This window comes from Shewanella sp. YLB-07 (assembly GCF_009377275.1).
In genome coordinates this window covers 1-230,686 of the sequence record NZ_VOQB01000009.1, presented here as the reverse complement: position 1 = coordinate 230,686, position 230,686 = coordinate 1, and the positions used below count along the sequence as shown (strand labels likewise).

Sequence of the window (230,686 nt, the reverse complement as noted above, 5' to 3'; positions counted from 1 at the left end):
ACCTACAATCAGGCTTTGTCTGAGCAGAGAGTGGCCGAGGTGAAGAACTACCTGGTGAGCAAGGGGGTGAATGAACAAAGATTAACTGCTAGTGCATACGGTGCCAGTGCGCCGATAACCGTTGAGCAGAGCTTTGAGAATGACTTCTTCGATCGCAGGGTCACGATTAAATTTGTGTCACAAGATACGGCCATTGCTGCCAACCATTAAGCGGTTTTCATAATAAAGGAATATAAAGATGAGAACAGGTTTGTGTCTAGATCATTATTTGAATTTACAAGCCCCTCTTAGGAGGGGGCTTAACTTCGCCATATCCGGGATAGTCATCATGATGGCATCTTGGATAAATGTCGCTCAGGCCATGAGTGCCGTTGAGATAACTCAAGGGAGTTTTGTTTATCACAGGCAAGGAGAGAGTGAGCCTCAGGTGGCGATGCCGCTTAACACAGATGTTCAGATGAAGGTTTCTGGCTGGGTTAATCGGGTCACAGTGACTCAGACATTCATAAATGATAGTGACGATTGGCTTAATGGTAGCTACCTGTTTCCTTTACCCAATGAGGCTGCCGTGGATCATATGCGCCTGATCGTTGGGCAAAAGGTAATAGAGGGGCAAGTTAGAGAGAAGGAAGAGGCCAAAAAACAGTTTGAACTGGCTAAAGCTACAGGTCAAAGAGCCAGCTTGGTGGAGCAGTCGAGACCCAATATCTTTACCACATCTGTTGCTAATCTGGGGCCGGGTGAAACCTTAGTGGTGCAGATAAGCTATCAAGAGCTGGTGAAATATGAAAAAGGTGAATTCAGCCTCAGGTTTCCTATGTTAGTCAATCCAAGATACGTGCCCAAACAAGGAGGCGGGAAGAATAATTCCTATCCTTCTACACAGAGAATGTTGGCACAGCTGGTTGACCCAAGTTATGGCTTTGGGGAGTTCAGAGCAGCAGGTCCTAAGGTTAACATTGAGATAGATCTCGATGCGGGCATAGCGCTCAGTGAGATAACCAGTGTTTACCATGATATTGATAAGCAGCCGGTGACTAATACTCAATATCTGCTCAAGTTAGCGGGCGATACGCCTGCCAACAGAGATTTTGTCCTCAGATGGACACCTGTTTCGGGGAGTGAGCCCGTTGCGGCCATCTATGCCCAGCAGGGCCAAACCCATAAGGATGCAAACTCTTCACCAGAGGACAGCGACTATGCCTTACTGATGTTGATCCCCCCAGAGGTTGGTGCGATCAGCGCGATAGCCAGAGACTTGATACTCGTTATCGACACCTCGGGGTCCATGTCCGGTGAGGCAATAGCACAAGCCAAGAAGGCAATGGGCTATGCATTAGCCGGATTAGGGACGCGTGACAGTTTCAATATCATCGAATTTAATTCAAATGTGCACGCTTTATCTGCACAGTCTCTGCCTGCCACGGCAAAAAATATCGGTAGGGCTAATCAGTTTATACGCACCTTAAAGGCCGATGGGGGCACAGAGATGGGTTTTGCACTGACTCGTGCGCTCGCTCCCGGGATGCACTCGGCTTATCAGCAAAATGAAGATAATTCAGACCCAGACAGTACCCGGTTGAAGCAAGTATTGTTTATGACCGATGGGGCCGTGGCGAACGAGAGAGATTTGTTCAGTCTTATCGAGGAGCATATAGGTCATTCGAGACTGTTCACCATCGGCATAGGCTCGGCACCTAATTCTCATTTTATGGAAAGAGCGGCTGAGCTAGGTAGGGGGAGCTTCACCTACATAGGTAAGCTGGACGAGGTGCAGCAGAAAATAGAATCGCTACTGTATAAAATTGAGCATCCTCAAATCACTGATATTGAACTTCGCTATGGCGATGGCACTATTCCCGATCATTGGCCGATCAGTATTGCGGATCTGTATGCTAATGAACCCTTGTTAGTCGCGATAAAGATGCGTCCCAAGATTTACCAGGCTTCGGCCTCTGAGTTAATCGTATCGGGCATGATAGGTAACCAATATTGGCATAGCAGTTTGTCTCTCAATGAGCGCAAATCCGCTGCAGGTTTAGATCTTGTCTGGGCCAGAAAGCAGATAGCCGCATTGGAGATGAGTAAAAATGGGGCTAACCAAGCCAGAGTAAAAAAACAGGTGACGGCTTTGGCGCTCAAATATCACCTGGTGAGCCAGTATACTAGTTTAGTGGCGGTTGAGAGCATTCCTGCAAAGCCTTCGTCTGTGGTGTCAAATAATGCCAGTGTGGTGCAGTCCACGCCATTTGGCTGGCAACCCCCAGTGGGCTATTTGCCTCAGACTGGGGGGGAGAGTCGCTTGCTTATCATGATGGGCATGATCTTGTTGGGTCTAGGTTTAGCCTATCTGGCAAGCTTTAGCCTTGATAAGGGAGCTGGGTTGAGTATGCTCCGTAGTTTAGCTGCTCAGAAAAGGCGACAAACAGTGTCAATTAAGACTGGCGGTGACGGACATGTGTCAGCAAAAGGCCTGGAGACATGAGTCGTTTACAGGGCTGGCGAACCGGGCTTTGCTGCACTGTGATATTGACCGGACTGTTATTCTTGGGAGGAGGCTCATATATGCAGGCTAAGGCGTACTTCGCACAATATCTCATTGAGCAAGCATGGCGACAAACCTTAGAGGATAAGCGACCCCATAAACCATGGAGCTGGGCCGATACTTACCCTGTGGCTAAACTGACCTTGATGACGGCAGATAATGTAGACAGTGAAGACAGAACTTTTTATGTGCTGTCCGGTGCATCGGGCAGAAATCTAGCCTTCGGGCCAACTATGGTTCAGGGCGGAGGCTTGCAGACCCAAGGGGGGAACAGGATCATAGCGGGTCATAATGATACGCACTTTTCTGTGCTTAACGGGATTAAAGCAGGACGGGTGCTAAAATTTCAAGACGCAGATAAGCAGACGAGTCTGTACCGGGTATCCTCGACTCAAATTGTGCACGAATCTGACACTCGTGCGTTGATGCCAAGTTATCATGACCAGCTGACCCTGATCACTTGTTATCCATTTAATGCCCTACAAACAGGCAGCCCGTATAGACTCATAGTGAGGGCGCTGCCTGTGTAGCGACGAATGTTCTAGCTGGGAATGGGCATGACCCTGTTTCGCCCCAGACGTTTGGCCTCATAGAGAAGTTTGTCCGCTCTCTCTATAAGCTCAGCGCCCTCGAGGTTTTTATCCCACTGTGCGACGCCAAATGATGCAGTGATCTTATTGATTCTAACGTCTTTTCTTCTATCTTTAAGGGAGACTTTTTCCAGCCCCCTGCGCATGGCTTCGGCCAGATGACGAGAGGAGCTAAGTTGGCTTCTAGGTATGATGACGGCAAACTCCTCTCCACCATATCGATATATTTTTGCACCATCTCTGCAGGCTTCCTGCAATCGCTTAGCGACCGCTTTAAGGACTTGGTCGCCTAATTGATGACCATAATTGTCATTAAATGCCTTGAAATGGTCAATATCCACCAGGATGAGGCATAAGCCGTCAGGTGATTGACTCAGGGAGCCTCTTAGATCGTTATCGAATGCGCGGCGATTGAAGATACCCGTTAGTGCATCGTACAGCATGATTTGTTCAGATTTTGCGAGTTGCTGCTTTAATGCATCTATCTCTTGTTGGGCTTTACTGAGTTGGCCAGTGAAATATTGTGTGCTCGAACGTATGTCGTCGGACTCTTTGACTAAGCTTCTGACGATACCGAGTACCTTCTCTAAACTGACGCCTTCCTCTTCTATCCGGTTTAACTTCTCGAAATTACTGTCGATACGGCGCTGAAATTGAGTGGCGTCTAAGTTAGTATCCTTGAGAGAGTGAGATAGTTCTGTCGCCATAGCCTCAAGGTTCTGTCGCATGTCGAGGACATCGACTTCGATGGGATCTGACACGTACTCACGATATAGCATCTCTGCATTCACGGGCGGGCAGGTATGATGCTGCTCAATAACCGTGTCGAGTCGTTTATTTAATTCTGGGCTTTGCTCTGAGACATAGGTATACCAGAGCGCGTAATTGGTTGGCGTGGTGGGAATTTGGTGCTTCAACATCAAAGGAACGGCTTTTTTTAAATTTTTTGCCGCTATTTTTATTATTTCTCTAGACATAAATCTCCCAAGACTAATACCAATCTAAGCTTCCCAGACTAATACCGATTTAAGTAAGTATAAGCACTTTAGTTGGTAAATGAGAGCATAGTTAATGAGCCGAATAAAGAGCAGCCAGAAGGGGGGATATTTTCCTCCTGGTCATGCTTAATTTGTGAGGTTATTGTTGGCTGAGTTGGACTGGTGCCCATGTTAACCATTTAGCTTCGAGTTTTTTATGTAAGGTGAAACTCGCGTCTGATGTCAGCATGTTACTCGTCATGGTTTGCTGCTCGGTGACTACACCTACGCCACCCGCTAGTATGCTCTCTAATGAACCTGTCTCAATCTTAGCTCCTGAAAAGAGACCTACATCGATTTTTACACCAGACAGATCCCAGAATTGACTAGTTTGGTTGACCAGGTGACGATATTCCCCATCGATATGGGCGAACATCTGTACCGAGTTACCCGTATCGGCTAACTGATAAGCATCGATAGCACCAATGCTTATGCCCCTAAAAAAAATAGGGGTTCCGGCTTTAATTGAGCCCAGATTAGTGTCTTCGAGAGTGAATTGTAACCAGTCTTTTTTGGCCTGTATAACTGGGGTCACTTCACCGATAAACTGAGTACGGATTTGAGTGCTTACCCCAGGTTTGACGCCGATATAGGGGCCGGTTATTAAGGTTTCAGGCGCTTTAATACCGGCGAGAGAAATTTGAGCGTCGACGAGGAAATACTCGGCGTCTTCTTGAGTAAAATGTTGGGCATAATCCCCATATAGATAGGCATCAACGCTGACGCTTATCAGGTCTTTATTCAAGGTGACACGTTCGACAGCGCCCACCTTGTGGCCTAAGTAACGTATAGGGGCCTTGGCCGCTAACTTGACATCGGCGGGGAAGGTGAGCTTGATGGGTTTTGCCTGAGCCAGTGCCAGGGATTTAGATTCATACAGGTGAGTTTGAGAGCCTATATCCTCATCGTCGAGCAATCCGAGTGTGATGCTGCCTTTTAATGCTCCCTGTATAGGCGCTACATCGATTTCTATGCCAGAGAGACCGGCATTGACTGTGACGGCACTGTTTCGCCAAAAAACGCTATTGGTTTTGACTAATGGCTTGAATTGGTTTCGAATGCTGATGTTAATGTTGAAGTTTTCATTAGCCGAGCTCCAGTTAACCTCGTCGACCTGGCCTATCTGCATTTTTTGATAGTAGACAGGCGATCCCGATGACAGATCTGCTCCATCGGTACTCATCAGGGATAATGTAAACTGATTTAGCTTGTCAAAATAATCATCAGCCGCATCTGTTGAGAGAAACAAAGCCAGTTGTGCATGATTTTTTGCCACGGTTTTACTGGCCCCCTGAATCAGGCTGATAGCGCCTTTTGTCAAGGTCGATAGGTCACGGGTTTTCACTGATATACCATCGAGGGATGCCTCGATTGACAGGGCCGATTCGGGGATGAAATAGCTATCGGTATTAACTAAATCAGTAAACTCAGGCCAGATCTCAATCTGGTATTCTACGCCAGTTAATGCCTGATTAAGGCTGACGGAATTGACCTTGCCAATGGCCAATTGCTTATAACGAACTTCGGCCCCTATCCCGACTCCCGGGTTATTCTCGGCGGTTAAATTTAACAGTAATTTAGATTGTGCGTCTTGATCCGGTGCTATCTCCAATAAAGGGTATTGCTGTTTAGGCTCTCCGCTTCCTGGTGAAAAGTTAATGACACTACCTGTGATCAAGCGCCCCGCATGCTTGATACCAGACAAGGATATATCGGCACCCTCAAGCCAGAAGTGAGACGTACCTGAGAGCAACTGGGCATATTCTTTATCAATTTTGGCGGTGAATTCCACACCTGTATCGGTTAGATGTGTATCTGTGATACGACCTATATTGATGCCTCTGAAAACGATGGCCGTGCCGGTAGATACAGCATCCGATTCAGTGGCTGTCAGAGCAAATTCGATGCCACCTTGGGCTAATGCTTGACTGTCATAGACTCGGTAACTGTGTCCATTTTCGGCTCTTTGAGAGTCATCGGAAGAGCTAAAACTAAGGCCTCCGGCAAGAATAGACGACAGGCTTTCGGATCTTATCTCTATGCCAGAGAGCGAGGCGGTGATATGGAGTCCGGACACGTTCCAGAATTGAGAGTCCGTCTTTACCAAATGAGTGTATTGCTTCTTGATAAATGCGCTCAGTAAAATTTGCCTCGAGCCTTCGAGATGATAGCTGATGATTTCTCCGACGGGGATCTGTCGATAGAATATTTGTGAGCCTACATCCAAAGACCCTAAGGTATCGGCTGTTAATTCAATGACTAAACCATCGCTTCCCGGCAGCATGGCTGGGGCATCCGTTTCGGCTTCGAAAAAGGATTGAGACTGACCTCCACCAGGTTGAATGGCGATATAATTCCCTGAGAAAAGCGCATCTAAACCTTCTACCCCTGTGATCGAGGCTTTAGGTGTGACTAGCCAAAATTTGGTTTGCTCATTCAAAAATGGATCCGCTCGGTAATCCATCTTTAGATCGACATTAACGCCTTGTAGCTCGTCATCGATGCCAATATCGACGACTTTACCCACCGTCAGCCCTTGATAGCGTACTAAGGTCTTACCGACATCAATCCCAGTCGCGCTGGGGAAGTGGATACGCACTTCAATACCGGCTTCTCTTATGCTTTTTATGCCTAACCAGGACCCTAGGGCAATAGCCACAAGGGGGAGAAGCCAGATAGGCGAAAAAAGCTTCTTCTTAACTACTTTCGGTGTTTCTATTTGTGTCATCTTGCGATTCCAATCGATCCCAGAGTAAACGAGTATCAAGTACTTTAGCGGCAATTTGTGTCAGTAAAATCACTAAAGCAAATGCGGTAGCGGCAGGTCCGGGCTTTGCATCGAGCAATTGCCCCATATTGACCACCGCAGCGGTAATAGATATGACAAACAGGTCAAGCATTGACCATCGACCTATCCATTCAATAACATGAAAGCCGACCATCAACCTCTTCTTGGAGATGGGCAGACGGAAACTGATGGCTAGCAGATAAATAGTCAAGCCACAGATTTTTAAAATAGGAACTAAGATACTGGCGGTAAATAATATGACTGCAATCGGCAGAATATTCAGATCGATAAGGTGGGTGATACCGGTAAAAATAGTATCGTGACGTGTCTGTCCCTGACTGGTAAAGATAGTGATCGGATAAATATTTGCCGGGATCAATAAAATGGCGGCGGTTATCAGCAAGGCCCAACTTTTTTGCAGGCTGGAATAATCACGAAATGCGAGTGTTGAGCCACACCTTGAACAATGGGTTGCCTTGTGGGACATCAACTGTTGGCATGAAGGACAGAGCGTCAGGCCTAAATCTTTCCCTTGGTTTCTCTGTGGCTGCTCAGAGGGGCTAGTCATCTAATACACTCCACATATGTTCGAGATGATATTCACGCTGTAAAAATAGGGTTACCAGAAATAACATGGCAAAACAGAAGGTGCCCATTCCCAGATAGATATCGGTATAGTCCGTGAGTTGAAAGACGGAAACGAAAATACTGATCATATAAATTTCTAACATGGTGAGTTGTGAGAGTAGACCATGATATTTAAGCAGGCGCTTCAATATATCTCGAAAAAAAGGCACCTGCAGTCGATACTTGATAATTAAAATTTGCGACAGCACAGATAAAAGCAGTAAACCAGGTGCGATGACCGCCGAGGTGAGAACGGCAATGGCGACGACCCAATAACCTTGGTTTGCTACAGCCATGGCACCTTCGGATATGGTTGTGGTCCTGATGCTGCCAAGAAAATGTAACTCGAGAACGGGGAGTAAGTTTGCCGGGATGAAAAAAATAATCGCGGTGAGGCACAGGGCTAACATGCCGTTTAAGGAACAATATGGTGCATCATAGATGGGAGTATGACATCGAGGGCATAAGGCACGAACAGACGAAGGCAAGGCTCGCTTCCTTATCACAAGATCACAAGAACGACACAGGGTCACACTGGTATCTGCACACTCATGTTCCGTAAGTAATTTCACCCTTTCTTACACATCCCTTTTCTTGTTAATACTTGGCTCGACGAAATGTGTTAATTCGTCTGAACTGCTTGTCATTGAGTCATGCTTAGTTGGAAAAACCTGATAGATATCACTCTATAATCAGACAGATAATATCAGATTTTCCAGAATACTTGCATAAGAAGTTATTTTTATGAGACCCTACAACTGTATATATAAACAGTGAGAGGGACGTTATGGCGGTTGTAACTAAATTTGTAGTGGTCAGAGAGGGGGTTGAGAAAATGACATTCACATCTAAGAAGGAGGCTGATGCCTACGATAAGATGCTTGATATCGCCGATAACCTAACCCCCTTCTTAGCTGAGTCAGAATTAGAGATAGATGAAGTCACCTGTGAAAAACTGAGTTTTTATCTTGCTCAACACAAGGACTTATTGCTCAGTTTGCTTAAAGGCGTGGTACCTCAGAAAACAGAGACGACAGAAATTAAAAAAAAGACTAAGAAAGCCGACGCTAAAAATGTCGATACAAAAAAATAAAGTGTTAGGAAGTTTGTATGAAAACTGAATTTTATCAAACGCTGAACCGTCAAGCACAAGCCCTTCTTCAGGGGGAAGATGACTTAGTGGCAGCGATGGCCAACTTTTCCGCCTTACTCAATGACTCACTCGAAGATCTAAATTGGGTGGGGTTCTATCTGCTAAAAGATGAGCTGCTAGTGTTAGGCCCATTTCAGGGCCGGGTTGCCTGTACGCGTATACCACTGGGCAGGGGAGTATGTGGCTCGGCGGCATCAGAGAAAAAAACACTTAGAGTGGCAGATGTTCATCAATTTTCAGGGCATATTGCTTGCGACGCGGCGAGTAATTCTGAAATAGTCATCCCCGTTCTTAGGGATAACCGACTCATCGCCGTTTTGGATATAGACAGCCCTAAGCTAGCTCGATTCGATGAGAACGATCAAATTGGGCTAGAAAACTTAGTCTCAAGCTTCGAAAATGCGTTATTTGGCTAAACTATAACCAATTTTTCATAATTCGTGTTCGCAATCGTCAAACTGGGGTTTATAATAGGCGGTTCGAATACTAAGGACGTCGAGGATATCCCTCATTTGGGAATGAATGCTTGGCGTTTGTTAATTGTAATTGCTAGAGTATGTCTGCCGTGTTTGAGCTGCGTCTCGATAATTCTGTTGAGGATTATCTGATTGAGCCCGCGAAAGACAAATATAAACGACACTGTATAGCCTACTTTCTGTCTAGGCAGTGCCCCTTTTAAACTGTGGAAGAAATAATGGAATCAACAGACAAGTTGACCGACACCAACGCAATTCTTGCGTATTTATATGAAACATTTCCTTTGTGCTTTATTGCCGAAGGCGAAACTAAACCTTTAAAAATTGGATTGTTTCAGGAGTTGGCTGAAAGGTTAGCTGATGATTCTAAAGTCAGTAAAACTCAATTGAGAATTGCTTTGAGACGCTATACTAGTAGTTGGCGTTATCTGAAGGGCGTAAAAGCAGGTGTTCAGCGAATCGACCTCGAAGGAAAAGAGTGTGGTGAGTTAGAGCAAGAGCATGTCGAACACGCGCAATCGACGCTTAAAGAGAGTCAGGAAAAAGCAAAGGCGAAACGCGTAGCGAAAGCGGCGGCGGCAAGGAAGGAAGGGCAAGCTGCTAAGCAAGCCAAGAAACCCGCGCCTAAACGAGTCAAGCCAGTGGCTAAAAAGCCAGCGAAAGAGCCTGCGCCTGTTGTTAATTTGACGCCAGCAGTGTTAAATGAGCTGAAACAAAATCAGCGTGTTAGTGTCAAACTAGGTAAGTCGCCAGTTTCTGGTGTTATCGTTGATATTAAGAGAAATGATGTTCAAGTCCAATTGGACTCTGGCCTAACCATAAAAGTTAGTGTTGAGCACATCATGCTTTAATTTTAGTAAAGGAGTAACTTGTTGATGCGAAAAATTTCCCTGGCTGTCTCAATCGCCAGTATTTTTGTCGGATTCTCGGCGTGGGCGTTAACCCCTACAATTCCATTCAGCGAGTTACCCGCCTTAACGCAGGAGCCGCAACACAAAGTTGCGAGCAAGCGCGTGACTGGCCTTTTCACTCGTTCTCACTATCACAGATTCGATTTAGATGATGCGTTTTCCGAGCAAGTGTTTAAACGATATCTAAAGCAGCTCGATTACCGACGTAATGTGCTGCTTCAGAGTGATCTGGACAGCTTTCAAGTATTTTCTAAACAGTTCGATGACATGCTTAAGAGTGGTGATTTAACACCTGCTTATAAGATGTTCGAACGGGTTCAAAAAAGACGTTACGACCGTTTTGCCTACGCACTCACCCTATTAGACAAAGAGATAGACTTTACGGTCCCTAATGATAAGTATCAGTATGATCGTGAAGATGCGACCTGGCCTAAAGATGAAGCGGAAGTGGATGAGCTTTGGCGTCAACGTGTCAAATACGATGCATTAAATCTTAAATTGACCGGTAAGACATGGGAAGAGATCGTTCCTGTGCTTGAAAAGCGCTATAACAATGCGATAAAACGTTTGAGTCAGACTAAGAGTGAAGATGTATTCCAAGGTGTGATGAATGCCTTCTCTCGTACGGTCGAACCACACACGAGTTACCTTTCCCCCCGTAATGCCGAACGCTTCCAGATGGAGATGAACCTGAGCCTTGAGGGGATCGGTGCGGTACTGCAGATGGATGATGACTACACAGTTATCAAGAGTCTTGTGGCTGGTGGCCCAGCTGCGACCAGTGCAAAATTATCTCCAGAAGATAAAATTATTGGCGTAGGTCAAGAGGGTAAGGAGATCGTCGATGTTATCGGTTGGCGATTAGATGATGTGGTCGAACTGATAAAGGGCCCTAAAGGCAGTAAAGTTGTACTGCAAATTTTACCTAAAAAGGGTGGCTCTTCGGCGAAATCTTTTGAAGTCGTCATCGTCAGAGATAAAATACGTCTCGAAGACAGAGCGGCAACATCCGAAGTGATAGAGCCTGATAATGGCCTCTACGCAAATCGTAAAATTGGCGTCATTCAGATCCCCGGTTTCTATATGGACTTATCGAAAGATGTGTCTAAAGAGCTGGTTAAACTTAAAGAAGCCCAAGTTGAAGGTATCATCATCGACCTTAGGGGAAATGGTGGTGGCGCATTAACTGAGGCCACTTTGTTGACTGGATTGTTTATCGAGCAAGGTCCGGTGGTTCAGATTAGAGATGCTAACGGTAAAGTTTCTCAGAATCGTGACAATGATGGCCGAACCAGCTACAGCGGTCCATTGACTGTGATGGTGGACAGATACAGCGCATCGGCATCAGAAATTTTTGCTGCGGCACTGCAAGATTACGATCGTGCGCTAATTGTAGGTGAATCTACATTTGGTAAAGGTACTGTGCAGCAACACAAGAGCCTTGGTCGCATCTATGACATGTATGAAAAACCTATCGGCCACGTGCAATACACCATAGCTAAGTTCTATCGCATCAATGGTGGCAGCACTCAACTCAAAGGTGTGACACCCGACATATCTTTCCCGAGCGCATTAGAGCCGGGTGAGTATGGTGAGGCCGAAGAAGAGAATGCACTGCCTTGGGACAAGGTGCCTGTGGCTCAATACGGTACGTTAGGAGACATTAATCCTAATCTGGTGACTAGCTTAGACTCTAAACACCAAGAACGTATAAAAACCGATGTAGAGTTTGGATATGTTAACAAAGATATCGCCGAGTTTAAGCTGCATCACAATGAAACTACTGTGTCATTAGTCGAGAGTGAGCGTGTTGATGAGCGCGAAAGCAATGAAAAGAAACAGCTCGAGAGACTCAATGAACGTCGTGTTAAACAAGGCTTAGAAATCGTCAAAACATTGGATGATGAAGATGAGACGAGTAGCGATGATAAAGATGCAAAGTCGGATGAGGAAGAAGTTAACATCCCAGATGCCTTCCTCGATGAAACTGTCTATATCACCTTAGATCTTGTCGACATAGAAAGGCTTGCCAAGAACGAATCACACTAGATTGATATGATTTTTAAAAACGCGCTTCGAGCGCGTTTTTTTATATTTATTATTCAGCTTATGACGACATAAGCGTTGAAAAGGATTTAAGGTCTGTTTATGACACAAGCACAAGCAAAATACCTAAAAGACTACGCCGCACCTAGATTCAGCATCACTCATCTGGACTTGAGCTTTAACTTAGATGGGAAAGAAACTCAAGTGATCGCTAAGAGCCAGGTGGTTAGACGAGACAAACAAGCGCCAAGCTTGTTACTCGATGGTGATGAGATGAAAGTCTTATCGGTGAAGATCAATGGTGAAGATGTCAGTTACAAGCAAGGATTAACGAGCCTGAGTATAGATACAGAGCTCGATGAGTTTGAACTCGAGATAGTGACTCAGCTAGACCCGGAGGCAAACTTGAGCCTCGAAGGCCTCTACATGTCAGATGGGGCATATTGTACTCAGTGTGAGGCCGAAGGCTTCAGACGAATCACCTACTTCCTAGATAGACCCGATGTGTTGGCCATCTATACGGTGCGTATAGAAGCCGATAAGGCCGCTTTCCCTTATCTTTTAAGCAATGGTAATCCGGTCGAAAAGGGCGATCTCGATGACGACCGTCACTTTGCCAAGTGGCATGATCCATTTCCTAAGCCTGCTTACTTGTTTGCCCTAGTTGCCGGTGATTTTGACTTATTAGAAGATGAGTTTATTACCCGTAGTAATAAAGCCGTAAAATTGCAGGTTTTTGTCGATAAAGGGAATTTAAATAAAGCGCATCATGCTATTGCGTCACTGAAAAAATCCATGGCGTGGGACGAGTCACGCTTTAATCTCGAGTATGATCTCGATATCTACATGATCGTAGCGGTGGATTTTTTCAACATGGGTGCCATGGAGAACAAGGGACTCAATGTTTTCAACACTAAATATGTGTTAGCCGATACCAGCTCTGCTACCGATGATGATTACCATGGCATCGAAGCTGTAGTGGGACATGAGTATTTCCATAACTGGACAGGAAATCGGGTGACTTGCAGAGACTGGTTCCAGTTGAGCCTCAAAGAGGGGTTAACAGTGTTCAGAGATCAAGAATTTAGTTCAGATCTGGGATCGAGAGCGGTTAACCGTATTCATGCCATTAAGGTGATAAAGAATCAGCAGTTTGCCGAAGACTCAGGCCCAATGGCTCATCCTATACGTCCCGAATCTGTCATCGAGATGAATAACTTTTATACGGTCACTGTATATAACAAAGGTGCCGAAGTGATTCGGATGATGCATACCTTACTCGGGGAACAGAAATTTCAGGCCGGAATGCAGTTGTACTTCGAGCGTCATGATGGTCAGGCGGTCACTTGTGATGATTTCGTTGCCGCAATGCAAGATGCGAGCGGCGTAGATCTGGTTCAATTTAGGCTGTGGTACAGTCAGTCGGGCACCCCAATGGTGACGGTTGAAGAAGATTATGATGAGGCAAACGCGTGTTACCGTTTAAGGATTAAGCAGAGCACTCCTGAGTCGGCCGAGCAAAAAGACAAGCAAGCGCTGCATATTCCCTTCGATTTGGAGTTGTTATCCAGTCAAGGTGAGTCGATGTTGAGCGAAGTGCTCGATGTTAAACTGGCAAGCCAAGAGTTTACCTTTAATGATATCAATCAGAAACCTGTGCCATCTTTACTGCAGAATTTCTCTGCACCAGTTAAATTGGTATTCGACTATTCCATTGAGCAATTGGTCCATCTAATGAGATTTGCCAACAGTGAAGTCGCTCGTTGGGAAGCATCAGTGACTCTGGTAAGCCAGTCGATTTGGGACAATGTCGCTAAGTTACAGCTCAATCAAGCCATGCATGTCGATCCCAGAGTCGTTGATGCCTATCGAGGTGTGCTGCTCTCTGAAAGCTTAGATCTTGCCTTAGTCGCAGAAATCTTTACTTTGCCGAGTGTTTCCGCCCTCATAGAGCAAGTTGAATCGGTAGAGCTCGATGCCTTAGCGACGGCGCGAGACTATGTAGCAGAAGAGATAGCCAATGCCTGTGAAGATGAGTTACTCACTCGCTATCGTGAACTGGTTGGACTCGATAATGCCGCTGCTCGTGCGCTTAAAAATATCTGTCTACTCCTGCTTCAAAAAGTCTCTGATGAATATCAAGACTACGCCGAGAAACAGTATCGTCACGCGGAGAATATGACTGATAGTTTAGGGGCGCTTCAAGCCGTGAATGGTGAGGCATCACCTATCAGAACTGAGCTGATGTCTGATTATGAAACTAAGTGGAAAGCGACGCCATTAGTGATGGATAAATGGCTGACGTTACATGCGACTTGTGGTGATGATAATTGTCTGGACACCTTAGTGGCCTTGACTGAACATGAGTCTTTTAGCTACTCAAATCCTAATAGGGTTAGATCATTAGTCGCTGCTTTCGCCGCCGGTAATCTGGTTCAATTTCATGATATCCAAGGTAAGGGCTATGACTTTTTAACCGATGCGATCATCAAGCTTAATAAGGTGAACCCTCAGGTAGCTGCGCGTATCATTACGCCTTTGATTCAATTTAAAAAGTTTGATTCAACCAGACAGGCTATGATGAAAGCATCCCTCGAGCGTATCTTAGGTCTACCAGATTTGTCGAAAGATCTGTATGAGAAAGTGTCCAAGGCACTTGTCCTCTAAATTTGGAAGTGATTTTTGACCATACCAGCCACTAGCAGCTTAGGTTTCTAGGGGCTTATATCTCATTTCTTGTAGTTGCCCCTATGATTTTTTATTTTTCACTCAATGTCACTTATCACGATTTCCAGCAATTCTACCGGGGTGAGGTGAATAAGGTCGAAGTCCATGACCGTAATGGCAGAACCTTGTGGATCCATGGTAGACATTTTCGCCGTTTCTTAACACGCTCAGGTATTGTGGGTCAGTTTAAGATGGAGATAAACGCTCAAGGTGAGCTTGTGTCACTTTGTAAACTCTAAACTATTATAGAGTAATTACTTCAAACGAACGATTTATTACTTCCTTGCTTCTCACTCTCTCTATCTGTAGTTAATTAACTGTATTTACAGTTAATTAACTTGCCTTATCTGCATTATAATTTCCATCTAGTTTCAATTTTAAATCAAGTGTTTGAAATAATGCTTTAAAACCAGCTAACGTCTTTAATTCTTTAGAAGATTTTCTTAAATTCCGCCTTGCTCATCACATGTAATTGCTGTAACAATGGTGTTACCTGCACGCTAACAAGATGTTGGTTGCCATTCCTAATAACAAGAATTCAGCAGGTTACGGAGAAGCGCTAAAATGAAAAAGGTTAACAACGGCTTTACGAAGTCGACACTTGCTTTAGGGATCGTAGCGGCACTGAGCATGGGGATCTCATCCAGTGTCAATGCTGTATCTTTTAATTGGGGAGAAGTTGAAGGTACGTTCGATTCTACATGGTCAGCGGGTGCAAGCTGGCGTGTAGAGGGGCGTGATTGGGACAGCCACATAGGTAAGGTCAATCACCCACAATTTGATTGGTCTAACTATTCTGCATTTGGTGATACCAAGTACACGTCGGATCAGATCTGGGCACAGCCCGGCTCTTATTCCAGTAACGGTGACTTGAGCAATCTACTCTATTCTCAGGGCGATACTACAGCAGTCGTGTTTAAGGGCTTGCATGAGCTATCGCTTAAGTATAAAAATTTCGGTGTGTTTGCTCGTGGTATGTATTTCTACGATCAAAAAGCCAATAACGGCAGCTATGGTTTTAGCGACCCGTTGACAGGAAATGAGTACGACCCCTGCGCCGATTCCAAATCTTCAGAGGTGCAATGTAAAGACATTCGCCTGTTAGATGCTTTCGTCTATGGTGATTTCGATTTTAACGATGGTGCCAATCCCCTGTCTGTTCGAGTCGGTCAACAGGTGGTTTCCTGGGGGGAAAGCACACTCATCCCCCATGGTATCGGCGTGATCAATGCGGTGGATTTGAACATTCTCAATGCGCCAGGCGCCGAGCTCAAGGAAGCGTACAGACCTCAAGGTATGGTTTGGGCATCTTTTGGCGTCACAAATGAACTTTCGGTGGAAGCTTTCTATCAGTACGATTGGGAGCCAGTTTGGGTGCCAACACCAGGTTCATATTTCTCGACTAATGATTTCGCCGGTTACGGTGGTTACGGCCAGAATGCCCAGCTAGGTTTTCAGTCTAATCCTGACATGAACCTTGAGTTTCTTGAGGGTGAATATAATAATTTAGCACAGCTAGTTGCTGCTGGAATGTTCGATACAAACGGTGAGTTAGATATCAACAAGTTTCGCGATGCAGCCCTAGCGTATTCTACAAAAGCCACGTTAGTCCAAGATCAAGCCAGTGCCAGTGATTCGGGACAGTACGGTTTAAAGCTTGGCTACTATGCACCCCAGCTGGGAGAGACCGAGTTTGGCCTGTATTACATGAACTATCACAGTCGTCGTCCGTTAATTAGCGGGACGACAGCAAACTACACAAACGAAGCTTTACTCAGGGATGGTGAAACACTTCGTGGTGCTGTGGGAGCTGTAGATAGGGCTACACTATTAGGTTTGGAGAGTTTCTCTAAGGCGCAAATTGAGTATCCGGAAGACATTCAGCTCTATGGATTTAGCTTCAACACGCTTATCGGTGATACGTCGGTGGCGGGTGAGATTGCCCATCGTCAAGATGAGCCTCTGCAGATTGACGATGTGGAACTCCTGTTCGCCGCCATGCCGCAACAGCTGGCTAATGCAGGTCTCAGGCCAGATCTTGATGGGATATCTCAAATGGACAATGTTGCCCCGGGCCAATATGCCGAAGGTTACATTCGCTTAGATACTACACAGGCTCAGGCGACCTTTACTCATCTATTTGGTCCGACATTCGGTACCAGTAATCTGGTGATGTTGGCCGAGATAGGTGGTGTCTGGATCCACGACATGCCAGGATTTGATGAGCTAAGACTCAATGGTCCGGGTACAGCCCGTTCAGGTGGTAATCCTGATATGCCGGGAATTATCGAAGCCGTTCACAATGGCCCTGAGACTAACCCATTCCCGACGGACTTTGCATGGGGTTATCGTCTGGTTGCCAAAGCGGATTACAACAACTTGTTTGCCGGGGTAAATATGTCGCCGCGGATAATTTTCTCACATGATGTTGAGGGTATCACTCCCGATCCTATGTTCCTGTTCACCGAAGGCAAGAAGTCAGTGTCTGTAGGCGTTAACTTCGATTACCAGAGCCGTTGGGGAGCAGATTTTTCCTATAACAGCTTCTTCGGTGGCGTAGGCACAACAAATCAGATGTCAGACCGTGATTACGTGTCATTTAACATCAAATATTCAATCTAAATCACAAGGACAATAATAATGAAGAAACTTGCGATATTGTCGGCGGCTGTGATAGTTGCTTTGAGTGCACCGAGTGCATGGGCAAAAGTTACAGAGGCAGAAGCGGCTAAATTAGGCACTGAATTGACGCCTCTGGGCGGCGTTAAGTCGGCGAATGCCGATGGGTCAATTCCAGCCTGGGATGGTGGGATAACAACGCCTCCAGCTGGCTATAAGAAGGGGATGCATCATCCCGATCCGTTTGCTGGTGATAAGATAGAGTTTACTATCACCAATGTTAACAAGGATAAGTATAAAGCCCATCTTACCGATGGTCAGATCAAACTCTTTGAACTGTATCCTGACACTTACAAGATGAATGTCTACCAAACAAGACGTACAGCTTCTGTGCCTCAGTTTGTCTATGATGCAACTAAAGCGAACGCGACGCGTGCCGAGTTGGTTTCCCAGGGTAATGGCGTGAAAGGGGCATCTATCGGTGTACCTTTCCCGATCCCTGAGAATGGATTAGAGGTTATCTGGAATCATGTACTGCGTTTTCGTGGTGTCGATGTAAAAACTTCCCGTAGTCAAGCCGCGCCTACGGCTGGCGGCAGCTATACGTTGGTTGAAACTACCGAAGAGATACGTTTTCAGTATTCACGTCCTGAAATGACGCTGGATAAGCTTGCTGCTTCAAATACTCTGTTTTATTTCAAACAAGTTGTGACTCAGCCTGCTCGTCTTGCGGGTACGGCTCTGCTCGTTAAAGAGACCATGGATCAAGAAGCTTTGCCAAGGCAAGCCTGGACCTATAACACGGGACAGCGTCGAGTGCGTAAAGCACCTAATGTGGCATTCGATACGCCGGGTTCGGTCTCTGATGGCCTGAGAACAACGGATGATTTTGATATGTTCAATGGCTCGCCTGTTAGATATAACTGGGAGCTTATGGGCAAAAAGGAAATTTTTATTCCTTATAACGATTACAAACTTCATTCAGATCAACTGGAGTACGATCAGATAATTAATCCGGGTCATATCAACCCTGAGTTTGTTCGTTGGGAAAAGCATCGTGTTTGGGTGGTTAAGGCTCAACTTAAAGAGGGCATGCGACATATCTACAAGACGCGCGTCTTCTATATAGATGAAGATTCATGGCAGGTATCGCTTGCCGATATGTACGATAACCGTGATGAGCTATATCGTGTCGCGGTTGCACATGCAATTAACTACTACGAAGTACCAACACATTGGAGTACGTTAGAGGTCTTCCACGATCTTCAGTCCCGTCGTTATATCGCCATGGGCCTAGATAATGAAGGCCGCATGTATGATTTCGATGCCAAGCTCAGTGAAGCTAACTTCACTCCGGCAGCATTGAGACGTGCAGGTATTCGTTAACCCTCAGTTCCAAGGGGCGGTTTACCGCCCCTCTATTCTTTAAGGAAGTCTGTATGTTGTTTAGCATGCTTCGATCAGTATCTATCTGTCTGTTTTTAGTCGTTTTGTCACAAGCTGGGGCGCTGGCTAATGAGGCCTATGATGTCAAAGGTCAAATACAAGCTTTAGCCATTGATTCTATTATTCTCGATATTGCGACTAATGGAGACACAGTTCTGGCCGTGGGCGAACGGGGCCATGTTTTTATCTTCGATGAACAGGCAACGCCCCAGTGGCTGCAAGTGCCAAGCCCAACCAGCGCACATCTCACCAAGGCATTTTTAATCACCCCTCAACTTGGCTGGGCCGTTGGCCATGATGCGACCATAATACACACCCAAGATGGAGGGAAAACCTGGCAGTTACAGATGGAGTCTAAGGAAATTGAAAAACCCCTATTAGATATTCATTTCTTCGATGAGCTAAATGGCATTGCGGTCGGTGCTTATGGGCTGTTTTATCGTACTAATGACGCCGGTGCACACTGGACAAGTGAGTATCATCAAGAATTATTATTCGAAGAAGATGTCGACTACTTGGCCGAATTAAAGGCCGAGGACGAAGCGCTCTATTTGAGTGAGCGAAGCACCTTGCTACCACACTTTAACCGGGTTATTTCAACGATAAATGGCCAGTTGGTGATGGTGGGAGAGCTAGGTCTAGTGGCAGCTTCCAATGATCAAGGGCGGCAATGGCAGAAGCTAGATTTTATCTATGAAGGCTCCATGTTCAATGCTGTCTATGTTAAAAATTCATTATTTGTTATGGGGTTGCGGGGACATGTGTTTAAAACTGACGCAAGTCTGACAAACTGGCGTGAAATCTCATTACCTGTGACCTCTACCATCAATGGCGTCATGGTAAAAAAGGACGGCAACCTTCGTCTCGTCGGTAATGCTGGTGTAATTATCGATGTAACGTTAGCGGGTAAAAGCCAGCTGATCGAGCAGCGCCAAGGTGAGAATTTAGTGTCCATAGTTCAAGATCCCCAAGGTCATACCTGGATTGCAGGTACCAAAGGCCTCTTCAAACAACAATAATAGGATCTTAAGATGTTAGAAAAATTAGTTAATGGATTAGAATCCTTTTTATTCAGGCGACGGGCCTTCGTCATCTTGCTATTTATGTTAACTACCATTTTCTTGGCGTTTCAGGCCAGTAATTTGAAAATGGATGCGGCTTTCATCAAGAATATCCCGCTCAATCACAGTTACATGCAAACCTACTTGAAGCACCAAAATGATTTCGGCGGTGCCAACAGCATCATGGTTGCCGTCGAAGACACGAGCGGTGATATTTTCAATGAAAACTTCTTCGATGCGTTAAAGAATGTCCATGATCAGCTCTTCTTCATACCGGGTGTCGACAGGGCGCAAGTTAAATCCCTGTTTTCCCCTTCCACACGTTTTACCGAAGTGGTAGAAGATGGTTTTGCCGGCGGCCCGGTCATTCCGGCAGACTTTTCTACCACTGAGGCAGGCCTGGCGGTTGTTAGAGACAATATAGAAAAAGCGGGCATCGTCGGTCGACTCATTGCTGAAGATTATTCGGCCGCTATGGTCAAAGCTCAGTTAATGGACTTCGATCCCCAAACTGGCAAGCCACTCGATACCTTAGCGTTCGCGGCGCAGCTTGAAAAAGAATTGCGGACAAAATATGAAAACGAACATATAAAAATCCATATCATAGGCTTTGCCAAGATGGCGGGGGATGTGGCCGATGGGGCTAAGGGCGTCATGCTCTTCTTCCTTATCGCGATTGTCGTCACAGCGATCATGGTTTACCTCTTCTCTAAGTCATTTATTCTTACCTTGTTGCCCTTAACCTGTAGTTTAATCGCAGTGATCTGGCAGTTGGGCTTATTGACTGTAGTGGGCTTTGGGCTAGACCCTATGTCGATTCTGATCCCATTCCTGGTGTTTGCCATCGGGGTGAGTCACAGTGTGCAGATGATCAATGCCGTGCGCCGGCGAGTGCTCGAAGGGGAAACGAGTAAGGCCGCTGCTGCACTTGCTTTTAGAAGTTTATTGATCCCAGGTGGCATCGCGCTTCTGTCCGATACCGTTGGGTTCTTAACCCTGTTATCTATAGATATTGGCATCATCAGAGAGCTGGCTATCTCTGCCTCTCTGGGTGTTGCCGTTATCATATTAACGAATCTGATCTTATTGCCACTCATCATCTCCTATACCCAAGTATTGGCAGTGAAATCGAGTGATGCCTCAATTGAGCGTACCAATCGAATCTGGGAGTTTTTGTCTCGATTTGCGACAACAAAATATGCTATCTGGGTGTTAGTGACGACAACGGCATTATATGCCTTAGGTTTGCAGCAAGCTAATTTAATGAAAGTGGGTGACTTACAGGGCGGGGCCCCCGCACTGCATTTTGACTCTCGCTACAATCAGGATACTTTTTACATCACAGATAAGTTTTCAATCACCACTGATGTGATGACGATTATCGTCGAAGCCTTCCCGGAAGCTTGCACTTACCACTCAGTGTTAACACAAATAGATGAATTTGAATGGTTAATGAGTAACACTCCTGGGGTGGAGACCACAGCCAGTTTGGCGTCGGTTGCCAAGCGAGTGAATGCCGGCTTCAATGAAGGCAATCCCAAATGGCAGATTTTGCCTCGAACCACAGCGAGTCTGGTACAAGCGGTTGGGCGTGTACCGACGAGCTCCGGGCTACTTAATAGTGATTGTTCTGTCATGCCTATTTATCTTTTCTTGAAAGATCACAAGGCTGAGACGATAGAAGTTGTCATCGATAAAGTGAAAGCATTATCTGCGACGATGAATAATGACAAGTTGCAGTATCGACTCGCGTCGGGTCCTGTTGGCGTGATGGCCGCGACGAATGAAGCTGTGGCTGCGGCTCAATTACCTATGATGTTATATGTCTATGGAGCTGTATTCTTCCTCTGTCTGATAAGCTTTAAATCTCTTAAAGCGACGATATCTGTCATCTTGCCTTTGTATGTGGTGTCTACCTTGGCCCAGGCCTTGATGACACAACTCGATATCGGTTTGGCTGTGAGCACCTTACCTGTGATAGCCCTAGGTGTCGGGATTGGTGTTGACTATGGTATCTATATCCTTTCCACTATGGCAGGCAGGCTAAGAGAGGGAATGCCGGTGCAACAGGCGTATTACGAAGCTCTGGTTGAGCGAGGCAGTGCGGTTATTTTTACCGGACTCACCTTGGCTATCGGTGTCAGTACCTGGTTCTTTTCGGCGCTTAAGTTTCAAATGGATATGGGAATACTGCTAACATTTATGTTTTTAGTAAATATGTTGGGGGCCATAATTATTTTACCAGCAATAGGCGCGGTTCTGTGGCGAAAACCCAGAGAGGTATAAGTTAACAGGGAGCTTAGGCTCCCTTTTTATTGCGCTGAAAATGAATAGTTACGCTGTTATGCCGATTGATTTTTCATCTAGGGGGGCTAAATACTGCTGTTACTGGTTTTAAGGTGGATCTACCACTAAAATAACTCTCGAAATGTGGCAGCTTTAGTAATAAACTTCGCCCATGACCTAGGTCACACTATTTTGACTGGTCATTTGTAATAAGCATCCCAAAAATTATAAAAGCGCTGCCATAGACCCTTAAAGGAAACAGCAACATGGCCTTGAAAGATGCAATGCCTTCAGTACTGCTCGAAAACGTAGTCAATCTTATTCATTCAAAAGTTCCTACAACACAAGCAAAACAGGTCGAGCAGTTTGCCACCTGTCTGTATGCCCACATGTCGAAAGACGATCTTAAGTCCCGTAACGACAGCGATCTTTATGGTGCCGTATTAAGTCTGTGGAATGCCGCGAATATGACCGTAAAAGGCGAGTCACATATTCGGGTTTTTAATCCCAGTCAGTCGAAGCATGGTTGGCAATCAACGCATTCAATCATCGAAATCATTCAACCAGATATGCCTTTCTTAGTTGACTCTGTGGGTATGGCGCTCAATCGTACCGGGATTACTACCCATATGATGTTGCATACTCCCTTGTCGATTAAGCGAACCAAAGGTGCCATCACTCAAGTTATCTATGGCGATGACGTCAAAGGGAAACTGGAAAAGGTTGCCGTATTCCTTATTGAGATAGACAGACTCAGTAGTAAAGATGATATTAAACAGATAGAAAAAGAGATTTCATCTGTACTTGGTGATGTCGCTGCCTCGGTCAATGACTGGCAAGCCATGTCCGTTAAGCTTGATGAAACGATTAAAGATCTCGCTATACGCCCATACCCAGGTGAAAAGCAAGAGCTTAAAGAGGCCACTGACTTTCTTAACTATCTGAATAATCATCACTTCACCCTGTTAGGGTATCGCCGCTATGACTTACATAAAGTTGAAGGCGATCTAGAGTTGATTCCTGATACGTCATCAAGCCTAGGCTTAATGAACATACCTGGTAAACCTCAACCAGATACTGGATTGTTATTATCTAACTTTTCGGAAAGCGCACGCAAAGAAGCCCTAGATCATAGCTTGCTACTGCTGACTAAGAGCAGCGAAAAAAGCCGGGTCCATCGTCCCGCTTATGTGGATTATGTTGGCGTAAAGCGTTTCGATAAGAAAGGTAATGTGATTGGGGAAGACAGATTCTTAGGCCTTTATGCCTCGAATCTGTATAACCGTAGCCCACGAGAAATCCCATTATTGGCCGAAAAAGTGCAGCGCGTGCTGGACCGCTCAGGTTTAACACCTCGCTCCCATGATTATAAAGCCTTGATGCACATACTCGAGACCTTGCCCAGAGATGAACTCATACAGGGCAATGTGGAAGAGCTGGCTTATGTCGCTCACGGCGTACTTGAGATGCAAGATAGGGATAAGTTAAAGCTGTTTGTGCGTAAAGATGGCTTCGGACGCTTCTTTTCTTGTCTGGTCTATGTGGCTAAAGACAGATACAACACTAAGTTACGTGAAGATACTCAACGTATTTTGGCTCAGCATTTTAAGAGCGATGCCGAGGTTGAGTTTACGACCTATTTTTCTGAATCAACACTTGCGCGTACTCACTATATAGTGAAAGTCGACAATAACAGTATGGATGTAGACGTGGCTGCCATTGAAAATAATTTAACCGAAGCTGCTCGTTCTTGGGAAGATAAGCTTAATGATTCCCTTAGCAGTGCCCGTGGCGAAGAGTCTGGCACCAGGCTAATGAAGCGTTATCTCACCGCATTCCCACGTAGCTATCAAGAAGATGTATTACCCAGCTCGGCGCTTGTGGATATATTGCAGCTCGAAGCCTTGGATGATGCCCATAAACTGGGAATGCTTTTTTATCTACCCCAAGAAACAGCATTAAGTAACAGTAAAGTGCGCCTGAAGTTGTTCCATAAGGATGAGCCAATCCATCTTTCAGATGTCTTGCCTATGCTGGAGAATTTCGGTCTTAGAGTGATCAATGAGCGTCCCTATGAGATAAAAACCGCCAATGGTGATACTTATTGGATCTTAGACTTCCTCATGACTGTTCAGGGCTCCACCACTGAAAATGTTGCAGAGAGTCAAGACAGATTCCAGGATGCGCTTTCTCAGGTATGGAAAAAGCAGCTTGAAGATGATGGTTTTAACCGTTTAGTCTTGGCAACGGGTCTTACCGGTCGCGAAGTTTCTATACTGCGTGCTTATGCGAAATACATGCGTCAAATCGATGCGACTTTCAGCCAAGCCTATATCGAAGAGACATTTACCCGCTATCCTCAGCTCGCCGATCTCTTGGTTAAAATGTTCATTCGTAAGTTTAACCCCAAACTTAAGACCCGCACTTTGGGCAAGTTTGTTGAACAGATAGACTTACGATTAGACGAAGTATCTAGCTTAGATGATGACAGAATTATTCGTCGTTATTTAGACCTTATCAATGCCACATTAAGAACTAACTTCTATCAAACTGCCGATGACGGTGCTGTTAAGCCTTATGTGTCATTTAAGTTTGCGCCGGAAGAGATTCCCGAGATGCCTCGTCCGCTGCCCAAATTTGAGATATTTGTCTACTCACCAAGAGTAGAAGGTGTACATCTTAGGGGCGGAAAAGTGGCCCGTGGTGGCTTACGTTGGTCTGACAGACGTGAAGATTTCAGAACTGAAGTGTTGGGCTTAGTTAAAGCCCAGCAAGTTAAGAATACCGTGATCGTTCCCGTTGGAGCTAAAGGTGGATTCGTCTGTAAACAGCTTCCAACAGACGGCGGCCGTGAAGCCTTCTTCTCGGAAGGTCAAGCATGTTACCGGATATTCATTCGCGGTTTGCTCGACATCTCAGATAACATCATAGAAGGTGAAGTTATTCCACCAAAGAATGTTGTACGCCATGATGATGACGATCCTTATTTGGTTGTTGCTGCTGATAAAGGTACGGCGACTTTCTCTGATATCGCCAACAGTATCTCTGAGGAGTATAATTTTTGGCTAGGTGACGCATTTGCCTCGGGTGGTAGCAATGGCTACGATCATAAGAAGATGGGGATCACGGCTCGTGGTGCCTGGGAGTCGGTTAAACGTCATTTCCGCGAAATCGGTATCGATTGTCAGACAACGGATTTCACCTGTTTAGCCATTGGTGATATGGCGGGAGATGTATTTGGCAACGGCATGTTGCTCTCGGAGCATATCCGCCTCGTTGCGGCTTTCAACCATCTGCATATCTTCATCGATCCAAATCCTGATACAGCATCCAGTTATAAGGAGCGTGCTCGTTTATTCGACCTGCCTCGTTCTAGTTGGGATGATTACAATAAGGAATTGATCTCTAAAGGGGGCGGAATATTCTTACGCTCGGCTAAGAAGATCCCTCTGTCTGCAGAGATGAAGGAGATGTTAGGCACCAAGAAGACGACGATGACACCGACGGAGCTACTTAAAGAGCTGTTGAAGATGAATGTCGATCTTATCTGGAATGGTGGTATCGGTACGTATGTGAAGGCATCGACTGAAACTCATGCGGAAGTGGGTGATAGAGCGAATGACGCTCTGCGTGTCAATGGTGATGAGGTTAACGCAAGAATAATAGGTGAAGGTGGTAACTTAGGTTGTACTCAGTTAGGGCGTATTGAGTATGCTACCCATGGTGGCCGGATGAATACCGATTTCGTTGATAATGTCGGTGGTGTCGATTGTTCCGATAATGAAGTGAATATTAAGATCTTGCTTAATGCTTTGGTTGCCGACGGTGAGATGACGCTTAAGCAACGTAACCGTCTCTTGGTTGAAATGACAGATGAAGTAGGCCGTATAGTCCTTCAGGATTGTAACGATCAAACCCGGACAATCTCAGTGACTCAGGTTCGTGGGGCTGAGCAGTTAAAAGAGCAGATCCGCTTCATTCATTATCTGGAGAAAAATGGCAAGCTAGATAGAGGACTTGAGTTCCTGCCTTCGGAAGATGATCTGGCAGAACGCTTAGCGAACGGTAAGCCGTTGACTCGTCCAGAGTTATCTGTGCTGGTTGCGTACGCAAAAATGGTGCTTAAAGAGCAGTTATTGACACCAGAAATTACCGATGATCCTTTCTTGAGTCAATTACTGATTGCTTATTTTCCACAGCAATTACAAGAGAGATACAGTGATCGCATGGCTGCACATCCTCTGCGCGGCGAGATCATAGCCACCTCATTGGCTAATGAGTTGGTTAATGATTTGGGCCTTAACTTTGTTCAACGTATGCAAGATGAGACTGGTGCCTCAGTCGCGGAAGCCGCGATTTGTTATACTATGGCTCGTGAAGTATTTGGTTTAGCTGATTTAACGAAAGAGATCACCTCACTCAATGGTATTATCCCCGCGGTAGTTCAGGGCGAGATGTTGCATCAATTACGTCGTAATATTCGTCGAGCCTGTCGCTGGTTCCTGCGCCATCGTAATCGCAGTCACAGCATTGAGCAGTCAGTCGCGTTTTTCAGTCCTGTGTTCGCGGATTTAAAAGCGAATGTTCATGGCTACATGGTTGAAGCTGAAGTTAAAGGCATACAAGCTGAAATTGCGGCACTGGTGAAAGAGGGGGTCAATGAACCTATAGCGACGAATGTGGTTAACATGAGTACGCTATTTTCGGCACTGGATATTGCTCAAATTGCTGAGTTAGAAAGTAAGCCTATTGCACTGGTCGCACAGACCTATTTCAAGTTAGGCGCACGTGTTGACTTGCATTGGTTCCTCGATCAGATCAGCGAGCAACCGGTCGCCAACCACTGGCAAGCACTTGCCAGAGCGGCATTTAGAGAAGAGTTAGATTGGCAACAGCGCTCACTGAGTTCAGTGGTGCTAAGATCATGTACCTCAACTTGTGATGCTGATACCATCATCGATCAGTGGATAGACTCCAATCAGGGTTTATTGGAGAGATGGTTCCATATGCTCGCAGACTTTAAAACTTCGCAAAGCCATGAGTTTGCCAAGTTCTCTGTCGCCTTACGTGAGTTAAATCTTTTGATTCTTCATTGTGAAGGTTAAAAGTAAATAATAATATTAATCAGCCCTGGCATTTGCCGGGGCTTTTTTCGGTCTAGGAGAAAGCATGTTTTACAAAATCGCTCAAAAAGTCATGTTCCAAATGGATCCTGAGAGAGCGCACCATATCGCACTCAGCAGCCTTAAATCCACGGCGAATAGCCCGTTAGATTGTTTCTACGCTCAGACGTTTGAACAAGCACCTGTTGAGTTTATGGGGATAACCTTCCCTAATCCTGTTGGCTTAGCCGCCGGTATGGACAAAGATGGTGAATGTATAGACGGTTTTTATGCTATGGGCTTTGGACATATCGAAGTGGGTACAGTAACACCTAAGCCCCAGCCAGGTAATGAGCAACCACGTCTATTTAGATTAAAGCCTGCAAAAGCCATTATCAACAGAATGGGCTTCAATAATAAGGGAGTCGATAATCTTATTACCAACCTCAAAAAGGCAAAGTCTGGTGCCCTGGTTGGTGTCAATATCGGTAAGAATAAAGATACTCCGGTAGAGCAGGGCAAGGATGATTATCTTATCTGTATGGAGAAGGTGTACCCATATGCGGCTTATATTACTGTTAATATTTCCTCTCCAAATACACCAGGTTTGAGAAGTATGCAGTATGGGGATCTGCTCGACGATCTATTGAGATCACTTAAAGAGAAGCAGAAATATCTCGCACAGAAGCATGGGAAATATGTACCTTTGGCATTAAAAATCGCGCCTGATTTAACCCCTGATGAAATTGAAAAAATTGCTGTTTCGCTCATTCGCAACAAATTTGATGGGGCTATTGCGACCAATACGACCCTGAGCCGTGATGGTGTTAGCGGACTTATCAATGCAAATGAGGCTGGTGGACTAAGTGGTAAACCACTGAATTCATTATCTACATCTGTAATAAAGCAGCTTTCTGATTGTCTTCAGGGTGAGATTCCGATCATAGGTGTTGGTGGAATTAACTCTGCAGCTGACGCGCTAGATAAACTCGATGCGGGAGCCAGTATGGTGCAAATATTTTCAGGGTTTATTTATCAGGGACCTGAATTAATTAAAGATATCGTCAATGCATATCGAGTTCGCTAATTAAAAGATCGTTTTCCAGATCCTTTTTAAGATCGCGCGATCGCAATTTGATCGCGCATGATCGATGTAAGGTGCTGTTATATTAGTCAATTTATTTTAATTATATTTTGATATTGAGCAAAATATCGTCTATTATCGGCTTGTATTCTATATGACAGGTAGATGTTATGTTATTAATGCCAAAAAGGGATTGGCAATGGAAATATAATGATGCGTATGGTGTGTTAAGCGTCTCATTAGGTTCAGAGATGGAGTTTCTGACTCCTTATAAAATGAAAGTTTTAATTCCTGATGCTTTGATGGAGTTAGAGTTTAATATGGATCATGCTAAATTTTATATTGATTTTCTAGATCTTCTTTCAAAGTCATTACACATAACGGGGGCTTTACAAGTTCAGCTAGCGCTCAATGCCACGGCTGCCCATTTTTTATTAAAGCCACAAATGCCTAAATCATGGTTTTTCTCTACCAGTAGTATGTGTGTCTTTAGTGAACTCGGTAAAATTTTTCAGTTATCTTGTCTGGGGAGAAAAGCGCAGGTCTTGGTTGTTGAGACGAGTGTTCAAGCCTCACTGGTGATGCTACTGGAGAAAGAGTTACAGCTGAGTGATAGCAAATCACTAGGTCAATTCGAATGTATTAAAGTGATGCACGATAGACTGCATCCAATTATGGTTAATCGGCAGATTGTGGCAGCATAGTTTGCCTGTTCAGCCATACTTCACAGTCCATTTCCATCCTATTCCCCTCATAACTAGTCTAGGTTTAAGTCATTCACTTTGATTTAGTCTGCCAAAATACCTCAGAGTTGAACACTTTCTTATACTGACAGGTATGGCTTTAAAAAGGAGAACCATTCCCCACTCGTTCGCCTTAAATTAGTCCGTCAAAATTACTTTGAGCAGATTACTTTACTTAAACTGCATAGGTGTAAGAGTGCGGTCTTTGTACAAAACATATGATAAGAACTGGAATAATCTCCATGAGAGCCAATAACTTTTTATCATTTCAGTGCTCATCAAGGTATAATGTCTGATTAATTTTTACTGTGTGTCTATCTATACGATGTTAAAATTTTTTGCTGCGGCTCCTAGGGGCTATGAATATGCGTTATCACTCGAGTTAGCTGAGCTCGGTGCCTCTGAAATCAAAGAGAGCGTGGCGGGTGTCTACTTTACGGCATCTCTTGAACTGGGTTATCGAATTACGCTTTGGTCACGTTTGGCGAGTCGAATCATTTTCGTCATACATAAAGGGCCATGCGAGTCACCTGAGCAGCTCTATAATGCTGCTTACGGTATAGATTGGCAGATGCAGTTTTCTAATCGCAGCACATTTAGCATCGATTTTCATGGTCAAGGTGGTTTCATCAATAACACCATGTACGGTGCACTTAAGATAAAAGATGCCATCGTCGATCGTTTTCGTGACGATGATTTTTCAAGGCCGGATGTCTCTCGCCATGATGCTGACTTTCGAATCGACGCACACTATCGTCGTGGAGAGATCACCATAGGGTTGAATTTTTCCGGACCAGCTCTGCATAAGCGTGGTTATCGCTCGACCACGGGTGAAGCCCCTTTAAAAGAGAATCTTGCCGCAAATATGTTGGTTCGTAGTGGGTGGAAGAAAGAGCCGGTTTCACTGCTCGATCCTTTCTGTGGTAGTGGCACTATCTTGATTGAGGCTGCCATGATGGCCTGTGATATTGCGCCGGGTCTTCATCGTGAGCGCTTTGGGTTTGAGCATTGGCTGCGACATAACGACAAACATTGGCAAGAATTACTCAATGAGGCTCGTGCCAGAGCCTCTATTGGCATTACCCGCTGTACCACTAAATTTTATGGGTCAGACATAGAGCCTCATCTCATCTCTATCGCGAAACAAAATGCAGAAAATGCCGGTGTGAGTGACTTAATCGAATTTAATGTTAGCGATGTCTTAGAGGTTAAAGTGCCGGAAGCATCCGGTTACCTTATCAGTAACCCCCCATACGGTGAGCGTTTAGGTACAGTTACTGAGCTGCTTCAGCTCTATTATCAGTTGGGTGATAAGTTTAAGTCTGAATTTGGTGGCTGGAAATTGGCCATGTTAAACAGTGATAAAGAGCTGTTATCCGCCTTGAAGCTCAAAGCTGATAAACAGATGAAGATGAGTAACGGTCCACTGGATTGTGCATTCAATCTCTATACTGTTCATGCCGAGAATACTCGCCGCGTCGACCCTGAGAATATCAAGGTAGAAGGGGATGTTAGCGATATCGCCGTGCCTTTCGCTAATCGGGTAAAAAAGAATTACAAGCAACTTAAGAAGTGGGCTAAAAAAGAGGGGGTCGACAGTTACCGTATCTATGATGCCGATTTACCCGATTATAAAGTTGCCATCGATAAATATCTGGATTATGTCGTTATCCAAGAATATACCGCGCCAATGGATATTCCCGAGTCAGTGACTAAGCGTCGTCTGACCGATGTGCTGATCGCTTTACCGAGCGCGATTGGTATCGATCCTAAAAACATCATTTTGAAAAAGCGTGAACGTCAAAAAGGCACTAATCAGTATGAGAAGCTCTCGACGGCTAAGCTTGAGCTAATCACGACCGAATATGACGCCAAATTTAAGTTAAACCTTAAAGAATATCTGGATACCGGCCTGTTCCTCGATCATCGTCTCACCCGCAAACTTGTGGGTGAAAAGTCTAACAATCGCGATGTCCTCAATCTGTTTGCCTATACGGGGACGGCTTCTGTGCACGCCGCGCTCGGTGGGGCTAAAACGGTTACGACCGTAGATATGTCTAATACCTATATTAGCTGGGCTAAAGAGAACTTTGCCTTAAATGGGCTAAATGACAATAAGTATTCGTTTGTACAGGCGAACTGTTTGACTTGGATCAAACGTACCCATGATACCTATGACTTTATCTTCATCGATCCACCGACGTTCTCAAACTCGAAGCGCATGGAAGACTCCTTCGATGTGTTACGTGATCATGTCGCTTTACTGACTGACTTGATTAAGATTCTTAGGCCTGGTGGTGAAATCATCTTCTCCAACAATAAGCGTAAGTTTAAGATGGAGATAGAAGCCCTCGAAGCTGTTGGCATTAAGGTTCAAAATATCGATAGTCAAACGTTACCTATGGACTTTAAGCGTAACCCACAGATCCATAACACTTGGCTACTAACACATGCCGAGTAAGTCCTATATCTTGTTCCACACAGATGCCTGTCATCTGTGTGAGCTAGCCGAGCAGCTGATTGTTATGTCTGGTATCTCATATATAAAAACGGACATCTGTGATGATGAAAAGTTAGCCGATCAATATGGCATTAGTATCCCTGTGCTAAAACAGATAGATTCTCAAAATGAGCTCAATTGGCCATTTGATGAAGATGTATTAAAGAAATTTTTAGGAGCATAAATTGAGTCTTGTTCGTATTAATAGTGGCTCTCTAGCCTATGGTTACACCCCACTATTACAAAAAGCTGATTTTACCATTGAACCTGGTGAGCGCGTCTGTATCGTTGGCCGAAATGGTGCCGGTAAGTCCAGCCTGATGAAAGTATTGAGCGGTGATGTTTTGCTCGATGAGGGCGAATTTAATATTGCCAGCAACGTTAAGGTGAGTCGTTTACAGCAAGATCCACCCAAAGCCGAACAAGGCTCTGTCTATTCCTATATCTCTGCCGGCCTTCAAGAGGTTGGCGAGAAGCTAGAACGTTATCATCAGCTGGCCCACGATGTCGGCACCGCAGAGCCGGAGCAGATGGACCGCATGCTTAAGCAGATGGAGCGGCTTCAGGAAGATATCGATCACCTCAATGGTTGGCAGTTAGACAATCGGATTAATCAGAATTGTGAACTATTGGGTCTAGACCCCGACAGTGCCTTGACAGAATTGTCGGGTGGCTGGCAACGTAAGGTCGCCTTGGCCAGAGCCTTGGTCAGTGAGCCTGACCTGTTATTACTCGATGAGCCTACCAACCATCTGGATATCGATACTATCGAATGGTTGGAGCAGTTTTTGTTAAGTTACAAGGGCGCCATCGTGTTTATCAGCCACGATAGGGGCTTTATTCAGCGCATGGCGACCCGCATCGTCGATCTCGATCGCGGTGTCATCACCTCTTGGCCTGGTAGCTATCAGGTATATCTCGATGGCAAAGCCGAGTGGTTACGCGTCGAAGCCGAGCAAAATGCGCTATTTGATAAGCGATTAGCGGAAGAAGAAACCTGGATCCGTCAAGGTGTGAAGGCCAGACGCACACGTAACGAAGGTCGTGTTCGTGCATTAAAGGCGTTGCGAGTCGAACGTATGGCGCGCCTCAATCGACAAGGCGGCGCTAAGATGGCCGTGGCCGATACAGATCGATCCGGCAAGCTTGTTTTCGATATCGAAAACCTGAACTACAACCTGCCAGATAAGAACTTGGTGAAGAATTTTACTTCGGCTGTGATGCGCGGAGACAGAATAGCCCTGATTGGTCCCAATGGTTGCGGTAAATCGACCTTAGTCAAACTCTTGATTGGTCAGCTAGAGGCTCAGTCGGGTAGTATCAAGATAGGAACTAAGCTCGAAATTGCCTACTTCGATCAGTACAGAGAAGCGCTCGATCCTGAGAAAACTGTGGAAGAGAACGTAGGTGAAGGTAAGAAAACCATCACCATTAATGGCCAAGACCGTCATATTTTGAGCTACCTACAAGACTTCCTCTTCTCGCCGATGAGAGCGAGAACGCCGGTGAAAGCACTTTCAGGTGGTGAGAAAAATCGTTTATTGCTCGCACGCCTGCTGTTAAGACCGGCTAACTTAATTATTCTCGATGAGCCAACTAACGACCTTGATATTGAGACCCTGGAATTGTTAGAGTCTTTGTTAACCGATTATCAGGGAACCTTACTCTTAGTGAGTCATGACAGGGCCTTTATCGATAATACAGTGACCAGCAGTTGGTGGTTCACCGGTAACGGTGGCTGGAGTGAGTATGTCGGTGGCTATGAGGATGCCGTGTCTCAAGGGGCTAAATTTTATTCTGAGGAACCTCAGGCAACAAAGAGTGTCCAACCTCAGAAGGTTGAGGTTAAACCCGCAGAAAAACCAAAAGTCGAAAAGAAGTTATCTTATAAACTTCAACGTGAACTCGAAGCGCTACCAGCTAAGATGGAGCAGTTAGAAACGGAAGTTGAAGTTTTGCAAGAGAAAGTGAGTGCGCCAGATTTTTATGCTCAAGATCAAGATAAAATTAATCTCCAACTCGGCCAACTAGCCGACAAAGAGCAGGAGTTGGAAGTGTGCTTCGAGCGATGGGAAGAGTTAGAGTCGCTCAAGTAATACAAAATTAAAACTAGAAATAGTATGGGAATAGCGTTAATGAAGTTGAAACTGGATAAAGCCTTATCATTAGTTGCAGTAGGTGTAATTGGTGTTTTGCAAGGTGCCAATGCAGCACCTATATATGAAATTAAAAACTTAGACGAAATTTATAGCCAGACAGACGGCGCTGAATTAATCGGCACATTAAAAGGCACTCGTAGTGGCTACGGCATGGCGATTAACGCTAATAATGAATCTTTAGGTGTGGCAAAAGGTAAAAAATACCTGAGCGTGTCTGAGGATGATGATGGTGTTATCGATATCGAAGATGGTATCGCACCTGAAGAGAGAGTCGTCTTTTCCATTAATACGCCGATTAAGGCTAACAACTTCACCTTTACTGCTCAAGACAATGATCCATCTAAGCCTTGGCTACCTGTATTTGACAGCGTCAATGGCACAACACCACCTGATGAAACCGACCCCGAAGTTCCAGAGACTATTAACTCTGTCGATGCCTATTATTATGGTATCAATGATACGGGCGTAAAAGTGGGTTCAATGACTTCTGAAGAGCAGACTGAGCCCTATACAGGCAGTACGGCCGATCAAGAGTTCTGGTACTACAGAGAGTTCGAAGAACGTGGCTTCGTTAAAAATGCCGATGGGATCGAAACTCCGTTAATTCCTGCATTAACCACTTATACCAAAGATGATACTACAGTTAATGTTGGGGGATATTCAGTAGCGGCTAAAGTGAACGCTAGTGGCCTAGTCGTAGGCTATGTAGGCACTGAGTTATCTCAGAATGCTAAAGATCGCATCGATGGTTGTGTCACTGGTGACACCTATCCACTAGATGTTTGCGTGCAAACGTTGCAGTTTCCCTATGACCAGTACGGTAACAATTATGTTAACTACCAAGTACGCGGTTATGTGTGGCAGTTAACTGCGGATGGGACAGGTGTACAGACTGGGACTGAGTTACCATTAGGTTTAACCCCTGATTCTAGTGATACAAGAATTTTTACAGCTCAAGGCTTGGGGGTCAATACGGCTGGGACTGTTGCAGGACGCTCTCATGTTTACCGTAGAGGCGATACAGATAAGCTAGCTTATGATGCCGCCTATTGGACTAAGAATGATGCCAGCGGTGAGTATGGCTATCACTGGATAGACATGATAGATGATAGATATCAATCTATTGCCTATGATATTAACGATAATGGCATCTTAGTGGGCAGTTATAAGCAATTTCTGCAAGGTTACGAAAGAGATAAATTCTTCTATTTCGATATTAATGGGACTGAAGAGATAGTTACCCCCTATGATTTTAGCAGTAGCACTGGAATCTCTGATTTAAGCAGTAAGCCAAAAGATATCAATAACAAAGGTCAGGTAGTCGGTTATATCGAAACCACCCACGATAAGGATAAGCCGCGTCCTAAGGCGGGCTTCTTGTTTGATAAAGAGACTGACGACTTTAGGAACCTTAATCAGCTGTTAACTTGTGAGTCTAAGGGCTTCAAGAAGGTCGATGATAAGTGGATACGCAGAACAGTTGAAGTCGCAGATGGCTCAGGTAAGACATTAACCTATAATGAAGACCTAGTGGTTGTCGAAGCAAACAGCATCAATGAAGATGGCGTCATTGTCGGCACCGTGTTTGTGCGTAAGCCTCAGTACAAATTCGATTCTGATGGTAACTTGGTCATAGGTGATAACGGCCTGCCTATCTTCGAAGTGAATGGCTATGGTGATCCACTTACATCTTACCTACCTCGCTCTGTGGTATTACAAACAAATGGAGCCGACGCGACCGATGAGTGGCTAGCCGCTAATAACTGTGTCGATAACAATGAAGACCCTGAAGACTATGAGCGCAAAGGCGCGGCCAGCTTTGCCTGGTTATTTGCCTTACCCTTACTTTGGTTCCGTCGCCGCAACTTATAGAAATAGTAAGAATGTTCATTTGAAATAACTAAGGTTAGTGCTTGTAATAATGAGTGCAGACTCTAGTAGAACAAGTTCATAGAAAAGTCGAGGCAATAGCCTCGATTTTTTTTGTCTAAAAAACTCAATAGCTTAAAAAATAACCATGAAAAATGGTTAAATTTTGATTGATCTTGAGTCGAAAAAGATCTATTTCTATCAGGTGAAGCTATTGCTTCTTTGTATGTAAAACAGAGGATGCTTGCATGAAGAGACAAAAAAGAGATCGTTTAGACAGAGCTTTTTCGAAAGGATTTCAAGCCGGAGTTGGCGGCCGCTCAAAGGAGAATTGTCCGTACTCGACACTTGATTCTAAGTCACAATGGTTAGGGGGGTGGCGCGAAGGCGTAGATGGCCGAATAACTGGCTTATTTAATAAGTAACGCAGCATTTTGCCCTCCTGATAACAGATAACTGTAGTCGAAGAGGGCATTTTTATATCTGGTTTATTAGGCTTAAAACCACAGGCGTAGAAATAAAGTCTAGAAGTTGCTGGTATCTGTGAAGATGCCGACTTTCAAATCTTTAGCGCTGTAGATCTCGCGTCCATCGACTTCCATGGTCGCATCAGCGATACCCATGGTGAGTTTGCGGTAAACTTTACGCTTAATCGTCAGCTTATAGGTGACTTTCTTAGCATCGGGAAGTACTTGTCCGGTAAATTTAACCTCTCCCACACCTAATGCTCGCCCTTTACCTTCGGCGCCTTCCCAACCGAGGAAGAAACCTACTAACTGCCACATAGCATCCAGACCCAGACAACCCGGCATAACGGGATCATTTTCGAAATGACAGCCGAAAAACCACAATTTTGGGTCGATATCCAATTCAGCAACAATTTCACCTTTTCCGAATTCACCACCATCGGCATTTATCTTAACGATGCGATCGATCATCAACATATTGTTTATCGGCAGACGTGGCGAGTCTTTACCGAATAACTCAGCATGACCACAGGCGATAAGCTCTTCTTTACTGAAACTGTTTGCATTACTCATTGATTTACTTCACTCCAACAATATGAGCAGCCAAGATTAGCGAACACGTGTACGCTAAACAACTCCGATCAGCTAGAAAACTTCAATTTTCGGAGCAACTTCTCAAAAAATGTACTTTCTTCATCGGAATAACCCGCTAAATTTGCTAATCGACCCTGAACCAGACCATAGAGGGACTCTTCAGGAAAATCATTATTCTCATCGGCAACACCGGCAGTGACCTTCATTAGTAGCTCGACGGCTTCATCGATATGTTCTATTTGGAAAAGGCTAAACTTTTCGGCTTCAATCGCTGCGACGAGTTTCGCTGAAAGGTTGAGTTGTTGGGTGTTGGCTGTGGGGATTATAACCCCTTGATTGCCCGTTAGTCCGCGACGTTCACATAAGTTAAAGAAGCCTTCAATTTTCTCATTGACGCCCCCTATGGCTTGTACTTGACCGAATTGATCTATGGCACCGGTTGCCGCAATACTTTGATTAATCGGTTTCTCTGTAATTGCAGATATCAAACTGCAATATTCAGCAAGCGAGGCGCTGTCTCCATCGATCTCTTGATAGGATTGCTCGAAGACGATGTTGGCATTTAAGTGTAGTGGGGCATCTTTACCAAAGATGCGATATAAGCAAGAAGATAAAATCATCATTCCCTTAGCATGGATATTTCCCCCCAGTTCAGATTTTCTTTCTATGTCGGCGACCTCTCCATCGCCATAATGAACCGAAGCGGTAATACGTGCAGGCTCTCCATAGCAGTATTCAACCGTTTCGAGTACCGTCAGACCGTTAATTTGACCGATCCTCTCGCCATCTGTTGGTAAGTTTATAAACTTATCATCGAAGTTTTGTGCCGATAGTGTCTCAGAGGCGTTATGGCGCAGCTGATAACGCGTCAAGGCGTAGGCGATATCGTTAGCCGAAATGTCAGACTCTCCACTATATGCGCGAGCCTGAGATAAGAGTTGCCCCACTTGAGATGATAGCAAGGTCAGGCGTCGCTGATGATCGGCTAATCGTGCACTGTATAGAAACAAAGGTGCTAAGGCTGATTGAGATAGAGATACTTGATTGAGCGCGGCAACAGAAATTAACCAGTTGCCATATTCTTCTTCGGTGTGATGGGTCAAATCCAGTTCGTAGCTCATCTCTCCCAGAAGAGGAAAATGAGTTGAAAACTGACTCTCTTCTATCCAGCAGGTACTATATTGAGTACTGCTGCCGACGAGTACAATCTTGCAATTGAGGGGCACAGGCGGAAGCTGAGAATGTATTCTATAACTCTTAGATGACAAAATATTGAGTAGCAGATCCCACAAACCTTCTCGCTTCCACAGGGAGTCAGCACAGATAAACAGGGTATGGCATTGGGCTAGTGCGCCAGCTTGATATTGGAGTTTATCGAGATTATCTGCATTTATAGGATGTTGGCTGGTATTTAAAAATCTACCGACTAAATCAGTACGTTTAATATTACCCGATAGGTAAGCGTAAGTTTGCTTTTTATGGGTGAAAACTAGCGATTCTTTCTCTTCATCCTGTACTAAGTCTTGTTCATCTATCCACTGAAATCTAGGTGTGTTGCTATCATTTGAACCAATGAGCAGCTGAGAAGCCTTATTATCTTGCTGGCTAGCTAACGCATCAATGAATGCTTTCCTATCTATACCGGCAAAATCTGCAAGATACATATGCTGGTGTGGGGTTTTAGTCAACAGTGTGAAAGCGTCAACGACTCTCTCTTGACCTAAAAGCAGACTGTTCTTTTCGTTTTTTAGTGTTGAGAGTACAGGAAGGTTATGCTGAGGCGTTAATGATGACACTGGAATGACGTTTGGATTCATAGAAACATTAGCTACTTTAAAAATAGAAATCAGAATTGTGATTATTGATATGTTAGCACATCGAGTGTATAGCCCATATTCTAATTGAAGCTTAGACTCTGAGTTATGAGAGAAATTGCAGTAATTAGAGCTCGATAGGTGCAGACTAGACTATTTAATACCAATTCCACTAAATAGGTGATCAATTCAGAGCCATTCAGGCTTTTCAATTCAAGGCGCATTAATGAGGAAATGGTTGTTCCCTTTTAAGTTAATGCAACGCAGAAGTGGAATGTCTGAGAGGTACACATAGTGCGGGGTTCAAAGCACTTTATGCTGCGTTAGATACTTTAGATATAGAATAACTATTAGCTTCAAGCATCCGCCTTGCCTACAGCGCTTTGAACTCCCGCTGAAAGATCACATTATTAGTGGAACTGGTATATTAAAGCCAAGCTTAAGCATCTGCTATCTTCCACGAAATATTGTGTGTTACCTAGCCACTTAACCCAAATCTTAAAAAAAGAGTTTACTTCGAACTTAGATACTTATAGTATTCGCAGCGTTCGGAGAGATGGCAGAGTGGTCGAATGCACCGGTCTTGAAAACCGGCATGGGTTTATAGCCCATCTAGGGTTCAAATCCCTATCTCTCCGCCACATTTAAGAGAAAACCCCAGCAGAAATGTTGGGGTTTTTTCGTTCGTAAATATATATTTTTTGAGTCATGGGTTTATAGCATATCAATGTAGGGTTCAAATCCCTATCTCTCAGCCATATTCAAGGAAAAATGCTACTCGAAAGAGTAGCATTTTTTCGTTTTAGAAGATGATAGGAATATGAATCTTTGGTTCCTATTGTTTGAAGTCAGCTATCTCTTGGCCACATTCAAGACGAAGCCTCAGCAGAAATGTTGGGGTTTTTTCGTTTTCTGTTTTGTGCATTTTAGATAGTAAAAAGAAGCAGCAACAAAATCTCATTCATCGTCTGAGTATTCGATTCAGGGCTGAAAGCATTTACCTGCCAGTTATTTGGCTTTCTTATTGCGCTATTTAATGCTCGACTATCGAGTTAATCATGATGGGTTTAATCTATGTCTGCATAAATAAAAGAAATACAATATCTTGATTATTATCTACTCAATGTAAGGGCTTACCTGCGATTAATCAACTAGCATATTAAAAAACGAGCTTTCTTATTGAGGGTTTATGGGCTAAATTAGCATTAAATAAGAATTTGAATCAGGCAAGATTCTTCACATTTACCCTAAGGTAATTTGAATTGATTTCAGTATATTTAGTTGATGATCATGAGCTAGTCCGCACCGGAATTCGCCGTATTCTTGAAGATGAGCGGGGCATTAAAGTCGTGGGCGAAGCGGGCGATGGTGAAACAGCGGTTCAATGGAGTAGAAGTAACGAAGCCGATGTCATCCTGATGGACATGAATATGCCTGGGATCGGTGGCTTGGAAGCAACGCGTAAAATTTTACGTTATCAGTCACATGCAAAAATTATTGTACTAACAATTCAAACTGAAGATCCATTCCCGACCAAGGTGATGCAGGCTGGTGCATCTGGCTATCTTACCAAAGGTGCGACACCACCTGAGGTGTTACAGGCGATTAGGCAAGTGGCACATGGGCAAAGGTATCTTTCTCCGGAAATCGCCCAGCAGATGGCTCTGAGTCAATTTAACTCGAGTGATGAGAATCCATTCCAATCACTCTCTGAGCGTGAGTTACAGATCATGATGATGATCACCAATGGCGAAAAGGTGAGTGAGATTGCTGAGCAACTTAATTTGAGCCCTAAGACAGTAAATAGCTATCGCTATCGTTTATTTGCTAAATTGGGTATCAATGGTGATGTTGAGCTGACACGCCTCGCGATCCGTTATAAAATGCTTGATGCAGGGCAGTTCTAGTCATTTAACATGACTAATGTTAGAAATTCGTTAGTCATGAATAAAAACTATCGCGATTCATTAGCGTAAACAACTTTAGCCATTTTACCTATGCCAGTTCAGTTTGATTCAGTCCTTTTTTTAAAAAGTGTATCCTCATCGCCGGGCGTTTATCGCATGTATGACGCAGAGGATGCCGTCATCTATGTGGGTAAGGCCAAAGATCTTAAGAAACGCCTAAGCTCCTATTTTCGTAAAAACCTTGACCATGTAAAAACCCAAGCCCTGGTCTCTCATATCGCTAACATCGATGTGACTGTGACTCACAGTGAGACCGATGCGCTGATCCTCGAAAATGATTATATCAAGCAGTATATGCCCAGATATAACGTGTTACTTCGAGACGATAAATCCTATCCGTATATTTTACTGAGTCATCATAAACACCCTAGACTTGCCTATCATCGTGGACCTAAGAGAGACAAAGGGGCCTATTTTGGCCCTTATCCAAATGGTGGTGCTGTTAGAGAAAGCTTGCATCTGATGCAAAAAATATTTCCTATCAGACAATGTGATGATCTTTATTATAAATCTCGCTCTCGGCCATGTTTACAATATCAGATAGGTCGTTGTAGTGCCCCTTGTGTAGATAAAATCAGTAGTGAAGAGTATGAAGCTCAGGTCAAACTGGCAAGCTTATTTCTTAAGGGTAAGAATCAACAGGTGATGGTTGAGCTAGTGTCGAAAATGGAGGCTTGCGCGCAATCCCTTGAATATGAAAAAGCGGCCAGCTACCGAGATCAAATATCTGCACTGAGAAGAGTGGCTGAGCAGCAGGAGGTGTCAGGTACCTCTGGTGATATGGATGTGATTGGTGCTTATTACGCATCGGGTGTGGCTTGTTTTCATCTGCTTTTCATACGCAATGGTAAAATTTTTGGTAGCCGAAGCTACTATCCAAGTGTACCGGCTCAAACCGATATGGATGAAGTCTTGAGTGCGTTCATGATCCAGTTTTACCTCAATGGCGATAGTCAAAGGACGCTGCCGAAAGAGATTTTATTGAGTCAGAGCTTCGATGATCTGCCCCAGTTAGAGAAGGCGATACAAACGGCGCTGGATAAAAAGGTTGAGATTAAAACGAATGTACGAAGTGAGAGAGCGAATTTTTTACGCTTAGCCGTCACAAACGCGACTAATGCGGTGAATACCCGATTGTCTCATAAGAATACCGTCGAACAGCGCTTCTTATTACTAGAAGAGGCCCTGGAAATGACGACGCGAGTCCAAAGAATGGAATGTTTCGATATTAGCCACACTATGGGAGAGAGCACTGTGGCTTCCTGTGTTGTTTTTAATCGAGAAGGTCCGAACAAGGCTGACTATCGTCGTTACAACATTAATGGTATTACGCCAGGTGATGATTATGCGGCCATGAAGCAGGCGATCACTAGGCGGTTTGATAAAATTGATAAAACTGGCAAGATCCCGGATATTTTATTTATCGATGGAGGTTTAGGTCAGCTTAGAATTGCACAAAAAATCGTAGATGAAAAATTCGCTGATATTGATACGGCTCCTATGTTAATCGGTATCGCTAAAGGAGAGGGGAGAAAGCCGGGCCTGGAAACTTTGATCTATGGTGAAAATGAACTTTCTTTCTCTATCGCGGCAGACTCAGGTGCTTTGCACCTGATACAGCATATTCGTGATGAGTCTCATCGCTTTGCGATCACAGGTCATAGAAATAAGCGACAGAAGACACGCAATACTTCTACACTCGAATCCATTGCCGGTGTCGGACCTAAACGCCGCAAGGCCTTGCTACAATTTTTAGGTGGAATACAGGAAGTGAAAAGCGCAAGTGTGGCAGAAATGGCGAAAGTGCCGGGGATCAGTGTAGACATAGCGCAAAAAATACATGATTTATTACGAGGCTAGTCAGGTTTTTAGATAGCGTTAACGATTGAAGCTTGAATTTTGGTGAAACGACTCGCTTTCTCTACGGGATCGAGGGACTGAGTTGTATTCGATTCAACACATTGCTGATGATTCTCATCGCTTGGGCATCACAGGCACCATAGCAATAAGTGACAGGAAGTAAATGATCGTAGAGATGTAAGATTTACGCCTTTAAGGTCATTGTGTGTACAGTCATAAGGTCGAAAAGCGTTACCAACTTTAGGCGATGCACAGTAAATGAAGGGTGCAAGCGTGACTGATATGAGCAAAAGAGCCCCAGATTAGACTCGAAATGGCATAAACAATACATGATTCATTGCGAGGCTAGCTAAATTAAGGCAAAATTGGCGCTGCTTTTAAACTATTGGTTTTCTCATGCCGTTTAATATACCTATAGCTTTAACTTTGTTCAGAATATTTCTGTTACCTGTGTTTATAGTGGTTTTCTACCTTCCTTACTCTTGGGCGCCTTTTGCAGCAGCCTTTATTTTTTGGTTAGCAGCTGTTACCGATGCATTAGATGGCTATGCAGCTCGAAAATTAAAGCAGTCTACTCGATTCGGTGCTTTTCTGGATCCCGTGGCTGATAAGATCATGGTTACCACCGCACTCGTTCTGCTGGTTGCCGATAACAATAATATATGGCTCACATTACCGGCATTATTCATGATTGGTCGCGAGATAGTTATTTCGGCGCTACGTGAATGGATGGCTGAGATTGGTAAGAGAGGGGCCGTTGCTGTCTCCTGGATCGGTAAATATAAGACGGCGGCACAGATGGTGGCTATCACAGGTCTTATTTGGCATCCCAACGATCTCCTTACCTATGCTGCATACGCACTATTTTACGTTGCCACAGTCCTCACTTTTTGGTCAATGATGAATTATATCTTGGCCGCTTGGGGGGATTTGACGGCGGAATCGGGTAATTAAAATGCAATGAGGCTATTTAGTATTCAAGCAGTCATTTATCGGCAAATATGCGATTGACTCTTGATGCTAAATCGGTAGAATGCCATTTCGCAGTCAGGGGAAAGCTTCTTAGGAAACAACTTGCTGCAAAATAAGATGTGTATTGATGTAAAGCGACATTAGCTCAGTTGGTAGAGCGATACCTTGCCAAGGTATAGGTCATCGGTTCGAACCCGATATGTCGCTCCAATCATACAGGTCATAGGTTCGAACCTCTCTTTATAAGAGAAGGTCGCTCCAATAATACAAGATAAAAAATTGGCGCGATGGCAGAATGGCTATGCTACGGATTGCAAATCCGTCTATCTCGGTTCGACTCCGGGTCGCGCCTCCATATTTAGATTGTGATGAGTTTGGCTTTTTATTAAGAGCAAAACAGTATTAACTACCGATAATACGTATCATCAAAGTCAACGAGTTTGCCCGAGTGGTGGAATCGGTAGACACAAGGGATTTAAAATCCCTCGCTTAATAGGCGTGCCGGTTCAAGTCCGGCCTCGGGTACCATCATTTAAGCCCTGACAGTAGTCAGGGCTTTTTTGTATCTAAATATCTAGAAATAGATTTAAAATCCCTCGCTACTCTTCATAGGGCATTTCAATCAGTTTGATCAAATAGTCGATCGTACCAGCTTAGTAAGCTTTTAATATATCGAGCCGTCAACATGACGATAGGGGATTTGGTAGCAGAAATTAACTCCGCAATCTCATAGCCATCCATGTCGGGCATGTTGATATCGAGTAAGAACTACTGCAAATTTATCAGCTTAGATAATGTCTTACAGCCTGAGCTGGCCAGTACAAGCTGGGTATTTGTTAAGGGCTGTAATGCCCTTCGCCAAGGTGATATGATTATTGTGCAGATCATCAAGGATGAGAATTTTGTTTACGTGCAGGACCATTTTCTCATCATACGTTTATCTTCCTTGAGAACTGTGTCGAGAGGTCTTTGATTAACTGAGTGTAGACCAGGATTTGATAACCTCCTTAATTCTAGGGTTATGTATTTAAACCGTTTTGTTCTGTGACCTAGGTTAAGAATTTAGATAATTTGCTACCAAGTTCGTGACTCTGAAAGCCTGGGTACGATATAATGTATACGTTTTATTTTGTATCAGTAGTAGAAGGTTGTTGGTTATGAAAGGTGTTGTTTCAAAAGGTTTTACCCTTATCGAGCTTGTGGTCGTTATTATTATTTTAGGTATTCTAGCGGTTATTGCCCTGCCTAAGTTCATCAATTTAGGTCAAGATGCCCATGACTCGGCGGCTAAAGGGGTTTTTGGGGCATTTCGCTCCGGGGTCACTATGTATCACAGTTGCTGGGCAGCATCGGGAGCCAGTGCTCGTGTTGAAGATCTGGTCTGTTATGGTGATGGCACTGTAGACTCGAGTGTTACAGGTTATCCCTTGAGTACGACTAATGGCGGTGATGGGACTATATTATTCGGTGATAGTTGTAAAGAAGTGTGGCAAGGGCTGCTTGAGGGGGATGACTATGTGTTAGCTCCTCATGCCGATGCCTCATTTGGTGGTCAGACTGATATCATTTACTGGTATGGTGCGGGCTCCTCAATCAGTGGCGGTTCGTATTGTTATTATAATTATATATCCGATGATCGCTCTAAGGGCTCAGAAAATTGGCAGCTCAAATATTTCCCCGGCTCAGGTGAAACTGTGATCGTTCGAGCAACCTTAAGCTAACCATTCATTCTTTTAAGTGATTGAACCTCCATTTTAAATGGAGGTTCGAAAAATCCTCCTTTCGTATTCTACTCAGCCCACCTTAAATTTTGCCATACTTAAACCACTAGCCAGATATGTTTACAACTGGTGAAAATTCGGAGATTGCATCTGTCGATCATGGAGGTGAATTTATGTTTACAAGGTGTTCGAGTGCAATGGTGTTCGCTGTCTTAATTATTTTGTTCTGTACCAGACCACTCCTTGCTATGGATAGCTCAGAAGCCGCATTTAATTCTTTGCTCTATCAAGTTCAATTTGTACGATTAATTAAACCATCAAAGCAAATTGAACAAGATTATAGGGCATTAACCTTAGGGCCCATGAAGTTAAAACAAGCCAGAGTCGAGCGGATTAAATCTGAGCTGCAGCAATTTTGGGCATCCCTAGGGATCCCTACCAATGCAATGAACATGAAAAGCTCGGAGAACTTGTTTCAACAGGTTATTTCCCTGGAGCCACTCTCTAAGGATTATCTAGCCACGAGTAATAAGATCCGCTATTTACTCTGGCTAGATCAGAAAGGGGACTGGAGTGAATTAGCCTCTAACTCTTGGTTAAAGCTGGGCGATAAACATAGCTTAGTACCTGAAATCAGTCGCAGATTAAAGGGGCTAGGCGATTTGAGAGAGTACAATCCGGTCAGTATACTGTTTGATGCTAATGTTAAAAATGGTGTTAGACTTTTTCAACAGCGTCATGGTTTGAAATTAGATGGCATTATTGGCCCCGAAACGCTTCGCTGGATCAATATTAAACCCGTGAAGCGGGCTGAATTGTTAGCGATTAACTTTATAAATAAGACCCGTTACTTAGCCTCAATTGAACCTAGTTTTTTAATTATAAACATTCCAGCATTTGAATTAGAACTTATCGATAATGGTCAAGTGGCATTGCAGTCTCGGGTGATAGTGGGTAAACCCTATCGTCAAACTCCACTATTAAGCAGTCGAATTTCAAACCTGGTGATCAATCCAAGCTGGCGTGTCCCCAGGCGTTTATTAACTCGGGATCTCTTGCCTAAAGTCAGGGAAGATGGCGGTTATATTCAGGATCGAAATTTTAATGTTTTCGATCGTCAGGGAGAAATGGTGAGTAAAACCGCGCAAGAGTGGCAAGATTTAGCTCATGGTCATTTTCCCTATCGTCTCGTTCAAAAGCCAGGAGAAGGCAATACCTTAGGACGCTATAAGTTTTATTTTGAGAATAAATACAGTGTCTATCTACACGATACTGCCGACAAGGAGTTGTTTGAAGAATCTAACCGTGCACTTTCATCCGGGTGTATACGTATTGAAAATGTCGAGGGACTAGCCAACTGGATGGCATCTAATCTGGTAACTGATAAACAGACTTGGGTCGATATGCAGACTGAACGACAAAAGACTCAATGGTTTTCTTTAGATCAGAGTCTACCCGTTCATTTGGTTTACTGGACCGCTTGGGTAGACAAGTGGGGCGCCGCTCAATTTAGAAATGATATATACCATAGAAATTCAACACTTAACTTAGCATCGGCTCGTGCGTCTCCATGAGCCTGTGATGCTTATCGTATACCTTTATTATTGTTAACTTGATATTTGTCAGGTTTCAGTTTAGTTTGTCTGCTGTTTTGCTTGAAAAATAATCAATGGTGGTAGTGTGTCTGTAGTATGTCCAACTCGTAGGCAGTTGTTGCTAGGTCTTAGTGGCGCTGCAATGTTTTCGATGGTTCCTTCTAAAGTTTATGCAAGTCGTTCGACGAAAGGCGTTCGTCGTTTAGGTTTTTATAATTTGCATACCGGGGAGCGTGGGCAGGGAAGCTATTGGGTGGATGGAAATTACCAAAGTGAGATTTTGTCAGATTTTAGTCATATTTTGAGAGATCATCGACGTAATGAATCGGCGCCTATGGATAAGCGCCTCTATAATTTGCTATTTAAGCTCAAAGAGTCGCTAAACATAGAGCAGGAATTCAATGTTATCTCGGGATATCGCTCACCTAAGACTAACGCCATGTTAGCGGCTAAAAGCAGCGGTGTAGCCAAGAAAAGCTATCATATGAAAGGTATGGCTATGGATATTGCGCTTGAGGATGTGAAGTTGACTGATCTTCGAGATGCGGCCATTGAACTTAAGTTAGGCGGTGTCGGTTACTACCCCAGATCTGGGTTTATTCATGTCGATACCGGTCCGGTCCGTACTTGGTCATAAATGATTGATGAATCTTTACGGTCGTCACAATAAAACAGTTTGTTAGCCCTATGTCATTATGCTATTATTTCGCCGCGTAAAAACGTCTTTGCTGGTCGAAAGTAGGGACACTCTGAAATTAATATTATTTTTTAAGTGAGAAAAACATGTCTTATACTATTGCTGCTGAAATCCGCACTGAAATCGGGAAAGGTTCGAGCCGCCGCCTACGTCATGCGAACAAAGTTCCTGCTGTTATCTATGGTGCTGGTAAAGAGCCTATCTCTATCAAGTTTAACCAAAAAGATATCATCAACATCCAAGAAAACAAAGAATTCTACACTGACGTTCTAACTATCGCTGTAGATGGTAAAGAAGTGAGTGTTCGTGTTCAGGCAATGCAGCGTCACGCATTCAAGACTCTTATTGAGCATGTCGATTTTACATTCGCATAATTTTTATATGTGAATGTTAAAAGCGCCTGTTGGCGCTTTTTTTGTGCCTGATTTTTATCGAACTACAGGTTATCGGACTCCTTTTCTTTATCGGGACAAGCAGCGATAATCGTGGCGACTCCTTGCTCGTTAACCTCTTCCAATCTGATGTCAAATCCCCAGAGCCTGTGCAGATGTTTTACCACCTCCTGGCAACTTTTAGCTAAAGGCATTCGATTAGTTGGAATATGTTGTAGGGTAAGTGAACGATCGCCGGTGACTGCAACTTGATGGATCTGAATATTGGGTTCAAGATTGGAAAGATTGTACTGTTGGGATAACATTTGACGTATATCTTGATATCCCTGCTCATCATGAATCGCTGAGACTGAAAGGTAGTTTTTCTTATCATTATCCAAAATACTGAACAATTTAAATTGCCTGATGATATTAGGTGACAAGTATTGGCTAATGAAGCTTTCATCTTTAAAATTTTGCATGGCAAAATGTAAAGTCTCTAACCAGTCGCTGCCAGCAATATCAGGAAACCACTCTCTGTCTTCATCGGTAGGATCTTCACAGATCCGTCTGATATCGATAAACATGTTGAAGCCCAAGGCATAAGGATTAATGCCATTGTAGTAGGGGCTGTTGTAGCTTGGCTGCACAATAACATTGGTGTGGCTCTGCAGAAACTCCATCATAAATCTGTCTGTCACTAAGCCATCATCATAGAGGTGATTTAAAATCGTGTAATGCCAAAATGTGGCCCAGCCTTCATTCATGACTTGGGTTTGTTTCTGAGGATAAAAATATTGCCCCATTTTCCTTACTATCCGCACTATCTCTCTTTGCCAGGGCTCCAATAAGGGCGCATGTTTTTCGATGAAGTAAAGTATATTTTCCTGAGGTTCCTCAGGAAACCTTAACTCGGTTTTTTCGTCCTGCTCTTGATGTGCCTTAGGCACGGTGCGCCACAGATCGTTGACCTGACTCTGGAGATATTCTTCACGCTCTTTCTGCCTGAGCTGCTCCTCTTTAAATGAGATCTCACTCGGCCGCTTATATCTATCGACCCCATAGTTCATCAGAGCGTGGCAAGAGTCTACTATCAGCTCAACCTGCTCTATGCCATGGAGCTCTTCGCACTGGCTGATATAGTTCTTGGCAAAAACCAGATAATCTATGATAGAACTGGCATCGGTCCAGGTTTTAAAAAGATAGTTATTTTTGAAGAAACTGTTATGACCGAAACTCGCGTGAGCCATCACCAAGGCTTGCATGGTGATGGTGTTTTCTTCCATCAGATAGGCGATACATGGGTCAGAATTGATGACAATTTCGTAAGCCAGTCCCATTTGACCGCGTTTATAACTCTGTTCAGTCTCAATAAATTTCTTACCGAAGGACCAATGGGTGTAGCCTAAAGGCATGCCGATACCCGCATAGGCATCCATCATCTGTTCTGCGGTGATCACTTCAATTTGGTTGGGGTAGGAGTCGAGCCGATAGTGGGCGGCAACCCTCTCTATTTCGGTTAAGTATTTCTGCAGCAGTTCGAAGTTCCAATCTGGCCCATCATCGAGCGGTGTCCGTTTCTTCTTGTTATCCATAACGCCCCCTTATACAGCTTGCTTCTTGAAGAGTTCTCTAAACACAGGATATATATCTTCTGCTTGTTTGATATGCTGTACGGCTATGTTATCGAAAGACTTCTGTAGGCCCTCATATTCGCGCCACAGTGTCTGGTGAGCTCGGTTGGTGATCTCTATGTAGCTAAAGTAACGCACTACAGGCAATAGTTTCTTCTCCAGTATTTGCTTACAACCGGGTGAGTCGTCGGCCCAGTTATCACCGTCAGATGCTTGCGCCGCATAGATATTCCACTCACTCTCCGGATAACGTTCCTTCTGGATCTGGTGCATCAGTTTCAGCGCACTGGAGACTATGGTGCCACCGGTTTCTTGTGAGTAGAAGAACTCATGTTCATCGACCTCTTTTGCTTGGGTATGGTGACGAATATAGACAACGTCTAAATTCTTATAGGTACGGGTTAGAAAGAGGTACAGCAAGATATAGAAGCGCTTGGCCATGTCTTTCGTTGCCTGATCCATAGAGCCTGATACGTCCATCAGACAGAACATGACGGCCTGACTCGAGGGGACCTCACGTTTAGCAAAGTTGTTGTACCTTAAATCGAATGTGTCAATAAAAGGCACTTTAGCTATCTTCTGTTTTAGCTCTTCAATTTGCTCTTTCAAAAACAATATACGTTCGGCTTCGGCGCCCGGGGTATTCTCGAGCTCTTCGAGTTCAATCTCTAGCTCACCGAGTAACTTCTTCTTACTCGAAGACATGGCGATACGTCTTGCCAGTGAAGACCTCAATGAACGGACAATATTGATATTGGCTGGGACACCATCATTGGTAAACCCGGCTCGATAAACCTGATATTCGACTAATTTGTTGAGTCGATTATTCTGCAGGTTAGGTAGTTCTAGATCTTCAAAAAGCAGTTCTAAGTATTCGTCTTTCGAAATTTGAAATACGAAATCGTCGTCGCCTTCTCCTGAATCGGAAGCATCTCCCTGACCCGAACCTTGGCCTCCACCGCCCGGCGGACGTTCAATCTTGTCTCCTTTGATAAACTGATCGTTGCCGGGATGGACTCGTTCTCTTATTCCACCTTGGGCTTGATGAAATGAAGGCTCACTGATGTCCTTGGTGGGAATACCAATTCTCTCGCCCTTATCGACATCGGTAACGCTACGACGCGTCACCGCATCACTCACGGCTTTTTTAATCTGTTGCTTGTAGCGATTGATAAATCGTTGACGGTTAACCGTACTTCTTCCCTTAGCATTGAGTCTTCTGTCTATGAAATTCGCCATGCGCACCTCCTGAGCATAACCGGAAGCGTGTCTTGCTCCCGGTCTGCCTATATTAAGAAGACTTACGTACTCTCAGGTACCATTCAGATAGGAGTCTGACTTGCTTCTTGGTGTAGCCTTTCTTCATCATTCGGTTGACAAAATCATCGTGTTTACGCTGATCATCCGTGGATGTTTTGGCATTGAAAGAGATCACAGGGAGCAGATCTTCAGTATTAGAGAACATCTTCTTCTCTATGACGGTTCTGAGTTTCTCATAACTAGTCCACAGAGGATTTGAGCCCTCGTTATTGGCCCGCGCCCTGAGTACAAAGTTGACAATTTCATTCCTGAAATCTTTGGGGTTGCTGATCCCGGCGGGTTTTTCGATTTTTTCCAGCTCAGCGTTGAGTGCGGAACGGTCGAAAAGCTGGCCGGTATCAGGATCCCGATATTCCTGATCTTGTATCCAGAAATCGGCATAGGTGACATAACGGTCAAAAATATTTTGTCCATACTCAGAGTAAGACTCCAAATAAGCTGTTTGTATCTCTTTACCGATAAATTCCACATATTTAGGGATCAGATAACCCTTAAGAAATTCCAGATAACGTTCGGCGGTTTCGGTGGGGAACTGCTCTTGTTCGATCTGACGTTCGAGTACATAGAAGAGATGTACAGGATTGGCCGCTATTTCAGTCTGATCGAAGTTAAATACTTTAGATAATATTTTAAAGGCAAAACGTGTCGATAGGCCCTGCATACCTTCATCGACGCCGGCATAATCGCGATATTCCTGATAGGACTTTGCCTTAGGATCTGTGTCTTTCAGGCTTTCACCGTCATAGACACGCATCTTGGAGTAAATGGATGAGTTCTCGGGTGACTTGATACGGGATAACACACTAAATTGGGCTAAGGTTTCCAGTGAGCCCGGCGCACAGGGGGCATTGGTTAGCTCAGAGTTAGACAGTAATTTCCTGTAGATCTGGATCTCCTCAGACATCCTCAAGCAATAGGGCACTTTAACGATATAAACCCTATCCAGAAAAGCTTCATTGGTTTTATTGTTGCGAAACGTCGTCCACTCAGACTCATTAGAGTGAGCCAGAATGATGCCGCTGTAGGGCAGGGCAGATAAGCCCTCGGTGCCATTATAGTTGCCTTCCTGAGTCGCCGTCAGTAGTGGATGAAGCACCTTGATTGGCGCTTTGAACATCTCGACAAACTCCATGATGCCTTGGTTTGCCCGGCACAGGGCGCCAGAGTATGAGTAGGCATCGGCGTCATTCTGCGCAAAATGCTCAAGCTGGCGAATATCCACCTTACCGACCAGAGAGGAGATATCTTGATTGTTCTCGTCACCAGGTTCAGTCTTGGCGATGGCCATCTGATCCAAAATGGAGGGGAAAACCTTTACCACCTTAAATTTGGAAATATCGCCGCCGTATTCATGTAGACGTTTTACTGCCCAAGGAGACATGATGCACTTAAGATATCGGATGGGAATATTGTATTCTTTTGCCAATAACTCACTGTCTTCATCAGGATTAAATAAACAGAATGGGTGGTCGTTAACAGGACTTCTAACGCCATTGGCGGTTAGCACATAGATAGGGATTTTCTGCATCAAGTCTTTCAGTTTCTCAGCCAGAGAAGACTTACCGCCACCGACTGGGCCGAGGAGATACAATATCTGTTTCGATTCCTCTAAACCTTGTGCGGAATGTTTAAGGTAAGCTACGATCTGTTCTATGGCCTCCTCCATACCGTAGAAATCTTTGAATGCCGGGAACCGAGAAATCAGCCGGTTTGAGAAAATACGACTGAGAATTGGATCCTTGGAAGTATCTGTGATTTCAGCGTCACCGATAGCGAGTAGCAGCCGTTCGGCAGCCGATGCATATGCACTTCGGTCTTGTTTGCTGATCTCTAAAAACTCTTGCAGAGAATACTCTTCGTCGAGTTTCTGTTCGTAGCGCTGTTGGTAATGCTCAAAAATGCCCATATTCCACCCCCTGAAACGCCTAAAAAGTGTGTAAGCGATAACGGAAAACCAGTCTCCTACTTTTAATATTAGACCTAAAAAATAAACTGTGTCATAAAAAAGTCAAATAAAACAAAGAGAAACAGTTGCAAATGCAACTGTTGCACTTGTAGTCAGGAGGCGTTTCAGTGGAACTTACCGGGAAGAATAAAAAAAAGGAGCCTAAATGGCTCCCTCTTGTCTGTGTGCTAGGTTTTTACCCAGGCATTATCTTTCGGCGAGTTACGCGAAATTTTGATTAACGAAATCCCAGTTAACCAATTCCCAGTAATGGGCCAAATAATCAGGACGTACGTTACGGTAATCGATGTAGTAAGCATGTTCCCATATATCGACTGTCATGATTGGGGTAACTGTGCTATCGGTCAAAGGTGTAGCAGCATTGCTAGTATTAACAATCGCTACGCTACCGTCAGCATTCTTAACTAGCCAAGTCCATGCGCTACCGAAGTTATTGACGGCCGAATCGGTGAACTTAGCTTTGAACGCTTCAAAAGAACCAAAGGCGTCATCAATCGCCTTAGCCACTGCACCCGTTGCTGCGCCGCCACCATTAGGTGATAAGCAGTTCCAGTAGAAAGTGTGGTTCCAGATTTGTGCGGCATTGTTGAAGATACCGCCAGTTGACGTTTTGATGATCTCTTCAAGGCTTTTTTCAGCAAGTTCAGTGCCGTCAACTAGACCATTTAGCTTAACAACATAGGTGTTGTGGTGTTTGCCATAATGAAATTCAATAGTCTCTTGCGAGATATGAGGTTCTAGTGCGTCTTTTGCATACGGTAATGCAGGTAGTTCAAAAGCCATGAGTTGCTCCACTCTAAGTTAGGTTTATTATATTTCTAGAATTTAATTCTACTTGAAAATTCCTTATCAGTATCTTCAATTTCTCGATTAAATCAATAAAAATGTTTATATTTAATAACCTTTTAAAAAGTAGGTTTTTTTTATGGGTAAACCTGAAGTACAATAGGAGAAATTATTAGTAATTGTGCGTGCAGTTTAGGAATTGAAATGGAAACAAACGAAACAGTAGAGAAAATCAAGGCACAACTCGCCGAAAACCCAATCATAGTCTACATGAAAGGTTCTCCCAAATTGCCTAGTTGTGGCTTCTCATCCCAGGTTGCTGAAATCATGATCAACTGTAATGCACAATTTGCGTTTGTTGATATTCTGCAGAATCCGGATATCCGCTCTGAACTACCGAAATACGCCAACTGGCCGACTTTTCCTCAGCTCTGGATTGAAGGTGAGTTGATCGGTGGTTGTGATATCTTGACTGAAATGTACCAGAAAGGTGAGCTGCAGACGCTTATCACTGAGACAGCGGCAAAATATGCTTCTGAAGATGAAAAGAACGCTTAATTTTAGTTAAGCGAGTCAGTCAAAAAAAGCCTTTCATTTGAAAGGCTTTTTTATGGGACTAGCATTTTACTTATTAGTATTAAGCCGGCTCTGACTCAGTGTCTTTAGACATAGGTAATAACAAGTTCATGGTGATCGCTACGATACCGCACAGACTGATCCCGGTCAGGCTAAATGAGCCGATACCCAAGGCCATGCCGCCGATGCCAAATACCAGAGTGACTCCTACGATACAGAGATTTCTTGGCTCGGTGAGATCCACCTGATTCTTAATTAGTGAGTTTAACCCTACCGCTGCAATCGATCCGAACAAGAGGCACATGATACCGCCCATCACAGGGACGGGGATGGTCAGCATGATGGCGCCGAGCTTGCCAACAAAGGCGAGAATAATGGCGGTAATGGCAGTCCAGGTCATGATCACTGGATTAAACGACTTGGTTAGGGTGACTGCACCAGTTACTTCTGAATAGGTCGTGTTTGGTGGTCCACCGAAAGCCGAGGCGGCAATCGTTGCTACACCGTCACCGGCAAGGGTTCTGTGTAGTCCAGGCTTCTTCAGATAATCTTTCCCCGTAACGTTAGAGATAGCCAGAATATCGCCGATATGCTCCACGGCTGGCGCAATGGCGACGGGGATCATAAATGCAATGGCATGCCAGTTAAATTCCGGGGCGACGAAATTGGGCATGGCTATCCAACTGGCTTGGGCGACTGGGGTAAAGTCGACGATGCCAAAACTGAGACTTAAACCATAACCCACTAGAATACCGGCTAAGATGGGCATCAATCTGAAGATCCCTTTAGCAAAGATGGCGATGCCTATTGTGGTAAGCAGGGCACCGAGTGAGATGATTAACGCGATATTTTGCTCCACTATAACCAGAGAGCCATCACCACTCTTGCCCATGGCCATATTCACGGCGACCGGGGCCAAACCCAGTCCTATTACCATGATAACGGGCCCGATAACGACGGGGGGAAGTAGACGTTTGATGAAACCATCACCCCGAACTTTGACCAGACTGGCTAAAATCAGATAGACAACACCGGCTGCCATCAGTCCCCCCATGGTAGATGGGATCCCCCAAGTCTGTACGCCGTACATGATAGGGGCTATAAAGGCGAATGAAGAGGCGAGAAAAATGGGGATCTGCCTTTTAGTGATTAACTGGAAAATCAGTGTGCCTATACCTGCGGTAAACAGGGCAACATTAGTGTCTAATCCTGTCAATAAAGGCATTAATACCAAGGCGCCAAAAGCCACAAACAGCATTTGAGCCCCTTGAAGGGCGAGGGCGAAATTTTTCATTATTATCTCTGTTATTGGGTACCTGGCTAATGTTAACAGTATGAGAAAACTTTCATAGTAATTAGTGTCATGCTGGCTTGAATTTTAGGTAAAAACAAAAAACGATACAGAAAAGATGAAATAGCCAAGTGAATTATCTGGAGTGAACAAAGATGTGATACAATTTTGTTATCTTGTCTCCCGTTAGAACAGTGAAGATGCTGAAAACCCTATTAAACTCTTCGATTTTTTGTGCTGGCTATTTATTGTTACAAACCAATCTAGTGAGTGCTGCCGAAGTTTACCAACTCGATGAAACCTTGGTTCCGGTTGAGTCCCGCTCCGCTGCCCAGCGACAAAAAGCCATTTCAATAGGGCTGAGAGAAGTGGTTCTGAAAAATTCAGGCACCAAAGCATCCATCTCTCATCCAAGTGTTCAGGCCAAGGTGAAAAACCCCTCCTCATTACTCAGTCAATTCGGATACAAGGAGATCGACGGCGAGCTTTTTTTACAGGTCAGTTTCGATCATCAACGTATTATCCAGCTCTTAAGAGATGCTCAATTACCGGTCTGGGGCAAACAGAGGCCTTTGACCTTGATATGGCTCGTTGAGGACGATGCGGAAGCAAGACAGATCGTCAATGATGAATCTGTGCTCGATAGCCGGGAGCTGTTCCAATCTGCTTCAGAATCGAACGGGGTACCTTTACTGTTTCCTATCATGGATCTCGATGACAACATGAATGTGACCCTCAATGATATTCGCGGCAAGTTTGTCGAACAGGTGGCTAGGGCATCTCAGCGTTATCAGGCTGATTATTTCGTTATGGCGTCTATCGACACGCGTGGAGAGTCCGTCGAATATAGCTTTGCCTTGTATCCCAAATCCACTGGCGAAACCATGTCGACCCCACTAACGAGTAAAAGCAAAGTGGTTAAAGATCTCGATACTGCGGTGAATGAGATTATCTCAGGGGTGAGTGAATTTTATGTTGGACGCTATGCGATTGCGGACTCGGGCAGCGACCTAGATAGTTATGTAACGTTTGTTGATATTACCGAACTCAAACAAGTGGTCGAAATTGAGAAATATTTTAAGCAACTCAGTGCCGTAAAATCAGTTCAGCTGACACAATTACAAGGCACTTCGGCTAAGTTTAAATTGGATCTATTCGGCACCGAAGAAGATCTACGCAGATTGATGAAACTCGAACCTAGAGTCAGTGTCTTGGGTGAGTCAATGCCTGTGACACCGACCGATGATGGATTTGATCCACTGCCTTCTAACGAGGTGCAAGGCCCCGAGTATCGCTGGCAAGGCTAGATATAGAATATGAATTTTTAGGTACTCGTGTTAAAATGAGCCCTAAGTGTTACCCGTGTAATTGAGAATTATCTGAGTGAAATCTAACTCGCCATTACAACTGTCTTTGCCTGTACATCTACCCGATGATGAGACTTTTAACAGCTACTATCCCGCAGCGGGTAACGATGAGCTTATTCAAAGCTTACAAGCCTGCGCCGAAGGAGCAGCCCATCAGGCTGTTTTTCTTTGGGGGCCAGTTAAATCGGGTCGAACCCATCTGATGCACGCTGCCTGTGCCCATGCGAACGATCTTCAAAGAAGTAGCTTTTATTTACCATTAGGCATACATGCCAGCATTTCTCCCGCGTTATTGGAAGGTTTAGAGCAGTTAGATCTGATCTGTATCGATGATGTCGATGCCATAGCCGGTCATCCTCTTTGGGAAGAAGCAATTTTCGACCTTTATAACCGAGTCTCTGAAAATAACCAATGCTCCTTGATCGTCAGTGCCAGCATTTCACCCACAGATTCTGGCTTTGTGCTGGCCGATCTCGTTTCTCGTATGCAGTGGGGCCTCAATTATCAGCTACAGCCCATGGCCGATGAGGAGAAGTTGGCGGCGCTGCAGCGACGTGCAGCCATGCGTGGTCTGCAACTCGAAGACGATGTGGGGCGTTTCTTGCTAAATCGTTTAGCCCGAGACTTGAGAACCCTGTTTGATGTGCTTGATAAGTTAGATAAAGATTCACTCGTTCATCAGCGTAAGTTAACGATCCCTTTCGTTAAGAAGATGCTCAGGCTGTAATGATACCAATCGGTATTACACGTCATGAAAAACCGGTAATGACCTATGTTATTACCGGTTTTTTATGCCTGCTATTTATTGGTGTTAATTCATCTTATGCCTATCGCCACTAATCCTCAGCTCGGGGATAAATCGTTCTTGAGATACTTCTCTATCGTCTGACGACACTGGGTTTCTTTTCTGCAGTGCCTGGGATAACTGAGGTGAAATAGTCAGATTATCTAACCAAGACTGGCCTTGAGTCATCTGGATTGGTTCCGGTAAATCCCCGATAAGCTGACTGCCATCTAAAGCCGGTAAGATTTGATTGATAACGAAGGCCGCTCTTTGAGGGATCGTAGAGCCTGGACTCTTCTCACCTATGCGTCCGCGTTGTCCCCAGTCAACTATGATACTGGTAGCTGTGGCATTGTCCGGGTTATCTGTGATACCAACATCGCGTATTATACCTAATCTGTAGCTCATCATGACCTCTTCAAACAACATGGCGGTATCTTCACGGCTGGTTGAATAGGCGTAATAGTCCGTTGCACTGTCCTCGGAGAAGAAGGCGGTGATGTCACTTGGCAGATAAGCTTGCTGCGCAGCTGTGGCGGTTTTTCCCCTGAAGCTGACGTCGGCGAGACTATACATCTCGTCGCTTAAAAGGGGGTACAGAGACGTGACTCGATCGGATATTAACTCGCCGGCCGAGCTTCGGCGATTATAGTGATCTAACAAAGTTTGGTCATCGACGGGGATGGTGTCGTAAATCGAACTCGGGAAGAAGTCATTGGCATGGGCGAGCTCATGAAATAATAGCGAAGACAAGTCTGGACTCATCTGGGCCATACTGCGTTCGGTCCTAAGCTCTCTTGGGCTCGAGTATGATACATAGACATTATCTTTTACATAACGCCAAGGCATGATGAATCCTAACTGATTGCCAAATGCGCTACGAAAATCGGCTGCTTCGTTGATCACATCTCGCTCTTCGGCGAGTAACCATAGGTCTGTGGGATCTAAGTATATCGCGCCTGTGACAACCCAATAAAATGATGGGCGAATATCATAGCTGATCACTATGGCGGTTACCGATTGTAATAGTTGAGCAAAGTCACTGTCTGGATCCATTTTATCGAGAAATGTCTCGAAATTGTCTCCCATCCATTGATGAGACACCAGGACTCTCTCCATGATCTTCTCTTTTTCAGAGAGGGAGATCGTCTGACCGAGTAAGGGTAACTGCTGGATGCTACAGGGGGAGAGCAGTTGATTGGAATAAACGCACGAATTGAGTGCGCTTCTATAGGATGAGTTCTCTCTGTAGGCAAATGTACGGGCGACAGGTTCATCGAAATAGGGGGAGGTAATGACAGACTCATTAGTGATTAGCATGAGGACCTCATCGGTAACCTCTTCACCATCGACGCTGCCAGTTGCTCTTAATATGGCGATAGTATCTGAGTTAACTGCCGGGGCCTTAAATTGAGGGCGTTCAATATTACTGATATCTATGTTTAGCTCGGGCCCCAATGCGATACACCAGCTAAGCGCAGATGGGATTTCATCTGCATTGACGCCGACTCTATCGGTTCTGACACTGACATCGTTACCTTCAACCACCTGTTGGTCGCTGCGGACATTGAACTGAGCTGTAGCCATTGCCGAAACAGAGATATTGACGGTTTCATTGAAGGACATTCCGTTACCTGAAACATTAACGGAGAAGCTATAGTCTCCAGCATCGGCAAATTGAAATGCTAGAATAGGACTTTTTACCGATTTCAGTATGAGGGACTGACCCGCTGTTTGTAACCACTCAAAGGCAAGGTCTCTACTATCCGAGTCACCTATTCTTGCGACTATGGCGGCGGATTGATTGGCGTTATAGTTGGGTTCGATGACAAACTCTAAGGCCGAAGAGGTAGATATAACCGTTAATTGAGTTTGCTGCTCGCATCGAGTTAAATTTGGTGGCGGTGGATCGATAGGCGTATTGTTATCTCCATCTGAACTCCCCCCGCCGCAGGCTGCTAGGGCTAAAACACTGACTAGGGGAAGCGTGTTAAGTTTCCACATCTAAGGGGACTCCCGTTATTGATTAGTTTAATTATTATTTTAACTAAAATATAACACGAGATTTAACATTCAAGCACGAGTTTTACTCAGAATTCTTGTGACACTAAGTAACGGAATAATAAGGGCTATAAAAAAGCGCCCAGAGGCGCATTATTGTGTTTATTCATGAATGTCGGTTACGTCTTTTTCTTCTTTAACCCTAGACCTAATTCTTTGCCACGAATACGGGCATAAAATGGAAAGCCTATCAGCAGGGCACCTAGCAGGAGTACCTCTACCAGAGCAAACAGGAAATGGTCTTCGGTGACGTAGATTAAGGTGAGACCATGAAGCATATACAAACATATGATGTAGCTAGCCCAGGCATAGGTGTAGGGTTTACCTTCGATGATGCCTTTCAAGGGGAAGAATAATGGGATGATCCACATCGCAGTAAATACCAGAGAATATTCTCCCGTGATCCCTTTGTTGATAAACCAAGCGCTGAGCATTAATACTAATGCCAGATAACCAGCTCGGCATAGTTGAAATAAACGAGTCGAATTCATTGAACAGCCTTATAAAATCGCAAGAACATTTTCAGGAGGACGGCCGATAGCGGCCTTATCGTTGGCCAGCACTATGGGGCGTTCAAGCAGTTTAGGGGTATCGACGATAGCCTGAATGAGTTGTTCTTCAGTCAAGTTGGTGTTGGCTAAGTCTTGCTCTTTATATTCAGTCTCCTTGGTGCGCATTAATTCTCGCGCACTTAAACCCAGTTTAGTGAGTAAATCTTCAATTTCATTCTTGTTGAGAGGAAATTTCAGATACTCAACTATTTGGATTTCGCAATCTCTTTCCTCTAATAAAGCAAGGGTTTGACGGCTTTTAGAGCAGCGTGGGTTATGAATAATACTGACCATAGTCATAGGCTAATGTCCGAATGAAAATATTGCCGACATCATACTCGAAAAGGTGGCCAAAGTCACAATCAGAAAACATGGGTAATGGGTTAAATTGGGGGTGTATCTTGGAGGAATTCACCATGATACCTGTGTGTACAAGGGAGATGATTGCCAGTGAAAGTCAGTGACCTCGACACAAGGTCACTGACATTATTAAACTGTTACTGAAGTGCCTCTATTGCCGACTTAGCCTGCTTGAATTGTCGAATTCTAGCCTCGATCCTGGCAAGTTGCAGCGGCTTTTCTTGGGACAATCGATAAGCGAAATTAAGTTGGTCTATCGCGCCTTTATAATCTGCACCTAGCGCCATAGATTCTGCGTTGACAAAATGTTCCATCGCTTTATCGCCAGTCTTTTTATATGCATCGCTGAGCAAGAAGAAAGGCAACTGATTTTGTTTGTCTAAGAAGATGAGTTCCTCGAGCAAAGGGATGGCTTTCGTTGCCTTGTCTGCTTCAATATACACATGGGCCAAGTTAGTGTTAATTACCTGAGAAAATGGCTTAAGTTCATGTTGTTCCTCGAGAAACTTTATGGCTTCATCCGTTGCTTCTCGCTGCACTAATAGATCTGTCTTGGTATCGATATAAAATAGGTTGTTTCTATCTTCTTTTAACAAGTTATCGATAATTTCTTCGGACTCATCGAAGCGCTTAACTCTAAATAAGGCTAAAGCCTTACCGTAAAGGGCCGCATTTTTGAAAGTATAAGTTCTTTTTCTGAGCTGTTTGTCGAATAGGGCGAGGGCGGCTTCTTCACTGTAGCTGGAGAATCTGACCTGAATACGCGCCTTGGCTAATTGAAAGTCGATATTATCCGGCACATATTTGTGAGGATATTGAGCTGCCCTGTAACGGGCTTCAGTAATTCGTGACTCGGGGAGTGGGTGAGTCAACAACATCTGTGGAGGCTTGCTGGTGAAGCGGTAGCGAGTGGCTAGTTTAGCGAAAAAATCAGCTGCGCCGTTGGGATCGAAGCCTGCATCCACCAAAATTTGCATGCCTATTCTGTCAGCTTCTTTTTCATGAGCTCGGGTAAAGTTAATTTTGGCCTGAGTCGATAGGGCTTGTGTGGTGGCCAGTGCAGCCATCCCCGCCTGTGGTGACGCTATTGTCAGGAGTATAGCGCCTAACATGCCGACAATCGTTGCGGTCGAACTCTTATCTTGGGCTTCTAATGAACGGGCTAAGTGTCTTTGGGTTACGTGGGTAATTTCATGACCCAGTACCGACGCTATCTGGCTCTCATTATCGGCATTTAAAAACAAACCTGAGTGAACGCCGACGTGTCCTCCGAAGAAGGCAAAGGCGTTGATTTCATCATTTCTTAACAAGAAAAAATAGAAAGGGGTCTTAACGCCTGTCGCATGAGCCACCAGTTTATTACCCAGTTCAGTTAAATATTGACTCAATACCGGGTCGTTGAGCATGGGAGCTGAGGAGCGGATCACCCGCATATACGCATCGCCATAGATGGTCTCTTTCTCGAGACTGAAGGTATTGACGGCGGCAGTACCCAGATCGGGAAGGTCGTTGTTCGCAAAAGCCATAGGCGCGGTAGCACAGAAAAAAAGTGAAATGGCACCGGCTAACAGAGACTTGGTTGATGTAATTTTACTCAAACTTATCCTTAATGTGGGCAATGTGGTCTTGGTCAGAACATTCTCTAGGAACTAAGTCAATCATTATTAAACAAGCTGCTGAGTTTACTCGAATAACTCATGTAATTATGTTTAATAGTGAGATTAATATTACCTGCAGTTTTGCGCATATTCCACACTTGTGTATATTCATTGTGAATATCGGACTTCGCATTGACCACGAGGTAATAGATTCACCATAGATCGCTTGTGGTTTGTCTTGCAACTTAGGATAATAGCCAAAGTTTGTTCATGGCAAGATTATTATGGTTTTTATCGATTTAACCACACTGCGTTGTCCATTAGTGTTAGTTAAAGTCAAACTCGCATTGAAAAAACTCAGCAGCGACGATGTACTTTGTGTTTCGTTATCAGACACTGGCTCTAGACAGGATGTTCCCCGGTTTTTAAAAAAAGTCGGTTACCGTTACTCAGAAGTGAGAAATGATGACCGGGTGTTAATATTAGAAATCGCTAAATAGGGGCTGGCCCCTACACAGTGACAACAAGACGATCAACAGTTTATTTTCAGGAATGGTGAATGTTAACTTTATTGACAACTTGGTATAAAGAACGCTTTAGCGATCCCCAAGCGGTGACCTTAGTCTTTATTTTGATTGGGATAGCCTTAGCTATCTATTTTGCGGGGGGCTTGTTGGCGCCCTTGTTGGTGGCCTTGGTGCTGGCCTTCTTACTCGAGTGGCCAGTGGCACAGATGTCAAAGTTGGGCATTAATCGAACCACGGCGGCCTCATTAGTGCTCGTCATGTTTGTTGGTGTCATGTTGTTGCTGATCTTTGGTCTGGTGCCCAGCATATGGAAACAGGGACTTGCCCTGGTCACTGACTTACCCACCATGCTCGATAAAGGCTTGATCATCGTCCAAGGTTACGTTAATCAGTATCCACAGTTTGTAAACCCAAGTCAGCTCGATACTATGGTTCAGGAGCTGAAGAAGATGCTAGATACACAACATCTTCTGGATATAGGTAAGCAAATTCTTGGCTATTCGGCCTCCTTGTTAGTCTTGATGGTTTACGCAATTTTGGTCCCGCTATTGGTCTTTTTCTTTCTAAAAGATAAAGACGAGCTGCTGCGTGGCAGTAAACGATTTATTCCGACGAATCGAGATCTCGCTCATAAGGTCTGGATTGAGATGAACCAGCAGATATTTAACTATATTCGGGGCAAGGTGATAGAGATAGTCATTATCGGAGTGGTGAGCTACATCTTCTTCGCCGTGATGGATCTCAGGTATGCAGCCCTGTTAGGTGTGTTAACTGGTTTCTCTGTCCTCATCCCCTACGTTGGAGCAACCTTAGTGACTCTCCCCATCGCGCTGGTGGCCTTCTTTCAATGGGGGATTAGCCCAGAATTTGGCTACCTTATGTTAGGTTACGGTATCATTCAGGCATTAGATGGCAACGTATTGGTGCCCATTCTTTTCTCCGATGCGGTGGATCTACATCCGGTATTTATTATCGCCGCCGTGTTGATTTTCGGTGGACTCTGGGGGGTGTGGGGCGTGTTCTTCGCCATACCTTTAGCCTCTCTGGTCAAGGCGGTATTAAATGCCTGGCCGACACCAGAATCTCAAGTTGAGACGGTAGAAAGAGAGTCGTGAATCGACTTGCTAAATCAGTTTAAAAGGGCCTACGGCCCTTTTTTATGGCTAATTTTTGGGTAAATTAGTTGATAGATTCATCATGGCATAGGGATTGTTTCGCCGTTACCGCCAGAGACCGATAGATGATGGTGGTCTGTTTGGCTTTAATGTTCCAATGCTGCCAATACAGGGGCACACGTTTTCTCTTGCCTGGGGTGATCTCAATCAGTAGACCTTTCTCCAGCAATGGCTCGGCTTGAAGATGGCCTACTAGTCCGTAACCTAATCCCTGTAAAATGGCATCGAGAAAACTCTCTGAGGAGGGGATCTTGTGCTCACGCCAGCTGCCGGTTTTCATCTTAAAATATTGGCTCAGATACTGCTCATGAAGCTTGTCTTTAGTCGAGAACACAACCGCAGGCGCTAGCTCCAGAGAGGTTTGAGAGACGGTAATGGGGAAATATCGCTCGATAAATTCAGGGGTTGCGACGCAAAGGTACTCCATATCCCCCAGATATTCACTACTGCAACCGGTAAGTGCTTGTTTGCTTGTGGTGACACACCCAACTGCTTCGCCGTTTTTTAACAAATGATGGGTGTAAGACTCATCATCGACAATCAGCTCGAGTAGCCATTGATGGCGCTTAAACACTTCACTCAAAGCGGGTAAGAACCAGGTTGCTAAACTGTCGGCATTGACGGCTATCTTCACTATGGTGGGTAAACTTGGGTCATCTACATTCATTTCTACTCTGAGCTCACTTTCTAATAACTCCACTTGAGAATAGTGACGTAATAAACGCTTACCGGTAGCCGTTGCTTCGACAGGTGTTGTGCGTATGACTAAGGCTTGGCCGACTCTCTCCTCCAGCTGCTTTATTCGTTGTGACACGGCAGATTGAGTGATGCAGAGCACCTTGGCTGCACGTTCGAAACCGCCCTCGGAGATCACTATGGATAGGGCGCGCAGGTGAGCATAATCGAGCAAAATATGACTCCTCAGAATAAAATGAGATGTGTATAAGTTTTACTTATACACCATAAAAAAGATTAGTTATATTTATTTATCCAGCTTGTGTACGCTTGCGTTCAATCAGATGTTTTTAGGAAAAACCAATGCAGGCATTCATTCAAGGTGTAGGAATAGGCGGTAGCCTTATCATGGCAGTAGGAGCGCAAAATGCGTTTGTACTCAAGCAAGGCTTAAAACGTTCACACTCTCTGCCCATTGCGGCTCTTTGTTCTATTATCGATGCCTTGATGATCACCGCGGGTGTTGCAGGCTTAGGCCATCTTATTTTGGCATTTCCCTTGATAAAGGACATTGCCAGCATTGGTGGGGCAATTTTTCTACTGGTTTATGGGGCTCGGGCGCTTAAGTCATCGTTTAATGAGCAGAGTCTGGCTAAGGGGGCTAATAGTGGTACCGGGACGCTAAAAGCGGCCGTGTTAACTACATTGGGGATCAGTCTGCTTAATCCTCATCTGTATTTAGACACAGTCGTGTTACTGGGCAGCATCAGTGCTCAATTTGAAGGGTCTGATAGACCTTTGTTTGGCGCAGGCGCCGTTCTGGCTTCTTTCGTGTGGTTTTTTAGCTTGAGTTTTGGTGCCAGATATTTGAGCCCACTGTTTGATAAGCCCAAGGCCTGGAGTTACCTGGACCGGTTTATCTGCCTGACCATGTGGACAATTGCTTTGATCTTGATATGGCCCTACTTCGTTTAGGTTTCCCTCTAGCACTTCTTTTTTATGTGTTTTATTGGCACAAGAAAGCCCGCGGTGAGCGGGCTTACTGTTGAGTTAACTCACTGTTCAGTCTTGCTTCAGATGCTTAAGCACTACTTCGTGATGTTCTTTGGTCTTAAACTTGTTAAACAGGTGAGTGACTTTACCATCTTGTCCGACTAAGAAGCTCAATCTATGGATACCGTCATAGACTTTACCCATAAATTTTTTCTCGCCCCAGACACCGAACGCATCGGCTATGGCATGGTCTTCATCGCTGAGAAGAGAAAAGTTCAATTCCTGCTTTTGGGCAAATCGTGCCAGCTTGGCGACTGGGTCTGGGCTAATGCCTAACACGGTAACTTTCAAGTCATTGAGTTCTTGCATGCTATCTCTAAGGCCGCAGGCTTGAACGGTACAGCCAGGTGTAGAAGCCTTTGGGTAGAAATAGACCAGAACAGGGCCGTTATTCAAACACTCTTTCAGAGAGATGAGCTTATCGTTTTGGTTTTTTAGCTCGAAGAGTGGGGCGTTATCGCCAGCAGTTAAGGTATTCATTTAAAACTCCTATTTATACCAATTCTATTAAATTTATGATCAATTCAGAGCTTTCTCAGGGCTTTAAATTCAAGGCGCATTGTTGAAGAAATGGTTATTTCCTTTTGAGGCAATGCAACGCAGAAGTGGAAGTCCTGAGAAGCTCACCTAGTGCGGGTTTAAAAACACTTTATGCTGCGCAAGTGGCTTTCGAGATAGAATAACTATTAACTTCAATCCCCTTACTTGCCTACAGCGTTTTTAACTCCCGCTGAATGGTCACTCACTTAATGGAACTGGTATTAGCTACTCGTGATGCCCTGCATACGTTCGATGGTACAGTCTAATGACATCTCTGAAGCTAGCTCATTTATACTGTTTTCCAACTTATCCAGTTCGACTTTCTCCGGAACATTGATCGTTAGGAAAACATGTTGGCTTGGATTCCCCTGAGCGTCTTCCTCTGCATGGGACCTCACCGCGGCGAGATCCAAGGAACGTTCGGCAAGGAACTGAGTGATTTTTCTCATGGTGCCCCGCTGATCTTGTCCGGTAAAGATGACTTGCAGACGCGAAATATAGTTTTGTGCGGTGTGCTTAGAGGTGCGTTTCATCACAGTCATCAACTCAAGCTCAACGCTTAAGGCGGGGAGTTGGGTTTCCATCTTAGTGATCGAGGCCCAAGAGCCTGATAGCATCATGATCAAGGTGAATTCATTGCCAAATAAGGCCATTCGACTGTCGACGATGTCACAGTCACATTCACTTGCAAGTCTTGCAAATTTACTGACAATACCTGGGCGGTCTGATCCCATAGCAGTAACGACAAGATGATTGGACATGAATTTTCCTTATTTATAGCTAGTTTTGTACATAAATGCACCATTTTCAGGCGCGTTTCTCTGTTGGGGACAATGCTAACACAAGATCGTGGAGATGAGATCCCCGCCTGATACAACAAACTTGTCATTGCATACACTACATGGTGAAAAACTCTTAACGTGATTCAATCGCTGAAATGCTTGTTTTTAATGGATAGCATCAGTACCATAGCCAGTCCTGAATCTTGGGGAAGTCACATGATAAACGGAAGCATCGTAGCCTTAATCACACCACTCAATAGTGATGGCGCAGTAGATTATACAAGTCTTGAAAAGTTAGTTGAGTACCATATAGCAGAAGGCACTGATGCCATCGTTGCCGTAGGCACCACAGGTGAGTCTGCCACACTTCCTATATCTGAACATATTGAAGTCGTAGGGCAAACGGTAAAATTTGCATCCGGGCGTATTCCTGTCATAGGCGGAAATGGCGCCAATGCAACGGCAGAAGCGATCGAGCTGACCAAGGCGCAAAACAAACTTGGTGTAGCGGCTATGTTAGGTGTTACGCCTTATTATAATAAGCCAAGCCCAAAGGGCTTGATCGCTCATTATAAGGCCGTCGCTGCCAGCACGGATATTCCGCAAATTCTTTACAATGTGCCAGGCCGTACGTCTGTTGACATGTTGCCAGAGACCATAGCTCAGTTGGTTGAAGTTCCTAATATCATAGGCGTTAAAGACGCCACTGGTGATGTCGCGCGGGTGAAACAACTACGTGAGCTCTGCGGTAATGATTTTCTGCTTTATAGTGGTGACGACGCCACCGCGAGAGAGTTTTTGACCTTAGGTGGTGACGGTGTCATCTCAGTCGCCAACAACATAGTGCCAAAGATATTTAAATTGATGTGTGACGCCGCATTAGCCGGTGACACCCAAGCCGCTATGGCTGCTGAAGATCAGATCAAAGGTCTATTCAGTGCGCTATTTTGCGAAGCTAATCCTATACCAGTGAAGTGGGCCGCCCATCAGATGGGCTTGATCAGTCAAGGTGATATTAGATTACCATTGACGGAACTTTCTACCGAGTTCCATGGTCTCTTGTTAGATGCAATGAAAAATGCCCGAATTGAGGTTAAATAATAGATGTTGAAGCAAGTGACTCCTTTAGTTCTTATTGCCGCCGTTACCGCGTGTAGCTCGCCTGTCGATAGAAGGCAGGCCAATGGCGGTGATGAGTATACCAACGTACTCGTTGAATCGGCTTTAATTATACCCGAAGGCCTTAATACGCCGGTATACAGTAAAGAGTTCGATATTCCTAAACCAGGTAGCAAAGCTAACGCGAGCCTGGTGGGTAAGCAGCTGGATATTCGCCCACCTCTTCAGGTTTTACCTATGGCTGAGGGGACCCATGTAGAGGAAGGCAGTGACAACATTAAAATTGTCGTAGAAGCTATCGATAGTGATATCGAACTAAAAAATGAACTGTTCGACGTGATCAAAGATTATTTAGCGAGTAAATCAATCGCTATTCTTAACGAAGATTTTGACAAAGGTTTGATTGAAACTGATTGGATTGAGAATCAAGAAGTGATCGATTCTAGCTTCTGGGGTAGCGATGAGATCTATACCCTGCGTCAACGTTATGAATTTAATATCGATGTTCGTCCACACGGCCGTAGTGGTAACTTGATGATCGATCTTATCGATCATCAAGAGAGCTTTGATGGTAAGCAACAAGACATCATACTGAGCGGCGAAGATAAGCGAAGATACACTATCGATATGCTGAACAATGCCGTTGCGTATATGAGTATCAAACGTAATCAATCGATCAAAGCCAAGCGTCTGCGGGAAAGTCTCGGTATTGACGTGAATATAGTGAAAGGCACCGGCTCTGAGGTCGAAGGAGAAGACCTTGTTGCTTCATACTGGTTAGCAGAAGCCCCGTTCAAAAGAACTTGGGATCGCTTGCGTATCGTTTTGCCTGAGATGGGCTTTGAGGTTGTCGATATGGACAGCAATAAGGGTCTTTACTATATCAATGTTACCGATGATTCTGGCTTTTGGAGTTCGCTTTGGAATGAAAAAGAGCTACCCGTAGAAGAAGGCTCTTACCGCATGATACTGGAAGATGACACTAATGCTGATAAGACTCGCATCTATCTGCGTGATTCATCGGACAAGCCATTAACTAATGAGGTTGTTGAAGCTGTTTATGATGGTTTCTCTGAACTGATGCAGGAAGATCGCAAGATTCGTTAAGCTTATTGGTTGAAGCATTGCAAAAAAGGAGGCATTTAGCCTCCTTTTTTATTGTTTTAATTTTGACATATTAGTGACTTCTGTATCGCAACTATCCCTCACACTCCACTATCCAATCTCACTAGTTAGCATTAAGTTCTACAAAAATTAGACAGGGCTTGAACTATTCTCTGTTGTTAACCCTATGTATCAATTGTAAGTAAAGGTAAAACCCCTTGAAGCACTGTGATCTATGGGTAAACTAGCTGCATAAAAATAAGTGGTATTTTGGTGATTTGATGAAAAAAATAATAATATTGTTAATGCTCTTGCCTCTTGCTTGGTTTATCTATCAGCAAGTTGTAACTGAGAGCCTTTCTGTGGGTAAGAAACAGAGACCCATGGCTAACGTCGTGGTGGCTAAGGCGACGATTGAGCCTATTAGGGACGAAGTAGAGGCATTGGGGACCAGTAAGGCCAATGAGTCGATAACCGTCACTCCGAAAGTCACCGAGGTGGCAACCAAGATCAACTTCGAAGACGGTGATATTGTCAAAAAAGGCCGTTTACTGGTTCAACTTCAGGACAGAGAGCAGAGGGCCAGGGTGAAAGTCGCCAAGGTACGTGTCAGTGACCATATACGTGAATTGGACAGGATACGCTCTCTGGTCACCAGTCAGACCATTGCAGAGCTCGAACGTGATAGATTACAAACCTTGATTGATACCGCCAAGGCGGAATTAGAGCAAGCTCAAGCAGCCCTCGCAGACAGGAAGATATTAGCGCCCTTCAATGGTCGGTTAGGCTTGCGTCAAGTCAGTGTTGGCAGCCTGTTGACCCCAGGAACTGTGATTACTACCTTAGATGATATCTCTGTGATCAAGTTGGATTTCTCTGTGCCTGAGCGCTTCTTGCGATCTCTTGCTATAGGTAAAACTGTCGAAGCCAGTGCGGTAGCATTTCCGGGTGAACTGCTCACAGGTAAGGTGATATCCATTGACAGCCGGATCAATCCGACCACTCGAGCCGTTACCGTCAGAGCCGAGCTCCCCAATCCAGACCATCGCTTGATGCCGGGTATGTTGATGAAAGTCGCCTTGATCCAACAGAGTCGTGAAGCCCTTATTTTGCCCGAGTCGGCGATCATCCCAATTCAGGACCGGCATTATGTCTATCTGGTCAACGATGAAAATGTCATCGTTCGCCGTCAGGTTACCTTAGGTTTGCGTAAGCGTGGTTGGGTCGAAGTACTCGATGGGGTCAAGATAGATGAACAGGTGGTTATTCGGGGGATCTTGAAGGTTAGGCCCGGGGACAAGGTAAAGGTTCAGTTTAGTGAGCGTTTTAGTTTTCTTAAAGAAGCTAAGGTTGGGCCAACTGCATGATGTTAACCGACCTTTCTGTTAAGCGTCCTGTCTTCGCTTCGGTGATCAGCATATTGCTTATTGCCTTTGGCTTAGTGGCGTTCGACAAGTTACCCTTGAGAGAATACCCCAATATCGATCCGCCAGTGGTGTCGATACAGACAAATTATCGCGGAGCCAGTGCCTCTGTGGTCGAAAGCCGCATCACTCAGCTGGTGGAAGATAGAATAAGTGGCGTCGAAGGCATACGTCATATCAGCTCCTCGAGCCGTGACGGTCGCTCTACTGTGACCCTGGAGTTCGATGTCGATCGTGATATTGAAGCGGCTGCTAATGATATTCGTGACAGAGTATCGGGCCTGTTAAACAATTTACCCGAAGAGGCTGAGCCGCCCGAGGTACAGAAAGCCAATGGCGGTGATGAGGTGATCATGTGGTTAAACCTGGTTTCAGATCAGATGACCACGTTGCAGCTCACAGATTATGCCCGCCGTTATCTGACCGATCGATTATCCGTTATCGATGGTGTGGCGAATATTCGCATCGGTGGCGGCAAGGTATACGCCATGCGAATTTGGATCGACAGACAAGCTTTGGCCGCGCGAAATTTAACCGTAGCTGACATAGAGAAAGTACTGAGATCTGAAAATGTTGAGTTACCTGCGGGCTCGGTGGAGTCCAAAGAGCGACATTTTACTGTGCGCGTCGAGCGTAGCTTTAGCACTGTGGAAGATTTTTTCAACCTGGTGCTGAGCGAGGGTGATGATGGTTATTTGATCAAGCTTGGGGATGTCGCACGAGTAGAAATAGGCTCCGAAGAGGAGCGTATCATGTTCAGGGGGAACCGCGAGGCCATGATAGGCCTTGGGGTCTCAAAACAATCCACGGCCAACACCTTAGATGTGTCGAGGGCGACTAATGCCTTAGTGGATGAGCTGAACCCGACCTTACCCGCAGGTATGGAGATAAAGCGCTCCTATGACAGCTCAGTGTTTATCGAGGCTTCGGTGAAGGAGGTGTATCAGACTCTGTTTATCGCCATGTTCTTGGTTATCATCGTCATCTATCTGTTTCTCGGTAGTGTGCGCGCCATGTTGATCCCAGCGTTGACCGTACCTGTGTCCCTGATGGCAACGTTTATCGTGCTCTACGCCCTGGGCTACACTATTAACCTACTGACCTTACTGGCGATGATCTTGGCCATCGGCATGGTGGTGGATGATGCCATCGTGGTGCTGGAGAATATTCACCGCCGAATAGAGGAGGGGGATTCGCCATTAAAGGCGGCCTACCTTGGTTCTCGTGAGGTAGCGTTTGCTGTTGTCGCCACCACTCTAGTGCTGATCGCAGTCTTTATGCCGATCACGTTTCTCGAAGGTGACATAGGTAAACTATTTAAAGAGTTTGCCGTGACTATGAGCGCCGCCGTTATTTTCTCGAGCCTGGTCGCCCTGACCCTGAGTCCCATGATGTGCTCTAAATTGCTCAAACCCGCAGGGAATGATCCTTGGTTGGTTCGCAAGGTCGATGCCGGTATGAGCCATGTCTCAGACAAGTATCGTCAGTTGTTGACCAAGGCCATGTCCCACCCGGTGATCGTGACCTCGCTAATAGTGGTCGCACTTGGCTCAAGCATGGTCTTGTTTACGTTGGTGCCTCAGGAGTTTGCTCCAAGAGAGGACAGGGGCTCGATGTTTCTTATCGTCAATGGTCCTCAAGGTGCGAGTTTCGAGTATATTGAGTCCTATATGGATGAGATCGAAACACGTCTGATGCCCTTGGTAGACAGTGGGGATATCAAGCGACTCTTGATCAGGGCGCCGAGAAGTTTCGGCAGCAGTGCAGATTTCTCTAACGGCATGGCCATCATAGTATTGGAAGATTGGGCGGTGCGTAGAAGCGCAGCAGAGATAACCACTGACATACGAGGGCGACTGTCCGATCTCGCTGGGATCAGGGCCTTTCCTGTGATGAGGCAAGCTTTCGGCCGTGGTGTCGGCAAACCGGTTCAATTTGTGCTTGGTGGGCCAAGCTACGAGGAATTAGCCAGATGGCGGGACATTATTCTGGAAAAAGCCAAAGAAAACCCGAACCTTGTTGGATTGGATCATGATTATCAGGAGACTAAACCTCAACTTAGGGTGATCATAGATAAAGACAGAGCAGCCGATCTGGGAGTCTCCATCTCTCACATTGGTAGAACATTAGAGTCTATGCTGGGATCACGTCTGGTCACTACCTTCATGCGAGATGGCAAGGAATATGATGTCATCATAGAGGGCAATCGAGAAAATCAAAATACCGCCAGAGATCTGGAGAACATCTATGTTCGCTCGGACAGAAGTCAGGCCTTGATCCCCTTGTCAAACCTGGTGAGTGTCGAAGAGTTTGCCGATGCCAGTAGGCTAAATCGTTATAATCGTATGCGAGCTATCACCTTAGAGGCAAACCTTGCGGAGGGGTACAGCCTAGGTGAGGCGCTGGACTACCTCAATGAGCTTTCCGATACGTATCTGCCCGCCGAGGCGGTCATCAGTTATAAGGGCCAGTCACTGGATTATCAAAATTCGGGGAGCTCCATGTACTTCGTGTTTGCCTTGGCTTTAGGCATCGTATTTTTAGTATTGGCGGCTCAGTTCGAAAGCTTTATTCATCCCATGGTGATCATGCTCACAGTGCCATTGGCAACGCTTGGTGCTCTTATTGGACTCTATTTAACCGATCAGAGCCTCAACATCTACAGCCAGATAGGTATCATCATGTTGGTGGGGTTAGCGGCCAAGAATGGCATCTTGATTGTCGAGTTTGCTAACCAGCTAAGGGACAGGGGACTCGAGTTTGAACAGGCCATTATACAAGCCGCCTCTCAGCGACTCAGGCCTATACTGATGACGGGGATCACCACAGCTGCTGGCGCGATCCCACTGGTTTTGGCTCAAGGGGCTGGCGCCGAGACTCGATTCGTCATAGGTGTGGTGGTGTTATCGGGTATTTTGGTTGCCACCTTATTCACCTTGTTGGTGATCCCCGTGGCCTATTCTCTGTTTGCCCGCAACTCGAGTTCTCCCGAGGCCGTGGCGCGGGCATTGGAGATCGAGTTAGAAAAGTAAGCCCAGTGAGCTATCTTAGCTAATTAAGCGTGCTAAGCCAGTCAGCAATCTGACTGGCTTTTTTATTCTTTTCAATTGAAACCTCTGCTAATAAACTTTTGTCTCAAGAACGGGTATCACTGCTATAAATAGATAAGAGGTGACTGAGATGAAGTCGTTCCTGTACAAATATTTATGCGCTATTGCCTATAGTTTGTCGCTTTTCTTAGTGACAATCCCTCTGGCCATTTCTGTAGAAAATCCAGTGGTAGCAGAGCCGACAGAGCATATACTGATCCTTGGAGTTCCCCTAGATCGCCCTCCCTATGTGGTTGGAGATGGCGGCATAGAGGTCGACATATTAAGACAAGCCTTGCAATTGCAAGGTTATAAGGTTGAAGTGCACAAGTTTTCTCATCTCAGGTTACAGAGAGAACTGGAGAAAGGAAGAATTGACATCAGCTCCAGATACATGGCACAGAATGACAATATTGCCTTATCTCTGGCCTATATCACTTTCTATGATGTGATCTTCACTAAGACCAGCCTTGGACTGACAATCGATTCATGGGCCGACTTGAATGGTAAAACCTTTCTTGGCTGGCATGGATTCGAAGATGATCTGGGTGATGATTTCAAACAAGTCTATCGGGAAAATACCCACCTCTGGGATGGCTTAGTCTCTCAAGAGGAGCAGTGCCTGCACTTTTGGAAAGGCATGGCCGATGCCATCATACTCGATATCAATATCTTTAACTGGTATCGCAAGACCTTAGGCCTACAGGGGATCGACACCTCGGCGCCGATATCCATGCATCATCTGTTACCTGAAGGTGTTTCTTATCAGGCAGGCTTTAGGGATAGCAAGGTCAGAGATGCTTTCGATAAGGGAATCGCCGAGCTCAAAGAAAGTGGCAGTTATCAAGACATCATAGAGAGTTATACTCAAGTGGATACTAAATAGCTGTGCCTGTCTTTGATATGTACTTTCTTTTGTACGGGTAATTTTTATAGTGTTTGGTATCCTGTGGTTCAGCACTATAATATTTCCTAGCTTCCTAGCTTCCTAGCTTCCTAGCTTCCTAGCTTCCTAGCTTCCTAGCTTCCTAGCTTCTTACAAACTTCCTCAGGTTCGACCTCTGCACCTTCTTATCTCATTGCTCTCGATCATTGTCGACCTTTACTTGCCAAAACCTATAAATCTCGTTAATAACATGTTGCATTATTGTATATCGTATATTTTATGTGTTAGTTTAGTTTTTGGTGATTAATCGAATGATTTGTGTTCAATCATTATCGCGTTGACTCAAACTGATTGTTAATTGACAAGCAAATATCACTAGCACGACTAGTAAAAGCGGCATGGGCAATTCGTTCTAAAGTCGCAGAACAGAAATCGTGGCATCAGCAGTGGCCCGTCACGTTACTTTATCCTGATAAAAACGAGAATATAACAATGATAAAAACCATTAAAGGTGGTGCTATCTTAACTGCGCTGACCCTGTGTGCAAGTTTGCCTATTGGGCATGCTTGGGCCGGGTTGTCGGTCAATAAGATAAGCCAAGCCAATAGCAATCAACAAAAAAATACCATGTCGACTCATCTAAAGTCCGGAGGTCAGGTATGTGGTACTGACAGCAATGGACAGACTTGGGTGCCGAGTCCAAATGAAGGATTATTTTTCGGTTCAACTTCATCACAATCACAATTACAAGCTCAGTCAAAATCTTTATCTAGTCCTGCTAGTTTCTCTGTGGGAGTACAATCTATCGGTAATGCCGATCAGGGCGAGTATATCGTCCCTGTGGTATTTCACGTCTATGGCGCAATACACAACTGTGATACCGGTGGCTCTTGTGTACCAGACAGTCTAATTGCCAATGCGCTAAAGAGATCAAACGAAGATTTTCAGGGACTCAATACCTTAGATGGGCCTATTGCCAGTCAATTTCAAGCGATAAGAGAGAACATGAATGTCGAGTTTGTGCTTGCACAAATCGATCCTTGGGGAAACCCAACTAACGGCATAGTCAGGCATGGTGAAGCCACGGGTTACGGCAATTATGACGCGCCGAACGATGCCGCTAGAGACGCGAAAAATGCCGAGATTTCCGGGGATGCCTGGGATAACTATCGCTACATGAACATCTATATCATGAATGATTTAGATGGGGATGGCGCCACCAATAACTCAGGTGTTGCCTGGTATCCAACCACATCTATGTCTGACTCAGGCCTGGCTCGAGTGGTCTATAACGGTGCTTATTTAGGCACCAACACAGATGAAAATTTTCGCTCGATTTTGACTCATGAGTTTGGCCATTGGCTTAACTTACCCCATGTATTTGACGGTGCTCAGTGTAATACAGATAACGAAATTTTCTGTTCTCATTCGGGAGACCGAGTCTGTGATACGCCCCAGATGAGTAGTCAATCTATGGCCAATAATGCGCAAAATTGCCTTGGGCAGGCGACTAATACTGAAAACTTCATGCACTACACCGACAATTACGCCATGTTTACTCAGCAACAGGCTCAGCGTATGTACGGTGCCTTGAATCATCCGGCTCGCAAGACGCTGTGGACAGATGATAACTTAATCTCTGTGGGACTCAGTGCCTATACATCCAATTTTCCACATAACTGGGATGGTTCGGGTGTCGATGCACCACCAGAAGGTGCGGTATTGATGGAGTTACTTGGGTTGTCGGCCTTAAAGGGAGAGATCAACACTTATACTATCGATCTGCCTGTGGGCACCGAGGTGGTGGCCGTTTATCTGGATGGTTTCTCTGAAGATCCCGATTTGTACTTGAGGTACGGTCAGGCGCCGAGTTATGACGGTACTAACTGGACTTATGACCTTCACTCTTTTAGCTCTGCTGGCACCCCCGAGTTTATTGGTCTTGTCGGTCCTAAGACCACAGGGACGTACCACATCACCATAGATGCTTTTTCGGCCTATACCAATGCCAGATTGATCATCGTTTCGATGGACGATCCTACCCTGTGTAACGGTTGTGAGCGTGTCACTGCAATCGAAGAAACTAAGCTTGCGGCGCTTAAAGGCTCTGCACCTAAGCACTTTAGTTTCACAGTGCCTAATGATGCCACTCGTGTCATGGTTGAGATCCCTGCAGGTTATGGCAGTACCCTTCAAGGAGGGCCTGATCCGGATCTGTATGTTAGCCGTGATATCATTCCGACGACCTCAGTTGCCGATTGTAAGCCCTTTGCAGCGCCGGGGTTAAGAGAAGTTTGTGAATTTACTGGGGCCGACCTCGGTGGCACTTATAATATCATGATCGATGCATTTCTCGACTACAGTGAGGTGACACTTAAAGCCGTTTATGATCATCCTGTAAGCGCTAATGCGCTGCCAACGGCTCAAGCCAACGGACCCTACTCGGCAACCTTGGGCGCAGGCATCAATTTCTCAAGTAATGGATCAGTAGATTCAGACGGTTCGATTGTCAGCTACAGTTGGGATTTTGGTGACGGTAATACCAGTAATCAAGCCAATCCTGTTCATACCTACGGATCTGCTGCGACATTTAGTGTGACCCTGACGGTTACCGACGATCTCGGTGGTATAGGCAGCGTAGCCACGACGGTGGTCATCAGCAACTCAGGTCTTGTGGAGCTGAAAAATGCTCTACCTCAGTCAGGAATCTCGGCGAACACAGGTGACTTTGCTAAGTTTTTCATCAATGTCCCTGCTGGAGCGACCAATCTTGTGATCAAGATAAGCGGTGGCAGCGGTGATGCCGATCTCTATACTCAATCTGGCGCAGAGCCCACCGATAGCAGTTACGTATGTAGACCTTATGTGGGGGGCAACAGTGAGACTTGTACTGAAACCGCTCCGGCAGAAGGACTCTGGTACGTGAATCTTAAGGCCTACAGTACCTTTGCCGATGTGACCGTGGTGGCAAGTTTTGATAGCGGAACGGCTAATGCCGCGCCGATTGCCAATGCCAATGGTGGCTATGCGGGCAATGTGGCTCAAGCTATTAGTTTCTCAAGTCAAGGCTCTAGTGATGCTGATGGGACAATAGCGAGTTATGAGTGGAATTTCGGTGACGGCAGTGTCAGTAGTCAAGCCAATCCAAGCCACGCATATTCGGCGGCGGGTAACTATACGGTTACCCTGACGGTTACCGATGATGGCGGCTTAAGCGATATCAGTACCACGACGGCCACTGTCAGTGCCACGCAAAATATAGCCCCCACAGCCGCGGCCAACGGACCCTATGCCGGAGATGTGAACGCTAATATTAGCTTCTCTAGTCAAGGCTCCAGTGATGCCGACGGTACTATCGCCAGCTACAGTTGGGCGTTCGGTGATGGTAGCACCAGCACTCAAGCTAACCCAAGTCATGCCTACGCAAGTTCCGGCAGCTATACAGTGTCTCTGACGGTGACCGACAATCTCGGTGCCATAGGCACCAGTGTTGCCGATGTTACAGTCTCGAGCGTACCTAGCAATGGTTTGGTTAATGCGTGTGGTACTCAAGGGGCGGTGGATTATCTTGAGGTACAATCGGCCAGCCCAATTTGTGTCACATCGGGCAGTGATATGTATTTCTACTTCTACGCCGATGGGTTGAGTAAAACCGTTATCCGTACTCAACACGGCGGCGGTGATGTGGCGCTCTATTACAGTAACTCAGGTTGGCCGAGTAGCTCATCCTATACTCAGATATCAAACACTTCAGGTAATACTGAAACGATCACGGTTAATGGGCTGGCAAATGGCTGGCACTACATCATGGTTGGCGGTAGCCATTCGGGTGTGACGCTTAAGGTCGATATGCAGTAATGTCTGTACAATACCGGTAAATCCGAAACCGGCATGGTTCACCATGCCGGTTTTTTTTACGCTATTTTTCTTGTATAAGCATAAGCCGGTGTCAATAACGGGTCAGACTGGGATCAACCTGGTCGATCCAAGCCAAGATACCTCCATTGAGATTGGTCACCTTGTTAAAACCTAGCTCAATCAGCTTGTCACATACCTTAGCGGATCGGCCCCCCAGTTTGCAGTGAAAAACCAGCTCCCGACTCGGGTCCAGCTCAGCCAAGTGAGCATCGAATTCTTGCATGGGAATAAATTGACTGCCCGCTATCATGCATATTTCCCGCTCGAAGGGTTCTCTTACATCGATAAGAATCACGTGCTTATCTTTATCCATCCAAGCCTTGAGTTCTTTGGCTTCTATCTCTTTATAGGCCTTTACCTCACTGGTGTGGGAGAGGCCACAAAATGCCTGATAGTCGATGAGCTTAGTAATGGATGGGCTATCGCCGCAGATGGGGCAGTCAGCATCTTTCATTATGGCAAGAAATTCAAAATCCAGAGCCAAGGCATCGTATAACAGCAGGCGCCCAGAGAGTGGTGTGCCGATATTGGTGATCATCTTGATGGCTTCGGTGGCTTGGATAGAGGCTATGATACTGGGTAATACACCGAGGACCCCACCTTCGGCGCAGGAGGGCACCAGACCTGGAGGGGGGGGAGTAGGATAAAGGCAGCGATAGCAGGGACCGGCTTGATAATTGAATACACTGGCCTGACCGTCGAAGCGAAAGATGCTGCCGTAGATGTTAGGTTTATTGAGTAAGACGCAGGCATCATTCACCAGGTAGCGGGTAGGAAAGTTGTCTGTGCCATCTATGATAATGTCGTACTTGTCTATAATCTTGAGTGCATTGTCTGAAGTGAGGCGCTCACGATAGCCGGTTATGTTAATGTTTGGGTTGAGTCGCTCTAGACGCCGCTTAGCGCAATCGACCTTAGGTAGCCCTATGTCATCGACGGTGAACAGCACTTGTCTCTGCAGGTTTGATTCATCGACGACATCATCGTCCACTAGACCCAAATGGCCCACTCCGGCGGCGGCCAGATAGAGGGCTAATGGACATCCCAGGCCGCCAGCGCCGATGATCAGTATGCTGGCACTTTTCAGGGCTTCCTGTCCTGATATTCCTATTTCAGGTAAGAGGATATGTCGACTATAGCGACTGAGCTCATCGGCTAACAGACTGGTATCGAGCGAACTACCCCCGGCGATTGCTGGGACAATTCTCACTTCACTGCCAGCTTGGAGCTTAGTGTCCAGACCTTCTTGCTGACGTATATCCACCTTGTTGTGATATAGGTTAACAAAATTTCGTAAGTCACCTGTGTCGTCCATGATCTGAGGCTTAATATCCGGATAGCGGTTAAATAGTTCAGTGAGCGCTTCTTTTACTGTTAGGGCATCGAGTTCTATCTGCTTCTGATTGTCGGTAAATCGGCGCAGCGGGGAAGGGATCTTCATTACCATCTTCATGATTCAACCTCTATTAGCATGTCTTTTTCATCTGATTTGGGGAAGTGATCTTCATGGTTCATCCTCCATTAGAATGTCTTCTCCATCGAACTGGCTGTGATCTTCCCTGAGTTGCCAGGAGCGATAACTGTTCACCTGACCCTCTAGAACGGAGATGATGATGTAGCTCAGTCCGGGCCAGGCATGTGAGCGGTCAAATTCGGAAGGATCATGGCTATGATCTGGGTGTGAATGCACTATGCTGATGATGGCCAGTCCCTCCTCATCGGCCCTGTCCTCTGCGACTTGGTATTGCAATGGATCGATAAGGAAGCGGCGGGTCTTCTCTACTAAGGTATTATGACAGGGAAGGTAATAACTCGCCTTAGACAATGCCGTGTCTGCCTGGGTGCCTGCGATGAAACCACAGCACTCATGGGGGTAACAAGTCTTGGCATGGGCTAAGATTTGGGCCTCGATCAGTCTGCTTATTTCTATGCTCATCTAAGCTCCTCTGGTTAGTATTAGTTAACACTCTGGTTTGCCAGATACTCCAATCTGGATTCTATCGCTGCCACAAGCCTGAACTGATGTAGCGCTCTCCCAAATCACACAATAATGTGGTGATGACGCCCGAGGTCAGGCTCTGCATTAACTTCTCACTCGCGGCCAGGTAAGCACCTGAAGATTGACCCAGGAAGTAGCCATGACTCGACATTCTCAGACACATCTCCTTAGCTTCATCGGCGCTGATGTCTATCCACTCATCGACTAAGCTGGCATCAAAGATGGCAGGTATGATGTCAGCGGGATCTCCCAGAGGCTTTAATCCTTCTATGCCGGGCCAGATTTCGGGCCGAACACCGACAATGCATATGTCGCTATTGGTTTGTTTCAGGCGCTTGGCTATACCGGTTAATGAGCCACCGGTGCCGACACCACAGACGAAGTGGGTGATGGGCTCGGGACTTTGTTGAAGAAGTTCGTTAGCGGTGCCGTGAAAGTGGGCTTGGACATTGAATGGGTTGCTGTATTGATCGCAGTAGAAATACTTGTCCCTCGAATCGGCGTAAATGTCGCGTACATGGCGTAATGCCTGATCGTAACCTTCTAAAGGGTCTGTCTCGATGAGAGTCGCACCATGGGCCTGTAGACGTTGCTTACGTTCATTGCTGGCATTACCGGGAATGACGATGGTGACAGGAAAACCCAGGGTAGCGCCTATCATGCTGTAAGAGATCCCTGCATTGCCACTGCTGGAGTCGAGTATGGTTTTACCTGGTGTGAGTTCGCCAGATTCGATGGCATGTAACAGCATGGCCTTGACTGGCCTGTCTTTGAGGGAGCCTCCAGGATTTAGCCACTCGGCTTTAGCGAATAGCTTGATACGATTCGGTGTTTCGCTGAGAAAACTCAGATCCAGTAGCGGAGTATTGCCTATCAGCTCAAGCAGTGTCATGTCCATGTCTCATTATTTACTCAGACACGAATGAGTATAGTGCATGAGAATCAGAGCCTGAGTAGAAACGGCACATTGGAACTTAGGGAAAATAGGTAAAGGTTGTAGATACTCTTGGATTTTAGTATTTTGAGCAAAAAGGAATATCTGAGTCTAGGAAAAATGGGGGCGGTGAAAACCCGCTGTGATCCAGTTACGTTTTCAGATGTGTTGGCAAATTCTAAGAGCCCGATTTATCATCAGTATCTGTGTTCTCAGCTTTATCCGCATTATCAGTCTTACCCGTGGCATTAGCCGAACTCTGATCCGTTGGAGTGGTTTTTTCCTTAGCGCCGGCAGGCTTCTTGGCTCTGACATTGAGCTTGGTATCTTTACCGAACTGAGTCATTTTAAATTTAGCACTGTATTTGAGCACAGCGAGATTACTGGCTATCACGCCAATAACAAGAATGATGATGAGCCAAGTTTCAAGATCAGACATTACAGCCCTTAATCAATGTTCTCAAAGGAGTAAAACAAAGCCCATAAGGCAGGCTTTGGCTTATTTAATCCACCGCCAGTCTGGCTTCACAGATGCGGATATCTTCTGGGGTATCCACTTCTGGAGAGTCGAAGGCACTGATAGCGACCTTGATCTTATGACCATGCTCCAGCGCCCTGAGTTGCTCAAGCTTCTCAAGATCTTCTAAACGTCCTAATGGAAGTTTAGCAAAGGTAGATACAAATTTTCTGGTATAAGCATACACACCTAAATGCTTATACACAGGGTAGTCGTTGGTGTCACGACCGAAGGGAATTCGAGCACGGGAAAAATACAGTGCATTAAAATCGTTATCGAACACCATCTTCACGTGCTTAGGATCGTCGAGTTCACTCTTTTCGGTGATCTCAAAGCCTAGAGTGGCCATGCCGAACTCGCCGGGATGACGTTTAAACAGGCTGATGATCTGTTCGATTGAGATAGGATCGATCAGAGGCTGATCGCCTTGTAGGTTGACGATAAGGTCATCATCTTTCAAACCAAGCTGGGTTATGGCATCTTCAATTCTGTCTGTACCTGAAGCGGCTTCCGGGCTGGTCATTATCACTTGACCACCGAAGGCTTCTACAGCGTCCTTGATACGAACATCGTCCGTGGCGACATAGATGGAGGTCAGGCCTTTGGCTAATGATGCACGCTCAACAACATGCTGGATCATAGGCTTGCCGTTAATCGGGGCTAGTGGTTTTCCTGGAAAACGACTTGAACCATAGCGTGCCGGGATTAACAGGGTAACATTCATGGGATTTACCTATCACTTTACAATTCTAGTTCAATAGATGAGGGCTCAATTGAGCCCTCATTCGTAACATGCGCTGACACAAAGAGTGCCGTTAGCATCTCACATGAGTGCAGCATGATTACATGCGACGGTAGAGTGCCGTTAGCATCTCATCGGTGACTTTCTCTTCCCAGCTAGGGCCGTAGACATTTTCCCATAGTGGGCCCATGCTCTTAGCGACCTTAACCATTTTAGCGATAGTCTCATCAGGAAGATCTTTACAGATACCTTTAGGGATGGTGATGTTATGTTTCTCTATCATGGTGCGGAACTCTGCAACCCCTTGAGGGTAGAAGTCTTCGAGTACATCGAAGGCAATACAGTTACCGATACCGTGATGATAACCCAGTACATAACCTAAGCCGTAAGATACGGCATGGCAAGCACCGACCTGACTATAGGCTATGCTCATGCCGCCCATGTATGAGGCCATCATCAACTTATCATCTTTCTCTGCATGATCGTCGATATAGACTTGACGACAAAGATCCATAGATTTTTCAGCGAAGGCTTTAGCAAATTCGTTGAGGAAAGTGCCCTGTAGCGATTCAACACAATGGATAAAGCAGTCCATACCCGTATAGAACCATTGATCTTTTTCGACACCGGCGATAAGTTCAGAGTCCATAATGATCTGATCGAATACCGTGTGATCTGAGTTCAGACCCAGTTTACGCACCGGACCACACAGCACAGCTGTGCGTGATGCTTCGGCGCCGGTACCCGAAATCGTCGGGATACCGATATGATGAATCGCCGGATTCTTGATAAGATCCCAACCTTGATACATGGCGCTGCCACCTGGGTTGGTTAGCATCAAAGACACTGCCTTGGCTAAATCCAGAGTCGAACCACCACCCAGACCTACGACGCTCACAGGAAGCTTGCCGTTGAAGGCTTGCACCTGTTCGGTGAGGGCATCGACTTGCTTAGTCGATGGCTCTTCGTCAACGTTAACATAGATAAGTAGATCATGGCCTTTAACGGGAACGCGAGCCGCTAGTGGCTTGTCCTGATGGACATCATCCACAAGAAAGACCACGAAATCATCTTCACTCTTACGCTCTTCGCCCAATACTTTATCGAGGTCGACGAATGAACCACGTCCAAAAATCATTTTAGGTACGCATTTGAAATTCTTAAAACTCATTACAACATTCTCCGTTGAAATGTGAAATTGCGCCTAGATTGAAGGCGCAATAAAAAATATGGGTCAATGCTATTTAAGCAAAGGCTTTCTTAATGTTCTCGATACGCTGGGCAATCTCTTCCTCAGTCCAGGAGAGTTTAATCAACATAGAGATGGTCTTGCTCATGATGGCATCAGACTTAGGCACCGACACTTTAGTATAGTCAGGACGGTCGTCGATTAATGTGATCGGCAGGGCAGAGCAAGATTTAAGCTCTTGAATGTGCTTCCAATTGTTCAGGTAGTGCCAGTTGTTGATATACCAGTAAAAACAACCGTCTACGCCATTTCCGGCTAATTTTTTGTTGATCTCTATGGTGCGCTCTTCAGTTGGCATCATAAAGGTCAGGAAGCCAGCCGAGTCGCCCTCTGCATCGGGAAGTTCACGGAACGTCACTTCGGCGATGTCGCCCATGGCATCCTTGATGAGCTTCTTATGCTTACGCTGGATCTCTATGATGGTATCAAGCTTACGCAATTGCGCCAGGCCCATAGCCGAGTTCAGCTCAGAGATACGGAAGTTAAGACCCATGATTGGATGGTCTTCGGCGCCGCGGTCGTTGCCCACATGGTCGTGGCCATGATCAGAGAACATATGCGTGTGGTTATAGATGGTGTCGCTGTTAGTGATAACGGCTCCGCCTTCACCACAGGTGATGGTCTTAACCGAGTCGAAAGAGTAACAGCCTACATCACCGATGGTGCCTAGAGCTTGACCCTTGTAGGTGCCGCCGATAGCCTGACAGGCATCTTCCAGCAAAACCAGATCATGCTTATCACAGATGGCCTTAATTTCGTCCATCTTGCCCATAGAACCACACATGTGCACTAAGTTAACTGCTTTAGTACGCGGGGTGATCGCCGCTTCGATGCCTTCAGGAGATAGACAAAGCGTCTCATCTATTTCGGCAAAAACAGGGACTGCACCAGCCATAAATACAGCTTCTACAGAGGCGACGAATGTAAATGGAGGCACGATAACCTCATCGCCCGCACCAATACCCGCTGCGGCAAGGGCTGTTTGTAGGGCTGCTGTACCGCTTGAAAGAAGGTGAGCGTGTTTCACATTCATCTTCTCACACAGTAACTGCTCCATCTCACGCGTTTTCCAACGGTCATTACGCATATGATCAAAGTTATAACGGAAGGTAAAACCGTTCTCCATTACGTCTGCAACTTCTTGCTTCTCTTCAGGACCAAATAATTCAAAACCGGGCATGGAAATTTCCTTAGAATTCGCTGCGCTTATCTGCGCGAGATATAAATCATAACTGAAAGATTATAACTGGGTTAGCCGGAAAACTGCGATGTTTATTAAGGATTATTTATCTAAAAAAGCAAGATATTGGAGAGATAGGGCAAAGCGTGTACATCCAGCCCCTAAATTTTAACGAGTTTAAGGGCTGGTACGGTCAAGTTAGTCGATTTCAGGTTTATATTGTTCGTTATCGACCGTGACATCAAGATCTGACAGTAAGCCATTTTCGACACTGTAAATCCAGCCGTGAACGGAGACATTTTGTCCTCGTTCCCAGGCATCCTGAACGATATTGGTGCTACTGACATTGCCGACTTGCTCGATGACGTTGAGTTCACAGAGACGATCGAATTTCTCTTGTTCATCGAGTTTATTGAGTTCTTCACTATGAAGACGGTGGATATCTCTGATGTGCCCGAGCCAGTTATCGATGAGTCCGAGTCTCTGCTTACCCATGGAGGCTTTCACGCCGCCACAGCCATAGTGGCCGACAACCATTATGTGTTTCACTTTTAGCACTTCGACCGCATATTGAAGTACAGATAAACAATTAAGATCCGTGTGGATCACCATGTTGGCGATATTGCGGTGAACGAAGACTTCCCCAGGCATAAGGTCGATAATTTGATTCGACGGAACTCGGCTGTCCGAGCAGCCAATCCACAAATATTCAGGATTTTGCTGCTTCGCCAACTGCTCAAAAAAATCAGGCTTCTCTTGTACGATACGTTCGGCCCAACGGCGATTATTGTCAAATAGGGGTTTTAGTATTTTCATTTATTCACTGAAATTAAGTAATTAAGAGTCGGTTGTGACGAAAATGCATTCTAGCATCGTTTGTTCACTTTGGTGGTCTACTCAGTAAGGTACAAGGTGAACATTAATTAACGATTAACAGACTATTTTACGCGCTTAGCGAGAAACTTATCTAATTCACCATTGACAAAATCTGGCTGTTCCAGACTCGAGATATGACCGGCCTTGGGAATATTGATAAATTCACTGCCATCGATGGCATCGTGCATTAAATAGCTTTCTAACACAGGTCGTACTGTGTCTTCTAGTCCCGTCATGATTAAGCAAGGTGAGATCAATTTATTGATATCATCCATAGTGTCACGGCGTCCGAAGATAATCTTACCTAATCGACAAATACTCTCGATACGCCCGGGTTCTATATCGGCGAGAGACTGTTTAAATGTGTTAAATAACTCTGGATTATCAAGCTCAACGTTTTTGGCGAAATAAAGTGGGGCTATCTGCTCGATAAGCGGCGCAGGAACACTTTGGGTCTCTTTGATGATATCCAGCATAGCGTAATACTTAGCTCTGGCGACCTCAGGCTCATAGCCTATGAAGCAGTTCATCATGACGAGTGCCTTAACACGAGTCGGCGCAATTAATGCCAGCTCTGCACCCCACATACCACCGACAGATAAGCCAATCACAGAAAAATCGTCTATTGATAAGCTATTCATCAACTGCAGCATCTGCTGACTGATATCTCGTAATGAGTGGGTCGACTCAGGAAGAGTGTCTGACTCACCGTGTCCCCATAGGTCGGGCACAACACAACGATACTGTTTCGACAGATGCTCAATTTGAGGAGCCCACATCTTAGAATCCCAAAGATAACTATGGCCGAATAATAGTACCGGACCTGTGCCTATATCTAAGTAACTAAGACTCTTGTTATCTATGGTTATCTGCTTTCTTGCGGATGAAAAATTCATATTTCCTGCTGTGATTATTGGTAATGAGAGTTCGATTTTCATTAGGTGTAACTAAGTCCGTGGCGTTAATTTCGCCGCGTTTACTCGGTAGTGCTTACTTGGGCTCACCTACTCGGGAGGCGGCGCAACCTTAAACACATATTCTTGTGTTAAAGCTGGCAGGCGTGACAATATCTCATCTTTAAATATGATGTTTGAGTCTATGAGTGTCTGTCTTAAACCTTCGATATCGAAATTGCTTAAGATGCCGTTGGATACCGGGTAATAGCTCAAGTGCCAGGGCTCTGGGCTGACGCCACTTAATCCTTGTTGAAAAGGAAAATAAAAGCCAAATTCAGCGGCATGCTCTAGCAACCAGAGGTAAAGATTGGCACAAGGCCCCCCCGGTGAGTATTCGGCGGTCACCAGTTTTAAATCTTCTTGTTTGATACCAGTAGCATCAAAGACATCGATATCTGTGCCCCAATGGTGGCGTGAGGCACCGGGCAGTGCTGACCAGAGCAAGATCAGATCTATGATCTCATCGGCAGATTTACCTTTCAGGCTAACCGCTCGCGACTTAAGGTCAAGAACAGGCCGTTTACCACTGGCCTTGGAGTTCCAAATCTTAACTTGTCTTTTGAAATCACGGTGACCGGAGCAGAGCTGGAGTGTTACTCCATAACAGTCGGCGGCGCGGGCCATCTCGATGAATGCATCTCGGGTTCTACGTTCGAGCTTATGACCTTGATGTTCAACTAAGTTACTCGAGTTAAGGCCGTAGGTCGCCTTGGAATTTAGCAAAGTAATTTCTCCAATATCACTTCATAACAAAGCGCGAGTTGTTCGATATCATCCACTTTAACGCACTCATTCACTTTGTGGATCGTGGCATTAACCGGGCCAAGCTCAATCACTTGTGCGCCAGTAGGGGCGATGAAGCGTCCATCTGAGGTGCCACCTGTGGTTTGTGGATCGGTATCAGTTCCTGTGACTTGCTTGATTGCTGCTTTGGTCGCATCGAGCAGAGGCCCATCACCGGTGAGAAATGGCAGGCCGTTATAAATCCAGCTGATATCGTACTCTAACCCGTGAGCATCTAAAATATTGAGCACGCGTTGGATAAGGATCTCGGCGGTGACCTCGGTGGAATATCGGAAGTTAAACATGACTTCTAATGCCCCAGGTATCACATTTGATGCACCTGTGCCACCATTGATATTGGCTATCTGGAAGCTGGTGGGGGGAAAGTATTCATTGCCCTTATCCCAATGCATCTTGGCCAACTCATCTAAGGCTGGCATCGCCTTATGAATTGGATTGTCCGCAAGGTGAGGGTAGGCCACATGGCCCTGAATGCCATTGACGGTTAAGTTACCCGTGAGGCTACCTCGGCGACCATTCTTGACTATATCACCTAGCTTATGAGTCGATGATGGCTCACCGACCAGAGACCAAGTGATCTTCTCATTACGGGCCTCTAAGGTGTCTATGACGCGAGTGGTGCCGTTGATGAAAGGTCCCTCTTCGTCACTGGTGATCAAGAAGGCGATGGAGCCCTTATGATCCGGGTTTTTCTCGACGAAACGCTCTGTCGCAACCAACATGGCGGCGAGCGAGCCCTTCATATCGGCGGCGCCGCGTCCGTGCAGATAACCATCAATAACGACTGGGTCGAATGGCGGCGTGTGCCAACGATTGAGATCGCCCACAGGCACCACATCGGTATGACCTGCGAAGCAAAATAGCGGCTTTTCGGTGCCGCGTCTGGCCCACATGTTGGTGGTGTCTTCGAACACCATAGGTTCAATGTCGAAACCGGCCTTAGCCAACCTGTCGGCCATTAATTGCTGACAGCCTTCATCCAGTGGTGTGACTGAGGGGCGAGAGATAAGGTCTTGTGCCAGCGTTAATACATCCTGACTCATAGGGTAAACCAGGCTTGGTATTCGGCTTCTTTAAAACCAACTTGTACCTTATCTGCGGCAACTAATACGGGCCTCTTGATCAGCGTAGGGTGGGCAAGCATCAGCTCGATGGCCTTATTCTGATCGATATCAGACTTGTCGGCATCCGACAAATTTCTAAAACTGGTGCTGCGTTTGTTGAACAAGGTTTCCCAGCCCGCCATGGCGACCCAGCTAGTCAGCTGGTCTTTGTCGAGTCCATCTTCGCGAAAGTCATGAAAAGTCACTTGAGGTTGGTTAGCCTGAAGCCATTTTCTGGCTTTACGTACGGTATCGCAGTTTTTTATGCCGTAGAGGATCAAGGTGGTTACTCCATTTAAAAAGCAGATGTTCATGCCTATGTTACTCATGTAAGTGAGCAGGTTAACTCACCAGATGCATGAATTGTTATTTGCACGCATTGTGGCATTGCCATGCAAAGGACTCAAGCATCTAGTGCGCTTACGAGTAAATAGCATAAACAAGGTTAATATTTTATCGAAATTAGCTCAGTGAGCAGTAAATGCCTAGGGTCATTCTGTTAAATCTAGGATTCATATCATTATGCTGAGCCTTAGGGATTTCTAAGGTAGCAGCACGTTTAGGTGATGGCATTTCATTACTGAGAGTAAATGAACCGCTCATGGGTGCTGGATTATTTCCTTTAAAAATCTATTTTAGAAAAATACTTCTCTTTTGACTTAAGCAAAAACTAGCCTTGAGCTGTATTGATACACAATGATATTCTGATTTATAAAAAATCAAACCACTATTGCCAAAACTAAATTCACGCTTTATTATTGAGATACAAAAAAGTGGTGTAAATTCAGTAAGATGAAAGTATGCGTTCAAGTCCTACTCAGATAATAGGACGTGAAAACGCGCAACTGAGTTTTGTCCGAAAGTGTATTGGATACAATCTGCTTGTTGTTAAAGTAATGAACTGTTTTTAATGTATTTTTAAGACTGATTTTTGTGCACTCTTTCCCAAGAGGCATTGGCGAAACCCGCTTGCCGTATACTAAAATGATATTTATAATCGAGTATTAGGTCAAATGAAAAGTAAATTGTTATTAAGCTCCTTAATTTTATTATGTGCATGTAAACCAACCCCATACGTTAGTAAAACTTCGCAGTCAGATATTAATAAATATTTTGAAAAACAAGTTATAAAACCTCAAGGTGGGGAAGTTGAACACATTAAATATGGAAAAATGGCCGCTACTCAAGAGCCATATGCGACAGACTATAATGAATGCCAAAATCAATCTTTTTTAGGTAAATTCTTTATGTTTGGCGAATTAAAAATTTCCGATCCGAAAAAATTATATCAGTATTCAATGGATAGTTTAATGTATCAACTTGCATTTAGTTTTCCAGAGTTAGGTCTAAGCGACATTACTACTAACCCAATATTCGAAGATAAAGAATTCAAACGTACATTAGATGAAATTAACCTTTTAACCAGCAAAGCATTAATTTGCGTTGAAAATAAAGGTTGGATTTATTTAAGCCAAAAGAAAAGTGAGAAATAAATATCAACCTGTTAACAGGGTGATATTTTGCTTCGAGGCACTAGTAATTGAAATTTGAAGCCACATTAAAAAGTGCTTCACTGCTAGGAGTAATCCATGTGGTCGCAGGCATGGCAACCCTTTTTACATCACTAGCACTAGAAATAAGTCAAGGAGCAGGGGTTTTTATTGGCTTACTTTATGGCTTGGTGATGTCAGTGACTTCTTACATTTGGGTAATAGGCTTTCCTTTTAACCTGAATAGCGTAAAAAGAATGTTTTGTTGGTGGTTATGCGGTGGTGGTTTATTGGCTTTAGGTGGTTTAGTATCGAATATTTGGTCATAAATATGGAACAATCAGGACACCCATAGTTATTCTCATCTTGCTTTACTCTGACAAACCTAGAATTTCAGACAGGCTCATGCCTTCGATTGACGCCACTATAAATGTGCTTTATCTGTTGGCCGTTTGCTGCTTGATCTTAGTGCCTTTCCCGTAAGTGCAGTATTCTCTTTTCCTAGACCATATTCCGTAAGAGAAGTGTTCGTCACATGGTGAATTTTTTAGGTCGAAGCAGGCTCAGTACCCCTTCACTGGGCTTAACTCCTGTGAAGGGGTGACTATCAGCGAAGGGAGTTTAGAGCACGACAGTGAAGATGACATCCTTGCCGGCTTCGATTGAGCCCTGCCTTTTATCCAATGATTGAATATCTTCCATGTTGGCGAGGACGACCGGAGTCAGTAGACTCTCGACTTGTTCTTTGAGATATCCGATATCAAACTCTAAGATGGGCTCTCCCATTTTGACTTCCTGGCCTTCTTCAGCCAAACGCTTGAAGCCATTGCCTCGTAATTCCACCGTGCCCACTCCAAAATGAACGAAGAGTTCCAGCCCTTGCGGCGATTCAATGCTGAATGCGTGGTTGGTTTCGAATATTTTTCCTATGGTGCCATCGATTGGCGCGACGATCTGTTTGCCCTTAGGGTTGATGGCTAACCCGTCGCCGACAATTTTCTCGGCAAATACCACATCGGGTACTTTTTCAATTGGGACTATCTCGCCTGATACGGGGGCATACACATCTATGCCTCCAACTAGGTCGGTTTGCCCGGACATTAATCGTCTGATACGGCTTAAAAAACCCATTTATTATCCCCTAGTATAATTTCTATCTTATTGTTATTACTCTTGTCATCACCAGCATACTGAATAATATCAGCTAGTAACAGTGTGACACATAATCATTTAATTCATCTAATCTTTGTATCGATAATGCCTGTTGGCTCCATTTCTGATAGGTAGCAAGAGTGTGATTGCACAGTGAAGATTTAAGCTCCAGCAAGGAGGACGGACTGACACTGAGCTCATCTAATCCCATGCCGACCAGAATGCCAGCGACATTGGGATTCGTGGCGAGTTCACCGCACAGAGAAATAGGGACCCCGGCTGGCTTAGCCGTGTTAATCGTCATCTTGATGAGTGTCAAAATGGCCGGTGAAAGTGAAGGGTAAGCCTTAGTTAACGCCGGATTAGTTCGGTCTGCCGCCATGGTATATTGGGTGAGGTCATTAGTTCCTATGCTGATAAAGTCGAGTCTGGGAAGCATAGATGACAGGTTTAGTACCGCAGCTGGCGTCTCTATTACTATGCCATAACTGAGATCGCCATATCCTCGCTCCTCGTCTACCAGTTCTGTCTTACACTCTTCTATGATGTCGAAAATCTTGTCCAGCTCTTCCACTTGATTGACCATGGGAAACATTAATCTGATCTGACCATGGTTGGCAGCCCTGAGTACGGCTTTCAATTGAACTTTGAGCAGTTCAGGGTGAGCGAGTGAATATCTGGCACCACGAAAACCCAGTGCCGGGTTGTCTTCTGGTGGCAGGGACAGACAGGGAAGCTCTTTATCTGCACCGATATCTAAGGTTCTTATGGTGAAAGTTTTACCATCTAACAGCTGCAGCGCATCACAATATAGTCTGTATTGCACTTCTTCCGTCGGCATCTCACTGGCGTTCATCAACATAAACTCGGTGCGAAATAAGCCAATGCCATCGGCGCCAGCATCGGATAAATGACCTATCTCGCTTAAGCATCCCACATTGGCTAACAGGGCGACTCTGTGAGAGTCTTTGGTGACCATAGGCTGGTCTTTGTATTTGAGTAGCTGAGCTTTTCTTAATGTGTCATGTTTACCGAGCTGTGTAAGCTGCTCAAGAACATCTGAGTTAGGGGTTATATGCACATTGCCTGATAGGGCATCGAGAGCCACCGTTTGATCATCTTTGAGAGTCTCATTTCCTTTGATTAGGTCAAAATCACAACTGAGTAAGGCCGGGATCCCGGCGCTTCTGGCTAGGATGGCGGTATGGCTAGTGAGGCCGCCGGTTTTGAGCACTATGCCGTTAATCTTATCCAGGGGCAGTGTGGCAAACTCGGCTGGAGTGAGATCATAAGCGAATAGTATCGTTGGCCCATTGAGGTTTTGCAGATCATGTTTGATGTTACCGTTGATGGCCGATATCAAACGACTGCCCAGACACGCTATATCTTGAGCTCGATCTGCAAGATAAATGTCTTCCATGGCTCTTAGTTGATTCGCATGTTGAGTGAAAATACGCTCCACTGCGACACTGGCGGTAAATTGCTGGTCGGCAATTGATGTCTGTAATTGCGAGATAAGTTCATCATCTTCTAGCAGTAAGATATCGGCCTCGATTAACTGATAATTCTCACAATCCTGGCTTAAACTTTGTAAGCTGATAGTCAATGAGGTGACAAACTGGGCTATCGCTGTGGAGAGCTTGGCTTGCTCGGCTGGAATTTGCTCTAAGGCTAATACCCGATAATCCAGTGCGGTGTTGTGTTGCTTAAGTATTCTGGATTGACCGAAGGCGATACCCGATGACACAACAATTCCCGAAATGGACATACTGTTTTCCTATGAACGAATGACTTGATGATGTTTCACATCTTTTAGCTGAGCGTGATTAAAAGCTCTGAGACTCTCTCAACGGCTTGCTCTGCTTCTTCACCTTCGGCAAATACTCTGACAGTGACGCCATTATATAAGCCTAACGTTTGCAGTTTAAACAAGCTCTTGGCACTGGCTTGCCTGCCGTTGCACTCAACTAAGACATCACATGCATAGGTCTTGGCTTCTTTAACAAGCAATGCTGCGGGTCTGGTATGAATACCATGGGTAGCCGTTATAGTGACTGATTTTTCGTACATAGCAAGAACTCTTAAAATTGGATTGGTATTAATATTCGGTAATGATAAAGTTCTTTTTCTTTAATGCTGTGATGGCTTTCTCGAGTTTGTCTTTTTTTACTAAAATATAATCGGTATCGAAGGTTGAGATGGCAAATATACTGATCTCAGCATCTGCAAGAGTGCCGGAAACACTGGAGAGAATCCCTGTCATGGAGAAGCCCAATGGACCCATCACTTCGAAGCAGCGCCAACCTCTTTCCTCTTCTATGCTGTCTAGCAGCAAATGTGTAGGCACTACAACGGATAGCTCATCCTTGGTTTTTCCCACAAAAAACATCTCTTGTTGAAAAATTTCTGGGGCTATAGGCGCATCGGGGCTGAAGCTATGTATGCTGTAGAGTTGAGAATGAACTGCTAACGTCATCCGCGCCATGATTATCCGTTACCTAATATTTTTGAAATTAGAGTCAGTAGCTTAGCATAGTTATTTGGGGCAAAGCTTTGCAAAATTATGCTTTATTTAATTATGTTAAATCACTAGGATTTGCTTGTTCAATAAGGGAGCTATCGGCTCCTGTATTGAACAAGTATAGATGTGTAAACTTTGAATGAGATTAACGTTTTCGTAACATCTTCGCTCATAGTTTGTTGAGATACTGCCGAGCAGCAGTTACTTTTAATGACGGCATTAAACGCGAGCAGCTGAATTTGAACGACGACACCTCTAAATATCTATTAATAAGCGTAAATGTAAAAGATTTTACCTTAGTCTGAAGAGATATCTTGCTGTTATACCAATCGGTAGTCGTTTTAAAGTGTAACTTTTAGTGTCTTTTTTCGAGATATTAGCAATAACCTCAGGGTATTATTCATTTTTTCGTCATCATGAGTAAATTTTAAAAAATCATTTAAATTCATTGTCTTATCGTCATGTTTGAATGTTTTCTTATATTATACCTGTTAATTTATTGTTTTCACTTTGATTTTTTTGCTGATTGGGCGCAAAATTAATTATTATTCTTTTTGGGTTGGCCTCATGACTACAACACCCACTGTTATCACATCCGATGACATATTAATCAAACTTTGTAATTCAGTTTCCCATGTATTATCCAGTACCACGGCAAGCCAGGTCACACATGCTGCTATGGTGCAGAGTATTACCCGCACTTGTCTCAAACCCGATCTCGGTTGTTTCTCTATTTTTGATGGGGGCTTCTCGGGATTAGTTGTGATTAATTTCTCGGCCCCTGCAGCCATCGAGATTTATCGCTCTTACATGAAACAGATGGGTATGCCGGAATCTGAGCTGGCTTTTTCTCATACATCCGATGAAGTCGGTGATGTATTGAGTGAATTAATGAACCAGATCTTGGGCGACTTTATCAGTAAGGTGAACAAACAACTACAGACTTCTATTAACCAGAGTCAGCCAAAAATGCTGACCATCAATAAAGAGCTAACTATCTCCATCGATACCAATTTAGACGAGGCTGTGGCGAGAAGAGTATCGTTCCGAACTCAGAGCAATCATATATTCTATCTTGAGTTTGCCATGGACAAGACTGAGTTTATTAAGCTTAAAGATTTCGATGCCGAAGAGGAGTTTGATCCTGATGATCTATTGGCTGAGCATGGACATAACCACAAGGCTAAGTCTCAGGTTTCTCCCTTAGTTCAGGTAATGGATAATAAGCCGATGGCTGATGAAGCAGATGATCTGCTCAATGAACTAGGACTTTAATGGCTTTTTATTGAAGCGCAATCAGGCCATACGTAAGAGTATGGCTTACTCACTGGCTAACAGGGTTTAGAATCTATCTGCAATAATGGTTAATACTCAGCGTTAGAATAAAAACAATAATAAGGTGCTTAGTTAAATGGCATTGAAAGCAACTTCGATAGACATTGCGTATCGCGCAGGCGTATCTCAATCTACAGTATCCAGGGCATTGAGAAACAGCCCATTGGTGAATCTCGAAACCCGCGAGCGGATCCAAGCGATAGCTAAAGAGCTCAACTATAAAGTCGATAAAAATGCCAGTAATTTACGGACACAAAACTGCAAGACAATAGCGTTACTTCTGTGTGAAGACCCAACCAATGATGACTCACTGATCAATCCATTTTTCCTCTCCATGTTGGGATCAATAACCAGAGCCACGGCTCAGCAGGGCTACGATCTGCTGGTTTCATTTCAACAGCTCAGTAGCGACTGGCATGGAGATTATGAAGACAGTAATAAGGCCGATGGCATCATATTGCTCGGCTATGGTGATTATTTGGATTATGAAGCCAAGTTGGAAAAACTCCTGGAGCAAAATACCCATTTTGTTATTTGGGGGGCGGAGCATAACAACAAGTCAGTCTTGTCTATCGGTTGTGATAACTTTCAAGGGGGCTTGATAGCGACTGAGCATCTATTGTCGCAAGGCCGTACACGGCCCGCCTTCTTAGGCGACTCGAGCAGCCATAGCCCTGAGTTTAGAGACAGGTACTTAGGCCATAGCAGAGCGATGAAACAAGCTGGTTTACCTCTCAATAAGAAGTGTCAGTTTAGTGCTATCAGCACCGAGGCATCTGGTTTCGAGGCGGCGAATAAACTGTTCGATTCGGGATTGGAGTTTGACTCGATTTTTGCCGCCAGTGATCTCATTGCCATAGGTGCCATTCGGGCGTTAAAAGAGCAGGGGATTTCAGTTCCGCAGCAAGTATCAATCGTTGGCTATGACGATATACCTGTCGCCAGTTTCGCTAACCCTCCGCTGACTACGGTTAAACAAAACACTAAACTTGCCGGTGAAATCTTGGTTGACAGTGTACTCAAGCTGATTAGAGGTGAAGCAGTCAAAGCCCAGCTGATCCCAACCAGGTTAATTGTCAGAGAGTCGACGGCCTGTGCGCGTTAAGCTCTGGTCATGAACTTAATCGAGCATACTTAAGAAGCGATTGACCTGAGCCTTAGGTTTTCGTGACAAGTCCTGCATCAAGGTAAAACTCGGTTCTATGATGTTATGTTCGTTGCGCATATCATCAAGCATCTGTAACCAGAGCTTAGCTGTCATCTCTGAATCGGCCAATGCCCGGTGAAATACACCATCATTTTCAATCTGTTTATATTCAACCAGGCCACCGAGTTTATGGTTGGGGGCATCTTGATATAAACGGCGTGCTATCAACATGGAACAGGCAAATTCCCCGCCATAGCGTAAATTAATAGCGTCGAGCTCGGCATCTAAGAAGCGTTGATCGAACGAGGCATTATGTGCCACCAGATTATGGTCGCAGATGAAGTCAGCGAAACGTGCCATCACTTCTTCACATGGAGCTGCATTGGCTAACATAGCGTTTGAAATACCTGTGTAGCCAGCAATGAATCCACTGACACGAAAACCTGGGTTCATCAGTTCTTGAAATGTATCGACGACTATACCGTCTTCTATTCTCACGGCGCCAATTTCTATGGCTCTATCTCCTTGGTTAGGGGAGAGGCCTGTGGTCTCGAAATCGAGAATAATGACTGAGTCGGCTGCGGGAGAGCTCATCTATTTTTACGCCTAATATGATACAGAAAACAAGGTCCATTTATACCGATTGGTATGATCCCAATCCAAATGCACATAAGTGTTCTAAACACAAAAGCCCGCGATTTGAGTCGCGGGCTTTTACGTGTTTAGAAAGCGTGCTTAAAAAGTAATATTACTTCTTAGCTTCAGCTGCTTTTCTTTCTTTAACATCAGCGATAACTTTTTCAGAAACACTGTTTGGACACTGACTGTAGTGAGAGAACTCCATAGAGAACTGACCACGGCCCGATGTCATAGTACGTAGTGTACTGATGTAACCAAACATTTCAGATAACGCTACGTCAGCCTTGATACGAACGCCAGTAACACCCGCCATTTGATCTTTGATCATGCCGCGGCGACGGTTAAGGTCACCAATAACATCACCAACGTGGTCATCTGGAGTGAACACGTCAACGGCCATGATTGGCTCAAGAAGCTTAGGATCTGCCTTTGGAATTGACTGACGGAATGCGCCTTTAGCAGCGATTTCGAATGCGATAGCTGACGAGTCAACTGCATGGAAAGCACCATCACGAAGTTCAAACTCAACGTCAAGCACAGGGAAACCAGCAACAGTACCAGTACCCATTAGAGATGCGAAACCTTTCTCAACAGCAGGCCAGAATTCCTTAGGAACGTTACCACCAACAACTTTAGAGGTAAATGTTAAGCCAGTGTTGGCTTCGCCTGGACGGATAACGTAGTCGATCTTACCGAACTGACCAGAACCACCAGACTGCTTCTTATGGGTGTAGCTATCTTCAACCATCTGAGTGATAGTCTCACGGTATGCCACTTGTGGCTCACCAACGATTAGCTCAACGCCGTAAGTACGCTTAAGAATATCAACTTTAATGTCTAGGTGAAGTTCGCCCATGCCTCTAAGGATGGTTTCGCCTGAATCTTCGTCAGTTTCAACGCGGAAAGTTGGATCTTCAGCAATCATCTTACCGATAGCGACACCCATCTTCTCACTGCCACCTTTGTCTTTCGGTTTAACAGAGATTGAGATAACTGGCTCTGGGAATACCATGGCTTCTAGTGTACAAGGGTGCTTAGGATCACATAATGTGTGACCAGTTTGCACGTTCTTCATACCCACGATAGCAATGATGTCACCAGCTTGTGCTGAAGATAATTCGTTACGCTCATCGGCTTGCATCTCAACCATACGGCCAACACGCTCAGTTTTACCTGTGAACGAGTTCAGTATGGTGTCACCTTTATTAAGACGACCCGAGTAGATTCGTACGAAGGTCAGGGCACCGAAACGGTCATCCATGATCTTGAATGCAAGCGCTTTAAATGGCTCATCGGCAGATACGATAGCGAATTCACCATTTGGCTCGCCTTCTTCGTCGGTAAGCGGCTGTGGATCAACTTCTTGTGGCGCTGGTAAGTAATCAACAACGGCGTCAAGCAGAAGCTGCATGCCCTTGTTCTTAAATGCTGAGCCACAGTATGTTGGGAAGAAATCTATTTTACGAGTACCAGTACGGATACAACGCTTAATATCTTCGATAGAAATCTCTTCGCCTTCCATGTAGGCTTCTAGCAAATCGTCATCCTGCTCTAGGGCAGTTTCGATTAGCATTTCACGGTATTCTTCTACAAGGTCAACCATGTCAGCTGGAACATCTTCAATCTTATAGTTTTCAGCTTGTCCGGTTTCGTCCCATATCCAAGCCTTACGAGTCAGCAGGTCAACCAGACCAGAGAACTCATCTTCGATACCGATAGGAAGTACCATGACGATCGGGTTAGCACCCAGAACATCTTTAGTCTGCTTAACAACACGTAGGAAGTCAGCACCCATACGGTCTAACTTGTTGACGAAGATGATACGTGCAACTTCTGATTCGTTCGCATAACGCCAGTTAGTTTCTGACTGAGGCTCAACACCACCAGAACCACAGAATACGCCGATACCGCCATCAAGGACCTTAAGAGAACGATAAACTTCTACTGTGAAGTCAACGTGGCCAGGGGTGTCGATAACGTTAAAACGGTGATCGTTCCAAAAACAACTTACAGCAGCAGACTGAATGGTAATACCACGCTCAGCTTCCTGTTCCATGAAATCAGTTGTTGATTCGCCATCATGAACTTCACCGATCTTATGGATTTTACCGGTAAGCTTTAGGATACGCTCAGTTGTGGTGGTCTTACCCGCGTCAACGTGAGCGAAGATACCAATGTTTCTGTACTTTGATAAATCAGTCATTTTTCTACTCTAATTGGAGTTACGTTCTAAAATTCGGGGGGAAGTATATCAACACTTTGAGAATATCTTTATAGATTTTTATTAAAATCCGCTACTTTCGATTAGATAAGCCAATAAAATACGCATTCTAACTAAGAGGTTATTGCCTGTATTGCCTGATATGACTGAGTTATGTGACTGTCAGACTAGAATTGTTAAACCCTATTTATACTTATATCATTTTTACTAAATGTGAGCTTAGTTCAGTACTATTTCATCTGTTAGTCGCAATTGTCTGCTTAAAGCCTCCTTTTTTATGATCTTATCGAGCGTTTATAGGGATATTTGTTGCTAGTATCGCGCAAATTTTTAATGGCTTTATTACTATGCATCTGCACTTAGGTGAACTTACACCGGAAACCTTCCTTAGAGATTATTGGCAGAAGAAACCTCTGGTTATTCGACAAGGATTCAGAAATTTTGAAGACTTACTCACGCCCGAAGAGATGGCGGGTCTTGCCTGTGATGAACTGGTCGAGTCTCGCCGTATCTATAAAGAGCTAGGACAATGGCAGGCCGAGTTCGGCCCTTTTGATTCTTATGAAGATTTAGGAGAGTCAGACTGGACTCTGGTCGTTCAGGCACTAAACCATTGGCTACCAGATGCAGAGCGGCTTATTCAGTGTTTTGATTTTATTCCCCGCTGGCGTTTCGATGATGTCATGGTGAGTTATGCCACACCTGGTGGCGGTGTTGGTCCACATATTGATCTCTATGATGTGTTTATCTGCCAGGGCTCTGGCCGTCGTCGTTGGCGGGTGGGAGATAGAGGACCACATAAAGAGTTTGCCGCACATCCAGCACTGCTGCACACGGAAGCCTTTGAGCCCATTATTGATGTCGAGTTATTGCCCGGTGATATCTTATATCTGCCACCAGGTTTTCCTCACGACGGGGTGACACTGGAAGCGTCCATGAGCTTCTCTGTGGGATATCGCACCGCATCAGCTAAAGATATGGTGAGCGCGCTCGCGGATCATCTGATCGATAATGATTTAGGCTGTGAGCAGATAGCCGATCCGGGTCGTCCCCTTGCCAGGCAAAGCGGCAAGATAAGTGATGCAGATCTGGCCCGTATCAAGGCGCAATTACTCGATACTCTGGATGATCAACTTATTAGTGAATTTTCCGGCCGTTATCTGACTCAATCTAAGTGTGAATTGGACCTTGTTGAAGAAGAATTAGGATTTCAGCCTGCTGATATTGTTGAGCTTCTCGGCAATCAAGGGCTAACTCGTCTTGGGGGGCTACGCTGTCTCTATTTTGAACATTCAGTCGAGCAGGGGATCTTCTATCTCAACGGCGAGAAAATATCTATGTCGCCTAGGTTGATGAGCATAATTCCCATGCTCTGCGATCATCAAGTCCTTACGCCTGTGATGCTAGAACCTTGGATTAAAGATGATGGCTTCATCGACATGCTCACCATGTGGATCAATGCCGGTTTCTGGTATTTCGAAGAAGATTAACCTTTTAAAACTCGTCATAAAATGGAGCCATAAGGCTCCATTTTTGTTAGAGTATTTATATTGTTTTACATCGTCTTTTGGTTTGATTAGAGAGACGATGTCGTATTATCTCATCGAAGGAGAGCCAACTTTGGCGATTGAACACAGCGTAATCATGTCAGTTTTAAGCTCATTGGAGTGCCGCACCAACTTCACCATCAAGAAGATCACCGAGTATATGTTGCCTCAGCTCAAGGAACCCGTGTACCTGCACGGCTCGGCCAGTGACTGTCAACTGGTGATCAGACCCGCTTATGAGGTGTTTCTGGTGGATCTCAGTGGGCTCGAGGGGGTAAAACATAAACAGGGTTATTTTCATAACAATGAGATGACGCGTTTCCCAAAGCGAGTACAGAAGAGCCTCAACGGTATTCATTATGGTTTGGCATTTAAATTTGAAGATGAAGCTGCCGTTAAGCGATTCATCAAGCGTCTGATCGGTATTATTAATGGCGAATAATACCAAACTTGATAAACGCTTAATCGTCGATAGGATCATTTATTAATGGCGAATAATACCAAATTTGATAAACGCTTAATCGTTGATAGGATCATTTAATAATGGCGAATAATACCAAATTTGATAAACGCTTAATCGTCGATAGGATCATTTATTAATGGCGAATAATACCAAATTTGATAAACGCTTAATCGTTGATAGGATCATTTAATAATGGCGAATAATACCAAATTTGATAAACGCTTAATCGTTGATAGGATCATTTAATAATGGTGAATAACACCAAATTTGATAAACGCTTAATCGTTGATAGGATCATTTAATAATGGTGAATAACACCAAATTTGATAAGCGGTTAATCGTCGATAGGATCATTTCTGGGCTTGAGCTTGCCAAGCAGGCAGCTATGTCTGCGGCGAAACAGGCCCACGAGACCGCCACACACAGTGAAACTGTGGCCAAGAGTAAGTATGAGACTTTTGGCCTCGAAGCCTCATACTTGGCCCATGGGCAGGCTCAACGAGTCGCAGAATGTGAAATCGAGTTATTGGCCTATAGGTCGTTGAACTTAGCCTGCTTCTTAGATGATTCAGGTATAGACTTATCTGCCTTGGTGACCCTCGAAGACGAGCTAGGAGTAGAGAACACCTATTTTATCGGCCCCGGCGCACCGGGTATGAAAATTGACCTCGAAACTGACAAGAATATTGACCTGAAGATTAACAAACACACAGAGATTGATTTAGCGGCCGGGTGTCATAAAAATTCAGACAAAGGGCAGCGGATGATCATCGTCATCACTCCATCATCTCCCCTTGGGCAGTCACTCATGGGCAGGTATCTTGATGATACCGTGCGGCTCAATATAGGCGCTCAGCCTAAGGTTTATGAAATCACAGGGGTGGAGTAAAACATCCTGGAGATTAATGCTCGTTAATCCCTGTCTTTTATTACTGAATTTGTTAGTCTTTTTCTAATTCTACTTGATTTATCGGCCATAATGGTTAGTTTGGTTTGTATCGGATATGTTGCGGCTCGGTTTCAATGCTGTGCCGTCATCAACCATTTTTCTGCCGGATAGCCAATCGATGTCATTTATTGCTCCTGAGCATATTTCCTCAAATCTAGCTCACACCCGCTCTTTTTCCTTTTGGGGAGCCAGAGGTGTATTGTTAGCTGCGTGCTTGGCTCAGTGCGTCACTGGTGCCCAGGCCCAAGATCTCGAACCCAGAAGTTACACTAATATTCCCATTGGGATGAATTTTATGGTGCTGGGGTACGCACATTCTCAGGGGGAAGTTTCACCCTCTCCTGGTGCACCTGTCGAAAATGTACAGCTTAATATCGATGCCGCCGCTATCGGATATGCCCATTCTTTCTCTCTGGGGGGACGATCCGCTAAAATAGATATGGGGGTATCACGAGTCTGCTTCGATGGCAGCGCCATGTTAGCGGGAGAAACCATCACAGCAGACCAATGTGGTTATACCGATCCAAGTATCAGGCTCACTTGGAACTTTTTCGGCGCGCCGGCCTTATCACCTAAAGAGTTTGCATCTTGGGATCAAGGTGTCGTGATCGGTACCAGCTTGCAAGTGACCGCGCCCATAGGTAGCTATGATGAAAAGCGATTGCTTAATGCAGGTACCAATCGGTGGATTTTTCGTCCGGGAATAGGCATGTCTCAAAAACTGGGTCGCTGGTATTACAACCTTATCGCCTCCGCGAGAATATATGCTGACAACGATGAGTATTACAATGAAGTGGGTTTAACCCAAGAGCCTCAATACACTTTTCAGGGCCACCTCATTTACTCCATTGGCCCAGGGCACTGGATCTCTTTTAACTCGAATTACTTTTTTGGTGGTGAGACCACCAAAGGAGATATTGAGTCCAATGATTACCAGGAGAACTCTCGATTTGGGTTAACTTACTCCATTCCTCTGAGTAGGCATCACAGTATCAAGCTAAATTACAGCAAAGGGGTACTGACTCGAGTAGGCAATGATTTCGATTCATTTGGTGCATTTTGGCTGTACAATTTTTAAGCCCTATACCAATCGGTATTACTTGATGCCTGATAAATACCAACAGAGATCATTACAACAATGCCGGCTAAGATGCCGGCATTTTTATTGAGACTCGAGATGGAACTTCTAATTTTTCAACTTATCATCTACCACAGGGTAATGATCCCAAACGCGTTTATCTGTTAAGGAACGTACCAGCTTGATGTATTCTGCATGGGTCCAGGCGAGCGGGGTGGCCGAGTTGGTTCCTTGGCCATGTCGATAGTGATATCGGCTAGGGTCGCCTACGCTGTCCCACACCTGCTCCGGCAGCATCAGCCCTTGGTTGGCAAAACTCTCCATTCCCTGAACATAAGTATCGACCAGCTCCCTATGGCGCTTCTCGGTTAACGAGTCATTGTCGATGGCAAGTGCCAGCTCATAGTGCCCACGCTCACCGGTGAAGAAGGGCCATACCCGGCCCCTTTGGTGGGGAGTGTTTGTACCTTTCTCTGCATAACTCGCTCCGGTCTCGGTATCTTCACCATAACCATCGTTGCCATAGCGCCGGAACCCAGGAAACAGACTGCCATCTTTGGCGGTGAAGGTGTATTTGACCCTAAGGTTATCATCCAGTTGGGTATTGTCCATCAGGGCCAACGTCTGCCTAATCACAGCATCATCTGCCGGGACGACACCGTAACGGACCAACTCGAGGAAACCACCGTCTAAGATGAGGCGTTGATCTAAGCCCGCTCTGCCATTGTTATCACCGAGTGTCCTTGCTTCATTGGGCTTACCCTGAGGCGAGAGACGCAGGTAATAGGGAGGAGTTTGCTGCTCGTCAGCGAGAGTCATGGCTACTCCATCGGCGCTAAGCAAGCCTTTAGTGGTGATGACTCGTTCTGCGAGTCCTTGCTTCATGGCTTTTGCTGTATCGAGATAACGTTGTGCGCCTTTGAGATCTCCTGCAACCCGTGCGATATCGCTGGCGGCCACCAGGCCCGAGATAACTGCGGCAGCAGTCGATGGTGAATAGCCTTGCTGCTCTTCCCAGCGCTCCTGCTGCGTTTTTAGCGGCGTAATGTGAGTGTGATTCCAGTCAAGGTTTACCTCACCACCGGTGACGAGAAATTCGGCCGCGGGTTTGAGCATTCGCTGGTACCAATGCGTAATTTCAGCGTCGGAAAATATTTGAGCTTGCCAGAGTTTCCAGCCGAGCATGATGGGCATGGCAGTTTGATCCAGCTGCACGCCAACCCATTCTATTTCGCCATCCACATGGGTCTTTTGCAAGAACCAGCCGGGAGTGCCGGTATAGCCCGGGGTATGCTTGGTGACTTGTACCTTCTCTAAGTATTCGAATGCCACCTTGGGCGTTTGAGTGTCTCCCATGGCGAGAAAGGCCATGGCGCATTGATAAAAGTCCCGCGGCCATACGGCCTTATAGCCTGTGCTACCCACTTTAGCCGATACCGTGTCACCCCAAGGATTAGACAAGGAGGCGATAAGGGCGCCGGTATGTGTCTTATCTTCCTGAGCCTTAAGTACCAGCGCGCTGGCATATAAGAGTTTGCCTTCATCTGTAGTATTGCCGGACATCGCAGGCAGGGCGGTTAACGAGGCGAGGTAGTCTTGCCAACCTATGGCTTCGCCTTCGCCGTTATAGTCGGCTAATACTTGGTTATAGCCTCGCGTTAACGTCGCATCGGCGTTGGCCATGCTCTGGGCTGGGTCATTACCGAATCCCAGCACTAAATTAAAGCTGAGACTCTTCATCTCTTTATCCGTGCTCTTCTCGAGTCCTGGCAATTGCGCCGTGAGGGCGACATTGCCTATGGTCTGGTCTTGTGGATCCGATGTCGATCTGTACTGCCAGTTCATCTCGCCATCTTGTTTAATGTCGGTGAGGCCATCGGATACCCCGACGAAACCTGTGCTGGCTTTGATGAAGGGGAGATCGGATTTCACCGTCATCACACTGGGTTCTGCTTCATTGGTGTAAGCAATCAGAGCCAGATCCCCGTCTTGGCTTACCACATCGGCTATGTCGTTGGCGCCGCTATTATCCATGTGAGGATTCACGTAAAGATAAGGGGTGATACCCTCCTCGAAGGCGGTAAAAGTCACTCGCATCATCAGGCTGGCGTGAAGCGGATCGGTAAAGATATGCTTCTCTATTCGATACTTGCCATCCTTATCTGTGTTGATGACCTTGTAAGCCAGTGACAGCGGGCGACCTAACTCATCTTTGTGAAGATAGTCAATTGTGCTGATCGTATCTTGCTTCTCGGTATCGACGAAGCCATTTCCCGTGACGATAAACTGTAGCTCTTTAAGCTGGGCGTTATGGATCAGGCCATACATGGTCTCGGTTAGCACGCCTTGGGCGATAGAGAACCAGACCTTGCTGTGTGACTCCGACTCATTGTTAGCATCTGAGTAGGGCACATAAGAGGTGCCTATGCCTGTCTTACCGGCAAATGCCCATGTGGGGTCAATCCCCGGGGCGCCGGGGGAAAATGTGTTCGAGCTAGATTGTGCGTTTATCACAGGCTTTTCGGTTGTCGGTGAGCAGGCACCGAGAGCGGCAATGATGGCCAGAGTCACTAGCGACTTAGTCACGGGTGAAGGCAAGTATCCATGGAACATATTAGTCATCCCCAAGTTGAATTTATTGGTTTTATTTTTCGACATGATCTATGTCATCGGGTTTGAGTCGGCACTTTGACAAACAGCACGCTGACGCCGGCAATCATCATGAGTATGCCGCCTGTGATGAGGGCAAAGATGGGCTTGCCATCGAACCCCTGTTTGATAATTAACCCCAGCACGCTGGCAGCCAGCAGTTGAGGGATAACGATAAAGAAGTTAAATATTCCCATATAAACCCCCATTTTGTGTGCGGGTAAGGCGTTCGCCAACAGGGCGTAGGGAATCGATAAAATTGACGCCCAGGCTATGCCAACCCCGATCATGGGTAGCCAGAGCAGGCCGGGATCTGTGATGAAAAAGAAACTTATCAGGCCTATGCCACCACAGAACAAGTTGATCATATGGGTCAGTTTAAGGCCCACAGCCATGGCAAGCAGAGGAATAACCAAGGCGGCCAGGGCGGCGAAACCATTGTAGGAGGCGAAGAGCATGCCCACCCAGTCCGCGCCGTCGTTATAAGCCTTGGATAATACGTTTTGGGTACCATAGTGATGATCTGTGACCGCCGCGGTGGTGTATATCCACATCGAAAATAGGGCAAACCAGGAAAAAAACTGCACCACAGCTAGTTGGCGCATGGCTTTGGGCATGTGAAACATATCGTCGATGACACAAAATACCAGGCCCTGTTTATCGCGAGTCTGGCTCTGTCCCTGGTGACTCTTGCTGATTTGCCTGAGCCTATGGGCGCAGTAAAATTGCAGGGGTCCGAAGGACAAGATGCCTAAGCTTAAGATATAGAGCTGTTTATCCAGATCCTGACCCCAGATTATCAGAGTGAACAAGGCGCCCAGGGCGGTCCAGATGAAGGAAGATGAGCGGTAGGCTTGCTCGCTCCTCTTGTCTTCAGGTTTTAGATTTGACTCTAGGCTGGTTGCGGATTGTTCCAGGCGCTCAAATGCGGCCAGCTCTTCGGGTGAATACTCTTTCGTGGAAATGACAGTCCAGCCCACGGCTAACAAGAGTACGGCCCCACCAAAATAGAAGGCATAACGCACCGAGTCGGCTATCTCACCCGCCGGCGCGGTATTGGCCACGTCAAAATAGTTAGTCAGTATGTAGGGCAGAGCCGAGGCGATAACGGCACCAATACCGATAAAGAAGCTTTGCATGGCATAGCCGAGGGGACGCTGGCGTTGGGGCAAATTATCGCCGACAAACGCCCTGAAGGGTTCCATGGCGATATTGATCGAAGCGTCCATGATCCACAGCATGCCAGCGGCAATCCATAGAGTAGGGGAATTAGGCATGATAAAGATAGCTAAGGTGGTTAAGATGGCGCCGATGAGAAAGTAAGGTCGACGTCGTCCCAGTTTTCCCCAAGTGTTATCACTCATATAGCCGATAATAGGTTGAACTAGGAGGCCGGTGAGCGGCGCGGCTATCCAGAGAATGGGGATCTCATCGATTGAGGCTCCCAGCGTCTGAAAAATTCGGCTGACATTGGCATTTTGCAATGCGAAGCCAAATTGGATCCCCAGAAAACCGAAACACATGTTGAAAATCTGCCAGAAGCTGAGCTCTGGTTTACGGCGGCCATGAGTGGCCTGATGGCTAGGGTGTACGGGCTCAGACATACTATCGTTTACCTTAATATTGTTATTATTTTTTATGTCGATTATTCAAATGTCACAAGCATGATCTGAAATTAAACACATTGGCATAGTACCCTCGGGCACGAATTTGATACAATGAAATGCATACGTATTCATCATGTTTATTAACACTAAGTCAGGGGTAGGTTAACCTGGAGGTGTTTTCTGCAGGGACTAATCATTGAAATTATTTAACTTTCTTATATTGACTATATTGGTACTCTTGACCGGATGTAACTCAGCTAACCATGGTTCATTTGTCACTCAGACTTATGATGGCGCAGAGGCTAACAGGGAGACAGGTGCCGCTTTGGTTAAGCTTGGCAAGGTTGAAGGAAAAAGTTGTCAAACTGCCATTTTGTATCTTATCCCTTATGATGAATCTGCTTCGACCCATAGGGCGATCGAAGATGCTAGATCCAAGATTGAGGGAACAGAACTCCTGGCTGATATCTCTATTGACGATAAATTATGGGTTGAGTTTGGTTATTCGGTGCAATGTATCTCAGTGAGTGCAACGGCCTATGGCGTTAAGGCAGGTTCACAATAACCTGTCTTAACGAGACGTTTAGTTGAGTGTGTGTCTTGGCGATGCTGAGCATGCTGGTATCTAAACGTATCTGTGGGGTGCTAATCAATACCGTAACGCATTGCAATGAATAACAAAGCCACCATTAGGTGATAAATTGTTTAGCCAGTTCATCTAAATCTTTCGATAGTGAAAGAAGTGCCTGAATGGTGTCGGATACCTTGTTGAGGGATTCTGTATTGTCGTAGCCCAGGGATACTATCTGATTAACATTCTTACTCAGCTCTTCGGCCACATGAGATTGCTCGTTAACGGCGACAGCAATCTGTTCAGACATAGAGCTGATTGAGCTAGTGGCATCGAGAATGCCGGTGATTGAGGCTTCGGATCGCTTAGCATTGTCCACGGCTGTGGCGCTTAACTCGAAGGAAGCCAGTGTAGACTCAACCGCAGTATTTGTGCTCTTTCTGAGACCATCAATTTTCTCTTTAATCTCTAAGGTGCTGGCCTGTGTGCGCTGAGCCAGGCCGCGTACCTCATCGGCGACGACGGCAAAACCTCTACCATGCTCTCCGGCTCTGGCGGCTTCGATAGCGGCGTTGAGCGCGAGTAAATTAGTTTGCTCGGCGACGCCATTGATCACGTCCATCACAGAGACTATTCCTTGGACATTCTCATCCAATGAGTTGATAGCATGCTCAGAGTTTTTGAGTTGCAGCGCCAGCTGTTCGATGGACGCGACTGTCTCTTGTAAGATCAATGCCACGGCTTGGGTATCTTTACGTGCTTGCTCCGCCGACTCTGCTGTTTGATTGACCCGGCTGGCGACTTCTCCCGCAGAGGATGACATCTGTGTGATGGCTGTAGCCATTTGATCGGTTTCTTGTTGCTGAGCCGCGATGAGCTGGATACTCTCTCTGGCATCTTCATTAGCCTGCATTGCCTGGACGCTGGTTTTGGCTATTGACTCTTGAAATGCACTGACGATGGCTTGGATCATCTCGACGAATCGGTTGAATCCTTGGCTGACCCGTGCAAACTCATCTTTATTGCCGACATGGAGACGATGAGTGAGATCGCTCTGTCCTCGGTCCATATTCTCCAGTGCCAATGTGAGTTTGAGTAAGGGTTTTGCGATCAGCGTCTTATATAATGTATAGGTAATTAGAATTATCAATAATCCCAGTGACAGGGCTTCGATAACCGAGGTAATGAGTAAGTCACCGAGTACAGACCGTATGCTGTTATTGTCTATATATATGGCTAATTGACCCAGTGAGTTGGACTCGCCATCTTCGATGAAGACCAAAGGAATACTCATTTTTTGCCGAGTCTTGTTGTCACCGACGGTGGCGCTGATCTCGTCTTTATCGTTGATAAATTCGATGACCGCGATATGTTCAGATGCCTGCTCTGACTTGAGAATATTAACGATGCGTTCCTGCTCAAAATTCCACACCGCCGTGGGAAGGTTCAATTCGAGTCGTGAAATGGCATGCTGGAGCTGCTGCTGTTGCCTATCTTGGAGTAAGGTTTTTTGGCTGTAATAACTGATGGTACTCATTACAGTGATTAAGAAACTAACCGCAATCAGGGTCGCGACAATCAATCTGAATGCGATAGAGTTAATGATCTTCATAGGGTTATTTCCAGTCAATGAGCCCATAAACGGATAAAATCTGCTGTAACTTGCCGGATTCTCTCAGCTGTTTTGTTCCCTTCTCGACGATATCGATATACTCCTGACTGCTAGCTTTGCTGGGTGAGCAGGCGATAAATAGCGGGGTAGGGTTACCATCTTCACCACCAGACACTATGTTAGCCGATAGACCCATCTCGCTGACTTTGGCTGCGCCTACAGCTTGAGACTCGATAACAATATCGAGTCTGCCGGCATTGAGCTTCTTGAAGTTTTTTTCGAGTGCATCGTTACCTGTTGCCGCTTTATATGTACTTGGATTTGCCTTAATCAAGGCATCCATTTTGTCACCGTAGGAGTAACCGGAAATAATGCCTATCTTCTTACCTTTTAACGAGTCATCGCCATTGAAGCGCCAGTTGTCATCTGCTTTGACATAAAAAGAGGAAACATCTGTGCCCCAGGATTCTTTCGGAAAGATAAAATCCGGCGCGTCGTCGGTATAAGCCCCTATGACACAGTCGAACTTACCGTCACGTACCTGATTGACGGCCCGCTCCCAGGGCATGGTCTTATATTCAATTTGATGGCCTGCGGCGCCGAATATCTCATTTGCAAAGTCAATCATGTAACCGGCGGGTGTTGCTCCCGGAGCGGCATTCATGGGAAACCATTCATCGCTGCGAATCGTAATGGTCGCGCTGTTGGCCAGAAAGCTGGCCAGAGACAGGATAATAATAGGGGTGAACTTATTCATCATATTTCCAAAGTACTAAGAACTGAGCGTACTAAGAAGTCTAGTCAATGAATGCTGCTTTATCGAACAGAGGTGTTTTGCTGATAGAAAGTGGCTTATGAATATGGATTCAAGGCGTTAACTGAACCGAGTGATACACAGGTTTAATGCTGAATCCGCCTTGAGGCGATCTTCATAGGTGTCTTCTTGCCAATAGGCTCAGCTAAGCCTGGTTGAAAATCTTCACTAGATTAAATACTCTAGCTTCAGGTTTAAGCAGAAAGTTATCTCTCGAACGGAGTCAATAGGAGCAAAATGAAACTCAGCCCCAAGTCTATGAAGCGATTTCTGAATCTCTATCCACCTTACATAGGAGCTGGGATAAAGATCACCCACTTGAGCCAAGATTGGCGGGAACTTCATGTTGCTATGTCGGTGCGCTGGTACAATCGCAACGCCGTGAATACGCACTTTGGCGGCAGTCTCTATTCCATGGTCGACCCACATCTGATGTTGCTATTGATGCAGCTGCTCGGCAGGGATTACTTTATCTGGGACAAGGCGGCCGATATCGAGTTTTTGAAGGCGACAAAGAAGAAAGTTAACTGTGTTATCAGCATTTCAGATAATGATTTAGAGGAGATCAAGCATCACACCCAAGGGGGAGACAAGTATTTCCCTACATTCACCTTAGAGATAAAAGATGAAATGGGTGATGTGATAGCCAGAGTAAACAAGACTCTCTATGTGAAGAGAAAGCCGCTCAAGGCGTGACAGGCTTATTTTCACTGTGCAGGTTCAGGCCGTGTCCGCGACTGAATACCTTGTGACAACAGGCCTTGTGCCATTCCTGCCGTTATGATCAAGCTGCAACCTAGGAGTTGAATCGGCGTTAAGCTCTCAGAAAATAGCCACCATGCCAGACTGACCACGGCCACAGGTTCGAGATAGGCTAAGGTGCCGAAGGTGACCGCCGGCAGGTGCTGCAGCGCTTTTACCGCAAACAGAATCGCCAAGAATCCCGGCAGGAATCCGATAGCCAGTAAGTAGCCAAGCTGCTCGCCACTGAGCGCGATATCTTGGGTCATGACCAAAGGTAAGAGGCATAATGCGCCCACCGAAAGCTGAATCAAGGTGCTCTGATAGGCTGTGGCCTTGCTGGGTTTACGATTGATCAACATGAAGCCGCTGTAGGTGAATAGGGCTAAAATTGAGAAGAACAAGCCTCTAGCCTCATCTGAGTTGGCTAGCGTATTGCTGCTCGCACTCGGGCTCATCAAGGTAAACCCAAGGAGAGCGATGCCAATGGCGACGATATTGAGCAGTTTGAGTTTTTCACCTAAGACTAAGTGAGCGATGATGGCTGTGAGCAGGGGAGCGAGATAGATCACCATGATGACATTAGCCATACTGGTGTAGTCGATGGCTTCGACGTAGAAAGACATAAAACCTGCCAGCATGGCACCATTGATCATATGGCGTTTACTGGGTTTATGCAGTATTTGAGCTTTCTTACCAGAGACAAGCATGTAGGCAATTAAGAACAGTGATCCCAAAAGTAGACGGAAGAAGGTGATTTGCTCAGCCGGAAGCGCGGCATATTTAGCCAATATGCCGATAGTGCCCATCAAGACTGCCGACATTAAAGCCAGTACAATATATCCAGTTTGAGATTGCATCGAGCATCCTTATCTATATTTCAGGCATTATGAGTCCGAAAAATTTGCTTAACAAACCTTTTATCAAGGCATGTTATACCGATTGGTATTATTAAACGATAGGCTTGGTTATCATCTCCAATGCTAACACTAGAGTCATAGTTCAAATGAGAGTTAACGCGTTAAAATCAGAATTGAAAATTAGAGTCCAAAATCAGAGTTTTGGACTTCACAGATGAAACAAAAATGTGCGACACCAGTATTAGGACAATGAATATGAAACAATCGATCGTACACATAGCATTGGTGGTCAGAGATTATGATGAAGCCATCGATTTTTATGTAAACAAGCTGAAATTCGAACTCATCGAAGACACTTATCAAGCGGAGCAAGATAAACGTTGGGTCCTGATATCGCCACCAGGATCCACTGGAGTGAGTTTGTTATTGGCTCGGGCATCTAAAGCCGAACAAGCGCGTTTTATTGGTGATCAAGCGGGAGGAAGAGTGTTCTTGTTCCTCAATACCGATGATTTTTGGCGTGATTATGAGCGCATGCTTGCAGACGGCATCAATTTCATTAGGCCTCCTAAGGTTGAAGATTACGGCACTGTTGCCGTATTTGAAGATCTGTACGGTAACTTGTGGGATCTACTCCAGCTCACTGACTAAAGAGTATTGGTCACAAAGTCGTGAAGCATGGACCCCATATCCTGAATGGATCTCGGGCCCATGCTTTATTTAAGAGTGTTAGGTCACAAGGGCTTTATTTTTTGCTTTTCTTATTGGGCAGCAGTTTAAAACGTATGGCTGTACCGCCACTGCTGGCGAGGTTGAGGATTAACTTGTCTTTATTGGTGACAGTCTTAGTCTCAATAACGTAATCATAGGGATTGTGCTGCCAGTTAGCCTTGTTACCATCCCGGTAAATTTGCGCCTGATAGTATTTTCCTTGCTGTAAGAAATCCAGCTCAACTTCGAGTTGTCTCGCTTTATCATCGGTTATTGCCCCAAGGAACCAGTCGGCATTGGCTTGTTTAGTGTCGACTCTCTCTTGTCTGGCAAACACCACAAATTCACCGACTTCACCCTTTAGCGCGATACTCTTATGCCAGTCCGTAGGCACATCACGAATGAACTTAAATGCATCCGGGTGCTTGTCATAATTACGCGGCAGATCGGCGGCCATCTGAATCGGACTATACAGCACCACATACAAGGCCAGCTGTTTAGTCAACGTTGTCTGCACGCGATTAACCGCATCTAGTCCTTCGGGGGCTAAGTCAAAGATCCCGGGAGTGAAATCCATTGGGCCAGCAAGCATGCGGGTATAGGCGAGGGTAGTGGTGTGCGCGGGGTTATTAGGCGGCGTCCCCCAGGCGTTAAACTCCTGACCGCGTGCACCTTCACGGGATATCCAGTTGGGATAAGTGCGGCGCAGACCTGTATCCTTGATAGGCTCATGGGTATTGATGCTGATATGACGTTTAGCGGCTTCTTTAACGCTGTGCAGATACTCATTGACCATAAACTGGCTATCATGCCACTCGTGGCGGATGATCCCTTGTTCGTCGATGCGTTTGATGTCGCCGCCATCGGCCACATAACCCGTTTTTATTTGAGTGACGCCGTATTTTTGATACATGTCGTAAGCATCACTCATCTGCTTGCGATAGTTAGTCACCGAGCCTGAAGTCTCATGATGACCAATCAGACGTACGCCTTTGTCTATGGCATATTGGGACACAGCAGCAAGATCGAAATCTGCATAGGCTTGAGTAAAGCTAAACACATCGCCGTTATGGAACCAACTGCCGTCCCAGCCGATATTCCAGCCTTCGACTAACACGCCGTCGAATCCATTATCGGCGGCAAAATCCATGTAACGTTTAGTCTCGCTGGTGGTCGCGCCGTGTTTGTCTCCTGAGCCCCAGGTATTCTCGTTAAGATGCATGCCCCACCAGATCCCAATATACTTACCAGGATCAACCCAGCTGACATCGCCGAGTATATTTGGTTCGTTAAGGTTAAGGATGAGATCGGAATTGAGCAGGCCTGTGGCTTGATTCGCTATTTGAATCGTGCGCCAAGGGGTTGAGAAGCCTGCATGGGTTTTGACCTTGATGCCATCAGACCAAGGCGTGAGATCGGCCCTTAATGTCCCGCCACGTCGCTGATCCAGTGTCATCGCCGCATAATCGGTAAGCGCCGCCTCATGAATGCTCATATGCACGCCTGAGTTTAACTTAAACGTGTAGGGGGTATGGACTCTGTCGATATCTTGCACCGGACTCTGGGTATAAAGGTATTCATAGCGGTTCCAGCCACGAGCCGGGATCCACCAACTTAGGCTTTTATCCGCATCGGGAATGCTAAATTCGGTGAGCTCATTGGTGATGTTTAGCGTATTCAAGTCTGCTTGCTTAGGCACGCTATAGCGAAAACCTATGCCGTCATCGAAGGCTTTAAACTCGAGGTAGAAGTGGTACTTATCATTGCTTAGTTTTACTTTTAATCGGTTATGGTGATCGCGGATCCATTCCCGTTCTCCCCAAGGCTGTTGCCAGCGTTCATCATGACTCGTTTGCTCGATAGTTTCTATCTTAAAACCTTGGCCAAACTCGCCGATAGACTGAAACTCCAGGCCTAGCCTTGAGTCATTGATGACAGCTTGGCCGTGAAATTTGACCCGATACTCGGGGCCTTGATTATCGTCACTGAGCTCTATCATTATCTGCTTGTCGGGAGAGGCAAGCGAGACGGTCTGGGCCGTAGCAGTTGTACTGGCAATAGTGGAAATACCAGCAATTACCAGCGCGTATATCCCCGCTAAGGCATATGACTTATCTTGAACTATCATTCTTTTATTTTTTTTGTTCATCTTAGGTCTCATAGGCTCCCCTGTGCTTTGTTTTAATTGTTCTAGCTGAGATGTTTAACGCTGAGATATTGAGCTCACATACTAGTGGGGAAGCGACATTTGGTTCAATAAACTGCATACGTATTCAGCTGGATATAAGCCAAGGGAACTTTGAGCCTAAAGCTATTTATACTGTGTGGGCATTATGATAAAAGAGTGGTCTAGGTTAATTATTTAAAACGATAATATGGATCACTAAGAAAGGTCATGTATATCCCGCCACCAATGAAAATGGACAATCAGCAATAAGTATTCGATCTCATCGAGCAATTTAGTTTTGGTGTGATCGTGTCAAATATTGAGGGGCTGGAGGCCAGTCATCTGCCGTTTATGCTGGATAGAGGTCATGGCAATAAAGGGCGTTTACTCTGTCACTTTGCCAAGGCAAATCCACAATGGAAGGATTTAGCCGAACGGGAAGTATTGGTCGTATTTAGCGGTCCCCACAGTTATATATCACCGAGTTGGTATGCAAATTACCCTGCAGTGCCAACCTGGAACTACAGCGCTGTGCATGTAAAGGGCATGGTTAAGATTTCAAGCAAGCAAGATACTGCTCAATTAGTCAAAAATATGAGCGCAAAGTATGAACCTGACTTACTCGACAAACACGATATCATGAGCCCTGAAGTTATCGACAAACTCAGTGGCGCCATCGTTGGTCTATCGATTGAAATATCAGAGATACAGGGTAAGTTTAAACTAGGTCAACACAGAAAAATTGACGACCAACAAGGCGTGTTCAAAGCATTATCAGAAAGTGATCACAATGATGCCCAGCAATTAGCTCGATATATGGCAGCATTGGGGATGGGTTTAGGAAAGGTTTAGAGCGTAGTAATCGCCCCTCATACATGTCAGAGCCTACAGAAAGTGATTATTTTAATAGCCTGTGGACTAAAACCCACCTTCGTTAGATGATGAGTTTTAGTCTATCTAGTTCAGCTTAATTCACTACCACTTCTTTAATCGCAATCATTTCACCATTTCGGTCACCACTCCTCATCATAAATGTGACTTTATCACCGATGGATAGCGGTTCGCTGGTAACTCTGTGGACTTCTTTTTCATTGTTAGTAACACTTGATCTAGAGTAATAGCATGTGTGCTGGTCACAAGACATTTGATAATTGCCATTCACTTCCACTCTAACAAAAAAATCAGCGAACGAACTGTAAGTATCGCTAAATGACATGGAGATAGTATTGGTTTTTAATAGCGCTTTTACCTCAGAAAAATGAGGGTTAACTATGACTTCTTTTTTATCTACAATTTCACCATTTGAGCCACCAGTTCTCATCGTAAATGTGACTTTGTCACCGAAGGATAGTGGTTCGCTGGTAACTCTGTGGACTTCTTTTTCATTGTTATTAATACTTGGCCAAGAGTAATAGCATGTTTGCTGTTCACAAGACATTTGATAATTGCCGTTAACCTCCGCTCTAACAAAAAAGCCTGAGAACGAACTGTAAGTATCGCTAAAAGACATGGAAATGGTATTGTTTTCTAATTGTGCTTCAACCTCAGAAAAATATGGGTTAACTACCACTTCTTTTCTATCTACAATTTTACCATTTGAGCCACCAGTTCTCATCGTAAATGTGACTCTATCACCAAAAGACAGCGGTTCACTGGTTACTCTATGGACTTCTTTCTCATTGTTTTTAACACTTGGCCAAGAGTAATAGCATGTTTGCTGCTCACAAGACATTTGATAATTGCCATTCACTTCCACTCTCACAAAAAAATCAGAGAACGAACTGTAAGTATCGCTAAATGACATGGAAATGGTATTGTTTTCTAATCGTGCTTCAACCTTAGAAAAATAAGGAGTAACTATTACTTCTTTTTTATCTACAATTTTACCATTCTTGCCGCCGGTTCTCATCGTAAATGTAACTTTATCACCAAAGGATAGAGGTATATTTGTTTTTCTATGGACTGTTTTTTCATTGTTATTAACACTTGCCCTAGAGTAAAAACACCTTTGCTTTTCACAAGACATTTGATAATTATCATTGACTTCCACCCTAACAAAAAAATCAGGTAATGAACTATAATCATTGCTAAATGACATGGATATATTGCTATTATCCAGTTCGGCATGTACTTCGGAAAAAGATAATTCAGCCCCTAACTCATCGTTTATATCTTCATTGGTGTAGTTAGTGCTCATGGCTTGAAAAGAGACAGTGTTGAGTACTGCTATTAAGTACAAATGGAATTTTGTCTTCGACAAAAATTGCATAAATTTATTCATTATTAATATCCTTACGTATACAAGAGGTCTTTCGATGGTTATTTAACCAATAATTCATGATTCAGTTTTTATTTTTATGGACACTACACAGTCACAAGTGAACTGTTTATAGATTGAATTTCCATATTAAGTAAATAAGGGATCATAGAATGAGCCCAGTGCAATTTTTAACACCTATTTAGGTGATGCGTCACTGTTTTTAATGTATCTACAATGTTGCGATAACAATACGTTCAGATGTGCAGTTTTACTGGTTTGATCAGATAAACGTGCTAGGGAAACTCTTTGGAAATATCGAGCATTAATACACTGGCGAGCTTGCGTTTGAGTCTCTATGCTATAGTCAATATTACTGAACGATTAGCAGTAATAGATTACTGTTATTTACAAAAACTAAATGTAGAATAAACCGCCGCATTAACTGTTTTTTGAAGTGTTGAGTATGAGATATGATATGCTATTGATTAAAGTTTTTGCTCTTTATTTGGGTAAATAGAAATGACATTACTATCTTCAGTAATAGCAATATAACCAAAGACTATGGTATCAATAGTTAATTACACGCACCTTCATAACGGTGTTTTATTTTCAAGGAAGTTAAATGATCTACTCAACCACTGAAACGATTCCCGGTAAAGACATTACTGAAATAGTCGGTATCGTTACAGGCAATGTTGTTCAATCGAAACATATTGGACGTGACATTATGGCAGGTTTAAAAAGTATCGTGGGCGGTGAGATCCGTGGATATACGGAAATGCTGACAGACGCCAGAGATGTTGCTATTCAACGCTTAGCTGCAAGCGCTCATGAAAAAGGTGCGGACGCTGTAATAGGTATTCGCTTTACTACCAGCTCAATCATGGATGGCTCGTCTGAAATAATGGTATTTGGCACAGCGGTCAAATTAAGAGGCTAACAGGTAAACGGTGTTCGTTCCAGCAACTGAGTCTGAGACAAAAATGAGTTGGTGCCTGTATCTAAGCGCTAACTCGCAATAGGAAGTCTATGTTACGCATTAGAGATTATCAGGAAGAAGATTGTCATGAGCTGTGGGAGCTATTTTATAACACCATTCATTTCGTCAATATCAAAGATTATTCCAAATCTCAAGTTGAAGCGTGGGCATCAAAAGAGATAAAACGTTCTGATTGGTGTTCTGTATTGACAAAAAACAACCCCTTTTTAGCTATAGTCGATGGTAAGGTGGCTGGATATTCAGACTTACAAAGTGATGGTTTGATTGACCATTTTTATTGTAATCATGAATATCAAGGGAAAGGAGTTGGCTCAGCACTTATGCAGTATATTTTTGATGAATCCACCAGCAGAGGTTTGAGTAAACTATATGCGCATGTGAGTATGACTGCTAAACCATTCTTCGAATCATTTGGTTTTCAAATCGTGGCAGAACAAAAGGTCAATGTTCGCGGAGAAAAGTTAACCAATTACCTGATGGAGAAGGTTAGTTAATCATCTTCTAAATTAAGGATTTACTAGGTCTAGGTGGTAGTGAACCGCTGTAAAGCAAGCGTACTTTGTTAACCGTAAATCTAACGATATGGATATTTATTAACTCTGCTGGTAATACATAATACTTAAAATAAACAATATTTATTTTAAGTATTTTATTAATAAGTCTACTTTCAATGGCAGTTTGTTCAAGAAGAGAATAGTCTAAGTCAATTGACTTTAAATTATATCGGATGACGATTTGAATTTTTAGTTAATTACTTCAGTAATATTGTTGAGCATCTCAGGGAGGAGAAGGAATGAAATTTTTTATTAGGGAAAACTTTTCTCAGACAGATAAAGGGCAATAATATTTAGTTCAATGTGTTATCGATTAAATTAGACGTGAGTATTATTGTGCCGATTTATTAACCAAGGCTCATGCCCCAAATAAAGATTAGTTTATTGAGGGTTTTGAACATGAAATGAATCAAAAGTTTACAGTAAAAGCCTTTAGGAAATATCGGATTGACCTTATCGAATAGTGTGATGCTTTGACTTTTATTCGTACTTCAATGAGTGAGAGTGGGGAGTATGAACTAGCCTACAATCTATATTCAAATAATCCAAGCCTATTTTTATGCCCATTGGGTTAATGCTCCGATAAAAAACACATTACTCAGAGAGTTTATTTATTTTTATATTTTTACTGTGACTCTCTGCTAGCTGAAACTGTGTTTAATCAAACATGGTCAAAGTGAGATGATATAGGTAGCAGTTTCTAAGCCTCTCCCTTTTGCTTTATCCTTACCTATTACACCTCAACCTTTTTCATTTCAAGAGAACCTGTACTTCGTCGGTATGGGAGTAGACGTTTGGATCTGATAGAAGTTTATGTGATTTTTACAGTGCTTTTTGTATCAGTAATGAACAAATCCTCACCATCACTGAATTAGCCACAGGCATTGGATGAATCTTAGTTATTTGCCAGTTTGTTTGGCTAGACAAATGGAAATATAGGGAGCAATATCCTTCTCGATAATTAAGTTATAGGCTTATTAGTTTAAATTAATGTACGCCATTTTTTGGCAAAAACACTCAGAGAATACATATGGCTCCTGAAAATAAATATATTGTTATCATTGGTTTAGGTCGATTTGGTATGGCTCTTTGTCATGAGCTGAGTCAAGAGGGGGCACAGGTACTCGCTATAGACATAGATGAAAAAAATGTACGCAAGGCGGCCGAATTTGCGACTGAAGCCATAGTTGCAGATTGCTCAGATGAAGACACTATTTCTGAGTTGAAACTCGATGATTACGATCTCGCCATGGTAGCGATAGGTGAGGACGTCAACGCCAGTATATTAACCACACTCGTGTTAAAAGAGGCTGGAGTGAAAACGGTTTGGGTAAAAGCCAAAGATAAGTTTCATGCGAAGATTTTGGACAAGATAGGGGCGGATAAAGTCATTCAGCCTGAGCGTGATATGGGAGTCAGAATTGCCCATCACATGCTAGATCAGCATATTTTTGAGTTCATCGATTTAGGCTGCGACATTGCTTTAGCTGAGGTTGCTGTCTCTGATAAGTATTTAGGCAGTAAACTTATGGATCATCCTTGCTCTAAGCGTAGTGATATCAATTTATTGGCATTGAAAAGAGGCGTAGAAGTCGATAAGTACCCGTCACCCGAGGCCACTTTTGATAAACATGACATGTTGATCGTGACCGGGCAGAAGGATAAATTAATAGAAGTGTTAAGACGACTATGAAGTTTATCGCTCACAGGAATACTTTCTTTCCAATCAAAGCTGAAAAATCCGGTGTAAAATGGTCTGAGCCTAAGATCATCTTGTGCAGTTTTTTTGCTATTTTATTTCCTTCCGCGGTATTACTGACCCTGCCGGTATTCTCTGTCACCGGGCTAAGCTTTACCGATGCATTGTTTACGGCGACGTCGGCGATCAGTGTGACCGGATTAGGTGTGGTCGATACCGGCACACACTTCAGAGCGAGTGGTAAAATATTATTGATGTTCTTGATGCAGATAGGTGGCTTAGGCCAGATGACACTCTCTGCAGTATTGCTTTATATGTTTGGTCAGCGTCTGAGCTTGCGCCAACAAGCATTAACTAAGGAGGCGCTTGGCCAGGATAAGTCTATTAATATAAGACGATTAGTGAAGCACATCGTCGTCTTTTCACTGATTGCCGAATTGTTAGGTTTTATCTTTCTGGCCATACGTTGGGTGCCGGAAATGGGCTGGCAGACTGGCATGTTTACCGCTCTTTTTCATGCGATATCGGCATTCAATAATGCCGGTTTTTCACTGTTTTCAAATAGCTTGAGTTCCTACGCCACAGATCCCTTGATCACTTTCACCATTGCTAGTCTGATCATCTTTGGAGGTTTGGGCTTTACGGTTATCTCAGATCTCAGGCGCAATGGTGCAAGTGGTTTTCGCCATTTTCAGTTGCACACTAAGATCATGCTGCTTGCCACACCATGTCTGATCTTGTTCGGTACCTTGATGTTCTGGCTACTGGAGCATAATAATCCGAATACATTAGGGCAATACAATCTGGGGCAACAATGGTTGGTGGCCTTCTTTCAATCCGTCACGGCGCGAACCGCAGGTTTTAACAGTGTGGATATCGCATTGTTCAGCCAGGGCGCTTTTTTTATCATGATCATCCTTATGTTGATTGGCGCGGGCTCCACATCGACGGGGGGAGGGATTAAGGTATCTACATTTGTGGTTGTGGCTGTGGCAACTTGGTCTTTCCTAAGACAGCGCCCTCATGTATCCATTTTTAAACGTACCGTGCCATCGAAAACGGTGACTAAATGTCTGGCCATCATAGTGGTCAGCGGCATCATATTGTCACTGGCCATGTTCAGCCTTATGCTCACTGAAAATGCACCTTTCGAACAGATCATGTTCGAGACTATTTCGGCATTTTCCACCGTGGGGTTGACAGCGGGCTTAACGGGTAACTTATCGGAACCTGGCAAGTACATCATGATAGTGGTGATGGTCATAGGTCGTATTGGCCCATTGACACTGGCCTACATGCTGGCAAGACCCAATCCTACCTTGCTGAAATATCCGGAAGATAACGTATTCGCCGGATGATGTTTGATAGCGATAGGAATTATTATCAATAGGTATAAAAAACGGACACGAGCACACTCGTGTCCGTTTTACTCTTTCTTGTACTTACTGTTTACATGTTTTTCTATTCAATTCTTTTATTAAGAATAAACAGAACAGAACCTTAAGCTGGTCATGAGTAGCGGAAGATATCTAAGCCTTGGGGATCGATATCAGGCGTTCTGCCACTGACTCGATCGGCTAGCAATTTTCCTGAGCCACAGGCCATGGTCCAGCCCAAAGTACCGTGTCCGGTATTGGTAAACAGGTTAGGGATAGGTGTTTTACCTATGATAGGGGTGCCATCTGGTGTCATGGGTCTAAGTCCGGTCCAGAATTCGGCCTTGCCTATATCACCGCCTCCGGGGAACAGATCATTAACCACCATGGCTATGGTTTCTTTGCGTTGCTCACTCAAGTCAAGATTATAGCCTGAGAGTTCGGCGGTTCCTGCCACGCGAATTCGTTGATTAAAACGTGTGATGGCGACCTTATAGGTCTCATCCATCACTGTGGATATTGGCGCGAGTTTCTCATCAGTGATGGGGAGTGTCAGCGAGTAGCCTTTTACCGGGTAGACAGGTACAGACAAACCTAACGGGGCGAGTAGGCCGGCGGAGTAACTGCCCAAGGCGACCACATAGGCATCGGCTTTTAGCTCGCCGGCACTGGTAGATACCGAACTTATCTTGCCATCGGTGCGCTTGAGCCCTGAGATTTCGACGCCGAATTTAAAGCTGATTCCGGCCTGTTTAGCCAAGGTCACCAGCTGTTGGCAAAACAGGTAACAGTCTCCGGTTTCGTCGTCGGGTAGGCGTAAACCGCCGACGAGTTTCTCTTTGACATGCGCTAATGCGGGCTCTGCTTGAATGCAGGCCTGAACATCCAGCTCCTGATACCGGGTGCCGCTCTCCTGCAGTAGCTTGATGTCTTTAGCGACGGCGTCTATCTGGGCATGACTGCGAAACACCTGTAAGGTACCTTGCTGGCGACCTTCGTAGTCGATGGCATGGTGTTGCCGTAACTCGATTAAGCAGTCCCGGCTGTAATTGGCCACACGTAACATGCGTGATTTATTGAGCTGATAGCTGGTTTGGTTGCAATTTGCCAGCATTTTACTTGCCCACAGATAAAGGTCTGGTGACATGCCGGGCTTTATTTTTAAGGGAGCGTGTTTCTGAATAAGCCACTTCAGTGCCTTAATAGGAACACCTGGTGCGGCCCAGGGGGAGGAGTAACCGTAGGAGATCTGGCCCGCATTGGCGAAGCTGGTTTCTTCACCGCTGTTTAATTGACGGTCGATAACTGTGACTTCATGTCCGGCTTGAGCCAGATACCAGGCAGATGTTAAGCCTATGACGCCACCACCGAGTACAATAACCTGCATAACATTCCTTAATGAAACTCGCTACATTCAGAGGGCTCGACTCAAATAACTGAGTCGAGTGTACAGGATTTATCTATGCCTCTGTAGCATTTATCCTCGATAGTATCTCTGCTCAACGAATGGCATTTTGGCTATCTTCATCGGCATCTTCTTACCACGAACTTCGGCAAACACTAAGGTGTCTAAGCTGGCAAACTCCTTGGCTACATAGCCCATGGCGATGGGAGACCCGAAGCTTGGTCCGGCGGTGCCGCTGGTGATAATGCCTATTTCCTGATCTTGCTCATTGTACAGGACAGCGCCTTCGCGCACGGGGGCCTTACCTAGTCCAATCATACCTACGCGCTTGCGGCTCACAGCTTTGGTGGCTATCTGCTCCAATACTATCTCAGCACCGGGGAAACCGCCCGGTCGAATTCCGTCTGCGCGGCGGGCCTTGCTGATGGCCCAAAGCAGGCTGGCTTCAACCGGTGTGGTGCTGGTATCGATATCGTGTCCATACAGACACAGGCCAGACTCGAGCCTCAAAGAGTCACGTGCGCCCAGTCCAATCCACTCGACTTCAGCCTCACTGAGGAGTAGACGTGTCAGCCTGTCGGCATGCTCGGCTGGGATAGAGATTTCGAAGCCATCTTCTCCGGTATAGCCAGCCCGGCCAATGATGCAATCGACGCCATCGAACTTGAGTACTCTGGAATCCATGAAGACCATGTCGGCGGTGTAGGGAATGTGCCGTGCCAGCACTTGTGCTGCGAGTGGCCCCTGTAAGGCTAGCAGTGCCCGGTCTTCGAGGATTTCTATCTCTACATCATCTGGTAGGTGCTGGCGCAGATGTGCGATGTCTTGGTTTTTGCACGCGGCATTGACCACAAGGAACAGATGATCGCCAAAATTACTCACCATGAGGTCGTCCTGAAGGCCACCTTCATCATTGGTGAACAGGGCGTATCTTTGCTTACCTTGGGGAAGATCCAATATGTCCACAGGTACCAGAGCCTCAAGTGCCTTAGCAGCGTTGGGGCCATGAAGACGCAATTGTCCCATATGGGACACATCGAAGAGGCCTGCAGAGGCCCGGGTGTGCAGATGCTCCTTCTTGACTCCCAATGGGTATTGAACCGGCATCTCATAGCCTGCAAAGGGCACCATTCTGGCTCCCGCTTCCACATGTAGATCGAAACATGGGGTTTTTAATAAGTCTTGTACTTCTTGTGTCATTTTTGGCTCCAAAGAAGCCCCGCGAACGGGGCTTATCTTTATATAGGTGATGAAATAAAATTTGCGGCGTGACTAGCCTTAACCTGGTTCTTTTGCACTGTTATCGTCTTCATCAATGCGGCTCTTAGCTTGGAAATACTCTTTACTCAACTTGAACACCACTGGGCTAAGCAGTACTAAGGCGATCAGGTTGGGAATGGCCATCATGGCGTTAAGTGTGTCGGCCAATAACCAGATGAACTCTAATGATCCTACGGCGCCAACTGGCACGACGATGATCCACAGGACACGAAATGGCATCACAGCTTTAGGGCCGAGCAGGTATTGCACACATTTTTCGCTATATACACTCCAACCTAAGATGGTGGTGAAGGCGAAGACGGACAGGGCAATGGCGACAATAAAGTTGCCGTAAGGTATGGCGCTGGAGAAGGCGGCCGAAGTGAGCGCCGCACCAGTTTGGCCACTGGTCCATTCGCCGGATACGACGATGGCGAGGCCCGTAATAGTACACACGACTAAAGTGTCGATGAAGGTACCTAGCATGGCAACCAGACCCTGAGCGACAGGGTCGTTTGTCTTCGCTGCCGCGTGGGCTATGGGGGCACTACCTAAACCTGCTTCGTTGGAGAATACGCCACGGGCCACACCGAATCGGATCGCTGCCCATACCGCTGCACCGGCGAATCCACCTTCGGCCGCCGTACCTGTAAATGCACTGGTATAGATCAGCGTTAAGGCTGCTGGTAGTTCAGATGCATTGATGGCGAGCACTATGATACCTGCGACTATGTAGAAGGTAGCCATCAAGGGGACCAGCTTACCTGCGACATCGGCGATACGTTTGATCCCCCCCATGAGTACTAAGCCAACCAATACCATCATGATCAGGCCTGTGATCCAGGGATCAATGCCGAAGTTGACATCTAAGGCGTTAGCTACCGAGTTTGCTTGTACCGTATTGCCTATGCCAAAACCTGCGATGGCGCCAAATAATGCGAATGCAGTGCCTAGCCAGGCCCACTTGCTGGAGAGGCCGTTCTTGATGTAATACATGGGGCCGCCGCTGAAGTTGCCATTTGCGTCCACTTCACGGTATTTAACCGCCAGTACGGCTTCGGCAAACTTAGTCGCCATACCCACCAATGCGGTACACCACATCCAGAAAAGGGCGCCGGGGCCGCCGAGGAAGATGGCCGTGGCGACACCAGCGATATTACCTGTGCCTATGGTGGCTGACAGTGAAGTCATTAGGGCGTTGAACGGGCTGATTTCTCCCTTGATGTTTTTGTCTTTGCTGGGGATCCGTCCACTCCAGAGCAGTTTAAATCCGCTGCCGAGTTTCAGGATCGGCATCATCTTGAGGCCGACTGTCAGAAATAAACCCACGCCGAGAATAACGGCCAACATGGGAATTCCCCAGACAATTCCATTGATGTAAGATAGTGCACTTGTAATAGATTCCACGATAACCTCTTCATTTTTTTATAATTTTTTAGTAAGCATCCAAGCTGCTTCTATTTGGTTTTTTTATTACTGCGTCAATCATCGGAAACGTTAGCATTTTGTTAGGATAAATTTCCAATAGGAAAAAAATTAGTCAATTTAGAGAAAACATTCAAGGTTTAATTTTCGTTAATTTAGCAGTTCAACATGTATTGTTGCTCTAACTTGCTGAGCAATAAGCTATAAATCAATCAAATTTTTTTTGTGTTTCTTAAATTAAACTTAATTCAATTTTGAAATTATTTTCCAAAAAAAGTGATTGTTTATTCCTAAAGGGATAGGGATACGTGGAAATAGAGGGTTTAGGAATAAATGGAAGCGGTATTTGGTATATGGGGAACAAACAGGCAAGTAAGAAACGTGTTCACTAAAGTAAGGAAGGCATTAAGTTTAGCGACTAAAGCGTAAACACTAGGGAATTATAGACTGAGTTTCGGGAAAGCTGGCTGATGAGTTATGGAGTGTCGCTGAGGCTTCTGTTTGTCGGGATGTGTAGGACCGCCTGGCCCGAGCCGGATCCTTGGCAAGGGGCGTTAAGTCATGTCGCGAGATTCACATGGATTAAGCAGAGGTGATCCACAGAATGTGTGCATCTTTTTCGCTGAGTGATATTACGGCATGACCCATGGTGGCATCGTAGTAAGCCGAGTCACCCACGGATAAGGTCGCTGGCTCATAAAATTCCGTGAGCAACTGCACCTGTCCCTCTAGCACATAGAGAAATTCTTCGCCTTCGTGGCGCACCCAATCCTTGTATTCGTCGAATGAACGAGAGTGAATACAGGTCCTGTAGGGCAGCATCTTCTTGTTACTCAGTTGAGTGGAGAGTAGTTCATGCTCATAGGTCGGAGTGAGCTGTTGTTTTCCCTCTCCCGCCTTTGTGATGTCTCTGCGTCCGGTTGCCAGCACCGTTTTAGGTTTAGTGAACAGCTGAGGCAGGTCAATCTCCAGCCCGGCCGCCAACTTCTGCATCACCATAAAGGTCGGTGATATTTGCTCATTCTCAATTTTAGATAGAGTGGACTTGGCTAATCCTGTGAGTTTGCTGGCCTCTTCCAGGGTGAGTTTGTTTTTGGTTCTGATGGCCTTGAGCTGCTCACCTATGTTTACGGAACCTACTTTACTCTCGCCACCTTCACTTCTTGTTAGGGCGATAGAGGGATAAACATCGGTAACACCGTTCTCAATCATGGGATAAATCGACTTATATTATCTTGAATTGACTCATTGTTGCATATTCCCGGCGCTTCATGAACCGAGATGAGGGATATTCACGTTTATCAGCTCTGGTTCTTCTGTGTAAATCGCTCACTTATTCCTCTGTATCAGGTTTTACAGGGGATTTATCTCATCTGTTCTAGACTGCATAATTATTCACTACCGATAAAAAGTTTCCAATAGGAAACTTTTTTGTTGTTAATGAAAAACAAGCCTGATATGTTGTAAATGTGATCGGGATCAAGACATTCATCCTCAGGAGACCCCTAGTTATGGCTCACAGTATTTTCGATTTATTTAAGGTTGGCATAGGACCATCGAGTTCTCACACGGTAGGCCCTATGGTCGCCGCGAATCGTTTCGCGAAAGAACTGGTGACTCAAGATTTGTTGCAAGAAGTAGATAAAGTGCGAGTCGAGTTATTTGGCTCTCTGGCACTCACAGGAAAAGGTCATGCTACAGATAATGCCTGTGTATTGGGTTTGATGGCTGAATCGCCCGGGTGCCTCGATGCAGATAATATTCCCGGTCTGTTGGCCTTGGTTAAAGATACCGGTGAGCTGCCTTTGTCGGGTAAACGTTGGATCTATTTCTCATCGGAAGAAGACCTCATCTTTCATTACCACACCTCACTACCAGAACATCCCAACGCCATGACAATAAAAGCACTGAATGCAGAGGGGGGACTCGTGCTGAGCCGAACCTACTTCTCTGTCGGGGGCGGCGCTGTGGTTGGGGAAGATGACCCACAACAGACGATAAGCTCAAGCTTAGCTTATCCTTATTCCAGTGCTCGTGAATTGTTACAGCATTGTGGTCAAAGCGGACTCTCTATCGCCGAGATAACCTTGGCTAATGAGGCAGCCTTAGGCGAAACTGAGTCAGAATATAAATTACTCTCTCTGTGGCGGGTGATGTCCGGCTGCATTGAGCGGGGCTTAGCGCAAGACGGTGTCTTACCCGGCAGCATAAAGCTTAAACGACGTGCGAAAAATTTGCATCAAAGGCTGCTGGCACTAGATGAGGAGGGCTGTAGTCAGCCAGGTGGTATCGACACCTTAGACTGGGTAAACCTCTATGCCATGGCCGTCAATGAAGAAAATGCCGCCGGTGGCCGTGTGGTCACCGCGCCCACCAATGGCGCCGCCGGGGTGATTCCCGCCGTACTCGCCTGGTTTATCAAGTTTAAGTCAGATAAAGACCAAGATATTGTGACCTTCCTGGCCACGGCAGGTGCCGTTGGCCTTTTATATAAACAAAACGCCTCTATCTCGGCCGCCGAAGTGGGCTGTCAGGGAGAAATAGGTGTGGCTTGCTCCATGGCCGCGGCAGGTTTGACCGCAGCGCTGGGCGGGACTCCTGAACAAGTGGAAAATGCCGCCGAGATAGGTATGGAGCATAATCTGGGGCTGACCTGCGATCCCATAGATGGCCTGGTACAGGTTCCCTGCATCGAGCGCAATACCATGGGCGCGGTAAAAGCCATTAATGCCAGTCGACTCGCGTTACTCAGTGACGGCACACATCTCGTACATCTGGATGATGTCATCAAGACCATGCACCAAACGGGTCTGGATATGATGTCCAAATACAAAGAAACTTCCCAAGGTGGCCTGGCCATCAATGTTATCGCTTGCTAATTAAAGGAACTTAATAATGAAAAGCCAGTACACCTCACACGAACTCGAGCATTTTTTCGGCGCAGGTCTTGCTGCCACGGATGGAGAAATCCAGAGCGCAATTGAACTGGAATCTCAGCGTCAGGAGCAGCAGATTGAATTGATCGCCTCGGAGAACATAGTGTCTAAGGCGGTAATGGAAGCGCAGGGCACCTCGTTAACCAATAAGTACGCCGAAGGTTATCCGGGGCGCCGCTATTATGGTGGCTGTGAGTTTGTTGACATTGTCGAGCAATTGGCCATCGACAGGGCCAAGGCCTTATTTGGTGCGGAATTTGTCAATGTGCAACCCCATTCAGGTGCTCAGGCAAACGGCGCGGTTTTTCAGGCATTGCTGCAGCCTGGAGATACGATATTGGGCATGTCTCTGGATGCCGGTGGTCACCTGACCCATGGCGCTCGCCCGGCGCAATCTGGCAAGTGGTTCAATGCCATTCAATATGGGGTGAAACAGGAAGATTGTTTGGTGGATTTCGAGCAAGTCGAAGCCCTGGCCAGAGAGCATAAGCCAGCGATGATTATCGCTGGTGGCTCTGCTATTCCCCGTGAACTGGATTTCGCTCGTTTCAGGGCCATTGCCGATGAAGTGGGGGCTTATCTTATGGTAGATATGGCCCATATCGCCGGTTTGGTGGCTACGGGTCATCATCAGAATCCAATCCCCCATGCGCACATTGTCACCACGACGACCCATAAAACATTAAGGGGTCCCCGCGGTGGCATGATCCTCACTAACAACCAAGATATTGCCAAGAAGATTAACTCGGCTGTGTTCCCCGGTCTACAAGGTGGTCCCTTGATGCATGTCATCGCGGCCAAGGCCGTGGCGCTGGGCGAGGCGCTAGAACCTGAATTTAAGCGCTACATCGCTCGGGTGCTAGAAAATGCTAAGGCCATGGCCGAGACCCTGCAATCCAGAGGCTGCGATATTGTCACCGAAGGCACAGATACTCACCTCATGTTAGTGGATCTCAGACCTAAAGGGCTCAAGGGTAACCGGGCGGAGGAGAGTCTTGAACGTGCGGGTATCACTTGTAATAAGAATGGCATTCCTTTCGATACCGAGAAGCCTATGGTCACATCGGGAATACGCCTGGGCACGCCAGCAGGCACTACTCGAGGCTTTTCCCGTGAGGACTTTATTCAGGTTGGTCACTGGATAGGCGATGTTCTGGACGGTTTAGCCAGTAACCCAGATGACAATAGTGAGGTGGAGTTAATGGTACTGAAACAAGTGCAGGCACTTTGCGAGAAATACCCCTTGTATCGATAACTCTGGCGAATGAAGTCTGAGTTAACAAGATGTAAAATATATTATTAATCGTTGAATAAAAAGTAAATTTAAGCTAGGAATAACAACAATGAACGCAATTGAAAATAACTATAAATTTGCCGGTACCCATGAGTGGGTAAAAGACAATGGTGATGGAACTGTGTTAGTTGGGATCTCAAAGCGTGCGCAGGAGCTGTTAGGCGATGTGGTCTTCGTGGAGTTACCCGAAGAGGGGGATGTCACTACTGCCGGGGAGAATTTCTCTTTGATCGAATCGGTAAAGGCCGCATCAGATGTGTATGCGCCAGTATCGGGTGAGATAATTGCGGTCAATGAAGTCCTGGATGACAGCCCTGAGACGGTGAACGACTCACCATTTGATGAGGGATGGATAGCTAAGATAAAGCTGTCTGATCCATCAGAGCTGGATAACCTCATGAGCTACGAGAGTTATCTCGCTGGCCTCGAAGATTAAATAGGAGGCAAACAAGATGGCTAGAGATGACATGAAAACCCTAAGTTTACTCACGAAATTGGCAACTGATGATGAGTTTATTGCTCGCCATAATGGCCCGGGTGAACAAGATCAAGCTGTGATGCTAGACGCTATCGGCGTCGAGTCGATAGCGGCGCTTATCGAGCAGACCGTACCCGAAAACATTCGTCTTCCGGGGGAGATGGCCCTGGCTGGCCCCATGAGTGAAGCCGATATGTTGGCGAGACTCAAGAGTATTGCCAGTAAGAACATCATCAATCGCAGCTACATAGGTCAAGGCTATTACGATACCCATGTGCCTAATGTCATCTTGCGCAATGTGATGGAAAATCCCGGTTGGTATACGGCGTACACCCCATATCAGCCAGAAATTGCCCAGGGCCGACTCGAGGCCTTACTTAATTATCAGCAGATGATCATGGATCTGACTGGCATGGAGCTGGCGAATGCTTCCCTGCTCGATGAGGCGACGGCGGCTGCCGAAGCCATGTCTTTATGTAAACGCGCGGGAAAGAGCAAGAGTAACCTGTTTTTCGTTGCCGACGATGTGCATCCACAGACATTGGACGTGATTAAGACCCGCGCCGAGTATTTTGGCTTCGATATCAAGGTGGCTCCGGCGGCTGAGGTTGCAGAGCTCGATGTTTTCGGTGCCTTGCTGCAATACCCAGGCTCTACGGGCCAGGTACAAGATCTGCAGCAGCTGATATCTCAGGTGCAAAGTAAGAAAGCCTTAGTGGCGGTGGCGAGCGATCTGCTGGCCCTCACTGTACTCAAGTCTCCCGGCGAGATGGGCGCGGATCTGGTGATCGGCAGTGCCCAACGTTTCGGTGTGCCGATGGGGTTCGGTGGTCCACATGCCGCTTTCATGGCGACGAAAGAGAAGTACAAGCGCACCATACCCGGCAGGGTGATCGGTGTGTCCATCGACAGTAAGGGGAAACCCGCGCTGCGCATGGCGATGCAGACACGTGAGCAACATATTCGTCGTGAGAAAGCCACCTCTAATATCTGTACCGCACAGGCGCTACTCGCCAATATGGCTGCTTTTTATGCCGTGTACCATGGCCCGGTGGGACTCAAGAAGATAGGTCGCCGGGTACATCATCTGACTGCCATCTTAGCCGCCGGACTCGAGGGTGTGGGTATTGAGCTGGCTCATGAACATTTCTTCGATACCCTGACACTTAAGACGGGTGAGCAGACTCAAGCCATCTATGAGCGCGCCCTCGAGGCTGGCTTGAATCTACGTCTACTACCGGATGCTTTGGGAATAAGTCTCGATGAGACGACTAAGGCTGAAGATGTCGAGGCTCTGTGGCTAGCAATAACCGGTGAGACTCAGAGTTTAACCGATATCGATGCCAGGGTGTCTGCCAACGAATTTGCCGCCATCCCGGCCAACTGCATCCGTGAGTCTGAGTATCTGACTCACGAGGTGTTCAATCGCTATCACAGCGAGACTAAGATGCTGAGATATCTCAAGTCCCTTGAGAATAAAGATTTCTCACTGACACACGGCATGATCCCATTGGGTTCATGTACCATGAAACTCAATGCCACGGCGCAGATGATCCCTGTCACTTGGCCTGAGCTGGGTAAGCTGCATCCCTTCGTGCCTCAAGATCAAAGTCTTGGGTATCAGGAGATAGCAGAATCATTTAGTGAGATGCTCAAAGTCGTCACTGGCTACGATGCCTTCTCTTTGCAGCCTAATTCTGGTGCCCAGGGAGAATACGCGGGCCTTATCGCGATTCAGAGGTATCACGCTAGCCGTGGTGACAGCCACAGAAACATCTGCCTCATTCCCAGCTCGGCTCATGGCACCAATCCAGCGAGCGCGGCCATGGTGTCCATGAAGGTAGTGATCGTTAATTGTGATGATAAGGGTAACGTGGATATTGACGATCTGGCGGCTAAGATCGACATGCATGAAGCGCGACTCTCTTGCATCATGATCACCTATCCGTCGACTCACGGTGTCTACGAGGCTGGCATTCGCGAGATTTGCGAGCGGGTACATCAGGCGGGCGGTCAGGTGTATCTTGACGGCGCCAACATGAATGCTCAGGTAGGACTGACCTCGCCAGGCTTTATTGGCTCAGATGTGTCCCACCTGAATCTACACAAGACTTTCTGTATCCCACATGGCGGTGGCGGTCCGGGTATGGGACCGATTGGGGTTAAATCTCATCTAGCGCCTTTCTTGCCTGGCCACGGTATTCATAATACTAAGGGAGCCGTGTCGGCGACGCCTCTGGGCAGTGCCTCGATTCTGCCTATCTCCTGGGCTTATATCGCCTTGATGGGCGCATCGGGTCTGACCCGGGCGACGGAGCTTGCGATCCTCAATGCCAACTATCTGATGGAGAAACTACGACCACATTATCCTGTCCTGTATCTGGGGGATGAGGGACGCGTAGCTCATGAGTGCATCATAGATCTACGTCCTCTTAAGGAGAGCTCAGGGATCAGTGAGGAAGATGTGGCTAAGCGCCTGATGGATTTTGGTTTTCATGCACCTACCATGTCGTTCCCGGTGGCCGGCACCCTGATGATAGAGCCGACCGAGAGTGAATCATTGGATGAACTGGATAAGTTTGTCCATGCCATGGTGAGCATCCGGACTGAAATTGCCAAGGTGGAAAGCGGTGAGTGGAGCCTGAGTGATAATCCTCTGGTGAATGCTCCGCATACCATGGGGGATCTCAGTGAGGCTCAGTGGGATCATCCGTATTCGCGGCAGCTGGCGTGTTTTCCGGGGCTTAATGCCCACAAGGATAAGTTCTGGCCCAGTACCAATCGTATAGATAACGTCTATGGCGATCGCAACTTGATCTGCAGTTGCCCCAGCATAGACAGTTACCGGGATAGTTAAGCTTATTCAACCTTTTTAAACTCTCTGTGAGGCTGTTACATACAGTCTCACAGAGAGCGCTTTGCCGTCGTAATGCCAAGTTGAGTTGTCTGTCATTGCATTTATCTCGTACTAAGGAAAGAGAAATGAGAAATATAAAATCAAAAACAGTATTACTTCCTTTGATCATTGCTTTGCCTACTTTTGGGCTTCAGGCTAATGATGAAGATGTGAGTAGAGAAGCGTTACAGACAGAGCTTAATCAGATCCGCCTGCGGTTAGCCACACTGGAGGATCAAGACAAGGCTGATGACAAGGCCAGTGAGCAGACTCAAAGCTTATCTAATAGCATCAACTTTTATGGTTCTTTACGACCAACCTTCGGGGTCACCATGTCGGGCTCCGATGATGTTTGGGATGTGGGTGATGCCCTGTCCCGGATAGGTATCGCGGCAGAGCAGGAACTGGGCTATGGACTGACAGGTTTTGCTAAGGGAGAGTTCAAGGTCAACATAGAAGCTAATGGTGATTTTGGTGAGGCACGTAAGGCCTATGTGGGAATAAAGGGTGGTTTTGGCCGCGTCGCCATAGGTAAGCAGTCATCGACGCAATATCGCTTCATTGCCGATCCCGTGGATATCTTCAACCGCGCCGCAACGCCACTGGCCTATGACAGCGCCAGTCCGTTTCGGGTCAATAACTTAGTGACCTATCGTAAAGACTTAGGTGACTTTAGTTTCTCGGTAGACTCTCAGTTTGATGGTGACAAGGATGCCAATGCCAGTGATTTTTTCAACACGGGTCTCGCCTATAACAGTGACTTGCTTCGCGCAGCCGTAGCTTATTACAGTAAAGACTTAGATGACGGTAAAGAGGAGACGGCCTACGGTGTTTCTGTGTCTAAGCACTTTGATGACTTGTATCTGGCTGCGGCCTATCAGGACAGGGAAGTGGATAATGTCAGTGGTTCAACATTTGACTTGGTCGGCGCTTACGCCATCACAGAGATCTATAAGCTCAAGTTAGGGGCATCAAATTTTGATGACGGTATCGATGATATCAGTTCCGGTAATTATAAGGCTTATAACACCACATTAGAGTGGCAGGGAACTGCGGATTTCCGTTTGTTTCTGGAATACCAGAAGACGGATTTCGAACACAGAGACGCCGATGATTCCATCATGGTGGGTATGCGTTACGATTTTGACTATAAGTTCTGATAAGCGCTTAACGATGAAAAACTTAAGATAAGTCATCAGGCTTATTTGTAAAAGCGGAACTTGCTGCCATTAGGCTCAAGTTTCGTTTTTCATTTTTGATCTGAAACGGGTTTAACATCTACTAGGGGCACTGATAATACGTGTGAAAATAGGGTTTATCTCAATCAATGTATTAATACTCCCCTTTAATCGGATTAACTTCATTTTTGTGATAAAGCAAACCTCTCGCTTAACGAATGAATTTATAACACTAATCATCTGCCCTTAACTGCGCTCAAGACAAGATAGCTTACTCACAACGAATCGCTCTTCTTAAGACTGGCAATGTGCATGTTGAACTGCGAAGGGAGATAATCACTTGGTTATATCCATCTATTTTAAGACCCTTTTTTGAGTAATATATAAATAGTTGACTTCTTATTATTTACATCCTGATAACTGACTGAAACACTAATCCCCATAATATAATGTCCAATTATTATTTTACTGATGTTGACTAATTAACTTAATGCTTTTTATAGTAATAATTCTCCATGTAAGTGCCGAACGTTTTTGTGGTCAATATTTTGAGGGGATATGGCATCAATTAATAGAAAAACCTATCTTAAATCTGATAAACAGTTGAGCGATGAAGAACTTCATTTTATTACGATCGTACAGACAATGAGGTACTATTTACTCGTCGACAGACTAGGTCAGGGGGACTTGACTAAGCTCCTAAAGGCTCGCCGCCAGTTAGGGGGGTTATGGCCCTGAACAATCCTCTAGTGAATAGCTTACTATATAGCAAAGAAATTAGACTTGATTCGTACACTGGAAACTGGCGCCGCTTATCCGATTATTCATATAAATTGCTCAATGTTCTGGATTTGATAAAATGGTAAAAGAAGTAGATAAACGAGAATTTAGTCGTGTTATGCGTGATGTAAATAGTGCATTTATTGCGTTAGATGAGGAAAAATGCAAGACAATAAGAGTAGGCTTTGTGCTGCTTGAGCATTTTTCCATGATGGCCTTTACGGCCGCCATGGATACATTAGTCACGACCAATCTAGTACGCTCAGCTCCCTTATTTACCATGTCTACCTTTGGATTGTACTCTTCATCTGTTAAAAGTGATCTCAATTTAAATATATCGACAGATTTTACTATTGAAGATCTGATTATTGATGATTATGTATCAATGGATGCGATCATTATTTGTGGTGGTTATCGCAGTTCGCTCAATGAATCAGTACATCTTTCCGCAAAACTGAAGTTATTGGATAAAAAAAATATTGTTTTAGGCGGTTTATGGAATGGAGCCGTAGCACTTGCTCATACTGGGCTGCTAAATCATAAAGCCTGCTCCGTACATATAGATAACCATGCCTTTATTAAAGAGCATTTTCCTTATATCTATCTCTCTGAATATGTTTTTAAAATAGATGGTAACTATATGACTTGCGCAGACCCCAATAGTGCCTTGGAGATGATGTGCGTATTTATTGAATCTTGTTTTGGCCGTGATACGGTGCGGGCTATTCGCGAAATATTAATGTGTAATCAAGTTGAAAATAATAACGAAGCCACCTTAATGAAAGCCGCCGATAATCCGGCTTTTCCCGATACATTGCGCAATATATTACAATTAATTAAATCTAACATTGAGGAGCCTTTACAGCCCCATGAAATAAGTTCGTATGTGGGATTATCACGACGATACATAGAGCGCTTGTTTCAAACTCATCTAGCAACAACACCATCACGGTATTATCTTGAATTACGGATCACACATGCTCGTCGGTTATTATTACAAAGCAACGATTTGATAGGAAATATAGCTGTAGCCAGTGGTTTTCATAGTACGACCCATTTCAATCACTGTTTTAAAGCCTATTTTGGATTATCACCGAGTCAAATTCGAAAAAAGTATCGCAGTGACCCCTTTTAAGCTATCTGTCGTTAACAATAAAAACCTCCATGATCAAATAGAGGCTTTTACGTATTCTAATCGTTGATTTGTGGTTTCATTAATTAGGCTGAATGGGCTCAACTCCCTGTGTTGGTGTTTCTTCGGTATCTATTTGTTTTCGTTCATCATCGGTTAATTTAGGAGAGAAGCGTCCGGTTGCCGCATAAAAGAGTCCAATTAAGGGGGATATCCAACAGGCAAACGCCAAGGGAATATAGAGTAAATTTTCTATATTCCCGTCAGCAATACCTAAACCTAAAGCGGTAATGACGACGGCTCCTCCAGCGTTCCAGGGAATAAGTGGTGAGATTAAGGTCCCACCTTCTTCAACTGCCCGTGAAAGGTTAAGCTTAGAGTAACCTTGCTTTATGTATGCAGGTGCAAACATTCGGCCCGGTAGGCTAATCGATAGATAGGGATCTCCAGCTACTAGGTTAGTGACGACGGCGGTTCCCATTGCCGCTGCCTGCAGTCCAAAAAAGGAACGGGTTTTGTTTAATATCACTTCAATAATACTTTCTAAGCAATGTGTACTCTCTAATGCGCCGCCAAAGCCCAGTGAAATCATGACCAGAGTGATCACCCAAGCCATTGACTGAATGCCACCACGGTTAAGCAAGGAATCTAGCTCTGTTACACCGGTATGAATACTGAAACCATTCTGCATAAATTGAAAAATTTCATGTAAAGAGAAACCTTGAACAACCACCGCAAGTACAGCACCGGCAACCACACCAGCAAATAAGGAGGGTAATGAAGGCATGCGTTTTAAAGAGAGAAATAACACTATGGCTGGAGGCAGTAATAGCCATGGAGAGAGGTTAAAGCTAGTTTCGAGTCCTGTAGTGATAGTGTTGATCGTTGAAAAATCAACTGATTTTGAATCAATTACATAGAAACCAACAAATAAATAGATACATAATGAAATGAGCATCGAGGGGAGAGTTGTTGGGACCATATTCTTGATATGATCAAACAGGTTTACGCCAGTCACTGCGGGCGCTAAATTGGTTGTATCCGATAATGGTGACATTTTATCACCAAAAAATGCCCCGGACACGACGGCCCCTGCAGTCCAATATATGGGGATATCAAACCCTGCACCTATGCCTACTAATGCCAGACCTATCGTGCTCACCGTCCCCCAAGACGTTCCTAATGATACTGAAACAATCGCGCACAATAGCATGCCTGACGCAAGGAACAATTCAGGGCTGAGAAGCCTAAGACCATAATATATCAATACTGGTACTGTGCCACTGGCTATCCATATCGCCACTATCATGCCAACAGTAATTAAGATGGCGATAGAGGGTAATGCGATCCGTAAGGCATTGAACACACCAGCTTCAATATCGTGCCATTTATACCCTCTGAACCGCGCAAGTATAGCGGTTATTCCGATACCTATAGCCAAAGGAATGTGAGGGGTAAAATCGTTAAATACAAATAATTGGATAGCGAGTAAGAGGAGTGTGAGAGCAATGGGGAGTAAGGCCATCGTAAAACTTGGTTTTATACCCTTATTATTATTCATGTACATGCTTCCTTACATTGAAGTGTTCAAATTCATTGTTCCGCTACCACCAAATTCCTAATGAAAAACAAATGGCTTTTGTGTCAGTAAAACAAAAAAATCCTAAACACTTATTAGTAAATTGTTGGTTTTTTATTTCTTGTTGTGTGAGCTGGAACCTAACATAACTGAATCAATGATGAATGGCGGAGCGAACCATTTGTCGTCAATCGACAATAAGTGGCCGCTTAAAAGCAATAAGGAGTTTTTAATTACGAGTATTGTCTCATCTATGTCATGCAAGTCATCGCTGTTGATGACGAGTACAAGTACAAAGGTGAATTTAATGTTTAATTATAGTATTAAGATTAAAGAGTTCGATGCCGTGGTTGATAAAGCCATTCAAAAAGAAAATGTACGCCAAGAAGCGCACATCGAACTTATTGCTTCTGAAAACTATGCCAGTCCAATGGTGATGGAAGCACAAGGAACATCACTGACAAATAAATATGCCGAAGGTTACCCTGGACGTCGTTATTATGGTGGATGTGAGCATGTTGATGAAATAGAAGCATTAGCCATCGAGCGGGCGAAAGAACTCTTTGGCGCTGATTATGCCAACGTGCAACCGCATTCAGGTTCTCAGGCCAATGCCGCAGTATTTATGGCATTAGTTGAACCCGGAGATACAGTATTAGGCATGAGTTTGGCTCATGGTGGGCACTTAACCCATGGTTCCCATGTGAGCTTTTCTGGAAAATCTTACAATGCAGTTCAGTACGGTATCAATGAAGCTGGCGAAATTGATTACGATGAAGTGACTGCTTTGGCTCACCAACATCAGCCCAAAATGATCATTGCCGGATTTTCAGCTTACTCTCAAATCATCGACTGGGCTCGCTTTCGTCAAATAGCCGATGAAGTCGGGGCCTATCTTTTTGTCGATATGGCCCATGTTGCAGGCCTTGTTGCTGCTGATCAATATCCAAATCCTTTACCACATGCTCATGTCGTCACATCAACAACTCATAAAACCCTACGTGGGCCTCGTGGTGGCTTAATTCTGAGCCTAAATCATCCTGAGTTAGAGAAGAAGCTCAATTCGGCCGTTTTTCCTGGTGTTCAAGGTGGGCCTTTAATGCATGTTATTGCGGCTAAGGCTGTGGCATTCAAAGAAGCGTTGCTTCCTGAATTTGCGTGCTATCAAGCTCAGGTTGTTCGTAATGCCGATGTGATGGCTCGCACATTGATTGAACGTGGCTATGATGTGGTTTCTGGTGGTACCCGTAATCATTTATTCCTTCTGAGCCTCATTAAACAGGGCCTCACAGGTAAAGAGGCTGATGCGGCTCTGGGCCAGGCTTCAATTACGGTAAATAAAAATGCGGTACCTAATGATCCCCAATCCCCCTTTGTTACTTCAGGACTTCGTATTGGTTCACCTGCAATCACAACTCGAGGTTTTAAAGAAGAAGAGTGTCGTCAGTTGTCTACTTGGATAGCGGATATATTGGATGCTCTGCAAACTGAAGATGCCAGTACAGTGATCGCAGAGGTGAAGAATAAAGTAAGCCTGCTTTGTGGTGACTATCCGGTCTACCGTGATCAGTGATGTTATCGCTATCTCATATTTAACGGCTATATAGCCAAATATTGAAAGGGCTTTGGAATGGAAAAGTATTCTGGTTTTGGGCTGGTAACACATGCTCTAAGTCATCATGAAAACTGGCAACGGGTTTGGCGTAACCCCCAGCCAAAGAAAAAGTATGATGTGGTGATTGTTGGTGGTGGTGGTCATGGTCTTGCGACGGCTTATTATTTGGCAAGTGTTCACGGTATTACCAATATTGCTGTGCTTGAAAAAGGGTATTTGGGGGGCGGTAACACAGCGAGAAATACGACGATTGTTCGCTCTAATTATCTTTGGGATGAATCAGCACACTTGTATGAACATGCGATGAAGTTGTGGGAGGGGTTATCTCAAGATTTGAACTATAACGTGATGTTCTCCCAGCGTGGGGTCTTGAATTTAGGCCACACTTTGCAAGACATGCGAGATATTGAGCGCCGGGTTAATGCCAATCGATTAAACGGTATTGACGGGGAAGTATTGGACACCCAGCAGGTACAGGAAATTGTGCCTATGATGAACTGCGGTACCGATACTCGTTATCCGATATTGGGCGCCTCTTGGCAGCCTAGAGCAGGTGTTGCTCGTCATGATGCCGTTGCATGGGGCTATGCACGTGCAGCCGATGCCTTGGGCGTGGATTTAATTCAGCAATGTGAAGTGATTGATATCATCACCGAGGATGGCGCAGCTGTGGGGGTTAATACTAAGCAGCATGGTGTGATCAAAGCTGATCGTGTGGGGTGTGTGGTTGCCGGTAATTCCAGTGTATTAGCTAAAATGGCGGGTTTTGAGCTGCCTATTGAGTCGCACCCACTCCAGGCGTTGGTGTCGGAGCCGATTAAGCCTATTTTAGACACTGTGGTGATGTCTAACCAAGTGCACGGCTATATTTCTCAATCAGATAAAGGTGACTTGGTTATCGGTGCTGGTATTGATGGCTATAACGGTTATGGCCAGCGCGGGGCCTATCACACCATAGAACATACTGTTCAGGCCATTTTGGAGCTATTCCCAATGTTTAGCCGTGTCAGAATGAACCGTCAATGGGGAGGCATAGTTGATACTTGCCCGGATGCATGTCCCATCATTTCAGCGACCCCGGTTGAAAATCTATTCTTTAATTGCGGCTGGGGCACGGGCGGGTTTAAAGCCACGCCAGGCTCAGGTCATGTCTTTGCCGATCTGCTAGCGAAAGGGAAAGCCAATACGTTAGCCGAGCCATTTTCTTTATCCCGTTTCCACAATGGGGCTTTGATTGATGAACATGGTGCTGCCGGCGTCGCTCACTAAAGGAGGGGAAAAGATGTTTTATATTTATTGTCCTTATTGCCAGGAACATCGTGAGGAAGAAGAATTTCACGCCGCAGGTCAAGCGCATATCAGCCGTCCACTAGACCCTGATAATTGTAGCGACGTGGAGTGGGGTGATTATTTGTATTTTCGGAAAAACCCTCGTGGACTGCACCATGAGATGTGGTCTCATACTGCGGGGTGTAGGAAGTATTTTAATGTGACCCGAGATACTCAGAGTTACCAAATTAAAGAAGTCTATAAGATGGGTGAACTGCCCCAAATTGTTGCTGAAAAAGCCTCGGATAGAGAGAGGAGTGAAGTATGAGTCAGACAAATCGGGTTTATTCTGGGGGATGCATAGATCGCAGCAAACCATTGAACTTCAGTTACAATGGTAAAACTTATCAAGGGTTTGATGGTGATACGCTGGCCTCTGCATTACTCGCGAATGGGGTTGACATCGTTGGCCGTAGTTTTAAATATAGCCGGCCTCGAGGCATTGTTGCTGCAGGCAGTGAAGAACCCAATGCCATTTTACAAATGGGGGCTAGCGAAGCGACTCAGGTGCCTAATGTTCGAGCGACGCAGCAAGAACTCTTTGATGGGTTAGTCTGTCATTCTGCCAAAGGTTGGCCAAGCTCTGATTTCGATATGATGGGCTTATTGGGTAAAGTGGGCGGAAAAATGATGCCTCCAGGTTTTTATTACAAAACCTTCATGTACCCCCAAACGATGTGGCGAACCTACGAGAAATATATTCGTAAAGCCGCGGGGATCGGACGCTCTCCAACTCAAGCCGATCCTGATATTTATGATAATTTCAATCAACACACAGATGTGCTGATTGTGGGTGCTGGTCCGGCAGGTTTAGCGGCAGCGTTAAGTGCAGCACGCAGCGGCGCTCGCGTTATTTTCGCTGATGAACAAGCGAAAATGGGGGGGGCATTATTATTCAGCCGTGAACTCATCAATGGTCGACCTGCAATGGAGTGGGTGGAGGAAACGTTAACTGAGCTCAGACAATATCGTGATGTATTGATGCTTCCACGTGCCACAGTGAATGGCTATCACGATCATAACTTCCTCACTATTCATCAACGTTGTACCGATCATATTGCTGATAAAGCACCTGGTGGCCAGATCCGTCAACGCCTGTATCGAATTCGTGCTAAATGGGTCGTACTGGCAACTGGTGCTCATGAGCGAACTTTAGTTTTCGGTAACAATGACGTTCCCGGGTGCATGCAAGCCTCAGCAGTATCGACGTATATTAATCAATATGGCGTGGTACCGGGTAAGCAGTTAGTGTTAATGACGACGAACGATAATGCGTATCAAGCCGCTTTCGATTGGCAGGACAGTGGTCGAGATGTGGTTGCCATTGTCGATACTCGCAGTCAGCCTCAAGGTGAAAAAGTACAGCAAGCGCATCTTCGAGGCTTGAATGTCATAACGGGCAGTGCGGTTATTGAGGTTAAAGGCAGTAAAAGAGTGTCGGCGGTGTTAGTTGCCTGCATCAATCTAGACGGTACTCGAGTGGTAGGTGAAGCAAAGACAATCAAGTGTGACACTATCGCGAGCTCTGGCGGATGGAGCCCGGCGGTGCACCTTTCTTGTCATACTGGCAGTCGCCCGCAGTGGAAAGAGGATGTGCTTGGGTTTGTACCCGGTGACACGATTCAGCAGCAACTGACTGCTGGTGCCATTAAGGGGACTTATAGCCTGAGTAAATGTTTACAAGAAGGCTTTAGTGCCGGGCAAGAAGCGGCAATAAAATCGGGCTTCACTGATGTAGGCAATCACGAAATTCCCACTGTTGAACGACTCACAGAAGAAGCAACAATGCCTCTGTTTCATATCCCTCATACGCTTGCAACCAGTCGAGCGCCTAAGCAATTTGTCGACTACCAGACTGATGTCACTGCGGCTGGTATAGAGTTAGCGACACGTGAAGGGTTTGAGTCCATAGAACATATTAAACGTTATACCGCAATGGGGTTTGGCACTGATCAAGGTAAGCTGGGTAATATTAATGGTATGGCGATTGCTGCAAAATGCATGAACAAGTCGATACCTGAAACTGGTACGACTATTTTTAGGCCTAACTATACCCCGGTTACTTTCGGCGCGATTGCTGGACGTAACTGTAATGACCTGTTTGATCCAAAGCGTTATACCCCGATGCAGCAATGGCATGTTGAGCATGGTGCCTTGTTTGAAGATGTAGGCTTGTGGAAACGTGCTTGGTATTACCCCAAACAAGGGGAATCAATGTTAGATGCCGTTAACCGTGAATGTAAGGCAACACGTGAAAGTGTCGGTATTTTAGATGCATCGACGCTAGGTAAAATCGACATTCAAGGTCAAGATGCCCGTGAGTTTATTTCTCGAGTGTATACCAATGCATGGGCCAAACTTGCGGTAGGTAAATGTCGATATGGTTTGATGTGTGGTGAAGATGGGATGATATTTGATGATGGTGTGACGTCATGCCTAGCTGAAAATCATTTTATTATGACAACGACAACTGGTGGTGCAGCCCGTGTTTTAAGCTGGTTAGAGTTGTATCATCAAACTGAATGGCCTGAACTTGAAGTCTATTTTAATACCGTAACGGATCAGTGGTCCACGATGACGATTTCAGGCCCTAATGCTCGTAAGCTATTAGCGGAAGTTTGTCATGATATTGATTTAGACCGTGATAACTTCAAATTCATGGATTGGCGACAAGGGACAGTCGCTGGCGTGCCAGCCCGTATATTTCGTATCTCATTTACGGGTGAACTTTCTTATGAAATTAATGTTCAGGCAAATTATGGCTTGGAGGTATGGCAAGCACTGCAGGCCCAGGGTAAAAAATATAATTTGACCCCCTACGGCACCGAAACCATGCATGTCTTACGGGCTGAAAAAGGCTTTATTATTGTCGGTCAGGATACTGACGGTTCAGTCACTCCTATGGATCTGGGGATGGGTTGGTGTGTCAGCAATAAGAAACCATTTAGCTATATTGGTAAACGGGGGATGAATCGTGAGGATTGTTTACGATCGGGCCGTAAACAACTTGTTGGATTAAAGACCAAAGATGCGAATGTGGTCATACCTGAAGGTTCACAGGCCGTTGCCGATCCCCATCAAGCGATTCCTATGACCATGTTGGGTCATGTCACTTCAAGCTACTACAGTGAATGTTTACAGCGCAGTATTGCAATGGGGGTGATCATTGGGGGTCTTGACCGTATGGGCGAGACTGTTTATTACCCTCAAGCTGATGGTCGAGTTATTGAGGCAGAAATATGCAGCCCTGTTTTCTTGGATCCTAAAGGAGATCGACAAAATGTCTGATGTTGAAAGTGTGATTGAAAAGTCAGAATTAGCTCGAGTCGTTACACCGGATACACCGAAAGTGGATGCTCCCACCTCGATATTGTCTAAGATATTAGAAATGCAGCAACTTTCTATTGAAGGTGTGCAAGCCGTTAGCCCTTTATTCAAGGAGATATCACAGGCTAGTCAGCGACCAAACCTAAGTGTTCATCTAAAAGAGTTAGCATTTTTAGGCCACTTAGTGTTAAGAGGAAATAGTCAAAACAAACAGTTTTCAGCAGCGATAGAAACCGTGTTAGGAGTACCATTGCCGAGTGCGTTACAAAGTGAAACGAAAGATGAATTATCAATAAGTTGGATTTCACCCGATGAATGGTTAGTTATTTTCCCTATCACTCAAGCTTTTGAAATGGAACGTCGATTACGTCTCATGGTCGACGGCCACTGTGCGGTGGTGAATGTTTCTGGCGGGCAGACTGTATTGAGCTTATCTGGGGCTAATGCATTGCAAGTATTGCATAAATCTACGCCCTATGATGTTCATGAGCGTAATTTCCCAGTAGGGAAAGTGGTGACGACGGTATTTGCCAAAACACAGGTGATTATTCGTCGTACAGGGCCTGAAAGTTGGGAGTTGACGGTTCGAAGAAGCTTTGCTGCCTATGTGTGGCAGTGGTTAACGGATGCTTCAAAAGAATATGGAGTAGAGGTCAGCGCCTAGTGTTTGGTTGACATTTTTGTTGGGAACTTTGGTTCAAAATTGAACCAAAGTTCATCGTTTCAGGCTTAATTAAAGAGATATAATCGTGGGAAATAATGAAAACACTTGGATATTAACCGCCCAGTGTCCAAGTTGTCTTGGCACTGTCGATGTTGTTACTCGCTTTCTTGCTGAGAATAGTTGCTACATTGTGGACATACAATCATTTGATGATCGTGAACTTAATCTTTTCTGCATTCGTGTCCAATTTCGTCCACTCAATGAAGAATTCACCCCTGATGTCTTTGAGCAAACATTTCAAGCGCGGGCTCATAAGTTTGATATGACCTGGTCGTTAACAGAGCCAAATCATAAAACTCGTGTGGCGATCATGGTTTCAAAATATGACCATTGTTTAAATGATTTACTATATCGATATAGAACGAATGCATTACCTATTGATATTGCGGTTATTATTTCTAATCATCCTGATTTGAAAGCCTTAGCCGAATGGCATGGTATCGATTATTACCATCTACCTATTACGGCTGAGACTAAACCTCAGCAAGAAAAGCAAGTACTGGAAGTTGTGCAGCAATACGCTTGTGAACTGGTTGTGCTTGCTCGTTATATGCAGGTTTTATCTGCCGATATGTGCTCCAAGCTCAGCGGTAAAGCCATTAATATCCATCATTCTCTGCTACCTGGTTTTAAAGGCGCTAAACCTTATCATCAAGCGTGGGATAAAGGGGTGAAACTGGTTGGGGCAACCGCTCATTATGTTAATGACGATCTCGATGAAGGACCTATTATTACTCAAGGTGTTCAGGCTGTTGGTCATAGTCACTATCCGGAAGATCTGGTCGCAAAGGGGCAAGATATAGAAAGTCAGACATTAGCCAGAGCGATTAAATATCATATCGAGAAACGGGTGTTTTTATGTGGCAACCGAACCGTTGTTTTTGCTGATTAAATTTATATTTAATCGATCTGCCGACGGAAGTTTAATCGATTTATTCGGACAAATAAAATGGGATATTAGTCTTTTTATGTAGCGCTTATGATATGTGTTCTATTTTTGCACATTTGTCATTGTACACCTAATACTGACTTATATATTGCTTTGGCGGTCGGCCTAAGGTTTTCTTGAAAAAAGTGATGAAGGCGCTAACTGACTCATAGCCCAAATCTTCAGATACCCTTTGTACCGAATATCCCGATGACAGTTTCTGCAGGGCGATGACGATATGCAGCTGACCTCGCCAGCGGCCGAAGGTGACGCCGATTTCTTGTTTAACCAGACGCGCCAATGTTCTCTCACTCATGGCAAATTTCGCCGCCCACTGGCCAATTGTTTCCCTATTGTCGGGCTGTGCAATCAAGTCTTGGGCAATTTTATTGAGTCTTGGCTCCTTAGGTATGGGGAAATCAAATTGCTCTGTAGGCATTTTGACTAGCTCATGCATCAGCACATCGACAAGCTTAGCCGTAGCACTCTTGGGTCCGTAGTCCTGTGGCAAGCTGGTTAAGTGTAAGATCAACTCTCTTACCAGCGGAGAGATGGACAGGGTACAGCTCTTTTGGGGCAAGTTGAGTAATTGAGGGTCGATAAACAGCATGCAGACCTGTGCATCCGGCGATATCCTGTTGCTGTGGGGGACCAGACTTGGGATCCACACCGCGCAATGAGTCGGCACCATCCAGATCCCGTCGTCGATGTTGCAAGTCACATGACCATGAGTCGCCAGCACTAGCTGTCCCTTCCTGTGACGGTGGAAGGGGGTCTCACATTCCCTGTCTCCGCCTCTTAGCTTCAAAGAGACCACCTTTTGTGGGTATTGGTCCGAGTCAAATTCGGGGAATAATGCATCTGTCGACATAGGTTTGTCAGTATTTAGCAATAAAATGTCAATATAGCTCAATTCGGCTGTTGGTTTAAAGGCTAGAGTAGCGATATTCTTCTTGTTGGAGCGCTTCATGACCAAAGAACATCAAACCTTGGCCACTAAATCGATTTTTCTTATTCTGGGTATCTTACTTATTGCGGCTAACTTACGTGGCCCCATCACCAGCGTGGCCCCCTTGCTGGACTCGATCCGCAGCTCTCTGGATTTAACCGCAACTCAAGCGGGCTTGCTCACGACCTTGCCCTTGCTCGCGTTCGCGTTTATGTCGCCATTATCCTCTAAAATTGGTCACAAAATAGGATTAGAGCGTGCGCTTATGACGGCGCTCGTCCTTATTCTCGTTGGGATCATAGTGCGGGCGCTAGGCTCGACTAGTGCACTCTTGTTCGGCACTTTTGTCATTGGAGCCGGCATTGCCATTGCCAATGTGCTCTTGCCCAGTCTGCTCAAACGTGACTTTCCCACCAGAGTGGCGACACTCACGGCTGTCTATGTACTTACCATGGGAATAGGGTCGGCGATTAGCTCGGCTGTGGCGGTACCCATGTCGAATCTTGCCGAGCATTTAAGCATCTCATTTATGCCTGATTGGGCCTTTGCTCTGGTTAGTGTGATCTTGTTCCCCATACTTTCAATCCTGTTTTGGTTGCCTCAGATGCGGGAGCGTACTGCTCCTGAAAAAAATACTGCCAGACTCGATTCCCATAGCTATGTCTGGCGTTCTCCCTTGGCCTGGCAATTGACATTTTTTCTGGGGTTAAATTCATTCGTGACCTATATCATCATAGGTTGGTTGCCCAGCATGCTGATGGATGCAGGCTACTCTGAGGTTGAGGCTGGGTTTAACGCGGGTTTGCTGCAACTGGCGACAGCGCTTCCGGCTATCGCGCTCATTCCTATCATGGGCAAGTTAAAAAATCAGAGCCTGCTCGCCTTCGGCACTGCACTTATCGCCTTAACCGGTATCTTGGGCCTCTTGTTACTGCCACAATTTGCCACCGTGTGGGTATTGGTGTTTGGTTTTGGTGGGGGAGCAGGCTTCATCGTCGGCTTATCCTGTATCAGCCACCGCACTCACCATACACATCAGGCGGCCGCATTATCTGGCATGGCGCAGTGTGTGGGTTATCTGCTGGCGGCAACGGGGCCTATTCTCATCGGTTCTGTGCATGATACGACGGGGAGCTGGAGCTTACCCTTAATTCTGTGTGCGATAGCTTGTGTGCTGTGCAGTGTGTGCGGCTTTTTGGCTGGGCGGGATCGTATTATTGAACATAAGCCGAGTATCACCATGAAAGTCGCCGATGCTGGAGTGGTCTAGACAGATGTGGAATTTTTAAGGGGGATTGGTCATTTTACGCCGATGGCGCTTCAAGTTATCGGCCCGGCCCTGTTATAATGAGCTCACTTCTCTGTTTTGCCGCATTTTCCTATTGAGCAATTACTTTCTTTTGAGTGCTTATGTTGAGTGTTTCATATTAAGCGCCTTGTGTTAGCTAATGTGATCTAAGGCTTAAACAGTTATTTACTCGTTATTATGTTGAGACCCAAAATGTCATTCTCCAATCTTGGATTAAGCGATCCGATTTTAACATCCCTGGCCGAGCTGGGCTATTCATCGCCAACGCCAATTCAAGCCGAAGCGATCCCGCTGGCCCTAAAAGGCAAGAACTTGATCGCGGCGGCTCAGACGGGCAGCGGTAAGACAGCCACGTTTGTATTGCCTATGCTTGAGATGTTGGCAAAAGGGGAAACCCAACGTAAGAAACGTGTTCGTGCACTTATTCTCACTCCCACAAGGGAGCTCGCGGTTCAGGTCTGCAACAGCATAGAGGCTTATGGCAAGTACCTTAACCTTAAGGCTTTAGCGGTATATGGCGGCGTCGATTACGAGCCGCAGAAACAGGCTTTGATCGAAGGCATAGACATAGTCGTTGCCACTCCGGGTCGCTTGAGGGATTTGTATACCCAAAGATCTATTCATTTCGATGAAATCGAAATGTTAGTGCTCGATGAAGCCGACAGAATGCTGGATATGGGCTTTATCGAAGATATCACTAAGATCATAGATACCTTGCCGGTAGACAGGCAAAACCTCTTGTTCTCGGCGACCTTATCGCGTCAGGTCAGGGAACTTGCCAAAGAGACCATTCCTAATGCCATCCAGCTCTCCGTCACTAAGAAAAGTGAGGGTAAGCCCAATATTGATCAGTGGTTAGTGACGGTGGATAAAGATAAGAAGTCGGCGTTATTGAGCCATCTGATCAAAGAAAATAGCTGGCAGCAGGCGCTTATTTTTATCGAAACTAAACACGGCGCGGCTAAGCTCGTGACTCAGCTTGAGAAACGGGGCATTCAAGCCGAGTGCATCCACAGTGGTCGTGCTCAGGCCATTCGAGAGCAGATCTTGGCGGATTTCAAGTCGGGTAAGATACAGTTTCTTATCTCTACCGGGATCTCCGCTCGAGGCATAGATATCGATGAGCTGCCGTTAGTGATCAACTATGACTTACCTTATCCTGCCGATGAGTACGTGCATCGTATCGGTCGTACCGGACGCGCGGGCGCCGCCGGTGAGGCGATATCTTTGGTGTCTAAAGATGATTTCAAGAATCTGTGCATGATTGAAAAGCGTTTAGATCACTTGATCGAAAGAAAAGTGGTTGAAGGGTTTGAGCCACGTAAAGAAGTACCTGTCTCAGTGTTAAATTTCGTGCCTAAGAATAAGCCGGCTAGAGATGATTCAAAAGATAACCGGGTTAAGCCAAAAGATAAGCGCACGTCATCGACACTTAAACAAACTGACAAAAAAGAGAGTTCAGCCGATAACAAGTTGCCGCTTAATCCCTGGGGTCGATAGCCCATATCCATGCCAAGAATCAAGAATCAAGAATCAAGAATCAAGAATCAAGAATCAAGAATCAAGAATCAAGAATCAAGAATCAAGAATCCAGTTAGCGAACGCTAAACTTCATCGAGATTTTTTCGAATAAAAGCTCGAATGAAACAGCAAGGTGGGTGAATTCACCCGCCTTTTTAGGTTTGTATTTTTGGCCTATTCATTATGCCATTGATATGATTCAGGACGTAGCGACAATATCTTAGATTCTAACGGTTTAAGCTTAATGCCTATCGACCCAGAGCCTGTGTCATCAATCACAAGAGCGTGGGTTTTGAGTCTTTTTAGCGGCTGATTTAACGGCTCTGCAAGCAAATCTTTCAAAGGGTAATGACCGGGTTTGACTTGCCACTGAGCGATCAAGTCTGCAGGTAGCTTGAGTGTAAACGCTTTGCCTTGTGAACGAGAGAAGTTACTGACAATCATTAACTGCTGCTCTTGACTGAAACGGGCGAAGGCGAACGTCATCTCATCATAATCTGATTCAGAGCCAGAGTCTGATTGACCCATTTGATTCGCTTGCCTATGGGCTTGACTGAGATGTTCGCTCCTATGAGCACGATTTACTGTATCTAAATCATAGTATTCACCCAGCAAGGCGGGGGCCGTGTGGCTAAGGTTTAACAGGCGGGCGTAATAATTCCTGAGTGCTAGCTCACTCCTGGTTGACTGTCCGCCATCGAATTTACCATCATTCATATAACGCTGATGTGCCGGCACGCCGATATAATCGAAGATGCTGGTACGGGAAGGCGCACCAAAGCCCGGGTTCTCGCTGCCATCTTCTCCGACTTCTTGGCCAAAATAGATGAGCGTCGGCGCCTTGCTTATGCTGGCTGACACCACCATGGCGGGCAGGGCGGCGAAAGGATCGCCGGCAAATTCTGGGCTGGATATTCGTTGCTCATCGTGATTTTCCAAAAAGTGCAGCATATGGGACGCGATATCTGCGACTTTTAGCCTATCTGTCTCAATGGCTGATGTCGATTTCTTCCCTTGAATGATGGCTTTGAGGGTGTCATACAGATCGACCTTATCGTAGAGATAGTCCATCTTTCCCAGATGAATATAGTCACGAAACAGTGCCGGGTTATAAACTTCTGCCAGTAAGAAGGCATCAGGATTTATCTGTTTAATATTGCTGTTGAGGTAACTCCAAAACTCCACCGGGACCATCTCCGCCATGTCGTAGCGAAAACCATCTACCCCTATACTTAACCAAAAATCTGTTATCTGTTTGAACTTGACCCAAGAATCAGGCAGCTGCGCTTCATCTATGCTTTGCCAGAACAGGTAGTGAGCAGAGACATCCTGCTTGGCATATTCTTTGGGCAGAGTAGGGAAGTCGTGGGATCCATCAGGCTTGACGCCGTAATTGATCTTCACGGTTTCATACCAGTCATTGGCATCGGGTTTGGCTAAACGTGAGCCATTGCCGGTCCATTTTGCGGGGAACTCATCAAATTGACCATCATTGAGTGGATGTGTCTCACCGCCAAGTGGCTTACTTTTACCTAGGTCTGGTACTTGAAACGAGGCGTCAGTGACATAATAGAAGTGATTGTTTTTGGCGTATTCGACTTGTGTGTTGTCAAATGCGCCGAAATTTTCTATGCCTGCCGGCATCGAGGTGGACTCATAACGGCGCGCCACATGATTGGGCACGATATCTATGATCACCTTGATGCCATGTTGATGAGTGCGCTCGATAAGGGCTTTGAATTCATTTAATCGATTAGCGGGATTATCGGCGAGATCCGGATTGACGTTATAGTAGTCTTTCACCGCGTAGGGCGACCCCGCCCGGCCCTTGACCACATCGGGATCGTCATTACCTATGCCGTATAAGCTGTAGTCACGGATCAAGGCATGATGCGGCACGCCTGTGTACCAGATGTGGGTGACACCTAAAGATTGAATGCTCTTAAGGGCGATATCATCGAAGTCACTGAATTTCCCCACGCCGTTTTCTTCAATCGTGCCCCAAGGCTGATTGTTGCTGTTCTTGTTACCAAATAATCGGGTGAAAACTTGGTAGACAACAGGCTTAGTGGATTGATCGATATGCTTGCTGTTTGGTATTTCGCCGCTTAATGTCTGAACAGGGACTCCGGCAGTGGCTGATTGGTACGCACAAAACAGAGTGACTAGAATGAAACTTTTGCTGATTTTTGGCCATGATTGAGCGAATATCGATGCCGATGTCTGGTTTTTACTGATTATTCTCATAGGCTTGTTCAACTTATTATTCTTGTTTATTGTTTTATTTAATTGTCTTGCTTCTTTTGCTTATAGGGCAGCCTGAATACTTGTTCTGGCTAGTGCTCCAACTCCAAGGATAGAACCAACACGCCACGAGGCGGCAGGTGGATCTTTGACTGAGCGTTTGCTGACGTGTTCAATTGCACACGCTCTTTAGTGAGTACATTTACCCCTAAGTTAACGCCTTCGAGCTGAGTGTGAAAGCGACGGGTTGCCAGAGAAACAGGCTTATCATTCTTATTGATGATCACCATGACAGTTTCATCATCATTAAACCTGAAGTAGACGTAGACGCCGTCGATAGGCACATAGTGTCTGAGTTTACCCGAGTGGATGGCGCTCGAGCTCTTGCGGAAGTTGAGCAAGGTCTTGATAAAGTCTTGAGCATCTTCTTGCTCTTGGGATAGGCCGATACCTGTGATTGCGCTTACCTTGTCGGTATTCCAGCCACCGGGAAAATCCCCACGCACAGTGCCATCGTGTCGGCCCGCTTTAGGGCTGGTCATCAAAATTTCCGTGCCGTAAAACAGTTGAGGAATACGATTAGACATTAAGGTGTAGGTGATGACCATCTTAAACAGATCCAGATCTTCATTCATCAGGCTGTATAAACGGTTAGTGTCATGGTTGCCTTCAAACAGGACTAATTTACTGGGGTCGGCATAAACCACATCGTTAGCTAACATCTCGTATAGGGAGATGAGCCCGGTATCCCAGCCCTCGTGCTGATTAAATGCTTTTAACATGACTTCATAGAGCGGGAAATCCATCAGACTTGGAAGGTAGGAGATGTAACCGTCTTTGTTGCGCTTACCTGCCTGCCAATAGGAAACGGTAATGGGGTTACTGGTCCATTCTTCACCGACTATATTGAAATTTGGATATTCGCTCATGATGGCTTTAGACCAGATACTGAGGAATTTTTTGTCGGCATAGGAATACGTATCTTCACGTATGCCACTTAACCTAGCGTATTCGACCCACCAGATGCTGTTTTGGATTAGATAAGTGGCGAGCAGGGGATCTTGCTGGTTTAGATCTGGCATGGAGTCGACAAACCAGCCATCGACGAACTGGCTGTGATCTGATTGAGTGGCGTAGGGGTCTTGAACTGTGGTGCGTCTGTGTGTGGTGAATTTCACCGAGGCGTTATCATTTGCTGATTTTTTGCCATTTATCCAGCTTAAGCTGGGTAAATCCTTCATCCACCAATGCTCTGAGCCTATATGGTTAACCACTATGTCTTTAATGATGCCTATGCCTTTCTCTTTGGCGCTAACAGCCAGTTGTCGATAGTCTGCATTGCTGCCAAATCTTGGGTCGATGCGATAGTGATCTGTGGTTGAGTAGCCGTGATAGGAGTATTTGGCTTGATTGTTCTCCAGTAAAGGGTTTATCCAAAGCTGAGTGACACCTAAATCTGCGAGGTAATCTAAGCTGTTTTCAATGCCTTTGATGTCACCGCCATGTCTGCCGTTGACATCTTTACGGTTAACTTGTTCTGACATATCAGCTTGATTATCATTGTTAGTATCGCCATTCACAAATCGGTCAGGGGTGATGAGGTAGATAACATCCTTATTGCTGAATCCCTGACGCATAGCCGAGTCAGCGACACGTTCAAGCAAGGTATAGCTAAAGGACTGTACGCTTTTTCCGGCTTTAGTGAGCGCTAAGTCAAAGGTCTGCGGCTTGGCATTGCTCAGGTCTAGGGTGATAAAAAGGTAATTAGGATTATCGGTGTTCTCAACCTTGAGTATGGTGATGCCGCCCTCTCTATGGGGCTTGTGATTAGTCAGCTTATCCACAATCACTGGGGTGAAGTCAGAAATATGATGACCATGCAGCATCAACTGCAACTCGGAATTAGCCATATCCGCCCACCAAAATTCTGGTTCTACTCTGAGATCTGAGTTCTGCTTAGCCTCTGCTGCAACGGCAAGTGTTGCAGGCGCCATTAGCCACAAAAATAGTGACAAGACGATAAAAAGGCGCTGACTGACACTATCTGTGACTGGTTTCATATATCGCTCGAGTGGTGATGGGGGAAAGACGAGATAAACTCAATAGTAAAATATTAACGTTGTGAAAATCTGATACAAAAAATGAAAAAGCCTGCTTCATGGTGAAGCAGGCGTTATTGACATCACATTACAGGGTGTAACTTAGGCCCAGGAAGTACTGACGGCCAAATGTCTGGATTGTACCTGTTTGGTACTCTTCACCGAAGTGAGTCTTGCTTGGTTCATCTGTCAGGTTATTCACCTGAAAGAGAAACTTAAGGCCATTATCCAAGGCATAAGATGCTTGATAATCGATAATTGTCTCGGGGGCAAAGTAGGCATACTGAGTTTCAACGCCCACTTGCTCAGACACATATTCGCTGCGGTAGCGCATGCTGACGCGGGTATCGAAACCTTCGTAACCATAGAACACGGTTGTATTAACCACATGTTCAGAAAGGCCTGGTAGCGAGATTGCACGTGGTTCGCCGCCTAGGTCTGTTTCAAATTCAACTTCACTGTCGGAGAAGGAGTAACTGCCGGTGAAGCCTAGACCACTCCATGCATCGGGAAGGAAATCGAAGACTTGGGTATAAGCCAGCTCGATACCGCGGATATAACCGCCATTATCGTTGTTGACTGCTGTCTGATATTGACCCTCATCTTTCACTACCGGGTATTCAACACCATTTTCGACAATCGTATCGGGTACGATAAAGCCTGCGGCTTCAAAATCGAATGGTTGGACGGTAAAATCATTGATGAATGATTTAATATCTTTATAGAACAAGGCAATCGCTATCGCGCCTTCAGTGTCCGAGAAATAGTGCTCGTAGGAAATATCATATTGATCGGCGTAGAAAGGGTCCAGTAGTGGACTGGTGTTACCCCAGGCATTGTACTTTTTCTCACCAGGTGTCGATGTGTCATCGTACCAGGAGCCCATACCAGACTTTAGCTTGTTAATTGGTGGGCGAGCCATAACAGATGCTGCGGCGAAACGAATTTGATCATTTTCGGTTAGGTGAAAGTTCAGGTTTAACGAAGGTAGGTAATCTGTGTAGGTTTTACCTACCTCATTACGGATATAGTCAGAGCTGATCACCCCATTATCATCGGCTATCTCTTCGCCTAAGCCGAAACCAACTTGCTGTAGACCTTTACTGGATTGATCGGTATTGACAACGCGTACGCCGATATTACCGGTGACGGGAAGATTGCCGATTTCGAAATCCAGATTTGCCTGAACATAACCCGCCAATACATCTTCATTGACCGAGCCGCTCTGGATCAGGGTCCAATTATTTTCCCAGTTAGCGCTCGGAGAGAAGGGATCGTTACCCGTTGAGGCGAGTTGAGCATTAACTAAATCCACCGCTTTATCGAAATCTATTTTTAAGAAACTTGGATAACCGGATAGATCACCACCGAAGTTAACGACTTCAGTCATGTCATCTGTGAGTCTGATGACCGGCATATGATCTGGATTATTACCAAATTCTGAACCGTATCCGGCCTGAGAACGCTGAGCGTTAAATTCTCGCTGAGAGTAACGAACTCCCACATCGACAGATGAGATAAAAGAATCTGATAACTGATAATTTAGATCTAGCTTGTAGGCAATAAGATCGTTTTGCTGATCGTATGGCCACATGCCCACTTCGCGCAGACCTAATGTCGATGTGTCGGTGTAATCCTTAGCGAAGTTGACATCGGCTGGGTTTAAGCCGTTAAGCTGGTAGGTAACCGATTCCGCCGAGCGGATCTGATTGTCCATATCATCGTAGATCACAGCGCGCGTTCCGCCGTTAACAAACTTACCGTCGGCTTTCGAGTAGCTGATATCCGCTGCTAGGGTTAAGGCATCGCCATTGTTCCATTCGATATTGAATGCGCCAGAAGTCAGCTCCGAGTACTTTGAGTCGTTGTCGTTCACCACAAATACGGCGAAATTATCTGTGCCGTCGGTAGACACTGTGCCGCCAGTCATGGTGCCATCTTCGACTGTGGCATTACTGATATTACCATTGGCTAAAGACTTGACGCGAAAGCCTCTGGCAAAGGTTTCGGAATCAAATTTCGAGTGAAACAGATCGCCTTTTATACTCCAGTTATCATTAGGCTGCCAGTGAATGGCACCCATGTAGCCGTCACGGGTCTCTTCACCGCCTTTTTGCTGCATCTCGAAGCCTTCACTGATGTTGTCATCGCTGCCATCACCGTTAACGTCTCTTCTCTGCCAAGATGGATACTGTAGACCTATAAATTGGCTGGAGACGGAAGGTTGATATAGATGGGCGTAACCCAGTGCAAGGCCTAAGGTTTCTTCGAGGAACTTACCTTGATAAGAGAAGCTTAAACGGTTACCTAAGTCATCGGCATCACTCACATCACCGGCTTTATCGTTGAAGCTGCCACGTAGGTTGACGGTAAAGTTGTGTTCTTTACTGGCTTGAAGTGGATCGGCGGTTTTTAGCTCAACCGTACCAGCTACGCCCCCTTCGATGAGTGACGCTTTAGGCGACTTATATACTGTGGCCTGATTGATAAGCTCTGATGGGTATTGATCGAACTCAATGGCTCGCTTATCGCCTGTTGTTACCTGCTCACGCCCGTTTAAGGTCATGAATACGAAGTCACCATCGAGTCCGCGAATGTTAAGCCCACTGGCTTGGCCGCCGGTACGCACTGCGGTAATACCGGGGAGTCGAGTCAAGGCATCTGCGATGGATTGGTCCGGTAGGGCACCTAAATCATCTGCTGAGATGTTCTCAGATACCGTGTCTGCAAAACGTTTACTGTTAAGAGACTTAATTAAACTGGTACGAAAGCCTCTAACTTCGATAACTTCGATCGACTCTTCTTCTACGGTCGACTCTTTTTTTGTGGTTTCATCGGCGGCGTAGGTGTGCATGCTAGCGCCGGCAGCGATTAGCGCTATGGTTAACAAGCTAGGTTTAAATTGAAACATCCATCTTCCCCTTATTTACTCTTTTCACTTTTATTTTTTATTCTCAGCAGTCACGGCAAAACACAGATAATGCATATGAGGTTGTGAATTAGATCTGCCTGTTATTGTACTTGTACGCAACTTGTTGCGGTACGGTGAAGATGTTACTCCCGCCTATCCTAGCAAAACAATCTTGTGCATACGTATTCAAAAGATCCGAGTGATATAAAATTAGGCGGCTTAAGGGTTGAAAGCTAGATAAAACTCTGACGTGAATGGTAGCTAATCATTTGATAATAAAAGGTTTGAACTTGATTGTGGTGCATGGGTAAGAGTAAGCTAAGTTATGCATACGTATGCAGAGATATTGAACCCTATTTCCCTATTCACGTATGCTCGTCTTATTCAAACAGGATATGCAGCCAGTAACCTCAAACAAACGTTAAGGCAACAAGGGTGTTGCTGGGGCAGGTTAGTCTGTTACATATCTTTAGTTTTTTATTAGGGGCGACAATGACTCAAGTTTCTTGGTGGCGGGGCGCCGTCATCTACCAGATCTATCCGCGTAGCTTGATGGACTCTAATGGTGATGGTGTAGGAGATCTTCAAGGGATCATCGCTAAACTCGACTATATTGCGAGTCTAAATGTCGATGCAATCTGGGTATCTCCCTTTTTTAAGTCGCCGATGAAAGATTTTGGCTATGACATCAGTGATTATCGGGCGGTGGACCCTCTGTTTGGCACCATGGATGATTTCGATGAGCTCATCGCTAAGGCTCATGGCTTCGGGATCAAGGTGATTATCGATCAGGTACTGAGTCATACGTCTGATCAGCATGAGTGGTTTATAGAGAGTAGGGAGAGCCGTACCAACCACAAGCAAGACTGGTACGTATGGGCCGATCCTAAGGATGATGGCACGGCGCCCAACAACTGGTTAGCCATTTTTGGTGGTGGAGCCTGGGAGTGGGAGCCCAGGAGACAGCAATATTACTTGCATAATTTCCTCACCAGCCAGCCTGATCTGAATTTCCACAATCCCGATGTCAGGCAAGCCGTGCTTGATAACGTCGAGTTTTGGCTTAAGAAGGGAGTCGATGGCTTCAGACTCGATGCGATTACGTTCTGTTTTCACGATCAAGACCTGAGAGATAATCCGGCTAAGCCTAAAGATAAGCGTCAGGGAAGGGGCTTTAGCGAAGACAATCCTTATGCTTATCAATATCATTATTACAATAATACCCGGCCCGAGACTGTGGGTTTTATCGAAGATCTGCGAGGTCTCATTGACCGTTACCCAGGCGCGGTGACCCTTGGCGAAGTCTCATCTGAAGATTCTTTGGCCACTATGGCCGAATATACCCGGGGTGAGCATAGGTTACATATGGCCTACAGCTTCGAGTTATTGACCGATGATTTTAGTGCGGGTTATATTCGACAAACTGTCGAGGCGCTCGAGGCGAGTATTGGTGATGGTTGGCCTTGCTGGGCGATAGGTAATCACGATGTACAACGCGTCGTTAGCCGCTGGGGAAAAGGCAATACTCAATCGGCTATGATAAAGATGCTCACGGCTATGCTATGTTCAATGCGAGGCAGTGTTTGTAGCTATCAGGGGGAGGAGTTGGGCCTGAGTGAAGCCCCTATTGAGTTTCATCAGCTGCAAGATCCTTTCGGCATCGCGTTCTGGCCCATGTTTAAGGGCAGGGATGGATGCCGTACGCCCATGCCCTGGTTACATGACAAGCGCAATGCGGGTTTCAGTGATACAACACCTTGGTTACCTGTGCCTGAGCATCATCTCGCCTTGTCGGTTGATCTACAAGAATCAGATGAAGCCTCAGTGCTCAATGCTTATCGCCAGTTTCTAAGTTGGCGGCAGCAACAGCAGGCAATAATTACAGGAAGCATCAGATTTATTGATGCACCTGAGCCTATTCTTGCCTTCATCAGGGAAACGGCTGGGCAAAGGTGTCTTGTGTGCTTTAATCTGTCGGCCAAGTCAGTTAGCTATCAGGGTTTACCATCTTGTTTGGGGGAGATGACTCGAGAGCAAATCATCACAGGACATGGTTTACTTCAGGGAGGCATTATCGATAATGAGATCCAGCTTCCTGGGTTTGGCTGCCTATACGTCAAGTTGAAGTGAAATAGATTCACATTTAATGGTTAACACCAATATTGTCAAAATAACATAGAGAATAACAATATGGCTTCATCGTATAATCCGGATACAACGAGTAATTTAAGGGCCACTGCGGGCAGCGACTCCCAAGGGAATTATCGCTTCGCCTTAGTGTCATTGACTTCACTATTTTTTATGTGGGGATTTATCACCTGTCTTAATGACATCTTGATCCCACATCTTAAGGCGGTATTCTCCCTTAATTACACAGAGGCCATGCTGATCCAGTTCTGCTTCTTCGGTGCCTACTTTTTGGTGTCCATTCCTGCGGGTAAGCTGGTTAAACGCTTAGGCTATCAAAAAGGGATAGTGACTGGCCTGGTGATCGCGAGTCTGGGCTGCGCCTTGTTTTACCCCGCCGCCGAATTCGCCACCTATGGGCTCTTCTTAGGCGCATTATTTGTGCTGGCGTCAGGGATCACCCTATTACAGGTCGCGGCAAACCCCTACGTTAATGCCATGGGTAGCAGCGAGACGGCATCGAGTCGTTTGAATTTGACGCAAGCGTTCAACGCCTTAGGCACCACAGTCGCCCCTTTCTTTGGCGCAGTATTGATATTGTCTGTGGCCTCATCGGCAGCCTCTGATTTGGCACACGCTCAGGCCGAAGCTGAGGTGGTTAAGCTACCTTATCTCTTGCTTTCGGGCATGTTGGCGACTTTAGCCCTCATTTTCGCCAAACTGAAACTGCCTAAGATAGAGGCTCATACAGCAGATGACACTGGCCAGATAAGCTATAAGGGCAAGGCTAGCGCTCTGCAATCTAGGCATCTGGTATTGGGGGCTGTGGGCATATTTGTTTATGTTGGCGCCGAGGTTTCCATTGGTAGCTTCCTGGTGAACTTTCTCGGTGAGAGTCATATAGCTGGATTGAAAGAAGCCGATGCGGCGCACTATATCGCCTATTACTGGGGCGGTGCCATGATAGGACGATTTATCGGCTCGGTTGTGATGCAAAAAGTCGAGGCGGGTAAGGTACTCGCCTTTAATGCGCTCATGGCCGCTCTGTTGGTGGCAGTGGCCATGACAAGCACTGGCAGTATGGCCATGTGGGCGATACTGGCGGTTGGCTTGTTTAACTCCATCATGTTCCCGACCATCTTTAGCCTGGCATTACGGGATCTGGGTCCTCATACATCACAAGGTTCTGGCATCTTGTGTCTGGCAATTGTCGGCGGCGCAATCCTGCCACTTCTTCAAGGTGTGACTGCCGATGCCATTGGGATCCAACAGGCTTTCTTCTTACCGATTATCTGTTATGGCTTTATCTTGTTCTATGGGGCCAAGGGCTCAAAAATGTAGAGGGTTTTACATCGATATTTAGACTTAAAATGGCGACCTCAGGGTCGCCATTTTTGTGATGGTTAATTGAATCGTGCCAGATGGTCAAAAATAGTTAGCGCTGGGCCAGACTTTACTTGCGTATTGATGGCTTAACTCCTATGATCCACACGTTTTTATTTTAGTCTTGATTTTCAGGCATCCACCGCAGGCGATTTCATGCTTAACTCACCACTTTCTCCCAGCTCGACCGAATTAGTCATCAATGTTTTAGATATGGTTTTATCTGAAGGAAAACCCTTAGACAGAGCTTACTCTCATCATTTCTCGGGCTTACAATTAGCGCCGTCTGAACAGGCTCGTATCACTGTGGTCGCCGGAGATATCCTACGTAAATTAAACCTTTACTGTTATCTTTCCGATGTGAAATATGAAGAGATGTCACGCATGGGCACGCGTTTGCTCAACGTTTGGCACATGTTCCATGAACTCGAACTGCCTAAGATGCAATATGCATTACAGGTGGATGAGAGAGAATATTTTGACCGTTTGGAGAAAGCCAAGGCTCAGCCAGCGTTATGGGACGGTTGTCCTGAATGGTTAGATACCATGGGTCAGGCCCAGCTCGGTGATGCTTGGGCGAAAGAAAGAGCGGCATTAAGTACGCAACCTAAGCGTTATTTACGAGTAAACCTTCTCAAGTGTACTCGTGAAGAGCTAGGCAAGAAGCTGAGAAATGAGCAAGTTCAAACCAAAGAGGTTGAGGGCGTAGATACTGCACTGGAAGTCACTTCCGATTCGGCACTATTTCGCACCGAGAGTTTCAAGAAGGGTTGGTTCGAGCAGCAAGATGCCGGCTCACAACTGGTGGCAGCAGCGGTAGATGCTAAGCCGGGTATGCGGGTTATCGATGCCTGTGCCGGTGCTGGTGGTAAGACCTTGTCCATCGCGGCTCAGATGCAGGGCAAGGGACGTTTACTGGCCATGGATGTCGAGCAATGGAAACTCGATAGTCTGAAACAGCGTGCTCGCCGCGCCAACGCTCATAATGTAGAGACTCGTATCATTGCCAGCTCTAAGACTATCAAGCGTCTTAAACTCAGCGCCGACCGTGTGCTGCTGGATGTGCCATGTTCAGGTTTAGGGGTACTTAAACGTAATCCAGATGCTAAGTGGCGCGATACGCCTGAACGTTTACCTGTGTTGGTTGAGCTACAGAAACATATCCTGCAGAGCTACAGCCGCATGGTTAAAGTGGGTGGCATTTTAGTCTACGCCACTTGCTCTATCATGCCTGAAGAGAACCGAGATCAGATTGATGCCTTCCTAGCTGAAAATGAGCATTTCAAGTTTATCGAAGATGAGAACATCAGCGTGGCTGATTCTGGATTTGATGGCTTCTACTTGGCTAAGCTTGAACGCATCTCTGAGTAATAGATACTCCTTGAGACAGAGACAGAGACTGAAACAGAGGTGGACTTTCCACCTCTGTTCGCCTCTGTTAGCTTATTATTCCCTGATCTGATTCTCTAGTCTTACCTATTTCTCTGGTACCTATACCCTCTGATACCTAATACGCCCCCCTATTGCGAGTCACAATGACGATTCGAAGATAACTAATTCTCAATAACGTGCTGCAGCACACATTTATTCGACATAACATCTTGTTTAATTAACAAATCTTAACCCTATTTATTCCAGATAGGCGTAAAATGATGACATGGCTTTATATATATTATTAGCCAGTATTTAATTAGACGTATTGTAAAGATCTGGGGGGATCACTATGTCATTATCGACTACCGAAGACACAAGTCAGAACAAAACCTACCGTGTATGGGACAGACCCACACGCATGTTTCATTGGGTTAACCTGCTATTGGTGCTCAGCCTGATGTTTGTCGGCTTGATTATGTTGTTTAAGAGTGAAATTGGCATCTCGGGGTTAGCAGCCAAGATAGGCCTGAAAGAGCTACACACAGTTATCGGCTATTTGTTCGCAATAAACCTGATCATAAGGCTTGTGTGGGGTTTTATCGGTAATCGATTTGCCAAATTTGCTGACAACGTACCAAAAATCGGGGCCATAAAGCAGTATCAGACGGCCTTACGTGCAGGAGAAAACCCGCAATACCTAGGTCATAACCCCACGGGTAAACTCGCTGTTCTGGTCATCATGCTCATACTGACTGTGATCATGGCGACGGGATTGATCCGCGCCGGTACGGATATCTATTATCCGCCATTTGGGGCGGCAGTGACTCAATATATTGCCGCTGACGGCGTCGATGCCACTAGTATTAAGCCTTACGATGAAACTGGCGTAGACAAGGCTAAGCTTGCCGTGATCAAGCCATACAAAAGCCTGGCGGGCACAGTACACCTGTATAGCGTCTATTTTCTTATGCTATTGATTGTGCTGCATGTCGCGGGTGTGATTATCGCCGAACTACGTCATCAGCCAGGGATAATCTCGGCCATGTTTTCGGGAAAGAAACGAATAGTGGGAACACCGCTGGATAAATGAGTCTAGATGTAGATTTTTTTCCTAGTACTTTACCTAGGCCCTAGATCTTAAGTAAGGATCTAGTTTTTGTCATGTATCAGCCAGCTCACAGGATTAACTTATGCAGCTGGCTGATTTACCTATCTTATCCCTTATCTCATTAGCTTTTGTCTAAATAATGGATATCGGTGGCATCTCTGAGTCTGGTTGCAGCTTGCTCAGGTGTCAGATCTCGCTGAGCTTCGGCCAGCATCTCATAACCCACCATAAACTTCTTTACCGTGGCGGAGCGTAGCAGTGGCGGGTAAAACACGCCGTGTAACTGCCAATGATCACTGCCAGTTAATTCACCTTCTCTGTCTCGCTTGAATGGCGCGAAGTGCCAGCCCATGGAATAGGGGAAAGAACAATTGAACAGGTTGTCATAGCGGCTGGTGAGCTTCTTGATGGCCAAGGCTAGATCGTCTCTTTGCGCATTACATAATTCATCGAACCTTCGAATGTGGCTTTTTGGCATTAAGATGGTCTCGAAAGGCCAGGCTGCCCAATAAGGTACAACGGCCAACCAGTGCTCGGTCTCGACTACGGTACGGCTACCATCTTCCATTTCACGTTTGACATAGTCCAAGAGTAGGTTACGGCCATGCTCTTGCTGATATGCTCTTAAATTATGGTCTTTTTTCCTGACTTCATTCGGCAGGTAGCTATTGGCCCATACTTGTCCGTGGGGATGGGGTTGAGAGCAGCCCATGACAGCCCCCTTGTTCTCAAATGCCTGTACCCAGACATATTCCTTGCCCAACTCGGTTATTTCATTCTCCCAGGCATCAACGACCTGACGTAGCTGCTCTGTGGTGAGCCGAGGTAGCGTCTTGCTGTGATCCGGTGAAAAACAGATCACCCGACTCAAGCCGCGGACGCTTTCACTGCGCATTAGTGGATCGTCATCAAAAGGCGCTGCAGGCGTGTCGGGGGCTAAAGCCGCAAAGTCGTTACCAAATACAAATGTGGATTGATAATCAGGGTTTATCTCACCGCTTATGCGTCGATTACCGGCGCACAAGAAGCAGTCTTTATCATAACTTTGATCTTGTTCATCGGGAGTCGCTTCGTCCTGGCCTTGCCAGGGACGTTTAGCTCTATGGGGAGAGACGAGTACCCAGTCAGCCGTGAGAGGGTTAAATCTACGGTGTGGATGTTCAATAGGATCGAAGCTAGTCATAGTATTTTACAGGAGGATATTGTATACGAATGGATTATATAAGAATGAAGCTAAAAAGCGATAAGAGAATTGTACATTTATCCTATGTTTTTTATATAACTGGCTTATTCAGTAACCAATAGAATTACTATTAAGGTGAAAAATGGCGTTTATCAAACAATACTATATAGGGCTTAGCCCCATCAATGGTATAGTTCTCCCTTTCGATTTAATTTAAATGGTTTAGAAGCTTGGACGCGGTGAGCTGTTTGCTGTCGCCTTGGTTTTTTGTATGAATTGATAGTTATGATTGGAAGGCAAGATTGACCCAACTAGATAATTTTTTTAGCCAGTCAGTAATATTCGACGGTATGCTGGTGTTATTGGAAATGACAGTGGTTGACTTTGACTACAGCGGACCTGTGTTGTCTGCGAAGTTTAGCTCGGCTAAAGATCTGGGCATAGTCACTGAGGGTATTGATGTCGGTGATACTATTCAATCACTCGTCACTGCGAGATTGGACTGGTCTGCGGGTCCAGTCATTGCCTCCGCTAATACGGTGTGCAGCCAGTGTAGCGAGTCACTGTTACCTTGTATTCATCTTGCCGCTATCGCCATCGATTATGTGGCCAGAAAAGCCCCTATCATTCCCTATCCGAGTGAAACCAAACGTGCCGATACCGCACTCAGGTTATTGAGAACTGAGCTGAGTCAACGTTACGATCCTTATCCTAATATGGCCAGACATAGAGTGGTGTACTTGTTATCAACAAGGAAGGGTGCACTGCACCTGAGCGCCCATAAAGGCTATGTCAGTAAATTAGGTCAATACTCAATCAAGACAGATTTAGGCTTTGAGGTGTTGGACCGAGGCAGCTTGCCAAAATTTGTGACTCAAACCGATGTTTATTTACTGCATAGGTTAAGAGAATTAGCCCAAGTGTTGGATGATGAGACGAGAGCTGCTCAGCAAGAGACACTTTCCTTAGGGTTAGGAGAAACGTGTGACAGTGAGTTCCTTTATCAATTAATTTCTACTCAGCGCTGTTTCTGGCTGCATTGCGAGCAAGTCCCCCTCAAGGTCGAGCCGCATTATCTTGATGATTTTGTCGAGCCAGGCGCCTTACTTCAAGTGGCTCCAGGCCAATACCTTGATTTTGCCAGTATGAGTCTGGTGTTGACCGAATTACCCCCATCTCTGGGTGAACTCAGCGATAAACAGCGCACTGAATATGTACAACAAGTTGCAGATGATGACAGGGAATGGGTGCCTAAACTTACAGTGTATCGCAGGGGTATCGAATTTCCCTGGGATGAACAGAGTCATCTGGATTTACAGGTCGCTCGCTTTTCCCTCATCAGCGATGATTTGGAGTGTGGTTTAGTTGACATTTTTGCTCATGCCAGCGAGTCACCGCATCTGCTCAAGCTCGCCGCTGAACTGAGTATTCAGCTGTCCGATTTTCCCCTTCTTTCATCTGGATTTGAACCCATAGTCTGGCATCAGTTTCTACTCGGCGATCGCCAGTTACCTGAGATGTTGAGTCAACAGATGTTTGCCATAAGGCGTCTGATGTTGGCTGGCTGGTCAATTGATTTTCAATTAATCAATCGTTTTAGCTTGGCCCAAGTCCAGACTTGGTATGGAGAGGTGAGTCATCAAGCTGCAGATAAGCAATGGTTCGACCTTGAACTGGGTGTTGAAGTGGATGGCAAGAAGATCAATTTATTGCCCTATCTGGTCAAAGCAATAAGACAGGGCTTGCTGCAAAACTTAAGCGACACAGATACGATACTCATGGAGCTCGACTCCGGTCAGCGTCTGTCTCTGCCCGCCGACAGAGTGAAGCATATTCTCTCTGTGCTGGTCGAGTTGTATGAGAGAAAACCGCTGTCAGTCGATGAGACATTAACTATGTCCATGAATCAGTTGACTCGAATTGCAGAATTGGCTGATCGAGATAAAATAAACAAGAAAGACTGGCATTGGCAGGGCAGTCACTGGTTACAGAATAAGGCTCAGCAACTTTACTCTTATTTAGAAGTGAGTTCAGGTGGCCAAGGCCCAGCAGATCGGGACGCTAAAGCTAAACAAATAGATTTTGCTGTTTCGCCGCCTGTCGGGCTCAATGCGCAGCTTAGAGAATATCAGCAGCTGGGATTAAACTGGTTGCAGTTCTTAAAGGCTCACGAATTTTGTGGAATACTCGCCGATGATATGGGTCTGGGTAAAACAATCCAAACCCTGAGTAGTATCTTACTCGATAAAGAGGCCGGTAAACTGTCTGGCCCCTGTTTAGTGGTTGCGCCAACGAGCCTATTAGCCAACTGGTTGCATGAAGCTGGGACATTTGCCCCCGAACTTAGGGTGCTTCTCTGGTCAGGGCCTAAGCGCCACAGTTTACAAGATAAGATTGATAGCAGCGATCTCTTGATCACCAGCTATGGCACACTGCAACAAGATGTTGAGTTTTGGGCCAAGCAACACTTTCATGTGGTGATCTTAGATGAAGCTCAGACCATCAAAAATGTTCGAAGTCGAATTAGTCGAGTGGTTTCCAGCTTATCCGCGACCCATAGACTCTGCTTAACCGGTACGCCTTTAGAAAATCATCTGGGGGAGCTATGGTCACTGTTTAACTTCCTGATGCCAGGTTTCCTCGGTACCTATGCTCAGTTTCAGCGGCATTATCAAGTGCCGATTGAAAAAGAGCAAGATGATGAGCGTCGCCGGGCGCTCGTGCAACGGATTGCGCCGTTCATGTTACGCAGGCTTAAATCTGAGGTCGCCACAGAATTGCCCGATAAAACGGTGATCAATGAATATATAAACCTGACCGAGACTCAGGGGGATCTGTATGAAACGATCCGTTTGACCATGTCTGAAGAGATGAGAAAAGCGGTGTCAGTCTCGGGAGTGAAACGTAACCGTTTAGCCATCAGTAATGCCTTGCTCAAACTCAGGCAGGTCTGTTGTCATCCCGACTTACTCAAACTCGATCACCTCCAGCAATCAGACTTAGCCGGCGCCGATGTCGATACAGTCTCAGTAACATCTGATATTGATGAGCTTGGTGATCAAGGTTCTGCCAATGGAGTGCAGCCTCTCGATGATGTTGGCAGGCTCAATACTCGCTCAGGAAAGTTAAACTGGCTTGCCGCTAAGCTGCCCGGCATGCTCGAAGAGGGCAGGAGAGTATTAATTTTCTCCTCTTTTACCAGCATGCTGAGTCTGATTGGTGAACTTCTGGAAAAGCTAGGCATTAGCTTCGTTGAGCTGACGGGAAAGAGTCGAGATCGAGGGGCACTGGTTGAGCGTTTTCAGCAGCGAGAGGTGCCGATATTCTTGATTAGCTTGAAGGCGGGAGGCGCGGGTCTAAATCTAACTGCTGCCGATGTGGTCATCCATACCGATCCCTGGTGGAATCCAGCAGCCGAGCAGCAGGCCAGTGATAGGGCTCACCGGATAGGCCAGGACAAGTCGGTGTTTGTCTATAAACTTATCTGTAAGGATACCGTTGAGGAGAGGATACAGCTGCTGCAGGAATCTAAAAATAATTTAGCACAGAGTATCTATCAGCAAGAGAGTCTGGCTGTTTCTGAGATGACAGGGGATGACTGGCTTGAGCTATTAAAGCCTATAGAACTGGATGACTAAATCTTGAATAACTCGCTTTGAAAAAACGCTTCTGAATGGGAGTTTTGGATGAATAGCTCTGGCACAAGGGTTCTGTATGGATAGTTTTGGATAAATAGCTCTAGAAGAATAGCCCTGCCTTTAGTAACAGGGCTAAATAAACTGATTAAATAGTAGGCCTTTTTGCTCCTCCTCATCTTTTTTCAGGATCACGGCGATTTTTAGTTGCAGCTCTGTCTTGAGCAAATCTGCCGAGCTTTGGGCATAATCGGTATCTTGAATTCGCGAGCGTGCCGCGCTGCTATTAATACTGCTAATTTGGTAGTTATTGACTCGGCTGTCGATGGCGTTACTCTCAGCTCCTGCAACGCTGGCATTGTCATCTATAATCACTGAGGCATCGTCTATAGTGGTCAGTGAAGCACTTGGATTACTCGCATCTAAACCTGAAATAAAATTATTCTGTCCCAGTACTTCTGCCGCGACGACATTGATCTCTTCGGTCAGTTGATCAAGCTCCGCTTGTATGGCTTGTTTATCGTACAAGGGATTACCTGCTTGTATGGTCAAGTCTCGTGCTCTAAGGAGGTTGTCAGTAATTGAAGCATATTGTCCTGCTTGAGTGTTAATTATGCTCTGCTCATCGAGTGCATTTCTTACACGTACTCCTGACTCATTAATACTGGATGTGAGCCTATTGGCGATCTGTAGGCCAGCGGGATCGTCCGAGGCCTTGTTAATCTTGAGCCCGGTACTGAGCTTCTCCATCTGCTCTTTACGTTTCTCTTGCAGTTTCTCAAGGTTACTTAGACTCGATGACTGAATGCTGGGCAATTTCATACCTGTCTCTCTCAAATTGAAACCTGATATTATTATCTAACGGTATTGTCTAAAAAACAAACATATAATCACAGTTACTTAGAGTAAATCAGAGTAATAACCTGCTTGTTATTATTAATCGTTATAACTCGTCATTATCTACTGATTTACTTCTTGAAAGGTCTGGGGACTTGGCTGTGGATGAGCGAATATTTAATTGAGAGAGATATGAGCATAGAAGGGCAATACGCTAGTTATACCGATTGGTATTTTACCTCAGAGTTTAAAAATAATTCTCCGTACTCGAGATAATCCCTATAGAGAAGGAACAATGCTGCGACCATACAAAAAACTTGTTACATGAGCCTGAGCATTGAATTTTGGTAGTTCTGGGTTGAGCCCTGTACGTGAAAATAGCATATAGGTAGCAATAGGACCAAGTAATGCTGTGAGAGTTAACATCGGATATTCAGACCTTAATGCATTTTGATCTTGGTGATGTTTAATCATCTTCACCATACCTTGTAAGTTGTTTATTAGATTCATGGTTGCATCGCGTATGTCAGGGTTGCCAGATATCTCATGAAGGAGACGAAAAACAATATCGCCATAGATATCAAAGGTGACAATGTACGATTTAACTAACGCAACAAGATCGTCGTGCAGATCGTCGGATATCTGCACAAGGCTGAGAGGAGTATTAATGAGTTGGTGATCAATTGCTCTTGCAAATAACACGGCCTTATTACCATATCGTCGGAATAGCGTTGCTTCATTCACACCAGCAATACTGGCAATAGCTTTTGTGGTGGTGGCGGCATATCCGATAGTTAACCATTCGTTAACTACAATACCAAATAGCTTATTCTCGTCAATTTTACGCGGCATCGATACTCCTAATTTGTTTCTTGATCATACCATGTGCAAGCTTTTACTTGCAAAAGAAATGGACCTCCATATAATGCAAGTATCCACTTGCATAAGGGCGGGAATATGACAAATTCACATCACAACCGAAAATCTGACATTATCTATGCTGCACTAGGAGCCAATGAACGCGATATTGTAGATAAAATAAAGCTGCCTTGGTTGCGTCGATTTTTGATTCGTTTCGTTGGTGTTAAGCTGCGCTTACAGTTTACTGGTTGGCTGCAATATCTGATGCCAGTGCCAATCGTGTTGGGGCTGTATATCATGAGTGGATTACTTTATTTGCTATTACCATCTGTGGCGACAATTTTTGTACTGCTTCCTACACTACTGTTGGCCATCATATTGTTCGATATCGTTACAACTCGACTACGCATACGCTTACCGGAGCCCCTCCCTAAGAGTAACGAAGAAAGTGATGTATTTAGTCTGATGCGTAATCGCAGATCTTGTCGTTCTTACCAAACACGGCCATTAACCGATGAGCATGAACAAGCTCTTCTAGAGTCAGTGACTCGACATTTAAAAGAGCCGAAATTCAGTGAGTCAAATATTCGCCTGGAATGGGTACATGCGCCGTTGACTATCTGGCCGGTTGTCAATGCTCGTCATTTTCTAATCGCTATTGCTCCTGCAAAATATGACCGTAAAGCGGTTCTTGATATTGGTAAGACACTCCAAAAAGTTGTCATTGATGTAACGCGAATGGGACTCGGCAGCTGTTGGATCGGTCCTGGTGCTGATCATAACAGTGTTAAATCTGTCTTGAATGAACGATTCGATGAAAACAAAGATGCCATTATTTGTGTTTGCGCGATTGGGTATAAGTCTTGGTATACCCCCTTGTTTATTCGTATTTTTAATGCTCAATTTCATAAACGATTACCCTTGGAGTCGCTGTTTTTTTCAGATAACGACTTGACTCAACCATTAAAAACTACAGGGGAAAGCTTTATTCAATACGAACGCTGCTTCGAAAGTTGTCAATGGTCACCATCGTCTTATAATGGCCAAACAACCCGTTGTGTAGGCACGCAGATTGCTGACGATCAACTACGTGTAGACTTCTATGCAGCGACGTCATCACGATATTATGCAGCAGTGGCAACTGGCATCTGGTGTGCTAATTGGGAGATGGGGTGTGATGAATTGGGCCAAGGTGGTAGCTTTCGAATAGTATCAACAACAGAGCGAGGTATTTCTGCCCCTCAAAACGTTAATGAACTACCACATTACGATGTTAGCTGGATCTCTAAAGATACTCTCCCTGCAGGGTGATAATGAGCCTGCGTTTACCACCAGAATCTCTTGGCTCACATAGATAGATCCCTTGCCATGTGCCCAGATTTAAACGGCCATTGGTGATAGGGAGCGTCAATGAAACACCAAGTAAACTCGATTTTAGGTGAGCGGGCATATCATCGGGCCCCTCATAGGTATGGGTATAGTAAAGCTCATTCTCAGGCGCGAGACGATTGAAGTAGCGCTCGAAGTCGACCCGTACACTGGGATCGGCATTTTCATTGAGCGTTAATGCGGCCGAGGTGTGCTGCAGGTGGATATGGACTAAGCCTACCTTGAGTTTTTTAAGCTCTGGAAGCGCATCATAGACCTCGTCTGTGATCAGATGAAATCCGCGGGGTTTTGCACGTAAATTAACTTCTGTTTGATACCACATGACGACTCTTTAAATTGGACAGTGAGCGAGATTGATATTCAGGTTAACTCATTGGCTGTATTAATGATGCTGGTATTAATGATAAAGGTAAAGAGTGGGGAGTTTACTCTATGGAGTCGCAAGTTTAAGGGGCCTGGATGACTCGGTTTCTACCGGCATTTTTCGCCTTGTAGAGCGCCTTGTCACTGGCATTTAACCATTCATCTAAGCTTTCACCTTCGAGCTCTTTCACCCCTATGCTGCAAGTGATGAGCTGGGAAACACCTGGCAGTTTTATTTGTGAAATAACCTGCCGCAACTGCTCAGCATAGATGACGGCATGCTCACCGTCGGTATCCGGCAACTTGATTAAAAACTCTTCTCCTCCGAAACGTATGACCTCAGCGTCTACAGGCTTGTGGCGTGTAATGGTGTCCGCTACCGCACGTAACACACAATCCCCCGTGATATGGCCATGAGTATCATTGATCTGTTTGAAATGATCGAGATCGAGCAAGAGTAGGCTCGTTTTGGTCTGGTGTTTTATCTTGCTTTCTATTGCGTTATTTAAACTGGGTTTTAAGCGTTTTCGATTGTAGATACCTGTCAGTTCGTCGGTATGAGCAAGATAAAATAGGGCATTCTTTTGTTTATTGATGATGTGTGAGAAGAGGGCGCCGAAGACGATACAGTCTATGATGGCGATGGAATAACGTGCAATGACTGGCGTAGATTCTATGTTGAGTGCGAAGCCGAGTCCGAACAAGGCATAGAGAATAGATAGGAGCAGGGCTTGCTTAATGTTAAACAGGAAAAAATAAATAAAAATGGTAGGAAATAGATAGATAAGGCCTTTGTAACCTAAGTAAAGGCAACTGTAACAGATGGCAATGCTCACCATGATGAGTGTGATCTGCTTCTGTAGTACGTTGGCCTTGTATTGCCATTCTCGCAGCAGTGAGAAAAGTAGCGGGGTAATGGCTAAGGAGAAGAACCCAGCGTGTTTGTAGTCACCGATCCCGATCCGATATAGGCTAAAAACACTCAAAGTGATAATCGCAGAAACATGAAAGACGATTGAGGCATTTCTCGGTATTTTATTCACACTATCTACATCCACAACATCTTGCCTCGGTTCGCTCGTTATACATCATTCAGTTTAAAAACCTTAATTCATTAAGTTTTTATCGGTATTTGACTAATAACCTTTAATTATTAAGAGAGATATGGGTTTGATCGCCTATTTATTGCGCACATCTGTATCTTGTGTTCATGGTCGTTTCTCTAGCAAGAAAGTAAATAACGTAAATTTACTAATAATGATAATCGTTAACATTTAGTGTGGCGGCACATTTAATATTTACTATGGTCGATTTGACTCGCCCGAACGATTAGCAATGAAGTCACTAAAAGCTTTACCAGAAGATGCTCCTCAGCTTGTTATCCATGACAAGGTCACGAAAACCACCAGGATAAAAGCAAAAAAAATCCGCGTCAGCAGAGGTGCTCTGTCCATCGCGCGGACCATTCATATTTATGTGTCTATGGCTTTGCTAATACTCATGCTGTTTTTTGCCGTGACGGGGATCACTCTCAACCATCCAGAGTGGTTCGATAGCAACCAAGAGGGGGCACAATACTCAGAGGTGCCACTGCCGGACTATCTCATCACATCTCAAAGCAATGAAGAACAATGGCGTGCAGCCTTAGGTCATTGGATGAAAAGCCAATGGTCTGTAGATATGACTCAAGCACAATTCAGTGAAGATGAGATTTCACTGGTGCATAAGGCGCCGGGTACCTATCAGGTTTTTACCTTAGACCTGCTGGATAACCGGATTTTTGTCGAGAGCCATCATTACGGTGCTATCGCCGTATTGAATGATCTGCATAAGGGCAGAAATGCCGGCCTCGCCTGGCAATGGATACTCGACATTAGCTCCATGTTAATCATTTTGTTTTCAATGAGCGGTGCCTACTTGTTACTTCCTCAAACCAGAAAGCTTAAAAAGTCACTGTTTTACATGGTCATAGTGAGTAGTAGCTGTGGCTTGGTATATGTCACACAAGTGCTTTAGCGCATTGTATTGGGATAGATAAATCAACGTAAGGAGTTCCATGAAGCGGAAACAGAGACACGTTAACAACATCAGCACAATGAAGCGGTATCTAGCTCGATCACTGCTTTTTTTCTCCTTGATAATAGTGCCGTCTTGGGCCTGTGCCGAGGTCGATGCTGGGCTTGATATTGAGGTTAACTTACCGGAAATAACTCAAGGTCAGTATTTAAGGCCCTATACCGCGGTATGGATTGAAAATGCTAAAGGCAAGCATATCAGCACGCTCGCTTTGTGGCGTTGGGATGAAGGCTATAAGTGGCTTAAAGATATCCGGCGATGGTGGAGAAAAGCCGGGCGTGAAGATAGCCAGTTAGTCGATGGGATGAGCTCAGCTACTCGCCCGGCGGGGAAATATCAGCTGCACTGGGATATGACTGATGTCGACGGTCACGCTGTCCCCAATGGCAAATATACCTTGCTGATGGAAGTGGTCAGGGAGCATGGCGGCAGAGATCTGGTGAGACATAAGTTTGAGTTAGGCTCTGAGGCGTTTACTGCCAAAATAGCTCCGACTGAGGAAACTGGCGAGATCAAGATCCATTTCCAACCTTAACGCTTTTAATCTTTAGCTCGTCATTCATTTACACATTTAATCATGTAATTTATAGGTCAACCAATGAAGAAAACACTGTTAGTTACCGCGAGTCTTACCTTAGTCAGCACCTTGTTAAGTCCCTTTGCTAGTCATACTGCTCAGGCTCATGACCGTTGGATCTTGCCAAGTCATTTCAATGTCTCAGCCGATGCAGGCAAAGGTGTGTGGATCACTTCCGATGTCTCTGCCAGTAATCAAGTGTTCATCTATGATAAGCCCTTCGGCAGCGAAGATGTTCAGGTTGTGATGCCCGATGGCAAACTAGATTCTCCCTCTTCAAGCTACAGAGGCGGCCGTAAGTCTGTGTTCGATTACCAGCTGGCACAGGATGGCACCTATCGGTTCGAGAAAAAAGCCAAACCTAAATACTATTCTCGTTACAAGGTGAAGGGCCAAGATAAGCCCGTGCGCCTTGCTATGGACAAACAGGCGGCTGCCGCAGCGATGCCAAAAGGTGCATATGAGCTGCAAGGCGCCATGTATTTCTCACGCGTCGAGACTTATGTGACCCTTAATAAACCTAACGATGTGGCTTATCAGGCTAAAAATGAATACCTTGAATTGCTGCCTGTGACACACCCGGCGAACATCATTGAAAATGAAGTCACAGAGATGAATTTTCTTTTTCATGGTAAGCCTGTTGAGGGCGTGACGGTTTCTGTGGTCAAGTCCGGCACTCTGTATCGCAATAAAATTGATGCCATCGAACTCGTCTCAAATAAAGCGGGTTCGATAAGTTTTACTCCACCAAGTGCCGGTCTGTACTTGCTTCACGCGAGTTTCGAGCAGAAAAATACCGATACCCGTCTAGCCGATAAATCCGTTAACGAAATATTTCTGACCTTCGAGGCAGGCTTAGAATAATTGACTGCAGATAACTGCAACTGATGTTAGCCCAAACTAAGATCTGGTTTGGGCTTTTTATTATCGGTATAAAAGTAGGGCAGGTTTAGTATGAGTCGCCTATTTAGTCACTGCTGGCGCTAAGGCATTACTCGGTGTATAACTAGTTTAATACACAGAGTTTTTTGGGCTTTAATATGCAACTATTAATTTTAAGGCGGTTAAGCCAGCTGGTTAAAATTGGCCTGATAATGAGCATACTATTTCAGGTTAATTCACTCTCTGCGGCCCCAAATCTGGATCTCAGTGTCCAGGATGTAGACGGGCAGTCATATATATTATCTCAAGTTTCCGGAGAGTTGATTTATATCGATTTTTGGGCCTCTTGGTGTGGACCATGTCGAAAGTCTTTTCCCTGGATGAATGAGATGCACCATAAGTATGCTGATCAGGGGCTTAAGATCATTGCCATCAATTTAGACAATGACATATTACTCGCCCGTCAGTTTCTCGGGCAGATTTCTGCCGACTTCATTATCGCCTATGATCCCGATACTCAGGTGGCAGGACAATTCGATATCTTGGGAATGCCGAGCAGCTACCTGTTCAACCGACAAGGTAAATTAGTCGCTAAACACGTGGGTTTCTATTCCGAGCATAAGGCGGACTATGAAGCCGAGATCTTACACTATCTCAAGCAAGCAAAGCTGGAACAGAGCACAGACAAGCAGTGAGTAAAATGAGTAAGTGTGGGGGAATCCATCAAATTAGAGGCGAGAGATGATGATATTCGAGACAGTGCTGATTAAATCAGTCAGAAGCCTACCGTTCTTGGTGTGTTTATCTTTGACGGCCTGTGCGGGTTTAGGCGTTGAGCCTTGGCAGCGGGATCAGTTTGCCCGTGAAGATATGGCGTTGGACAGTGAGAAACTGGATCTGACCTTGGACGATCATATTTATTTTAGCAAAGAAGGCACCAGTGGCGGCCGAGCACTCGCCGGGGGCGGTTGTGGCTGCAACTAAAACGGTCAATAAGTCACAAGCACGCATTGGAACCGGGCCCGAAATAGGTGCAAGTTTTGGTACCAGTACTATTGAGTCCTCGATTGCCGAAGCGTTATCGATTGCCAGCTTTGCGCTGTTGAGCATGACGAGTTCGGTGGCCATTGCCGCTCAACGAGACTCAGGAGCCGATAATCCAATAGGCAGAGACACTAAACTCGCCGCAGTAATCACTACCGATGAAGCCGTCACCTCAGACTCTGTTGAGACTGATTCACCTCAAATCGATGCCGCCTTACTCTATTATCTGGAACAGGACAGGGTGACGGTAGCCGAGGGGATCTTCAATCTTAAGCTACCTGTAGGCGATAAGCGGCTTTACGAAGGCAAGTTGGTGCTAGATACCTTAACCGGCTCCTCGGCCAATGGCGCTGTGCCCCAAGATGAACGCCAGACTTTTACCCGTCCGTCAGGCAATGGCGAATACAATATAGATTCTGCTAACACCCCGTTAGATGACACCTTCAAAGACACTCGACTTCAGCTCAGTGGCAACTGGGCCGAGATATGGTCGCCTGACTGGAGCAGTAACCATGGGATCTATCTGTCCAGAGAATATGACTACACCTCCATGGGCATTAATTCGGCACTGGAACGCTCGTTTAACAAGAGTAATACTCAGCTTTCATTAGGGATGGCCTATTACTATGATCTGGTCGATCCTGTCGGAGGGCGGCCTGTGGCCATGAGTAAGATGGTGTTTCGGGATGATTTTGACTCCCAAGCAGAGTTCAGGACTGAATTTGATAAGACTCGCCAGATAGCGAGTACCGATAAACAGACTGTGGATCTTAGCGTCGGCTTAACCCAGATCATCAATCGGTATATGCTGGTGCAACTCAGCTATAACCTGTCTTCATTAAAAGGATACATGACAGATCCCTATAAGGTGCTTAGCCTGGTTGATGCGTCGGGAACCAGTGAGGCATATCTTTATGAGAGTCGACCCGATGAGCGTCTCAAACAGAGCTTTTATCTGTTCAGTAAACACGCATTATCCACCGGGGTGACAGATCTGGCTTATCGTTATAGTCATGATGACTGGGGCGTGTCCTCACATACCTTCGAGACCCGTTATAGGTACAACTTCACTTCAACTTTTTTTGGCCAACTGCACCTGAGGTATTATCGACAAGAAGCGGCCAGCTTTTATCGGGCTTTCCTGAATTCGGGGGAAGGACTCCCTGAGTATGCATCGGCAGATTATCGTATCGGTAACATGAATGCTTATACCTTAGGCATAAAAATTGGCCATACCTTAGTTGATGGCACTGAGGCCAGCTATCGCCTGGAGTATTATCAACAAGATCCCTATTCTAATGGAGAGCAAGCCAGCGGTCAGCTGGCTCACCATGAGCTATATCCAAGCATTAAGGCGATCATTTTTCAGCTAGGCTTGTCATTTTAGTGGTATCTATTCCGCTGTGTAGCCATGGCATGCATGCTTATAATGTGGTCATTCATGTGGTCAGTTCTGTGATGATTAGCATTCGATGATGAGTGACGTAATGCCCCATCGAGAGGAAAACAGTCTATGAGCGAAGAGCTGTCATTGGCAGCCACTTCCTTGGGACATCTGGCGAGCTTTCATGCCATGGCCAGTCGGTGTGAGGTGCTTATGCGCACAGCCGACAGAGAGCTGGCCTATGCCATGGCCCACCAGGTTTTGCAGGAAACACGGCGCATAGAGAAAAAGTACAGTCGCTTCAATCACACCAGTTTGCTCAGCGGGCTTAATGCCAATGCTGGCGACTGGCAGAATATCGACGTAGAAACCTCGGCGCTCTTGGTGTTTTCGAAACAGTGCTTCGACTTAAGTGATGGCATGTTCGATATTACGGCGGGACCCATATTGAAACTCTGGAACTTTGGGTCAGATGCAAATATGCCTACTTCTGCATCCATCGAGAGGGCACTTAAACATGTCGGCTTTGGTAAGTTGAGCATAGAGGCATCACGGCTTTATCTTCCGCTAGACATGAGCCTTGATTTCGGTGGCATCGCCAAGGAGTATGCCTGTGACAGGGCAGCGAGCCTGTTGACGCTTCATTACCCTCACATACCCGCCCTAGTGAATCTAGGCGGTGATATAGCCTGTGCTTCAGTCGCCGAGAAACCCTGGCAGGTGGGAATAGAAGATCCCAGCGAACTGAACAATGCCACAGGGACAATAAGCTTAACTGGCGGAGGGCTGGCTACCAGCGGCCACACCCGGCGTTATCTACTCAATAAGGGCAAGAGATATGGGCACATACTGAACCTTAACACCGGCTATCCGGTGGAAGGCGCCCCTCTGTCTGTGACCGTTAAGGCCGCCAATTGTTTGGTGGCAGGCATGTTATCCACCATCGCCATGTTAAAAGGCGTCAATGCGCAGGCCTTTATGGCCTCTCAGGATATCGACTTTCATATCTGCCGTTAGCATATTCTTGCTGGTGACTTGTAATATCTTAATGTTTTTGTTAGTTTAATTTTGACATGATATGTCAATTGTTAGCTGGTTAACTTATGGCGTACAACAGATTAATACCTATTGTTATAGTTAAGGAGCAAGGAATGCTGGAAAAATATTTTTATATGCAATTGCAGGAGTCGTGGTTGTTTTCAAATGGCTAGCTATAGTGCTGGCCCCCACAGTAGCGTTGGGAATTATGGGTTAATCGAATTCGATGGCAAGCTTATCGGTCACTCGGATATTGACGGGCATAATGTGTTAACAAGTGAATCGAAAAATAATAAGTGATTCATGCTTATTATAGCGGAGCATTTGTTGTGGAAACAGCTCTTGGGATAGAGGCGTCAGGCAAACCTTAAGTTTGTCACTCTGTTCCTGCCGCCACTCTTGGCACGATACAGGGCTTTATCTGCGGCTTTTAACACTTCATCTGCGCCAAGTGTATGTAGCTTGGTTCTGTTATTGATGCTGTCGGCGACGCCTATACTGACAGTGATATTTACGGTTTTATGTTCTCCACCATTTTGGCCACAATTTTTAGCATCTTTATCGAGAATGGGTCTTTCATAGTGGTCACGAATGACTAGATCATACTTGGCTATTTTACTCCTTAACTCATTGAGATAGGGCAAACATTGATTCGAGTTCTTTCCCTTGAACAAGATAATAAACTCCTCGCCACCATACCTGAATACCGAGGCATTCCCTTCCGTTTGCTTCATTATCTGCGCCACTAGCCTCAACACTTCATCTCCGGTCCTGTGTCCATAGGAGTCGTTAAACAGCTTGAAGTGATCCACATCCAGCATGGCTATAGTGTATAGACCATTTATGTGCTCCATCTCAATTTCTAGTGCCCTACGGCCTTGAAGCTCAGTCAGTTGATCGACAAATGCCAGTTCATGGCTAGAGGTAATAATCCCTAGCAGGAGAAGTGTCGCTGCCAATGAAAAACATATTGCTGAAATTTGAGGGGTATCAAAAAAGATGAGGGCTATAGTTGAAAATAGTAGATTAATGAAGATGGTATGGTCAAAGTTAGCGTTTCTGAATAAGACAATGAATGCGCTAATTAAGGTGAGAAATATTGAGATTATGATGAGCAGCAGCGGTGATGAAGATAATGCCGGTATAGGCTTTAGATAGGCACTCCAGAGCCAACTGACATTTTCATTCGTTATCTGTTCAAGCAGGAGCCAGCACCATATCACTTGAAACAAGATTAATAGAAGATAGTTAATGCCGAATCGAGAGAGCAAACGTTTTTCTGGTAAAAAATGAATCATGAAAAGATTCACAGGAAGAGCAAATACCAATAAGCAGAAAGCGAATTTCTGAATATCCGTCAGGTCAGCAATACCTACATATCTTTGTACCAAATAGAAGCTAACAACCATTAAGAGAGCCACTAGACCTGTAGCTCCTTGATTAAAAGGTTGACTCAAAAAAATGACGATGGAGAGCATGATGTAAGGGAAAGTAGAGATTAAGCTATGGTAAGGAGTTAGAAAAATTAGAAATTGATCAACCGAGATACAAAGCGGCAAGGACAGTAGCAGCGGAAACAGTACCCGAAATGGGGCACTTCTTATGATGGTAAAAGAGAAAAATGACATTTATGTCCCTGTAATTTGCTCTCTATACAGTTTTAGCGGCACTTAACTAATTATTATAGTTGGCTTATTAAGATAACAGTCTAATTTTTTGATTTTGAGTGTAAATAAGCATGGTTTTGCATAACGTGTTCTAGTGACTATGCTTACAGAATAGGCTTGATTAATTCTTAATATAATGGAGTTGGACTTGCAAAAAGTTTATCAAACTTTTCTGGGACTGTTGAGTTTTTTTCTTCCTATTACTTGTTTAATATTATTTATTTTGATCACCATTTTATTAAGAATAAATGGTGATCTTGGGTGGCTTTTTTATATAACTCGGGAATGGTTGGCCGGTAAGGAGCTCTATACACAGCTTATTGAAGTAAACCCACCTATGATCATCTACTTGATGGCACCCGCTGTTTGGTTAGCTAACATGACCGATTTTAGTGCTGCTGGTGCTACTAAAATTTATTTTTCTCTATTTGTACTCATTCCAACTATAGCTCATATTAATTTAAGCAGATTGGTCTTGCCAGAGAAAACTCGGAATGTTTATATCTATGCCGTCATTTTTATCACTTTTGTTGTTCCATTTTATGACTTTGGTCAAAGAGACCATTTAGCTATCATTTTATTAATTCCATATCTGTTTGTTCGATATTTAAAAGTGTCAAGCCAGATAAAGATTAACTCTTTTAAGTTATTTCTTTATGGTGTTTTTGCTGGGATTGCATTATGTTTGAAACCATACTTTATAATTATTCCATTTTTTTCAGAGTGTTTTTTGTTGTATCAGTTCAGAAAGGAGTATCGACTGGTAACGATAGAACCTGTTACTGCAGTTTTGTTTTTTTGTGGCTTTATAACTTCTATATTTATTTTTCATCCTCAGTACTTCTCCCAAATAGTGCCACTGGCACTTGCCACCTACTGGACCTATGGGAAGCCGATTAGCAGTTTCGGTCTGCCATATTATGCGCTTATGGTGATGTTAATTTTTATTGTGGCGAGATATCTCACATCTAAAAAACATCGTGAACTTGTGATGTACTTTAATATCATCCTCTTAGCTTCATTTTTGTCATTTTTAATACAGTCTCATTATAGTTATCAATTGCTACCATTCAAAACAATTTTATTCTTGAATTTTACTTTGACTACTTGTTTATATGTCCATGATAAGGCAGAAATAAAAAAATCCATGATTCTTATTTCTGCACTGGCTTGTTATCTACTGGTGTTCTCGACAGGGCATATATTTTATGATCAAAGGGGGGTAATTCAGAAGTCAATGACTAATATCGAACTACCTAAGTTAAGTGATATTGGATATAAAGGTTTGGATCATACTGCTGAGATGATAAACAATAATTTTACAGGCAAGAACATCTATATTTTTTCGACGAATGTATGGCCATCAGCATTTATTACTTCATATACGAGAGCAATATGGAGCTCGAGCTTCGGTGCACTATGGCCCATACCTGCAATAGCCATGGCTAGGAATGATAGAGGAAGTTTATCTGAAGAAAATGTAAAAAAAATAGATGCGGTAACAAACTACGTCGTGAATATCATTAATCACGATCTTACTATTAATGATCCAGCTATAATTGTAATTGATGTCACTGAGCCACCTTCCTATTTTTATGATGGTTTCGAATTTGAGACGTTTATAAGTCAAAACAAAAAAATGTCTGATATTTTTAAACAATATCAATTAACTGATATAAAGTTCTCTATACATAAAGACAAGAAGTATAAAGTTTATACCAAGAAATCAAATCCTGTTCACGCTAGTTCGGATAAGAAGTAAGTCATAGTGAAAAGGATTATTCAATGAGGGGGATTTATGATCTCTATTATCTGCCCTATGTATAATGAAGAAGGGGCACTAAGACTGTTTTTCAAAACTTTACTTTCGGTATTATCTAAACAAAGTAACTCATTTGAAATCATATGCATAGATGATGGTTGTACTGATGCTACCTTAGAAGAGCTCATTAAGATTAAACAAAAAGTAAAACAGATAAGAATTGTGAGTTTTTCAAGGAATTTTGGTAAAGAAGCAGCCTTAACAGCTGGTTTTATGCTTGCGCGTGGTGATGCAGTCATTCCAATAGATGCTGATTTACAAGATCCACCTGAGCTTATCTTAACTATGCTAGAGCAGTGGCACCTTGGTTATAAAGTGGTATTGGCAAAGCGCGTGGATCGTTCGAGTGATTCATTTTTGAAACGCAGTACTGCTAATTTTTTTTACACCATACATAACCAATTAGCGTCTGAGAAAATTCCATTTAATGTTGGTGATTTTCGATTAATGGATCGAATAGTTGTCGATGCAATCAATTTATTGCCTGAAAGACAAAGATTTATGAAAGGCTTGCTGTCTTGGGTTGGTTTCAAATCGATCACTATTCCCTATACCCGTGAATGCAGGTGTAATGGTGAGTCGAAGTTCAAGTTAATGCAACTCTGGAATCTAGCCATTGAAGGTATAACAAGTTTCAGTACGATTCCGTTGAAAATTTGGAGTTATATCGGTGCTTCTATTTCTTTGATCTCTTTTGCATATGGTTCATTTATTATCATTCGTACCTTAGTTTTTGGCATAGAGGTACCTGGGTATGCATCACTTTTGGTCGTTGTTCTATTTTTAGGTGGAACTCAACTGATTGGAATTGGCGTATTAGGAGAATATATATCCCGAGTTTACCTTGAAACCAAGCATCGACCTCTATATATCATTGAGCGAGAGTACTAACTTATGGAAAAAAAAGCCTATGCTGAACTGGCCGAAAATCAAGATAACCATTGGTGGTTTAAAGGCAGAAGAGAGATCATTGAGTTTTTTCTCCGTCGATATTCAGTCAATCGAGAGGCTAATGCTAAGGTACTCGAAGTCGGTTGTGGTACTGGTGGAAACTTGGCTATGTTAAGTCAGTTTGGCGATGTAACTGCTGTCGAAATGGATGAGTTTTCAAGGGCGTATGTTAAGGAAAAACTGAACATTGAAGTACATTACGGTGCGCTTCCATTTGAAATAGATCTTCAAGATAAACAGTTTGATCTTATTTGCTTATTTGATGTGTTAGAGCATATAGAAGATGATATATCATCCTTAGAGCGAGTAAGTAATCTTTTGAAAGATAAAGGATATTTAATTATTACAGTCCCTGCATACCAATACCTTTACGGTAAACATGATAAAGAGATGCATCACTACAGACGCTATAACTCTGCACATCTATCTTCAATGCTATCTGATTGTGGATTTAGCATTGTCAGCATGAGCTACTTTAATTCCTTTTTATTGCCTATCGCGGGACTGTCTCGACTGCTAGATAAATTTACTGTTAACGACAGTGCAATAGGAGCTAAACAACCTGCCACTGTCATTAATCAGTTCCTATACCGTATTCTTTCATTTGAAAAACATGTTCTAAAATTTACCCTGCTTCCATTTGGATTATCATTAATATGTATAGTTCAAAAAAAGTAACTTGGGAAGAGATCCAGGAATTCGGACGTTTTGCCGTGGTTGGGCTATTAACGACTTTGATTTACTTTTTCACGGCTAACAGGCTAATGTTAATACTGGCACTGAGTCCATTGTTATCAAATCTATTGTCTTTTGTTATTAGTTTTATTTTTTCATATGTTTTGCAAAGTATTTGGAGTTTTAAAGTGAAGATCAATAAGTCCCGTTTTGTGCGTTTTAGCATTATCTCGAGTGCTAATTTCACGTTAATATTGGTTATCACACTTACTTTTGACTACGTGGGATTCTCTAATGAGAAGGCCATACTATTTATTTGCCTATTATTACCAATCATTAGCTATTTATTTCAAAAATATTGGGTGTTTAATGATAAGACAATATGATGTTAATTTGAGATTGGAGTGACTCGTTGACATGCTTTTAGGGGATCGAATCCAGGATCTCCTTCATAGTGATCACATATGCTTGCTAGCATCTTCTTCCATGGGGCTTCTCCCGTATATTCGGATAGACTCTGCCACTCTTTATTGTCTGTATCGATTAAAATAAGCTCCTCATAGTCAGGAATGAAGGCAAGTTGCCAGTGTTTGTAATATACAGATCTTTGCTTCTTTGCCACCATCTCTTTATAAATAGATGGAATCAATACTGCTCGACCATTTTCTCTAACTTCGTAATTGGATGCCGTTTCTGACATTACTTTCTTCTCGTCTATGAAGCTGGCATTTATTGATCGAAAGGGAACTGAGGATTCTACAAAAACGGTTCGTTCCGATGTGTTTTGTGTCGAGTTTGTAAGCGCTGTACCATCGAATGGTTTATCTTTGGCCTGTAGTGCTAAATTTAGTTCATTAAAAAGGCTAGGAGCAATATCTACTAACGAAAACGTGCCTTCGATCTGTTGCGGTGTTTGATTGTCAAGAGATGAGCTAAACCTGCGGTAAGCCATCAAGACATTTGTTTGTTCCTGACTCATTACATTGGTTCCATGGCCCCAAGCATTAGGATGAAGTTTAGTCTCTTCTCGTACTGATTTACTGGTAATAACATCTTTTTTTAGCATGAAACCTTCACCATGATCTGAAATTAGATAGACAATAGCATTGTTGAGAAAACCTCTCTCATGCAGATCCGTAAGCAATGCGTTCACTTGGTCATCTACTTTTGATAGCAGGGCTTGATACATAAAATGGTTATAGTTTCCATCCCAATGTGCCTTGTTAACATCGATGAAGTCTTTAGAAGTGTATGGCCAATGAAGCTGGCAAAAATGTACCGCTAAGAAGTTGGGCCGCTCGGTCGATAGGCTGGCGAGCACTTCCTGGTTAAAATGTATTGGTGAATAGCCTTTCCCGTAGCCTCTATTCATATAAAGGTATGGAAAAAGTGTTGAAGCCGTTGGGATATTGGAAAACAAGTTAATTAGAGGGAAATCAGCCATGCTTGAAATAATGGCATCTGCAGCACCTACTTTAGGCCCCACTATTTCATCAAAGCCATAGGCTTTATCTATTTGATTAAACCGCCTTTCATCGATCGCATAGGTTGTTTTGTAACCTCTTGCACTTAGTTCGCGAACTAAGGGGATGTCCTTATTTATTAATTCAGGAGGAGCGAGGTTAAATCGTGCTCCATGACTCTTGGGGTACAATCCTGAAAGGATGCTCATCCAAGCAACATAAGTACGACCAAGTGGACTATAAGTATTTGTAAAAACATGGGATTTCGAGATGAATTCATCTATGTGAGGAGTGAACTTGTTTTCACTGTTCCTATATTCTAGATGATCGGGCCGCAGTCCATCTATTCCTATAATAAACACATTGGGATTATTTTTATCATTCAGAGCATAAGCCCGTTCTGGGGAATAACTCATAATAGCAATTGACATGGCAGCGAACAATAGGGTAAAGGTCATCACTTTAGGGCCAAAATCACTATAGATAGCCCATATAAGTTGTGATACCAGCAACATTGAGGCAAGTGTTAATCCGAGTGAGGATGCTAGAGGAGTACCTCTTAAAAAACCCAATAATGACGTGGGATAAAAATATGCGTTTGCGGCGAGTACTATTGTCAGATGAAGTAAGACGATAACTAACCAAATTTGTGTTCGTATTCCTTCATGAGCAACTAATCGAAACCATGGTTTACATGAAAAAGTGATGATAAGTGACCAGAGGATATGCAAAACAATCACGATAAAAATAAATTGAGAGAGATCTAACAATAAACCTTGACTGTAGAGGTCTTCACTGCGTACATGGGTCATGACTTCAGCAAGAGAGAATGAAGAGAAGTACTGAATAAATAATTTAAAATTATATAAGGCAATAAGAAACAGCAACATAAGTGCATTCGTTCGCCAAAAGGTTCTTACCATGGATATTTTTTTAGACTTCAAACGTGTCTCAACCTCCATATTTTTACCTTCTAGTCCAAGCTAGCTTTAACCTATTGAGTAGAGAAGGATAATTACTGCATATCGTCATTATCATCTATGTCTGATGTTGAACCAGAATTTATTGTTGTCTTTGCAGAGGTGACGATAAATTTGTCATTATCTCTTATCACGCTTGAAAGATCAGATTCTGCAGGCCAGTCTCCAAGAATAAGGTAACGTTCGGCAAGGCTTGAACCCGATGGAGCATCTGTCTTGATAGACATCCTTGATTGATAAGCACTCCAGGCTGGTACAAGATTCGACATAAGCAAAATGAAAACCGTTACGGATAAACTGGCTTGTGTAATCATTTCAGTATTTTTAGTCATATTTATCTACCTGTGGACTAATTCTATTCAAAGGTGGAGTTCTTCAGAAAAATGGTATGCAAGTACATTTTCCTACCAAAAGTATAGTTGTAATTGATGTGCTTCGAATGATCTTTGGATAAAAATACTGTTCTGAAGTGTCAGCCTAAAATTTGTCATGGGCTAGCTTGTGTACTAAATTTTAAGAGAGACTCGGTAGAGTAATAAGAATAATCATGGCCTAAAATCATTTTTTATTTCAATAAAATGATTATTAAGCAATTACATAAAGGATTATTGGTATTTTAGTCTGCGCTTTGAATGATAACTCCATCAGATAATGTGTCGAGGAGGGAGATAATGAAAAGTAAAATGTTTTTGATCAGCTTATTCTTCTGTTCATTAATAATCTCTATTCCCTCTTTATCTGATGGTAACTCTTTAGCATCAAATCTGTCAGATACTCAAGAAGTGGAGCTTATTTATGAGCTTAACGATCAGCAGTTAATTTGGTTTGACTCCCATGGTTTAAGTGTAAATGGTCTCTCACTAGCACAATTATTAGAAGATCTAGGCATAGGGCTTGGTAACTATTTATCTATAGAACAAGTTGATCGGACAAAACTGAGTAAGGGCGAACGAGATAGAGCTTATACCCGCGCTTGTCTCTATCTTCTAGATAGAGTGTCAAAGTTGAGCCTGAATATGAATCTCAACTTAGAACTCAGCTTCACACAAGCGATCAGAAAGCATAGGTTATCTGAATTTATTGAACAAGTTCTACCTCTCTATGATGAAGTCTCACAATTACGAGGAATGATAAGAAAATATAAAAAATTGACCCACAAACCTTGGCCTAACATAGGTCAAGCGGATTTTAGGCTTGGGCAGAGCTCGAACAAAATTTCGACACTGAGAAATTTACTAGTTGATCTTGGAGATTTAAGTGTTAAACCTGAACTTAGACAAAGAGCGTCTATATATGATCCGGATATAGTACTAGGGATTAAGTCTTTTCAGATGCGTCATGGCCTCGAAGTTAATGGTCAGCTCGATACTCAAACGGCAGAAAGCTTGAGCGTTAAGCCAGAGACTAGAATAGTTCAAATGCAGTTAAACCTATGGCGTTGGTTCAGTTTACCTAATACCTTGCCTGAGCGGTTTGTCTGGATAAATATTCCAGGTTACCAATTACAATTATTGGACCAAGGGGAAAAATTACTGGATATGAAGGTGATAGTAGGTAAGCCCCTGACACCAACGCCTATTATTACTTCCTCATTGACTCGCTTTACTGTCAATCCTAGCTGGACGCCTCCCTGGAGTATCGTCAGTAAGGAGTTAATCCCTTTGGATGCTAAGTATCCAGGATACTTAAACCGACAAAAATTTGAATTACGAAAATATGGAGCTGGTTCTTCTCTTGACTTGGTCGATATAAGCAGTTCTTCGATTCTGAATTTCTTGTCAGAATACCAGCTGGTTCAATCCCCTGGACCTGAAAATGCCCTTGGGAAATACCGTTTCTCTATTCCCAATAATCACTCTATTTACCTGCATGACACACCATCTAAATCTCTATTTACTAAACGTATAAGAGCCTTGAGTCACGGTTGTATTAGGCTGTCAGACCCTAAAGGGCTTTTGGATTATTTGATGCAAGCAGATAACAGAGCTGCAGATGTTGAAAGGGCCGTTAGAGGCACCCTGACACACTATTATTCTATAGTTAGTCCGACGCCTGTATATATCACTTATCACACAAGCTGGGTTGATGAATTTGGTAAGTTACAACTTAGACCTGACATCTATGATTTAGATAGGATCCCTCAATATGATGAATGACAGTTATGATAATCCTGATTTTATGAAACTGATCAGACAGGAAAAAAATGCCAGAATGAGGTTAAAACTTTTAGCGTTATTACATTTCCACGAAGGAAAATCGAGATATCAAATCTCAGATTACCTCAAAGTCAGTCGTACCAGTGTGAATAAGTGGGTAAGTAATTATTTAACTCATGGGTTAGAAGGACTTAAAGATAAGAAACACAGTGGTAGACCAGCTGCTTTAACGGCTGAACAGTTAAAACAACTTTCTGTGTATATAAAACATAGATCTACAGCCAATGGTAAGGAGAAGCTACATGGCAGTGAAATTCAAAGCTATATATCGGATAACTTTGGTGTGAGTTATGAGATAAGTAATATTTATAAAATCCTTGAGAGACTGGGATATGCTTGGGTGACACATGCATAAACGAGAGCCTTACAACCTATGTTGAATAGTAAGGTGGACTATTAAAACTGTATTAATATGATTTAACGACTAGACTGATATTATCTGAAAGAGGTGATTTCTATCTGACTTAAAAATACTACAAATCACATATCTATTTTGTATTGCTGTCATCAGGGATTATCGTGTAGCGACAGTAAGTGCACTTTTTTAATCTATAGCCTTTTAAAACTTATCAATACATCTTGTTCATCTCGCTTGCAATACAGGCTTCATCTACACCTCTCCCTTATCTTTATATAAGCAGGTATTGAAAATGGATTAATTAATTGATCTGTTTTTACTTAATTACAAAAAAAACTAAAACTCATGATTTATATAACTGTAATGATTATAAATGTATAACTTACAGTTTTTTATGATGTTTTTTTTAATAGATAATAGTGTCAATGTAGAATTCAGATTCTCTTTGTCTATTGGGAAGATTCCTCTCTAGTAACTGCTATATAAACTTAGATAGTTCATATGGAACACTGGATCACTTCTTTCTTCAACATAGAGTGAAGAGCTGGTGTTTGCTACTTTTAAGTTAGCTTTAAATGTTTATGGTTAAATGGGCACTTAAGGCTGATGGAATAAGTGACGCTCACGTAAATGTTACTGTAAGGGGTTATCATTTATCTAAAGTTTTATTGAAAGTCTTTAGCCATGTGCCGACTGCACGATTAGGAGAAAACACTCATGAACATTAAACAATTATTGACAGATTTTATTGAAGATGAAAGTGGATTAACTGCAGTTGAATATGCAATTGCCGGTGGCTTAGTCGTTGGTGGCATGATCGCTGCTTTCAATCAACTGGGTTCAAATGCTACAGATAAATTGAATTGTCTCGCCTCTGCGGTAACTGGTGCGAGTAGTGACTGTACAGGTTCTTAGAAACTTATTCTTTGACATTAAGAATTGCCCATATGGACATGGGCATGTTTTCTAACTCTGTTCCTTTGTGATGATGTCCATGGTGGCAGGTTATGACAGATACTCAATTAACACTTCAGATTTTACTCTCGGGTCTCTTTTTTACCTCAGCGATTATCATGGACCTTTATCAAGAGAAAATCCCTAACAAGCTTTGTTTACTCGCCATTTTCTGTGGTTTTGCAATTAATGCTTATTACGCACAATTAGCTGGGGTATTAATGGCAAGCTTTGGTTTTGGGCTGGCGTTTATTCTTCTTTTTCCTACATTTATATTGAGGATATTAGGGGCTGGAGACATCAAATTAATGATGGGGATAGGTGCTTTAATGGGACCTGAATTGTTACTCTCAAATATCGTTTACGGCATCGTTGCTGGTGCAGGAACCAGTTTAATATTAATCATTTGGAAAACTGGCTTCATTGGTTTAGCAAAAACATTTAAGCGATATTGGGATTGTATTTATCTTCAAAGTTATTTTAAACCTGAAGCAGGTGAAGCAGCAGGTGAAAAGGTACCTTATGCACCTGCATTTGCTATTGGTTGGGTATGGGCTTGTTCACTCGATAGTAATATTTTAGAGCTTTTCTTCAACTGGAATCAATATTTAAGTCTTTGGGGAGTATGACTATGTTGAAACTTAGCACAGATGAAACGCATACACTTCCTAAAATAGATCAGTTAGATAGCGCTCAATTAGCCCCTCGACCTAAAACTATCGAACAAACAGGTATCCATGAATCGGTTTTACTTGAGCTAATGCTAAAACATCTGCTTTCAGCTGGGGTACTTACTAAAGCTGAGCTTGTGTCTTATATGGGGATCACCGGAGGGATAATACAAGGGCTTCTTGATAGTGCAAAACAGCTGGCTTGGGTTGAAAATCGTCAATCAACATCAGATGGACAGATGCGGTATGCATTGAGTCATGGCGGAGAGGAGTTTGCCAAGCAAGCATCGGCTAAGAGTGGTTATAAAGGACTAGTCCCTATTCCTTTATCTCAATACTCAGATATTTGCTGTAAGCAATCTAGCCGACGAAATCCGATAACATTTGAGATGCTACAGAATGGGCTAAAGTCATTAGTATTACCCAATGAGCTTCTACACAAAATTGGTCCTGCACTGAATTCAAGTCGACCTGTTCTTATCTATGGGCCACCAGGCACAGGTAAGAGCTATCTGTGTCGAAATTTGAATTTAACTTTAGGTGACTCGGTGTTAATTCCATACTCTATTTCAATCGGTAATGAAATTATTCAAGTTTATGATCCCCAACTTCATCACAAAGTTGGTGAAAGTGATGTAAATAACCAATTAGACCTGGTTCGAGGACATGATCCTCGTTGGATAAAATGTAAGCGACCATTAAGGATCACGGGCGGAGAGTTGAACGCCGATATGTTAGAAGTACAATTTGACAGCCATAGTAGAACCTATATGGCCCCCATTCAATTAAAAGCAAACAATGGCATCTTACTTCTCGATGATTTAGGCCGGCAAAAAATCAGTGCCAAGCAGTTGTTTAATCGTTGGATTATTCCAATGGAGGAGCGACGAGATTTTCTTGCATTGCAGTCCGGTGAACATTTTGAGATACCTTTTGAGCTTATTTTACTTTTCTCTACTAATCTAAATCCTAACGAACTTGTCGATGATGCATTTCTCAGAAGGTTAGGTTACAAGATTCATTTTGATGCATTAGATGAACCTCTTTATAGGAAAATTTGGTTTCAGGTGTGTGAGGAGCAAGGGCTTAAATGTAGTGAAGAGATGTTCCAATACTTGCTTACAGATTTTCATGAGTTGTTTGAGAAGCCTTTAATTCCCTGTTACCCAAGAGATCTGTTGGGGATAATGTCGGATCAGATTAGCTTTATGCAGCTAAAGTCAGAAGTGACGAAGTCATTGATTGTTGAAGCATGGTCAATTTATTTTGTGTCGTAATCATAAATCTCGTTGCTCTCAATAAGCATCTAAGGAGTTTTTGATGAACAATAAAACAATACTATTTGTCATTCTTTCATTAGTGTTTGGCGTTACTGCTGTTTTCTTGGCACAAAGTTGGCTTAAATCAAATACAGAAGCCAATTTGCCGCAAGCTTCTACTAATGTGATCACCATGGCCACGGTGGTTCCCTTAGGTGCCATTCTGGAACGAAAACATCTTAAGCAAACAGCTATGCCAAATTCGATTATACCGGAAACCGCTGTTACTACATTTGAAGCAGCCGAAGGTATGGTCGTTAAACAAAACCTTTATGTTGGTGAGATCCTTCGTAGTGAAAGGTTAACCAAAAAAGGTGAAGGCAGCACTCTAGCAAGTCTTATCTCACCTCAAATGCGCGCGGTGACAATTAGGGTTAATGATGTGGTAGGAGTGGCTGGTTTCCTACTGCCTGGTAATCGTGTTGATGTGCTAAACCTGTTTAAAAGGCATGGGCGGTTACAAACAGATGTAGTGTTAGCTAATGTGAAGATATTAGCGATAGATCAACGTTCCTCTAATGATGAAAATAAACCTAAGCTGGTAAGAGCGGTCACTCTAGAATTGAGTCTAGAAGAAGCTGAAATACTGATGATAGCCAAGGGGCGTGGAAAATTGCAACTGGCACTAAGAAACCCCAATGACTCGGCCGTAGTTGAACTTGCTTTAATCAATGAAAATAAGGAGGTGCAACCTATAAGCAATATAGTGAAACCTTCTAAGGAAACAGTTTATGTTTCATCAGAATCTAAGGTTAAGGTGTATCTGCTCAAAGGGATGAAAGAGCAGGTTATTAAGGTCAGTAATTAGCATCAGGTGTTAGTGAGTTCCTCACAAATAACGTATAGGAGTGCACCATGGCACGTTCAATACCTCAAACGGCTAGGCTAGCAACTTGCATATTATTTTTGTATTTTATTTCTATTTCAAGTTATGCCGGTGGCCCAACAGGTGCCGATAGAGAGATTAAAAAGATCCCAATATTTAAATCTCGCGTATTTCAAATTGGTCATGCAGTGCATCGAGTGTCTGTAGGTAACCCGAAAATTGGGGATATTAAGTTACTGCCAAACAATGAACTTTATGTACTGGGTAAAAAACTAGGCAGCACTAACATCATGATTTGGGATAAGAATGAACAACTCGCAGATGTCATCGATATAGAAATCACGCATGATCTCAATGGATTAAAGGCTAGGTTGCATGAATTTCTACCTTCCGAGAAGCTAGGTGTACAAACTTCTCAAGGTCAGCTTCTTATCAGTGGTCAAGCATCAAATTTACATAAGATGAATACTGCTGTTGAACTTGCAAAAGCCTATGCTGCAGCCGCGTCAGTTTCAAAAGTAAAAAGTACGGTATTGAACATGATGACTGTCGGGGGGGATCATCAGGTTATGCTAGAAGTGGTCATTGCAGAAGTGCAGAGAGAAGTCGCTAAACAGTTTGATTCTAAGTTTTTTATATTTAGTCAAGGTGATAACTTTTCTGGTGGTACGGCAGGTGGTGGCGGTTCGTTTGATCTTAATCCTGCGGCAGCTATCGGTAATCGAGGTTTTTTTGCTCGATATTTAAATGATAGTCTATTGATGAATTTTGCCCTTGATGTTGCAAAACAAAACGGGTTGGCTAAAGTACTGGCTGAGCCCAACGTCACTGCGATGAGCGGTCAATCTGCAGAGTTTTTATCGGGAGGGGAATTTCCTATACCAGTCCCTGGAACGAACGGCTCAACCACCATCCAATATCGTGACTTTGGTGTCGGTGTTCGATTCGTGCCTTCGGTGTTGGACTCTGGTCAGATAAACCTTAGTCTTAATGTTATGGTCAGTGAAGTGAGTAATGCTAACTCAGTGACGCTTTCCGGTGGCGGATCAAATGCTGCTCTTGTTGTGCCATCTATTGTAAAGCGTACAACATCAACAACGGTAGAATTAGCAGATGGGCAAACTATAGCTATAAGTGGCTTAATTAGTGATACGCTCCGAGAAAATATCGATAAACTGCCAGGCCTTGGTGATATTCCTATTCTCGGTCAATTATTTACTAGTAAGAGCTTTAAAAGTGGTCAGAGTGAGCTGGTGATTTTAGTGACTCCTCGCTTAGTCAGGCCATTTAATCGTAAACATATCTCTTTACCTACCGATGATTTTGTATCGCCTTCAGACATTGAGTTTTATCTGCTAGGTAAAATGTCACAGAAGCAGACCAAGTCGGATAAGCATCAAACTCCTTATGAGGCTGTAGAGAGTGAGGCTAAGCTTGATGATAGTGGTACAAAACAAAAGTATGGCCATTCACTTTAAAGTTGGAGACTGTGACAATGGATTTTTGTGATAAAAATAGCAAGTCGATGATTAAATTGAGTTGTGTATTGATTGGGTTCAGTATCAGCTTGATGGGATGTGCTGAACTAAATGATTTTCCTATGGATCAGAGTTATCAGCAGGTGAAGCAGTTACAGATATTAGATATGGGGGCTCCAGAACGTAATGAAGGGATCGTGGGTACGCTAGATGGGCAATATGGTGAAAGAGTGATGAAAGCTTATCGTGAAAGTAATTATCCTCCTAAGCATGCTAGAGGACATATAGCCGTGAAAGTTGACTAAACTTATATGAGGTAATAAATGATAAAAATGTAGAAGATAAATTCGTTCACATATATATGTTAAGTATAAACATAATTCTTTAGTAAGTTACACCGCTCTGGTTAAGGATGGCGTCAACAAGGTGTAGTTAAACATTCCTCGTCAGTCAGAGGATAAAAGGCAAGCAGATGAAGTCTGCAAAAAATGAATGTCTGTATTGTACGCATCTAGATGCGCACCAGACTGGCTCTATACTCGTGATGTTTACTATTGGTATTTTTGCTTTGTTGACGGTAGCAGCATTGGCCTTAGATAGTGGGCATATGTTGCTGGATAAAGGCAGATTACAAAATGCCGCTGACTCTTCAGCCCTCTATGGGGCAAAAATCATTCAGGATGGAGGTAGCCTCTTTGAAGCAAGAGAAGCTGCAACATCAATGCTTATTCAGAACTTTCAGTTCAGTGAAAATGCCGATCTCAACACGAGTGTTTCACAATCTTCAGCTGATTATAATGCCACCCAAGTCACTTCAAATATCTTTATTGAGTTTTCCCTATGGCCTGACCCTTTTATACCTGTGCTTGATGAAGATGCACAATATGTGCGTGTACGAATTGAGAATGTAGGCTTGGATAACTTTATTGCTCAGATCATGAATTTTAATAAGGTCGTTAGAGCATCGGCAGTTGCGGGAAAAAGTACCGATATTGAGTGCCTCAATAAAGTCGTCCCCATGATGGTTTGTGCTGGATACGATGAACCAAACTTCCCTGATTTTATCGATGATTCGATGCCCTTCGGCCTCCCGCGTGACGAATTATATGTGATGAAAGCCGGGTCAAATCAAGGGACCGCCATAGGTCCTGGTAACTTTCAATTATTACGTTTAGATGGCGCCTCTGGAGGGGCCGATATTAGGCGTGCATTAGCCGGTGAGTATACTCCGGGCTCTTGTGTAAGCAGGGGCGATGATGTTCCGACTGAGCCAGGTAATACTGTTGGACCTGTGGTTCAAGGTCTTAATACTCGCTTCGGACAGTGGCAGGGAGGTGGAGTGAATTCAACTGATCACCCAAGAGATTTCAATAATTGCCAAGGTGACAGAGTCGAGGTCGACAATGATGGGGTCATCATTCCCTTTACTGGATCTGCTGTCGAGTATAGTCACCTTGAATATATCACTGGCGATACACTTAATTGTGACACCGGAGGTATCTCTAGCGATGCCTCCATTTCGGCTGGAGGTAGGAGAAAGCTGCCTGTTGTGATCGGTATCTGTGATGGTATGACAAATGGCGCCAATACGATTGAAGCCCTAAGCATTGGATGTTTCTTTTTGTCTCAAGACATCTCGCAAAAAGGCAATGAAGCACATGTTATTGGGGAATTTGTGAGTGTTTGTTCCAGCTCTGGAGCTGCTTCACTCGATCCTGGGTTTGTGAGCAATACGTCGACGATTGTCCTCTATCGTGACCCCGATAGTCCTGATTCATAGGTGAGGAAGATGAAGAGTAGCAATAGAGGTGTAGCGGCAGTTGAGTTTAGCATAATGCTGCCTTTGCTACTGTTATTAGCCTTCACCACCGGTGAGATAGGGCGTGCACTGTTTCAATACAGTCATTTGACTCGCATGGTTAGAGACGCGGGACGATACCTTTCAACGACCGCCATACCCAATACGACAGAGAGTGTACCAGACCCTCTAGATGATGGCAGCTGCCAAAACTGTATCTCAAACACGAAAGATATTCTAGTTTATGGTTTTATTGGAGGGACAGTGCCTCTACTCAGGGGCTTATCGACATCGAATGTGAATATAGCAGCCATTCCCTCAACGGACAGTGTCACTATCACCGTAGACTATGACTGGCAACCCTTGTTTGGTGAGGGGGCGTCACACTTTGGTCTAGGTGAACAAGCTAGCACTGATTTGAGTTTCAATATGCAAGTTAGCTATACGATTAGGGCATTATGAAATCCCAAAAGGGAGTATATGCCGTAGAGTTTGCCATTGTGGGGGGATTTTTCCTATTTCTGTTATTTGCGATCATTGAAGTTGGCCGTTTAATGTATACCTATAATGTGCTCCATGAAGCTTCAAGGCGTGCCGCGAGAATAGCGGTTGTGTGCCAAGTCTCAGATACTGATATCGGCCATATGGCTCTATTTTATGGGGCAAACCTAATTCCTAACTTAACTCCTGCGAATTTAACCATCAGTTATCTCGACGAGTTGGGTAATGTAGCAACAGGGATAAATATTGTCATGGTGAGAGCCGACATATCGAACTATCAGCATCAGTTTTTAGTCCCAGGAATGTCGCGGGTTATCAGCTCTCCCACTTTTTCTACTTATCTTCCAAGAGAGAGTCTAGGTGTATATCGCGTCGATGACGAAGACCCAGGAAGTGGCTACATAGATTGTAATTAATTCATCTGATCCTCTCAAATCCTTACTATAGTCAATATAAGGATATTTATCTGGGAAGGATTACTGAATGGATAAGCCACTGGAGTTACTTGTGTCTAGCATAGATAACACAGAGACAGATTCACACTCGTGCACAAATACTATCCATGATGCCATGCAAATAACTAATAATATTTTACCTTACCCTGTTCATGCACTGGTGATTAACAGTCAGCATCAGCCGATTGCTAACATTGAAACCAGACTTGATAATTGCCTTAACTTATCGTGGCAGAGTATCAATACCCTAAATCCATTCGTCAGTAATAAGACTAATGCGCGCCCGTTTAACTTGATACTGCTTGTGTTGCCTAATGAGGAGTCCCAAGCAGTACAAGCGTTAAAGTTGGCTGCTACTCATCATGTGGATATCATCATTTTAGGTCAAGATACCCCGCAAAGTGTATTAAGGCTGGCATTTCAGCAGGGGGTCAGTGATTTCATTCCGGTTGATGGTGACGATAATGTATTGTTGCAATCTTTGGACAAAATTGCGAAAAAATTGGCCAGCAAGGCCAATTTAGCGCCTGTTTTAGCCATTGTAAACGGAAAAGGAGGCTCTGGTGCCAGCTTTGTTGCAACGAGTTTAGCCGTGATAGCAGCAAGAGATAAGGGGGAAGTAGCTCTTCTTGATACCGACTTATTACAAGGAACGTTAGCCCATATGCTTGGCTTGGAACCTAGCTACTTTATCACCGAAGCGATACAGGAACTAGATTCATTAGATGAAGTGGCGTTGAGAGGTGCGATGACTAATCGAGGGAACCTTCACCTCTTGGCAGCGAAGCCCTTTGCGGTGCTTAATGCTCCCGATCATATAGATCTGAGGAATACTAATGAGTTACTTCTTAAGTGTAGACAGTATTATGAACAGGTGATTATCGATTTGTCTCGTGGGCCAGAAGTATGGAACGCTGATATGTTGACTAATGCTGATATTTTGTTGGTGATGCAACAAAATGTGATGAGTATTCGGGAAACAAGAGCAGTAGTTAACCAGCTAATTAATTTTATGGGCATAAACAAAACCAAAATTCACATATTGGTTAACCGTTATCAGAAAACGAGTTCGGGGATCACACTGAAAGACATTAAAGAGACAACAGGAATAAGCTCTCTTTTTGTTGTCGCCAATGATTTTAAGTTGTCGAGCCAATGTATAGACCTTGGTACTCCCATCACGGACGTTGCAAAACGTGAGCAGATGCTTGTCGATTTTGTGGCTGTGACTGATTATTTTTTCCCCAAAAACAGTGCCGATGATGATGATGATCCAAAAGGATTTTGGAATAGGCTATTAGGAAAATAACATGAGCATAACTCAACAAACTGAGCCATTAGAGTTTAAACCTCTGTCACCTGAGGAGCAACAAATAAAGGAGGAGCTTTATAATAAGTTGCTCGATGTTATGGATTTATCCCTGATAGAAACTATTTCTAAAGACCAAGCAAAACAACAGATCATTGAAATAGGCGAGAAGTTAATTAACGATCTGCATATACCCATCAACCTAAGTTCTAGGCAAAGGTTAATTCAGTTGATCATCGATGAAGTTTTAGGCTTAGGTCCCTTAGAGACCTTGCTGGCGGATCCAACCATTTCAGATATTCTGGTTAATTCATTTGACCGTGTATATGTAGAACGAAGAGGTAAGCTCGAGTCCGTACCTATCAAGTTTCATAATAACGTACACCTATTGAACATTATTGACCGAATTGTCTCCAGCGTTGGTAGAAGAATTGATGAGTCATCGCCTATGGTTGATGCCAGGCTAGAAGATGGTTCACGTGTCAATGCCATCATTCCACCCTTAGCTCTTGATGGTCCCGCATTATCTATAAGGCGTTTTTCCGTAGATAAACTCAATGCCGAACAGCTTATTAGTTATGGCTCGGTTACCCCTGAAATGGTGGAGCTTTTGAGAGGGGCGGTTGCCGGTAAACTCAATATCTTAGTGTCAGGTGGTACCGGTAGTGGAAAAACGACCTTACTCAATATGCTATCTGGCTATATTCCAAGCGATGAACGGATTGTGACTATAGAAGATTCAGCAGAGCTTCAGTTGCAGCAACCCCATACCGTACGCTTGGAAACCCGGCCTGCCAATATAGAGGGGAGAGGCGAAATTACTCAACGAGATCTGGTTAAAAACTGTCTACGTATGCGGCCAGATAGAATAGTCATCGGTGAGGTTCGTGGTGGTGAAGCACTGGATATGTTAACAGCGATGAATACCGGTCATGAAGGATCATTAACCACGTTACACGCTAACAGTCCACGGGATGCCCTAGGCAGATTAGAGTATATGGTGTGTATGGCTGGATTTGACATGCCTGTTAGCAATATCAGAACACAAATTGCATCGGCTATCGATCTTGTGGTTCAACTAGAGCGTTTAGAAGATGGAGGAAGGCGGATAACCAGCATTCAAGAGATTAACGGTATGGAGGGGGACATTATAACCATGTCTGAGATCTTCCACTTTGTGAGAGAAGGGCGGGATCAAAATGGCGACATTATCGGTAAGTTTAGCTCTACAGGTGTGATCCCAGGTTTTCACAGTAAGCTTAAACAACATGGTATTGATCTTCCCTATGAACTGTTCAATAGCGGCGATCCATTTGCTGATTTCTAAAGGACTTGATTATGTTTTCTAATGAGATGATTTTTCTCGGTTTGATTTTTTTGGCCGTGATCTTACTCTCACAGGCTTTATTCTTGCCAGTTTATAGTCCTCAAAGAGCCAATACAGCCCTTGTACGTAAGAGGCTTAAAAAATTGGCTGAGAGAGCGAATGACTCCGCGTACGAAACCTCACTACTCAGAACAAGTAGGTTGAAGAATGTCACTAGTATTGGTAGAACTCTTGAAAAAATAGAGTTTATTGAGAACCTAAGTTATAGACTCGAACTCGCTGATTACAAAATAATGGGGCATCATTTTCTACTAATAACGCTAATCTGTGCCACCGTTGTAGCTTTAGTTTCCTGGATTTTTATCCATGAACCCATTCTTAGCTTCTTTCTTTTTGGCCTCACTGTGATGATGTTCAACTTCAAACTCAATAGGGATACCAATAAGCGCATGGATGCCATAGAAGCCAGTTTCCCTGATGCTTTAGATGTAATACGAAGAGCACTGCAAGCGGGATATTCATTTTCGGATGCCATAAAACTGGCCACTGAAGAGTTAGATGGACCGATAGCCAAAGAGTTTAAACTCATGTTCGCCAATATTAATTACACTAAAGATACCAAGCGGGCATTACTTGGATTTATTGAACGTGTTCCCAGTATCTCTTCCATGGCTTTTGCCAGTGCGGTCATGGTGCAAAAAGAGACTGGGGGGAATTTGGCTGAAAATATCGGTAATTTATCTAGGGTAATTCGAGAAAGGTTTACATTCAGGCGTAGAGTGAGAACGCTCTCTGCAGAGGGACGGTTATCTGCATGGATCTTAATCTTGTTACCTTTTGTACTTTTTGCCGTTATATATTTACAAACACCTTCCTATGTAGGCGAATTAACTGGCACTGAACAGGGGCAAAAATTATTGATGTGGGGAGCCATCGGAATGACGATAGGTGGCTGGTGGATCAGCAAGTTAATTAAAATAGATGTGTAATTATGGACTATTTAATTGGATTGTTCGGCACTCTTTTCGATAACCCGGAAAACATTAAATGGGGCATTTATGGTGTGGCTGCTATTGCAGGTGTCACGTTAGCCATTGCCATTTCATTTCTTATTAGTGGAATTTATTCCCCTCTTAGAAAGCGACTCAAGCACATCAATCAAGAAAAGTCTTCCTTAACTGGTTTCGAAGATGATGTGAACTCTACTCTGGAGCACGGGATCAGCCATGTTGTCAAAAAATTTCCAATTGATTTTTCTAATGATCAGACACGACGCTTATTGATCCATGCAGGTTTGCATTCAGAAAATGCCCTGGCTGTATTTAGTTCGGCCAGACTTATCTTGATCTTGATAGGAGCAGGTCTATCTGTTGTTGTGTTGAGCTATTTTCCAGAACTTTCCAGCATGATGACGGCCTATGTGATCGCTTTTTTGATGGGCAGTGCATTTCTGTTGCCATCCATGGTTTTACAAACGTTAGCGAATAGACGTATGAAGATGTTGAGGAGAGGCTTTCCCGATGCTTTAGACCTGTTAGTTGTTTGTTGTGAAGCGGGTCTTGGCCTATTAGCGGCAATACAGAGAGTTGCCAATGAACTTGCAATAAGTCACCCCTGTCTTGCCAGCGAACTAGATCTTGTTTGTAGTAAGGTTAGGGCGGGCTTAACGGTCAAAGTGGCTTTATCGGAATTTACAGAGAGGACTGGACTTGAGGATATCAAAGGACTTAATTCTGCTATTTCACAGAGTATTCGTCTCGGAACTGGTATCGCGGAAACGTTAAGAGTGTTTTCTGATGAATATAGGAATAAGCGGCTACAAGAAGCAGAGGAGCAAGCGGCAAAACTGGCAGTAAAAATGATTTTCCCCATGATGCTCTGTATTTGGCCCTCGTTTTTTATTGTCGCAGTAGGTCCTGCAGTATTGAAAGTGATGAAGGTGTGGGGGCAGGCATTTTAGGCTATATTTTTCTGATTATTGGGGGCGTTAGGATGGGAATCAACGATGGTCCGACTATGAATAATACTCGATTTTTCTTTGTGTTGATAGGAGCTCTTCTTTGCAGCCAATTATTGTCAGGCTGTACTTCTACGGTTAAGGAAGATGAACTTTTAGTTGAAAATACACCGCCTTCACGCCATGATCTCTATGATGGAAATGCTATGGTGTCTGTGGCGGCTGCAAACCCGCCAATAGACGAAGCCGATGCGTTAGACAGAGCAAAAAATGAAGAGAATAAAGGCAATTTAGATCAAGCACTTTACCTGTATGTTCAAGCGCTAGATTTCAACGGTGAAAATGCAGATACATTGTACAATATCGCAAGAATTCATAGTATTAAAGGAAATATCCAGCTTGCTTATTTAACTTATAATGAAGCCTTGGTACTCGATCCAAACATGTTGATGTCACATGCAGGTCTTGGATTAATCAATATGGATAAGAGGCAACACAGCCAAGCGAAAATCCATTTAGAAAAAGCCATCGAACTCGATCAGATAAGGCTGAAAAATGCCGGTTATAAGGCGATGTCCAATCATTATTTTTCATTAGACCAAGAGTCTCCAGTTAGGATTTATAATGCATTAGCTATTTTAGAGGACATGGGTAATGAGTATCAAAATGCCAGAGAATATTATCAATTGTCTTTGCAAAGAGAGCCTCATTCAGCACTTATCACGACTAATTTAGGCTATTCATACTACTTAAGTGGCAATTATACTCTGGCAGAGAAATACCTTAAACAGGCTGTGAAGCAAGATCCGAGTTTTGAACGTGGCTGGACAAACCTAGGGCTGGTTTATGTGAGAAAAGGTCTTTATGCCCGTGCATTAACAACGTTTGAACACACGATGGAACCTGCGGATGCTCTTAATGACCTTGGCTATTTTCTTATGCTTGAAGGTCAATATAAACAAGCTATTAAACTTTTTCAGCGCGCCATCGACAACTCCCCAACTTACTTTGATCAAGCACAAAAGAATTTAAAACGTGCATCAATGGAATTAAAGTCTCAGGGTCGACATTGAGCTTGAATTTAGTGCTAAAAACAAAAACGCCCAAGAGGGCGTTTTTGTTTTTAGCTGTGATCGGCGTCTAGAAGCTTGCCGACTTAGGTGCGCGAGGGAATGGGATCACATCGCGTATGTTGGACACGCCTGTGACATATGAGACTAAACGCTCGAAGCCAAGACCGAAACCTGCATGAGGTACGGTACCGTAGCGGCGCATGTCACGATACCACCAGTAATCTTCCTTGCTCAGGTTCATCTCTTCGAGGCGTGCATCGAGTACGTCCAAACGTTCCTCACGTTGAGCGCCACCGATGATCTCACCGATCCCTGGTGCAAGTACGTCCATTGCGGCAACGGTTTTACCGTCATCGTTGAGGCGCATGTAGAAGGCCTTGATGTCTTTCGGGTAGTTTTTCACGACCACTGGAGCTTTGAAATGCTCTTCCGCCAGATATCTCTCATGCTCAGATTGCAGATCGATTCCCCACTCAACGGCATATTCAAATTTCTTGCCACAGTTTTTCAAGATCTCAACTGCATCGGTGTAATCCACTTGAGCAAAGTCACTCGTCACGAAAGACTCAAGACGCTCAATTACCGTTTTATCGACACGTTGGGCGAAAAACTCAAGATCATCACGACGTTCTTCGAGTACGGCTTTGAAGCAGTATTTAAGCATCTGTTCGGCGAGAGCGGCAACATCATCGAGATCGGCGAAGGCCACTTCAGGCTCGACCATCCAGAATTCGGCCAGATGGCGACTGGTGTTTGAGTTTTCTGCACGGAACGTAGGACCGAAAGTATAGACTTTAGATAATGCGCAGGCATAAGTCTCGGCATTAAGCTGACCGGAGACGGTGAGGAAGGCCTCTTTACCGAAGAAGTCTTCGCTGTAGTCGACCTTGCCTTCGTCGGTACGGGGTAAGTTTTCCATGTCTAAAGTTGAGACTTGGAACATCTCACCAGCACCTTCACAATCCGATGCAGTTATGAGGGGAGTCGATACCCAGATGAAACCTTCTTCATGGTAGAATCTGTGTATTGCCTGTGACAAACAGTTACGTACACGTGCAACTGCACCGATAATGTTTGTACGTGGGCGAAGGTGTGCCAGCTCTCTCAAATACTCGATAGAGTGACGCTTAGCAGCCATAGGGTACGTGTCAGGATCTTCTACCCAACCGGCAACTTCAACACCAGTGACTTGCAGCTCAAATGACTGGCCTTTACCCGGAGACTCAACCACTTTACCTGTCATGATGACAGAACAACCGGCAGTCAACTTCAAGATTTCGTCATTATAATTTTCTAAGCTATTAGGCACTACACCTTGGATAGGATCAAAACAGGAGCCATCATAAACGGCAAGAAAAGAGATGCCAGCTTTGGAATCTCGGCGCGATCTTACCCAACCGCGAACGGTAATTTGCGAACCAATCGCAAATTCACCTTTAAATACAGAAGCGACAGATGTAATGCTCATTGTTGCTTAGTTCTCCAACGAAACGTTTATATATAAAATTTGGACGTTTATATTACCTTGCTGGCTGGTTTTCTCAAGTAGCAAAATCAGATAAAGGGCCTAATAGCCGGTAATATTGATGATTAATCCTGCTTTTGAATTTTAACCCAAACCCAGATCGCAGTTTTTCTCTACTAACTGCTTGAAATTGGCAGCCATAAGGCTTACTTGTTATGATTAATTAGAGGGCTAGATTAATTACATTTGTTAGAGGGGGTTGTCATGAAGAAAATAAAAATTTTTCAGCGATTATTGGCCACTCTATCTATTACAGGTTGGTCTCTTGCAATATATGCCTTGCTGGTTTTCGATAAGGCTAGGCCAGATCGCGCGATAGGGTATTATTTGAGCAAGGGCGCAGCGATTCGTCTTGGTTGGGATCCTGTACAGACAGTTCAATTGGAACATATTATATGGGCGTGTGCGGCAATCAGTTTTGTCAGTTTGGCTTTTAATTACTATTTTGCTCATCACAGTAAGATGGGGTATTGGTTCAATATTCCTCTGCTGCTATTAAGTTCTGTCGCTGCGGGCCTGTATATCACCTTTGTAATTTAACGAGTGACTAGTTTCTAGAGTATCAGATGTTTGCAGAGTCTGTTTATCATGGCCGCGGTTACGCCCCAGATAAGGTGTTGTCTGTAACGGATAAAATAAATTGCGAGCCGTGGATCCCATGGCCTTGGTCTATCTGCTTTTGATGATTGTCGTTTTGTAATAAATATTACTGAGAGTTTCTAGAGAATCAGATGCTTGCAGAGTCTGTTTATCATGGCAGCGGTTGCTCCCCAGATAAGGTGTTCTCGATAACGGATAAAATAAACCGGGTGATGGATCCCATGGCGTTGATAAATCTGCTTTTGACGATTCTCGGCTTGTAATAAATAGGACAAAGGCACGGTGAACAGTTCATCGACTTCTCCCGGATCCAGTTTAGGGGTAAAGGCTTCCTTTACCAGGCCTATAACTGGGGTTATTTCGAAACCGGTAAAGGTTTTCATCGCAGGGTACTGGCCAATCACTTCTACATTACCGGGGTAAAGCGCAATCTCCTCCGCGGCTTCTCGCAATGCTGTTTCGATAAGAGAAGCATCTCCCCGCTCAACTTTCCCCCCTGGAAAACTGATTTGTCCCGGATGAGATCTAAGATGAGTAGGGCGCCGGGTAAGCAAGACATGCAATGCACCCTCTTCTTGTATTAAGGCAATAAGGACAGCAGCTTGGCGCAGGGGATCTTTAATATCCGGATTCGACTCGTGAGGGGCTTGCAAGAGGCTATATCTGAGTTTAAATTCAGTTAATTGTATAGGCTTAATATTTTTTTGCATATAACCTCTACTGATTTCCACTTCGATATCAAATATTAACCCTGTAATACTGGCAGGATTTTACTGACTTTGTCATAGGTTTCTTTGTATTCACTCTCAGCCGTCGAGTCGACAACTATTCCGCCGCCAGCCCAGCAATAAATGATCCCATCTATAGCCACTAAGGTTCGTATGGTGATGCTGGTGTCCATCTGACCGTCTTGACTGATGTAACCGATAGAACCACAGTAAAGGCTTCTCCTCGAGGGTTCAAGCTCTTCTATGATCTCCATCGCCCGGATTTTTGGCGCTCCGGTGATCGAGCCGCCCGGAAAACTGGCTTTTAACAGGTCGATGGCATCATATTTAGCGTCGAGTTGTGCTGTGACTGTGCTGACCAGATGATGCACGGCTGGAAAGCTTTCAATCTCAAACAGATGAGGCACAGATACCGAGCCCGGTTTGGCGACCTTGCCCAGATCGTTACGAAGTAGATCGACTATCATCAAGTTCTCCGCCCTGTCTTTCGCTGAATGGCGTAGCTGTGTGGCCGATTGCTGATCTTGTGCCGCCGTGGAATATCTGGGACTCGTGCCTTTAATGGGCTTAGTCTGAATATCTTTCCCTCTTAACTGAATAAACCGCTCGGGAGAAATAGACAATAACGCACCTTGTGGTAGGCGAATGAAGGCGGAGAAGGGAGCCTTATTGGATTCCCTGAGTTTGAGGTAGGCTCGCCATTCATTGCCCTGATATTTAGCCGAGAACCTTTGGGTCAGGTTTATTTGATAGCAATCGCCGCTTTGAATATATTCTTGAATGGCATCAAATTTTGCTTCGTAGTCAGTCTTAGTTAGTTGTGGCTGCCAGTCACCGATAAGGGAGAATTCAGGCTTCTTTGGTTTAATTTTCAGCTTAGCTTGCAGCCAAGCCAGACTGGTTTGCGCGGCTTCTTCGCTGCCGTAATGCACCAAGCTCCAGACGTGTTCTTGATGATCGAATACCAGCGCCCATAAATATAAGCCTATGTTCATCAGCGGAAGGGCGATATCGTCGGCGGCTATTTCGGGGATTTTCTCAATCTTACGTCCTAGATCATAATTGAAGCTACCCATCGCGCCCCCGGAAAAGGGGAATTCACTCGACTTCGGTATCGGGAAGTAGTGTGTTAACTCCTGTTTAACCAAGTCGAATGGGTTTAACTGGCTAAGGCTTGAGTCTGTCAGACAATGAGTTCGATACCGGCTTATTTTTGTACTGTCTCCCTCGGTGACAAGTGTCGCAATAGGGTCAAGGCAGATAATGTCAAAGTGGCTATCACAGTGATCGCCACTGGCCGAGTCGAGTAACATAGCCCAGGGGATATCTGACAAAGATGAAAATAATTCTGTCGTGGTATATTTCCAATCAAGACGCAGTATTGATACACCCTGCAGCGCCGAAAAACTCATCGATTCACCTTATCTAAAATGTGATATTCCCCTAAAAGTCGCGAAAGAGTATCATATCTCTCAGCTAGCATTAATAAAAACAGATATAGATGCCGAAAATGGCTGAAAAGTGTCCCTAATGTCGTGTATAAGGAAGTGATTGTGAGTAAAGAAGTTGTCATCAAACAAGTGGATCTCATCGAGAGCGTAGCCGATTCCCTACAATATATCTCTTACTATCATCCTAAGGATTTCGTCGATGCAATGACGCAAGCCTATGAACGTGAAGAGAGCGCTGCTGCAAAAGATGCTATCGCTCAAATCTTGATAAATTCACGTATGTCTGCCGAAGGCAAGAGACCTCTGTGCCAAGACACGGGTATTGTGACTTGTTTCGTCAAGGTCGGTATGGCTGTTAAGTGGGATAAAACAGACATGACCATTCAGCAGATGGTCGATGAGGGCGTAAGACAAGCCTATCTCAATCCAGACAACCCACTGCGTGCATCCATAGTCGCAGATCCAGCCGGGGCACGTAAAAATACCAGAGATAATACGCCATCTGTGGTCCATATCGATATGATACCAGGCAATCACATCGAGGTTGCTATCGCAGCTAAAGGTGGCGGTTCTGAAAATAAATCTAAGATGGCCATGCTAAATCCATCTGATGATATTGCCGCTTGGGTTGAAAGAACCTTGCCAACCATGGGAGCGGGCTGGTGTCCTCCGGGCATGTTAGGTATAGGTATCGGCGGTACAGCTGAGAAAGCGGCCGTTTTAGCGAAAGAATCCTTGATGGATCCGGTCGATATTCACGAACTACAGCAAAGAGGCGCCGAGACGGCCGAAGAAAAGTTACGTCTCGATATCTTCGAGCGTGCCAACAACTTGGGCATAGGTGCACAAGGGCTCGGTGGCTTGACAACCGTCCTAGACGTGAAGATTAAATCACTGCCTACTCACGCGGCGTCTAAGCCTGTTGTCATGATCCCCAATTGCGCCGCGACGCGGCATGTACATTTCCATCTTGATGGCACTGGACCTGCGGAATTAACGCCGCCTTCTCTGGAAGACTGGCCTGTGATCACCCGTGAAGTGGGGGAGAACACACACAGGGTCAACCTAGATACCGTGACACAAGCCGAGATAGAAAAGTGGAAGAGTGGTGATACCTTGCTCCTCAACGGTAAGATGCTGACGGGTCGCGATGCGGCTCATAAACGCATTCAGACCCTTATCGAATCCGGTGAAGGGCTTCCCGAAGGCGTCGACTTTACCGGTAAGTTTATCTATTACGTCGGTCCGGTCGATCCTGTGGGCAGTGAAGTTGTCGGCCCTGCGGGTCCTACAACGGCGACCCGCATGGATAAGTTTACCGATCTAATGCTAGAGAAAACTGGCTTGATGGGCATGATAGGTAAGGCCGAACGTGGCCCTGCCACCGTTGCATCAATCAAGAAGCACAAGGCTGTGTATCTTATGGCTGTTGGCGGCGCGGCTTATCTGGTGTCTAAAGCCATTAAGAAGTCACGTGTGGTAGCCTTTGCCGACTTAGGCATGGAAGCTATCTATGAGTTCGATGTTAAAGATATGCCAGTCACAGTGGCGGTTGACTCCAAGGGCGTGAATGTTCATGAAACCGGTCCTGCACAATGGAAAGTGAGCCTGGAACCCGCGAAATAACACACTTGTTTCTAAAGTAAAGTTTGGCTTAGGTGTCTTGCCTAAGCCAAATATTTTGGATAGTGTGCGCATATTCAGCTCGATAGATTAAAATTTTTTATGTCTGCAGGGATGCTTGCTAATAACACCAGCTAACTTAGGTGTCGGATGAATGTTGGACAGTTTAACTCGCTGACCATCTGGACTATACGCCAATCGGTTAGATTGAAATCACAAAAGATGATAATAACAATGAAAAAAACTGCAATCATACTCGCTATGGCTGGTGCTGGAGTCGCTATGTCGGCTCAAGCCTCATCACCACAGCCTTTCAAGGTTCAAGATCTCGTTAAAATCAACAAACTTCATTCATCAACTTTATCTAGCGATGGTAACAGCATCGTATTTGGCATCAAAAAATTTGATGCTGAAGGTAAGGCCAGTTCAGACCTTTATATTCAAGACTTGACCCAAATGGGATCGGAGCCGAAGCAACTCACGTTTGCTGCCGGTACCGAACATAGTGCCGCTTTTTCGGCCGACGACCAGTCAGTCTACTTTCTGGCTTCACGTGATGGTTCGAGCCAACTGTATAAGTTACCTCTGACAGGCGGTGAAGCTAGGCAAGTGTCAGACCTACCACTGGATGTGGAAGGCTTTAAACTGTCTCAAGACGGCAAGCAAGTGGTCTTGAACATGCGTGTCTTCCCGGACTGCCAAGATCTGAAATGCTCTGAGGATAAATTCACCGCAGAAGCTGAACGTAAATCCAACGGCCGTGAATATAAACAATTGATGATCCGTCATTGGGATACCTGGAGCGATAACTCCCGCAGTCATCTGTTTGTGGCACAATTGAACGGTGACAAGATCACCACTGCCGTGGATGTCACCGCTGGGCTGGACACGGAAACGCCACCTAAACCTTTCTCCGGCATGGAAGAGGTGACCTTTACCCCTGATGGTAAATATGTGGTTTATAGCGCTAAGGCGCCGAGTAAAGATCAGGCCTGGATCACTAACTATGACTTGTGGCAGGTGCCGGTAACGGGTGGTGATGCGGTTAATTTAACCGAGTCTAACAAGGCGTGGGATGCACATCCGACATATTCTGCCGATGGCCGCTACTTAGCTTATCTGGCAATGAAAAAGCCGGGCTTCGAAGCCGACAGATATCGCATCATGTTGCGTGATACCGTGACGGGCCAGGAAAAAGAAGTTGCGCCCCTATGGGACAGAAGTGCGAGTTCATTGACCTTTGGTAAAGATAATCGAACCTTATACGTCACGGCTCAAGATGTGGGTCAAGTCACCATTTTTGAAGTGAACACTCAATTTGGTGATGTAAAAACCTTATACAACGAGGGCAGCAACAGCATAGTCGGCGTGACGGCGGACAAGATTATCTTCAATCACAAGAGTCTGGTACAGCCAGGTGATCTTCATTCTATCAATTTAGATGGTCAGGGCTTACAAAAACTGACCGATATCAATAGCGAGAAACTCGCCAAGATTAAATTTGGTGAGTTCGAGCAGTTCAGTTTCAAGGGTTGGAATAATGAAGAGGTCCATGGTTACTGGATTAAGCCATCGAACTTCAAGGCTGGCACTCAGTATCCTATTGCGTTTCTGGTTCACGGCGGGCCTCAGGGCTCATTCGGTAATTCATTCAGCAGTCGCTGGAATGCTCAACTCTGGGCCGGTGCGGGTTACGGCGTGGTGATGATCGATTTCCACGGCTCTACCGGCTATGGGCAGGCATTCACCGACTCTATCTCTAAAGATTGGGGCGGTAAGCCACTGGAAGATCTGCAAAAAGGCCTAGCCGCCGTGACCAAGCAACAGAAATGGTTAGATTCTAGCCGTACCTGTGCACTCGGTGGGTCATATGGTGGCTATATGATGAACTGGATCCAGGGTAACTGGAGCGATGGCTTCAATTGTCTGGTTAACCATGCTGGTTTGTTCGATATGCGCTCCATGTATTATGTGACCGAAGAGCTCTGGTTCCCCGAATATGAGTTCGGTGGTACATATGATGAGAACAAGGACTTGTATGAGAAATTCAATCCAGTCAATTACGTAGAGAACTGGAAGACACCTATGTTAATCATTCATGGTGAGCAAGATTTCCGAGTGCCTTATGGACAAAGTCTGGCTGCGTTTACCTTTATGCAGAGAAAAGGCATTCCATCTGAGTTGCTGGTTTATCCGGAAGAGAATCATTGGATCCTCAACCCTGATAACCTGGAACAGTGGTACGCCAATGTCTTGGGTTGGATGGACCGCTGGACTAAAAAGTAACCTGTAATTTACCGCTTAGTATGGTTAGATGAAAAGGTCAGATATTTATCTGGCCTTTTTTGTCGATGATTTTTGAATAAAGTGTATATCGTTTTCAGGTCTCAAAGGAGTGAAGCATGCGGCTTATACAGCTATTAAAGAAAGAGTTAGCACACGAAGCTAGGGAGTGGGTAGATGAATCAATTATCACCCATGAGCAAGGCCAAGCGATTTTGGCTAAATATGGTGAGTCTCTGGATAATGACGCCAATAAAACAAGCTTTGGTTATTATCTATTAATGGCATTAGGCAGTCTATTTATCGGACTGGCCCTCATATTAATCATTTCTCATAACTGGGATGAGATCCCAAGCTTGGTTAAAACCGGCGTCTTAATCTTATTGACTGCCACCACGAACCTAATTGGCTTGCGTTTATATCTGACTAACCGGTATCAAGCCGCAAATATTTGGGTGTTTTTTGGGGCCATATCCTATGGCGCCAGTATTATGCTCATTGCGCAAATTTACCACTTAGGTGAGCATTATCCAGATGGTATATATTGGTGGGCGTTAGGGGTGTTACCTTTAGTGCTATTAACCCGAAGTCGTTTACTGTCATTATTGATGCTCGCACTTGCTACAATTTGGCTGTGCGTAGAGGTCGGTGAAGCATTTTTCCCCTCTAGCTATCCTGTCTTTCTCTTATCTGCCCTGTTCCTGGCGCTGTATTGCCGCTCAACACCCACCATATTTGTCTTTAGTCTGTTTGCACTGCTGGTTTGGCTTAACTTAGCCTTGGCTTGGCTGATGGGTAGCGGCATTCATTATGAGCCCTTTGGTGACTTGCTGCCGTTCTCTCTCGCGCTTGGGTTAGTATTCAATGGCTTGGCCTGGGCATTGATACGTACATCGAATCCTACATGGCGAGAGTATGGACTCGTGTTGCATCTTTGGCTCTTAAGAGTTTCTGTGGTGACTCTGCTCATACTCAGTTTTGAAGGTATCTGGCACGAGTACTCATCAGAAAGTGACATGTCTCTGGTATTGAGTATCGCTGCATTGATTACGGGCGGCGTGATTTCATGGAGCCTGTCTGCTAGAAATAGCCGATACGCCTCGATGCCCGCTGTACTTTTTAGCCTTTGTTTTAGTATTTGCTTTATTGCTCAAGCCTACTTTAGCAGTGGCGATATGATTGCTGCAGTCACTATCAATTTTTTATTGCTGGTGCTGGGCATAAGTTTGATTAGGCGGGGCATAGAGCAAGATGAAACCCAATACTTTTATACCGGAGTCGTGGCGTTGTTAGCGACGGCATTTGTGCGATACTTTGATCTTATCGGTGATTATCTCGGCGGCGCGCTGCTGTTTCTGATTGCCGCGTCTATCATGATGCTTGCTGCCAGATATTGGCGATTACGCGGGCAAACAGAGCTTGGAGGGCGAACCGATGAAGCTTAATTCAGGGCTAGTGCAAGATACGAACTGGTATCAGAGTCATACCTTTAAGATAGGACTCATAGTCGCGATCACTCTTCAGCTTTCGGTGCTAGTGGTAGAGTATTTGGGCTCAGTCTGGCCAATTTGGACCGGCACCCCAATCATACTCAAAACCCAGCCTTATGATCCCAGAAGCCTGTTTCGAGGCAATTTTGTGCGTCTTAGTTATGAAATCAGTCAAGTAGAGAGTGATAATGCCAGTGAATATAAGCTAGGCAGTGTCGTCTACGTCAGTGTCAAAGAAGAACTGAACCATTGGCGCTTTCAAAGTATTTCTAAGTTAAAACCGGTAACTGGGCTGTTTATACGTGGAAGGGTCAGGGCTAATTACGGTAACAGTTTATCTATCGAGTACGGTATAGAGGCATTTTTCATGCCCAAGGAGAAAGCGCTTTTAGCACAAGAAACCCTGAGGGAAGGAGCATTGATGCGTATCTTTGTGTCGGGAAACGGTAAAGCCCGCGCGCAGGAATTTGTCTGCCAAGGTGATGCTTGTTGAGATAACTGACTAAACCCGGAACTCAGTTCCGGGGTGTTATTGTTCTCGTTATTTTATCACTATTTTATCGTTATGGCTTAAATCGTGCCAATATGGATAAACACCCAAGCCATTAATTCATTTTGATACATGACTCACAAAAATAAGGGCTGAGTGAAAACACCTCTGGTTTTATGGTAAAAAGCGAGTAGTTTAATGATTGGGTAATGGGGTTCTACTCTATATCAATGGACTGATATTAAACCGCCTTCTGGGCTGATGACTCCTGGCATTTATAACGAATTAAGATCGTTAGAGGTCGGGCACAGCTGTATCAATTTCCTTCCACAACGGTCTTCCTAGCCATTTAAGCGAAGAGACTGCTATGAATTATTCTACCGAAATTCAAAATATGTGTCCTATAGCAAGAGGACCCAATCATGCTAATGCGCCCGTCCCCATAGAGGGAAACTTTATCCACGTCACAGAAGTCAGCCATATCTCAGGTGTCACCCATGGTGTCGGGACGTGTGCGCCGCAGCAGGGTGCGGCCAAACTGACCCTCAATGTAAAAGACGGCATCATCGAAGAGTGCTTGATAGAGACCGTTGGTTGCTCTGGCATGACACATTCAGCCGCCATGGCCTCTGAGATCATGACGGGCAAGACCTTACTCGAAGCCATGAATACCGATCTTGTGTGTGATGCCATCAATGTGGCCATGCGCGAGCTGTTTCTGCAGATGGCCTACGGACGCAGTCAAACCGCATTCTCTCAAGGCGGTTTGCCTATTGGGGCCGGGTTGGAAGATTTAGGCAAAGGGCTGCGCTCTCAAGTGGGGACCACCTATGGCACCCGGGCCAAGGGGGTTCGTTATCTGGACCTTGCCGAAGGATACATTACCCGAATGGCATTGGATGAAGACACTGAGGTGATCGGTTATGAATATGTGCAACTGGGTAAGATGATGGCATTAGTGGCCGATGGCGTCGATGCAAATGAAGCCATCGACAGAGCCAAGAGCCATTACGGTCGATTCGATGAAGCCGTGTCATACATTAACCCAAGAAAACAGTAGGGGATCATCATGATTGAATTTGAACGTAGCGTGGAACGTATGCCACGTATTCAGCAGATATTGGATATGTATGGCCTAGAGAGTCTAACTAACAGCCGTGACTTGTGTAATAAGCATGGCTTCGATCCCTTCGACATAGTGAAAGAGACACAAACCATCGCCTTCGATGATGCGGCCTGGGCTTACACCTTAGGGGCCGCTATTGCCATAAAACAACAGAAGTTTAAGGCCTATGAGGCGGCGAATGCCATCGGTGAAGGCTTGCAGGCTTTCACCATACCTGGCTCGGTAGCTGAGCAGAGGAAGGTAGGCTTGGGCCACGGCAACCTTGCCTCACGCCTCTTGTCTGAAGAGTCCCGTTGTTTCTGTTTTCTCGCGGGCCATGAATCCTTTGCCGCAGCCGAGGGGGCCATCAAGATAGCCCAGAATGCCAACAAGGTCAGACAATCGCCTTTAAGGGTGATTCTTAATGGTCTGGGGAAAGATGCGGCCTACCTTATTGCCCGCATCAATGGTTTTAACTATGTGGAGACTCGGTTTGATTATGCGACCGACGAGCTCAGCGTGGTGCGTGAGAAGCGATTTGGTAAGGACGTGCGTGGAGAGATCAACTGTTATGGCGCCGATGATGTGATGGAAGGCGTGGCCATCATGCACAAAGAAGGGGTGGATATCTCTATCACAGGCAATTCGACTAATCCCACCCGTTTCCAGCATCCTGTGGCCGGCACTTACAAGAAAGAGCGTCTGTTGTTGAAACAAGCTTACTTCTCTGTGGCATCAGGCGGCGGAACCGGACGTACTCTGCATCCGGATAATGTTGGCGCCGGCCCTGCTAGCTATGGCATGACAGATACTATGGGTAGGATGCACAGCGATGCCCAGTTTGCAGGCTCTTCCTCGGTACCCGCCCATGTGGAGATGATGGGTTTGGTTGGCATGGGAAATAACCCTATGGTGGGGGCCAGCGTGGCAATCGCCGTGGCCATCGAACAGGCGTTTAGTTAATACCCTAGGTATACAGGCTAGATTTTCCCTTGGTATATTTAGTCAATCAGATGAATAGATTGGGATGACTTTTCGTATTCCAAAAACAGAAAAAACCGAAGTCGTGTGACTCCGGTTTTTTGTTTCCCTTATCCCTATTGGGGATTTAGTCGGGGTAGTTAGTAGGGCATTAGCCGAACTGGTTCATGGTGTTGTCTTTACCCGACGCCTTCAGCGCCTGATCACCAGAGAAGTATTCCTTGTGAGCATCACCCATATCTGAGCCAGCCATGTTCTGGTGCTTAACACAGGCGATACCCTGGCGGATCTCTTTGCGCTGCACATTAGCCACATAACCTAGCATGCCTTGGTCACCGAAGTACTCTTTCGCCAAGTTGTCGGTAGACAAGGCAGCCGTGTGGTAAGTCGGTAGCGTGATCAGGTGATGGAAGATACCGGCTTCACGGGCTGAGTCGGCCTGGAAGGTACGGATTTTCTCGTCCGCCTGAATACCGAGTTCAGTTTCGTCATACTTGATATTCATCAAGTCAGCACGTTCGTAACTTGATACATCATTACCAGCTTCTTGCATGATATCAAAGATCTGTTGACGGAAGTTAAGCGTCCAGTTAAATGAAGGCGAGTTGTTGTAAACCAGCTTAGCATTTGGCACGACTTCACGAATGGCATTGACCATGGCACCAATCTGAGCCACATGAGGCTTCTCGGTCTCAATCCACAATAAGTCAGCGCCGTTCTGAAGACTGGTGATACAGTCGAGCACACAGCGCTCTTCACCAGTACCCGCGCGGAATTTAAACAGGCCATTGGGTAGACGTGAAGGCTTAACCAGCTTATCGCCGCGCTTAAACACTACGTCGCCATTTTCTAAGTTGTCGCTAGTGACTTCTTCTACTTCGATGAAAGAGTTGTACTTGTCACCCAAATCACCCGGCTCTGAAGTTACCGCAATCTTCTGCGTCAGACCCGCACCGAGAGAATCGGTACGTGCCACGATAACGCCATCATCGATGCCAAGTTCTAAGAAGGCATAACGTACGGCATTGATCTTAGCCAAAAACTCAACATGAGGAACCGTTACCTTGCCGTCTTGGTGACCACATTGCTTTACATCGGAAACCTGATTTTCAAGCTGTATACAACAGGCACCGGCTTCAATCATCTGCTTAGCCATCAGGTAAGTGGCTTCTTCGTTGCCAAAACCTGCATCGATATCGGCAATAATAGGTACAACATGGGTCTCGAAATTATCTATCTTATCCTGAATCGCGGCTTTATCGGCGGCGTCGGCATTATCAAGTTCACGGAACAGGCCGCCCAACTCACGAGCATCGGCTTGGCGAAGGAAAGTATAAAGCTCGGCAATTAGGCTAGCGACTGAAGTCTTCTCATGCATTGATTGGTCAGGCAGAGGACCGAACTCACTGCGAAGGGCTGCAACCATCCAACCCGAAAGATAGAGGTAACGTCGTTTCGTAGTCAAAAGATGCTTCTTAATCGCAATCATCTTCTGTTGGCCGATGAAACCGTGCCAACATCCTAGTGATTGAGTGTACTGAGAGCTATCAGCATCATAGTTAGCCATGTCTTCACGCATTATCTTGGCGGTATACTTAGCTATGTCTAAACCCGTCTTAAATTGGTTCTGAGTGCGCATACGAGCGACTGACTCAGGATTGATTGCATTCCAGGCACTACCTTCATTCTCAATCAAGCTTGCTGCAGTATCAATATCGGTTCGGTAATTTGACATGGTAAGTCCCTTCCTACAAAAAATAATTATCAACGATTGCTTCCGTTCAAAATAATAGTAATATTGAGCTAAATTAGTCTAATTTATAGTAATTATCTTCGGTATTTGTTTTATGAATATATCTCGTATTGACCTGAATTTGTTGGTTTATTTTGATGTCTTGCTCAGGGAGTTGAATGTAACCCGAGCCGCAGATCAGCTGGGGATCAGCCAACCGGCCATGAGTAATGGTCTTAAAAGGTTAAGGGTTTTGTTCGACGATCCGCTCTTAATCAGAACCAGTAAGGGGATGACACCGACAGAGAGGGCAAGTGAGTTAAAACCTGTGATCCGTGAGCTATTAATTGGGCTGGAGAAAGCCGTACAACCCAAAGCCGAGTTTAATGCATTAGAGAGTGAGCAAGTGTTTCGCATGATGGCGTCGGATTATGCCGAGTCTACCCTTATTCCCTTGTTGATCGCTCGCTTGCGTAATGAAGCACCGAAAGTCATTTTGGATATCATGACCCCAAGCGATGTCAATTTTGCCGATGTGGAACAGGGTAGAGTGGATATGGCGATTAACCGCTTCGATGAAATCCCTCAATCTTTTCATCAAAAAGTGCTCTGGAAAGATACATTCAGTTGCCTCATTAACCGCACTAATCCAGTATTGAGGGACTTTAATTTAGACAATTATCTTAAGTCTCATCACGTCTGGGTGAGTAAGACCGGCATGGGGGTCGGGGTCGGCATGGATCCCGATGATGTCCAACGTCTGGGCTGGGTAGATGAGGCCCTCGCAAAAATTGGTGCAAAACGTCGTATCACAGTATTCACCCGAAATTATCAAGCGGCCAGTTCATTGGCGGAGAGGCAAGATTTGATTGCCACTGTGCCCAGTAAAATGGCCAGATTACAGCAAGATAATACCCGAGTCAGTATAGTGACACCGCCATTCGATATCCCCCCCATAGAGTTGACCATGGCCTGGAGCCCCTTATTGCAACATAATCCGGCTCACAGATGGATGAGAGAACTCATCACTGAAACTGCCAGAATCATAGATAGATTCTAGTCATTGGACATCAAGTTTTATTTAAGTAATATAAGTTTTATGAATGCTAGCTATAACTACGATAAATTAGTGATATACATTTAGGCTGGATAAACTGAACAAAACTTCTACTAACATTCTGCTCTTATGAGTCTTCATGTAGAGTGAGGTTCAATCGGCTTCATTTTTTAGCAATAGAGACAGGCACGACATAGTCAATGACACCTATCGGAAGGGAAAAATATGACATCACGTATTCAAGTTGGCAATTTACAGGTCGCTACATCATTATTTAAATTAGTTAATGAGCAGATTATTCCTGGGACCGACATCTCATCGGAAAGGTTTTGGAACTCACTTGAATCCATTATTGATGATCTAACGCCAAAGAATAGAAGTTTATTGGCCCGCCGCGATGAGTTACAAGCTCAGATAGATAAGTGGCATACAGATAATAAAGTCCATGATCCTCTGGCCTATAAAGCATTTTTGCAAGAGATAGATTACCTCGTTCCAGAAGGCGACGATTTCAGTATTACCACAGAAAATGTAGATATTGAAATTGCCCAGCAAGCGGGTCCTCAGCTTGTAGTCCCGGTTAAAAATGCCCGTTTTGCCCTAAATGCTGCGAATGCGCGATGGGGTAGTTTATATGATGCCCTCTATGGTACCGATGCCATCAGTGAAGAAGGCGGCGCCGAGATGGGTAGCGGTTTCAATCCGGTACGTGGTAGTAAGGTGATAGCGTTTGCCAAGCAACACTTAGATCAACTGGCTCCTTTAGCGGTAGGCAGCCATCGCGAGGCAAGCCATTACCAAATAGATGGAAACCAGCTGGTTATCACCCTAAGGGATGGAACTGATACTGGGCTCAAGCAGCCTGAAAAGTTGGTGGGTTATCTCGGTAATTTGGTTGCTCCCCATGCAGTCTTACTCAAAAATAATGGTCTGCATGTGGAGATCCAGATAGACAGACATCACGTCATAGGTAAGACAGATCTGGCTGGCATGAAAGATCTGCTGGTAGAAGCTGCTGTGACCACCATCATGGATTGTGAAGACTCGGTGGCTGCTGTCGATGCCGAAGATAAGTGTGAGGTCTATCAAAACTGGTTAGGCTTAATGAAAGGCGATCTCAAAGCCCATCTGACTAAAGGCGACAAGACCATCACTCGAGAGCTCAACCTTGATCGTCATTATCTGTGTCCTCTTGGAAGGGAGTTTACTCTGCCTGGTCGAAGCCTGTTATTTATCCGGAACGTCGGTCACTTGATGACCAATGATGCCATTTTAGACAAGGCGGGTGATGAGGTTCCCGAGGGGATCTTAGATGGCATGGTGTCGGTGCTGGCTGCAATGCACGATCTTAAGGGCAATAATAAGCAGCGGACTAATAGCCGAGCTGGATCGATCAATATTGTTAAACCTAAGATGCATGGACCGGATGAGGTGGCGTTTACCTGTGAGCTGTTTACCCGCATCGAAGATGCGCTGAGCCTGTCCAGAAATACCATCAAACTTGGGATCATGGATGAAGAGCGCAGGACGACAGTAAACTTAAAAGAGTGTATTCGCGTGGCTAAGGAGAGAGTGGTGTTTATTAACACAGGATTTCTCGATAGAACTGGCGATGAGATCCATACCTCTATGCTCGCCGGGCCTTTTGTGCCAAAAACACAGATGAAACAGCAAGCCTGGATCAATGCCTATGAGGATTGGAATGTCGATGTCGGTCTGGCATGTGGTTTACCTGGTCGTGCTCAGATTGGCAAGGGGATGTGGGCCATGCCAGATGAGATGGCGTCCATGCTTGCACAAAAGTCAGCCCATCCCAATGCGGGGGCTAACACTGCCTGGGTGCCATCACCCAATGGCGCCATACTGCATTCGACTCATTATCATCAGATCAACGTCGCCGAGAAACAGCTGGAATTGTCTAACAGAACCCATGCTAAATTAGATGACATTCTGACCATTCCCTTGTTATCGGAAACCTTGACAGATGAGCAGATCCAACGTGAACTCGACAACAATGCCCAGGGGATCTTAGGTTACGTTGTGCGTTGGATTGATCATGGTGTCGGTTGCTCGAAAGTGCCCGATATCAATAACGTGGGCCTAATGGAAGACAGGGCAACCTTGAGAATATCATCACAATATATTGCCAATTGGCTGGAGCATAAGATCTGCACCGAAGAGCAAGTTACCGCGTCCATGAAGAGGATGGCTGCTGTTGTCGATAAGCAAAATGTCGGTGATGCGCTCTATCACAAAATGGCGCCAGATTTCAGCGGTATCGCCTTTAACACGGCGCTTGATCTGGTGTTCAAAGGAAAAGAGCAGCCTTCGGGTTACACTGAGCCCTTGCTGCACGCTTATCGGATTAAAAAGAAGGCTGAGCAAGCTCAATAAAATAGATACGCCACCATCCCTTTGATATTTTAAATAAAAAGCCAGTTAACATTATGATGTTAACTGGCTTTCTTATACGGCTGATTTTATACCGATTGGGAGCAGCTAGTGTTTAGACCCTATGCACATGGAACTGGTATTAGCTATCGCTATAGGCGTTGCCATAGAAACTGTCGAGCAGTATCTGCTTTAGCTCTGCTATCAGGGGATACCTAGGGTTCGCTCCGGTACATTGATCATCGAAGGCATCTTCGGCTAACTCGTCTAGTTTAGCTAGGAAGTCGGCTTCGTTGACGCCTGCATCTTGGATTGAAGCCGGAATGCCAATCGTCTTCTTGAGCTCATCGATTTTTTCAAGCAAAGCTTTAACTTTCTCTTCATCTGTATTACCACTTAAGTCTAGGTAGTCTGCAATCTTTGCATAGCGACAAAGAGCCTTTGGTCGATCGTATTGGCTAAATGCCGCCTGTTTAGTGGGCATGTCAGTCGCATTGAAACGGACAACATTGCTGATGAGCAATGCATTTGCCAGGCCATGGGCAAGATGAAATTCGGCGCCTAACTTATGGGCCATAGAGTGACAGACTCCAAGGAAGGCATTAGCAAAAGCTATGCCTGCGATGGTAGAGCCATTATGTACCTTCTCGCGTGCCACGGGCGCCGCAGCGCCCAGATTATAGGCATCGGGAAGGTGCTTAAATAACAGGTCTAATGCTTGCAGAGCTTGGCCATCACTGTATTCGTTGGCCATCACACTGACATAGGCTTCCAGTGCATGGGTGATGGCATCTATTCCACCGAAGGCGGTGAGAGATTTGGGCATGTCCATGACTAAATTAGGATCGATTATGGCCATGTTCGGTGTTAATTGATAATCGGCAATAGGGTACTTCATTCCCGTGGTTTCATCTGTCACTACCGCGAATGGCGTGACTTCTGAACCTGTGCCTGAGGTGGTCGGGATGGCGACCATCTGCGCTTTGACACCCAATTTAGGGAACTTGTAGATACGCTTGCGAATATCCATAAATCTGAGGGCGAGATCGGCAAAATCCACATCGGGATGCTCATACATGACCCAGATAATCTTAGCCGCATCCATGGGAGAGCCGCCGCCCAGTGCGATGATCACATCGGGTTGAAAGCTATGGGCCACCTTGGCGCCTTGTTTGACGATGGCTAAGGTAGGATCGGCTTCTACTTCATAAAATATCTCAGTTTCTAATCCCTGAGCCTTGAGGATCTTGACGGTTTCGTCACAATATCCATTATTGAACAGATACTTGTCTGTAACTATCAGTGCTCGTTTTTTGTCACTCAGTTCCTCGAGTGCAATAGGCAAGCTACCACGGCGGAAATAGATAGATGAAGGAAGCTTGTGCCACAACATGTTTTCAGCCCTCTTAGCGACCATTTTTTTGTTAATCAGGTGACTCGGTCCCACATTTTCTGAGATGGAGTTGCCGCCCCATGAGCCACAACCTAAGGTGAGTGAAGGTGCTAGCTTGAAGTTATACAGATCGCCGATGCCGCCTTGGGAGGCTGGTGTGTTGATCAATATGCGGGCGGTCTTCATGCGAAAACCGAAGGTCTTGACGCGATCTTCTTGTGTATCTTGGTCGGTATAGAGACCCGAGGTGTGTCCTATTCCGCCCAAGGTGACCAGGGCCTCCGCCTTATCCATAGCATCATCGAAGTCTTTGGCTCGATACATACCCAATAAAGGAGAGAGTTTTTCATGGGCAAAGGCTTCGGCGTCATTGATATCTGTCGCCTCGCCAATCAAGACCTTAGTCCAATGGGGGACGTCTAGACCAGCCATGGAGGCGATATCTACCGCGCTCTGTCCGACGATGTCGGCATTGAGTCCGCCATTCTTGAGTATGACGCCTTGCATGGCCTCTGATTCATCGGCACTGAGAATATAGCCGCCGTGAGTTGCGAAGCGCTCTTTCACTGTGTCATAAATTTCATCGACGACGATCACCGCTTGCTCTGATGCACACACGACGCCGTTATCGAAGGTTTTAGACATCAATATTGAGCTGACAGCACGCTTGATGTCAGCGGTTTCATCTATCACGATTGGGGTATTACCCGCGCCGACGCCGATGGCGGGTTTGCCTGAAGAATAAGCCGCTTTTACCATGCTGGGTCCACCGGTGGCTAAGATGAGGTTTATCTTGTCATGGGTCATCAAGCGATTCGACAATGCGACACTCGGCTCATCTATCCAACCGATAATATCTTTCGGAGCTCCGGCTTTAACGGCAGCATCCAGTACGATGCGTGCTGCGGTTGTGGTCGACTCTTTCGCCCTGGGATGAGGTGAGAAGATGATGCCATTACGGGTCTTGAGGCTGATAAGCGCTTTAAAGATGGCGGTGGAAGTTGGGTTAGTGGTGGGGACTATGCCACAGATGATACCGACAGGTTCGGCTATGGTTATGGTGCCGAAGGTGGGGTCTTCATCTATTATGCCGCAGGTCTTCGAGTCCTTATACTTGTTATAGATGTATTCGGAGGCGAAGTGATTCTTGATCACCTTATCTTCAATCACGCCCATGCCAGTTTCTGATGCTGCCATCTTAGCCAGAGATATTCTTGCATCGGCCGCCGCTAACGCCGCCGCTCTGAAGATGATATCGACTTGTTCCTGACTGAAGTTAGCAAACTGGGCTTGTGCATCTGCAACTCGTTGTACAAGAAGATCGAGTTCTTGCTCATTGGTCACTGTCATTTTGTATTTCCTTGAAAAAATTTAGCCAAAATCGGTTTTGGCTAAATCTTCTCGATGACTAAAAATTACACCCAAACCCCCTCGATAACCGTGATCTTAGCCACAGTTTGCGGCCTTGTTGTAATTAAATTACATTGTTAACGACTTGTTTGTTTAATTGGTGAGCTGTGATGTTTTTAATCGGAATAAAAAAACTCATTTTTACCGGATGAAATCATAAGGTAAACTCGTCTGCTCAATACAAGGGCGATGGCAAATTAGCTAACGCTTTAATCTGTATTTACACTCGAGGATATGTCGTTGGATTATACATTTTATGTTAAGTTTTTTTTAGGCTTGTTGGCCATCATCAACCCTGTGGGTCTTTTACCTGTGTTTGTGAGCTTAACCAGTCATCAAAATGATATCGAACGCAATCATACGGGAAAAGTGGCTAACTTTGCCGTTGTGGTTATCTTGCTGGTGACCATATTTGCCGGTCAGCATATTCTAAACTTGTTCAGTATCTCGCTGTCGGCTTTTAGGATAGCCGGTGGTTCCTTGATTGCGATCATTGCCATGTCTATGCTACAGGGAAAATTGGGTGAGGTTAAACGTAACAAGGAAGAAGACAGGGAATCATCGGGCATGGAGTCGGTTGCCGTGGTACCTCTGGCCTTACCCTTGATGGCTGGCCCAGGTGCCATTAGCTCTGTGATTGTGTCTGCGGCTGAAAATAACACCTTTATCAATCATGTCGGCATGTCTATCACAGTCATGGTATTTGGTTTAACCAGCTTTATGCTCTTTAGGGCGGCGCCCGTGATATATAAAGTGCTGGGGAAAACGGGTATTAATGTCATTACTAGATTGATGGGACTCTTGATGCTATCTATTGGTATCGAAGTGATCGTGGCAGGGTTTAAAGGCCTGTTTCCCAATTTGCTGAATTAGCCATTTAAGTATTAAGCTTAATCAGGATTTACGTAATTTTTCATTATTGTTTCACATGTGCAGCCAGTAAGGCGCTACATGAGTAAACGCTGTTTGAATGACTCGAACGGCGTTTTTGTTTCATCATAAAATAACCCTTATAGCGGATCTGTACTAAGATTTTGATAGAGCTCTACCTCCTATATCATGGAAGATTTTATGTCACAGCTTCAGACTCCTCGCCAACCTTTTTTTTTACAATACTGTCATTTAATCAGTCTTCTAACACTCGCCTTTATTTTATGTGCCTGCTCCCGAGAGCAGGTCGATGCCGAACTTCTCTTCATCTTCGGGGAGGAGGGTGCAGCCCCTGGTCAGTTTAAATACGTAGAAGACTTCGCAGTGGATGGCAACGGGAATTTACTGATTACCGATGCGCTCAATGGCAATGTTCAGGTCTTCAGCGCCGACGGCACCTATATTTCCATGTTTGGGGCCACTAAACAGATAGGGGGCTTGAGAAAGCCAGAGGGGATAGCCATAGATGAAGATGGGAATATTCATGTAGCGGATTATTTAACCGGCCATGTAGAGAAGTTTTCATCTGACCATAACCATATGCTGACATATAGCGGTTATGGCAGCGTCGAGGGGAAGACTCAGGAAACCGAATTTATGACGTTTCATCAAAATGGTTTCCTGTATGTGCCCGAGGCTGGCAATAGTCGTATCAGCGTGTTCGATAAAGAGGGGAACTTTCAATTTACCTTCGCACAAAAAGGCAATGAACCGGGTCAGTTAAGCAGGCCTGAAGCCATCAAACATAACAGTCGAGGCTTACTTTATGTTGCCGATCTTGGAAATCACCGAATTCAGGTTTTCGATGAGTACGGTAACTTCCTGTTTCTCTGGGGAAATGAGGGAGATGGTCCGGGAGAATTCAGGAAGCCCTCAGGCTTAGCGATAGACGCTAACGATAATGTGTATGTAGCGGAAATTGGTAATAACCGGATACAGAAATTTAACAGCCGTGGCAAATTTCTGTATATGTTCGGTCAAAGTGGCCGTGACCCCGGCGATTTCGGCAATATACATGGTCTCGTTATAGGTTTGAATAAGTTGCTTTATGTTGCCGATACTGCCAATCATAGAGTGCAAGTTTTTGATGTCAGATGATGTAGGAATTACCTATGTTTATTGCGATGAAAAACCTGTCATTGAGAGATTTACCCATAGCGAAAAAATTTGCTTTGCCTGGTATTGTCTATATTTTGGGGATATTAATCATAACGAGCACTGTGTATGCCTTTATTAATGACCAGCGCGCACGCAATGTTTTAATCTATGACGTTATTACCCAAAAAAATATTTTGTCAAATTTAGAGAGTAACCTTGCTAAGGTCAACGAGGGCCTGAATCAGATGTTATTCTTCGATAGTCGTGAATTTGATGTCTTATTACTGGCGAAGGCCGAAGACTTTCAATCGACTCTGGTGGAGTTTAAGTATATTTCGCAGCGGCATGCTTTTATCAATGATGAGTCTTTGGCTGAAGAGATAGAACCCGTCCTCGAACTGATGAGGACCCAGTTGATTAAAGTGGTCAGCCTGTCATTTAGTCGCTCTCTCAGAGGCAGCGGAAAGTCATATCAACAAGAATTTATCTTGTATTCGAATCAAATTAGAGCATTTACTAATGATGCCTTGTACGGTAAGTCTGAGCTGGTAGAAGCCTTGTTAAAAGAGAATGTTTATAGAGAATGGCTGTTTTCTGTCCTTTTCCTGTTGGAAGTCATTATCACGGCACTGTTAAGTTATTTTATGCACGTGCTCGTATCCAGGCAACTTATTTTTCCCATCAACAAAATAAAACTCATCAGCGACGAAGTGATTAAGCGCTACGCTTTTAATGATAATAATGCCCTGGACTATGAAATGTTGTTGACGCGACTCGCCTTGATAACATCTAAGGATGAAGTGGGAGATCTAGCTAGGCAATTTTTAGTCATGATGCAGACGATAGATCTTGGCAGACAAATAGAGTCCGAAAAAAAACAAGCGATTGAACATCTCTACAGCACATTAAAACAGACCAATGAACAAGTATTGAAAACAAAGGGGGAATTAAACCTGCGTAATCAAGAGTTAGAACGTATTCACGAGAAGCTGATCACGTCGAATAAACAACTGGAGCAATCGGCCAAGCTTTCTTCAATAGGGGAGATGTCGGCGGGCATTGCTCATGAAATAAATCAGCCACTAGGGGTGATGAGATTATACACAGACTGCATGCTTCTGGTTCAGGGGCATCCCTCTAAGATAAATGACATGCTAGAAAAAAACTTAATGCAAATAGAGCGGATCAGCAAGATCATCAATCACCTAAGACTGTTCAGTCGAGATGAGCAGGGTGAAGAAAGGGAAATCATTGCCGTGGATTGGTTGATCGATCAATCCTTGATCCTCATTTCCCCAGAATTAAAGCTGCTTTCCATCACACTCGCCGTAAATATCCAAAACAAGGGTCAATTTATATTATGTAATCAGGTTCAGCTACTACAAGTGCTGACCAATCTACTCAATAATGCCAAAGATGCCATCATCGAACTCGAATCCTTAGCCCTGCCACAGGGCATAGGAAAACTGATATCGATTAATGTGCAGTGCCGAGCAGAACGTGTCTTGATTGAAGTCAGTGACACAGGTGTAGGGGTTCCAAGCTCACTGATTAGAAAAATATTCCAACCTTTCTACACGACTAAGCCCGTCGGTTCGGGTACTGGGCTCGGGCTTTCTATTTGTTATGGAATAATAGAACAGCATGCCGGCACTATAGAGTGTAGGAGTCAACAGGGCTGTGGAACGACCTTTCTAATCGATTTACCCCATGTGTTAGCATTGAGTTCTTAAAAAGGAGAGATCTATGACTAATATTCTTATTGTTGATGATGATGCTGATTTCTCGGAAGCCTTGCAAGACTCCTTGTCTATGCTTCTGAGCCATTATCAATTTATAACTTGTGGTAAATCTAGTCAGGTATTCGACTTAATATACAGTTTACCCGCTTCTCTTGTTATCACGGATATGATCATGCCGGATGTGGAAGGGATAGAGATCATCACACGGTTAAAGCAAGAGATGCCTGATATACCCATTATAGCCATGTCCGGCGGTGGCCGAGTCGGGGGGAGTAACTATCTTATCTTGGCGGATGCGTTAGGGGCCGATGCCATTTTTGATAAACCATTGAGCGTGTTTGATATGTCTAGAAAAGTTGAAGACTTGCTAGGCTCAACTTAGCTTATGATCGATATTCGATGGCAAGTTTTTCGTGTTCTGTGATGACTTTTGCCACAGAGGCTATGGCAAAAGTCATCACCAAGTAGCTGCTCAGCCCATTTAAGGCTGAGAGGTGCAGGTGATGAGCAGACTGAAATTCCAGTCTGTTTGTGTGTACTGGTTTCAGAGTTCTCGATTAAACTCTAGCATAGAGCCTGAATTTGGGCTAAATAGCTGTTGGTGTAGCCTGGCTGCAAACTCATCGGTCATGCCAGAGATATAATCTGCGATGACTCTGTGACTGTTCAATCCCTTGTCTCTGCTATTACGCCATCTTTCTTGAGTATTGATCGGTAATAACCGCTCAGGATCCGATTCGAATGCCTCGAATAGCTCCATAACAATCTGCTGACCCTTATATTCAAGCATCTGTATTTCGGGTTTTCTGATCACATATTTAAAGACAAATTGCTTCAATATTTCCAATGCTTCGGAAAAATTCTTATCCAAACCCGCATTATAGCGCAATAAGTTATCTTCAAAATCGGTATTGAGTTTGATATCGATGGCGGTGACGAAACCATTGACTAAGGTCCCTATGGCATCTTTTCTCTGGTGATGCTTACTGGAAAAGAGTTTATTGCCAATAGAACCAAACTCATCCTGGATCCAATGGTCTTCACTGCATGTGAGTTTGCTGCCTACATCCACTTGCCATTGTTCCTGGTTGACGATTCCCATGACAATCGCATCTTCGAGATCGTGCACCGCATAGGCAATATCATCGGCTAATTCCATGATAGAGCAGTCTAATGATTTATAGCGCGTCCGCCTGTGTTGTTGGCCATCGACATCCTGATGTGAGAGGAACTTATGTCTGTCATTCTCAGACAGGGGAGACAAGACCCAATCTAGTATCTCGATATCGTCGTCGAATATGCCTTTAACCGGTGGCCATTCAGAGGGTTTGAGTTGGCGAATGTTGGTGACTGGCTGGCTGGATGAATCTTGATGTAGACTCGAATAAGCGGCTGGGTACTTCAAGAGCCCCAATAAGGTTCTGCGGCACAGGTTCATGCCATAAAATTCTGTGTAGGGTTCTAGGCCTGTGAGGATCCTGAATGTTTGGCCATTACCCTCAAAACCCCCATGATCTCGCATCATATAGTTGAGTGCAACTTCTCCGCCATGACCATAAGGGGGATGACCTATGTCATGGGCTAAGCACAAGGATTCGATTAAACTCATGGAATCAAACAAGTGGTCCAATTGAGGTTGCTTCTGTTTGAGTTGAGCACGTATGCCGGTGCCTATTTGTGATACTTCCAGAGAATGAGTCAGCCGGGTTCGATAGAAATCATTCATACCGACACCCAAGACTTGGGTCTTAGCCTGCAGACGTCTAAAAGCAGCCGAATGTAAGATCCGTGCTCTATCTCTTTGATAGGGACTGCGGTGATCATTTCTACGTTTCTTATCTTCTGTTAAACGTCTGGCATGCCATACTGACTCTGTCATCGGGATCCTTAACCTGCGTTAATCCTTGGAGTGATTAACCTGAATAATTAAAGTAACTGGTTGATATCGTCTAAATTTAATTTAAAACTCGGAACAAAACAATCAATAAAGTATTGCACGGCAGGATCCGGGTTATTACTCAGTGATTGCTCGAGCCGTTTTCTGGCAGTATTAAATTCACTATTACCGGCTCTATCTTCTTCTAAGCACTTAAGGTAAGCACAAATCGTATCGGCTGATTTGACTAGCGCCTTATATTCAATATCGGCATCCTCACTGGTGAGTAAGCTGGCATATTCTTGTTTAAATTCTTCAGGGACCATTTCGAGTAATCTGTTTTCAGCAATGGCTTCAATTTTTTTGTACTCAGCTTCTATCTCTTTATTGAAGTACTTTACCGGGGTGGGGAGATCGCCGGTAATGATTTCACTGGCATCATGAAAAATGGCAACAGTTGCTGCTCTGTCTGGGGATAGGGACTTACCAAATTTGTGATTACCTATGATGGCGAGGCTGTGTGCGACCATGGCCACCTGAAGAGAGTGTTCTTGCACATTTTCGCTTCTAACATTGTACATTAGTGGCCAGCGTTGAATTAATTTCATGCGAGCTAGGTGAGCGAAGAGGTGACTCATATTGATTTGCAACTTAATACAATGACTACATAAAGTTACATTATCACAAGCCTTCCAGCTAGAGGCAAATAATTGTCGCTTAACTCAGAATGGTACAGGTTAACAAGCGGTGATCTATCATCATTCTCAGTCCAAAGGATGAAAAGATTAAATATAAACAGCTTGATTTACTGCTTCCTTTTAGGGTTAGCCAGAGTGATAAATTGGAGTAGTGAAAAGTGGCGGCTATACCTTCATATTAAGTTAACGATAGGGCGTAAATCTCTATCGCTAGTATTATTTACACAGCCTAGTGAGGCTTCTTCCTAGAAATCACCTCGTTATTGATCCGTATTTTCATTTCTTTTGTTGATAACAGTTCTGCGGGCTCCGGTTGAAACTGTGTGTTCAGAGTGAAGTTATCATTCTCTGTGTCAGCATGTATACAAGTGAGGGAAATGCCAATTAATCAGACTGCTAAGAGTTAATTATGCACCAAAAGTGAATAGTTACGCACGCTGATGACTTTTATATATTTTATATGGACAATTTATTAAGTTAGACGCTTGTACCAGTATCGATGGTGATAGCAGTGTTAAAGCCTGGGGGAGTGTGAGTTGGTAGGGTTTTTAACTGCTCACTAATTGACTTATTACCACTAAAAATGTAACATGCCGTCCGTTTTTTTGATTGGTTACATGTGTTGTGTTGCCAGTTTGAGGTGAGTGTTGCGGCCTTGGTGTTTGTCCTTCTGGAGAATTGAATTGAAAAAAGTGGTAATTACGCAGTCTGGAGAAGTTTTGATTGCTCGTGGAGTGATCGAGGTTGAAGTAAACAGTGTGGTGGAAGATATCACCCAGGGCAAACATATCCACGCAGGATCAATTCTCTTTATAGAAGATGGTGCAGAGATCAGCATAGCTTATGAAGATGGCACCGCTTTTCATCAAACTCAACACGGTCAGATTGTCGACAATAATGAAATCAGTGATGCTTTGTCTGATGCTGCCGAGATCGCGCAACTACAAGATTTAATTTCTGCAGAAAAAGATCCGACAGTTATGTTACCTGAGACTGCTGCGGGCTCAGGACTCAGCAATGAGGGAGAAAGCCACTTCATCTCTGTGGGACGTACCGGGCATGAAACCATAGCGGCGGCGGGTTATTCCACTATTGGTACGACTCAAATCAGTTTTGATACTACAGATGGTATTGAGAGCAGTGACATAGATGAGCCCTCGACCCTGGAAAGTGACAGCAACACCATAGCCGAAGATACAGTTGCGACCGGTAATGTGTTAAATAACGACACGGATATCGATAATGATCTTAGTGTGACGAGCTTCGAAGTCGAAGGCAGCAGATACAGCGCTGGCACTACGGTTATATTGGATGATGGCAGCTTGGTGCTCAACACCGATGGTAGCTACATTTTTACCCCGAATGAAAACTGGAATGGCACAGTACCAGTTATCATCTATACGGTGAATACAGACTTAAGCTCTACCTTGAACATTATCGTTACTCCGGTAGCTGATGATTTTACCGATGACAATGAAGTGCGCACCATAAGCGAAGACAGCCCTGAAGTGAGCGGCAATGTCATCGATGGCAGCAGCGTCGACGGTGATGTTTCGCTAACCAGCTTTACTGTCGATGGCGACAACACCGTTTATCAAGCCGATGGCAGCGATATTACGATTGCCGATGTCGGTACCTTTAGCCTAGACAGTCAGGGTGACTACACCTTTACTCCAGCCGCCAACTATAATGGCGCGGTCCCGGTGATCACTTATAGCCTGACCGACGGCTCAAGTACTGACACGTCAAGCTTAAGCATCACAGTCA

General features: G+C 44.9%; 184 protein-coding genes, 4 tRNA genes and 1 riboswitch (1 of these 189 cut by a window edge). Of the genes, 121 read left to right on the top strand and 67 right to left on the bottom strand.

Annotation, left to right across the window (positions count from 1 at the left end; translation table 11 throughout):
* The 3 genes in view from pdsO to FS373_RS19855 are tightly spaced (at most 28 nt apart) and all read left to right on the top strand, a layout consistent with a single transcriptional unit that may run on beyond the window.
* A protein-coding gene (pdsO, locus tag FS373_RS19865; RefSeq protein WP_185977017.1) for a sortase-associated OmpA-like protein PdsO crosses the window boundary here: on the top strand, window positions 1-210 show its final stretch. Its footprint begins 528 nt before the window's first position; 210 of the gene's 738 nt are visible here — the last part of the coding sequence; its start codon lies off the left edge, out of view; its stop codon occupies window positions 208-210.
* Between the two features lie 28 nt (window positions 211-238).
* Window positions 239-2,485: a marine proteobacterial sortase target protein gene (locus FS373_RS19860; RefSeq protein WP_144046215.1), complete on the top strand. Its 2,247-nt coding sequence runs from the start codon at window positions 239-241 to the stop codon at window positions 2,483-2,485.
* Entirely contained in the window at window positions 2,482-3,075 is a 594-nt protein-coding gene (locus FS373_RS19855) for a class GN sortase (RefSeq protein ID WP_144046216.1), read from the top strand. The genes FS373_RS19860 and FS373_RS19855 overlap by 4 nt, the downstream gene beginning before the upstream one ends.
* Before the next feature lie 11 nt (window positions 3,076-3,086).
* Here FS373_RS19855 and FS373_RS19850 read toward each other — a convergent pair whose 3' ends face one another.
* The 4 genes from FS373_RS19850 to FS373_RS19835 all read right to left on the bottom strand — a co-directional run bounded on the left by FS373_RS19850 (window position 3,087) and on the right by FS373_RS19835 (window position 8,159).
* The gene (locus tag FS373_RS19850) at window positions 3,087-4,112 is read right to left on the bottom strand and encodes a GGDEF domain-containing protein (protein WP_144046217.1); all 1,026 of its coding nucleotides are present in this window, start codon (window positions 4,110-4,112) and stop codon (window positions 3,087-3,089) included.
* A 160-nt stretch (window positions 4,113-4,272) separates the two neighbouring features.
* A complete protein-coding gene (locus FS373_RS19845) occupies window positions 4,273-6,900 on the bottom strand; it encodes an MlaD family protein (RefSeq protein ID WP_152830412.1) in 2,628 nt (875 codons plus the stop codon).
* The gene (locus FS373_RS19840) at window positions 6,869-7,528 is read right to left on the bottom strand and encodes a paraquat-inducible protein A (protein WP_144046219.1); all 660 of its coding nucleotides are present in this window, start codon (window positions 7,526-7,528) and stop codon (window positions 6,869-6,871) included. Before FS373_RS19840 ends, FS373_RS19845 begins: the two co-directional genes overlap by 32 nt.
* On the bottom strand, window positions 7,521-8,159 hold the full coding sequence (locus tag FS373_RS19835) for a paraquat-inducible protein A (protein ID WP_144046220.1): 639 nt from the start codon (window positions 8,157-8,159) through the stop codon (window positions 7,521-7,523). Before FS373_RS19835 ends, FS373_RS19840 begins: the two co-directional genes overlap by 8 nt.
* A 215-nt stretch (window positions 8,160-8,374) precedes the next feature.
* On the opposite strand from FS373_RS19835, the gene FS373_RS19830 reads away from it, so the two are divergent.
* From FS373_RS19830 to rmf, 18 genes are all read left to right on the top strand, one after another.
* Complete coding sequence (locus tag FS373_RS19830; protein WP_144046221.1) at window positions 8,375-8,680, top strand: YebG family protein; 306 nt, start codon at window positions 8,375-8,377, stop codon at window positions 8,678-8,680.
* Window positions 8,681-8,697: 17 nt separating this feature from the next.
* Window positions 8,698-9,156: a GAF domain-containing protein gene (locus FS373_RS19825; RefSeq protein WP_152830411.1), complete on the top strand. Its 459-nt coding sequence runs from the start codon at window positions 8,698-8,700 to the stop codon at window positions 9,154-9,156.
* A gap of 278 nt (window positions 9,157-9,434) precedes the next feature.
* Window positions 9,435-10,067, top strand: coding sequence for an RNA chaperone ProQ (gene proQ, locus FS373_RS19820; protein ID WP_144046223.1), 633 nt, complete (start codon window positions 9,435-9,437; stop codon window positions 10,065-10,067).
* Window positions 10,068-10,091: 24 nt separating this feature from the next.
* Window positions 10,092-12,176, top strand: a complete 2,085-nt coding sequence (gene prc / locus FS373_RS19815; RefSeq protein WP_152830410.1) for a carboxy terminal-processing peptidase — start codon at window positions 10,092-10,094, stop codon at window positions 12,174-12,176.
* Between the two features lie 99 nt (window positions 12,177-12,275).
* Window positions 12,276-14,840, top strand: coding sequence for an aminopeptidase N (pepN, locus tag FS373_RS19810; RefSeq protein ID WP_144046224.1), 2,565 nt, complete (start codon window positions 12,276-12,278; stop codon window positions 14,838-14,840).
* Window positions 14,841-14,923: 83 nt separating this feature from the next.
* Entirely contained in the window at window positions 14,924-15,139 is a 216-nt protein-coding gene (locus FS373_RS19805; RefSeq protein WP_077751107.1) for a DUF2835 domain-containing protein, read from the top strand.
* A 325-nt stretch (window positions 15,140-15,464) separates the two neighbouring features.
* Entirely contained in the window at window positions 15,465-17,522 is a 2,058-nt protein-coding gene (locus tag FS373_RS19800) for a DUF1302 domain-containing protein (protein ID WP_144046225.1), read from the top strand.
* A gap of 18 nt (window positions 17,523-17,540) precedes the next feature.
* Window positions 17,541-18,905 (top strand): DUF1329 domain-containing protein, encoded by a 1,365-nt coding sequence (locus tag FS373_RS19795; protein ID WP_152830409.1) that lies wholly within the window; start codon window positions 17,541-17,543, stop codon window positions 18,903-18,905.
* Window positions 18,906-18,958: 53 nt separating this feature from the next.
* Complete coding sequence (locus FS373_RS19790; protein ID WP_144046227.1) at window positions 18,959-19,984, top strand: WD40/YVTN/BNR-like repeat-containing protein; 1,026 nt, start codon at window positions 18,959-18,961, stop codon at window positions 19,982-19,984.
* A 12-nt stretch (window positions 19,985-19,996) separates the two neighbouring features.
* Window positions 19,997-22,312 carry an efflux RND transporter permease subunit gene (locus tag FS373_RS19785; protein ID WP_144046228.1) on the top strand — a complete coding sequence of 772 codons (2,316 nt, stop codon included), beginning with the start codon at window positions 19,997-19,999 and terminating at the stop codon, window positions 22,310-22,312.
* A 266-nt stretch (window positions 22,313-22,578) separates the two neighbouring features.
* Complete coding sequence (locus FS373_RS19780; protein WP_144046229.1) at window positions 22,579-27,417, top strand: NAD-glutamate dehydrogenase; 4,839 nt, start codon at window positions 22,579-22,581, stop codon at window positions 27,415-27,417.
* 64 nt (window positions 27,418-27,481) lie between these two features.
* Window positions 27,482-28,501: a quinone-dependent dihydroorotate dehydrogenase gene (gene pyrD, locus FS373_RS19775; RefSeq protein ID WP_144046230.1), complete on the top strand. Its 1,020-nt coding sequence runs from the start codon at window positions 27,482-27,484 to the stop codon at window positions 28,499-28,501.
* A 167-nt stretch (window positions 28,502-28,668) separates the two neighbouring features.
* A complete protein-coding gene (locus FS373_RS19770; RefSeq protein WP_144046231.1) occupies window positions 28,669-29,202 on the top strand; it encodes a cell division protein ZapC in 534 nt (177 codons plus the stop codon).
* A gap of 364 nt (window positions 29,203-29,566) precedes the next feature.
* The gene (gene rlmKL / locus FS373_RS19765; protein ID WP_144046232.1) at window positions 29,567-31,702 is read left to right on the top strand and encodes a bifunctional 23S rRNA (guanine(2069)-N(7))-methyltransferase RlmK/23S rRNA (guanine(2445)-N(2))-methyltransferase RlmL; all 2,136 of its coding nucleotides are present in this window, start codon (window positions 29,567-29,569) and stop codon (window positions 31,700-31,702) included.
* Entirely contained in the window at window positions 31,692-31,925 is a 234-nt protein-coding gene (locus FS373_RS19760; RefSeq protein ID WP_144046233.1) for a glutaredoxin family protein, read from the top strand. The genes rlmKL and FS373_RS19760 overlap by 11 nt, the downstream gene beginning before the upstream one ends.
* Before the next feature lies 1 nt (window position 31,926).
* A complete protein-coding gene (locus FS373_RS19755; protein ID WP_152830408.1) occupies window positions 31,927-33,837 on the top strand; it encodes an ABC transporter ATP-binding protein in 1,911 nt (636 codons plus the stop codon).
* A gap of 39 nt (window positions 33,838-33,876) precedes the next feature.
* Window positions 33,877-35,772: a DUF3466 family protein gene (locus FS373_RS19750; protein WP_152830407.1), complete on the top strand. Its 1,896-nt coding sequence runs from the start codon at window positions 33,877-33,879 to the stop codon at window positions 35,770-35,772.
* Window positions 35,773-36,017: 245 nt separating this feature from the next.
* Window positions 36,018-36,194 (top strand): ribosome modulation factor, encoded by a 177-nt coding sequence (gene rmf / locus FS373_RS19745; RefSeq protein ID WP_077751127.1) that lies wholly within the window; start codon window positions 36,018-36,020, stop codon window positions 36,192-36,194.
* A 99-nt stretch (window positions 36,195-36,293) separates the two neighbouring features.
* Here rmf and fabA read toward each other — a convergent pair whose 3' ends face one another.
* Both fabA and FS373_RS19735 read right to left on the bottom strand, forming a co-directional pair.
* A complete protein-coding gene (fabA, locus tag FS373_RS19740; protein WP_144046236.1) occupies window positions 36,294-36,809 on the bottom strand; it encodes a bifunctional 3-hydroxydecanoyl-ACP dehydratase/trans-2-decenoyl-ACP isomerase in 516 nt (171 codons plus the stop codon).
* A 68-nt stretch (window positions 36,810-36,877) separates the two neighbouring features.
* On the bottom strand, window positions 36,878-38,647 hold the full coding sequence (locus FS373_RS19735; protein ID WP_152830406.1) for a S16 family serine protease: 1,770 nt from the start codon (window positions 38,645-38,647) through the stop codon (window positions 36,878-36,880).
* Between the two features lie 547 nt (window positions 38,648-39,194).
* Here FS373_RS19735 and FS373_RS19730 point away from each other — a divergent pair.
* The 11 genes from FS373_RS19730 (at window position 39,195) to rplY (ending at window position 47,830) form a co-directional block, all read left to right on the top strand.
* A tRNA-Ser gene (locus FS373_RS19730) sits at window positions 39,195-39,285 on the top strand.
* A 621-nt stretch (window positions 39,286-39,906) separates the two neighbouring features.
* The gene (uvrY, locus tag FS373_RS19725; RefSeq protein WP_144046238.1) at window positions 39,907-40,551 is read left to right on the top strand and encodes a UvrY/SirA/GacA family response regulator transcription factor; all 645 of its coding nucleotides are present in this window, start codon (window positions 39,907-39,909) and stop codon (window positions 40,549-40,551) included.
* A 90-nt stretch (window positions 40,552-40,641) separates the two neighbouring features.
* Window positions 40,642-42,471 (top strand): excinuclease ABC subunit UvrC, encoded by a 1,830-nt coding sequence (gene uvrC / locus FS373_RS19720; RefSeq protein ID WP_152830405.1) that lies wholly within the window; start codon window positions 40,642-40,644, stop codon window positions 42,469-42,471.
* A gap of 396 nt (window positions 42,472-42,867) precedes the next feature.
* The gene (gene pgsA / locus FS373_RS19715) at window positions 42,868-43,425 is read left to right on the top strand and encodes a CDP-diacylglycerol--glycerol-3-phosphate 3-phosphatidyltransferase (protein WP_144046240.1); all 558 of its coding nucleotides are present in this window, start codon (window positions 42,868-42,870) and stop codon (window positions 43,423-43,425) included.
* 152 nt (window positions 43,426-43,577) lie between these two features.
* Window positions 43,578-43,653: transfer RNA gene (locus FS373_RS19710), tRNA-Gly, on the top strand.
* A 71-nt stretch (window positions 43,654-43,724) separates the two neighbouring features.
* Window positions 43,725-43,798: transfer RNA gene (locus tag FS373_RS19705), tRNA-Cys, on the top strand.
* 87 nt (window positions 43,799-43,885) lie between these two features.
* A tRNA-Leu gene (locus FS373_RS19700) sits at window positions 43,886-43,971 on the top strand.
* A gap of 629 nt (window positions 43,972-44,600) precedes the next feature.
* Window positions 44,601-45,164 carry a type IV pilin protein gene (locus FS373_RS19690; RefSeq protein ID WP_144046242.1) on the top strand — a complete coding sequence of 188 codons (564 nt, stop codon included), beginning with the start codon at window positions 44,601-44,603 and terminating at the stop codon, window positions 45,162-45,164.
* Between the two features lie 173 nt (window positions 45,165-45,337).
* The gene (locus FS373_RS19685) at window positions 45,338-46,738 is read left to right on the top strand and encodes a L,D-transpeptidase family protein (protein WP_185977018.1); all 1,401 of its coding nucleotides are present in this window, start codon (window positions 45,338-45,340) and stop codon (window positions 46,736-46,738) included.
* 163 nt (window positions 46,739-46,901) lie between these two features.
* Window positions 46,902-47,396 carry a DUF882 domain-containing protein gene (locus FS373_RS19680; protein ID WP_152830403.1) on the top strand — a complete coding sequence of 165 codons (495 nt, stop codon included), beginning with the start codon at window positions 46,902-46,904 and terminating at the stop codon, window positions 47,394-47,396.
* 146 nt (window positions 47,397-47,542) lie between these two features.
* A complete protein-coding gene (gene rplY, locus FS373_RS19675; protein WP_144046245.1) occupies window positions 47,543-47,830 on the top strand; it encodes a 50S ribosomal protein L25 in 288 nt (95 codons plus the stop codon).
* 62 nt (window positions 47,831-47,892) lie between these two features.
* Here rplY and FS373_RS19670 read toward each other — a convergent pair whose 3' ends face one another.
* The 4 genes from FS373_RS19670 to sodB form a co-directional block, all read right to left on the bottom strand.
* Window positions 47,893-49,422, bottom strand: a complete 1,530-nt coding sequence (locus tag FS373_RS19670; protein WP_152830402.1) for a SpoVR family protein — start codon at window positions 49,420-49,422, stop codon at window positions 47,893-47,895.
* A 9-nt stretch (window positions 49,423-49,431) separates the two neighbouring features.
* Window positions 49,432-50,700: a YeaH/YhbH family protein gene (locus FS373_RS19665; protein WP_144046247.1), complete on the bottom strand. Its 1,269-nt coding sequence runs from the start codon at window positions 50,698-50,700 to the stop codon at window positions 49,432-49,434.
* Between the two features lie 52 nt (window positions 50,701-50,752).
* Window positions 50,753-52,687 carry a PrkA family serine protein kinase gene (locus FS373_RS19660; protein WP_144046248.1) on the bottom strand — a complete coding sequence of 645 codons (1,935 nt, stop codon included), beginning with the start codon at window positions 52,685-52,687 and terminating at the stop codon, window positions 50,753-50,755.
* 261 nt (window positions 52,688-52,948) lie between these two features.
* Window positions 52,949-53,530 carry a superoxide dismutase [Fe] gene (sodB, locus tag FS373_RS19655; protein ID WP_144046249.1) on the bottom strand — a complete coding sequence of 194 codons (582 nt, stop codon included), beginning with the start codon at window positions 53,528-53,530 and terminating at the stop codon, window positions 52,949-52,951.
* A gap of 207 nt (window positions 53,531-53,737) precedes the next feature.
* Between sodB and grxD the strand changes: the two genes are divergently transcribed.
* Complete coding sequence (grxD, locus tag FS373_RS19650) at window positions 53,738-54,091, top strand: Grx4 family monothiol glutaredoxin (protein ID WP_144046250.1); 354 nt, start codon at window positions 53,738-53,740, stop codon at window positions 54,089-54,091.
* 79 nt (window positions 54,092-54,170) lie between these two features.
* Here the strand turns inward: grxD and FS373_RS19645 are convergent, their stop codons facing one another.
* Window positions 54,171-55,403, bottom strand: coding sequence for a uracil-xanthine permease family protein (locus tag FS373_RS19645; RefSeq protein WP_152830401.1), 1,233 nt, complete (start codon window positions 55,401-55,403; stop codon window positions 54,171-54,173).
* 197 nt (window positions 55,404-55,600) lie between these two features.
* On the opposite strand from FS373_RS19645, the gene FS373_RS19640 reads away from it, so the two are divergent.
* A complete protein-coding gene (locus tag FS373_RS19640) occupies window positions 55,601-56,707 on the top strand; it encodes a DUF2066 domain-containing protein (RefSeq protein ID WP_144046251.1) in 1,107 nt (368 codons plus the stop codon).
* A 76-nt stretch (window positions 56,708-56,783) separates the two neighbouring features.
* Entirely contained in the window at window positions 56,784-57,494 is a 711-nt protein-coding gene (hda, locus tag FS373_RS19635) for a DnaA inactivator Hda (RefSeq protein WP_322619535.1), read from the top strand.
* 84 nt (window positions 57,495-57,578) lie between these two features.
* Here hda and FS373_RS19630 read toward each other — a convergent pair whose 3' ends face one another.
* The 4 genes from FS373_RS19630 to FS373_RS19615 all read right to left on the bottom strand — a co-directional run bounded on the left by FS373_RS19630 (window position 57,579) and on the right by FS373_RS19615 (window position 62,121).
* Window positions 57,579-59,555: a hypothetical protein gene (locus FS373_RS19630; protein ID WP_152830400.1), complete on the bottom strand. Its 1,977-nt coding sequence runs from the start codon at window positions 59,553-59,555 to the stop codon at window positions 57,579-57,581.
* Between the two features lie 176 nt (window positions 59,556-59,731).
* Window positions 59,732-60,103, bottom strand: coding sequence for a DUF2069 domain-containing protein (locus tag FS373_RS19625; protein ID WP_144046252.1), 372 nt, complete (start codon window positions 60,101-60,103; stop codon window positions 59,732-59,734).
* 9 nt (window positions 60,104-60,112) lie between these two features.
* The gene (gene arsC, locus FS373_RS19620; protein ID WP_144046253.1) at window positions 60,113-60,463 is read right to left on the bottom strand and encodes an arsenate reductase (glutaredoxin); all 351 of its coding nucleotides are present in this window, start codon (window positions 60,461-60,463) and stop codon (window positions 60,113-60,115) included.
* A gap of 197 nt (window positions 60,464-60,660) precedes the next feature.
* Window positions 60,661-62,121, bottom strand: coding sequence for a M48 family metalloprotease (locus FS373_RS19615; protein ID WP_144046254.1), 1,461 nt, complete (start codon window positions 62,119-62,121; stop codon window positions 60,661-60,663).
* A gap of 284 nt (window positions 62,122-62,405) precedes the next feature.
* Here FS373_RS19615 and FS373_RS19610 point away from each other — a divergent pair, with 284 nt between their 5' ends.
* Both FS373_RS19610 and FS373_RS19605 read left to right on the top strand, forming a co-directional pair.
* The gene (locus FS373_RS19610) at window positions 62,406-62,621 is read left to right on the top strand and encodes a sulfurtransferase TusA family protein (RefSeq protein WP_152830399.1); all 216 of its coding nucleotides are present in this window, start codon (window positions 62,406-62,408) and stop codon (window positions 62,619-62,621) included.
* A 59-nt stretch (window positions 62,622-62,680) separates the two neighbouring features.
* Window positions 62,681-63,763, top strand: a complete 1,083-nt coding sequence (locus FS373_RS19605; protein WP_152830398.1) for an AI-2E family transporter — start codon at window positions 62,681-62,683, stop codon at window positions 63,761-63,763.
* Between the two features lie 64 nt (window positions 63,764-63,827).
* Here FS373_RS19605 and FS373_RS19600 read toward each other — a convergent pair whose 3' ends face one another.
* On the bottom strand, window positions 63,828-64,733 hold the full coding sequence (locus tag FS373_RS19600; protein ID WP_152830397.1) for a LysR family transcriptional regulator ArgP: 906 nt from the start codon (window positions 64,731-64,733) through the stop codon (window positions 63,828-63,830).
* Window positions 64,734-64,861: 128 nt separating this feature from the next.
* On the opposite strand from FS373_RS19600, the gene FS373_RS19595 reads away from it, so the two are divergent.
* On the top strand, window positions 64,862-65,473 hold the full coding sequence (locus FS373_RS19595) for a LysE/ArgO family amino acid transporter (RefSeq protein ID WP_152830396.1): 612 nt from the start codon (window positions 64,862-64,864) through the stop codon (window positions 65,471-65,473).
* Between the two features lie 87 nt (window positions 65,474-65,560).
* On the opposite strand, the gene bcp is transcribed toward FS373_RS19595, so the two are convergent.
* The gene (bcp, locus tag FS373_RS19590) at window positions 65,561-66,031 is read right to left on the bottom strand and encodes a thioredoxin-dependent thiol peroxidase (protein WP_144046257.1); all 471 of its coding nucleotides are present in this window, start codon (window positions 66,029-66,031) and stop codon (window positions 65,561-65,563) included.
* Between the two features lie 281 nt (window positions 66,032-66,312).
* On the bottom strand, window positions 66,313-66,852 hold the full coding sequence (locus FS373_RS19585; protein ID WP_152830395.1) for a glycine cleavage system protein R: 540 nt from the start codon (window positions 66,850-66,852) through the stop codon (window positions 66,313-66,315).
* Between the two features lie 237 nt (window positions 66,853-67,089).
* Between FS373_RS19585 and dapA the strand changes: the two genes are divergently transcribed.
* The 6 genes from dapA to FS373_RS19555 all read left to right on the top strand — a co-directional run bounded on the left by dapA (window position 67,090) and on the right by FS373_RS19555 (window position 78,353).
* The gene (gene dapA / locus FS373_RS19580) at window positions 67,090-67,974 is read left to right on the top strand and encodes a 4-hydroxy-tetrahydrodipicolinate synthase (protein WP_144046259.1); all 885 of its coding nucleotides are present in this window, start codon (window positions 67,090-67,092) and stop codon (window positions 67,972-67,974) included.
* 3 nt (window positions 67,975-67,977) lie between these two features.
* Window positions 67,978-69,099, top strand: coding sequence for an outer membrane protein assembly factor BamC (gene bamC, locus FS373_RS19575; protein ID WP_144046260.1), 1,122 nt, complete (start codon window positions 67,978-67,980; stop codon window positions 69,097-69,099).
* 278 nt (window positions 69,100-69,377) lie between these two features.
* Window positions 69,378-70,463: an efflux RND transporter periplasmic adaptor subunit gene (locus FS373_RS19570; RefSeq protein ID WP_152830394.1), complete on the top strand. Its 1,086-nt coding sequence runs from the start codon at window positions 69,378-69,380 to the stop codon at window positions 70,461-70,463.
* Window positions 70,460-73,552 carry an efflux RND transporter permease subunit gene (locus tag FS373_RS19565; protein WP_152830393.1) on the top strand — a complete coding sequence of 1,031 codons (3,093 nt, stop codon included), beginning with the start codon at window positions 70,460-70,462 and terminating at the stop codon, window positions 73,550-73,552. The genes FS373_RS19570 and FS373_RS19565 overlap by 4 nt, the downstream gene beginning before the upstream one ends.
* Before the next feature lie 148 nt (window positions 73,553-73,700).
* The gene (locus tag FS373_RS19560; RefSeq protein WP_144046262.1) at window positions 73,701-74,495 is read left to right on the top strand and encodes a substrate-binding periplasmic protein; all 795 of its coding nucleotides are present in this window, start codon (window positions 73,701-73,703) and stop codon (window positions 74,493-74,495) included.
* A 492-nt stretch (window positions 74,496-74,987) separates the two neighbouring features.
* A complete protein-coding gene (locus tag FS373_RS19555; protein ID WP_152830392.1) occupies window positions 74,988-78,353 on the top strand; it encodes a PKD domain-containing protein in 3,366 nt (1,121 codons plus the stop codon).
* Between the two features lie 91 nt (window positions 78,354-78,444).
* On the opposite strand, the gene moeB is transcribed toward FS373_RS19555, so the two are convergent.
* The 12 genes from moeB to FS373_RS19495 all read right to left on the bottom strand — a co-directional run bounded on the left by moeB (window position 78,445) and on the right by FS373_RS19495 (window position 89,087).
* On the bottom strand, window positions 78,445-79,866 hold the full coding sequence (gene moeB / locus FS373_RS19550) for a molybdopterin-synthase adenylyltransferase MoeB (protein WP_152830391.1): 1,422 nt from the start codon (window positions 79,864-79,866) through the stop codon (window positions 78,445-78,447).
* Window positions 79,867-79,917: 51 nt separating this feature from the next.
* The gene (locus tag FS373_RS19545) at window positions 79,918-80,349 is read right to left on the bottom strand and encodes a Mov34/MPN/PAD-1 family protein (RefSeq protein WP_144046263.1); all 432 of its coding nucleotides are present in this window, start codon (window positions 80,347-80,349) and stop codon (window positions 79,918-79,920) included.
* Window positions 80,350-80,410: 61 nt separating this feature from the next.
* Window positions 80,411-81,304 carry a PLP-dependent cysteine synthase family protein gene (locus tag FS373_RS19540; RefSeq protein WP_144046264.1) on the bottom strand — a complete coding sequence of 298 codons (894 nt, stop codon included), beginning with the start codon at window positions 81,302-81,304 and terminating at the stop codon, window positions 80,411-80,413.
* Window positions 81,305-81,524: 220 nt separating this feature from the next.
* Window positions 81,525-81,785: a DUF2897 family protein gene (locus FS373_RS19535; RefSeq protein ID WP_144046265.1), complete on the bottom strand. Its 261-nt coding sequence runs from the start codon at window positions 81,783-81,785 to the stop codon at window positions 81,525-81,527.
* Between the two features lie 64 nt (window positions 81,786-81,849).
* Window positions 81,850-82,587 carry an 8-amino-3,8-dideoxy-manno-octulosonate cytidylyltransferase KdsB gene (kdsB, locus tag FS373_RS19530; RefSeq protein ID WP_144046266.1) on the bottom strand — a complete coding sequence of 246 codons (738 nt, stop codon included), beginning with the start codon at window positions 82,585-82,587 and terminating at the stop codon, window positions 81,850-81,852.
* 118 nt (window positions 82,588-82,705) lie between these two features.
* Entirely contained in the window at window positions 82,706-83,776 is a 1,071-nt protein-coding gene (gene kdnB, locus FS373_RS19525; RefSeq protein ID WP_144046267.1) for a 3-deoxy-alpha-D-manno-octulosonate 8-oxidase KdnB, read from the bottom strand.
* A 73-nt stretch (window positions 83,777-83,849) separates the two neighbouring features.
* Window positions 83,850-85,034 (bottom strand): 8-amino-3,8-dideoxy-alpha-D-manno-octulosonate transaminase KdnA, encoded by a 1,185-nt coding sequence (gene kdnA, locus FS373_RS19520; protein WP_152830390.1) that lies wholly within the window; start codon window positions 85,032-85,034, stop codon window positions 83,850-83,852.
* A 198-nt stretch (window positions 85,035-85,232) separates the two neighbouring features.
* Window positions 85,233-85,850 (bottom strand): carbonate dehydratase, encoded by a 618-nt coding sequence (can, locus tag FS373_RS19515; protein WP_144046269.1) that lies wholly within the window; start codon window positions 85,848-85,850, stop codon window positions 85,233-85,235.
* Between the two features lie 122 nt (window positions 85,851-85,972).
* Complete coding sequence (locus FS373_RS19510) at window positions 85,973-86,806, bottom strand: alpha/beta fold hydrolase (protein ID WP_152830389.1); 834 nt, start codon at window positions 86,804-86,806, stop codon at window positions 85,973-85,975.
* Between the two features lie 108 nt (window positions 86,807-86,914).
* A complete protein-coding gene (locus FS373_RS19505; protein ID WP_152830388.1) occupies window positions 86,915-87,589 on the bottom strand; it encodes a M15 family metallopeptidase in 675 nt (224 codons plus the stop codon).
* Entirely contained in the window at window positions 87,583-88,713 is a 1,131-nt protein-coding gene (dapE, locus tag FS373_RS19500; protein WP_152830387.1) for a succinyl-diaminopimelate desuccinylase, read from the bottom strand. Before dapE ends, FS373_RS19505 begins: the two co-directional genes overlap by 7 nt.
* On the bottom strand, window positions 88,710-89,087 hold the full coding sequence (locus FS373_RS19495) for an ArsC family reductase (RefSeq protein ID WP_194165908.1): 378 nt from the start codon (window positions 89,085-89,087) through the stop codon (window positions 88,710-88,712). The genes dapE and FS373_RS19495 overlap by 4 nt, the downstream gene beginning before the upstream one ends.
* Before the next feature lie 699 nt (window positions 89,088-89,786).
* On the opposite strand from FS373_RS19495, the gene FS373_RS19490 reads away from it, so the two are divergent.
* A complete protein-coding gene (locus tag FS373_RS19490; RefSeq protein ID WP_144046272.1) occupies window positions 89,787-90,266 on the top strand; it encodes a hypothetical protein in 480 nt (159 codons plus the stop codon).
* A gap of 47 nt (window positions 90,267-90,313) precedes the next feature.
* Window positions 90,314-90,592: a hypothetical protein gene (locus FS373_RS19485; protein ID WP_144046273.1), complete on the top strand. Its 279-nt coding sequence runs from the start codon at window positions 90,314-90,316 to the stop codon at window positions 90,590-90,592.
* Between the two features lie 292 nt (window positions 90,593-90,884).
* Here FS373_RS19485 and crr read toward each other — a convergent pair whose 3' ends face one another.
* The 4 genes from crr to FS373_RS19465 all read right to left on the bottom strand — a co-directional run bounded on the left by crr (window position 90,885) and on the right by FS373_RS19465 (window position 93,900).
* Window positions 90,885-91,394 carry a PTS glucose transporter subunit IIA gene (gene crr / locus FS373_RS19480; RefSeq protein ID WP_144046274.1) on the bottom strand — a complete coding sequence of 170 codons (510 nt, stop codon included), beginning with the start codon at window positions 91,392-91,394 and terminating at the stop codon, window positions 90,885-90,887.
* A gap of 73 nt (window positions 91,395-91,467) precedes the next feature.
* Window positions 91,468-93,183, bottom strand: a complete 1,716-nt coding sequence (ptsP, locus tag FS373_RS19475) for a phosphoenolpyruvate--protein phosphotransferase (RefSeq protein WP_144046275.1) — start codon at window positions 93,181-93,183, stop codon at window positions 91,468-91,470.
* A gap of 44 nt (window positions 93,184-93,227) precedes the next feature.
* The gene (locus FS373_RS19470; protein ID WP_144046276.1) at window positions 93,228-93,485 is read right to left on the bottom strand and encodes an HPr family phosphocarrier protein; all 258 of its coding nucleotides are present in this window, start codon (window positions 93,483-93,485) and stop codon (window positions 93,228-93,230) included.
* 28 nt (window positions 93,486-93,513) lie between these two features.
* Complete coding sequence (locus FS373_RS19465; protein WP_144046277.1) at window positions 93,514-93,900, bottom strand: ACT domain-containing protein; 387 nt, start codon at window positions 93,898-93,900, stop codon at window positions 93,514-93,516.
* Window positions 93,901-94,503: 603 nt separating this feature from the next.
* Between FS373_RS19465 and FS373_RS19460 the strand changes: the two genes are divergently transcribed.
* Both FS373_RS19460 and FS373_RS19455 read left to right on the top strand, forming a co-directional pair.
* Window positions 94,504-95,211: a DUF3334 family protein gene (locus FS373_RS19460; RefSeq protein WP_144046278.1), complete on the top strand. Its 708-nt coding sequence runs from the start codon at window positions 94,504-94,506 to the stop codon at window positions 95,209-95,211.
* A 136-nt stretch (window positions 95,212-95,347) separates the two neighbouring features.
* The gene (locus FS373_RS19455; RefSeq protein ID WP_144046279.1) at window positions 95,348-96,376 is read left to right on the top strand and encodes a LacI family DNA-binding transcriptional regulator; all 1,029 of its coding nucleotides are present in this window, start codon (window positions 95,348-95,350) and stop codon (window positions 96,374-96,376) included.
* Window positions 96,377-96,391: 15 nt separating this feature from the next.
* On the opposite strand, the gene FS373_RS19450 is transcribed toward FS373_RS19455, so the two are convergent.
* Window positions 96,392-97,012 (bottom strand): PolC-type DNA polymerase III, encoded by a 621-nt coding sequence (locus FS373_RS19450; protein ID WP_144046280.1) that lies wholly within the window; start codon window positions 97,010-97,012, stop codon window positions 96,392-96,394.
* Window positions 97,013-97,166: 154 nt separating this feature from the next.
* Complete coding sequence (fusA, locus tag FS373_RS19445; protein ID WP_144046281.1) at window positions 97,167-99,260, bottom strand: elongation factor G; 2,094 nt, start codon at window positions 99,258-99,260, stop codon at window positions 97,167-97,169.
* 365 nt (window positions 99,261-99,625) lie between these two features.
* Between fusA and FS373_RS19440 the strand changes: the two genes are divergently transcribed.
* The 4 genes from FS373_RS19440 (at window position 99,626) to FS373_RS19425 (ending at window position 103,315) form a co-directional block, all read left to right on the top strand.
* The gene (locus tag FS373_RS19440; RefSeq protein ID WP_144046282.1) at window positions 99,626-100,768 is read left to right on the top strand and encodes a cupin domain-containing protein; all 1,143 of its coding nucleotides are present in this window, start codon (window positions 99,626-99,628) and stop codon (window positions 100,766-100,768) included.
* Window positions 100,769-100,898: 130 nt separating this feature from the next.
* Window positions 100,899-101,267, top strand: a complete 369-nt coding sequence (locus FS373_RS19435) for a hypothetical protein (protein ID WP_152830431.1) — start codon at window positions 100,899-100,901, stop codon at window positions 101,265-101,267.
* A gap of 325 nt (window positions 101,268-101,592) precedes the next feature.
* Window positions 101,593-102,177: a GreA/GreB family elongation factor gene (locus FS373_RS19430; RefSeq protein WP_144046283.1), complete on the top strand. Its 585-nt coding sequence runs from the start codon at window positions 101,593-101,595 to the stop codon at window positions 102,175-102,177.
* A gap of 178 nt (window positions 102,178-102,355) precedes the next feature.
* Window positions 102,356-103,315: a transporter gene (locus tag FS373_RS19425; protein WP_227993036.1), complete on the top strand. Its 960-nt coding sequence runs from the start codon at window positions 102,356-102,358 to the stop codon at window positions 103,313-103,315.
* Window positions 103,316-103,423: 108 nt separating this feature from the next.
* On the opposite strand, the gene FS373_RS19420 is transcribed toward FS373_RS19425, so the two are convergent.
* Window positions 103,424-105,928, bottom strand: coding sequence for a glucan 1,4-alpha-glucosidase (locus FS373_RS19420; protein ID WP_227993052.1), 2,505 nt, complete (start codon window positions 105,926-105,928; stop codon window positions 103,424-103,426).
* A gap of 53 nt (window positions 105,929-105,981) precedes the next feature.
* Window positions 105,982-107,568 (bottom strand): MFS transporter, encoded by a 1,587-nt coding sequence (locus tag FS373_RS19415; RefSeq protein WP_152830384.1) that lies wholly within the window; start codon window positions 107,566-107,568, stop codon window positions 105,982-105,984.
* A gap of 199 nt (window positions 107,569-107,767) precedes the next feature.
* On the opposite strand from FS373_RS19415, the gene FS373_RS19410 reads away from it, so the two are divergent.
* Entirely contained in the window at window positions 107,768-108,136 is a 369-nt protein-coding gene (locus tag FS373_RS19410; protein ID WP_144046286.1) for a hypothetical protein, read from the top strand.
* Window positions 108,137-108,260: 124 nt separating this feature from the next.
* Here the strand turns inward: FS373_RS19410 and FS373_RS19405 are convergent, their stop codons facing one another.
* Both FS373_RS19405 and FS373_RS19400 read right to left on the bottom strand, forming a co-directional pair.
* Window positions 108,261-109,754, bottom strand: a complete 1,494-nt coding sequence (locus FS373_RS19405; RefSeq protein ID WP_185977019.1) for a methyl-accepting chemotaxis protein — start codon at window positions 109,752-109,754, stop codon at window positions 108,261-108,263.
* 4 nt (window positions 109,755-109,758) lie between these two features.
* A complete protein-coding gene (locus FS373_RS19400; RefSeq protein WP_144046288.1) occupies window positions 109,759-110,514 on the bottom strand; it encodes a substrate-binding periplasmic protein in 756 nt (251 codons plus the stop codon).
* A 291-nt stretch (window positions 110,515-110,805) separates the two neighbouring features.
* Here FS373_RS19400 and FS373_RS19395 point away from each other — a divergent pair, with 291 nt between their 5' ends.
* On the top strand, window positions 110,806-111,264 hold the full coding sequence (locus FS373_RS19395) for a DUF4442 domain-containing protein (RefSeq protein WP_152830383.1): 459 nt from the start codon (window positions 110,806-110,808) through the stop codon (window positions 111,262-111,264).
* Window positions 111,265-111,275: 11 nt separating this feature from the next.
* Here FS373_RS19395 and FS373_RS19390 read toward each other — a convergent pair whose 3' ends face one another.
* A complete protein-coding gene (locus FS373_RS19390; RefSeq protein WP_144046289.1) occupies window positions 111,276-112,169 on the bottom strand; it encodes a DMT family transporter in 894 nt (297 codons plus the stop codon).
* Between the two features lie 255 nt (window positions 112,170-112,424).
* Here FS373_RS19390 and FS373_RS19385 point away from each other — a divergent pair, with 255 nt between their 5' ends.
* Entirely contained in the window at window positions 112,425-112,820 is a 396-nt protein-coding gene (locus FS373_RS19385; protein ID WP_152830382.1) for a VOC family protein, read from the top strand.
* 94 nt (window positions 112,821-112,914) lie between these two features.
* On the opposite strand, the gene FS373_RS19380 is transcribed toward FS373_RS19385, so the two are convergent.
* Window positions 112,915-115,008 (bottom strand): glycoside hydrolase family 97 protein, encoded by a 2,094-nt coding sequence (locus tag FS373_RS19380; RefSeq protein ID WP_227993050.1) that lies wholly within the window; start codon window positions 115,006-115,008, stop codon window positions 112,915-112,917.
* A gap of 321 nt (window positions 115,009-115,329) precedes the next feature.
* Here FS373_RS19380 and FS373_RS19375 point away from each other — a divergent pair, with 321 nt between their 5' ends.
* Entirely contained in the window at window positions 115,330-115,899 is a 570-nt protein-coding gene (locus FS373_RS19375; protein WP_322619540.1) for an FMN-binding negative transcriptional regulator, read from the top strand.
* Window positions 115,900-116,014: 115 nt separating this feature from the next.
* On the opposite strand, the gene FS373_RS19370 is transcribed toward FS373_RS19375, so the two are convergent.
* The gene (locus FS373_RS19370) at window positions 116,015-117,328 is read right to left on the bottom strand and encodes a hypothetical protein (protein WP_144046293.1); all 1,314 of its coding nucleotides are present in this window, start codon (window positions 117,326-117,328) and stop codon (window positions 116,015-116,017) included.
* 601 nt (window positions 117,329-117,929) lie between these two features.
* Here FS373_RS19370 and FS373_RS19365 point away from each other — a divergent pair.
* The 4 genes from FS373_RS19365 to FS373_RS19350 all read left to right on the top strand — a co-directional run bounded on the left by FS373_RS19365 (window position 117,930) and on the right by FS373_RS19350 (window position 121,918).
* Window positions 117,930-118,247, top strand: a complete 318-nt coding sequence (locus FS373_RS19365) for a heavy metal-binding domain-containing protein (RefSeq protein ID WP_144046294.1) — start codon at window positions 117,930-117,932, stop codon at window positions 118,245-118,247.
* A gap of 89 nt (window positions 118,248-118,336) precedes the next feature.
* Window positions 118,337-118,801, top strand: a complete 465-nt coding sequence (locus FS373_RS19360) for a GNAT family N-acetyltransferase (protein WP_152830381.1) — start codon at window positions 118,337-118,339, stop codon at window positions 118,799-118,801.
* Window positions 118,802-119,891: 1,090 nt separating this feature from the next.
* The gene (locus FS373_RS19355; RefSeq protein WP_144046296.1) at window positions 119,892-120,554 is read left to right on the top strand and encodes a potassium channel family protein; all 663 of its coding nucleotides are present in this window, start codon (window positions 119,892-119,894) and stop codon (window positions 120,552-120,554) included.
* On the top strand, window positions 120,551-121,918 hold the full coding sequence (locus FS373_RS19350; RefSeq protein WP_152830380.1) for a TrkH family potassium uptake protein: 1,368 nt from the start codon (window positions 120,551-120,553) through the stop codon (window positions 121,916-121,918). Before FS373_RS19355 ends, FS373_RS19350 begins: the two co-directional genes overlap by 4 nt.
* A 151-nt stretch (window positions 121,919-122,069) precedes the next feature.
* On the opposite strand, the gene FS373_RS19345 is transcribed toward FS373_RS19350, so the two are convergent.
* The 4 genes from FS373_RS19345 to FS373_RS19330 form a co-directional block, all read right to left on the bottom strand.
* Window positions 122,070-123,323, bottom strand: a complete 1,254-nt coding sequence (locus FS373_RS19345) for a D-amino acid dehydrogenase (protein WP_152830379.1) — start codon at window positions 123,321-123,323, stop codon at window positions 122,070-122,072.
* A 90-nt stretch (window positions 123,324-123,413) separates the two neighbouring features.
* A complete protein-coding gene (gene gcvT, locus FS373_RS19340; RefSeq protein ID WP_144046297.1) occupies window positions 123,414-124,541 on the bottom strand; it encodes a glycine cleavage system aminomethyltransferase GcvT in 1,128 nt (375 codons plus the stop codon).
* A 78-nt stretch (window positions 124,542-124,619) separates the two neighbouring features.
* Window positions 124,620-126,008, bottom strand: coding sequence for a sodium:alanine symporter family protein (locus FS373_RS19335; RefSeq protein ID WP_322619534.1), 1,389 nt, complete (start codon window positions 126,006-126,008; stop codon window positions 124,620-124,622).
* Window positions 126,009-126,608: 600 nt separating this feature from the next.
* Window positions 126,609-127,238: a helix-turn-helix domain-containing protein gene (locus tag FS373_RS19330; RefSeq protein WP_152830378.1), complete on the bottom strand. Its 630-nt coding sequence runs from the start codon at window positions 127,236-127,238 to the stop codon at window positions 126,609-126,611.
* A 299-nt stretch (window positions 127,239-127,537) separates the two neighbouring features.
* Here FS373_RS19330 and FS373_RS19325 point away from each other — a divergent pair, with 299 nt between their 5' ends.
* The 6 genes from FS373_RS19325 to FS373_RS19300 all read left to right on the top strand — a co-directional run bounded on the left by FS373_RS19325 (window position 127,538) and on the right by FS373_RS19300 (window position 136,723).
* Window positions 127,538-128,905 carry an L-serine ammonia-lyase gene (locus tag FS373_RS19325; RefSeq protein ID WP_144046298.1) on the top strand — a complete coding sequence of 456 codons (1,368 nt, stop codon included), beginning with the start codon at window positions 127,538-127,540 and terminating at the stop codon, window positions 128,903-128,905.
* Window positions 128,906-128,921: 16 nt separating this feature from the next.
* The gene (gene glyA / locus FS373_RS19320) at window positions 128,922-130,217 is read left to right on the top strand and encodes a serine hydroxymethyltransferase (protein WP_144046299.1); all 1,296 of its coding nucleotides are present in this window, start codon (window positions 128,922-128,924) and stop codon (window positions 130,215-130,217) included.
* Window positions 130,218-130,305: 88 nt separating this feature from the next.
* Window positions 130,306-130,692 (top strand): glycine cleavage system protein GcvH, encoded by a 387-nt coding sequence (gene gcvH / locus FS373_RS19315; protein ID WP_152830377.1) that lies wholly within the window; start codon window positions 130,306-130,308, stop codon window positions 130,690-130,692.
* Between the two features lie 16 nt (window positions 130,693-130,708).
* Window positions 130,709-133,591 carry an aminomethyl-transferring glycine dehydrogenase gene (gcvP, locus tag FS373_RS19310; protein ID WP_407695641.1) on the top strand — a complete coding sequence of 961 codons (2,883 nt, stop codon included), beginning with the start codon at window positions 130,709-130,711 and terminating at the stop codon, window positions 133,589-133,591.
* 125 nt (window positions 133,592-133,716) lie between these two features.
* The gene (locus FS373_RS19305) at window positions 133,717-134,790 is read left to right on the top strand and encodes a porin (protein ID WP_144046300.1); all 1,074 of its coding nucleotides are present in this window, start codon (window positions 133,717-133,719) and stop codon (window positions 134,788-134,790) included.
* 877 nt (window positions 134,791-135,667) lie between these two features.
* Complete coding sequence (locus tag FS373_RS19300) at window positions 135,668-136,723, top strand: GlxA family transcriptional regulator (RefSeq protein WP_144046301.1); 1,056 nt, start codon at window positions 135,668-135,670, stop codon at window positions 136,721-136,723.
* A 79-nt stretch (window positions 136,724-136,802) separates the two neighbouring features.
* Here the strand turns inward: FS373_RS19300 and nhaC are convergent, their stop codons facing one another.
* Window positions 136,803-138,281, bottom strand: coding sequence for a Na+/H+ antiporter NhaC (gene nhaC / locus FS373_RS19295; RefSeq protein ID WP_144046302.1), 1,479 nt, complete (start codon window positions 138,279-138,281; stop codon window positions 136,803-136,805).
* 325 nt (window positions 138,282-138,606) lie between these two features.
* Here nhaC and glyA (FS373_RS19290) point away from each other — a divergent pair, with 325 nt between their 5' ends.
* The 6 genes from glyA (FS373_RS19290) to purU all read left to right on the top strand — a co-directional run bounded on the left by glyA (FS373_RS19290) (window position 138,607) and on the right by purU (window position 146,186).
* A complete protein-coding gene (gene glyA / locus FS373_RS19290) occupies window positions 138,607-139,872 on the top strand; it encodes a serine hydroxymethyltransferase (RefSeq protein ID WP_152830376.1) in 1,266 nt (421 codons plus the stop codon).
* 57 nt (window positions 139,873-139,929) lie between these two features.
* On the top strand, window positions 139,930-141,183 hold the full coding sequence (locus FS373_RS19285) for a sarcosine oxidase subunit beta family protein (protein WP_152830375.1): 1,254 nt from the start codon (window positions 139,930-139,932) through the stop codon (window positions 141,181-141,183).
* Window positions 141,152-141,511 carry a sarcosine oxidase subunit delta gene (locus FS373_RS19280; protein ID WP_227993035.1) on the top strand — a complete coding sequence of 120 codons (360 nt, stop codon included), beginning with the start codon at window positions 141,152-141,154 and terminating at the stop codon, window positions 141,509-141,511. Before FS373_RS19285 ends, FS373_RS19280 begins: the two co-directional genes overlap by 32 nt.
* Window positions 141,508-144,531: a sarcosine oxidase subunit alpha gene (locus FS373_RS19275; protein WP_152830374.1), complete on the top strand. Its 3,024-nt coding sequence runs from the start codon at window positions 141,508-141,510 to the stop codon at window positions 144,529-144,531. Before FS373_RS19280 ends, FS373_RS19275 begins: the two co-directional genes overlap by 4 nt.
* Window positions 144,524-145,234 carry a sarcosine oxidase subunit gamma gene (locus FS373_RS19270; RefSeq protein ID WP_227993033.1) on the top strand — a complete coding sequence of 237 codons (711 nt, stop codon included), beginning with the start codon at window positions 144,524-144,526 and terminating at the stop codon, window positions 145,232-145,234. Before FS373_RS19275 ends, FS373_RS19270 begins: the two co-directional genes overlap by 8 nt.
* An 85-nt stretch (window positions 145,235-145,319) precedes the next feature.
* Window positions 145,320-146,186 (top strand): formyltetrahydrofolate deformylase, encoded by an 867-nt coding sequence (gene purU / locus FS373_RS19265; protein WP_144046305.1) that lies wholly within the window; start codon window positions 145,320-145,322, stop codon window positions 146,184-146,186.
* Window positions 146,187-146,313: 127 nt separating this feature from the next.
* Here purU and FS373_RS19260 read toward each other — a convergent pair whose 3' ends face one another.
* Complete coding sequence (locus tag FS373_RS19260) at window positions 146,314-147,093, bottom strand: AraC family transcriptional regulator (RefSeq protein ID WP_152830428.1); 780 nt, start codon at window positions 147,091-147,093, stop codon at window positions 146,314-146,316.
* A 97-nt stretch (window positions 147,094-147,190) separates the two neighbouring features.
* On the opposite strand from FS373_RS19260, the gene FS373_RS19255 reads away from it, so the two are divergent.
* Both FS373_RS19255 and FS373_RS19250 read left to right on the top strand, forming a co-directional pair.
* Window positions 147,191-148,441 (top strand): MFS transporter, encoded by a 1,251-nt coding sequence (locus FS373_RS19255; RefSeq protein WP_144046306.1) that lies wholly within the window; start codon window positions 147,191-147,193, stop codon window positions 148,439-148,441.
* Window positions 148,442-148,672: 231 nt separating this feature from the next.
* Window positions 148,673-149,980 (top strand): DEAD/DEAH box helicase, encoded by a 1,308-nt coding sequence (locus FS373_RS19250; RefSeq protein WP_152830373.1) that lies wholly within the window; start codon window positions 148,673-148,675, stop codon window positions 149,978-149,980.
* 195 nt (window positions 149,981-150,175) lie between these two features.
* On the opposite strand, the gene FS373_RS19245 is transcribed toward FS373_RS19250, so the two are convergent.
* The 3 genes from FS373_RS19245 to FS373_RS19235 form a co-directional block, all read right to left on the bottom strand.
* A complete protein-coding gene (locus tag FS373_RS19245) occupies window positions 150,176-152,248 on the bottom strand; it encodes an alpha-amylase family protein (RefSeq protein ID WP_152830372.1) in 2,073 nt (690 codons plus the stop codon).
* Window positions 152,249-152,337: 89 nt separating this feature from the next.
* The gene (locus FS373_RS19240) at window positions 152,338-154,305 is read right to left on the bottom strand and encodes a glycoside hydrolase family 13 protein (RefSeq protein WP_194165907.1); all 1,968 of its coding nucleotides are present in this window, start codon (window positions 154,303-154,305) and stop codon (window positions 152,338-152,340) included.
* Window positions 154,306-154,432: 127 nt separating this feature from the next.
* On the bottom strand, window positions 154,433-157,255 hold the full coding sequence (locus FS373_RS19235; protein ID WP_152830371.1) for a TonB-dependent receptor: 2,823 nt from the start codon (window positions 157,253-157,255) through the stop codon (window positions 154,433-154,435).
* Window positions 157,256-157,747: 492 nt separating this feature from the next.
* Between FS373_RS19235 and FS373_RS19230 the strand changes: the two genes are divergently transcribed.
* The 4 genes from FS373_RS19230 (at window position 157,748) to FS373_RS19215 (ending at window position 163,229) form a co-directional block, all read left to right on the top strand.
* Entirely contained in the window at window positions 157,748-159,385 is a 1,638-nt protein-coding gene (locus tag FS373_RS19230) for an alpha-glucosidase family protein (RefSeq protein ID WP_152830370.1), read from the top strand.
* Between the two features lie 60 nt (window positions 159,386-159,445).
* Window positions 159,446-160,723, top strand: a complete 1,278-nt coding sequence (locus FS373_RS19225; RefSeq protein WP_152830369.1) for a sugar MFS transporter — start codon at window positions 159,446-159,448, stop codon at window positions 160,721-160,723.
* Between the two features lie 198 nt (window positions 160,724-160,921).
* Window positions 160,922-162,136 carry an RsmB/NOP family class I SAM-dependent RNA methyltransferase gene (locus tag FS373_RS19220; RefSeq protein ID WP_144046312.1) on the top strand — a complete coding sequence of 405 codons (1,215 nt, stop codon included), beginning with the start codon at window positions 160,922-160,924 and terminating at the stop codon, window positions 162,134-162,136.
* Window positions 162,137-162,488: 352 nt separating this feature from the next.
* Window positions 162,489-163,229 carry a cytochrome b/b6 domain-containing protein gene (locus tag FS373_RS19215; protein WP_144046313.1) on the top strand — a complete coding sequence of 247 codons (741 nt, stop codon included), beginning with the start codon at window positions 162,489-162,491 and terminating at the stop codon, window positions 163,227-163,229.
* Window positions 163,230-163,368: 139 nt separating this feature from the next.
* On the opposite strand, the gene FS373_RS19210 is transcribed toward FS373_RS19215, so the two are convergent.
* Entirely contained in the window at window positions 163,369-164,430 is a 1,062-nt protein-coding gene (locus tag FS373_RS19210) for a UDP-glucose--hexose-1-phosphate uridylyltransferase (RefSeq protein WP_152830368.1), read from the bottom strand.
* A 302-nt stretch (window positions 164,431-164,732) separates the two neighbouring features.
* Between FS373_RS19210 and FS373_RS19205 the strand changes: the two genes are divergently transcribed.
* Window positions 164,733-168,068, top strand: a complete 3,336-nt coding sequence (locus FS373_RS19205; RefSeq protein ID WP_227993032.1) for a DEAD/DEAH box helicase — start codon at window positions 164,733-164,735, stop codon at window positions 168,066-168,068.
* Between the two features lie 132 nt (window positions 168,069-168,200).
* On the opposite strand, the gene FS373_RS19200 is transcribed toward FS373_RS19205, so the two are convergent.
* Window positions 168,201-168,887 (bottom strand): flagellin, encoded by a 687-nt coding sequence (locus tag FS373_RS19200; RefSeq protein ID WP_152830367.1) that lies wholly within the window; start codon window positions 168,885-168,887, stop codon window positions 168,201-168,203.
* A gap of 294 nt (window positions 168,888-169,181) precedes the next feature.
* Window positions 169,182-169,754 (bottom strand): TetR/AcrR family transcriptional regulator, encoded by a 573-nt coding sequence (locus FS373_RS19195; protein WP_144046316.1) that lies wholly within the window; start codon window positions 169,752-169,754, stop codon window positions 169,182-169,184.
* 105 nt (window positions 169,755-169,859) lie between these two features.
* On the opposite strand from FS373_RS19195, the gene FS373_RS19190 reads away from it, so the two are divergent.
* Window positions 169,860-171,074, top strand: a complete 1,215-nt coding sequence (locus FS373_RS19190; protein WP_152830366.1) for a nitroreductase family protein — start codon at window positions 169,860-169,862, stop codon at window positions 171,072-171,074.
* On the opposite strand, the gene FS373_RS19185 is transcribed toward FS373_RS19190, so the two are convergent.
* Both FS373_RS19185 and FS373_RS19180 read right to left on the bottom strand, forming a co-directional pair.
* Window positions 171,049-171,474 (bottom strand): secondary thiamine-phosphate synthase enzyme YjbQ, encoded by a 426-nt coding sequence (locus FS373_RS19185; protein WP_152830364.1) that lies wholly within the window; start codon window positions 171,472-171,474, stop codon window positions 171,049-171,051. The two genes, FS373_RS19190 and FS373_RS19185, sit on opposite strands and share 26 nt — an antisense overlap.
* 124 nt (window positions 171,475-171,598) lie before the next feature.
* Complete coding sequence (locus tag FS373_RS19180; RefSeq protein WP_152830362.1) at window positions 171,599-172,558, bottom strand: GGDEF domain-containing protein; 960 nt, start codon at window positions 172,556-172,558, stop codon at window positions 171,599-171,601.
* A 292-nt stretch (window positions 172,559-172,850) separates the two neighbouring features.
* Between FS373_RS19180 and FS373_RS19175 the strand changes: the two genes are divergently transcribed.
* The 7 genes from FS373_RS19175 to FS373_RS19145 all read left to right on the top strand — a co-directional run bounded on the left by FS373_RS19175 (window position 172,851) and on the right by FS373_RS19145 (window position 178,495).
* Complete coding sequence (locus tag FS373_RS19175) at window positions 172,851-173,531, top strand: PepSY-associated TM helix domain-containing protein (protein WP_152830360.1); 681 nt, start codon at window positions 172,851-172,853, stop codon at window positions 173,529-173,531.
* A gap of 79 nt (window positions 173,532-173,610) precedes the next feature.
* Window positions 173,611-174,126 (top strand): DUF2271 domain-containing protein, encoded by a 516-nt coding sequence (locus FS373_RS19170; RefSeq protein ID WP_144048937.1) that lies wholly within the window; start codon window positions 173,611-173,613, stop codon window positions 174,124-174,126.
* A 63-nt stretch (window positions 174,127-174,189) separates the two neighbouring features.
* Complete coding sequence (locus tag FS373_RS19165; RefSeq protein ID WP_144046322.1) at window positions 174,190-175,032, top strand: DUF4198 domain-containing protein; 843 nt, start codon at window positions 174,190-174,192, stop codon at window positions 175,030-175,032.
* Between the two features lie 230 nt (window positions 175,033-175,262).
* The gene (locus FS373_RS19160) at window positions 175,263-175,745 is read left to right on the top strand and encodes a TlpA family protein disulfide reductase (protein ID WP_194165906.1); all 483 of its coding nucleotides are present in this window, start codon (window positions 175,263-175,265) and stop codon (window positions 175,743-175,745) included.
* A gap of 46 nt (window positions 175,746-175,791) precedes the next feature.
* On the top strand, window positions 175,792-176,034 hold the full coding sequence (locus tag FS373_RS19155) for a DUF4266 domain-containing protein (RefSeq protein WP_407695642.1): 243 nt from the start codon (window positions 175,792-175,794) through the stop codon (window positions 176,032-176,034).
* On the top strand, window positions 176,021-177,481 hold the full coding sequence (locus tag FS373_RS19150) for a DUF3570 domain-containing protein (protein WP_322619532.1): 1,461 nt from the start codon (window positions 176,021-176,023) through the stop codon (window positions 177,479-177,481). Before FS373_RS19155 ends, FS373_RS19150 begins: the two co-directional genes overlap by 14 nt.
* Window positions 177,482-177,607: 126 nt before the next feature.
* Window positions 177,608-178,495, top strand: coding sequence for an FAD:protein FMN transferase (locus FS373_RS19145; protein ID WP_152830356.1), 888 nt, complete (start codon window positions 177,608-177,610; stop codon window positions 178,493-178,495).
* A gap of 377 nt (window positions 178,496-178,872) precedes the next feature.
* On the opposite strand, the gene FS373_RS19140 is transcribed toward FS373_RS19145, so the two are convergent.
* Window positions 178,873-179,937: a GGDEF domain-containing protein gene (locus tag FS373_RS19140; protein ID WP_229381176.1), complete on the bottom strand. Its 1,065-nt coding sequence runs from the start codon at window positions 179,935-179,937 to the stop codon at window positions 178,873-178,875.
* 394 nt (window positions 179,938-180,331) lie between these two features.
* Between FS373_RS19140 and FS373_RS19135 the strand changes: the two genes are divergently transcribed.
* From FS373_RS19135 to FS373_RS32800, 4 genes are read left to right on the top strand one after another with little or no spacing between them, the layout of a single operon-like run.
* Complete coding sequence (locus tag FS373_RS19135; RefSeq protein ID WP_152830355.1) at window positions 180,332-181,945, top strand: hypothetical protein; 1,614 nt, start codon at window positions 180,332-180,334, stop codon at window positions 181,943-181,945.
* Between the two features lie 36 nt (window positions 181,946-181,981).
* A complete protein-coding gene (locus FS373_RS19130) occupies window positions 181,982-182,896 on the top strand; it encodes a glycosyltransferase family 2 protein (protein WP_144046327.1) in 915 nt (304 codons plus the stop codon).
* A gap of 3 nt (window positions 182,897-182,899) precedes the next feature.
* The gene (locus FS373_RS19125) at window positions 182,900-183,634 is read left to right on the top strand and encodes a class I SAM-dependent methyltransferase (protein WP_144046328.1); all 735 of its coding nucleotides are present in this window, start codon (window positions 182,900-182,902) and stop codon (window positions 183,632-183,634) included.
* Complete coding sequence (locus FS373_RS32800) at window positions 183,613-184,017, top strand: GtrA family protein (RefSeq protein WP_144046329.1); 405 nt, start codon at window positions 183,613-183,615, stop codon at window positions 184,015-184,017. Before FS373_RS19125 ends, FS373_RS32800 begins: the two co-directional genes overlap by 22 nt.
* A 2-nt stretch (window positions 184,018-184,019) precedes the next feature.
* On the opposite strand, the gene FS373_RS19115 is transcribed toward FS373_RS32800, so the two are convergent.
* On the bottom strand, window positions 184,020-186,056 hold the full coding sequence (locus FS373_RS19115; protein WP_144046330.1) for a sulfatase-like hydrolase/transferase: 2,037 nt from the start codon (window positions 186,054-186,056) through the stop codon (window positions 184,020-184,022).
* A 53-nt stretch (window positions 186,057-186,109) separates the two neighbouring features.
* On the bottom strand, window positions 186,110-186,406 hold the full coding sequence (locus FS373_RS19110; RefSeq protein WP_227993022.1) for a hypothetical protein: 297 nt from the start codon (window positions 186,404-186,406) through the stop codon (window positions 186,110-186,112).
* 339 nt (window positions 186,407-186,745) lie between these two features.
* On the opposite strand from FS373_RS19110, the gene FS373_RS19105 reads away from it, so the two are divergent.
* From FS373_RS19105 to FS373_RS19030, 16 genes are all read left to right on the top strand, one after another.
* On the top strand, window positions 186,746-188,230 hold the full coding sequence (locus FS373_RS19105) for a L,D-transpeptidase family protein (protein WP_194165905.1): 1,485 nt from the start codon (window positions 186,746-186,748) through the stop codon (window positions 188,228-188,230).
* The gene (locus FS373_RS19100; RefSeq protein ID WP_144046332.1) at window positions 188,220-188,645 is read left to right on the top strand and encodes a helix-turn-helix domain-containing protein; all 426 of its coding nucleotides are present in this window, start codon (window positions 188,220-188,222) and stop codon (window positions 188,643-188,645) included. Before FS373_RS19105 ends, FS373_RS19100 begins: the two co-directional genes overlap by 11 nt.
* A gap of 720 nt (window positions 188,646-189,365) precedes the next feature.
* Complete coding sequence (locus FS373_RS19095; RefSeq protein ID WP_144046333.1) at window positions 189,366-189,563, top strand: Flp family type IVb pilin; 198 nt, start codon at window positions 189,366-189,368, stop codon at window positions 189,561-189,563.
* Window positions 189,564-189,655: 92 nt separating this feature from the next.
* Window positions 189,656-190,231, top strand: a complete 576-nt coding sequence (locus FS373_RS19090; RefSeq protein ID WP_144046334.1) for an A24 family peptidase — start codon at window positions 189,656-189,658, stop codon at window positions 190,229-190,231.
* Window positions 190,232-190,233: 2 nt separating this feature from the next.
* Window positions 190,234-191,550, top strand: a complete 1,317-nt coding sequence (locus FS373_RS19085) for an AAA family ATPase (RefSeq protein ID WP_152830353.1) — start codon at window positions 190,234-190,236, stop codon at window positions 191,548-191,550.
* Window positions 191,551-191,593: 43 nt separating this feature from the next.
* Window positions 191,594-192,400, top strand: a complete 807-nt coding sequence (gene cpaB, locus FS373_RS19080) for a Flp pilus assembly protein CpaB (RefSeq protein WP_144046335.1) — start codon at window positions 191,594-191,596, stop codon at window positions 192,398-192,400.
* A 47-nt stretch (window positions 192,401-192,447) separates the two neighbouring features.
* Window positions 192,448-193,896 carry a type II and III secretion system protein family protein gene (locus tag FS373_RS19075; protein WP_152830352.1) on the top strand — a complete coding sequence of 483 codons (1,449 nt, stop codon included), beginning with the start codon at window positions 192,448-192,450 and terminating at the stop codon, window positions 193,894-193,896.
* 17 nt (window positions 193,897-193,913) lie between these two features.
* Window positions 193,914-194,201: a hypothetical protein gene (locus FS373_RS19070; protein ID WP_227993021.1), complete on the top strand. Its 288-nt coding sequence runs from the start codon at window positions 193,914-193,916 to the stop codon at window positions 194,199-194,201.
* 167 nt (window positions 194,202-194,368) lie between these two features.
* Window positions 194,369-195,676 carry a pilus assembly protein TadG-related protein gene (locus tag FS373_RS19065; RefSeq protein ID WP_144046336.1) on the top strand — a complete coding sequence of 436 codons (1,308 nt, stop codon included), beginning with the start codon at window positions 194,369-194,371 and terminating at the stop codon, window positions 195,674-195,676.
* A 9-nt stretch (window positions 195,677-195,685) separates the two neighbouring features.
* Entirely contained in the window at window positions 195,686-196,156 is a 471-nt protein-coding gene (locus FS373_RS19060) for a TadE/TadG family type IV pilus assembly protein (protein WP_144046337.1), read from the top strand.
* Complete coding sequence (locus tag FS373_RS19055; RefSeq protein ID WP_144046338.1) at window positions 196,153-196,611, top strand: TadE/TadG family type IV pilus assembly protein; 459 nt, start codon at window positions 196,153-196,155, stop codon at window positions 196,609-196,611. The genes FS373_RS19060 and FS373_RS19055 overlap by 4 nt, the downstream gene beginning before the upstream one ends.
* Window positions 196,612-196,678: 67 nt before the next feature.
* A complete protein-coding gene (locus tag FS373_RS19050; RefSeq protein WP_152830351.1) occupies window positions 196,679-197,959 on the top strand; it encodes a P-loop NTPase in 1,281 nt (426 codons plus the stop codon).
* 1 nt (window position 197,960) lies between these two features.
* Window positions 197,961-199,286 carry a CpaF family protein gene (locus tag FS373_RS19045; RefSeq protein ID WP_144046340.1) on the top strand — a complete coding sequence of 442 codons (1,326 nt, stop codon included), beginning with the start codon at window positions 197,961-197,963 and terminating at the stop codon, window positions 199,284-199,286.
* Window positions 199,287-199,297: 11 nt separating this feature from the next.
* Window positions 199,298-200,275 carry a type II secretion system F family protein gene (locus tag FS373_RS19040; RefSeq protein ID WP_144046341.1) on the top strand — a complete coding sequence of 326 codons (978 nt, stop codon included), beginning with the start codon at window positions 199,298-199,300 and terminating at the stop codon, window positions 200,273-200,275.
* A 2-nt stretch (window positions 200,276-200,277) separates the two neighbouring features.
* Window positions 200,278-201,246, top strand: coding sequence for a type II secretion system F family protein (locus FS373_RS19035; RefSeq protein WP_144046342.1), 969 nt, complete (start codon window positions 200,278-200,280; stop codon window positions 201,244-201,246).
* 56 nt (window positions 201,247-201,302) lie between these two features.
* The gene (locus tag FS373_RS19030) at window positions 201,303-202,316 is read left to right on the top strand and encodes a tetratricopeptide repeat protein (protein ID WP_152830350.1); all 1,014 of its coding nucleotides are present in this window, start codon (window positions 201,303-201,305) and stop codon (window positions 202,314-202,316) included.
* Between the two features lie 67 nt (window positions 202,317-202,383).
* On the opposite strand, the gene asnS is transcribed toward FS373_RS19030, so the two are convergent.
* Complete coding sequence (gene asnS / locus FS373_RS19025; RefSeq protein WP_144046344.1) at window positions 202,384-203,784, bottom strand: asparagine--tRNA ligase; 1,401 nt, start codon at window positions 203,782-203,784, stop codon at window positions 202,384-202,386.
* Window positions 203,785-204,045: 261 nt separating this feature from the next.
* Between asnS and FS373_RS19020 the strand changes: the two genes are divergently transcribed.
* Window positions 204,046-204,381 carry a hypothetical protein gene (locus FS373_RS19020; protein ID WP_144046345.1) on the top strand — a complete coding sequence of 112 codons (336 nt, stop codon included), beginning with the start codon at window positions 204,046-204,048 and terminating at the stop codon, window positions 204,379-204,381.
* Window positions 204,382-204,560: 179 nt separating this feature from the next.
* Here FS373_RS19020 and FS373_RS19010 read toward each other — a convergent pair whose 3' ends face one another.
* Together FS373_RS19010 and pabB are read right to left on the bottom strand one after the other, a co-directional pair.
* Entirely contained in the window at window positions 204,561-205,151 is a 591-nt protein-coding gene (locus FS373_RS19010) for a CoA pyrophosphatase (RefSeq protein WP_144046346.1), read from the bottom strand.
* A 35-nt stretch (window positions 205,152-205,186) separates the two neighbouring features.
* A complete protein-coding gene (gene pabB / locus FS373_RS19005) occupies window positions 205,187-206,581 on the bottom strand; it encodes an aminodeoxychorismate synthase component I (protein WP_144046347.1) in 1,395 nt (464 codons plus the stop codon).
* A gap of 141 nt (window positions 206,582-206,722) precedes the next feature.
* On the opposite strand from pabB, the gene FS373_RS19000 reads away from it, so the two are divergent.
* From FS373_RS19000 to FS373_RS18975, 6 genes are all read left to right on the top strand, one after another.
* A complete protein-coding gene (locus FS373_RS19000) occupies window positions 206,723-208,246 on the top strand; it encodes a fumarate hydratase (RefSeq protein WP_144046348.1) in 1,524 nt (507 codons plus the stop codon).
* Window positions 208,247-208,477: 231 nt separating this feature from the next.
* Window positions 208,478-210,529 carry an alpha/beta hydrolase family protein gene (locus FS373_RS18995; protein WP_144046349.1) on the top strand — a complete coding sequence of 684 codons (2,052 nt, stop codon included), beginning with the start codon at window positions 208,478-208,480 and terminating at the stop codon, window positions 210,527-210,529.
* Between the two features lie 116 nt (window positions 210,530-210,645).
* Window positions 210,646-211,971 (top strand): DUF2157 domain-containing protein, encoded by a 1,326-nt coding sequence (locus tag FS373_RS18990; RefSeq protein WP_152830348.1) that lies wholly within the window; start codon window positions 210,646-210,648, stop codon window positions 211,969-211,971.
* Window positions 211,961-212,509, top strand: a complete 549-nt coding sequence (locus FS373_RS18985) for a GDYXXLXY domain-containing protein (protein WP_144046351.1) — start codon at window positions 211,961-211,963, stop codon at window positions 212,507-212,509. Before FS373_RS18990 ends, FS373_RS18985 begins: the two co-directional genes overlap by 11 nt.
* A gap of 193 nt (window positions 212,510-212,702) precedes the next feature.
* Window positions 212,703-212,784: riboswitch (Fluoride riboswitch) on the top strand.
* Window positions 212,785-212,873: 89 nt separating this feature from the next.
* Window positions 212,874-213,566, top strand: coding sequence for an iron-sulfur cluster assembly scaffold protein (locus tag FS373_RS18980; RefSeq protein ID WP_144046352.1), 693 nt, complete (start codon window positions 212,874-212,876; stop codon window positions 213,564-213,566).
* Window positions 213,567-213,575: 9 nt separating this feature from the next.
* On the top strand, window positions 213,576-214,574 hold the full coding sequence (locus FS373_RS18975) for a GGGtGRT protein (protein ID WP_144046353.1): 999 nt from the start codon (window positions 213,576-213,578) through the stop codon (window positions 214,572-214,574).
* Window positions 214,575-214,743: 169 nt separating this feature from the next.
* Here the strand turns inward: FS373_RS18975 and FS373_RS18970 are convergent, their stop codons facing one another.
* Window positions 214,744-216,327: an isocitrate lyase gene (locus FS373_RS18970; protein ID WP_144046354.1), complete on the bottom strand. Its 1,584-nt coding sequence runs from the start codon at window positions 216,325-216,327 to the stop codon at window positions 214,744-214,746.
* Window positions 216,328-216,439: 112 nt separating this feature from the next.
* Between FS373_RS18970 and FS373_RS18965 the strand changes: the two genes are divergently transcribed.
* Both FS373_RS18965 and FS373_RS18960 read left to right on the top strand, forming a co-directional pair.
* Window positions 216,440-217,384 carry a LysR family transcriptional regulator gene (locus tag FS373_RS18965; protein WP_152830346.1) on the top strand — a complete coding sequence of 315 codons (945 nt, stop codon included), beginning with the start codon at window positions 216,440-216,442 and terminating at the stop codon, window positions 217,382-217,384.
* A 222-nt stretch (window positions 217,385-217,606) separates the two neighbouring features.
* Window positions 217,607-219,775, top strand: coding sequence for a malate synthase G (locus tag FS373_RS18960; protein WP_144046355.1), 2,169 nt, complete (start codon window positions 217,607-217,609; stop codon window positions 219,773-219,775).
* A 139-nt stretch (window positions 219,776-219,914) separates the two neighbouring features.
* On the opposite strand, the gene adhE is transcribed toward FS373_RS18960, so the two are convergent.
* Window positions 219,915-222,515 carry a bifunctional acetaldehyde-CoA/alcohol dehydrogenase gene (adhE, locus tag FS373_RS18955; protein WP_152830345.1) on the bottom strand — a complete coding sequence of 867 codons (2,601 nt, stop codon included), beginning with the start codon at window positions 222,513-222,515 and terminating at the stop codon, window positions 219,915-219,917.
* A 300-nt stretch (window positions 222,516-222,815) separates the two neighbouring features.
* On the opposite strand from adhE, the gene FS373_RS18950 reads away from it, so the two are divergent.
* The 4 genes from FS373_RS18950 to FS373_RS18935 all read left to right on the top strand — a co-directional run bounded on the left by FS373_RS18950 (window position 222,816) and on the right by FS373_RS18935 (window position 226,727).
* The gene (locus tag FS373_RS18950) at window positions 222,816-223,448 is read left to right on the top strand and encodes a YchE family NAAT transporter (protein ID WP_144046357.1); all 633 of its coding nucleotides are present in this window, start codon (window positions 222,816-222,818) and stop codon (window positions 223,446-223,448) included.
* A gap of 198 nt (window positions 223,449-223,646) precedes the next feature.
* Window positions 223,647-224,603, top strand: coding sequence for a 6-bladed beta-propeller (locus tag FS373_RS18945; protein WP_194165904.1), 957 nt, complete (start codon window positions 223,647-223,649; stop codon window positions 224,601-224,603).
* Between the two features lie 14 nt (window positions 224,604-224,617).
* The gene (locus FS373_RS18940; RefSeq protein WP_152830343.1) at window positions 224,618-226,336 is read left to right on the top strand and encodes an ATP-binding protein; all 1,719 of its coding nucleotides are present in this window, start codon (window positions 224,618-224,620) and stop codon (window positions 226,334-226,336) included.
* 13 nt (window positions 226,337-226,349) lie between these two features.
* Window positions 226,350-226,727 carry a response regulator gene (locus tag FS373_RS18935; RefSeq protein ID WP_152830341.1) on the top strand — a complete coding sequence of 126 codons (378 nt, stop codon included), beginning with the start codon at window positions 226,350-226,352 and terminating at the stop codon, window positions 226,725-226,727.
* A gap of 162 nt (window positions 226,728-226,889) precedes the next feature.
* Here FS373_RS18935 and FS373_RS18930 read toward each other — a convergent pair whose 3' ends face one another.
* Window positions 226,890-228,224 (bottom strand): anti-phage deoxyguanosine triphosphatase, encoded by a 1,335-nt coding sequence (locus FS373_RS18930; RefSeq protein ID WP_152830339.1) that lies wholly within the window; start codon window positions 228,222-228,224, stop codon window positions 226,890-226,892.
* A 47-nt stretch (window positions 228,225-228,271) separates the two neighbouring features.
* Entirely contained in the window at window positions 228,272-228,859 is a 588-nt protein-coding gene (gene yfbR, locus FS373_RS18925; protein ID WP_152830337.1) for a 5'-deoxynucleotidase, read from the bottom strand.
* Window positions 228,860-229,611: 752 nt separating this feature from the next.
* Between yfbR and FS373_RS18920 the strand changes: the two genes are divergently transcribed.
* Window positions 229,612-230,686, top strand: a 1,075-nt coding sequence (locus FS373_RS18920) for a retention module-containing protein (protein ID WP_322619539.1), incomplete at its 3' end; no start/stop codon positions are given.

Coding starts and splice junctions, on each gene's coding strand:
- FS373_RS19210 (WP_152830368.1), bottom strand. CDS start 164,430: ATGACTAGCTTCGATCCTATTGAACATCCACACCGTAGATTTAACCCT.
- FS373_RS19030 (WP_152830350.1), top strand. CDS start 201,303: ATGAATAATACTCGATTTTTCTTTGTGTTGATAGGAGCTCTTCTTTGC.
- FS373_RS19060 (WP_144046337.1), top strand. CDS start 195,686: ATGAAGAGTAGCAATAGAGGTGTAGCGGCAGTTGAGTTTAGCATAATG.
- FS373_RS19115 (WP_144046330.1), bottom strand. CDS start 186,056: ATGGAGGTTGAGACACGTTTGAAGTCTAAAAAAATATCCATGGTAAGA.
- FS373_RS19305 (WP_144046300.1), top strand. CDS start 133,717: ATGAGAAATATAAAATCAAAAACAGTATTACTTCCTTTGATCATTGCT.
- FS373_RS19860 (WP_144046215.1), top strand. CDS start 239: ATGAGAACAGGTTTGTGTCTAGATCATTATTTGAATTTACAAGCCCCT.
- FS373_RS19160 (WP_194165906.1), top strand. CDS start 175,263: ATGAGCATACTATTTCAGGTTAATTCACTCTCTGCGGCCCCAAATCTG.
- FS373_RS19370 (WP_144046293.1), bottom strand. CDS start 117,328: ATGAATAAATTTATGCAATTTTTGTCGAAGACAAAATTCCATTTGTAC.
- FS373_RS19425 (WP_227993036.1), top strand. CDS start 102,356: ATGTCATTTATTGCTCCTGAGCATATTTCCTCAAATCTAGCTCACACC.
- FS373_RS19280 (WP_227993035.1), top strand. CDS start 141,152: ATGAACATGGTGCTGCCGGCGTCGCTCACTAAAGGAGGGGAAAAGATG.
- FS373_RS19110 (WP_227993022.1), bottom strand. CDS start 186,406: ATGACTAAAAATACTGAAATGATTACACAAGCCAGTTTATCCGTAACG.
- FS373_RS19020 (WP_144046345.1), top strand. CDS start 204,046: ATGAAGAAAATAAAAATTTTTCAGCGATTATTGGCCACTCTATCTATT.
- FS373_RS18930 (WP_152830339.1), bottom strand. CDS start 228,224: ATGACAGAGTCAGTATGGCATGCCAGACGTTTAACAGAAGATAAGAAA.
- FS373_RS18960 (WP_144046355.1), top strand. CDS start 217,607: ATGACATCACGTATTCAAGTTGGCAATTTACAGGTCGCTACATCATTA.
- FS373_RS19535 (WP_144046265.1), bottom strand. CDS start 81,785: ATGTCTGATCTTGAAACTTGGCTCATCATCATTCTTGTTATTGGCGTG.
- FS373_RS19645 (WP_152830401.1), bottom strand. CDS start 55,403: ATGAAAAATTTCGCCCTCGCCCTTCAAGGGGCTCAAATGCTGTTTGTG.
- FS373_RS19190 (WP_152830366.1), top strand. CDS start 169,860: ATGACAAATTCACATCACAACCGAAAATCTGACATTATCTATGCTGCA.
- FS373_RS19085 (WP_152830353.1), top strand. CDS start 190,234: ATGTTGAAACTTAGCACAGATGAAACGCATACACTTCCTAAAATAGAT.
- FS373_RS19035 (WP_144046342.1), top strand. CDS start 200,278: ATGGACTATTTAATTGGATTGTTCGGCACTCTTTTCGATAACCCGGAA.
- FS373_RS19365 (WP_144046294.1), top strand. CDS start 117,930: ATGATCTACTCAACCACTGAAACGATTCCCGGTAAAGACATTACTGAA.
- FS373_RS18965 (WP_152830346.1), top strand. CDS start 216,440: ATGAATATATCTCGTATTGACCTGAATTTGTTGGTTTATTTTGATGTC.
- gcvT (WP_144046297.1), bottom strand. CDS start 124,541: ATGACACAAGAAGTACAAGACTTATTAAAAACCCCATGTTTCGATCTA.
- FS373_RS19255 (WP_144046306.1), top strand. CDS start 147,191: ATGACCAAAGAACATCAAACCTTGGCCACTAAATCGATTTTTCTTATT.
- FS373_RS19545 (WP_144046263.1), bottom strand. CDS start 80,349: ATGAGCATAGAAATAAGCAGACTGATCGAGGCCCAAATCTTAGCCCAT.
- FS373_RS19415 (WP_152830384.1), bottom strand. CDS start 107,568: ATGTCTGAGCCCGTACACCCTAGCCATCAGGCCACTCATGGCCGCCGT.
- FS373_RS19665 (WP_144046247.1), bottom strand. CDS start 50,700: ATGGCGAATTTCATAGACAGAAGACTCAATGCTAAGGGAAGAAGTACG.
- FS373_RS19385 (WP_152830382.1), top strand. CDS start 112,425: ATGAAACAATCGATCGTACACATAGCATTGGTGGTCAGAGATTATGAT.
- FS373_RS19490 (WP_144046272.1), top strand. CDS start 89,787: ATGAAAAGTAAATTGTTATTAAGCTCCTTAATTTTATTATGTGCATGT.
- FS373_RS19735 (WP_152830406.1), bottom strand. CDS start 38,647: ATGAATCCAAACGTCATTCCAGTGTCATCATTAACGCCTCAGCATAAC.
- FS373_RS19850 (WP_144046217.1), bottom strand. CDS start 4,112: ATGTCTAGAGAAATAATAAAAATAGCGGCAAAAAATTTAAAAAAAGCC.
- FS373_RS19540 (WP_144046264.1), bottom strand. CDS start 81,304: ATGACACTGCTTGAGCTGATAGGCAATACTCCGCTACTGGATCTGAGT.
- FS373_RS19400 (WP_144046288.1), bottom strand. CDS start 110,514: ATGATGAATAAGTTCACCCCTATTATTATCCTGTCTCTGGCCAGCTTT.
- fabA (WP_144046236.1), bottom strand. CDS start 36,809: ATGAGTAATGCAAACAGTTTCAGTAAAGAAGAGCTTATCGCCTGTGGT.
- FS373_RS19065 (WP_144046336.1), top strand. CDS start 194,369: ATGAAGTCTGCAAAAAATGAATGTCTGTATTGTACGCATCTAGATGCG.
- FS373_RS19630 (WP_152830400.1), bottom strand. CDS start 59,555: ATGTGGAAACTTAACACGCTTCCCCTAGTCAGTGTTTTAGCCCTAGCA.
- FS373_RS19440 (WP_144046282.1), top strand. CDS start 99,626: ATGCATCTGCACTTAGGTGAACTTACACCGGAAACCTTCCTTAGAGAT.
- FS373_RS19220 (WP_144046312.1), top strand. CDS start 160,922: ATGCTTAACTCACCACTTTCTCCCAGCTCGACCGAATTAGTCATCAAT.
- nhaC (WP_144046302.1), bottom strand. CDS start 138,281: ATGAATAATAATAAGGGTATAAAACCAAGTTTTACGATGGCCTTACTC.
- sodB (WP_144046249.1), bottom strand. CDS start 53,530: ATGGCTTTTGAACTACCTGCATTACCGTATGCAAAAGACGCACTAGAA.
- FS373_RS19610 (WP_152830399.1), top strand. CDS start 62,406: ATGGTTTTTATCGATTTAACCACACTGCGTTGTCCATTAGTGTTAGTT.
- prc (WP_152830410.1), top strand. CDS start 10,092: ATGCGAAAAATTTCCCTGGCTGTCTCAATCGCCAGTATTTTTGTCGGA.
- FS373_RS19245 (WP_152830372.1), bottom strand. CDS start 152,248: ATGAGAATAATCAGTAAAAACCAGACATCGGCATCGATATTCGCTCAA.
- gcvH (WP_152830377.1), top strand. CDS start 130,306: ATGAACGCAATTGAAAATAACTATAAATTTGCCGGTACCCATGAGTGG.
- FS373_RS19830 (WP_144046221.1), top strand. CDS start 8,375: ATGGCGGTTGTAACTAAATTTGTAGTGGTCAGAGAGGGGGTTGAGAAA.
- ptsP (WP_144046275.1), bottom strand. CDS start 93,183: ATGTCCATTTCGGGAATTGTTGTGTCATCGGGTATCGCCTTCGGTCAA.
- FS373_RS19570 (WP_152830394.1), top strand. CDS start 69,378: ATGAAAAAAATAATAATATTGTTAATGCTCTTGCCTCTTGCTTGGTTT.
- pabB (WP_144046347.1), bottom strand. CDS start 206,581: ATGAGTTTTTCGGCGCTGCAGGGTGTATCAATACTGCGTCTTGATTGG.
- FS373_RS18980 (WP_144046352.1), top strand. CDS start 212,874: ATGAATTATTCTACCGAAATTCAAAATATGTGTCCTATAGCAAGAGGA.
- FS373_RS19605 (WP_152830398.1), top strand. CDS start 62,681: ATGTTAACTTTATTGACAACTTGGTATAAAGAACGCTTTAGCGATCCC.
- FS373_RS19840 (WP_144046219.1), bottom strand. CDS start 7,528: ATGACTAGCCCCTCTGAGCAGCCACAGAGAAACCAAGGGAAAGATTTA.
- kdsB (WP_144046266.1), bottom strand. CDS start 82,587: ATGAATGTTACCCTGTTAATCCCGGCACGCTATGGTTCAAGTCGTTTT.
- dapA (WP_144046259.1), top strand. CDS start 67,090: ATGATAAACGGAAGCATCGTAGCCTTAATCACACCACTCAATAGTGAT.
- FS373_RS19070 (WP_227993021.1), top strand. CDS start 193,914: ATGGATTTTTGTGATAAAAATAGCAAGTCGATGATTAAATTGAGTTGT.
- FS373_RS19040 (WP_144046341.1), top strand. CDS start 199,298: ATGTTTTCTAATGAGATGATTTTTCTCGGTTTGATTTTTTTGGCCGTG.
- FS373_RS19235 (WP_152830371.1), bottom strand. CDS start 157,255: ATGTTTCAATTTAAACCTAGCTTGTTAACCATAGCGCTAATCGCTGCC.
- FS373_RS18940 (WP_152830343.1), top strand. CDS start 224,618: ATGTTTATTGCGATGAAAAACCTGTCATTGAGAGATTTACCCATAGCG.
- FS373_RS19660 (WP_144046248.1), bottom strand. CDS start 52,687: ATGGGCATTTTTGAGCATTACCAACAGCGCTACGAACAGAAACTCGAC.
- FS373_RS19470 (WP_144046276.1), bottom strand. CDS start 93,485: ATGTACGAAAAATCAGTCACTATAACGGCTACCCATGGTATTCATACC.
- FS373_RS19225 (WP_152830369.1), top strand. CDS start 159,446: ATGGCTTCATCGTATAATCCGGATACAACGAGTAATTTAAGGGCCACT.
- FS373_RS19270 (WP_227993033.1), top strand. CDS start 144,524: ATGTCTGATGTTGAAAGTGTGATTGAAAAGTCAGAATTAGCTCGAGTC.
- FS373_RS19780 (WP_144046229.1), top strand. CDS start 22,579: ATGGCCTTGAAAGATGCAATGCCTTCAGTACTGCTCGAAAACGTAGTC.
- asnS (WP_144046344.1), bottom strand. CDS start 203,784: ATGAGCATTACATCTGTCGCTTCTGTATTTAAAGGTGAATTTGCGATT.
- FS373_RS18985 (WP_144046351.1), top strand. CDS start 211,961: ATGAAGCTTAATTCAGGGCTAGTGCAAGATACGAACTGGTATCAGAGT.
- FS373_RS19145 (WP_152830356.1), top strand. CDS start 177,608: ATGAGCGAAGAGCTGTCATTGGCAGCCACTTCCTTGGGACATCTGGCG.
- FS373_RS19460 (WP_144046278.1), top strand. CDS start 94,504: ATGACTACAACACCCACTGTTATCACATCCGATGACATATTAATCAAA.
- rlmKL (WP_144046232.1), top strand. CDS start 29,567: ATGTTAAAATTTTTTGCTGCGGCTCCTAGGGGCTATGAATATGCGTTA.
- FS373_RS19195 (WP_144046316.1), bottom strand. CDS start 169,754: ATGCCGCGTAAAATTGACGAGAATAAGCTATTTGGTATTGTAGTTAAC.
- FS373_RS19090 (WP_144046334.1), top strand. CDS start 189,656: ATGACAGATACTCAATTAACACTTCAGATTTTACTCTCGGGTCTCTTT.
- bcp (WP_144046257.1), bottom strand. CDS start 66,031: ATGAATACCTTAACTGCTGGCGATAACGCCCCACTCTTCGAGCTAAAA.
- FS373_RS19595 (WP_152830396.1), top strand. CDS start 64,862: ATGCAGGCATTCATTCAAGGTGTAGGAATAGGCGGTAGCCTTATCATG.
- FS373_RS19430 (WP_144046283.1), top strand. CDS start 101,593: ATGGTGAATAACACCAAATTTGATAAGCGGTTAATCGTCGATAGGATC.
- FS373_RS19185 (WP_152830364.1), bottom strand. CDS start 171,474: ATGTGGTATCAAACAGAAGTTAATTTACGTGCAAAACCCCGCGGATTT.
- FS373_RS19420 (WP_227993052.1), bottom strand. CDS start 105,928: ATGTTCCATGGATACTTGCCTTCACCCGTGACTAAGTCGCTAGTGACT.
- FS373_RS19795 (WP_152830409.1), top strand. CDS start 17,541: ATGAAGAAACTTGCGATATTGTCGGCGGCTGTGATAGTTGCTTTGAGT.
- FS373_RS19625 (WP_144046252.1), bottom strand. CDS start 60,103: ATGAATTCGACTCGTTTATTTCAACTATGCCGAGCTGGTTATCTGGCA.
- FS373_RS19215 (WP_144046313.1), top strand. CDS start 162,489: ATGTCATTATCGACTACCGAAGACACAAGTCAGAACAAAACCTACCGT.
- rplY (WP_144046245.1), top strand. CDS start 47,543: ATGTCTTATACTATTGCTGCTGAAATCCGCACTGAAATCGGGAAAGGT.
- bamC (WP_144046260.1), top strand. CDS start 67,978: ATGTTGAAGCAAGTGACTCCTTTAGTTCTTATTGCCGCCGTTACCGCG.
- FS373_RS19050 (WP_152830351.1), top strand. CDS start 196,679: ATGGATAAGCCACTGGAGTTACTTGTGTCTAGCATAGATAACACAGAG.
- FS373_RS19095 (WP_144046333.1), top strand. CDS start 189,366: ATGAACATTAAACAATTATTGACAGATTTTATTGAAGATGAAAGTGGA.
- FS373_RS19075 (WP_152830352.1), top strand. CDS start 192,448: ATGGCACGTTCAATACCTCAAACGGCTAGGCTAGCAACTTGCATATTA.
- cpaB (WP_144046335.1), top strand. CDS start 191,594: ATGAACAATAAAACAATACTATTTGTCATTCTTTCATTAGTGTTTGGC.
- FS373_RS19395 (WP_152830383.1), top strand. CDS start 110,806: ATGAAACTCAGCCCCAAGTCTATGAAGCGATTTCTGAATCTCTATCCA.
- FS373_RS19100 (WP_144046332.1), top strand. CDS start 188,220: ATGATGAATGACAGTTATGATAATCCTGATTTTATGAAACTGATCAGA.
- FS373_RS19680 (WP_152830403.1), top strand. CDS start 46,902: ATGTTTTCGATGGTTCCTTCTAAAGTTTATGCAAGTCGTTCGACGAAA.
- FS373_RS19355 (WP_144046296.1), top strand. CDS start 119,892: ATGGCTCCTGAAAATAAATATATTGTTATCATTGGTTTAGGTCGATTT.
- FS373_RS19350 (WP_152830380.1), top strand. CDS start 120,551: ATGAAGTTTATCGCTCACAGGAATACTTTCTTTCCAATCAAAGCTGAA.
- FS373_RS18975 (WP_144046353.1), top strand. CDS start 213,576: ATGATTGAATTTGAACGTAGCGTGGAACGTATGCCACGTATTCAGCAG.
- FS373_RS19360 (WP_152830381.1), top strand. CDS start 118,337: ATGTTACGCATTAGAGATTATCAGGAAGAAGATTGTCATGAGCTGTGG.
- FS373_RS19250 (WP_152830373.1), top strand. CDS start 148,673: ATGTCATTCTCCAATCTTGGATTAAGCGATCCGATTTTAACATCCCTG.
- FS373_RS19685 (WP_185977018.1), top strand. CDS start 45,338: ATGTTTACAAGGTGTTCGAGTGCAATGGTGTTCGCTGTCTTAATTATT.
- grxD (WP_144046250.1), top strand. CDS start 53,738: ATGGAAACAAACGAAACAGTAGAGAAAATCAAGGCACAACTCGCCGAA.
- proQ (WP_144046223.1), top strand. CDS start 9,435: ATGGAATCAACAGACAAGTTGACCGACACCAACGCAATTCTTGCGTAT.
- FS373_RS19380 (WP_227993050.1), bottom strand. CDS start 115,008: ATGATAGTTCAAGATAAGTCATATGCCTTAGCGGGGATATACGCGCTG.
- FS373_RS19045 (WP_144046340.1), top strand. CDS start 197,961: ATGAGCATAACTCAACAAACTGAGCCATTAGAGTTTAAACCTCTGTCA.
- FS373_RS19275 (WP_152830374.1), top strand. CDS start 141,508: ATGAGTCAGACAAATCGGGTTTATTCTGGGGGATGCATAGATCGCAGC.
- FS373_RS19845 (WP_152830412.1), bottom strand. CDS start 6,900: ATGACACAAATAGAAACACCGAAAGTAGTTAAGAAGAAGCTTTTTTCG.
- FS373_RS18990 (WP_152830348.1), top strand. CDS start 210,646: ATGCGGCTTATACAGCTATTAAAGAAAGAGTTAGCACACGAAGCTAGG.
- FS373_RS19345 (WP_152830379.1), bottom strand. CDS start 123,323: ATGCAGGTTATTGTACTCGGTGGTGGCGTCATAGGCTTAACATCTGCC.
- FS373_RS19510 (WP_152830389.1), bottom strand. CDS start 86,806: ATGAATTTTTCATCCGCAAGAAAGCAGATAACCATAGATAACAAGAGT.
- FS373_RS19405 (WP_185977019.1), bottom strand. CDS start 109,754: ATGAAGATCATTAACTCTATCGCATTCAGATTGATTGTCGCGACCCTG.
- FS373_RS19785 (WP_144046228.1), top strand. CDS start 19,997: ATGTTAGAAAAATTAGTTAATGGATTAGAATCCTTTTTATTCAGGCGA.
- glyA (WP_144046299.1), top strand. CDS start 128,922: ATGAAAAGCCAGTACACCTCACACGAACTCGAGCATTTTTTCGGCGCA.
- FS373_RS19565 (WP_152830393.1), top strand. CDS start 70,460: ATGATGTTAACCGACCTTTCTGTTAAGCGTCCTGTCTTCGCTTCGGTG.
- kdnB (WP_144046267.1), bottom strand. CDS start 83,776: ATGAGTTTTAAGAATTTCAAATGCGTACCTAAAATGATTTTTGGACGT.
- FS373_RS32800 (WP_144046329.1), top strand. CDS start 183,613: ATGTATAGTTCAAAAAAAGTAACTTGGGAAGAGATCCAGGAATTCGGA.
- gcvP (WP_407695641.1), top strand. CDS start 130,709: ATGGCTAGAGATGACATGAAAACCCTAAGTTTACTCACGAAATTGGCA.
- FS373_RS19240 (WP_194165907.1), bottom strand. CDS start 154,305: ATGAAACCAGTCACAGATAGTGTCAGTCAGCGCCTTTTTATCGTCTTG.
- pyrD (WP_144046230.1), top strand. CDS start 27,482: ATGTTTTACAAAATCGCTCAAAAAGTCATGTTCCAAATGGATCCTGAG.
- yfbR (WP_152830337.1), bottom strand. CDS start 228,859: ATGAGTCACCTCTTCGCTCACCTAGCTCGCATGAAATTAATTCAACGC.
- moeB (WP_152830391.1), bottom strand. CDS start 79,866: ATGAAGATGGTAATGAAGATCCCTTCCCCGCTGCGCCGATTTACCGAC.
- FS373_RS19230 (WP_152830370.1), top strand. CDS start 157,748: ATGACTCAAGTTTCTTGGTGGCGGGGCGCCGTCATCTACCAGATCTAT.
- FS373_RS19585 (WP_152830395.1), bottom strand. CDS start 66,852: ATGTCCAATCATCTTGTCGTTACTGCTATGGGATCAGACCGCCCAGGT.
- FS373_RS19760 (WP_144046233.1), top strand. CDS start 31,692: ATGCCGAGTAAGTCCTATATCTTGTTCCACACAGATGCCTGTCATCTG.
- FS373_RS19790 (WP_144046227.1), top strand. CDS start 18,959: ATGTTGTTTAGCATGCTTCGATCAGTATCTATCTGTCTGTTTTTAGTC.
- fusA (WP_144046281.1), bottom strand. CDS start 99,260: ATGACTGATTTATCAAAGTACAGAAACATTGGTATCTTCGCTCACGTT.
- FS373_RS19770 (WP_144046231.1), top strand. CDS start 28,669: ATGTTATTAATGCCAAAAAGGGATTGGCAATGGAAATATAATGATGCG.
- FS373_RS18970 (WP_144046354.1), bottom strand. CDS start 216,327: ATGTCAAATTACCGAACCGATATTGATACTGCAGCAAGCTTGATTGAG.
- FS373_RS19465 (WP_144046277.1), bottom strand. CDS start 93,900: ATGGCGCGGATGACGTTAGCAGTTCATTCTCAACTCTACAGCATACAT.
- FS373_RS19495 (WP_194165908.1), bottom strand. CDS start 89,087: ATGAACATCTGCTTTTTAAATGGAGTAACCACCTTGATCCTCTACGGC.
- FS373_RS18995 (WP_144046349.1), top strand. CDS start 208,478: ATGAAAAAAACTGCAATCATACTCGCTATGGCTGGTGCTGGAGTCGCT.
- FS373_RS19130 (WP_144046327.1), top strand. CDS start 181,982: ATGATCTCTATTATCTGCCCTATGTATAATGAAGAAGGGGCACTAAGA.
- FS373_RS19175 (WP_152830360.1), top strand. CDS start 172,851: ATGAAGTCACTAAAAGCTTTACCAGAAGATGCTCCTCAGCTTGTTATC.
- FS373_RS19125 (WP_144046328.1), top strand. CDS start 182,900: ATGGAAAAAAAAGCCTATGCTGAACTGGCCGAAAATCAAGATAACCAT.
- FS373_RS19170 (WP_144048937.1), top strand. CDS start 173,611: ATGAAGCGGTATCTAGCTCGATCACTGCTTTTTTTCTCCTTGATAATA.
- crr (WP_144046274.1), bottom strand. CDS start 91,394: ATGGGTTTTTTAAGCCGTATCAGACGATTAATGTCCGGGCAAACCGAC.
- kdnA (WP_152830390.1), bottom strand. CDS start 85,034: ATGCCCGGTTTTGAATTATTTGGTCCTGAAGAGAAGCAAGAAGTTGCA.
- FS373_RS19750 (WP_152830407.1), top strand. CDS start 33,877: ATGAAGTTGAAACTGGATAAAGCCTTATCATTAGTTGCAGTAGGTGTA.
- pgsA (WP_144046240.1), top strand. CDS start 42,868: ATGCCGTTTAATATACCTATAGCTTTAACTTTGTTCAGAATATTTCTG.
- pepN (WP_144046224.1), top strand. CDS start 12,276: ATGACACAAGCACAAGCAAAATACCTAAAAGACTACGCCGCACCTAGA.
- FS373_RS19805 (WP_077751107.1), top strand. CDS start 14,924: ATGATTTTTTATTTTTCACTCAATGTCACTTATCACGATTTCCAGCAA.
- FS373_RS19200 (WP_152830367.1), bottom strand. CDS start 168,887: ATGAAATTGCCCAGCATTCAGTCATCGAGTCTAAGTAACCTTGAGAAA.
- FS373_RS19690 (WP_144046242.1), top strand. CDS start 44,601: ATGAAAGGTGTTGTTTCAAAAGGTTTTACCCTTATCGAGCTTGTGGTC.
- FS373_RS19800 (WP_144046225.1), top strand. CDS start 15,465: ATGAAAAAGGTTAACAACGGCTTTACGAAGTCGACACTTGCTTTAGGG.
- FS373_RS19165 (WP_144046322.1), top strand. CDS start 174,190: ATGAAGAAAACACTGTTAGTTACCGCGAGTCTTACCTTAGTCAGCACC.
- uvrC (WP_152830405.1), top strand. CDS start 40,642: ATGCCAGTTCAGTTTGATTCAGTCCTTTTTTTAAAAAGTGTATCCTCA.
- FS373_RS19825 (WP_152830411.1), top strand. CDS start 8,698: ATGAAAACTGAATTTTATCAAACGCTGAACCGTCAAGCACAAGCCCTT.
- glyA (WP_152830376.1), top strand. CDS start 138,607: ATGTTTAATTATAGTATTAAGATTAAAGAGTTCGATGCCGTGGTTGAT.
- can (WP_144046269.1), bottom strand. CDS start 85,850: ATGAAAATACTAAAACCCCTATTTGACAATAATCGCCGTTGGGCCGAA.
- adhE (WP_152830345.1), bottom strand. CDS start 222,515: ATGACAGTGACCAATGAGCAAGAACTCGATCTTCTTGTACAACGAGTT.
- rmf (WP_077751127.1), top strand. CDS start 36,018: ATGAAGAGACAAAAAAGAGATCGTTTAGACAGAGCTTTTTCGAAAGGA.
- FS373_RS19640 (WP_144046251.1), top strand. CDS start 55,601: ATGCTGAAAACCCTATTAAACTCTTCGATTTTTTGTGCTGGCTATTTA.
- FS373_RS19300 (WP_144046301.1), top strand. CDS start 135,668: ATGGTAAAAGAAGTAGATAAACGAGAATTTAGTCGTGTTATGCGTGAT.
- FS373_RS19010 (WP_144046346.1), bottom strand. CDS start 205,151: ATGCAAAAAAATATTAAGCCTATACAATTAACTGAATTTAAACTCAGA.
- FS373_RS19260 (WP_152830428.1), bottom strand. CDS start 147,093: ATGTCGACAGATGCATTATTCCCCGAATTTGACTCGGACCAATACCCA.
- FS373_RS19325 (WP_144046298.1), top strand. CDS start 127,538: ATGGCTCACAGTATTTTCGATTTATTTAAGGTTGGCATAGGACCATCG.
- FS373_RS19855 (WP_144046216.1), top strand. CDS start 2,482: ATGAGTCGTTTACAGGGCTGGCGAACCGGGCTTTGCTGCACTGTGATA.
- FS373_RS19055 (WP_144046338.1), top strand. CDS start 196,153: ATGAAATCCCAAAAGGGAGTATATGCCGTAGAGTTTGCCATTGTGGGG.
- arsC (WP_144046253.1), bottom strand. CDS start 60,463: ATGACTATGGTCAGTATTATTCATAACCCACGCTGCTCTAAAAGCCGT.
- FS373_RS19105 (WP_194165905.1), top strand. CDS start 186,746: ATGAAAAGTAAAATGTTTTTGATCAGCTTATTCTTCTGTTCATTAATA.
- FS373_RS18945 (WP_194165904.1), top strand. CDS start 223,647: ATGTCACAGCTTCAGACTCCTCGCCAACCTTTTTTTTTACAATACTGT.
- FS373_RS19285 (WP_152830375.1), top strand. CDS start 139,930: ATGGAAAAGTATTCTGGTTTTGGGCTGGTAACACATGCTCTAAGTCAT.
- FS373_RS19155 (WP_407695642.1), top strand. CDS start 175,792: ATGATGATATTCGAGACAGTGCTGATTAAATCAGTCAGAAGCCTACCG.
- FS373_RS19455 (WP_144046279.1), top strand. CDS start 95,348: ATGGCATTGAAAGCAACTTCGATAGACATTGCGTATCGCGCAGGCGTA.
- FS373_RS19670 (WP_152830402.1), bottom strand. CDS start 49,422: ATGGATAACAAGAAGAAACGGACACCGCTCGATGATGGGCCAGATTGG.
- FS373_RS19560 (WP_144046262.1), top strand. CDS start 73,701: ATGAAGTCGTTCCTGTACAAATATTTATGCGCTATTGCCTATAGTTTG.
- FS373_RS18935 (WP_152830341.1), top strand. CDS start 226,350: ATGACTAATATTCTTATTGTTGATGATGATGCTGATTTCTCGGAAGCC.
- FS373_RS19555 (WP_152830392.1), top strand. CDS start 74,988: ATGATAAAAACCATTAAAGGTGGTGCTATCTTAACTGCGCTGACCCTG.
- FS373_RS19330 (WP_152830378.1), bottom strand. CDS start 127,238: ATGATTGAGAACGGTGTTACCGATGTTTATCCCTCTATCGCCCTAACA.
- dapE (WP_152830387.1), bottom strand. CDS start 88,713: ATGAGTCAGGATGTATTAACGCTGGCACAAGACCTTATCTCTCGCCCC.
- FS373_RS19390 (WP_144046289.1), bottom strand. CDS start 112,169: ATGCAATCTCAAACTGGATATATTGTACTGGCTTTAATGTCGGCAGTC.
- FS373_RS19450 (WP_144046280.1), bottom strand. CDS start 97,012: ATGAGCTCTCCCGCAGCCGACTCAGTCATTATTCTCGATTTCGAGACC.